At 43.9% G+C, this 230686-nt stretch carries 201 protein-coding genes and 1 riboswitch (2 of these 202 cut by a window edge); of the genes, 129 read left to right on the forward strand and 72 right to left on the reverse strand.

The genetic code is table 11. From position 1 onward, the window contains the following. On the forward strand, positions 1-1268 hold the 3' portion of the coding sequence (locus EO131_RS08785; RefSeq protein WP_127020928.1) for an alpha-amylase family glycosyl hydrolase. Its footprint begins 418 nt before the window's first position; 1268 of the gene's 1686 nt are visible here — the last part of the coding sequence; the start codon falls outside the window, past its left edge; it ends in the stop codon at positions 1266-1268. A gap of 1 nt (position 1269) precedes the next feature. On the opposite strand, the gene EO131_RS08790 is transcribed toward EO131_RS08785, so the two are convergent. Then, a complete protein-coding gene (locus EO131_RS08790; protein WP_127020930.1) occupies positions 1270-1794 on the reverse strand; it encodes an SRPBCC family protein in 525 nt (174 codons plus the stop codon). 42 nt (positions 1795-1836) lie between these two features. Continuing rightward, the gene (locus EO131_RS08795) at positions 1837-2490 is read right to left on the reverse strand and encodes a TrmH family RNA methyltransferase (RefSeq protein WP_127020933.1); all 654 of its coding nucleotides are present in this window, start codon (positions 2488-2490) and stop codon (positions 1837-1839) included. 128 nt (positions 2491-2618) lie between these two features. Between EO131_RS08795 and EO131_RS08800 the strand changes: the two genes are divergently transcribed. From EO131_RS08800 to EO131_RS08820, 5 genes are all read left to right on the forward strand, one after another. Then, positions 2619-3260, forward strand: a complete 642-nt coding sequence (locus tag EO131_RS08800; protein WP_127020935.1) for a hypothetical protein — start codon at positions 2619-2621, stop codon at positions 3258-3260. Positions 3261-3404: 144 nt separating this feature from the next. Beyond that, complete coding sequence (locus tag EO131_RS08805) at positions 3405-3608, forward strand: hypothetical protein (RefSeq protein ID WP_127020937.1); 204 nt, start codon at positions 3405-3407, stop codon at positions 3606-3608. Positions 3609-3779: 171 nt separating this feature from the next. Continuing rightward, positions 3780-4166, forward strand: coding sequence for a hypothetical protein (locus EO131_RS08810; RefSeq protein ID WP_127020939.1), 387 nt, complete (start codon positions 3780-3782; stop codon positions 4164-4166). A 117-nt stretch (positions 4167-4283) separates the two neighbouring features. After that, entirely contained in the window at positions 4284-5501 is a 1218-nt protein-coding gene (locus EO131_RS08815) for a serine hydrolase domain-containing protein (protein WP_127020941.1), read from the forward strand. 102 nt (positions 5502-5603) lie between these two features. Further along, positions 5604-7106, forward strand: coding sequence for a S10 family peptidase (locus EO131_RS08820; protein ID WP_127020943.1), 1503 nt, complete (start codon positions 5604-5606; stop codon positions 7104-7106). A 19-nt stretch (positions 7107-7125) separates the two neighbouring features. On the opposite strand, the gene EO131_RS08825 is transcribed toward EO131_RS08820, so the two are convergent. Continuing rightward, positions 7126-7752, reverse strand: a complete 627-nt coding sequence (locus tag EO131_RS08825) for a DsrE family protein (protein WP_164731656.1) — start codon at positions 7750-7752, stop codon at positions 7126-7128. Between the two features lie 278 nt (positions 7753-8030). On the opposite strand from EO131_RS08825, the gene EO131_RS08830 reads away from it, so the two are divergent. Together EO131_RS08830 and EO131_RS08835 are read left to right on the forward strand one after the other, a co-directional pair. After that, a complete protein-coding gene (locus tag EO131_RS08830; protein WP_127020947.1) occupies positions 8031-8729 on the forward strand; it encodes a cyclase family protein in 699 nt (232 codons plus the stop codon). Between the two features lie 53 nt (positions 8730-8782). After that, positions 8783-9481 (forward strand): SIR2 family NAD-dependent protein deacylase, encoded by a 699-nt coding sequence (locus EO131_RS08835; protein ID WP_127020949.1) that lies wholly within the window; start codon positions 8783-8785, stop codon positions 9479-9481. Here EO131_RS08835 and EO131_RS08840 read toward each other — a convergent pair. Then, a complete protein-coding gene (locus EO131_RS08840) occupies positions 9465-9917 on the reverse strand; it encodes a heme-binding domain-containing protein (RefSeq protein ID WP_127020951.1) in 453 nt (150 codons plus the stop codon). The two genes, EO131_RS08835 and EO131_RS08840, sit on opposite strands and share 17 nt — an antisense overlap. 31 nt (positions 9918-9948) lie before the next feature. On the opposite strand from EO131_RS08840, the gene EO131_RS08845 reads away from it, so the two are divergent. Together EO131_RS08845 and purB are read left to right on the forward strand one after the other, a co-directional pair. Further along, positions 9949-10521, forward strand: a complete 573-nt coding sequence (locus EO131_RS08845; RefSeq protein ID WP_127020953.1) for a hypothetical protein — start codon at positions 9949-9951, stop codon at positions 10519-10521. Between the two features lie 46 nt (positions 10522-10567). Beyond that, positions 10568-11911, forward strand: a complete 1344-nt coding sequence (gene purB / locus EO131_RS08850) for an adenylosuccinate lyase (RefSeq protein WP_127020955.1) — start codon at positions 10568-10570, stop codon at positions 11909-11911. A gap of 96 nt (positions 11912-12007) precedes the next feature. Here purB and EO131_RS08855 read toward each other — a convergent pair whose 3' ends face one another. The 6 genes from EO131_RS08855 to EO131_RS08880 form a co-directional block, all read right to left on the reverse strand. Then, complete coding sequence (locus tag EO131_RS08855) at positions 12008-12823, reverse strand: mechanosensitive ion channel family protein (RefSeq protein WP_127020957.1); 816 nt, start codon at positions 12821-12823, stop codon at positions 12008-12010. Between the two features lie 136 nt (positions 12824-12959). Next, positions 12960-13499 carry a DUF4252 domain-containing protein gene (locus EO131_RS08860; RefSeq protein WP_127021404.1) on the reverse strand — a complete coding sequence of 180 codons (540 nt, stop codon included), beginning with the start codon at positions 13497-13499 and terminating at the stop codon, positions 12960-12962. Between the two features lie 78 nt (positions 13500-13577). After that, a complete protein-coding gene (locus EO131_RS08865; RefSeq protein WP_127020959.1) occupies positions 13578-14138 on the reverse strand; it encodes a DUF4252 domain-containing protein in 561 nt (186 codons plus the stop codon). Continuing rightward, positions 14128-14670 (reverse strand): DUF4252 domain-containing protein, encoded by a 543-nt coding sequence (locus EO131_RS08870; protein ID WP_127020961.1) that lies wholly within the window; start codon positions 14668-14670, stop codon positions 14128-14130. Before EO131_RS08870 ends, EO131_RS08865 begins: the two co-directional genes overlap by 11 nt. 12 nt (positions 14671-14682) lie before the next feature. Then, a complete protein-coding gene (locus EO131_RS08875) occupies positions 14683-15102 on the reverse strand; it encodes a hypothetical protein (RefSeq protein WP_127020963.1) in 420 nt (139 codons plus the stop codon). Next, positions 15089-15598: an RNA polymerase sigma factor gene (locus EO131_RS08880; RefSeq protein ID WP_127020965.1), complete on the reverse strand. Its 510-nt coding sequence runs from the start codon at positions 15596-15598 to the stop codon at positions 15089-15091. The genes EO131_RS08875 and EO131_RS08880 overlap by 14 nt, the downstream gene beginning before the upstream one ends. Before the next feature lie 209 nt (positions 15599-15807). On the opposite strand from EO131_RS08880, the gene EO131_RS08885 reads away from it, so the two are divergent. Then, entirely contained in the window at positions 15808-17286 is a 1479-nt protein-coding gene (locus EO131_RS08885) for a S41 family peptidase (protein WP_127020967.1), read from the forward strand. Positions 17287-17316: 30 nt separating this feature from the next. Here EO131_RS08885 and EO131_RS08890 read toward each other — a convergent pair whose 3' ends face one another. Further along, on the reverse strand, positions 17317-19176 hold the full coding sequence (locus EO131_RS08890) for a TonB-dependent receptor plug domain-containing protein (protein WP_127020970.1): 1860 nt from the start codon (positions 19174-19176) through the stop codon (positions 17317-17319). 69 nt (positions 19177-19245) lie between these two features. Then, positions 19246-19480: riboswitch (cobalamin riboswitch) on the reverse strand. Between the two features lie 55 nt (positions 19481-19535). Between EO131_RS08890 and EO131_RS08895 the strand changes: the two genes are divergently transcribed. Genes EO131_RS08895 through EO131_RS08920 form a run of 6 tightly spaced genes read left to right on the forward strand, consistent with a single transcriptional unit; the run spans position 19536 to position 24799 of the window. Further along, positions 19536-20693 (forward strand): ABC transporter substrate-binding protein, encoded by a 1158-nt coding sequence (locus tag EO131_RS08895; RefSeq protein ID WP_127020972.1) that lies wholly within the window; start codon positions 19536-19538, stop codon positions 20691-20693. After that, positions 20694-21725 carry a FecCD family ABC transporter permease gene (locus EO131_RS08900; RefSeq protein WP_127020974.1) on the forward strand — a complete coding sequence of 344 codons (1032 nt, stop codon included), beginning with the start codon at positions 20694-20696 and terminating at the stop codon, positions 21723-21725. Further along, positions 21725-22504, forward strand: coding sequence for an ABC transporter ATP-binding protein (locus tag EO131_RS08905; protein WP_127020976.1), 780 nt, complete (start codon positions 21725-21727; stop codon positions 22502-22504). Before EO131_RS08900 ends, EO131_RS08905 begins: the two co-directional genes overlap by 1 nt. A 60-nt stretch (positions 22505-22564) precedes the next feature. Further along, entirely contained in the window at positions 22565-23878 is a 1314-nt protein-coding gene (locus tag EO131_RS08910; RefSeq protein WP_127020978.1) for a DNA recombination protein RmuC, read from the forward strand. Positions 23879-23885: 7 nt separating this feature from the next. Further along, positions 23886-24251, forward strand: coding sequence for a 6-phosphogluconate dehydrogenase (locus tag EO131_RS08915; RefSeq protein ID WP_127020980.1), 366 nt, complete (start codon positions 23886-23888; stop codon positions 24249-24251). 2 nt (positions 24252-24253) lie between these two features. After that, entirely contained in the window at positions 24254-24799 is a 546-nt protein-coding gene (locus tag EO131_RS08920; RefSeq protein WP_127020982.1) for an acyl-CoA thioesterase, read from the forward strand. On the opposite strand, the gene pgl is transcribed toward EO131_RS08920, so the two are convergent. Both pgl and zwf read right to left on the reverse strand, forming a co-directional pair. Next, on the reverse strand, positions 24780-25505 hold the full coding sequence (pgl, locus tag EO131_RS08925; protein ID WP_127020984.1) for a 6-phosphogluconolactonase: 726 nt from the start codon (positions 25503-25505) through the stop codon (positions 24780-24782). The two genes, EO131_RS08920 and pgl, sit on opposite strands and share 20 nt — an antisense overlap. Positions 25506-25572: 67 nt before the next feature. Beyond that, positions 25573-27105: a glucose-6-phosphate dehydrogenase gene (gene zwf, locus EO131_RS08930; protein ID WP_127020986.1), complete on the reverse strand. Its 1533-nt coding sequence runs from the start codon at positions 27103-27105 to the stop codon at positions 25573-25575. 153 nt (positions 27106-27258) lie between these two features. Between zwf and gndA the strand changes: the two genes are divergently transcribed. The 6 genes from gndA to EO131_RS08960 all read left to right on the forward strand — a co-directional run bounded on the left by gndA (position 27259) and on the right by EO131_RS08960 (position 33803). Next, positions 27259-28668 (forward strand): NADP-dependent phosphogluconate dehydrogenase, encoded by a 1410-nt coding sequence (gndA, locus tag EO131_RS08935; protein ID WP_127020989.1) that lies wholly within the window; start codon positions 27259-27261, stop codon positions 28666-28668. A gap of 15 nt (positions 28669-28683) precedes the next feature. Continuing rightward, the gene (locus EO131_RS08940; RefSeq protein ID WP_313790032.1) at positions 28684-29421 is read left to right on the forward strand and encodes a DUF2625 domain-containing protein; all 738 of its coding nucleotides are present in this window, start codon (positions 28684-28686) and stop codon (positions 29419-29421) included. A 1-nt stretch (position 29422) separates the two neighbouring features. Continuing rightward, complete coding sequence (locus EO131_RS08945; RefSeq protein WP_127020991.1) at positions 29423-30274, forward strand: ChaN family lipoprotein; 852 nt, start codon at positions 29423-29425, stop codon at positions 30272-30274. A gap of 255 nt (positions 30275-30529) precedes the next feature. Then, positions 30530-31327: a mechanosensitive ion channel family protein gene (locus EO131_RS08950; protein WP_313790033.1), complete on the forward strand. Its 798-nt coding sequence runs from the start codon at positions 30530-30532 to the stop codon at positions 31325-31327. 8 nt (positions 31328-31335) lie between these two features. Continuing rightward, entirely contained in the window at positions 31336-33363 is a 2028-nt protein-coding gene (locus EO131_RS08955; RefSeq protein WP_127020995.1) for a S9 family peptidase, read from the forward strand. A gap of 35 nt (positions 33364-33398) precedes the next feature. Then, positions 33399-33803 carry a Dabb family protein gene (locus tag EO131_RS08960; RefSeq protein ID WP_127020997.1) on the forward strand — a complete coding sequence of 135 codons (405 nt, stop codon included), beginning with the start codon at positions 33399-33401 and terminating at the stop codon, positions 33801-33803. A 125-nt stretch (positions 33804-33928) separates the two neighbouring features. Here the strand turns inward: EO131_RS08960 and EO131_RS08965 are convergent, their stop codons facing one another. The 4 genes from EO131_RS08965 to EO131_RS08980 all read right to left on the reverse strand — a co-directional run bounded on the left by EO131_RS08965 (position 33929) and on the right by EO131_RS08980 (position 40275). Further along, a complete protein-coding gene (locus EO131_RS08965; protein ID WP_206512873.1) occupies positions 33929-35386 on the reverse strand; it encodes a TolC family protein in 1458 nt (485 codons plus the stop codon). Beyond that, complete coding sequence (locus EO131_RS08970) at positions 35346-38618, reverse strand: efflux RND transporter permease subunit (protein ID WP_127020999.1); 3273 nt, start codon at positions 38616-38618, stop codon at positions 35346-35348. The genes EO131_RS08965 and EO131_RS08970 overlap by 41 nt, the downstream gene beginning before the upstream one ends. Before the next feature lie 23 nt (positions 38619-38641). Beyond that, on the reverse strand, positions 38642-39724 hold the full coding sequence (locus EO131_RS08975) for an efflux RND transporter periplasmic adaptor subunit (protein ID WP_127021001.1): 1083 nt from the start codon (positions 39722-39724) through the stop codon (positions 38642-38644). Between the two features lie 149 nt (positions 39725-39873). Then, complete coding sequence (locus EO131_RS08980; RefSeq protein WP_127021003.1) at positions 39874-40275, reverse strand: hypothetical protein; 402 nt, start codon at positions 40273-40275, stop codon at positions 39874-39876. A 158-nt stretch (positions 40276-40433) separates the two neighbouring features. Between EO131_RS08980 and EO131_RS08985 the strand changes: the two genes are divergently transcribed. The 3 genes from EO131_RS08985 (at position 40434) to EO131_RS08995 (ending at position 42209) form a co-directional block, all read left to right on the forward strand. Continuing rightward, positions 40434-41012, forward strand: coding sequence for a Crp/Fnr family transcriptional regulator (locus EO131_RS08985; protein WP_127021005.1), 579 nt, complete (start codon positions 40434-40436; stop codon positions 41010-41012). A gap of 66 nt (positions 41013-41078) precedes the next feature. Next, positions 41079-41513, forward strand: coding sequence for a carboxymuconolactone decarboxylase family protein (locus EO131_RS08990; RefSeq protein ID WP_127021007.1), 435 nt, complete (start codon positions 41079-41081; stop codon positions 41511-41513). A 108-nt stretch (positions 41514-41621) separates the two neighbouring features. Continuing rightward, positions 41622-42209, forward strand: coding sequence for a hypothetical protein (locus EO131_RS08995; protein WP_127021009.1), 588 nt, complete (start codon positions 41622-41624; stop codon positions 42207-42209). Positions 42210-42251: 42 nt separating this feature from the next. On the opposite strand, the gene carB is transcribed toward EO131_RS08995, so the two are convergent. Beyond that, on the reverse strand, positions 42252-45104 hold the full coding sequence (carB, locus tag EO131_RS09000) for a carbamoyl-phosphate synthase large subunit (protein ID WP_127021011.1): 2853 nt from the start codon (positions 45102-45104) through the stop codon (positions 42252-42254). A gap of 94 nt (positions 45105-45198) precedes the next feature. Then, a complete protein-coding gene (gene rpmH / locus EO131_RS09005) occupies positions 45199-45357 on the reverse strand; it encodes a 50S ribosomal protein L34 (RefSeq protein WP_072882462.1) in 159 nt (52 codons plus the stop codon). A 167-nt stretch (positions 45358-45524) separates the two neighbouring features. Between rpmH and EO131_RS09010 the strand changes: the two genes are divergently transcribed. From EO131_RS09010 to EO131_RS09020, 3 genes are all read left to right on the forward strand, one after another. Next, positions 45525-46040, forward strand: a complete 516-nt coding sequence (locus tag EO131_RS09010) for a DUF2892 domain-containing protein (protein ID WP_127021013.1) — start codon at positions 45525-45527, stop codon at positions 46038-46040. Positions 46041-46214: 174 nt separating this feature from the next. Then, the gene (locus tag EO131_RS09015; protein WP_127021015.1) at positions 46215-46643 is read left to right on the forward strand and encodes a hypothetical protein; all 429 of its coding nucleotides are present in this window, start codon (positions 46215-46217) and stop codon (positions 46641-46643) included. 165 nt (positions 46644-46808) lie between these two features. Next, positions 46809-47468, forward strand: coding sequence for a peptidoglycan DD-metalloendopeptidase family protein (locus tag EO131_RS09020; protein WP_164731657.1), 660 nt, complete (start codon positions 46809-46811; stop codon positions 47466-47468). Positions 47469-47488: 20 nt separating this feature from the next. Here EO131_RS09020 and EO131_RS09025 read toward each other — a convergent pair whose 3' ends face one another. Further along, entirely contained in the window at positions 47489-48457 is a 969-nt protein-coding gene (locus EO131_RS09025) for a lytic transglycosylase domain-containing protein (RefSeq protein WP_127021019.1), read from the reverse strand. 44 nt (positions 48458-48501) lie between these two features. Beyond that, positions 48502-49164, reverse strand: a complete 663-nt coding sequence (locus EO131_RS09030) for an alpha/beta hydrolase family protein (protein ID WP_127021021.1) — start codon at positions 49162-49164, stop codon at positions 48502-48504. 161 nt (positions 49165-49325) lie between these two features. Here EO131_RS09030 and EO131_RS09035 point away from each other — a divergent pair, with 161 nt between their 5' ends. Next, the gene (locus tag EO131_RS09035; protein WP_127021023.1) at positions 49326-49619 is read left to right on the forward strand and encodes a GNAT family N-acetyltransferase; all 294 of its coding nucleotides are present in this window, start codon (positions 49326-49328) and stop codon (positions 49617-49619) included. Between the two features lie 51 nt (positions 49620-49670). On the opposite strand, the gene mtaB is transcribed toward EO131_RS09035, so the two are convergent. Continuing rightward, positions 49671-50999, reverse strand: a complete 1329-nt coding sequence (gene mtaB / locus EO131_RS09040; RefSeq protein ID WP_127021025.1) for a tRNA (N(6)-L-threonylcarbamoyladenosine(37)-C(2))-methylthiotransferase MtaB — start codon at positions 50997-50999, stop codon at positions 49671-49673. Positions 51000-51314: 315 nt separating this feature from the next. Here mtaB and EO131_RS09045 point away from each other — a divergent pair, with 315 nt between their 5' ends. From EO131_RS09045 to EO131_RS17485, 14 genes are all read left to right on the forward strand, one after another. After that, a complete protein-coding gene (locus tag EO131_RS09045) occupies positions 51315-52904 on the forward strand; it encodes a DUF1593 domain-containing protein (RefSeq protein WP_206512874.1) in 1590 nt (529 codons plus the stop codon). Between the two features lie 192 nt (positions 52905-53096). After that, on the forward strand, positions 53097-54185 hold the full coding sequence (locus tag EO131_RS09050) for a hypothetical protein (RefSeq protein ID WP_127021027.1): 1089 nt from the start codon (positions 53097-53099) through the stop codon (positions 54183-54185). Positions 54186-54274: 89 nt separating this feature from the next. Beyond that, positions 54275-55102, forward strand: coding sequence for a 4,5-DOPA-extradiol-dioxygenase (gene ygiD, locus EO131_RS09055; RefSeq protein WP_127021030.1), 828 nt, complete (start codon positions 54275-54277; stop codon positions 55100-55102). A 72-nt stretch (positions 55103-55174) separates the two neighbouring features. Then, positions 55175-57220 (forward strand): amidohydrolase family protein, encoded by a 2046-nt coding sequence (locus EO131_RS09060; RefSeq protein ID WP_127021032.1) that lies wholly within the window; start codon positions 55175-55177, stop codon positions 57218-57220. Positions 57221-57317: 97 nt separating this feature from the next. Continuing rightward, entirely contained in the window at positions 57318-58067 is a 750-nt protein-coding gene (locus tag EO131_RS09065) for a DUF6090 family protein (RefSeq protein WP_127021034.1), read from the forward strand. A 72-nt stretch (positions 58068-58139) separates the two neighbouring features. Then, entirely contained in the window at positions 58140-59006 is an 867-nt protein-coding gene (locus EO131_RS09070; RefSeq protein WP_127021412.1) for a polysaccharide deacetylase family protein, read from the forward strand. Positions 59007-59128: 122 nt separating this feature from the next. Continuing rightward, positions 59129-60286 (forward strand): helix-turn-helix domain-containing protein, encoded by a 1158-nt coding sequence (locus EO131_RS09075; protein WP_127021035.1) that lies wholly within the window; start codon positions 59129-59131, stop codon positions 60284-60286. Positions 60287-60426: 140 nt separating this feature from the next. Further along, positions 60427-62727, forward strand: a complete 2301-nt coding sequence (locus EO131_RS09080; RefSeq protein WP_127021036.1) for a M1 family aminopeptidase — start codon at positions 60427-60429, stop codon at positions 62725-62727. Positions 62728-63038: 311 nt separating this feature from the next. Continuing rightward, positions 63039-63419, forward strand: coding sequence for a hypothetical protein (locus EO131_RS09085; protein ID WP_127021038.1), 381 nt, complete (start codon positions 63039-63041; stop codon positions 63417-63419). A 69-nt stretch (positions 63420-63488) separates the two neighbouring features. Beyond that, on the forward strand, positions 63489-65123 hold the full coding sequence (locus tag EO131_RS09090) for a bifunctional metallophosphatase/5'-nucleotidase (RefSeq protein WP_127021040.1): 1635 nt from the start codon (positions 63489-63491) through the stop codon (positions 65121-65123). 12 nt (positions 65124-65135) lie between these two features. Further along, entirely contained in the window at positions 65136-65534 is a 399-nt protein-coding gene (locus EO131_RS09095; protein WP_127021042.1) for a DoxX family protein, read from the forward strand. A 1-nt stretch (position 65535) separates the two neighbouring features. Further along, complete coding sequence (locus EO131_RS09100; protein ID WP_127021044.1) at positions 65536-65961, forward strand: sulfur reduction protein DsrE; 426 nt, start codon at positions 65536-65538, stop codon at positions 65959-65961. Positions 65962-66079: 118 nt separating this feature from the next. After that, a complete protein-coding gene (locus EO131_RS09105; protein ID WP_127021046.1) occupies positions 66080-66943 on the forward strand; it encodes a hypothetical protein in 864 nt (287 codons plus the stop codon). An 84-nt stretch (positions 66944-67027) separates the two neighbouring features. After that, entirely contained in the window at positions 67028-67345 is a 318-nt protein-coding gene (locus EO131_RS17485; protein ID WP_417935633.1) for a TIGR04104 family putative zinc finger protein, read from the forward strand. Between the two features lie 26 nt (positions 67346-67371). Here the strand turns inward: EO131_RS17485 and EO131_RS09115 are convergent, their stop codons facing one another. The 4 genes from EO131_RS09115 to EO131_RS09130 all read right to left on the reverse strand — a co-directional run bounded on the left by EO131_RS09115 (position 67372) and on the right by EO131_RS09130 (position 71666). Next, positions 67372-69186: a CocE/NonD family hydrolase gene (locus EO131_RS09115; RefSeq protein ID WP_127021050.1), complete on the reverse strand. Its 1815-nt coding sequence runs from the start codon at positions 69184-69186 to the stop codon at positions 67372-67374. Positions 69187-69273: 87 nt separating this feature from the next. Then, positions 69274-69996, reverse strand: a complete 723-nt coding sequence (locus EO131_RS09120) for a LytR/AlgR family response regulator transcription factor (RefSeq protein ID WP_127021053.1) — start codon at positions 69994-69996, stop codon at positions 69274-69276. After that, positions 69975-71057 (reverse strand): sensor histidine kinase, encoded by a 1083-nt coding sequence (locus EO131_RS09125; protein WP_127021055.1) that lies wholly within the window; start codon positions 71055-71057, stop codon positions 69975-69977. The genes EO131_RS09120 and EO131_RS09125 overlap by 22 nt, the downstream gene beginning before the upstream one ends. Positions 71058-71084: 27 nt before the next feature. After that, the gene (locus EO131_RS09130; protein ID WP_127021057.1) at positions 71085-71666 is read right to left on the reverse strand and encodes a hypothetical protein; all 582 of its coding nucleotides are present in this window, start codon (positions 71664-71666) and stop codon (positions 71085-71087) included. A gap of 275 nt (positions 71667-71941) precedes the next feature. Between EO131_RS09130 and EO131_RS09135 the strand changes: the two genes are divergently transcribed. The 3 genes from EO131_RS09135 (at position 71942) to EO131_RS09145 (ending at position 75010) form a co-directional block, all read left to right on the forward strand. Then, on the forward strand, positions 71942-72877 hold the full coding sequence (locus EO131_RS09135; RefSeq protein ID WP_206512875.1) for a PD40 domain-containing protein: 936 nt from the start codon (positions 71942-71944) through the stop codon (positions 72875-72877). A 55-nt stretch (positions 72878-72932) separates the two neighbouring features. After that, a complete protein-coding gene (locus EO131_RS09140; RefSeq protein WP_127021059.1) occupies positions 72933-73823 on the forward strand; it encodes a TolB-like translocation protein in 891 nt (296 codons plus the stop codon). Positions 73824-73930: 107 nt separating this feature from the next. Further along, entirely contained in the window at positions 73931-75010 is a 1080-nt protein-coding gene (locus EO131_RS09145) for a 3-keto-alpha-glucoside-1,2-lyase-like domain-containing protein (protein ID WP_127021061.1), read from the forward strand. A 6-nt stretch (positions 75011-75016) separates the two neighbouring features. Here EO131_RS09145 and EO131_RS09150 read toward each other — a convergent pair whose 3' ends face one another. Further along, positions 75017-76192: a GlmU family protein gene (locus EO131_RS09150; RefSeq protein ID WP_127021063.1), complete on the reverse strand. Its 1176-nt coding sequence runs from the start codon at positions 76190-76192 to the stop codon at positions 75017-75019. Between the two features lie 83 nt (positions 76193-76275). Further along, positions 76276-76545, reverse strand: coding sequence for a type B 50S ribosomal protein L31 (locus tag EO131_RS09155; RefSeq protein WP_127021065.1), 270 nt, complete (start codon positions 76543-76545; stop codon positions 76276-76278). A 160-nt stretch (positions 76546-76705) separates the two neighbouring features. On the opposite strand from EO131_RS09155, the gene EO131_RS09160 reads away from it, so the two are divergent. The 7 genes from EO131_RS09160 (at position 76706) to EO131_RS09190 (ending at position 83611) form a co-directional block, all read left to right on the forward strand. Then, positions 76706-77227 (forward strand): DUF4199 domain-containing protein, encoded by a 522-nt coding sequence (locus tag EO131_RS09160; protein WP_127021067.1) that lies wholly within the window; start codon positions 76706-76708, stop codon positions 77225-77227. Positions 77228-77269: 42 nt separating this feature from the next. Then, the gene (locus EO131_RS09165) at positions 77270-78217 is read left to right on the forward strand and encodes a glycosyltransferase family 2 protein (RefSeq protein WP_127021069.1); all 948 of its coding nucleotides are present in this window, start codon (positions 77270-77272) and stop codon (positions 78215-78217) included. A gap of 57 nt (positions 78218-78274) precedes the next feature. Beyond that, positions 78275-79981, forward strand: coding sequence for a phospho-sugar mutase (locus EO131_RS09170; protein WP_127021071.1), 1707 nt, complete (start codon positions 78275-78277; stop codon positions 79979-79981). Positions 79982-79985: 4 nt separating this feature from the next. Then, entirely contained in the window at positions 79986-81812 is a 1827-nt protein-coding gene (locus tag EO131_RS09175; RefSeq protein WP_127021073.1) for an ABC transporter ATP-binding protein, read from the forward strand. Positions 81813-82071: 259 nt separating this feature from the next. Continuing rightward, positions 82072-82614 carry an RNA polymerase sigma factor gene (locus EO131_RS09180; protein ID WP_127021075.1) on the forward strand — a complete coding sequence of 181 codons (543 nt, stop codon included), beginning with the start codon at positions 82072-82074 and terminating at the stop codon, positions 82612-82614. A 33-nt stretch (positions 82615-82647) separates the two neighbouring features. Further along, positions 82648-83181: a hypothetical protein gene (locus EO131_RS09185; protein ID WP_127021077.1), complete on the forward strand. Its 534-nt coding sequence runs from the start codon at positions 82648-82650 to the stop codon at positions 83179-83181. After that, the gene (locus tag EO131_RS09190) at positions 83174-83611 is read left to right on the forward strand and encodes a hypothetical protein (protein WP_127021079.1); all 438 of its coding nucleotides are present in this window, start codon (positions 83174-83176) and stop codon (positions 83609-83611) included. Before EO131_RS09185 ends, EO131_RS09190 begins: the two co-directional genes overlap by 8 nt. A 27-nt stretch (positions 83612-83638) precedes the next feature. Here the strand turns inward: EO131_RS09190 and EO131_RS09195 are convergent, their stop codons facing one another. Next, complete coding sequence (locus EO131_RS09195; RefSeq protein WP_127021081.1) at positions 83639-84673, reverse strand: WD40/YVTN/BNR-like repeat-containing protein; 1035 nt, start codon at positions 84671-84673, stop codon at positions 83639-83641. Positions 84674-84732: 59 nt separating this feature from the next. On the opposite strand from EO131_RS09195, the gene EO131_RS09200 reads away from it, so the two are divergent. Continuing rightward, on the forward strand, positions 84733-85947 hold the full coding sequence (locus EO131_RS09200; RefSeq protein WP_127021083.1) for an RsmB/NOP family class I SAM-dependent RNA methyltransferase: 1215 nt from the start codon (positions 84733-84735) through the stop codon (positions 85945-85947). A gap of 236 nt (positions 85948-86183) precedes the next feature. Here the strand turns inward: EO131_RS09200 and EO131_RS09205 are convergent, their stop codons facing one another. Further along, positions 86184-87776, reverse strand: a complete 1593-nt coding sequence (locus EO131_RS09205) for an amidohydrolase (RefSeq protein WP_127021085.1) — start codon at positions 87774-87776, stop codon at positions 86184-86186. A 247-nt stretch (positions 87777-88023) separates the two neighbouring features. Here EO131_RS09205 and purL point away from each other — a divergent pair, with 247 nt between their 5' ends. The 7 genes from purL (at position 88024) to EO131_RS09240 (ending at position 100452) form a co-directional block, all read left to right on the forward strand. Next, positions 88024-91683 (forward strand): phosphoribosylformylglycinamidine synthase, encoded by a 3660-nt coding sequence (purL, locus tag EO131_RS09210; protein ID WP_127021087.1) that lies wholly within the window; start codon positions 88024-88026, stop codon positions 91681-91683. Between the two features lie 132 nt (positions 91684-91815). Then, on the forward strand, positions 91816-93585 hold the full coding sequence (locus tag EO131_RS09215; RefSeq protein ID WP_127021088.1) for an AMP-dependent synthetase/ligase: 1770 nt from the start codon (positions 91816-91818) through the stop codon (positions 93583-93585). A gap of 483 nt (positions 93586-94068) precedes the next feature. Then, on the forward strand, positions 94069-94518 hold the full coding sequence (locus tag EO131_RS09220; protein ID WP_127021090.1) for a MarR family winged helix-turn-helix transcriptional regulator: 450 nt from the start codon (positions 94069-94071) through the stop codon (positions 94516-94518). Positions 94519-94533: 15 nt separating this feature from the next. Beyond that, entirely contained in the window at positions 94534-96939 is a 2406-nt protein-coding gene (locus EO131_RS09225; protein ID WP_127021092.1) for a 3-hydroxyacyl-CoA dehydrogenase/enoyl-CoA hydratase family protein, read from the forward strand. A gap of 77 nt (positions 96940-97016) precedes the next feature. After that, positions 97017-98207 (forward strand): acetyl-CoA C-acyltransferase, encoded by a 1191-nt coding sequence (locus EO131_RS09230; RefSeq protein WP_127021094.1) that lies wholly within the window; start codon positions 97017-97019, stop codon positions 98205-98207. Between the two features lie 53 nt (positions 98208-98260). Next, on the forward strand, positions 98261-98596 hold the full coding sequence (locus EO131_RS09235; RefSeq protein WP_241243814.1) for a four helix bundle protein: 336 nt from the start codon (positions 98261-98263) through the stop codon (positions 98594-98596). 47 nt (positions 98597-98643) lie between these two features. Next, positions 98644-100452 (forward strand): acyl-CoA dehydrogenase family protein, encoded by a 1809-nt coding sequence (locus EO131_RS09240; protein ID WP_127021098.1) that lies wholly within the window; start codon positions 98644-98646, stop codon positions 100450-100452. 66 nt (positions 100453-100518) lie between these two features. Here the strand turns inward: EO131_RS09240 and EO131_RS09245 are convergent, their stop codons facing one another. After that, on the reverse strand, positions 100519-102318 hold the full coding sequence (locus EO131_RS09245; protein ID WP_127021100.1) for a glycoside hydrolase family 15 protein: 1800 nt from the start codon (positions 102316-102318) through the stop codon (positions 100519-100521). Between the two features lie 102 nt (positions 102319-102420). Here EO131_RS09245 and EO131_RS09250 point away from each other — a divergent pair, with 102 nt between their 5' ends. The 5 genes from EO131_RS09250 to EO131_RS09270 all read left to right on the forward strand — a co-directional run bounded on the left by EO131_RS09250 (position 102421) and on the right by EO131_RS09270 (position 109803). Then, positions 102421-104628, forward strand: coding sequence for a bifunctional alpha,alpha-trehalose-phosphate synthase (UDP-forming)/trehalose-phosphatase (locus EO131_RS09250; protein WP_127021102.1), 2208 nt, complete (start codon positions 102421-102423; stop codon positions 104626-104628). Beyond that, positions 104628-106160, forward strand: coding sequence for a nuclear transport factor 2 family protein (locus tag EO131_RS09255; protein WP_127021104.1), 1533 nt, complete (start codon positions 104628-104630; stop codon positions 106158-106160). Before EO131_RS09250 ends, EO131_RS09255 begins: the two co-directional genes overlap by 1 nt. A gap of 109 nt (positions 106161-106269) precedes the next feature. After that, a complete protein-coding gene (locus tag EO131_RS09260; RefSeq protein ID WP_127021106.1) occupies positions 106270-107604 on the forward strand; it encodes a M28 family peptidase in 1335 nt (444 codons plus the stop codon). Between the two features lie 11 nt (positions 107605-107615). Then, positions 107616-109229: a M1 family metallopeptidase gene (locus EO131_RS09265; RefSeq protein WP_127021416.1), complete on the forward strand. Its 1614-nt coding sequence runs from the start codon at positions 107616-107618 to the stop codon at positions 109227-109229. A 1-nt stretch (position 109230) separates the two neighbouring features. Continuing rightward, entirely contained in the window at positions 109231-109803 is a 573-nt protein-coding gene (locus EO131_RS09270; RefSeq protein ID WP_127021108.1) for a YdeI/OmpD-associated family protein, read from the forward strand. On the opposite strand, the gene EO131_RS09275 is transcribed toward EO131_RS09270, so the two are convergent. Continuing rightward, complete coding sequence (locus tag EO131_RS09275; protein WP_241243815.1) at positions 109800-111059, reverse strand: MFS transporter; 1260 nt, start codon at positions 111057-111059, stop codon at positions 109800-109802. The genes EO131_RS09270 and EO131_RS09275 overlap by 4 nt on opposite strands. Positions 111060-111157: 98 nt before the next feature. Here EO131_RS09275 and EO131_RS09280 point away from each other — a divergent pair, with 98 nt between their 5' ends. The 7 genes from EO131_RS09280 to EO131_RS09310 all read left to right on the forward strand — a co-directional run bounded on the left by EO131_RS09280 (position 111158) and on the right by EO131_RS09310 (position 123769). Next, positions 111158-112567 carry an amidohydrolase family protein gene (locus EO131_RS09280; RefSeq protein WP_127021112.1) on the forward strand — a complete coding sequence of 470 codons (1410 nt, stop codon included), beginning with the start codon at positions 111158-111160 and terminating at the stop codon, positions 112565-112567. A gap of 22 nt (positions 112568-112589) precedes the next feature. Further along, positions 112590-113846, forward strand: a complete 1257-nt coding sequence (locus tag EO131_RS09285) for a metal-dependent hydrolase family protein (protein WP_127021114.1) — start codon at positions 112590-112592, stop codon at positions 113844-113846. A gap of 96 nt (positions 113847-113942) precedes the next feature. Next, positions 113943-117227: an amidohydrolase family protein gene (locus EO131_RS09290; RefSeq protein ID WP_127021116.1), complete on the forward strand. Its 3285-nt coding sequence runs from the start codon at positions 113943-113945 to the stop codon at positions 117225-117227. 32 nt (positions 117228-117259) lie between these two features. After that, complete coding sequence (locus EO131_RS09295) at positions 117260-120460, forward strand: WD40/YVTN/BNR-like repeat-containing protein (protein ID WP_127021118.1); 3201 nt, start codon at positions 117260-117262, stop codon at positions 120458-120460. A gap of 6 nt (positions 120461-120466) precedes the next feature. Next, positions 120467-122389 carry a S9 family peptidase gene (locus EO131_RS09300; protein WP_127021120.1) on the forward strand — a complete coding sequence of 641 codons (1923 nt, stop codon included), beginning with the start codon at positions 120467-120469 and terminating at the stop codon, positions 122387-122389. Continuing rightward, positions 122386-123075, forward strand: a complete 690-nt coding sequence (locus EO131_RS09305; protein ID WP_127021122.1) for a DUF2490 domain-containing protein — start codon at positions 122386-122388, stop codon at positions 123073-123075. Before EO131_RS09300 ends, EO131_RS09305 begins: the two co-directional genes overlap by 4 nt. Before the next feature lie 115 nt (positions 123076-123190). Further along, entirely contained in the window at positions 123191-123769 is a 579-nt protein-coding gene (locus EO131_RS09310) for a superoxide dismutase family protein (RefSeq protein WP_127021124.1), read from the forward strand. 132 nt (positions 123770-123901) lie between these two features. Here the strand turns inward: EO131_RS09310 and EO131_RS09315 are convergent, their stop codons facing one another. Together EO131_RS09315 and EO131_RS09320 are read right to left on the reverse strand one after the other, a co-directional pair. Beyond that, on the reverse strand, positions 123902-124549 hold the full coding sequence (locus EO131_RS09315) for an OmpW/AlkL family protein (protein ID WP_127021126.1): 648 nt from the start codon (positions 124547-124549) through the stop codon (positions 123902-123904). 173 nt (positions 124550-124722) lie between these two features. Further along, entirely contained in the window at positions 124723-125703 is a 981-nt protein-coding gene (locus EO131_RS09320; RefSeq protein ID WP_127021128.1) for a CorA family divalent cation transporter, read from the reverse strand. 67 nt (positions 125704-125770) lie between these two features. Between EO131_RS09320 and EO131_RS09325 the strand changes: the two genes are divergently transcribed. Both EO131_RS09325 and EO131_RS09330 read left to right on the forward strand, forming a co-directional pair. Next, positions 125771-126313 (forward strand): mechanosensitive ion channel family protein, encoded by a 543-nt coding sequence (locus EO131_RS09325; protein ID WP_127021130.1) that lies wholly within the window; start codon positions 125771-125773, stop codon positions 126311-126313. Between the two features lie 102 nt (positions 126314-126415). Further along, positions 126416-127606, forward strand: a complete 1191-nt coding sequence (locus EO131_RS09330) for an LETM1-related biofilm-associated protein (RefSeq protein ID WP_127021132.1) — start codon at positions 126416-126418, stop codon at positions 127604-127606. A 90-nt stretch (positions 127607-127696) separates the two neighbouring features. Here the strand turns inward: EO131_RS09330 and EO131_RS09335 are convergent, their stop codons facing one another. From EO131_RS09335 to EO131_RS09365, 7 genes are all read right to left on the reverse strand, one after another. Beyond that, positions 127697-128452 (reverse strand): LytR/AlgR family response regulator transcription factor, encoded by a 756-nt coding sequence (locus tag EO131_RS09335; RefSeq protein WP_127021134.1) that lies wholly within the window; start codon positions 128450-128452, stop codon positions 127697-127699. Positions 128453-128475: 23 nt separating this feature from the next. Next, the gene (locus EO131_RS09340) at positions 128476-128808 is read right to left on the reverse strand and encodes a 2TM domain-containing protein (RefSeq protein WP_127021136.1); all 333 of its coding nucleotides are present in this window, start codon (positions 128806-128808) and stop codon (positions 128476-128478) included. Positions 128809-128811: 3 nt separating this feature from the next. Beyond that, positions 128812-129117 (reverse strand): 2TM domain-containing protein, encoded by a 306-nt coding sequence (locus EO131_RS09345; protein WP_127021138.1) that lies wholly within the window; start codon positions 129115-129117, stop codon positions 128812-128814. A 2-nt stretch (positions 129118-129119) separates the two neighbouring features. Beyond that, positions 129120-129422, reverse strand: a complete 303-nt coding sequence (locus tag EO131_RS09350; protein ID WP_241243816.1) for a 2TM domain-containing protein — start codon at positions 129420-129422, stop codon at positions 129120-129122. A gap of 44 nt (positions 129423-129466) precedes the next feature. After that, a complete protein-coding gene (locus tag EO131_RS09355; protein WP_127021142.1) occupies positions 129467-129745 on the reverse strand; it encodes a 2TM domain-containing protein in 279 nt (92 codons plus the stop codon). 188 nt (positions 129746-129933) lie between these two features. Next, positions 129934-131262, reverse strand: coding sequence for a histidine kinase (locus EO131_RS09360; RefSeq protein WP_127021144.1), 1329 nt, complete (start codon positions 131260-131262; stop codon positions 129934-129936). Between the two features lie 6 nt (positions 131263-131268). Beyond that, positions 131269-131889, reverse strand: a complete 621-nt coding sequence (locus EO131_RS09365; RefSeq protein WP_127021146.1) for a tetratricopeptide repeat protein — start codon at positions 131887-131889, stop codon at positions 131269-131271. A 270-nt stretch (positions 131890-132159) separates the two neighbouring features. Here EO131_RS09365 and EO131_RS09370 point away from each other — a divergent pair, with 270 nt between their 5' ends. Beyond that, a complete protein-coding gene (locus tag EO131_RS09370) occupies positions 132160-133059 on the forward strand; it encodes a DUF4382 domain-containing protein (protein WP_127021149.1) in 900 nt (299 codons plus the stop codon). Positions 133060-133166: 107 nt separating this feature from the next. Continuing rightward, the gene (locus EO131_RS09375; protein WP_127021151.1) at positions 133167-133769 is read left to right on the forward strand and encodes an FMN-binding negative transcriptional regulator; all 603 of its coding nucleotides are present in this window, start codon (positions 133167-133169) and stop codon (positions 133767-133769) included. 4 nt (positions 133770-133773) lie between these two features. Here EO131_RS09375 and EO131_RS09380 read toward each other — a convergent pair whose 3' ends face one another. Next, positions 133774-135561, reverse strand: coding sequence for a PorP/SprF family type IX secretion system membrane protein (locus EO131_RS09380; RefSeq protein ID WP_127021153.1), 1788 nt, complete (start codon positions 135559-135561; stop codon positions 133774-133776). 268 nt (positions 135562-135829) lie between these two features. Between EO131_RS09380 and EO131_RS09385 the strand changes: the two genes are divergently transcribed. Then, positions 135830-136300 carry a GNAT family N-acetyltransferase gene (locus EO131_RS09385; RefSeq protein WP_127021155.1) on the forward strand — a complete coding sequence of 157 codons (471 nt, stop codon included), beginning with the start codon at positions 135830-135832 and terminating at the stop codon, positions 136298-136300. A 155-nt stretch (positions 136301-136455) separates the two neighbouring features. Then, positions 136456-136878, forward strand: coding sequence for a DoxX family protein (locus EO131_RS09390; protein ID WP_127021157.1), 423 nt, complete (start codon positions 136456-136458; stop codon positions 136876-136878). Here the strand turns inward: EO131_RS09390 and EO131_RS09395 are convergent, their stop codons facing one another. Then, positions 136879-139041, reverse strand: coding sequence for a TonB-dependent receptor (locus EO131_RS09395; protein ID WP_127021159.1), 2163 nt, complete (start codon positions 139039-139041; stop codon positions 136879-136881). It lies immediately after the preceding gene. A gap of 212 nt (positions 139042-139253) precedes the next feature. Here EO131_RS09395 and EO131_RS09400 point away from each other — a divergent pair, with 212 nt between their 5' ends. Further along, positions 139254-139673: a DUF2141 domain-containing protein gene (locus EO131_RS09400; RefSeq protein ID WP_127021161.1), complete on the forward strand. Its 420-nt coding sequence runs from the start codon at positions 139254-139256 to the stop codon at positions 139671-139673. 227 nt (positions 139674-139900) lie between these two features. Continuing rightward, positions 139901-143209: a tetratricopeptide repeat protein gene (locus EO131_RS09405; protein ID WP_127021163.1), complete on the forward strand. Its 3309-nt coding sequence runs from the start codon at positions 139901-139903 to the stop codon at positions 143207-143209. A gap of 3 nt (positions 143210-143212) precedes the next feature. On the opposite strand, the gene EO131_RS09410 is transcribed toward EO131_RS09405, so the two are convergent. The 3 genes from EO131_RS09410 to EO131_RS17440 all read right to left on the reverse strand — a co-directional run bounded on the left by EO131_RS09410 (position 143213) and on the right by EO131_RS17440 (position 149302). Next, positions 143213-146659, reverse strand: coding sequence for a 4Fe-4S binding protein (locus tag EO131_RS09410; RefSeq protein WP_127021165.1), 3447 nt, complete (start codon positions 146657-146659; stop codon positions 143213-143215). 82 nt (positions 146660-146741) lie between these two features. Continuing rightward, the gene (locus EO131_RS09415; protein ID WP_127021167.1) at positions 146742-147293 is read right to left on the reverse strand and encodes an OsmC family protein; all 552 of its coding nucleotides are present in this window, start codon (positions 147291-147293) and stop codon (positions 146742-146744) included. 182 nt (positions 147294-147475) lie between these two features. Beyond that, a complete protein-coding gene (locus EO131_RS17440; protein ID WP_164731659.1) occupies positions 147476-149302 on the reverse strand; it encodes a sigma 54-interacting transcriptional regulator in 1827 nt (608 codons plus the stop codon). 192 nt (positions 149303-149494) lie between these two features. On the opposite strand from EO131_RS17440, the gene EO131_RS09425 reads away from it, so the two are divergent. Continuing rightward, on the forward strand, positions 149495-150436 hold the full coding sequence (locus EO131_RS09425; protein WP_127021171.1) for a LysR substrate-binding domain-containing protein: 942 nt from the start codon (positions 149495-149497) through the stop codon (positions 150434-150436). A 27-nt stretch (positions 150437-150463) separates the two neighbouring features. Here EO131_RS09425 and EO131_RS09430 read toward each other — a convergent pair whose 3' ends face one another. Further along, the gene (locus tag EO131_RS09430) at positions 150464-150661 is read right to left on the reverse strand and encodes a hypothetical protein (RefSeq protein ID WP_127021173.1); all 198 of its coding nucleotides are present in this window, start codon (positions 150659-150661) and stop codon (positions 150464-150466) included. A gap of 120 nt (positions 150662-150781) precedes the next feature. On the opposite strand from EO131_RS09430, the gene EO131_RS09435 reads away from it, so the two are divergent. Further along, a complete protein-coding gene (locus EO131_RS09435) occupies positions 150782-152071 on the forward strand; it encodes a D-alanyl-D-alanine carboxypeptidase (protein ID WP_127021175.1) in 1290 nt (429 codons plus the stop codon). Here EO131_RS09435 and nudK read toward each other — a convergent pair. The 5 genes from nudK to EO131_RS09460 form a co-directional block, all read right to left on the reverse strand. Continuing rightward, positions 152065-152652, reverse strand: coding sequence for a GDP-mannose pyrophosphatase NudK (nudK, locus tag EO131_RS09440; RefSeq protein ID WP_127021177.1), 588 nt, complete (start codon positions 152650-152652; stop codon positions 152065-152067). The genes EO131_RS09435 and nudK overlap by 7 nt on opposite strands. Before the next feature lie 8 nt (positions 152653-152660). Beyond that, positions 152661-153314 carry a DUF2461 domain-containing protein gene (locus EO131_RS09445; protein ID WP_127021179.1) on the reverse strand — a complete coding sequence of 218 codons (654 nt, stop codon included), beginning with the start codon at positions 153312-153314 and terminating at the stop codon, positions 152661-152663. Between the two features lie 129 nt (positions 153315-153443). Further along, complete coding sequence (locus tag EO131_RS09450) at positions 153444-154244, reverse strand: TIGR00266 family protein (RefSeq protein ID WP_127021181.1); 801 nt, start codon at positions 154242-154244, stop codon at positions 153444-153446. A gap of 60 nt (positions 154245-154304) precedes the next feature. After that, on the reverse strand, positions 154305-154994 hold the full coding sequence (locus EO131_RS09455) for a hypothetical protein (protein ID WP_127021183.1): 690 nt from the start codon (positions 154992-154994) through the stop codon (positions 154305-154307). Positions 154995-155065: 71 nt separating this feature from the next. After that, entirely contained in the window at positions 155066-155530 is a 465-nt protein-coding gene (locus EO131_RS09460; RefSeq protein WP_127021185.1) for a DUF4442 domain-containing protein, read from the reverse strand. Positions 155531-155697: 167 nt separating this feature from the next. Here EO131_RS09460 and EO131_RS09465 point away from each other — a divergent pair, with 167 nt between their 5' ends. From EO131_RS09465 to EO131_RS09490, 6 genes are all read left to right on the forward strand, one after another. Beyond that, complete coding sequence (locus EO131_RS09465) at positions 155698-156180, forward strand: DUF4870 domain-containing protein (protein WP_127021187.1); 483 nt, start codon at positions 155698-155700, stop codon at positions 156178-156180. Between the two features lie 227 nt (positions 156181-156407). Next, a complete protein-coding gene (locus EO131_RS09470; RefSeq protein ID WP_127021189.1) occupies positions 156408-156737 on the forward strand; it encodes a PadR family transcriptional regulator in 330 nt (109 codons plus the stop codon). Between the two features lie 11 nt (positions 156738-156748). Continuing rightward, on the forward strand, positions 156749-158482 hold the full coding sequence (locus EO131_RS09475) for a PspC domain-containing protein (RefSeq protein WP_127021191.1): 1734 nt from the start codon (positions 156749-156751) through the stop codon (positions 158480-158482). Between the two features lie 86 nt (positions 158483-158568). Next, the gene (locus EO131_RS09480) at positions 158569-159291 is read left to right on the forward strand and encodes a head GIN domain-containing protein (RefSeq protein WP_127021192.1); all 723 of its coding nucleotides are present in this window, start codon (positions 158569-158571) and stop codon (positions 159289-159291) included. 111 nt (positions 159292-159402) lie between these two features. Then, positions 159403-160413: a dipeptide epimerase gene (locus EO131_RS09485; RefSeq protein WP_127021194.1), complete on the forward strand. Its 1011-nt coding sequence runs from the start codon at positions 159403-159405 to the stop codon at positions 160411-160413. Beyond that, positions 160413-161459: an aminotransferase class I/II-fold pyridoxal phosphate-dependent enzyme gene (locus tag EO131_RS09490; protein ID WP_127021196.1), complete on the forward strand. Its 1047-nt coding sequence runs from the start codon at positions 160413-160415 to the stop codon at positions 161457-161459. Before EO131_RS09485 ends, EO131_RS09490 begins: the two co-directional genes overlap by 1 nt. 17 nt (positions 161460-161476) lie before the next feature. Here EO131_RS09490 and EO131_RS09495 read toward each other — a convergent pair whose 3' ends face one another. Together EO131_RS09495 and EO131_RS09500 are read right to left on the reverse strand one after the other, a co-directional pair. Beyond that, the gene (locus EO131_RS09495; protein WP_127021198.1) at positions 161477-162958 is read right to left on the reverse strand and encodes a SusD/RagB family nutrient-binding outer membrane lipoprotein; all 1482 of its coding nucleotides are present in this window, start codon (positions 162956-162958) and stop codon (positions 161477-161479) included. Between the two features lie 10 nt (positions 162959-162968). Continuing rightward, positions 162969-166091 (reverse strand): SusC/RagA family TonB-linked outer membrane protein, encoded by a 3123-nt coding sequence (locus EO131_RS09500; protein ID WP_127021200.1) that lies wholly within the window; start codon positions 166089-166091, stop codon positions 162969-162971. Between the two features lie 292 nt (positions 166092-166383). On the opposite strand from EO131_RS09500, the gene EO131_RS09505 reads away from it, so the two are divergent. Next, the gene (locus EO131_RS09505; protein WP_127021202.1) at positions 166384-166827 is read left to right on the forward strand and encodes a hypothetical protein; all 444 of its coding nucleotides are present in this window, start codon (positions 166384-166386) and stop codon (positions 166825-166827) included. 66 nt (positions 166828-166893) lie between these two features. On the opposite strand, the gene trxB is transcribed toward EO131_RS09505, so the two are convergent. The 11 genes from trxB to EO131_RS09560 form a co-directional block, all read right to left on the reverse strand. Next, the gene (gene trxB / locus EO131_RS09510; protein ID WP_127021204.1) at positions 166894-167862 is read right to left on the reverse strand and encodes a thioredoxin-disulfide reductase; all 969 of its coding nucleotides are present in this window, start codon (positions 167860-167862) and stop codon (positions 166894-166896) included. A gap of 500 nt (positions 167863-168362) precedes the next feature. Continuing rightward, positions 168363-169733 carry a 30S ribosomal protein S6--L-glutamate ligase gene (gene rimK, locus EO131_RS09515; RefSeq protein ID WP_127021206.1) on the reverse strand — a complete coding sequence of 457 codons (1371 nt, stop codon included), beginning with the start codon at positions 169731-169733 and terminating at the stop codon, positions 168363-168365. Positions 169734-169746: 13 nt separating this feature from the next. Beyond that, positions 169747-170535, reverse strand: coding sequence for an RMD1 family protein (locus EO131_RS09520; protein WP_241243817.1), 789 nt, complete (start codon positions 170533-170535; stop codon positions 169747-169749). After that, on the reverse strand, positions 170532-170948 hold the full coding sequence (locus EO131_RS09525) for a VOC family protein (RefSeq protein ID WP_127021208.1): 417 nt from the start codon (positions 170946-170948) through the stop codon (positions 170532-170534). The genes EO131_RS09520 and EO131_RS09525 overlap by 4 nt, the downstream gene beginning before the upstream one ends. Then, positions 170914-171366, reverse strand: a complete 453-nt coding sequence (locus EO131_RS09530; RefSeq protein WP_127021210.1) for an NUDIX hydrolase — start codon at positions 171364-171366, stop codon at positions 170914-170916. Before EO131_RS09530 ends, EO131_RS09525 begins: the two co-directional genes overlap by 35 nt. Before the next feature lie 49 nt (positions 171367-171415). Beyond that, positions 171416-171730: a hypothetical protein gene (locus tag EO131_RS09535; RefSeq protein ID WP_127021420.1), complete on the reverse strand. Its 315-nt coding sequence runs from the start codon at positions 171728-171730 to the stop codon at positions 171416-171418. 2 nt (positions 171731-171732) lie between these two features. Continuing rightward, positions 171733-172707: a deoxyhypusine synthase family protein gene (locus EO131_RS09540; protein ID WP_127021422.1), complete on the reverse strand. Its 975-nt coding sequence runs from the start codon at positions 172705-172707 to the stop codon at positions 171733-171735. A gap of 84 nt (positions 172708-172791) precedes the next feature. Continuing rightward, positions 172792-174246, reverse strand: coding sequence for an arginine decarboxylase (locus EO131_RS09545; protein ID WP_127021212.1), 1455 nt, complete (start codon positions 174244-174246; stop codon positions 172792-172794). A 468-nt stretch (positions 174247-174714) separates the two neighbouring features. Continuing rightward, on the reverse strand, positions 174715-176922 hold the full coding sequence (locus EO131_RS09550; protein WP_127021214.1) for a xanthine dehydrogenase family protein molybdopterin-binding subunit: 2208 nt from the start codon (positions 176920-176922) through the stop codon (positions 174715-174717). A gap of 26 nt (positions 176923-176948) precedes the next feature. Next, a complete protein-coding gene (locus EO131_RS09555; protein WP_127021216.1) occupies positions 176949-177404 on the reverse strand; it encodes a (2Fe-2S)-binding protein in 456 nt (151 codons plus the stop codon). A 228-nt stretch (positions 177405-177632) separates the two neighbouring features. Beyond that, the gene (locus EO131_RS09560) at positions 177633-178469 is read right to left on the reverse strand and encodes an endonuclease/exonuclease/phosphatase family protein (RefSeq protein WP_127021218.1); all 837 of its coding nucleotides are present in this window, start codon (positions 178467-178469) and stop codon (positions 177633-177635) included. Between the two features lie 506 nt (positions 178470-178975). Here EO131_RS09560 and EO131_RS09565 point away from each other — a divergent pair. Next, on the forward strand, positions 178976-179986 hold the full coding sequence (locus EO131_RS09565) for a transporter family protein (RefSeq protein WP_206512876.1): 1011 nt from the start codon (positions 178976-178978) through the stop codon (positions 179984-179986). Further along, positions 179973-181517 (forward strand): vanadium-dependent haloperoxidase, encoded by a 1545-nt coding sequence (locus EO131_RS09570; protein WP_127021220.1) that lies wholly within the window; start codon positions 179973-179975, stop codon positions 181515-181517. Before EO131_RS09565 ends, EO131_RS09570 begins: the two co-directional genes overlap by 14 nt. A 9-nt stretch (positions 181518-181526) precedes the next feature. Here EO131_RS09570 and EO131_RS09575 read toward each other — a convergent pair whose 3' ends face one another. Beyond that, positions 181527-182138 (reverse strand): alpha-ketoglutarate-dependent dioxygenase AlkB family protein, encoded by a 612-nt coding sequence (locus EO131_RS09575; RefSeq protein ID WP_127021222.1) that lies wholly within the window; start codon positions 182136-182138, stop codon positions 181527-181529. Positions 182139-182152: 14 nt separating this feature from the next. After that, positions 182153-183112 (reverse strand): helix-turn-helix transcriptional regulator, encoded by a 960-nt coding sequence (locus EO131_RS09580; RefSeq protein ID WP_241243824.1) that lies wholly within the window; start codon positions 183110-183112, stop codon positions 182153-182155. 259 nt (positions 183113-183371) lie between these two features. Here EO131_RS09580 and EO131_RS09585 point away from each other — a divergent pair, with 259 nt between their 5' ends. Both EO131_RS09585 and EO131_RS09590 read left to right on the forward strand, forming a co-directional pair. Continuing rightward, the gene (locus EO131_RS09585) at positions 183372-183866 is read left to right on the forward strand and encodes a DinB family protein (protein ID WP_127021226.1); all 495 of its coding nucleotides are present in this window, start codon (positions 183372-183374) and stop codon (positions 183864-183866) included. A gap of 9 nt (positions 183867-183875) precedes the next feature. After that, positions 183876-184094: a hypothetical protein gene (locus EO131_RS09590; protein ID WP_127021228.1), complete on the forward strand. Its 219-nt coding sequence runs from the start codon at positions 183876-183878 to the stop codon at positions 184092-184094. A 49-nt stretch (positions 184095-184143) separates the two neighbouring features. Here EO131_RS09590 and EO131_RS09595 read toward each other — a convergent pair whose 3' ends face one another. After that, complete coding sequence (locus tag EO131_RS09595; RefSeq protein ID WP_127021230.1) at positions 184144-187155, reverse strand: hypothetical protein; 3012 nt, start codon at positions 187153-187155, stop codon at positions 184144-184146. 271 nt (positions 187156-187426) lie between these two features. Between EO131_RS09595 and EO131_RS09600 the strand changes: the two genes are divergently transcribed. The 7 genes from EO131_RS09600 to EO131_RS09630 all read left to right on the forward strand — a co-directional run bounded on the left by EO131_RS09600 (position 187427) and on the right by EO131_RS09630 (position 196550). Beyond that, complete coding sequence (locus tag EO131_RS09600) at positions 187427-188191, forward strand: outer membrane lipoprotein-sorting protein (protein ID WP_127021232.1); 765 nt, start codon at positions 187427-187429, stop codon at positions 188189-188191. Between the two features lie 53 nt (positions 188192-188244). Next, positions 188245-191277 (forward strand): VPS10 domain-containing protein, encoded by a 3033-nt coding sequence (locus tag EO131_RS09605; protein ID WP_127021234.1) that lies wholly within the window; start codon positions 188245-188247, stop codon positions 191275-191277. A 217-nt stretch (positions 191278-191494) separates the two neighbouring features. Next, positions 191495-192247, forward strand: a complete 753-nt coding sequence (locus tag EO131_RS09610) for an outer membrane lipoprotein-sorting protein (protein WP_127021236.1) — start codon at positions 191495-191497, stop codon at positions 192245-192247. Beyond that, positions 192244-193467, forward strand: coding sequence for an ABC transporter permease (locus EO131_RS09615; RefSeq protein WP_127021238.1), 1224 nt, complete (start codon positions 192244-192246; stop codon positions 193465-193467). Before EO131_RS09610 ends, EO131_RS09615 begins: the two co-directional genes overlap by 4 nt. A 2-nt stretch (positions 193468-193469) precedes the next feature. After that, positions 193470-194687 carry an ABC transporter permease gene (locus tag EO131_RS09620; RefSeq protein ID WP_127021240.1) on the forward strand — a complete coding sequence of 406 codons (1218 nt, stop codon included), beginning with the start codon at positions 193470-193472 and terminating at the stop codon, positions 194685-194687. A 4-nt stretch (positions 194688-194691) separates the two neighbouring features. Further along, positions 194692-195390, forward strand: coding sequence for an ABC transporter ATP-binding protein (locus EO131_RS09625; protein ID WP_127021242.1), 699 nt, complete (start codon positions 194692-194694; stop codon positions 195388-195390). Between the two features lie 5 nt (positions 195391-195395). Then, a complete protein-coding gene (locus EO131_RS09630) occupies positions 195396-196550 on the forward strand; it encodes a hypothetical protein (RefSeq protein ID WP_127021244.1) in 1155 nt (384 codons plus the stop codon). A gap of 372 nt (positions 196551-196922) precedes the next feature. On the opposite strand, the gene EO131_RS09635 is transcribed toward EO131_RS09630, so the two are convergent. Together EO131_RS09635 and EO131_RS09640 are read right to left on the reverse strand one after the other, a co-directional pair. Beyond that, positions 196923-197351, reverse strand: a complete 429-nt coding sequence (locus EO131_RS09635; RefSeq protein WP_127021246.1) for a LytR/AlgR family response regulator transcription factor — start codon at positions 197349-197351, stop codon at positions 196923-196925. A 152-nt stretch (positions 197352-197503) separates the two neighbouring features. After that, positions 197504-198583 carry a hypothetical protein gene (locus EO131_RS09640; protein ID WP_127021248.1) on the reverse strand — a complete coding sequence of 360 codons (1080 nt, stop codon included), beginning with the start codon at positions 198581-198583 and terminating at the stop codon, positions 197504-197506. 114 nt (positions 198584-198697) lie between these two features. On the opposite strand from EO131_RS09640, the gene EO131_RS09645 reads away from it, so the two are divergent. From EO131_RS09645 to EO131_RS09740, 20 genes are all read left to right on the forward strand, one after another. Then, positions 198698-199222 (forward strand): RNA polymerase sigma factor, encoded by a 525-nt coding sequence (locus EO131_RS09645; RefSeq protein WP_127021250.1) that lies wholly within the window; start codon positions 198698-198700, stop codon positions 199220-199222. 47 nt (positions 199223-199269) lie between these two features. Continuing rightward, positions 199270-200175, forward strand: coding sequence for a FecR family protein (locus EO131_RS09650; RefSeq protein ID WP_127021252.1), 906 nt, complete (start codon positions 199270-199272; stop codon positions 200173-200175). Positions 200176-200397: 222 nt separating this feature from the next. Further along, entirely contained in the window at positions 200398-202800 is a 2403-nt protein-coding gene (locus EO131_RS09655) for a TonB-dependent receptor (RefSeq protein ID WP_164731660.1), read from the forward strand. Between the two features lie 663 nt (positions 202801-203463). Then, a complete protein-coding gene (locus tag EO131_RS09660) occupies positions 203464-204033 on the forward strand; it encodes a Crp/Fnr family transcriptional regulator (RefSeq protein ID WP_127021256.1) in 570 nt (189 codons plus the stop codon). 73 nt (positions 204034-204106) lie between these two features. Further along, the gene (locus tag EO131_RS09665; RefSeq protein WP_127021258.1) at positions 204107-204505 is read left to right on the forward strand and encodes a VOC family protein; all 399 of its coding nucleotides are present in this window, start codon (positions 204107-204109) and stop codon (positions 204503-204505) included. Between the two features lie 18 nt (positions 204506-204523). After that, positions 204524-205012 carry a cupin domain-containing protein gene (locus EO131_RS09670; protein WP_127021260.1) on the forward strand — a complete coding sequence of 163 codons (489 nt, stop codon included), beginning with the start codon at positions 204524-204526 and terminating at the stop codon, positions 205010-205012. Positions 205013-205040: 28 nt separating this feature from the next. After that, on the forward strand, positions 205041-205481 hold the full coding sequence (locus tag EO131_RS09675) for a hypothetical protein (RefSeq protein ID WP_127021263.1): 441 nt from the start codon (positions 205041-205043) through the stop codon (positions 205479-205481). Between the two features lies 1 nt (position 205482). Then, positions 205483-206304: a GNAT family N-acetyltransferase gene (locus EO131_RS09680; protein WP_127021265.1), complete on the forward strand. Its 822-nt coding sequence runs from the start codon at positions 205483-205485 to the stop codon at positions 206302-206304. Positions 206305-206400: 96 nt separating this feature from the next. Then, complete coding sequence (locus EO131_RS09685) at positions 206401-207771, forward strand: amidohydrolase family protein (protein WP_127021267.1); 1371 nt, start codon at positions 206401-206403, stop codon at positions 207769-207771. Positions 207772-207836: 65 nt separating this feature from the next. Continuing rightward, positions 207837-208376, forward strand: coding sequence for a Crp/Fnr family transcriptional regulator (locus EO131_RS09690; RefSeq protein WP_127021269.1), 540 nt, complete (start codon positions 207837-207839; stop codon positions 208374-208376). Positions 208377-208444: 68 nt separating this feature from the next. After that, positions 208445-209026, forward strand: coding sequence for a DinB family protein (locus tag EO131_RS09695; protein ID WP_127021271.1), 582 nt, complete (start codon positions 208445-208447; stop codon positions 209024-209026). Between the two features lie 122 nt (positions 209027-209148). Continuing rightward, positions 209149-210642, forward strand: a complete 1494-nt coding sequence (locus EO131_RS09700) for a serine hydrolase (protein ID WP_241243818.1) — start codon at positions 209149-209151, stop codon at positions 210640-210642. Between the two features lie 59 nt (positions 210643-210701). Continuing rightward, positions 210702-211271 carry a c-type cytochrome gene (locus EO131_RS09705; RefSeq protein WP_127021275.1) on the forward strand — a complete coding sequence of 190 codons (570 nt, stop codon included), beginning with the start codon at positions 210702-210704 and terminating at the stop codon, positions 211269-211271. A gap of 148 nt (positions 211272-211419) precedes the next feature. After that, positions 211420-212508, forward strand: a complete 1089-nt coding sequence (locus tag EO131_RS09710) for a serine hydrolase domain-containing protein (RefSeq protein ID WP_164731661.1) — start codon at positions 211420-211422, stop codon at positions 212506-212508. A gap of 48 nt (positions 212509-212556) precedes the next feature. After that, positions 212557-213150: a hypothetical protein gene (locus EO131_RS09715; protein WP_127021279.1), complete on the forward strand. Its 594-nt coding sequence runs from the start codon at positions 212557-212559 to the stop codon at positions 213148-213150. A 37-nt stretch (positions 213151-213187) separates the two neighbouring features. After that, positions 213188-215248, forward strand: coding sequence for a PKD domain-containing protein (locus EO131_RS09720; protein WP_127021281.1), 2061 nt, complete (start codon positions 213188-213190; stop codon positions 215246-215248). A gap of 111 nt (positions 215249-215359) precedes the next feature. Continuing rightward, positions 215360-215833 carry a nucleoside deaminase gene (locus EO131_RS09725; protein ID WP_127021283.1) on the forward strand — a complete coding sequence of 158 codons (474 nt, stop codon included), beginning with the start codon at positions 215360-215362 and terminating at the stop codon, positions 215831-215833. Positions 215834-215837: 4 nt separating this feature from the next. Further along, positions 215838-216290, forward strand: coding sequence for a YybH family protein (locus tag EO131_RS09730; protein WP_127021285.1), 453 nt, complete (start codon positions 215838-215840; stop codon positions 216288-216290). Between the two features lie 745 nt (positions 216291-217035). Beyond that, positions 217036-220800, forward strand: a complete 3765-nt coding sequence (locus EO131_RS09735) for a BspA family leucine-rich repeat surface protein (protein ID WP_127021287.1) — start codon at positions 217036-217038, stop codon at positions 220798-220800. Continuing rightward, a complete protein-coding gene (locus EO131_RS09740; protein WP_127021289.1) occupies positions 220797-221498 on the forward strand; it encodes a hypothetical protein in 702 nt (233 codons plus the stop codon). Before EO131_RS09735 ends, EO131_RS09740 begins: the two co-directional genes overlap by 4 nt. Before the next feature lie 558 nt (positions 221499-222056). Here the strand turns inward: EO131_RS09740 and EO131_RS09745 are convergent. Next, a complete protein-coding gene (locus EO131_RS09745) occupies positions 222057-223301 on the reverse strand; it encodes a BamG family beta-barrel-assembly machinery protein (RefSeq protein WP_127021291.1) in 1245 nt (414 codons plus the stop codon). Further along, a complete protein-coding gene (locus EO131_RS09750; protein WP_127021293.1) occupies positions 223291-224622 on the reverse strand; it encodes a DUF4270 family protein in 1332 nt (443 codons plus the stop codon). Before EO131_RS09750 ends, EO131_RS09745 begins: the two co-directional genes overlap by 11 nt. Before the next feature lie 294 nt (positions 224623-224916). Between EO131_RS09750 and EO131_RS09755 the strand changes: the two genes are divergently transcribed. From EO131_RS09755 to EO131_RS09785, 7 genes are all read left to right on the forward strand, one after another. Next, positions 224917-225732, forward strand: coding sequence for a DUF6268 family outer membrane beta-barrel protein (locus EO131_RS09755; protein WP_127021295.1), 816 nt, complete (start codon positions 224917-224919; stop codon positions 225730-225732). 25 nt (positions 225733-225757) lie between these two features. Beyond that, positions 225758-226756: a Kelch repeat-containing protein gene (locus EO131_RS09760; RefSeq protein WP_072880473.1), complete on the forward strand. Its 999-nt coding sequence runs from the start codon at positions 225758-225760 to the stop codon at positions 226754-226756. A gap of 39 nt (positions 226757-226795) precedes the next feature. After that, positions 226796-227104: a DUF4907 domain-containing protein gene (locus EO131_RS09765; protein WP_164731662.1), complete on the forward strand. Its 309-nt coding sequence runs from the start codon at positions 226796-226798 to the stop codon at positions 227102-227104. Positions 227105-227119: 15 nt separating this feature from the next. Then, positions 227120-228148 (forward strand): sensor histidine kinase, encoded by a 1029-nt coding sequence (locus EO131_RS09770; protein ID WP_127021299.1) that lies wholly within the window; start codon positions 227120-227122, stop codon positions 228146-228148. 1 nt (position 228149) lies between these two features. Beyond that, positions 228150-228887 carry a LytR/AlgR family response regulator transcription factor gene (locus EO131_RS09775; protein ID WP_072880104.1) on the forward strand — a complete coding sequence of 246 codons (738 nt, stop codon included), beginning with the start codon at positions 228150-228152 and terminating at the stop codon, positions 228885-228887. 120 nt (positions 228888-229007) lie between these two features. After that, the gene (locus tag EO131_RS09780; RefSeq protein ID WP_072880106.1) at positions 229008-229613 is read left to right on the forward strand and encodes a TetR/AcrR family transcriptional regulator; all 606 of its coding nucleotides are present in this window, start codon (positions 229008-229010) and stop codon (positions 229611-229613) included. Next, positions 229610-230686 carry the 5' portion of a TolC family protein gene (locus tag EO131_RS09785; protein ID WP_127021301.1) on the forward strand. It continues 264 nt past the right edge of the window, so only the first 1077 of its 1341 coding nucleotides appear in the window; the start codon lies at positions 229610-229612; its stop codon lies beyond the right edge, outside the window. Before EO131_RS09780 ends, EO131_RS09785 begins: the two co-directional genes overlap by 4 nt.

The following is a 230686-nucleotide window of genomic DNA, read 5'->3' on the forward strand; positions in this document are numbered from 1 at the left end:
ACCCCAATTTCGGCACCAAAAAAGATCTGGAAAAATTAGTTAAGACAGCCCACAAAAATGGTATCCGTATTATTTTGGATGTGGTGCTGAACCACACCGGCCCGGTTACAGAAAAAGACCCTGTTTGGCCGGATGATTGGGTGCGTACTGGACCTCCTTGCGAATTCACCACCTATGAGAACACCACGGAGTGTACCCTTGTAGCCAATTTGCCCGATATTCTCACCGAATCCGATGAACCTGTGGAGCTTCCTGACGCCCTTTTGGCCAAATGGAAGGATGAAGGTCGCTTGAGCAAGGAACTCGATGAACTCAACCTGTTCTTTGAACGCACCGGTTATCCCAGAGCCCCACGTTATTATATCATCAAATGGTTGACTGACTACATTAACGATTATGGTGTTGATGGTTTTCGGGTGGATACGGTGAAACACGTGAACGAAAATGCCTGGTCCGACCTTAGGAAAGAAGCCGACTACGCCTTCGAAATGTGGAAGAAGAAACACCAGGATAAAATTTTGGACGACAATCCGTTCTACATGGTCGGTGAAGTCTACAACTATGGCATTTCCGGTGGACGTGATTACGATTTTGGGGACAAAAAGGTAGATTTCTTCAGCTATGGCTTTAAAAGTTTGATCAACTTCGAATTGAAGTATGATGCCAACAATCCATACGAGGAAATTTTCAAAAAATACAGCAACCTGCTCAATACCAAATTGAAAGGTAAGAGCGTACTCAACTATTTATCGTCCCATGACGATGGCGGCCCTTTTGATAAGGAACGTAAACAACCGTTTAGGGCGGCTAACGTACTTTTATTGACCCCAGGAGCCTCACAAATCTATTATGGTGACGAAACGTCCCGCCCATTGGTAGTGGAAGGAGCCCAAGGCGATGCCAATTTGAGGTCATTCATGAACTGGCAAGATCTCGATAGCCTGCCGGATGTTCAAATTGTGCACAGACATTGGCAAAAATTGGGGCAGTTCCGTAGAAACCACCCTGCCATTGGGGCCGGTAAGCATAAAATTTTGGGCAAAACACCGTATGTATTCTCCAGGACCTATACGGACGGAGAATACAAGGACAAGGTCGTTGTTGGTCTGGACCTTCCAAAAGGCAAAAAATCCCTATGGGTAAAAGGATTCTTCGGGGACGGCACCAAATTATATGACACCTATTCCGAAACCGAAGTTATGGTGGCCAATGGAAAAGTGCTGCTCGACAACGATTACGAGGTGGCCTTGTTGGAGTTGGTGGAATAAATTAATCCTCCATTTTTTCTTTTAGGCTGGCCAATCCTTCCTCAAAATCCTTCCCGATCATTTTGTCCATGTTCATGAACAGCATCATGATGCTCATCGGAAATTTGTTATGGCCCGTAAAACCCCAAGTCACTTTTGTGGTATTGGCATCAATGGACTCAGTGACCAAATAGGCATCCGATATGGATTTCCAAGGTTTTAAAAAACGTAGTTCCGACTCAATGCGTTCCCCGTCAACAATTTTGGTGAGTTCCTGCTCCCCTTCCCCAACTTCTTTGTTGCCGTTCCAATAGCTAATGGCCCCGACTTCCCCGTCGGTACCGGTGAACTTTTGTTCCATATTGGGATCGCGTTTGGCCCATGGGCTCCACTCATCCTGCTTTTTCAGGTATTTGAGATAATCGAATACTTCAGCCTTGGTTCGGGAAATTTCAATGGATCGGGATACGTTGTAGGTCTTGGGGGCTAGGGCGGCCAAAATGGCGATGAGCAAAACAATGCCCAAAAGGATATACAGTACTAACATGACAGTAATTGATTGATTTACAGTTAAAAGTACAAAAAATCCTTACTCGGCCAAGTATCTTTTAATGATGCCCTTTACATGCTGAATGGACTTCTGGGTCCAGTCCATCCGCTTATCGAGAATTTCGGCCTCCGTGAGCTGCCAGTCCACTTCGGAAGCACGCACTTTGTGGGCCAAATCTTGAATAATGATCGCGGCCGCAACCGATACGTTCAGGCTTTCCGAAAAACCGACCATGGGAATTTTTAAAAATCCGTCTGCTTGATGCATTACAACATCACTCAACCCTTCCTTTTCGGTTCCAAAAAAGATGGCCGACTTTTGATCGGGATAAAACTCGGGCAATAAGGTGGAATCGTTGTGGGGTGTGGTGGCAATGATCTGATAGCCTTGCTGCTTTAAGTTGGTGATACAATCCTTCGTGTTGTGGTACCGGCGTACGTCCACCCATTTTTCGGCCCCCATGGCAATGTTTTTATCCAACCGCTTGGCAAAACGGTCTTCCACCACGTGTACTTCCTGTACCCCGAACACATCACAACTACGGATGATGGCGCTGGTGTTGTGCATTTGGTACACGTCCTCTATGGCAATGGTGATATGCTTGGTACGGTGCTGCAGCACCTCCAAAAACCGCTGTTTGCGTTCCTCGGTAAGGTACCCCTCCAAATAGGCCAAAAGATCGAGATCTACCATGGTGCACAAGATAGATATTTTTGGAAAACATGTGTTTTAGAAGATTTTGTGCCAAAATGGGGCATTTGGATGTATTTTGCATCCAAGAAAACAAATTCTTGACTTAACAACTCTTAAGGATTATAACTGTGAAAAAATTACTTCAAACATTGATTTTACCGGTAACGCTATTAACAGTAATAATCTTTTTAAGCATTATTATCACCATTTACTTTTTATATGTTGCGTTTACGCATTCTCCTGAATCCGCGATTTATGCTGCCGTCTCAGTTCCAATAACTATAGTTCTTGGATTATTGTATACCCTAGACAGGTTTTTGGTCAAAAAAATAGCCTACTACAAATTGAATATTGGCGAGCTAATAATTGGCCTATTGATTTTTCTATACTTCGCCTATCAGGATAGCTACATGACTATCAATTTCCACACAGATCAGGATTATATCCTGGTACTATTTGATTCCAAAGAAAATTCCATTTCAAGATTTGAAAAAAAGGGACTTTTCAGCAAGGAGCTAAACCTGTACCATAGCAATATTGAGCACTTGGACAGGTCATTGGGTTTAAGGAAAGATCTTCGGATAAACCCACCAATAGAATGGAAAGGTGTTGTTTACCAGGAAGGATACTTTACATCAAAAAAGGATTCCATTAAATATATCTATCTCTTTAAAGAAATTCGGGATACAAACCGTCCAAAATTAAATAGCATAAGAGCATCTGAGGTTTATATAGACAGTTTATTAAAAAGGGAAATAAAATCAAAATAGCTCACAAAAAAATATGGATCATTTGATGGATACTGCTAAAGATTAGTAGTAAAATCAAATGGTAAATCGTTTTATGTCCATTATATACCGCCCTATATTCCATCCATGTTGCATCGTTAAGTTTAGGAACATAACCCTTCCATCTTGGCCAAAATCCGGAAACGAACAAAAGAAGAAAAAAAGGATAGCAAATTTTATAGTGAAACGTTCAACTTACAACGACTTAAGAACATGTTCATCTTGCTATTCAATAGAATGAATGTGGTGATCACCAAAGGGGAAAGTTTGGAGTCGGAGTACCCGAGTTTGATCGCTGATCTGGAAAATGAAATCAATAATAAAGAATAGGAAAAGTACTCCGTTGGCCACGACAATTTGCTCGCACACTTAGCAGCCTGACGATGCAACTTCTCAACTCCCAAAATTCTCTCCCAACAAATAACATTTACTTAATTTTGGAATTGGAGGTCCGAAAACAATAATGATGTATCTTTTCAATGCTATGTAAATTAAATTGTTATGAAAAAGAAATTCCTTTTGCTCTTGGTGCCTTTCTTATTGGCCTTTCAATGTGATGAAGAAGAACTCTCCGGTTTTGAGACCAACTACCTTCTTCAAAATGACACTTCCAGCGACCTATTTTATTTGTCCGAAAACGACAATTTTATAGCCGTGGAAAGCCAATCCCGGTTTTCCTTTGGAAGTAGCCTCAATCCGGTCAGCAGTCCAATAACACCTGCGGACTCTGAGCTCTTCAGTGCCATTAAATTATATGTGTTGACTGGTACCGATTATGTTTTGGCCTATTCCCAAGACCCCGTCGATGACGCTGTCTGGCGCTTGACGGAACCGGATACGAACCGATTTGAATACCGGTTGACCATTACCGATTCGGATATCGAATAGACCAATGCTGCTTTTATTGGGTAAACGGTTCGTAACCCCTTCAATATAACTTGAGTTTCGTCACTCATTCGGCTTGGTCATCATATAGGGGCCAACTTAATTTCCTAAATTTCAGGGATGAAAAGAGTATTGATCGGAACCTTATCCACATTATTGATTGTTTTGGTGATCCTAGCTTGCCAAGACAAAAAAAATAATGGACCCAACACTGTTGATACTGTTTTGTCCGAGGGGATCTTTACGATAATCGAGGGAGATTCCGGAAAGCAACAATCCTTGGTTAAACATCCGGTTATTGAGCGAATGAAGCAATTAAAGGTACCCGGGGCGAGCGTTGCCGTGGTTGATGATTACGAAATCCAAGATTTGATTACGTTTGGAAAAGCGGACGATGTGGATTTGGTGGATTCCACGACCATTTTTCAAGCGGCTTCGGTCACTAAATTTTTGACCGCGGTTATGGTCCACAAATTTATATCGGAAGGCTTGTTGGATATTGATGCGGATATCAACATATACCTAAAATCATGGAAAATTCCTGAAAATGACTATACGGAACACAACCCCATAACGCTTAGGTTATTATTGTCGCACCAATCCGGGCTTCCCGGCACCAACTTTGATTTTGACAAAGACAAAGGTGTTCCAACTTTGATCCAAATACTGAACGGCGAATCCCCTGCAATCAATAAACCAGCCATACCAATAGCTAAACCTGGTCATAAATGGGCCTATTCCAACATCGGATACGTTGTCATCCAGCAACTTTTGGAAGATGTTACTGGTCAATCTTTTCAACAAATTGCCAATAAAGAAATTTTTAAACCGTTGGAAATGAATTCCAGCACATTGGATTATCCCTTACCCTCTAAATTTACAAACGGCGAAGCAACACCACATGATGAGTTCGGCAATGCTCAACCATCCCAATTGGAGTTACCGGCCAAGGCACAAGGAGGCCTATTGACCACTCCCAAAGATTTGGCAAAATTGTCCACAGAACTCATGAAAGCCTACAACGGGGAATCCCATTTTTTTTCAGAGGAAACCGCAAGGCGGTTGCTAGATCCAGAAACTGAACTTCCCTTTAAATTTTATGATCAGACAGCATATATGGGGCTCGGAGTATTGTTGATTGGTGAGGGTGAAAATCTTGCCTTTATCCACAATGGGTATAATTCCCCAGGCTCAGTTTGCATTGTTATCGGTTTTCCAGCAATGGGGAAAGGTGCCACAATTGCTGTGAACAGCGCAAATGGAGAACAACTTTATCTGGAAATTATCGCAACACTTGCCAATGAAATGGGATGGCCCAACGGTCAATTCTTCAAATGAAAATGGGCAAAACCTGCTGGTCATTCCAATTATGGCCAGATTACTACACATTGAGACAATCAACAATCCTTTTCCTATCTTTAGAAAATCAAACCTAACACCATGGGAAAATTAACCAACCTCACCATTTGCCTATTTCTGGCAATCACTCTTTCAGCCCAGAAAAACGCCACGGACTCACTCTTGATCCCGGAACCGAAAGTCTTTGTCTCAAGCCACCAAATCACCAATGGTGGCAAATTGATCAAGTACCAGGCCATTGCCTCCGAAACGTATTTAAAAAACAAATCAGGGGAACCTGTGGCTTCCTTGTGGTCAGTGGCGTATATGCAAACGGGAACAACGGATACCACCAAACGCCCAGTGACCTTTGTGTTCAACGGTGGCCCTGGTTCGGCGTCCATGTGGTTGCAAATGGGCATGTTTGGTCCCAAATTGGTGAAAGTGGATTCCGATGCCACCAAAGATGATGGTGCTGCCCCTTATACCATGGTGACGAACACAAACGGTATTCTCGATCTTACCGATCTGGTATTCATCGATCCTGTGGGCACGGGGTACAGTAAGGTCATAGGAAAGGGAAAGGTCGAAGACTTTTGGGGGCTTACCCAAGACGCCAATTCCGTTGCCCAGTTTATGCGGCAATGGGTAACAGAGAACAACCGCTGGATGTCGCCCAAATACATTATCGGGGAAAGTTTTGGCACCACAAGGGCGGCCGGAGTGGCCAATGCCTTGGAAGGTGGGGGCCAGAACATGGCACTCAATGGCCTGATCTTGATTTCCCAAGCCCTGGATTATGCCGGCTCGACCTCGGAACACGACAACATTACCTCCTACCTGACCTATTTGCCCAGTATGGCAGCCACCGCTTGGTACCATAAAAAAGCGGGACAGGGCAAAACCTTGGAAGCCTTTGTGCAGGAATGTCGGGATTTTACCTATAACACCTATGCCCCAGCTTTGTACAAAGGATCGCTGTTATCAGCAACCGAAAAAGATAACATTGCCGAACAGCTCAGTTATTTTATGGGGTTGGACAAGGCCTATATCCTCAAATCGAATTTGAGGGTATTGATGCCCCGATTCCAAAAACAGTTATTGGCCAATGAAGGACTTGCCGTTGGGCGGTTGGATGGTCGTTTTATGGGTGACGAAGTGGACAAACTATCCGATGGACCCCATTTGGGCGATCCGGCCAGCTATCAGATCAGTTCGGCCTACACCGCCGCTTTGAACCATTATTTTGCCACAGACCTCAATATAAAAATGGACCGCCCCTATTTAACCGGCAACGGGGCCATTTATGGCAAATGGAATTGGAAACCGGTACCCGATGGCCAGGGCTGGGAACCTTCGTACGTCAATGTGACACGAAAATTAAGCGAAACAATGCGGCGCAATACGGGCATGAAAGTGATGGTGGCCAACGGTTACTATGATCTGATCTGTCCCTTCTTTGATGCCGAGTATACGTTTTCAAGAAACGGCATTGAACGCGATAAAATCCAAATGTTTTATTACGAGGCAGGCCACATGATGTACACCCACGAACCGGATTTGGTAAAGTTGGCACGAGACGTCAGGTCATTTTTAACCCAATAAACCAAGCATACTTAAGGTTTCACCAATATTTTACATATCCCTTCATTTGATAGGAACTCAATACAGTTTGAGCAGTCAATGACACCTTAAAATTGGGCAACAGTGACTCTTTGTTCACATCAAAAAAGAACATGGCCTGCGCACAGGCAATATATTTTGCCCCAAGAGCTTCCAAATCTTGGATCAATTTTAGGTTTGGATTGTCTTTTTTGAATTTTTCGTTGTAAAAAACATCCGTTGTGAAAGCATTGAGTGCCGGACCGTGCACCACAATCACCGGGAACAGTTTTTCTTTGGGAATCCCGGAAGCTACGTGTAAGTTGAGAACCCTTGCAATTTCCACCAAATCGGCATTCATACCAGAAAGACTATCGGTCTTATCCTTGGTGAGTTCGAACATTAATTTATAGTCCAAATTTGGATCGGGAATCTCCGTCACCTCTTCTACGGGCACTATACCGGAGAAGGGCCCCGCCTCTACTACAGGATAAGTGGCAACTGCTTTAAATTTTGCGATCATGGCTTCCATATCCCACTGTTGGGTCATTTTTAGGGAATCTTTTGGTTCAATGGCTTCTTTTTTGTCTTGGGAATACCCAATTATGGATATAAATCCTACAATCAGGCAAGTAATGGTGTTCTTCATATTCAAATAGTTGATGTTTCTTGGAGGTTGTAAAAGTTGGCCATAGGCCTTCAAATGCATTGGGTGAAGTTACCTTTAATTTTTCAACGGAAGGGGTCCGACACCTGGAATAAAAAGTCTCACAACTTTCCATAAACAACTAATCCCATCCAACATGTTCGGTTTTTCTATCTATTCGATATTTTTTGTGTTTATTGAAATGGGACATTATAAGGAACGACCAAAAAGATACCTCACATGCATTAATGGCTGATAATAGGATAAACAATTGCTAGGATATGAAAAAAGCCAATAAATTAACTGTTGATTTGAGTCACACTATTGAAGATGGACTTATCACCTATAAAGGACTTCCGGCACCTATAATTTGCGATTATTTAAGTAGAGAAGATTCCAAACAGTTTTATGAGAAAGGAACCGAATTCCAAATTGGTAAAATTGAAATGGTATCCAATACCGGGACCTATATAGATTGTCCATTTCACCGGTTTGAAGATGGAAAAGACCTTTCTGAAGTAGGTTTGGATTGTTTTACAGACCTTGAAGCCATTGTGATTAGTGTACCGTACAGTGAATCGCTGCAAATAACCGAAGACCATTTAAAACTCCATGAAGTAAATAATCGAGCAGTTCTGATCCATACAGGGTGGGACTGTCATTGGAAAACGGAAACATACTTTGAAAACCATCCTTACCTTACGCAAGGTGCTGCAGAATACTTAAAAAAATGTAATGTAAAGTTAGTGGGGATCGATTCCTACAATATTGACAATACCCATGTAGGTTCAAGACCTGTTCACACGATACTTTTGGGCGCTGGAATATTGATAGTGGAACATCTCTGTAACCTGAACAATTTGCCAAGCAATGGCTTTACCTTTAGTGCAATTCCTCCAAAAATCAAAGGAATGGGTACTTTTCCAGTTAGGGCACATGCCAAACTTACTCCAAAAACAAAGCGCAAGAGGACTGCCTAACACCTCAATTAACCTTTGCATTTTCCTAAATTTACGGGAAACAACAAGCAAAGATGACCAAAAAGAAAATAGTTGTTCTGACTGGTGCTGGAATGAGCGCCGAAAGCGGATTGAAAACCTTTCGCGATGCCGATGGGCTTTGGGAGGGCCATGACGTGATGGAAGTGGCCTCGCCCCAAGGTTTTGCACGCAATCCGGAATTGGTACTGGAATTTTACAACCAACGGCGACGACAGTTATTGGAAGTAAGCCCGAACCAAGGGCATTTGGCCCTTGCTGAACTCGAAGCCCAATTTGATGTGAGCATTGTGACCCAAAATATCGATAACCTTCATGAACAGGCCGGAAGCACCCACGTGGTACATTTGCATGGGGAATTGTTCAAGGTGCGAAGTACCAGGGATGAAAACCATATTCTGGAGTGGAAAAAAGACCTTGTTCTAGGCGATACCGATCCTTACGGCCATCAATTGCGACCACATATTGTCTGGTTTGGGGAAATGGTACCTTTATTGCAAACTGCGGCCCAAATTACCCAACAAGCCGATATTTTGATCATTGTCGGCACTTCCATGCAGGTGTATCCGGCAGCAAGTCTGATCCATTATGTGGACACAAGGACTCCCATTTATTTTATCGATCCCAGACCAAACGTTCGTGAGTCCGATTTTGGCAACCTTACGGTAATCCCAAAAACGGCCGTAGCTGGCGTTCCACCTTTGGTGGAGCAACTTTTTAATACTTTTTCCTAGTTTCTTCGGCCCAAGTCAACAAAGCGGTGATCTGTTCTTGGGTCAAACGGGCATCGGCATGGGTCCAAGTGTATTCGTTTAGGGGCATTTCCCCTTCTTTGACCTCCTCTACCAATTCTTCCAATTTGTGGTCCTTCTTTTTGGCGGTGTAGTTGGCCCAATCCGAGAAATCCAAATGCTCCTTGCCCTCTTCAATGTGGTCGGCCAACCAATAGGAAATCGGTGCCACATTGCTGTACCATGGATAATTGGTGTTGGCACTGTGACAATCATAACAGGCCGATTTTAATATGCCCTGAACTTCGGGACTCGGTTGTGTCTCGGCAACAAAAGCAGCCACATAATCGCCTTCTGCCTGATTCTTTTCAGGTCGGAAAAACTGCATGCCCACTAGAACGACCAATAGGGCAATTGCTATTTTTTTTACTATTTTCATCACATAAGGGTTTTCGTAAATATACGCTTTTGTGACCGAAAAAGAACTGCATATTGCGCTCACTTCAGGACGGATTTCTAAGGATCGGGTAGATACTTTGGTCGGTGTTTTGGTGCATCAACCCGAGCTGGTCAAAAAATTGTTTCAATTGGTGCTTTTGGAAGATGGTACCGGCGATTTTTATGCCAGTTGGACCTTTGACCATTTAATGCGTAAAAAATTGGAATACCTGCTGCCCATTTTTGAAGTATTTGTCGATGGATTGTCGCAATTGAAAACCGATTCCTGCATTCGTCCCATGGCCCATGTCTGTGAGATGATCTGTGAGGCCTATTTCAAAAAGAAGGACCCAGTTTTTGTAAAGAACATCACAGATGACCAACTCGAGAAATTGATGACCTGTTGCTTTGATTGGCTCATTGGCCCGTTGAACATCGCACCTAAGGTGTTTGCCATGACAAGCCTGTACTATTTGGGCCTGAAATTCCCATGGGTGCATCCCGAACTGAAACAGGTTTTGTTGGACACCTACGCAAATGGCAGTACCGGTTATCAGAACAGGGCTAAAAAAACCTTGGATAAGTTGGCCAAATTGGGTAGCTAAACTGTGGCGTTTAAGTATCTTTGTAGCTTTCAAAATCCATAGGACCATGTCGTTGACCCAACTAAATGCCATTTCGCCCATCGATGGGCGATACCGAAACAAAACCGAGGCCCTTCAGCACTATTTTTCAGAGGAGGCATTGATCAAGTACCGCGTTCAAGTTGAGATCGAATATTTTATCGCACTTTGTGAGATTCCGTTGCCCCAACTGGCAGATTTTAACACGGCATTGTTTCCGGAACTGCAAAAAATCTATCAAGATTTCACGTCGGAAGATGCCCAGGCCATAAAAGATATTGAAAAGACCACCAACCACGATGTGAAGGCCGTGGAATACTTCATCAAACAAAAATTTGATGCTTTAAATCTTCAGAAATATAAGGAGTTCATCCACTTTGGATTGACTTCCCAGGACATCAACAACACTGCTATACCGCTTTCCATCAAAGAAGCCATGAACGAAGTCTACGTTCCGGCATATTTTGAGGTTTTTGAAAAATTGAAGGAATTGGCCTCGGAATGGGAGAACATCCCCATGTTGGCCCGTACGCATGGTCAGCCGGCCTCCCCTACCCGTTTGGGCAAGGAAATTGATGTGTTCGTGGAGCGCTTTAAAGAACAGTTCAATTTATTGAACGACATTCCCAGTGCTGCCAAATTTGGTGGTGCCACTGGAAATTACAATGCGCACAAAGTGGCCTACCCGAACAACGACTGGAAAGCATTTGGGCAACAGTTCGTACAGGAAAAATTGGGGTTGTACCACTCCTTCCCTACCACCCAGATTGAACATTACGACCACATGGCCGCCCTGTTTGATTGTTTGAAGCGCATCAATACCATTTTGATCGATTTGGATCGCGATATGTGGACGTACATTTCGATGGATTACTTCAAACAAAAGATCAAGAAGGGTGAAGTAGGGTCATCGGCCATGCCGCATAAGGTAAATCCCATCGATTTTGAAAATTCCGAAGGAAATTTGGGGTTGGCCAACGCCATTTTTGAGCATTTGTCCGCCAAATTGCCCATTTCCCGATTGCAACGCGACCTTACCGACAGTACCGTTTTGCGCAACGTGGGTGTACCGTTTGCCCATACCTTGGTCGGGTTTCAATCCACACTGAAAGGCTTGAACAAATTGGTGCTCAACAAAGAGAAGTTCGAGAAAGATTTGGAAGACAACTGGGCCGTGGTGGCCGAGGCCATCCAGACCATTTTGCGTAGGGAAGGGTATCCCAACCCTTACGAAGCCTTGAAAGGATTGACCCGCACCAACGAGAAAATAACCCAGAAATCCATCGCCGACTTTATTGACACATTGGAAGTTTCTGACACCATCAAAACCGAATTAAAACAAATCACCCCAGCGAATTATACCGGGGTGTAATGCCATATGTGAGGTGTCATTTCGAACCGACCTATGGGAGTGTGAGAAATCTTCTGATGAGATTCTTCGCTTCGCTCAGAATGACAAGGTGTACCTCTATGCCTTTTGTCCAATCATCACACGATGCGGATATGGAATCTCGATTCCGGCCGCATCCAAGGCCAACTTGCAGTTTTCATAGGTATTGAAGTACACATCCCAATAATCTTCGGGTTTGCAGAAAGGCCGTACCGCAAAATTGACGGAACTGTCTGCCAATTCCATCACATTTACCGAAGGTGGTGGGTCTTGCAGCACCTTTGGATTGGATGTAAGCACCTGTAATAGCACTTCCTTGGTTTTTTTGATGTCCTCGCCATAGCCGACCCCAATTACCGTGTCTACCCTCATTTTTCCCTCAGCCGTATAGTTGATGATGTTGCCGTTGGCCATGGCGCCGTTGGGCACAATGGCCAGTTTGTTCTGTGGGGTCACCAGCTTGGTGGTGAAAATTTCGATGCCCTTTACCACTCCCAGCACACCCTGTGCCTCTATAAGGTCACCAATTTTGTATGGTTTAAAGATCATAAGCAGCACCCCTCCTGCAAAGTTGGACAAAGAACCCTGTAAGGCCAAGCCCACGGCCAAACCAGCAGCGGCGATTACGGCGGCAAAGGCGGTTACATCGACCCCCAATCGGGAAATTACGATGATGATCAGGAATATTTTAAGCGCCCAGGAAAACAGATTGAGCAGAAACCTTTGTAGGGATTCATCGTACTTGCTCTTGGACATTACCTTACGGGTGCCCTTTACGATTTTTGTGATCACCCACATCCCCAAAATATAAATGAGGATGGCAGTAATGAGTTTGGGGCCAAAGTCCTTGGCCAGATCTAGACCGTAATTGATCCATTCTTCAGCTTTTTCCATGGTGTCTGATTTTGTTAGTGTTCTAATTTTGAGACACTAATTTACTAAAGAAGGTCACCAATTTGGAATAGTCGGGTGATTTAAAAAAGAAAAGGGCGACAAATGTCGCCCTACCCAAAATTTATGATGATTGGTCTTAGCCTTTCAAAAATTGGCCGATCTCGCCCAAGCCTTCGCCTTTGTATTCAGACTTTTGGATGGCCTGCATCAACTGCACAATGTGTGCGGGATTCATATCCTTGCCCAATACACGTACCAAGGCAAAACCTTTATCCTTGTGGTCGCCGTAGATGATCACTTCATCGATGGCATCTTCTTCACCTAAATATTTGATCACGCCCTTGCCGTACTGGGAGTTGATCTTCATCAATTCCACAAAGTCATCGCCCTTCAAGATTTCTTTCACCTTTTTCTTCTCCATTTCGTACTCCGCGGCGTTGTCATCATTCTTTTTGAAAGCCAACAAGTTGAACTTTCGCAAGGATTCCACGGCCTCCTTTTGGGTCGGGGTAAGGTCTATCCCTTCCATTTTCAGGATGCTGGCAGGCACATCGATGGACAAAAAGTTCGGATTCTCCGAATTGTCCACATAGTACTCCTGCAAACTCTGTTGCGAGGAGCAGGAAGCCAGTAACACCGCTCCCAATACCACTATACTTTTAAAAATACTTTTCATGTCTCTAGCCAGTAACACCGCTCCCAATACCACTATACTTTTAAAAATACTTTTCATGTCTCTATTTTTTTGATTGATTTACTTTCTATCCAATTTATCCAACCCATTATGAAGGTTCATTTTTTTGGTAAGTGCTCCTACTTTGGTCAAATCAATATTTCCAGTCATAGTAAGCAAAACTGTTTCTGATTTTGAATATTTTTTCCCGCTTTCCATTTTATCCATTCCAGTTACAAACATTAAAAGTTCTTCAACATGATTCTCATCTTTTCCCTCCTTAATGTAAAAACTCATTTTTGTATCACCCTCCCTAACTTTCATTAATTCTTGCAAACTTGAAGATTTTACATATTGCATCATGGTAACCGACATGTCCGCGGATGCTCCCTCATCTTCTGAAATAAAGATTTTGATATTGTTTACGTTTTTTGCAATTGATATAAAATCCCGACTTTCAGGATCATCATCTTCTGACATCATATTGGTAACTATATCAAGCATACCTTTATTGATAATTACCGATCCTATTCTATCAGAATCTTCAAATTTATCGAATATGGATTGAGAAATGCCAAAAAAGGGAATACAGGTGACAATAAAAACTATCACCTGTACTCTGATACTTTTATTAGTTCTCATTTTTTCCAGCCTTATTCAATTCCTCAGGAAGGTTCATCTTTTTGGTCAACGAATTGATCTTGTTCAAATCGATGTCACCGGTAAGGGATAGGATCACGGTCTCAAAATGTCTTCCATTGGAATCCACATCCTTCATTCCTGTAATGAACATCAACAGTTCGCTTACGTGGTCGGCATCGCGACCTTGTTTGATGTAGAATTTCACATTGGCATCTTTGTCCTTCACTCGCATCAACTCTTCCATTTTGGAGGAGCTCAGGTAGCTGTTCACGGCCGATTTCATATCGGCACCGATACTTTTGTTATCGGTTGTGAACACCTTCAAACTCTGTAGACTGCTGGCGATGTCCATAAAGTCCCTGGCTTCGGGATCATCCACCTCTACATCAATTTTCGCCAATAAGTTGAACATGCTCTTGTTCACGACCACCGATGTTACATCATCCAGATCCTCGAACTTGTCGAAAAGGGATTGCGAAAATCCGGCTAATGGCAATAAGGCGATAACTGTGATTAAAATATACTTTTTCATTTTTTACGTTTTTTAATTGTTGTTGTAAATTTTCTCTTTTGCTTGGTCGAACTCTTTCAGATAGGCCACTTTTTCTGTTCCCCGGCCAAAATTCTCTGCCAAAAGCTCGAATGCTTTTTTTGTTTCCTGATAGGCATATTCTGCCTGTTTTCTTTCTTGGTATTCCTTACCAAAATAGAGGCCAAAGGTCAAAACTACTGCCGCTGCAACGGAAAGCCACTTGTAATAGTTTACTCTAGGTTTTAATGGTACCTGCTTGGTGTACTTTTCTTCCTTGGCGATGGAAAAGTAGTTGAACATGGGTCTGTACTGTTCCAAGTGCGGTGCTACGCTATCTTGTGCGAAATACTCCCTTAGTGTTCCTTCTTCGGCCACTGTGGTAGAAGCCTCGAAATACTTTTCCAATATTTTTTCTATGTTACCCAATTCCATAGCTGTGTTTTTTTATCAATTCTTCTCTTACTGTTTTTCTTGCCCTCGACAATGCTACTCGTACTGCCGTCGGTTTCATGTCCAATAGTTCGCAGATTTCCTCGAACTCGTATTGCTCCACGTCGCGTAGTTGCAATACCATTTTTTGTTGTTCTGGCAGGTCCTCCATGATGCGCTCCATCCAACTTACACTGTCTTCGGCCTCCAATTGTCGCTGAAGCGACGCATTTTCATCCGTGTAATTGCTGTGCACCAATTTTAGGTTGCCTGCTTGCTTGGATTTCAATCGGTCCAAACAAAAGTTTTTGGTCATGGTCATGGCAAAGGCCTCTACGTTTTTATACTCTCCCATCGACTCATTTTTCGACCATAACTTCAACAAAATTTCCTGTGTGGCATCCTCCGCTTCTTCCCTGGACACCAGTAGGCGCTTGGCCATCCGGTATAATTTGTCTTTAAAGGGCATCACCACGTTTAAAAATTCTGTTTGTTTCATCGGTTGTTTTAGTTGTTCAGGCTCTTTTTAATAGCCCTACATAATCACGACGACACATATCGAAATTTGTTACAAAAAATTTGCAATCTCCTGATATGTCCCTATTTTGCAGGGTAAAATACTATGAAAATTACTGGTGTCCCAACGGTTTTTATAGGTTTCCAATTGGTTGGAACGAATTTTGCGGAACCCTTGATTAAATTTTAGCTATGAAAAAGTTCTTTTTACTGTTTATGGGTATGGTAATGGTTTTGGCCTCCTGTAACAAGGATGATGACCAAATCAAAAATGGGCCAACCCCCGATCCCGATCCCGTTGCCCAAGACGTAACGGTCCAAAATTTTATGTGGCAAGCCTTGAACCTATGGTACTTTTGGCAAGCAGAAGTGCCGGACCTGGCCGACGATAGATTTGCCACCAATGCGGCATACACCGAATTCTTGGAAGCCAATCCCAATCCAGAAAGTTTTTACAATGACAAATTATTGTTCAGCGAAGACCGTTTCAGTTTTCTAAATGACGATTACAAAGAATTGGTAAACAATCTTTCAGGCGTGTCCAAAAGTAATGGACTGGAATTCGGTTTGGTTCGCTTTTCGGGTAGTGATGATATTTTCGGGTACGTTCAATATATTTTGCCCGATTCGGATGCCTCGACCAAGGATATACAACGCGGCGATATTTTCCTTAGGGTTGATGGTGTACAATTGAACATTAACAACTATATCAACTTGTTGTTCGGGGATAACGATACCTATGAATTGAGCATAGCCCACATTGAAGGGAATACCGTGGTGGACGATAACCGAACCGTAAGCCTGACCAAAGTGGAAAACCAAGTGGAGAATCCCATTTTGATTGCCGAGACCTTGGACGTGAACGGCACCAAGGTGGCCTACTTGATGTACAACCGCTTTTTGAGCAATTTTGATGAAGAACTGAATGCAGCCTTCGCCCAATTTGTGGCTAATGGGGCTACCGAACTGGTGTTGGATCTTAGGTACAATCCAGGAGGTTCCGTCAACACTTCAAGATTGTTGGCCAGCATGATCTACGGCACCAATACCAATGAAGTATACATCCGTCAACGATGGAACGATAAAATTCAAGCACAATTGAGTGACGATTTCCTCACCGATTATTTTGCCAGTTCCACCGGTTCCAGCCCTATCAATACAATGAATTTGAGCCGTGTTTTTGTATTGGCGCAAAATAGCTCAGCTTCTGCCAGTGAATTGGTCATGAACGGTTTGGATCCGTACGTTAATGTAATCCATATTGGAGAGACCACCCGTGGCAAGAATGAATTCTCCATAACGTTGGTGGATGATCCTGGCAATTCATTTATTTACAACAGCAATCGGGAAGGCAATATCAATCCCGACAACAGCTGGGGACTGCAACCTTTGGTTGGCCGAAACGAGAACGCCAATGGTTTCTACGATTACACCAGTGGCTTGTCGCCTGATATTGAACTGGCAGAAGACCTTGGTAACCTAGGTGTTTTGGGCAATATGGATGAACCTTTGCTGGCAAGGGCCTTGCAAGAAATCACCGGAGTATCTGCAAAACAAGATTTCAGTGTACAAATGAAAGCAGAGTCTTTTACTACATCAAGAGTACAAACACCAATAAAAGACAATATGTGGTTGGACAAACCACTTCCGACAAACGTATCCATTCAATAAAAAAAGCGGCCAATCGGCCGCTTTTTCCTTTTAAAAATTTAAGTTCATCCCCGCTCGAAAGTTTCGGCCCCGTGTGGTAAAACCGATGACCTCGGTAAACTCTTCATTCAGTAGGTTCTCCACATTCAGAAAAACCCTTAACCGATTCGGAATCAGTTCATGCCCCATAGTAAGATTGACCAAGGAAAAAGCCTCCAATGTTTCATTGGAAAAGGTCATAAAATTGGTATCCAATCGACTGCCCGTGTACGCATAACCTAAGGTAAATTGGGTCTGTTCCCATTGGTAGCCGATAGTAAGATTGGCCTTATGTCTTGGAATTCGGATGGCATTGTCGCCCTTTCTTTCCGTGAAAGTATAGTTGGCATCAATCTGCAGATTATCCACGGGTAACCAACCGAGTTCCACTTCCAAACCATGCGCGTTGATTTCATCCGATAAGTTAATGCTCGTAAAATTGGCATCGTACCCAATGGTGTTCTTTTCATTACGATCAAAATACACGGTGCTTAGTCTGAGTTGTCCATTAGGCTTATATTCCAGTCCGCCCTCAATCGTACGGTTCTCCTCCGGTTCCAAATCCGGGTTACCCCCAAATGCCCCGAACAATTGGGTCAAATTTGGTGTGATGTACGATGTGGCGTAGGACCCCAATACCTTCACATAGCCCTTTTTGGTAGTAAAAACATAAGACGGGTTCACATTATAGACCAAATGGTTCCCGTATTCCGAGTGATGGTTTAAACGACCACCAACATTCAGGTTGAGTCCAAAGTCGGAAATGTAGACCACATTGGCATAGGGGTCAAAGATGTTAAATTCGGCCATCTCGGAGAAAACCGCTTCGTCTTTTATAAAGTTAACCCCAAGTACAGTGTGCCATTGTTTGCCAAAAACATACTTGTTGTACACATCAAGAACCCAGTTGTTGCCTTCCGTTTCGCTTTCCCCAAACGTATCCTTGGATTGGGTCTCATATTCGGTATAGGCGGCATTTAAATGAACACTCCCCTTCCCATAGCTGAAATTGGCAGCCACTCCTGCCCTATCCTGTTGGTTTTTGCCCAAATTGGGAGCATCGGCGTAGGAGGCATCGTATTCGTTGCTGAATTTGGTCTGGTTGCCATACACAGCAACCTCCAAGGCATCGGAAAATTGATACCCCAAACGAACATTGGTGCTGAAATGCGAAAAGATGTCCTCTTCATTCTCCGGTGTCACCGCTGCAGACAGGCCGCTTTTGTAGCGATTTGAAAAATCAACTGCATAGCTGAATCTATCCAACGTACCATTTACATTGACTGCATTGCTGATGGACCCCAAGTTGTAATTTTGTTCCTCTGCAGTCTGATTGGTACCTACACTAGTCTGAAAACGCCCTGCGATGTGCTTATCGGAGCTTCTTTTTGTAGTGATATTGATCACCGCAGTGGCCGCATTGGTACCGTACAAGGTACTGGCCGCCCCCTTAATGATCTCGATGGAAGCAATGTTGGTGGGCGACAACAACCGCATGTCATATTCTTGGGAAAAAGTGGAAGGATCGGAAACCCGTACCCCATCGATCAGAATAAGGACTTGGCGACCGCGCCCCCCACGGGCATACACCCCCAAAACATCACCATCCCTTCCACGACTTCCCGTAATTTCGATACCGCTTTTGGCGTTGATGACCTCCGCCACCGTTCTGCCTTGATTGCGTTCCAACTCTTCCGCCGTGATCTTGATCACCGTTTTACCCGAGTTTTCTCGCTTCAATTCAAATTTTGAATCGCTGACCACAACTTCATCAAGTTGATGCACTTTTAGGGTGTCTTGCTGCTGATTTTGTGCAAAGAGCCCCTTCCCCGCCAATAGGGCGGCGATTAACCACAAATGATTTTTTTTCATTTCGTTTAATTGAATAAACGGGAGAATAGTATGATGTCCATACGTAAACTTTTATCCCGAAAGTTTAACATTATTTGTTTGAATTTGGCAGGTCTCCTGGCTTGCGTATTGCACTCTACCTTCCCGCCCAAAGGGCAGTGGCTTTGAAGTTGAGACAACCACCTACTACGAACCAATGTTTAAAAAACAAAGGTGCCGGTTTGGCAAAGCTTACAGTTGCGGGAACAGCTCCGGATTTTCACCGGATTCCCTTTTAATCATACAAGAACAAAGTCCTGCATGAACCTAAATTCGGGACGAAAGTAATCATTCTGTTTAATCTTTTTATTCAAAAGTTAAATAATCTTACTTTTGACCCCATGGCAGCACTACGCAATTATTTTTATGCCCTTTTGGGCGCTATCCTACTGTTGACTTTCTCCTGCAAGGAACAAAACAAGCCCTTGGAACCGAGCCTTGAGCCCACTGATTCGGTGGTGCACCACGCCACTGGATTCAATGTCGTCCACTATCCCAATTATACCGAGTTGGAAGTACTTTCGCCTTGGCCGGGAGCGGAAAAAAAGTACCGGTATGCCCTTGTTCCAAAGGAAAAACTGGCGTCCATTACCTTACCTTCGGATCGGTTCGATGCCATTGTAGGGACACCTGTGGAAAAAATAGTGGTCACCTCCACCACACATATAGCCCCCATCGAAACCTTGGGGGAACTCGATGCCATTGTCGGTTTTCCCCACACGGATTATATCTCATCCCCTAACGCACGAAAACGGATAGCAGATGGCCATATCAAAAATTTGGGCATGAACGAACTGCTCAATACGGAAATGGTGCTGTTGCTGAATCCGGAAATGGTGGTCGGCTTCAGTATTTCGGAAGTCAATTCTGCCTATGATATGATCCAACGTGCAGGCATGCCCGTGGTCTATAATGGGGATTGGGCAGAACAAACACCTTTGGGAAAAGCGGAATGGATCAAATTCTTTGCTCCTTTTTTTCAGAAGGAACAAATGGCGGATAGCATCTTCAACAAAATTGAAGATTCCTACAACCAAGCAAAAGCCTTGGCTTTGAAGGCAAAAACCAAACCCACCGTGTTTACGGGTGGATTGTACAAAGATGTTTGGTATGTGGCCGGGGGCAACAGTTGGATGGCCCAATTTCTCAAAGATGCCAATGCGGATTACCTGTGGGGAGATACTGCGGAAACCGGGAGTATCGGTTTGGGCTTGGAGTCCGTACTTGATAAGGCCCAACATGCTGATTATTGGTTCAATCCTTCCTCCCAAATTTCCTATGATGAACTGGCGGAGGTGAATGCACACCACACCCAGTTTGATGCATTCACAACTAGGAAAATCTATTCCAATGCGATTGAAAAAGGTGCAACAGGAGGAATCGTATTCTATGAAATGGCCCCCCAGCGACCTGATTTGGTCTTGAAGGATTTCATTGCCATTTTACATCCCGAATTATTGCCAAACCATACCCTTCACTTTATCAAACCATTGAACTAAATGCAAAAGGTCGGCACATATCGCCTTTCGTTTGGTCTAATGGCCTTGGCCTTGGTGCTCTCATGTCTTTTAAATATCAGTTCGGGTTCGGTAAACATCCCTTTTGCCGACATGTGGTCCATCCTATTTGGCGGAACGTCTGAAATGGATTCGTGGCAGTACATCATTTGGGAATATCGCATTCCTAAGGCATTGACCGCTATTTTGGTCGGTGGTGGACTTTCGTTGAGTGGTTTGTTGATGCAGACTTTGTTCCGAAATCCGTTGGCCGGCCCATTTGTGCTGGGCATCAGTTCAGGTGCCAGTTTGGGAGCCGCACTTTTATTAATGGGTGCCTCCTTGCTGACCGGAATGGGCACTTTTTCCGTTTTGGGCAATATTTCGATGGCTTTGGCCGCTAGCATTGGCAGTTTTTTGGTGTTATCGGTAGTGATGTTAGTGGCGCAACGGGTCAAGGACACCATGGCCTTGTTGATCATTGGTTTGATGTTCGGAAGCATCACTTCGGCCATTGTTAGTGTTTTGGCCTATTTTTCGAATGCGGAGCAGTTGCAACGGTTTATCTTTTGGTCGTTTGGGAGTGTAGGCAACCTCCATCCCAATCAAATATGGCTATTGGGCCTTATTGTGCTGGTGGGTGTTGTATTGAGCATGATTTCTTTAAAACCTCTGAATGCCTATTTATTGGGGGAACACTATGCGCAAAGCTTGGGAGTATCACTTAAAAAATCGCGATTGATCATTATTGTGGCCACAGGGCTTTTGGCAGGCGGAATCACGGCATTTGCCGGACCCATTGCCTTTGTCGGTTTGGCTGTTCCCCATCTTACCCGCCAAATTTTTGACACCATGGAGCATAAAATTTTGATTCCCGCTGTATTCCTATACGGTGCCATTTTAATGCTGCTCTGCGATATGATTGCACAGTTGCCCAACTCGGCAAACATTCTGCCCATCAATGCTATAACCGCGTTGGTCGGGGCGCCCGTGGTTATATGGCTTTTGGTACGAAAACGAAAAATGATATTTTGATGGATTACCAGTTTTCACATACTATTTCGATTGGCGGTTTATCCATTGGGTACGGCAAAACAAAAATTGCCCAAAATATCAATTTTTCACTGGAATCAGGAAGTTTATGTGCCATTGTGGGTATTAATGGGATTGGGAAATCGACTTTGCTTCGTACCATCGGCGGCTTCCAACCTAAGTTGTCGGGATTTATCCAAGTATTGGGGCACGATCTTGAAAGTCAACAACCGGAACAATTGGCCAAGGAACTCAGTGTGGTACTTACCGAGCCACCTGCTTCCAAAAACCTGACCGTTCAGGAATTGATTGCGCTGGGCAGACAGCCGTATACCAATTGGATGGGCAAATTAACTGAAACAGACAAAAATCAAATTTCAGAAAGCCTTAATGCCTTTCTCTTGACCGATTTACGGGATAGAAAATGCCATGAACTGAGTGATGGACAGCTGCAGCGCGTACTCATTGCCCGCGCCATGGCCCAGGACACTCCCGTAATCTTATTGGACGAACCAACAACCCATTTGGATTTGTATCATAAAGTACAGATATTGAAAATGCTACGGGAATTGGCCCATGAGCGTAAAAAAACCATCATTTTTACCACCCATGAAATTGAACTGGCCATACAGTTATGTGACCGCATGTTGCTATTGGATGGCTCGGAAAATCCTTTCGGAGATCCCTGCAAATTGATTGAAGAAAAACATTTTGAGCACTTATTCCCTGCGGATATGGTCCAATTCGACCCGAAGACCGGTTCATTCCGAGTGAATAAGTAAGGAGGATTTCTATTCCAGCTTCTATTCGAATCCGTTATCTTTATCCTTCATAATCTTTACATGAACGAGGCACTCATCTATATCATTATCGGTCTGATTACCCTTGTCTTAGGGCTTTTTGCAGGAATGTACATTCAAAAATTAAAAACGAAGTCCAACGAAAGTATTTGGGTGGACAGAAATCAGAAAGCAGAAAGTCAGATTTCTGAGTTGAAAGAAGAGTTGGACAACATTCGTGAGGCAAAATCAAGCCTTGAAATAAAATTGGCCAGGGAAGAGGCCAATGCCCTCAATCTGGAAGACAAACTCAACGAACAAAAACGGGAAGTGGAAAAACTTCAGGAAAAGTTCACCAAGGAGTTTGAAAATTTGGCCAATAAAATCCTGGAAGAGAAAAGTGAAAAATTCACCAAGAGCAACAAGGAAAACATAGAAAATATCCTCACCCCACTCAATAAAAAAATAAAGGAGTTTGAGGAGAAGGTGGAACTATCCCAAAAGGAGAACATCAGTATCCACTCCGCTTTGAAGGAACAATTGATCACCCTACAAAGCCAAAATTTAAAAATCACCCAAGAAGCCGAAAACTTGACCAAGGCATTGAAAGGCGACAGCAAAATGCAGGGGAATTGGGGGGAATTGGTTTTGGAACGCGTACTGGAAAAGTCTGGTTTAGAAAAAGATAGGGAATACAGTGTACAGCAAAGCTTTCAGCGGGAGGATGGTTCACGGGTGATGCCCGATGTGATCATCAACCTACCCGATGGCAAAAAAATGGTGGTGGATTCCAAGGTATCCCTCACCGATTACGAGCGGTACACCAATGCAGAGGAGGACGATAAACCCAAATTCCTAAAAGATCACATCAATTCCCTTCGCAGGCATGTAGAGCAACTTTCGGCCAAAAAATATGAGGACCTATATGAAATGGAAAGCCCCGATTTTGTGTTGATGTTCGTGCCCATCGAGCCTGCCTTTGCCATTGCCATCAACGAGGACAATTCCCTATACAACAAAGCATTTGAGCAAAATATAGTCATCGTGACGCCTTCCACCCTATTGGCCACCTTGCGCACCATCGATACCATGTGGAGCAACGAAAAACAGCAACGCAATGCTTTGGAAATTGCCCGGCAGGCAGGGGCACTTTATGATAAGTTTGTAGGTTTTATGCAAGATTTGACCCAAGTGGGAAAAAAGATGGACGATGCCAAAGGGGAATACAAAAACGCCATGAACAAATTATTTGATGGGAGAGGAAATATCGTCACTAGTATTGAAAAGTTACGTACAATGGGTGCCAAAGCAAAAAAGGCACTTCCAGAACCCATTTTAAAACGCGCTCAAGAAGACGAATTGGAAGAACTAAATTAATTAGCCCATGAAGAAATTCCTGACCATATTGATCGCTGTCCTCGTTTTGGGATTCGGGTCCTATTTGGCATTTGTGTATTATGTGCCATATAGTGTTGGCTATCGCTCAGGGGAACTTATGAAATTTAGTAGAAAAGGGGTTGTAGTGAAAACATGGGAAGGTCAGATCAGCCAAGGCTTGTCCGGGACCAACGTATTTTCCTTTTCCGTGGAAGACAAGGAAAAGGAGGTAGTCGAAAAATTGAAGGAATACCAAGGGCAATATGTAAAGGTCACCTACAAAGAACGCTATGCCTCTTTTTTCTGGCTGGGCGATACCAAATACTTCATTACCGAAGTAAGTGCTGAAAAATCACCGCTTTTAAGAAACTGAACATGCAAAAATTCAAGTCATCCAAAGAAAGTAGGGTATCGATTACCGAGTTGATGCTTCCCTCCCATTCCAACTTTGGGGGCAAAGTACACGGAGGCCACATTCTGAACCTTATGGACCAAATAGCTTTTGCCTGTGCCTCCAAACATTCCCAAAGTTATTGTGTGACCGCTTCGGTAAACCGAGTGGATTTCCTCAATCCCATTGAGGTGGGCGATTTGGTCACCTTGAAAGCCTCTATCAACTACACGGGTAAAACTTCCATGGTAGTTGGTGTTCGTGTGGAATCGGAAAACGTGACCACCGGCATGGTGAAACATTGTAACTCTTCCTATTTTACCATGGTAGCCAAGGGGAAGGATGGCAAGAACAAAAATGTACCCGGACTCATTTTGAAGACCAAGCAGGACATTCGTAGGTTTGCCAGAAGCAAGGAACGCAAACGCTCAGCAAATCAAAGGGACAATAAGTTCGAATCCACCAATTTTAAGGTCAACGAGTTCTTGGAATTTCTTCAGGGTGAAAACGTTAAGATGGATTTTGACTGAGATTGGCAGCCGCCGCTGCGTCCAAAAACCAAACCAATTTCCCTGACATAGGTTGTACAAGTGAAGCCGGATAAGCTTCATGTCCGGGAGTTTTTTCAATCACCGCTTCCACTTTTTCGGCTTTTGAAGCACCCGTCACCAAAAAAGCCACTTCTTGAGCCATATTGATCACTTTTCCATTGATGGATACCCTTTTTTGCCCAGAATCAGGATGGGTTGCCACCACACAATGGTCAGCCGCTTCCCATAATTCAATTTCGTGGGGAAAAATGGAAGCCGTATGTCCGTCATCGCCCATGCCCAAAATCACCAAATCAAATTGGGGAACCCCATCCACCCTATCCAAATCAATTTCCAATAAATTGGCGTAGCGCATGGCTTCGGTTGTTGGGTCTTTTTCACCCAAAACACGGTTGATATTTTCATGGGGGACCTCAATCTTGGAAAATAAGTGCTCCACGGTCATTTTGTAATTGCTCTCATCATCCGTTGGGGGTACGCAGCGTTCATCGCCCCAATAAAAATGCACCCTGCTCCAATCAATGGTATCGGCAAAATTGGCCGCCAACACATCAAAAACAATTTTTGGCGTGCTTCCGCCAGATAAAGCCACATGGAACGAATCCCTTCCCTTCACCTTCTCCGCAAAATAGGCCGAAAACTGATCAGCAACTTCGTTTTTATCCTTGTATACTCTTATTTCCATGTTAACTTGTTTTGCGTTCTCGACTCCGCTCGAACCGACAATTGTTTATTTGGATTGCACATTGATATTAGCAGATCACGCAATAGCCTGGATCATCGGCCAAGTTTTCACTTGGGTTCCTCCAAAATCCGTTACCTTCAAACAGGCGGTCTGAATTTTCAGGGCCCCAAACCCCTGCGGAATATCCGTACATGCGCACGTCTTTCCCGTTTTGCCAATAGTTCAAAATAGGATCAACGAATTCCCATGCCGCCTCTACCTCATCAGCTCGGGCATAAAGGGTGGCATCGCCCTGCATGGCATCCAATAACAAACGCTCGTAGGCCTCCATCACGTAGGTTTCCGCCAAACTAGAGTAGTAGAAATCGAGGTTGGCCCGCTCCACCTTAAATCCTTGGCCGGGAACCTTAACACCAAACTTGATCAAGATTCCCTCGTCCGGTTGAATGCGAATGATCAGTTTGTTGTCTTTTTTGTGCATCCCCGGTTCATTGAAAATCTGATGGTGCGGTTCTTTAAAATGTATCACCACCTCGGTTACCTTGGTGGGCATTCGCTTGGCGGTTCGCACATAAAAGGGCACACCGTGCCAACGCCAGTTATCCACATAAAATTTGACCGCTGCAAAAGTTTCGGTGGTGGAATTGGGATCTACACCGTCTTCTTCCCGATACCCTTTCACTTTTTCGCCATTTACCACGGAGGATACATACTGGGCACGAATGGTATTTTTAAAAAGTATTTGCTCATCCGTCATTACCCGTAGTGATTTCAGCGCCTTTACTTTTTCATTTCGGATTTCCTCCGCCTCGGCCCCGATCGGTGGCTCCATCACCACCAACGAAACAATCTGGAGCAAATGGTTTTGGAACATGTCACGTAAAGCTCCGGATTTATCATAATAGCCACCACGTTTCTCCACACCGACACTCTCGGCATTGGTGATTTCCACATGTTCGATATAATTCCGGTTCCAAAGGGGTTCAAAAATGCTGTTGGCAAATCGGGTCACCAATAAGTTTTGGACGGTTTCCTTGCCCAAATAATGGTCAATTCGATAAATCTGTCCCTCCGAAAAATATTGATGGAGTCCTTTGTTCAGGTTTTTGGCCGTTTCCAAGCTGTAGCCAAAGGGTTTTTCCACGATCAAACGTTTCCAACCATTCTCTTGGGCGTTCATTCCCGACTCAGATAACCGTTTGGCAATGGCCTCGTACAATGTGGGCGGTGTGGACAGGTAATAAATGATATTGCCGGATATGCTATGCTTCTCCTTAAGTGCTTCTACGCGTTTACGCAAGCTCCCAAAATCGGTATCGTAGCTGCTGCCCAGGTCCTCATAATACAATCGATTCGCAAACCCCTGTATATCGCTGTCTTTGTTCTTTTTGATTTTTTCTTGCAGGTAATCACTGTTGTAGACCACTCGATCCCGGAACGATTCATCCGAAAGATTGCTCCGGCTAACCCCCAGTACCACAAAGTTTTCAGGAAGGTGTTTGGCCAAATACAAATTGAAAAGCGCTGGGACCAGTTTTCGCGCCGTTAAATCACCCGATGCCCCAAAGATTACGAGCATTTGGTTTTCGGTCTTCTTCATAGTGTTTCAGGTTTCCGGTAGGTTGCTTTGCCCATTGCCCCATTCGGTGCATTAATATTTGAGCATGACGAATATAAGGTTTATTTTAGGTTCCTATTTCATGAAAAGGCAACCTTAGTGTTGCATTAACAGAACAAGACGAAAAAATAGCAGATGGCAGATACGTATGATTTTGGCCTTGTGGGCCTTGGGGTTATGGGACGTAATTTTATCCTGAATGTGGCCGATAACGGATTTACCGCTTTCGGAAACGATTTGGATGAAGAAAAAGTGAACGCATTGATCCAAGAAGGGGGCAATACAGACAAGGTAAACGCCACCAGCGATGTAAAAACCTTCGTAAATGCATTGACTACTCCCCGAAAAATTATGCTTTTGGTACCCGCAGGGAAAATTGTGGACAGTGTAATCGAAGGATTGTTGCCTCATTTGGACCAAGGGGACATCATCATTGACGGGGGCAACTCCTTTTTTACCGATACGGACCGACGTGAGGCCTATTTGAAGGAAAAGGGCATCAACTTTTTCGGCGCCGGGGTATCCGGTGGCGCAAAGGGTGCTCGAAGGGGTCCCAGTATTATGCCCGGAGGTTCTAAAGAAGCTTACCAGCACGTAAAGCCCATTTTTGAAGCCGTCTCGGCCAAATACAACGGAGAGCCCTGTGTGGCCTATTTGGGACCTAAATCGGCAGGAAACTACGTAAAAATGGTGCACAATGGCATCGAATACGGATTGATGCAGCTCACTTCCGAAATCTATGATTTGTTGAAAAAAGCCGGGGGGCTCTCCAATGCGGAACTGCACGAAACGTTTGCAAAATGGAACCAAGGCCGACTGCAATCCTTTTTGGTGGAAATCACCTCGGAAATCTTTGAACAAAAAGATGATCTGGGCGACGGCGATTTGGTGGACAAAATTTTGGACAAGGCCAAGCAAAAGGGAACTGGAAAATGGACCTCTCAAAATGCAATGGATCTTGGCATTCCCGTGCCAACCATCGATGTGGCCGTGAGCATGCGGGAAATATCCGCCTTAAAAGAGGAACGAACACAAGCCGATGCGTTGTACGACCGTCCTACTCCATCCGCCGTGAACAAAGCGGATTTTATCGCCAAAGCAGAGCAAGCCCTTTATTTTGCCTTTATTATGACCTATGCGCAGGGCATGCACCAATTGGCCGATGCCTCCAAGGAATATGGGTACGAACTGGAACTAGGCGAGATTGCCAAGATCTGGCGTGCGGGATGTATCATTCGGGCCGCCCTGTTGGCCGATATTACCAATGCCTACCGCGCCCATGAAAACCTTCAGAACCTTTTGTTGGCGCCAACCTTTGTGGAAAAAGTGAAAGGTACCGTGGGTGCCGCACGGGAGTTGACTGCCTATGGTGCCACCAACGGCATTCCCCTGGCCGGACTCTCCAACGCCCTCACCTATTTTGATGCCTATACGAGTAGCCGATTGCCGTTGAACCTCATCCAGGCCCAGCGCGACTATTTTGGATCGCACACCTACGAACGTGTGGACCGCGAAGGGATTTTCCATACAGAGTGGGAGGAGTAAATTAAAAATTGAACATTGAAAAAGATAATCCTTTTTATTTTTTTATTTCATGGGATAGTACATGGTCAAAACAACAGTTTGAAATCACTTGACGAATTAGTAAATAAAGAAGAGCCGGGATGGGATTTGGTAAAAGAATGGATAGCTGAAGCCACTAATCCAATTGAAATTCTTGAAAAAGATACCTTAAGAGCCAAAAATTCGCTTATTCAGACACAAGTTACCACTCGATCTCCAATGGGTGCAATTATTTACGAAACAGGAGGGATTTTTGTTGATAATGGCTGGCTTCGTATTCTTGGTTCTGGAAATCCCAAATTGAACCGTTCACTGCCTGATTGGAACAAAGGAAAAACGTTTGAAAATTTTGGTGACCAACCGATGATTTACTTAATCGCTGATGATATCGTGGGTGGATTTTTTGGGATCAATGGTGGCGTCCTAGGAGAAGATGTGGGTAAAATTTATTATTTCGCTCCTGACACGCTTAAGTGGGAACCAATGAACATGGGATATTCCGAATTTATTTGGTGGACATTTGTTGGGAATTTATCGGATTTTTACTCGAATGTCAGATGGAAAGGATGGGAAAATGATATCAAATCATTGGATGGGAACAAAGGCATTTCATTTTTCCCCTATCTATGGACCAAACATGATGATGTCAATCAGCTAAGTAGGAAGGCCATTCCAATTGAAGAAATGTGGCAGTTAAATCAAAACTTTGTCAAACAATTGAATAATAACAATTAATATGAAAAACCTTCTTTTCCTTTTCACCTTCACCTTTTTCCTAACCTTTGGTTATGCCCAAAAAGCACCGTACGTGATCTACAATGCCAAAGGCAAAAAGGTCTCCTATAAAAAAATGCTGAAAACTTTGGAAGAAAAGGACATGGTACTGTTCGGGGAACTACACAACAATCCCATTGCGCATTGGCTGCAATACGAATTGACCTCCGATTTGCATGCTTCACGTCCCTTGATTTTGGGGGCTGAAATGGTGGAAGCAGACAATCAAGACGAACTCGATGCCTATTTGGCCGGAACAATCGATTACAAGGCACTGGATTCCACGGCCCGACTTTGGAACAATCATAAAACCGATTATGCGCCGTTAGTGGATTTTGCCAAGGATAACCAACTTGTTTTTGTGGCTTCCAATGTGCCCCGTCGCTATGCCAGTATGGTCTACAAAGGCGGCTTTGAGGCCCTCGACACGCTTTCAGTGGAAGAAAAGGCATGGATTGCCCCCCTACCCATCACCTTTGACCCCGATTTACCGGGCTATCAAAATATCCTGAAAATGATGGGCGACCACGGAAGTCCCACCTTGGTGATGGCACAGGCCATCAAAGATGCTACCATGGCCCATTTCATCCTTAAAAATTATACCGACGGTAGCCTGTTCGTGCATTACAACGGTGCCTACCACTCCAACAACTACGAAGGCATTTTATGGTATTTGCAATTGCAGCGTCCAGACCTGCAGTATGGGACCATTTCCACGGTGACGCAAGAAAACGTCCATCAGTTGGAAGCTGAAAACAAAGGCTTGGCTGACTTTATCATTTGTGTGGACAGCAACATGACCACCACCTACTGACCCAGTTACTGCAAATACTTTGTATTACAAGTCATTTTAGGGATTAAAATCCGTAATTTTAAGAGTCGCATTTTTCTTAGAGTGACACTCCACAACGCTTTTGGATAAACGGACCTTTAACTGTAATGCACCTGCATGGACCTGGTTGAAAATGTAAAAGATTGGTTTACGGATCAAGCCCTCACATCAAGCATTCTCAAATACTTGGCTTGGGTGGCCCTAATTTTCATCCTCATTGCCTGGACAAGGCGGTGGATGAAAAAAAACCTCCACGACAATGCCATTAAATACAAGGCACAAAAGGCCATTCAAGTTATTGGCTATTTGTTGATTGTCTTGATCACCATCTCCTATTTTACGGGCAGCATCAAAGATTTTGGCCTGGCCATGGGACTGCTCACGGCTGGGATCACCATCACCTTACAAGAATTGATATTGAGCATAGCAGGTTCCTTTTACATCTTTTTTGTCCGTGTGTACAAACCCGGCGATCGTATAGAGCTCAATGGCATAAAGGGAGATGTGATCGATATTGACAGCATGTACACCACGATGATGGAGATTGGTGAATGGGTGTCCAGTGACAACTATAGTGGCCGAATTGTGAAGCTGAGCAACGCTTTTGTTTTTAAAGGGCCGGTGTACAATTATTCCTTGGATTTTCCCTTTGTGTGGGATGAGTTCAACCTGCCCATCCGCTACGATTCCGATTTGGAATTGGCCAAAAAAATTGTGATATCGGTGGCACAGGAAGCCTTATCGGAATATGTTCAGGATTCCATTGCGGAGTGGAAGGAAGTGGTAAGCAAATACTATATCGAAGATGCTGAAGTAAACCCAACCTTGGCCATTACCATGACCGACAACTGGGTTCAGTTCAACTTACGGTATATTGTGGACTATAAGAAACGAAGGGCGACCAAGCACCTATTGAATGAATCCATTGGAAAACGCATCAAAGAAACCAATGGAAAGGTGCAGTTGGCCTCGGCCACCTTTGAAATTGTCAACATACCTACAGTAGAAATCAAAGAATCCACAAACACCAAATAATCAACGTCATGAAAAAAGTACTCATTACCTTACTATTATGCTTGGGCTATGCCTCTTTCGGATTTGGTCAAGTTCAGTCCAATTTGGAATTATTGGACATTTTCAACATGGAATTTGTTTCCGATCCGCAAATTTCACCGGATGGTTCCAAGATCATTTACGTTCGCAATTTTAAGGATGTGATGACCGACCGCAACCTGTCCAACCTTTGGATTGTTAATTTTGATGGTTCGAACAACCGACCCTTGACCACGGGGAATCACAACGATTTTGCACCGAAATGGTCGCACGATGGCAATAAGATCGTTTTCAAATCGAACATGGCCGATGAAAAAATGAAACTCTACCTCATGTGGTTGGACACGAAAGAGGTTATGGCCCTCACCAATACCCCACAAGCCCCCGGGCAGGTATCCTGGTCCCATGACGACCGCTATGTGGCCTTCAATATGTTTGTGCCGGAAGCGGACAAATCCATCATAAAAATGCCGGCCAAACCAGAAGGTGCCAAATGGAACGCACCTCCCAAATACATCGACAAAATGAACTACCGCGGCGATGGCCAAGGGTATCTGAAAGGTGGGAATATGCAATTGTTCACCTTACCGATCAGTGGGGGTACACCAAAACAGTTGACATTTAAGGAGTTTGACCATGGAGGTCCGATTTGGGCCAAGGACAATACCCATTTGTATTTTAGCGCCAATTTCCACAAGGATGAGGAAATGGAACCCGCAGATAGTGACATTTACCAGATCAGTGTTACTTCCGGCGAAATGAAAAAACTCACGGAGCGTTACGGTCCGGATACCCATCCCGTTTTGTCGCCTGATGGTACCCAAATTGCCTATTTGGGGTACGACGATCGCCTGCAAGGCTACCAATTGACCCAATTGTATGTCATGAACACCGATGGCTCGGGCTCCCGATTGATTTCAGGTGGATTCGATCGCGATGTGGAGGATATGGTCTGGAACAGCAAGGGTAAAGGATTATATTTTATTTTCACGGATAAAGGCGAGGGCAAATTGGCCTCGATGAGTTTGTCTGGAAAGGTGGATGACATAACAGACAATTTGGGTGGACTTTCCTTGGGCAGGCCCTATAATGCTGCCAGTTTTTCAGGTTCCAATAACAACAGGTTTGCCTATACATTAGGGGATGCGAGTCATCCCTCCGATTTAGGCGTTTCCGATGGGAAAAGCAATAGACGACTAACCGCAGTCAATGATGACCTCTTTTCTTTTAAAAAACTTGGTAAGGTCGAAGAAATGTGGTGGAAATCATCCTACGACCAACGTGACATTCAAGGCTGGGCGGTAACGCCTCCCGATTTTGATCCTTCCAAAAAATATCCAATGATCTTGGAAATTCACGGAGGGCCGTTCACCAGCTATGGTGATGTGTACTCAGCCGAAATACAGGCCTATGCCGCCGCTGGCTATGTGGTACTATACACCAATCCTAGGGGCAGCACCAGTTACGGGGAGGAATTCGGAAACCTCATCCACCATGATTACCCCAACCACGATTACGATGACCTCATGTCGGGTGTGGATGCGTTGATTGCCAAAGGATATGTGGATACGGACAACCTCTTTGTTACCGGAGGTAGCGGCGGTGGTGTGCTCACAGCTTGGATCGTGGGTAAAACGGACCGTTTTAAAGCCGCTGTGGTGGCCAAACCTGTGATCAATTGGACCAGTTTTGTGCTCTATGCCGACGGGGTGCAGTTTTTCTCCAAATATTGGTTCGGTAAAAAGCCCTGGGAAGATCCTGAGAATTACCAACGTCGCTCTCCTTTGACCTATGTGGGCAATGTGAACACTCCCACCATGTTGATGACGGGTGAAGAGGATTATCGAACCCCGATTGCGGAGTCGGAGCAGTTTTATGCAGCCTTGAAATTGGAAAATGTGGAAACGGCTTTGGTTCGTATCCCGGGAGCTTCGCACGGTATTGCCAACAAGCCCAGTAATTTGATCGCGAAGATTGCCAGTGTATTGGCATGGTTCGAGAAGTACAAAGGTGAATAGACTATATTTTGATTTAAAATCCTAACTAAATATCAATGAAAATCCATTATTTACTCTTCAGCCTCATTTTTATGATGAGCTGCAACACCCCAAGCAAAGAAGCAACCACAAACGAACCCGAAATGGAAAAACCAACAACGCATCTTCGGCACGTAGTGCTGTTTCAATACAAGGATACCTCCACCCCAGAAGATATCGCCAAAGTGAATGATGCCTTTGCTGCATTGCCCTCCAAAATTTCAGAAATCAAAGGTTTTGAAATGGGATTGAACAACAGCCCCGAAAATTTGAACAAGGGATTTACCCACTGTTATTTTCTGACGTTCGATAGCGAAAAGGATCGGGACACCTACCTCACCCACCCCGACCATGTGGCTTTTGGGGATATTCTTAGTCCGCACTTACAAGATGTGCTGGTGGTCGATTATTGGACGAAGTAAATTCGACCTTGATATCAAAATATTTCAAAATTAAAACCCCGATTTACAATTGTAAATCGGGGTTTCGCTTTGGGTAAATCAACAGCCAAGGCAAGTAGGCTCAACAACCATCGATTTGGGGTTTTTTAATTCCAGCCGCCTCCCAAGGCCCGGTACATATTCACCTGGGCCAGCATTTGGTCTTTCTTGGTCTCTACCAGCTCCATTCGCGATTCCAAGGCCTCTCGTTGTGCCAAAAGCACCTCAATATATTCCACCCTTGCGGATTGGAACAATCGAGTAGATAGGTCAATGGATTCCGTTAAGGCCTGTACTTGACCATCTTTCAAATCGTAGCTTTTTTTCAAATTGTCGATGTTGGACAACTGGTTCGCCACCTCGATGTAGGCATTTAATATGGTCTTCTCATATTCGAACACGGCTTGCAACTGTCGGTCCGTGGCATTCTTGTACTGCGCCTTGATTGCATTTCGGTTGATCAAGGGTGCTACCATATCACCCATCACGGAATACAACATGGATTCGGGGGTACTGGTGAGGTACTTGGTGTCAAACGCTTCCAATCCCAAGCCAGCTTTAATGGTAAACTGTGGGTAAAAATTGGCCTTGGCCGCCTTGGTATCCAATTTCGCAGCTGCCAACTCAAACTCCGCCTGGCGTACATCGGGTCGATTCTGCAACAATTGCGAGGGAATACCGGCATACAGTATATCAATCGGAGTATTTATAAAATTGTCCGAAGCACGGTCTATGTGTTGCGGCGTACGCCCTATCAAGAAGTTGATTCGGTTTTCCACCACAACAATTTCCTGTTCGATCTCATACTTGTGACTCTGGTTCTTCATCACTTCCGCCTGAAAACGCTTTACCGCCAATTCGGTGGCACGTGCTGCCTGCTTTTGCAGTTTCACCATTCTCAAGGCGTTTTGTTGGATTTCCAAGTTTTGGTCTATAATGGCCAATTCATTGTCCAGTGCCATCAATTCGTAATAGGAAGCAGCCACTTCCGAGACCAAATTGGTCACCATGAAGTTTTTGCCCTCTACGCTAGACAGATACTCATAAACAGCCGCTTTTTTCTCATTGCGCAGTTTTTTCCAAACGTCGAGTTCCCAAGTGGCAAAGGCACCCAAACCAAAGTTGGTCAAGGGTTCGGGAAATTCCTCCCCTTCCTTGATCTCCAGGTTCTTTTCCACGGCTCCATTTCGGGTATATTCACCTACTTTTTCCACTTCGGCACCCGTCTGAAAATTGACAAATGGCAAATACTCCCCTTTTTTGGCCTGTATCACATTCTTGGCCATATCCACCCGTTGCAGCATGATGTTCAACTCCTGGTTTTTCACCAAAGCGGTGTCGATCAATGCCACCAAATTGGGGTCCTTGAAAAATTCACGCCACTGTACCAATCCAGTGTTTAGGGTATCCGCGGATTGGTTTTGATAATTCTCGGGCACGGAAGTGTTTTCGTCCCTGATCTCCCGGGTCGGTACACAGGAATAAAGGCCGACCAGCACTATAATTCCCAATACAAGTGATTTTCTATGCTTCATCTTGGTCTCCTTTATCCTTTTTGTTTCCATTTCTTTTGGTCATTTTTTTCAAAAGTTTGTTCACCTCACGAAGTCGGGCACGTAGCCTACTTTCATCATTTTCCCTGTTTCGGAAAAGCTCTTCTGAAATAGGTTCGTCATGTTCATCACGAATAAGGCTTTTACCTTCGGCCATTTTGGCAAAGATGAAGTACAAACCGGGGATGAGCAGCACCCCGAAGATGGTACCGATGAGCATACCGCCCAATGCAGAGCCACCAATGGTGCGGTTACCGATGGCTCCTGCCCCTGTGGCCACCACTAATGGAATCAGACCCGCGATAAAGGCAAAGGAAGTCATCAAAATGGGCCGGAACCGTTGTTTGGATCCTTCAATGGCCGCTTCTAAAATAGAAGCGCCCTCACGATGCTTTTGCACCGCAAACTCCACGATCAATACCGCATTTTTACCCAAAAGACCCACCAACATGATCATACCGATCTGTGCGTACACGTCGTTGGACAGTCCCATGACCTTCAACAGGAAGAAGGAGCCGAACACCCCAACAGGCAGCGATAGGATTACGGCCAACGGCAGCAAGAAACTTTCATACTGTGCAGCCAAAACTAGATACACGAAAATCAATACCACTGCAAAAATGTAAATGGACTCGTTTCCACGTTGGGCCTCGTCAAAGGACAAACCTTCCCATGCGATATCGTAACCCCGTGGCAGGGTTTCCGCTGCCACTTCCTTGATGGCCTCAATGGCATCTCCGGAAGTGTAGCCTTTGGCCGGCAGTCCATTGATTGCAGCAGAGTTGTACAGGTTATAACGCGTAATCTCGTTGGGGCCCAACCTTTTTTCCATCGTCATAAACGAAGAATACGGCACCATTTCACCCTCTTCATTTTTCACAAAGAGTTTTTCCAGATCGGTGGGCAAGGCCCGGTATTCGGGCGCAGCTTGGGTATATACCTTAAAGAAACGTCCAAAACGGATAAACCCTTGTTCGTAGGTACTACCGATCAAAATGTTCAAGTTTTCCATGGCCTTGCCAATGGACACGCCTTTTTGCATGGCCGCTTTGTTGTTGATCTTCAACTCGTACTGTGGGTAATTGGCCGCATAAAAGGTGAACAGACCAGCCAATTCCTTGCGCTTGCGCAAGGCATCCATGAAGTTGTTGTTCACTTTTTCAAACTCGTGGTAATCGGTACCATTGGTCTTGTCCAACAAGCGCATGGCAAAACCACCTGATGAACCAAAGCCAGGGACGGCGGGGGGCTCAAAGTATTCGATGACCGCCCCAAGGTCTTTGGTCTCTTCTTCCAACTCTTCCATGATCTCGTGAACGGTGTGTTCCCTTTCGGACCATGGTTTTAGGTTGATCAGACAGGTTCCCGCATTGGAACCACGACCTTCCGTCATGATCTCGTAACCGGCCAAGGATGAAACAGATTCCACCCCTTCGGTTTCTTCGCAGATTTCCTGCAGCTTTCTGGCCACCGCATTGGTTCGCTCCAAGGTGGCACCCGGAGGTGTTTGGATAATCGCATAGATCATACCTTGGTCCTCGTTGGGAATAAATCCAGCGGGCAGTGTTTTATTCGTAAAGAAAATACCAGCACAGAAGGCAATCAACAATCCGAAGGTGACAACACGACGGTTCACAATTTTGTTCAGTACGCCTACATACCTTCCCGTTAAGCGTTCAAACTTGCCATTGAACCAATCGATGAATCGGTTTACGGGTGATTTTCTACGTGGTTGTCCATGGGTGTTCTTCAACATCATGGCACACAGCACAGGAGTAAGTGTTAAGGCTACAATGGCCGAAATCACGATAGATCCAGCCATGGTAATCGAAAACTGTCGGTAAAAGACCCCCACCGGACCTGTCATGAAGGAAATGGGAATAAATACCGATGTCATTACCAAAGTAATCGCAATAATGGCACCTCCAATTTCGCCCAGCACTTCATACGAGGCTTTGTAAGGCGTTAAGTTTTCCTCGTGCATTTTTACGTGTACGGCTTCCACCACCACAATAGCGTTGTCCACTACAATACCAATGGCCAAAACCAAAGCAAAAAGCGTAATTAGGTTGATGGAGAGTCCGAACATTTGCATTACAAAAAAGGCCCCGACCAGCGATACTGGTACGGCAATGATCGGAATCAGTGTAGAACGCCAATCCCCCAAGAACAGGAAGACCACAATGGCCACCAGAATAAAGGCATCCCGTAACGTATGCAACACTTGGTCGATGGACGCATTCAAGAAATTGGACACGTCGTAACTGATCTGGTAATCCATGCCAGGGGGCAGGTCGGCTTCCAGTTCTTTCAACTTGGCTTTTACGGATTTAATCACATCGCTACCATTACTATCAAAGGTCTGCTTCAATACGATGGAGGCGGATGGCCTACCATCCAAATTGGAATAGATATCGAAAAACTCACTGCCCAATTCCACATTGGCCACATCACCCAATTTCAGGATTTCACCATCATCATTAGCTTTAAGGATAATGTTCCGATATTGTTCCGGCTCGTTGTACCTGTCTTGATACACCAAAACGTACTCCAACGACTGGGCATTCTTACCCGAACTTTGACCCAATCGACCTGGTCTGGCGATAATACTCTGTTCTTCCATCGCTTCCAACACTTCTTCTGCCGAAATGTTATAGGCCCGCATACGGTCTGGTTTCAACCAAACCCGCATCGCAAATTTTCGGCTTCCCAATATTTGTGCCGTGGCGATACCATTGATCCGTTGTATTTCGGGTATGATCTTGGTATAGGCATAGTTGTACAAAAACCGTTCGTCGGTGTTGTCTTCCTTGCTATACAGGTTCACGTACATCAACATACTGGGAATCACCGGGGTGATGATCACCCCTTCCCGTTGCACCAAATCGGGCAACAGGGGCATTACTTGGTCCACACGGGTCTTGACCCGCACCACCGCTTGGTTGGGGTCCGTTCCCGGTTCAAAAATGATCCGAACAGTACCTTCACCAGCACTCGTGGCATCGGAAGCGATATACCGCATGCCCTGCACACCGTTAATGGCGGTTTCCAAAGGAATCAAGGTCGATTTTACCAATACGTCTGCACTGGCACCCGGGTAGGCAATAAAAATATTGACCGTAGTGGGTGCAATCTGCGGAAATTGGGATATGGGCAATTGTTTTATGGCAAGCAAGCCGGTAAAAACAATGATCACCGATATCACAATGGCCAAAACTGGCCTGTGTATAAATTTTTTAAACATGTTGTCTGATTACTTTTGGGTGATTACTCTGCGTACAAATCAAGACTGGACAGCATTTTTTCGGGCTTCATATATTCGAAATGGATGTTCTCCCCATTTTTGACCATACGAATGCCTTCCAACAACACCTTGTCGTTTTCGGATAGTCCTTTTTCAACTACAAACAAGTGCTGTAGTTCTGCACCCACATGAATTTCCCGTTGCTGTACTGTTCCCTTTTCGTCCAGCACAAAAACATATTTTTTGTCCAATACTTCAAATGTGGCCTTTTGTGGAATCAACAGGGCATTGGTAAGCGGAACGGTCATTAGGATACTACCTGTTTCCCCATGGCGCAGAATTCGCTTTGGATTGTCGAATGTTGCTCGAAAAGCGATATTTCCTGTCTCATGATTGAACTCCCCCTCTATGGTCTCCACCACACCGATCTGATCAAATTTTCGGTTATTGGCCATAAGCAATTCCACTTGCTGTTTACTGCCATTGTTGGCACTGGTAATGTAATCCAGGTACTCGGCCTCGGGCACGTTGAAGTAGACCCACATTTTACTATTGTCCGACAAGGTGGTCAATAGTTCCCCTTCATCCAAAAGACTCCCTTCCCGTGCTTCCAAATGGTCCATTATGCCATCAAACGGTGCACGGATATCGGTGAAACCCAAATGGGTCTCTGCCAGTTTCACTTCTGCCTTGGCCTTATCGTATTCTGCCTTGGCCATGGCCAGTTCGTTGGCCGAAACCACATTACCATCGGCCAATAATTGTGTATTCTTGAATTCAATTTCTGCCACTTCTGCTTCAGCCTTTGCTTTTTGTAGGTCGGCTTCATATACATTGGGCATAATGTGGAACATTTGCTGGCCCTTTTTCACAAATTGGCCCTCATCCACATAAATATGTTGCAGGTAACCTTTCTCCAAAGCACGTAGTTCAATGTGTCGGATAGAGTGTATTTGACACACATAATCCTTGGTAATGGATGTATCCTTTCGGATTGGACTGGAAACCAAATACTTGGTCTCGTCCTTGGTTTCATGTTTTTTGGATTCGCAGCTTGTGTGGAACAACAGTACCACCAAGCCGATGAAGATGGAAATTTTCCTCATAGTTCGTACGATTAAATAAAATTGTGTTGAAAAATTCAAAGGAAAGCCCCAATCCGTTTAGCATGGACCTGCCCTTGGTTATTGATTATACTCAAAGTGATTGCTGATAGGCCTGTCTACCAACGTAGCCGACCTAATGGAGAAAAATTCTAAATCAGGAATACTTGGAACCTCACGTGCCTTCTGAGGGGAGATCCTTCAAATTGAGGCAGATAACCAGCGTAGGCGGACGTGGTTTCCAAATGATGGATACCAGAAGGCAATCCATAAAAAAAGGCAGTCAAATAACCGCCAAATTGTAAATGTAAGTCTTGCGATAGGGTCTCCTCTTCCCTTTCCTCTTGTTCTTCTACCTCTGTTTCGGCATATAATTTTTTATCGCTACCAAATAGATGGGAAGTTATAGTGGAATTTTCAGAAGTGTTGAAACGCTCAATGGTGCAGGCATTTGGAGATAGCTGTTCGGCATCTGTATCTGCATACAAATTGATGAATCCTCCTAAGAGAAGGATGCAGATGGGAAACAGAAATTTCTTGAGTGCCGTTTTCATTCGGGGAACAAAACTAGTTTACGGAAAGAACCCATACAAGTGCAACGTGTTAATAATGGTTAAAAAGTGTAATGTCACATTTATTTTTGCAGAAATTTTTGTATTCCACCATAAAATGATCACTACTGACAAATTATTGGGGTAATTTTAGGGATATTATGACGGAACATCCATTTCATAAGCATATAAATTCTTTTGTTTCCTTAACAGATACCGATTTTCAAACCATTTTGACCTTCTTTAAGGAGCAACATTTCCAAAAGAAAGAACTTTTATTGGGAGCAGGAGACATCTGCAACAACAATTTTTTTGTTGTAAAAGGGTGCCTTCACATGTACTTCATCAATGACAGGGGAACCGAGCGAACTGTTCAATTTGCCATTGAGAATTGGTGGCTCACCGATTTTCTGGCTTTCCAAAAACAGTCAGCCTCAGAATTTTATGTGCGAGCGATAGAAGACACCGATGTACTAAGTATTCGGCATAATAACCTAGAAGCACTATTGGAACAATTCCCGATCATGGAGCGTTATTTTAAATCCATTTATCGAATCGCCTATGGTTCTTCCCTTAACCGCACCAAATACCTTTTCGACTTCTCCAAGGAAGAGATCTATTTCCACTTCGTTGATCATTTTCCGGAGTTCGCACAACGCGTGCCCCAGTATTTAATTGCTTCGTTTTTGGGATTGACACCAGAGTATGTCAGTGAAATTAGAGCCAAAAAGCGTTCTTAAACCCGTTTAAGTTAATTGGCAAACCCACGGGATACCTTCGTATCGAATTTTAAAACACATAAAGCAATGGAACAAAGAATCCAAATTGATGCTGTTGAACCTAATGCCTTTAAAGCAATGTTCAACCTTGAAAACTATATGCAACAAGGCCAGTTGACCAAACAACATTATGAATTGATCAAGCTACGGGCGTCACAGATCAATGGTTGTGCCTTTTGTATAAACATGCATACCGAAGAGTCCCTTAAACTCGGAGAAGACCCCAAACGCCTTTTGCTATTGGACGCTTGGAGAGATACCGATTATTTTTCCGAAGAAGAAAAAATGATTTTACAACTTACCGAAGAGGTTACCATGATTCATAAAAATGGCGTTACGGATCACACCTATACAAAGGCCCTAAGCATTTTTGATGAAAACTATTTTGCACAGATCATAATGGGCATTGTTACAATTAATGCTTGGAACCGAATTGCAATTAGCACCTTGAAGCCATTCTAAAGGTTGGTTCCTTTTTTTACGTTAAGAAGGTTCCCATGAGGAACCTTTTTGGCTTTATGGTTTATCAATATTTTAATGGTATTTTCGTTTAAACACTAAACCAACCCAATGAAAAAAATTTCTTCCTTATTATTTTTGGCCTGTACCATTAGCTTTACCTCCTGCATCGACTTTAAGACCAAAAAATCGACAGAGGAAACCGATATGGAGGATTTCAATACGGTGGTGGTACCTGATGCCTACAGCGTGGAAATTCCCAAATTTATGCGATCTACCACGGGATTGAACGAAGAGGCCTCCCTGCAATACCAAAACATTTTCAAGGAAACCTATGTGATCGTAATCGATGAACCCAAATCCGGATTTGTGGATATCTTAAAGGATGTAGGGCAATTTGATGAAAATTTGTCCTTGGTCCAAAATTACAGGGAAATCCAAATGCAATTGTTATCCAGCACCATGTATATTTCCCATCAATCCGAACCAAAACCCTTAAAAATAAATGGCTTGGATGCCGAAATGGTGGAAGTGGATGCCATCGTGGACGGCATAGACGAAGGAATTTCCTATTTGCTCACCTTTATTGATGGAACCGACGATGCCTATATGATGATGGCCTGGACCCTGCAATCCAAAAAAGACGAGCATAAAAAAACCTTTGAAACGATTGCCGAATCATTCAAGCTGATCGACTAAAACCGTTTCAAAGGTCTTATTGTATTTCTGGATTCCCTGGAATTATTTGCTCAAATACATCTTTCTCCTGGAATAGAGGTTGTAGAATTCATCGTCTTTTAAACTGTCGATGAACAAGATGCTTTCCCCTGTACTCTTCATTTCAGGTCCGAGGTTTTTGTTCACATTCGGGAACTTGTTGAAGGAGAATACGGGTTGTTTTATGGCATAACCTTCCAATTGTGGGTTAAAGTTGAAATCCTTCACCTTTTTCTCGCCCAACATCACTTTGGTGGCATAATTCACATAAGGTTCTTTGTACGCCTTGGCAATGAATGGAACTGTTCTCGAAGCCCTCGGGTTGGCCTCAATGATGTATACAGTATCATCTTTAATCGCAAACTGAATATTGATCAGTCCTACGGTATTCAAGGCCAAAGCAATCTTTTTGGTGTGATCCTTGATCTGTTGCAACACAAATTCACCTAGGTTAAAGGGCGGCAACGTGGCATTGGAGTCCCCTGAATGGATTCCACAGGGCTCAATATGCTCCATGATTCCTATGATATAAACATCCTCACCATCGCAAATGGCATCCGCCTCTGCCTCAATAGCTCCGTCCAAATAGTGATCAAGTAAAAGCTTATTGTTTGGTATGCTTCTCAAAAGGTCCACCACGTGGGCCTCCAATTCCTCTTTGTTGATCACAATTTTCATCCCCTGACCGCCCAACACGTAGGAAGGTCTTACCAACAATGGGAAGTTCAGCTCATCTGCCAAGTCCAAGGCTTCATCCGCTGTCTCAGCAACACCGAATCTTGGATAGGGGATATCATTGTCCTTCAACAAGGTGGAGAAACTTCCCCTGTCCTCGGCCAAATCCAGGGATTGGAAACTGGTCCCGATGATATTGATACCGTATTTATCCAGTTTTTCGGCCAGTTTCAGAGCGGTTTGGCCACCCAACTGCACGATCACTCCTTCCGGTTTTTCATGTAGGATGATATCGTAAATGTGCTCCCAGAAGACAGGCTCAAAATACAGCTTGTCCGCTGTATCAAAATCCGTGGAAACGGTTTCGGGGTTACAGTTGATCATGATGGTCTCGTACCCACACTCCGCAGCGGCCAATACTCCATGAACGCAGCAGTAGTCAAACTCGATACCCTGCCCGATACGGTTGGGGCCTGACCCGAGCACCACTACTTTCTTTCGATCGGTTACCTCGCTGTCATTCGCCACATAACGATGACCATCAGCGGTTTCTATCTCTTCTTCAAAAGTAGAGTAGTAATATGGCGTAACCGCTTTAAACTCAGCGGCACAGGTGTCTACCAATTTGTATACCCTATTTATTCCCAAATCGGTACGCTTGCTGTGCACCTCACTCTCGTAACAATCCAACATGTGAGCGATTTGACGGTCGGCAAAGCCTTTTTGTTTGGCCTCCAACAACAGGGATTTGGGCAAACTTTCGATGGTGTATTTGGAAATTTCCAATTCCAAGAAATGCAGCTCTTCGTATTGCTTCAAGAACCACATGTCTATTTTAGTTACTTCGTGGATACGTTTGAGGGGTATCCCCAATTGAATGGCATCGTAAAGTACGAACACCCGATCCCAACTGGGTACCCGCAATTTTTCCATAATGGTATCGTAATCCTTGTAACCCTTGCCATCTGCACCCAAACCATTTCTTTTTATTTCGAGGGATTGCGTGGCCTTGTGCAAGGCTTCTTGGAATGATCGGCCGATTCCCATTACTTCACCTACGGATTTCATCTGAAGTCCCAATGTTCTATCGGAACCTTCAAACTTATCGAAGTTCCAACGTGGTATTTTCACGATCACATAGTCCAAAGTGGGCTCGAACAATGCCGAAGTGGACTTGGTGATTTGGTTGTCCAACTCATCCAAAGTGTATCCAATGGCCAATTTGGCCGCAATCTTTGCAATCGGATATCCGGTAGCTTTAGATGCCAAAGCTGAAGAACGGGAAACCCTTGGATTGATCTCGATGGCGATAATATCTTCTTTTTCATCTGGGCTAACGGCAAACTGTACGTTACATCCTCCCGCAAAATCCCCGATGCTGCGCATCATGTGGATGGCCATGTCCCGCATTCGCTGGAACGTCCTGTCTGATAAGGTCATGGCAGGTGCCACGGTAATGGAATCCCCGGTGTGGATACCCATCGGGTCCATGTTTTCAATGGTACAGATGATTACTACGTTGTCATTTTTATCACGAAGCAACTCCAACTCGTATTCCTTCCAACCCATCAATGCCTTGTCGATCATGACTTCGTGGATGGGGGAAACTTCCAATCCATGGCTCAACATATCGTCAAAATGTTCGGGATCATACACGATACCCGCCCCTGCACCACCAAGGGTAAAGGATGCTCTGATCACCAATGGGAAACCGAATTCCTGTGCGATTTCCTTTCCTTTCAAGAAAGAGGTAGCCGAAGCTTGGGGCGGCATGCCGATGCCGATTTTTAGCATCAACTCCCTAAATTTCTCCCGATCCTCGGTAATATTGATCGCATCAATATCCACCCCAATGATCTCTACACCAAAATCTTCCCAAATGCCTTTTTCATCTGCCTCAATACAAAGGTTCAATGCTGTTTGTCCGCCCATTGTGGGCAAAACGGCATCAATATTCGGGTGTTTTTTAAGGATCTCAACAATGGATTTGGTGGTCAATGGTTTTAGGTACACGTGATCGGCCATGGTGGGATCCGTCATGATCGTTGCTGGATTGCTATTGATCAAAATGGTCTCGATACCATCTTCCCGAAGCGAGCGAAGTGCTTGGGATCCAGAATAATCGAACTCACATGCCTGACCAATGATGATGGGGCCAGAACCAATAATCAAAATGGAATTGAGGTCTTTTCTTTTTGGCATTCTACTAGGGTGTTTCTCGTTATTTGGTTTTATGTCAAAAAAAAGGTGTTACCTAGAAAAGTAACACCTTTAATTTAAATTTTAAAAACTATCATTATTTTTTGTGTCTTGGCTCAGAGGAAACAGTCAATCTCTTTCTTCCTTTGGCTCTTCTTCTCGCAAGAACTTTTCTACCATTGGCAGTCGCCATGCGCTCTCTAAAACCATGTTTGTTTCTTCTCTTCCTTTTTGACGGCTGATACGTTCTTTTCATTGCGAAATTGTTTTATCTATATTGTTGACGGAGAAACATTGGTCCCCGGAAAATTCTGGGCGCAAATATACGAAGACTTTTTACTTTGACAAGTCTTCATCAAAAATATTTAAATAAGTTTTTAGTACTTTTGCCAGCTCTCGAACAAAGCTAAAAAATACCGATCCATGTTCAATAAAAATATCAAGCTCGTCATTGCTGTCCTTATTATCGCCTATGCCGTTTATCAGTTTGTGGAAGGTAATATTGGTAATGGCATTGCCCTAATTTTGCTGTCCACCGTGTTCATCTTCCTGTATTTTAGGAACGAATTTATTCTGTTGGCCTTTTTACAGATGCGGAAACAGGATTTGGAGGGCACCCAAAAATGGCTTGATAAGATCAAGAACCCCGAGTCGGCCTTGATCAAAAAACAACAGGGGTACTTTAACTACCTGCACGGCATCATCTACTCCCAAAAAAACCTGACCCAGGCCGAAAAATACTTCAAAAAGGCCCTAAAGTTTGGTTTGACCATGGATTATGATGTGGCCATGACCAAATTGAGCTTGGCCGGGATTGCTATGCAAAAACGCAGAAAGCGTGAAGCTACCCAATTGTTGCAGGAAGCCAAGAAATTGGACAAGAACAACATGCTTACGGAGCAGATCAAGATGATGCAGCAGCAGATGAAGAAGATTTAATCCATTACTCCTTCTCAATTACTTTTCTTTTTAGTTGGATTGGCCATGCGTCAATCCAAACATTTTATTGCTCAATTTCCGGTGGAACTTTAGTCCGAAAAATACTAACTTCACTTATCGTTCGCTAAAAATCATTGAAACGATGTTTAGCTAACCGTTGGCATTCATTAAAATATGGAACTTATATTATTACAATGGTGGTCACCTGAAGTTAGACCTGATCATTCTCAAGATGAATATTGGGACCAAATGATTCATCCTGAAGATTTAAATTTTGTTTCAAAAGAGAAGTTTAACACTTCAATATTTCTTCATCTAAATAACGATGGTGAGTATCTTGTTTTGAGTGATTTAAAAAATGAATTTCGTGTAAAACCAATTTGCACAAGAAAAGTCAAATATGAAGGATTTTCCTTAAATGATAATGTTGAAACCATTCCAAATGAAGGTAAGAACACAAAAAGAGAAGGAAGAATAATCTCCATGTTCTACCATTACAAGGATGAATGTATCATCTATCAAATCTCTGATCAAACAGGAAATATTTTAAAAAAACAATACAGAAAATCTGATTTAAAAAAAACGAATGCCAACAAAGGCTAAGTTACTTACCTAACCTACCACACCGTCTGCGAAACTTAGCCGGGGACGATAAGTGCAACTCCAAAAAGCACATTCTTTTCGCCTTTTACATGTAGATCAAATCTTGGAATGACTAATCGTTATATCCCTACATTTGTTAGATTTACATTATTACATGCCAACCCTATGTATTACCCGCTTTGCCTCAATGGCATTACCATCCATCCTTTATTCGGCGATTTCCTAAAAGGAAAGCCCTATATCTTTGATTTTTCCTCCAACAATCCCAAAACACTGGAGTACACCCTTTTTGATTTCCAGCAGTTCAATGCGATGGTTTTTGATGAGTTGGAGGCATCCAATCACCAATGGGGCATTGGCAAATATCTGGAAGAACGAAAAAGCCTTTTAAGGGCTTACCCCAATATTATTGAAGAACAACGGTATTATCATCTTGGACTGGATATTGTAGTGCCTTACAATACTCCAATGTTTGCTCCACTGGATGCTGAGGTCTACGAAACCGGGAAAGAAACCACAGTGGGCAATTACGGGGGCTACATCATTCTAAAACATGATGTTGGCGGAGTCGTATTTTATTCCTTGTACGGACATTTGAAAACCCCACATTTGGTAAACGTAGGAGAAAAGATTAAGGCGGGACAAGAATTTGCGCGCATCGGACAAGAAAGTGATAGCGGGGGTTGGTTTTGCCATGTGCATTTACAAATTCTCACCCAAGCAGCCATGGATGAGGGTTATAAGAATTGGGGGTACATTTCGCCAGCATTACTGCCAAAAGTGGAAACGTATTTCCCTTCGCCGTATTTTCTGTTCAACTATTAATGGGATAGATAAATATCTGCCTACTTCCCAGCGTTCCCTACGCGGTAGTACCCCTTATTCGGAATCTCCACCACATATTTTTTTCGGGATGTATTGTTCAAATGCGGTTCGCGCAACCATGGATTGTGGCGCTTCAACACTTTGTAGTTGATTTCGTAGAGTTCGGCAAAATCGGCCCAACTGGTTACGGCCGTATCCACCTCCACGGTGAAGGTGGGCACTTTTTCATACAGGTCCTTTTCCTCTACCTTAAACCCATATTTCTCAGGATGGGATATAATTTCCTTGATGGCCATGATACGGAACAGGTAACGACCTGTTTCTTGACCCAACAATAGATCATAGTAATCATCCACTTGTTGGATACCCATATACTTCTGGATACCGCTAGGTCCTGCGTTGTAGGCCGCAGCAGTCAAGGTCCAGCTGCCGAAACGCTCTTTCCATTTTTTGATATAGTCACAGGCCACTTGCGTGGCTTTTTCCACATGGTAGCGCTCATCCACGTTGTCGTTTACTTCTAGGCCATATTCCCTTCCGGTGGCTTTCATGATCTGCCAAAAACCGGTAGCACCCGCAGGGGAAACCACATTTTCCAAGCCACTTTCGGCCACGGCCAAATATTTAAAGTCATCAGGAATACCGTTCTTTTTCAAAATGGGCTCAATGATGGGGAAGTATTTGTTGGCGCGCTTCATCAACAACAAGGCGTTGGACTGCCAATAGGTGTTCACCAAAAACTCACGGTCCACACGCTCCATGATCTCAGGGTCATCCAAAGGAACAGGCTCTCCTGCAAAATTGAGATCCTCTGGAATTTCGATGGCACTGATCTGATACCCCTCCGCCACATTTTTATCCGAAACTTCATTTTTAGTTGTAGTGGATTCCGGAGATTCCACCCCGTCGGTCGACTGTACGGCAAAAATCAAGGTACCCGCAACCGCCAACAATCCAATAAACGCCAATATATTTTTGATGTATTTCATAGCCAAACCTTTTAAAGTACTGTAAAGATAGTATTTAGACGAGATTATTGTGAAATTATTGCCGGAAGATGTTCATTGAACCATTTATATCGATGAATGATCATCGTATGGGTTCCATTGTGCACTGGAATACAGTCCTTTATGTTGGAAATCGGAAAAACGGTGTCCTTTTCGCCATGTATGTGCACCACATTGGCTGCCGGTACTTCCTGGTCCCAATTTACGATTTGATCAATGGACCAATCAATATAATATTTGTCACGAAGCGATAGATATTGCTCGTACAAATGTAGCCTTTTGTTGACGGATTCCCCAAAGGCATACTTGGCCAACAACTCTACATTGTTCACCAAGCCCGTCGGCAGCAATTTATGCACCTTGGTGTATTTGGCAAACAACATTCTTTTGGGAAGCTCATGTTTGCTCTTTACTGAAGAAACCACAATGGTTTTTTGTATCGGCATGATCCTGGCCATTTCCTGTACCAACATACCCCCAAACGATACACCGAGCAGCACTGGGCTTGGCACATCAATATAACTGCACATCTTTTGGGCATACTCGGGGAGTGACATGCCTTTATCAGGTACGAACCATTCCAACCGATGTGTTTCAAATTGGTCTGACGGTAAGGAGATCCCATCAAAAATGGAGGGGTTGGCCGCCATCCCGGGCATAAGGTAAACATGGGTTTTATTATCGGGCATATCGCATCAAATATCGATAAGCCCTAGGAATTTAGCAATATTTTGACTAATTTTGTATCCCTTTTGCAGCTTACCCCAACTAATTGACTAAAAATTTTAACGGGGATTGATAAAATTGTCGTTTTGGCAATTTTACAAAGTCATTAACAAAACAGGACTCTATGACACAAATGGAAATCAATGACAATAGTTTCTTACGCCAATTTGAAACTAGGGTCAATGGGCATTTAGCCAAAATTGAGTACTCTTCACAAGAGCGCAAGGTATTTTTGACCAAGCTGGTTATTCCAGAAGAAATTGAACAAGAAGGTTTTAAAGAGGAATTTATCAAAGCCGTACTTCACGAAATTCAGGAAAAAAACCTAAGAGTGGTGCCCACTAGCCCACAAATTGCCGGGTTCTTGCGAAAAAACAGACAGTATAAGGAAATGTTGCCTGTTGGTATCCGCATCTGATCCAACAGCACCTCCTTACAAATTAAGACCTCTCTGAAACGGGAGGTTTTTTTATGCCATAACGTTATCGGAAATAAATTCGAAACGCACCAGTCCGTCCTCATCGATCTCGGTCAATTCCACTTGGTGCAGGGTATTTACCAAATCGGGGTTCCATGGTGCCTTTACCTTTACATAGTTTTCGGTAAAACCGTGGATATAGCCCATTTTGTTCTCCCCTTCAAATAAAACTGTGCGCACCGTGCCCAGCTGACTTTCATAGAAAGCCCGTCGCTTTTTGGCAGATAGGCCGCGAAGCATTTTGCTGCGCTTACTGCGCACTTTTTGGGGAACAACATCCCCCATTTCGGCCGCAAGGGTGTTGTCGCGCTCCGAATAGGTGAATACATGCAGGTAGGAAATGTCCAATTCGTTCAAGAAATGGTAGGTTTTCAAGAAATGTTCATCTGTCTCCCCGGGAAAACCTACGATTACATCCACACCGATACAGGCATGCGGCATAGCCTTTTTAATGCGCTTCACCCGATCCACGTACAGATTAGACAAGTAACGGCGACGCATTTTTTTCAGGATGTCGTCACTACCACTTTGCAAGGGTATATGAAAATGCGGTACGAAGGAGTTGCTTTGGGCCACAAAATCGATGGTCTCATTTTTCAACAAGTTGGGCTCAATGGAGGAAATGCGCAATCGGTGAATCCCTTCTACCTGACCCAAAGCTTTAACCAAGTCAAAAAAGGTATGTTCGTGCCGCTTGTTGCCAAACTCACCCTTGCCATAATCTCCAATATTGACTCCAGTTAAAACAATTTCCTTGATGTCCTTGGAAGCAATCTCCTTGGCATTGTACAATACGTTATCCAAAGTATCGCTACGGGAGATGCCACGGGCCAGCGGTATGGTACAGTAGGTGCATTTGTAATCGCAGCCATCCTGAACCTTTAAAAAAGCACGGGTACGGTCGCCAATGGCGTAACTGCCTACATAAAAATCGGCATCTTCAATCTCGCAAGAGTGCACCTCGCCCCTATCATTTTTGGTGAGATCGTTCAGGTAATCGGTGATCTTGAATTTTTCCGTGGCACCCAACACCAAATCCACACCATCCACGGCGGCCAGTTCTTCGGGCTTCAATTGGGCGTAGCACCCCACCGCCGCTACAAAGGCTTCGGGATTGGCCTTTTGGGCCTGTTTTACGATGGTCTTGAAACGCTTATCGGCATTCTCGGTCACGGAACAGGTGTTGATCACATACACGTCGGCCTTTTCAGAAAAATCCACACGCTCAAAGTCCTCCTTTTCAAAACTCCTCGCAATCGTGGAAGTTTCGGAAAAGTTGAGCTTACAACCCAGTGTGTAAAAGGCTACTTTTTTGTTCATGGGATCACTTTGCCAAATAGGGCCGCAAAGATAATGATTTGTTGGGAGTTATGGTATAGGGGTGAAGGGTGAAGGGTGAAGGGTGAAGGGTGAAGGGTGAAGGGTGAAGGGTGAAGGGTGAAGGGTGAAGGGTGAAGGGTGAAGGGTAACAAACCAAATAATCTAGAAAAAGGAAACTGGGCTTAAGATTGTGGATTCTTTTTGATCGTTTAAACCTTTCCAATCGAGGATTCCTTTTGTACACTGTTTTTAGTACCTTGGAAGTATCTTAAGATTATTTAGCCAACGATTCCAGTTTATCACAAAACCTTTTCAATGCCAGCCACAATCCCAATCCAAAAAACCATGTTTTCCCGTTGCCTTATCTTACTCTTTCATTTCTTTACAATCACTGGTTTTAGTTGGGCACAGCATCCCAACGACCCTGTAAAACCACGAATCATCATTACCGCCGACCCCGAACTCGACGACAACAATTCCTTGATTCGATTGCTACTGCACAGCACCGACATGGACATTGTGGGATTGGTGTATGCCAGTAGCGGTTTTCATTGGAAAGGGGATGGCAAAGGCACCAAATGGTATGTGGCCGGGAGGGAATACGACCGATTTCAAATGGACGATTGCCCCTGCGAATCGTGGCGCTGGGCTAAAGACGAGCGGTTCATCCACGAGGTGGTGGAAGCCTATGAAAAGGCATATCCGAATTTAAAAGTCCATCACTCAGGTTATCCTACCCCCGAATACCTAAAATCCATCATTCGGTATGGCAATGTGGAGTTCGATGGAGATTTTTCCAAGGACACTCCAGGTTCAGACCTCATCAGAAAGGCGATTTTGGATGATAAACCGGGAAAACTATTCATCACGGCCTGGGGCGGTGCGAGCACCATCGCCCGCGCCTTAAAATCCATTGAAGATGATTATCAGAATACGATGCTATGGGATGCCATCAAAGAAAAAATTGCCCGAAAGGTGGTGTTGCTGCCCTCTGGGGACCAAGACGATACCTTTGCCAGCTATATTAAACCCCACTGGCCCGATATCGAATACCGTCAATTCAGCCACAGTCCCAATTACGGATATGGGACACAGATCAATGCCAAACCCGAAAATGCGAGATTGTTGACCGCGGAGTGGATGCAAAAAAATATTTCCAGCAAGGGCCCTTTGGGGGAACAATACCGGGTTTGGGGGGATGGCAAACAAATGGTTAAAGGCGACAAGGTGGATTATTTTGGTTTTGATGGAATTTCCAATGAACAGCTCCGGGAAATGGGCTATAAGGTTTGGATGCCCGTACAACCCAAGGGGTCTTGGTTGGGCGAAGGTGACAACCATACCTTTATGAACATGTTGGGCAATGGGCTTCGCGCGTTTGAAGACGCAACCTATGGTGGCTGGGGCGGTCGTACCGACCCCACGGAAACGGCCGAGGTCATTTCCTTTTCAGGAGCAGGGGATGCCGATGCCATGGCCAATCAATTGGGCAACCAAAACAACAGCATATCACTGGAGTACCCCGACTTTTTCCCTATGGCACAGCACGATTTTGCGGCACGGATGCAATGGTCTGTAACTCCTAAATACAAAAACGCCAATCACGAACCTAGCGTAGAAATCCTTGGTCCGTTGCATGTGATGGTCAACCCGGGGCAAAAAGTACCCTTGTTTGGTAAGGTATCCGACCCTGATGGTGATAAAACGACGATCAAATGGTGGCAGTTTCGGGTGGGCACCTACCCTAACCCAGTGCAAATTGCAGATGCAGATACCTTGCATGCCACCATTGAAATTCCCAGTGATGCCAAAAGTGGGCAAACCATCCATATTATTTTGGAGGCCACAGATTCCGGTAGCCCGAGCTTAACCCGATACCAGCGTGTTATATTCACAATTAGGTAAATTGGCGGCAATTCACCTTTAACCTTTTTTAAGGATCAACAAGTTGGACAATGTTGAAAACCATTGTACATTAGGCAAGCCTGTAAAAGGCAAATGTTGCCCGTAACCCCTTTTTATTAATCACAAAGTGCTTTTACCCTCAACCGTCATTTAAGTTTCGGGTAAAACAAGCATTCAAACACACACAAAAAAATGAAAAGGGTATTAAAATATGTACTGCTTGTTGTGGGGTCTCTTCTGATTGTATTTGCCGCCAATTTTTTCATCATCAAAAAATTAGATCAAAAGGCCCTAGAAAGCATCGACAATCCCCCCTCTGCCACTACAACCGAAAAACCTTATTTGGTCCCATCCAAATTTGTGGATAGCTCTCAATTTTTCGTGAAAATACCACTCAGGAACAAGGATACACTCTTGGCCTTTTGTGATACCGGAGGAGGCATTTCAATGTTGTCACCATATAAGAAGAAAAACCCGGCAATTGACCCTTACATCCGAATGGGGGTTGTAAAAGGAATCATGCCGATGGATTATGCCTTTTTTAATGAAATTGTCGCTGATGAAGAATTTCCGGTTCCCAATCCTGTTCCCAATTTGATTTTACGAAATCCCTTTGCAATGGTCACTGATCCTTACTTCATTATCCCTCGACTTAGCGAAGATCTTCAAGAAAAACTTGACAAAGTGCCAGAAATGGATGCTTTTTTGGGTCAAGGCTTCTTCATGGGCAAATCTTGGACCCTGGATTATCCGAACCAAGAAGTTTGGGTCAACACACCTTTACCTTTAGTTGATGCAAGGAAAGACCAATCCAATATCCAAAAGCTCCATTTTAAAAAGAATGACTTTGGGACATCAGTATATGGCCACCCAAGAATGCAGATCGAAATTGATAGCACGGTTTTGGATGTTCTTTTTGATACCGGTGCAAGTTTCGTGCTTTCCGATGATGGCAAAAATTATTTCAATACTTCCAAAAACACCATGGCAGGCTCTTTTATTTCTGCCACCATTTTTGACGGATGGAGAAAAAAGCACCCTGATTGGAAATATTATCCCGCGTCTGATGGGGAGCAAGGAATTATTGCGGTTCCAAAAGTCAGAATTGGCCCTTATGAAGTGGGACCGGTTTTGTTTTCTCGACGACCTGACTATGTTTGGTCCGAAATCATGATTCATACAATGGATAAAGTAGTGCAAGGTGCAATAGGGGGAACGCTCTTAAAGCATTTTAAAGTGACCATTGATTACAATTCAGAGTTGGTCAAATTTGAAAAGTGAATAAACAATTCCTGATTTCAAGACAACTGCCTCTTTTATGACCATCCATTGATGTACTTAAACAGGTATTTCTTACCTTAACCTGTACCATGCCAGATCTACAATCATTGAACGCGCTCCACAAGAGCCTGCCCCATACCGAAAAAATGCCGGTATTGTTCCTGGGACACGGCAGCCCCATGAATGCCATTGAAGAAAATGAGTTTGTATGGCAATTTCGGAAATTGGGAAAGAAACTTACCAAGCCGAAGGCCATCCTTTGTGTTTCGGCCCACTGGGAAACCAAGGGAACCAAGGTGACCGCCATGCAAAATCCGCCCACTATCCATGATTTTGGTGGTTTTCCCCAAGCATTGTTCGATGTGCAATATCCTGCACCGGGCAGTCCGGAACTGGCTGCGGAGACCAAAAAGATGATTACCAAAACCGAAGTGGAGCTCGACCACCATTGGGGATTGGACCATGGAGCTTGGAGCGTGATCAAACATATGTATCCCGAAGCCGACGTGCCCGTGATCCAAATGAGTTTGGACTATACCAAACCACCCCAATACCATTATGAATTGGCCCAACAATTGGAAAGTTTGCGCCATAAAGGCGTATTGATCGTAGGGAGTGGAAACGTGGTACACAACCTGCGTCGGGTGGCCTGGAACAAGCTCAACGAAACTTATGCGTGGGACTGGGCGCAAGAGGCCAACGAACAAATGAAAACGTTCATTTTGGACCAGAACCACGATGACCTTATCCAATACGGCAAACAGGGTGGCAGCTTTGCTTTATCCATTCCCACTCCGGAGCATTACCTTCCCCTACTTTATATTTTGGCCTTGCAGGACAAGAACGAGCCTGTAACGCTTTTCAACGATCAAACCGTTGGTGGCTCTATCAGCATGATGTCGTTGCACATTGGCTAAACTTGGGTATGGGCTTCTGATTCCTATCCTGAAAATCATTACCTTAACGCCTCTCTAAAATAAACCGACTTTATGAAACTTCGCATTGCTTTACTGGCCCTTATTTTGGTGGCCGGTTATTCCTGTAAACAAGAAACCACTTCTTCCTTGGCCAATTACCAAGGGGAGGAAAGTTATACCGTGATCATCGGTGAGAACAAGGTGGGTTACCTTAAGACCCATACGGTTGGGGACACCATCCACATCGATTACGACTTTAAGAACAACGGTAGGGGACCGACCATGAAAGAGACCCTGGTGCTGAATGCCGAAGGCTATCCCATCGATTGGCAGATCACCGGCAACACCACTTTTGGCAATGCCGTGGACGAACATTTCACCTTGGAGGGGCAAAATGCCTCTTGGACCGATGCCACAGGCTCAGGAACCGCTACCGTAACCGACTCACAGATCTATGTCAACCAATTTGGAAGTCCCTATTCGGTAGTTTTGGCTGCCCGATTGTTGTTGGAAGCTCCTGAAAACACCCTATCCGTGTTACCCGCAGGTAATTTGAAATTGACCAAGATGGAAGATTTGGTCATTCCGAAATTTTCCGGGGAAGGTGAACTCGCCTTGACTACCTATGCGCTATCCGGTGCCGACCTAAATCCTTCCTACTTCATTTTGGATGGGGACCAACGCTTTTTTGCCGCCATTTCCCCGCGCTATATCGTAATTCGTGAAGGGTACGAAAATGTGGAAAAGGACATGCGTGAATTGGCTGAAAACTACTCCGCCAGTCGCTACGAAACCCTGCAAAAGCAATATGCCCACAACTATGATAAAAAAGTGCGCATCCAAAACGTACACGTATTCGATGCCAAGAACATGACCGTATCCGACCCGGTTTCCGTGGTGGTCGAAGGGGATAAAATCGCAGCCATTGAAGCGGCGGATGCCACAGGTGAAAACGAAGTGGTCATCGAGGGCAACGGCGGTACCTTGGTACCCGGATTATACGAAATGCATGCCCACTCCGGCGATAATGGTGCCTTATTGAACGTATTGGCTGGAGTTACCTCCTTCCGTGACATGGGGAACGATACCGAAGTACTCGCCAACCTCATCGACAAGATCAACAACGGTGTGTTGGCCGGACCACGCATCACCCGTTTGGGTTTTATTGAAGGGAAAAGTCCCTTCAACAGCAACAACGGTATTTTGGTGGAAAGCGAAGCAGAGGCCTTGGCCGCGGTGGACACGTATGATAGCCTCGGCTTTTATGGGGTAAAGCTCTACAACAGCATGAACGGCGATTGGGCTCCGGCGATTGTGAAGAAAGCCCATGAAAAGGGATTGTTCGTGACAGGTCACGTACCTGCCTTCTCCAATGCCAATGCCATGCTCAACGCCGGGTTTGATGAAATGACCCACATCAACCAGACTATGTTGGGCTGGGTTTTGGAACCTGAGGAAGATACCCGTACACTTTTGCGTTTGACCGCCATGAAACGCTTCCCGGAACTCGATTTGAACAGTCCGAAAGTACAGGAGACCCTGGGCTTGTTCGTGGCCAATAACACTGCCATGGATCCTACCTTGGCCATTCATGAGCGATTGATGCTCTCCCGCAACGGGGAAGTGGCGCTCGGGGCGAAGGATTATATCGACCACATGCCGCCCAACGAGCAACGCGGACTAAAAGTGGCCTTGGCCCAAATTGCGGACGCGGAGGAGGACAAAGCCTATCGCGAAGCCTATGCTAAAATTGTGGAGACCTTGAAAATGATGAAGGACAAAGGAATTTTCATTGTGCCCGGAACCGATTTAGGGGGTGCCTTTAACCTGCACCGCGAGTTGGAACTTTATGTGGACCAATTGGGCTTTACCAACGGGGAAATCCTAAAACGGGCAACCTACGACATGGCCCAATACCTGGGTCAAGAGGATTTGGGTACGATTGAACCCGGCAAATTGGCCGACTTCTTTTTGGTGCCCGGCAATCCGGTGGAAGACATCAAAGCCATTAAAACCATTGGCATGGTTAGCAAGGGCGGTACCTTCTACTTTCCTTCCGAGGTATATCCGGAGTTTGGTATTACCCCATTCACGGATAAACCGGCAGTAAAGGAATAGCAAAACAGTAACAGCATACGTATAAGCCAGTAGCCCTAGTTACTGGCTTTTTTTATCCAAATCCATAAAAATCATATATTTAGGGAAACCAACCTCCATGTTCAAATTTTTTCGAAAAATCAGGCATCGCTTGCTCGCTGAAAACAGGGTGAGCCGATACTTGCTGTATGCCCTGGGCGAAATCGTCCTTGTGGTCATCGGTATTCTCATCGCCTTGGAAATCAACAACTGGAACGAGGGCCAAAAACTCTTGCAACAAGAAAAAGCGACCATTGCCAGCCTGAAGCTCGAATTCGAAAAAAACCTGAGCAGCCTCAACGGGGATATCGCCTCACTTCAAGGGATTATAGGCTCTTGCAATAAATTGTTGGCACATACCGGGCCCGATTATGCAGATGGTACATTGCAGGGAGTGGACAGCCTGGTGAGCATGACTTCCCGAATGTCCGTCTGGGACCCGAGTCTATACACTCTGGGTAATATCAAAAACTCTGGAAAACTATCCAGCTTGTCCAACGAGGAACTGAAGATTTTATTGATCGAATGGGAAACATTTTATGCCAATTTATTGGATTGGGGTGATTTTTATGTCGATCGTGGGAGCACCTATTTCGATTTTTTGTTGCACAACTCCCTCAACCGAAACCTGTTTTCCGGTAATCCCTTTCAACTGAGCCCTTCTAAGTTTAATCGTTCCAATGAAGAATTGCTCCGAAAACCGGAGTTTGAAAACTACATCACCAACCGGGTGTTTATCAATGGGTTTATGTTGGGGTATTATGAAGAGGCCAAAGAGCGCATCACGGCCATTATCGAGCAATGTAAAACCTATGAGGATACCCCTTGATTTTTTATCCACTATTTCACCCTAAAATTGAAAGAATCCGATAGCCCTTGCTATTGGTTTTATGATTACGATATGAACGCAGCACAACGATTGGGCTTTCCGGCCGATGCCAAACTATTGATGATTCATGCGGACGATGCCGGGTTGGCGCATTCCGAAAACCAGGCCACCATTCAGGCATTGGAACACGGTATGGTGAATTCGTACAGCATGATGGTGCCTTGCCCTTGGTTTCATGAAATGGCCATGTTTGCCAAAAACAATCCGCAATTCGATTACGGTATTCACCTGACGCTCACCTGCGAATGGGAAACCTACCGATTTGGACCGGTATTGCCCGTGTCGGAAGTGCCCAGTTTGGTGGATGAAAACGGACATTTTTTTAAAAAACGGGAACAATTGCGCGAAAACGCCACAGCCGAGGATGTGGAAAAAGAAATAAGGGCTCAAATGGACAAAGCCCTCCGATTGGGGCTGTCCCCTACCCATATCGATTCGCACATGTACAGCGTGGGAGCCCATCTCGATTTTTTTGAGGCATACAAACGGTTGGGCAAAGCGTATGGCTTGCCCGTATTGATCAACAAACAGTTGATGCAACACGTGGGGCTGGACCCGAACCTACACGCAAAAACGACTGATTTTACCATAGACCATGCCTACGTGGGCGCATACGCCTACTTCGAAAAAGGCCAATTGGGTGACTTCTACCAAACCACATTGGAACAGTTGGCACCGGGGATCAATCTCATCTTGATCCACCCCGCTTTTGATGACCGGGAAATGCAGGGCATTACCGTAAACCACCCCAACTTTGGGGCCACTTGGCGGCAACTGGACATTGACTTTTTTACAAGCGAACAAACCAAAGTTACCTTGAAAAAGCACAACATTAGGTTGGTGACGTGGGGGGATATCAAAAATAGGTTGAGGAAATAGGTGTTTCAAGGAGACTCTAGATAAAATCGAAGTTCCCCATTATTTGCTTAAAAATCATTTAAACAATGTTTAGCTTTATGGTTACCACCAATTTGAAGAGCGTAAACTGCAGATTTTGAAACATGAACGAAATAGAATACATATATAACATCATAACTTTATGTCTAACATTATTGTTCTCCTTTTACCTGTTTTTTAAGAGTTCCCAAGAGCGTATTGGCAATGTTTTCTTAGGTTTATTTCTTTTCTACATGGGGTTGGAAAGTATAGACACACTTTTGGCTCAAACATCATTTTATTTTGACAATCCTAATTTTTATTTACATATTCCAATACTTGGACTGTTATTGTATCCCATTTTCTTCTTTTACATCAAATCCATCTCATATAGAAGGATTAAATTAAAATGGTATCACCTGCTTCATGCGACTCCTTATCTAATAATAGTTATAATATCCATATTTGAATATTACTTAAAACCGACAGACGTCCAATTAAAAATAATGACTCGTGGAGGCGAAATGCCATGGTTTGTTAGTTTAATTTATTTAGTGTTACGATTGCAAGGGGTTATTTATATGATATTAACCATTCGAATTGCATTGCGTTTCAAACAAATAGTAAAAGAAAATTATTCTTCTGTAAACAAAAGAAACTATAAATGGCTTCTGCAATTGACCCTGGTCTTTATTTATTATGCCTTTGCAAACCTACTTTTCAATATTAACCGATTTGGCATAAACTTACTTTCAACGGATGCTACATTTTATATATCAGCATTAATTTCATTAACCTTTATAATTTGGATTTTCTATAAAGGTTTATCTCAGCCCTATTTATTTAATGGGGTTGATGCGAACATGCAGTTATTAAAAGAATACATAGCTGAACAGAAAAAAATAATAAAGCCTTCCAATACGGAAGAAGAAAATCTTACAAACCAAAAGTTGAAATTAAAACTGGAAAATTATATTACCTCACAGGAAGTATATTTGAACCCATCATTAACCATTTTTGAACTGGCTAAAGGACTCGAATTAACAAGTCATGAATTATCACTTTTCTTGAATAAATATTTAAAGAAGAATTTCTTTGATTACATTAATGAATTTCGAATTAATAGGGCAAAAAGTATTTTAAAAAACCCTGAAAAAAGACATTTAACCATTCTAGAAATATTATATGAAGTTGGCTTCAATTCAAAATCTTCATTTAATACCGCTTTTAAAAAATATGTGGGAACAACCCCAACTGAATATCGTAAAGCGCATAAACACTGAGCATTCAATAAAAGTCGAACGTTTTAAGTAAAAAAGTCGTGCCAATTATTTTCTATAAAAGGGTTCGACTTTTTTATTCGGTCGACTCGCCTAGGTTTCTGTAACATATTTGCTTCACTAAACAAGTAAAATCAGGAGCCATGAAAAAAATAATCTTCACTGCAATTATCCTTCTTATAACTTATTTGTCATTTGCACAAGAAAGCAAAGTCATAGACATCTTAACAGGAATTGAGCATGCTGTCATCAACAAGGAAATTGGCAAAGCTTTGTCCTACTTTGACGTTACCGAGGAGGCGTTTTATACAACACATAAGAGGTATTTGGAAAACCTAACAAAGAGGGACAGCCTTGATTATAACCTGGAATTACACAGTTTGACTTCTGAAAAAAACAATATCAAAACCATTGTATTGGAAACGATAAGTTATTGGAAATATGGAAGGCCAAAAACCGAAATTGGCTATAAAACTTATGAGTTCTCACTTTCTAAAAATCAATGGACAATTCATGCTGTTGAAGAACGCGTTTACTTAAAGGGAAAATACGCCAACATTGAGGCTAACTTCGAACCTTCCAAAAAGTCGATGAGTGCGACTGCAGAAATTGATTTCGACATTGTTGAAGGCGGCGAAAAGACCATTCTTTTTTGGTTAAACAGAGGATTAAAAATCAATAAAATAGAAAACAAATCCGGAAAGAACATTTCATTTGTTCGTAAGGATCTTGCAGTAATAATTCCATGGAATAAAATTCTTAAGAAAGGAGAGAGCCTTTTTTTAAGGATTCATTTTTCAGGCTCTTTCTATAATGAATTCAAAGAATTAGGGTATGGTTTAGTAAACATTGGGGAAGAAGGTGTATTTGGAAGCTGGGGAACAGATTGGTACCCAAAATTAAATGGCACGTTGACCAAAGCAAAGGCTATACTGCAATACACGGTGCCCAGCGATTTAATTGTCGCATCCGTAGGGCGTCTAGAAGAGAAAACGGAGCAAAATGGAAAAGCAACTTATACATACAGAGTGAATACACCTATGGATTACACCTTCAATGCAAATCGTTTTATCCACCATAGCAATGACATTAACGGTGTACAAGTAAATGTCTACCTACTCAACGGAACTCTGGAAAAGGCAAAAATGTATGCTGATAAATCCAAAGAAATGATAGAATATCTTACAGAATTATATGGTGTATTTCCCTGTGACAGCTATGGTATTTCTGAAGTGCCGATGGAAGCAGTACTAGGTCTTGGAGGTTCAGGTGGCCAAGGGTTAAACTTTTATCCAACCAATACTTTAAGAGACGATACATTTGAATTTCCACTAATCGCTCACGAAGTGGGGCATATTTGGTGGGGGGGACTCGTAAAGACTGATCTTATTGCTGGAAAACTCTTGGATGAGGGAATGGCACAAGTAAATGCATTCCTTAGTTATAGGCATTTTTATGGTGAAGAAGCCATGTGGGACTTCCTAAATAATGGCAGCGACATGTTTACCAAATCGGCAAAATTTTATTTCAGACAGTTTAACAACAATAATGATTTTCCAATTGGCGTCTATGATGAAGAAAGAGAAAATGATTATGCTGTAATATCATACTTGAAACCTCATTTTGTAATGGCCATGCTTATGGAGACTGTTGGCTATCCAGTCTTTATTCGCGGAATCAAAAGAATTATATCTGAATATTCTACTGGTAAACGACTGGACCTTGACGGGATAAAGAACATTATGGAGCAAGAAAGCAATCTAAATTTAGAATACTTTTTCACACAATGGTTTTATCAAGCAGGCGCTCCTGAATTTAAGATGGATTACAATGTACAAGTTCTGGAGGATAAGAGATACCGGATAGATGTAGAGATAAATCAATTAAGGGAAGTGTTTAAAGTTGATGCAGAAATTATGTTCTCCAACGATTTAAACGTTATAACAAAAAAGATAGGAATTGATGAGAATAAAGAGTTCTTTTCTTTCATTATCGATTTTGAGCCCAAATCAATAATATTTGATCCACATCACAAAATATTGCGTTGGTCAGAAAAAGTTAATAACCTGTATTTGCTGAGTACTGGAATGCGTGAGTATTTCTCTGGCAATAAAGAAAATGGATTGGAACAATTAAATCAATATGTAAACTATTATCCCTATGATCCTACGGGAAGGGTAATACTGGGCGAGTTATTCCTAAATGAAAAGAAATACGGTCTGGCTCGGAAACATCTCCAATTTGTTATTGATGAATATGAAGCTCAAAGAAAGATGACTTTTGTGGTTCCATTAGCATATGCCCTAATGGGAAGTTTATATGAATCAGAAGGTAACTTTGAACTAGCAAACGAGCACTTTTCAAAAGTATTGAGCATGGTGAATATTGAAGGGTCTCATGCTATGGCTAAAAAGTATTTTTCCAATAGGAATGGAAATAAATGAAACGAGCAGAAATATAACCTCAAGTAACTGAACATTTTCAAATTGATCATGTACTGAATTGGGTTCGTAGAATGAAAACTAGTACACAAACCGTATCAATGTATTAATAGAATAGGTTTATTGATATTAATTTCATGGGTGTTAGTTCGCTACAATATTGGAGCAATCGGATAAATTTGAAAACCTCAATTACCCACTTTGCATATTCTTACCTATAACAATACCTCCCCAACAACCAAACTTTACCGTTAAACCAAATCTCTGTAACTTTAGTTACAGCACAATTGCCCAGATCGTTTTTACTTTGGAATATGCAGGGAATCCACAACGCAACACCAAAAACCCATCTCTGGCTGTCCGTCCTCTTGGTCGGGCTGCTGTTATTGGCCCCCTGCAAGATTCGTAATTCCATTGAATCCTCCCTTGGGATGACCACCTCCAAGGTATCCAACAAGATCAAGGCCACCCCGGCCAAAAGTGGGTGTGCCCAGTATACCGCCAACGATTTGGCCCGCACCGAAACTTCGCATGCGTCCCATCCGTTGGTTCCCATGCTACCTACTTTGCTTTCGTTGACGATTGTGGTGCAGGAAGAGCAAGTGGCCCAGTTCCGCAGCATCGTTTCCAAAACGGTAGTGGCCCTGGCCGTGCCCCTCTACATTCTGTACCGACATTTTAAGGTCTACCTATAACTTTTCATATCCCAAAAAGTCAAGGACACTACCTTACAAAAATGCATTACAACTTTTAAAATACCACACATGTTATCACACAAAAATTTAGTTATGGTTGCCCTGGTGGCACTTACCGCAGGCCTATTTTCCTGCAAGGACACCAAAACAGCCGACAACAGTACCGAACAGACCATTACCATTCTCCAGACCGCCGACATCCACGGGCAATTACAGCCCCACGACGAGCTGTTCTGGGAAGATGAACACATTACGTTCCGCAAATTGGGCGGCCTCGCCCACATGAAGACCCTTTTTGAGGAAGAACGCAGCAAAGACCCCGAAGGCACCCTAATTGTGGACGGTGGGGATATGATTCAAGGTAGTGCTGTGGCCGCTTTGAGCCATGGAAAGGCATTTGCCCCCATCATCAAGGCCATGGGCTACGACTTTTTGATTCCCGGCAACTGGGAGGTGGTGTATGGCAAGGAAACCATGATGGATGTATTGACCCATTACGATACCCCCGTGATTTCGGCCAATATGTACCACGAGGCGACAGGCGAAAGTCTGTTTCCTCAATATTTCATCAAGGAAATGAAAGGCGTGAAATTGGGTTTTATCTCCTACAACGACCCCGAGATTCCCGTACGCCAGAACCCTTCGTTCAGTGCCGGCATCCGTTTTGACCCCATCGATGCCAATTTGGAGGCCTTGATCAACGAATTAAAGGACAATCAAGGAGTGGACATCCTCTTCGTGGTGACACACATCGGCATCAGCAAACAGTACAATTTGGCACAAAACCCGGCCATGGCACGCGTAGATTATGTGTTGGGGAACGATACCCACGAGCGTATTCGCAAACCGTTACAAACCGAATACACCAAGGTGACCGAACCTGGAGCCTTCGCCTCTTTTGTGGGCAAACTGACCCTGACGGTAAAAGACGGCAAGATTGTAAAAGAGGACTACGACCTTATGGAAGTTGATCCCGAGAAATATCCCGCCGACGAAAAAGTGGCACAAATTATTGATCAGGAAACCGCGCCCTACAAGGAAGAAATTGACCAGGTATTGGGCTATACCGGTGTACCGCTGTACCGCTATTTTGTGGTAGAAAATCCCATGGATAACTTCATTACCGATGCCGCCCGATGGAAAACGGGAGCAGATATTTCCATTTCCAATGGGTTCCGATTCAGTACGCCCATTTCGGTGGAAGAAGGTGGCAAATCCCCTATTACCAAAGCCGATCTGTGGAGCATGCTTCCCGTGAACGAAAAAGTAAAAGTGGGCAAGGCCAGTGGCAAACAAATCAAGAACTGGCTCGAAAAAGAATTGAACAATGTGTTCGCTGCCGACCCCACAGAGCGATTTGGAGGTTGGTTGGTGCGCTTTTCGGGCATGGAACTCACCTTTTATGCCAACAAGCCCATGGGCGAGCGTGTGGCCTCTATAATGATCGGTGGCAAACCGATGGTGGAAGACCAACTATACACCATGTCGGCCTGTAGACGTGAGGGCGAACCCTTGAGCACGCTTTGCCGTATGCCCAATACTGTGGAAACCGTGGTGATGGACTATACCATTCATGATGTGATCGAGGAATATTTGAAGGAAAAAGGTACCATTGCCCCTACGTTGGACGGCAGGGCCAAAGCATTGGATTTGGGTGAAAATGTACTGTCCCAATTGCCCGGAACCGATTACCAATTCCACTAATTCCTGACTTGTATGCAAAGTAATACCGTTGAAGTAAGCGGTTTTTCGGTTCGTTTGCTCAGGGTTATGGTCAGCCTCATTTTTATTGTGGCCAGCCTGAACCATTTGATCAATACCGATAAAGCCGTGGCACGCATTGCCAATGCCAAATTTGGTGCTTTGGGCCATTTGTTGGGGCCACCGGAGTTTTCGGTGATTGCTTCCGGGGTGGTGATGTTGGTGGCCGGATTGGCCTTGGCAGTAGGGTACAAGACCAAATGGGCCGCTGTGCTGTTGATCTTGATGTTGATACCGATCACCCTGACGATACAAGTGGGACAAATGTCCACCATTGGGCCGTTGTTCAAGAACATCGCCATTTTGGGCGGACTCCTCTTTTTTGTACTGAATCCAAAACTTAAAACACAATAACATGAGACAAATCATAACATTGGCCTTGGTGGCCCTGACCCTAGTGACCGGACTTACCGAAGTGAGTGCCCAAGCCACATATAGCAAAGACCAGAACAACTATTTTGTGCTCACCCGTAAAGTGCCGCAACTGAAGGCCATATTACTGGCTGCCGATCAATTGGCCAAGGACGATGGTGAAAAGTTCGGGGAATTCCATGTGGTCATCTGTGGCGAGTCCGTAAAAGAATTGACCAATCTGGAAGCCATGCAGCCTTATTTGGATTTGGCCCAAAGTGAAAAGGTTAAGATCTTGGCCTGTGGATTTTCCTTGAAAAAATTTGGCGTGGATGCCGCCGCAATACCGAAAGAAATGAATGTGGTGGACAACGGTATCTTATATGGATTCAACCTGCAAAAAGATGGTTTTCTGAGCATTACGCTTTAAAAAGATTCCTATAGTTTAGTTAAAAGGGGCAACAAGTTCGTTGTCCCTTTTCTTTTTTTGGTACTTTGAGTGTTACGCAGACTTTGCTTTTCATCAGCAACCCTTTTAAATTAAAAATTTGGAACAACACCACCTTTCCCGCAGAACACTTGTAAAGACCACCGCCTTGGCAGCTTTGGGCTTGGCTATACCTGCTCCTTTGGTGTCGGGAGAATCACCTCAAACACAGGCAAAACAGGATTTGGACACCATCCCAGAACATTTTCCCAATATTCCCCCTAAGATCATTGAGGAAGTGGTAGGCAGTTCCCATTTCGATTTGGAACGGGTAAAAACGTTGGTGGATAAACGACCAGAACTATCGCGCTCGGTGTGGGAATGGCGTTTTGGCGATTTTGAATCCGCTATTGGGGCAGCCTCCCATGTTGGGCGAAGGGACATTGCATTGTACCTCATGGGCAAGGGAGCCAGACCTACCCTGTTCACCCATGCTATGTTGGGGCATTTCAGGGTCATCAACTCCGCGGTTGAAGCAGTTCCGGGCATCCAAGCAGTCACCGGTCCCCATGGCATCAGTCTGTTGGATCATGCCCTCGCAGGGGAACGTATGATATATGAGACGACCCCCACAGAAATTGAAAACTGGGAACAGACAGTAGCCTATCTAAAAGAATTGGGAGATGCGGGTGGCCCGATATACATCAATATGAGCCCTCACGAGCAGCAAAAGTATGTGGGCGATTACAAATACGGTCCAGGGGAAACCGAAGGGTTTACCATCGGTGTAAACATGCGAAAACTGCTGTCCTTGGGACCCATTGGAGGATTTGGCGGGGCATTGTACAAAATTGGGGACAACCTTTTTACCTACAACGGCACACCGTCGGTCACCCTAACCTTCGAAATGCTAGACAATCAAGTAAAATCCCTCACCCTGGTTGACCCAGATATCACCCTGACCGCCCAGAAAGTGGAATCCTGACTTTCCAGGTATGGTAAAATAAGTGGTAAGAATCGTTTTTATTTTTTGTAATTTGGGTGGTATCAACTCTTAGTGAGCTTAACCATGCAAAAGTGTAGCCATTGTCAGCAAAAATTTACGTTGGGCCAGGTTTTCAAATCATTTTGGTGCAATTATAAAACCATATTATGTGCCAACTGTAAGACACAATATAACCATACTACCAAAAACAAAACGCTTGGCGGCATAAGTGCAGCTCTTGGTGTTATTTTTGGTAGTCTTGCTTGGGCTTTAATTGAATTGGACAAGAGTACCAAAATTGTGATTCTTTTGGTAGTTACGATTTTGTTTACCTTGCTATTCAGTGTGTTTTCTTCCTACTTCTTTACGTTTGAAAGAGTAGACGTGAAAAACCATGCTTAACCAAGGATACCTTGATCCGATCCCAATTAATCCCGCTTTACTGGAATTTCCAAATAGCTTTCCCCATACCACTTAATAACCAAGGGTTCTTTAGCATCTTTGATGGTCTCTTCACTTACGTTTTTGCCCGTGCCATAATTGATTTCAGTAAAAGGGGCTTTGATACCATTGACCACAACCACCAATCGACTGCCCTTGCTTATTTTTTTGCTGGTCATACGAACAATTCCAAAAGGAAGTTTGATCTTTTTATTTGGAATCAGCAATTGTCGATTTTCCCCATCCAAAACATAACTGGCCCTTCCCACATAAGGTAATGCCAATGCAAAGAACTTGCCTTCCGGGGTCTGCTCGAACAACAGTACGTTATAATCAAAGTCCTTTTTGTTGATGGTTACCGAAATTTCTCCTCCGAAAGATCCGTTCAGTTCAAAATCGGAGTCAAAAGGTTTCGTTACTAAGGAAAACCCATTACCCACCATAAGACTATCCGAAACAATGTTTCGCCAACCACTCGAATTCCAGGTAAGGTTGCTCCGGTCAGAATAATCAATCGTCTGCTCCAAATAACCATTGAGATTTACAGGTTCTTCGGAAAGGGAGTAATGGACATCCTTTCCATTGTTCCCGCTACCAAACAACGATGCAAAGGCCACTTCCGAACGCTGGTTGTTCAAATAGTAGACGAGCGTATCACTGGCCATGTTTTCCAAAGAGGGTGCATGTCCCCATTTATTGGCTCCCATCACTTGATAATTGATCTTGTCCTGTAACAAATCGGGTTTGGGCTTCCCTTTCAAAATATAACCGAACCAATCAAAGATCAATTCCGTGATATCAATTTGGGCCACAGGATCAATGTCATACCCAAAAATGTGTGTATCGGGTTTTGCTTGAGCGCCAAAATGGGTGTACGGTCCAATGACCAAGTAATGCTCTGCATTTGTATTGTATTTGGTATGCTCCCTCAAGTAATATTGGGTCCCGATTTGACCACCATCATAATACCCTGTCGTGGCCAAAACAGGAATGTTGATATGGGCAAAGTCCGCTTTGTACGGTATCATTCTTTGCCAATAGGCATCAATGGTTGGGTGCAACAATCGTTCATTAAACTGTGGATTGGGCAATCCATCCAAACTGTCCATGGCATTATAGGCCACTCCTTTTTCGTACCATTCCATATTCAGGTCTCGCCACCGTTGCCCATTGAAATACAGAGTGGTGTCCAAATACTTGTTGTTGGATACATAATGGTGCCAAGGATAGTGGAAATTCATAAAAACCCCATTTTCCATGGGCTCCGCAATGCCCGGAGCAGCGGATACCGAGGGCACAATGGTTTTCAAGGCCGGATGCACCTTATGCTTTAGCGAAGCCCATTGGGTATACCCCACATAACTGCCGCCGTACATGCCTACTTTTTGATTGCTCCACTCTTGTTTGCTGATCCAATCGATGATCTCGTAGGTATCAGATGCTTCATGTTTATAAGGCACAATGGAATCAGGGCTCAGTCCCTTGCCCCGTGTGTAGGATACAACACCCACATACCCATGATCTGCGGCCATTTTTGCTTTTTCCAGATCGTTTTTACGTGCGTAAATGGTATGGAACAACACGGCTGGAGTGGGTTCGTCAATTTTGGCGTTTCTAACCACAATCGCATGGATTTTGGCACCATCTTTCATAGGAATCAAAACACTGTCTTGAATTAGGTAAGTGGTACTGTTTTCCGTGACTCTCCTTGGGGTTTGTAGCCGTTCTTTCTGCTTGCAAGCGGACAAAAAACCAAGGAGCGTAATTGCAATTAAAAAGGATGTGCTGATTAAATTTTTCATTTTGATTGATTTTTTTTGGGCATACTTTGCCCCTCAAGCGTTATGCTTTTATTGTTCGATATTTTGATTTGAATGAATTCAGGTCTGCTACAAACTGTTCCGCTTTTTGAACTTTACGGATTGCCTGCTCGAAACCTCAACAGTTTCTCCGGTAATCAATATCATTTGTAGTTTGTTGTTGAAATACGGATGAATCTCCTTGATGTATTCCATATTGATGATTTGGCTCCTATTGGTCCTAAAAAACACGGCTGGATCTAATTTTTCTTCCAGCTGGTTCAGGGAACGTTTGATCATGGCTTTTTCCTTCCCAAAATAAAGTCGGGCATAGTTTTCCATGGATTCGATGAGGCGCACTTCCGTCAACGGAACAAAAAATACCTTCTCACCATCTTTGATGAATATTCTTTGATGGATATCCAATGGCTTTTCCTTTTCCTCGTCCCGCTTTTGCAGACCCAGTCTGACCTTTTCCATGGTCTTGGCAAAACGTTCTTCCCGCAATGGCTTCACCAAATAGTCCAACGCATTTACCTCAAAGGCCTGAACGGCATATTGATCGTAGGCCGTGGTAAAAACAACCTCAGGGACTGTGGTGAGTTCTTCCAAAAGATCAAATCCTGATTTACCGGGCATGTGGATGTCCAAAAAGATAATGTCGGGTTGACATGCCTCTATCAGTTCCAAGGCCTTGTCCACATTGTTGGCCTCACCCACAATATCAAATTCTGGATACCCATCAAGGGCTCTTCGAACCTCTTCGCGGGCCAATCGCTCATCATCTATGATCAATGTTGTATAGGTTCCCATGTTTTTTCGGTTGGAATCATAAGGGTAGCCACCACCTCATGTTCTGTTGTTGATTCAATTGTAAATTTTGCCCTGCCATCATATTGCAGCAACAGCCTTTCTTTCAGGTTTTTCAGCCCCAAGCCTTTCGGTCCCCCAACCGAAATTGTTCCCGGATTTTTAATGGTAATGGCCACATAACCATCACGTTCTTGTATTGCAATATCGATAGTGCCCCCTTCAAGTTGTTTGTCCACTCCGTGTTTAATGGCATTTTCCACCAAAAGTTGAATGCTCAATGGCGGAATCTTACACTTTTTAAGGTTGGGGTCAATAGTAAAATTTACGTGCAACCGTTCCTCAAATCGCAATTGTTCGAGTTCCACATAGTCTTTCACCAAGGCCAATTCCTCTGCAATGGAAAGGGTTATGTGCTCTTTTTCATACAGGGAAGAACGCAGCAGATCGGACAATAGATCAATGGCCCTTCTCGCAATCGATGGGTTTTCAATGATCAAGGATTTAATGGAATTCAGGGAGTTGAACAAAAAATGCGGATTGAGTTGGGCCGATAGGTTGTCCAACTGGCTTTGCTTTGCAATAACAGAAAGTTGGGCGTTTGCTTTAGCGGTATTTACCTCTTTCACGTAAAAATGGTACGCATGGTAGGCCAGCACCCAAATCGCCATATGTCGCAATCCCGTAATCAAAACCGGGTTCCAAACCGATAGGTTTTCAATGAAAGTATTGTTATGGTTCACCAAATAAATATAGACCGATGTCTTCAGGTTCATGATCAACATAAAAAGCACCGCCAAAACCAAAATGGAAGGTACAACCCGCTTTATCAACCCTTTAATTTCCAACTGGTTCCAATTTGCTCCCAAAGCTATGGCCCTGTAGGCATGGGTAAGACCAATACAGATGGTAACATCGAGCACATAGTTGATCAAGGCATGGGTAAGTGCAAATTGGTCTCGCACCAAAGCAATGTACAACCATAGCAACGATACGGTCCCCCAGCCAAAAATCTGGCATTTCCAGTAGAGCGATAGTCTTGTATGTGTCCTTTTCGTTCCCAATTGTTCAGTGGTTGATCGTGATGGTTGCTATTTGCCGTTCGAATAGCTCGTCAATTCATTGGTATACACACCATAGCCATCTTCATTAACATGTTTGATATAGGTTTTTAATTCGGGTGCATACCACCAAATATCCGTCATCTCGCCTTTAAAACCTCTGGAATTTGTTACAATTCCCTTATAAACTATTTTGTATGCCTTGAATGTGCCCGCGACCACATTCATATCTTCAAACGAAACAATTTCGGCATCTTGACTGGTTTTTCCGGTGGTGCCTTCATTATTTTCCCATTCCGACTCGTATTTCCACTTTTTGCCCACCTGCAACGGCCAGTTACGAAAGGGAGTTTTACCCGGCTTGTGGTCTATCGTTGCTGGAATTTGAACGGTATCCATACCATTCCATAATCTTAAAGTACCATTATAATCCACAACTTCCTGTAGATCTTCGCCTTCCGCACGAACCTCGCCTTCCACTTTACGTTCCCATTTCCAAACCCATTTTTCACCTAGTTGATAGTCATTTAAAGTTGGTTCTTGAGTTGACAAGGTAGCACAACAGGTGAAAATTAGAAGAAAGGTGATTGGGATTATTACTTTGTTTGTCATGATCTGTTTTTTTGATTGATTTAAAACTCCTTAACAACTGTGCAACATGAAACAAAGCAACAAAAAACCTTCAATCCCAAAAAGATAAAGTACATGAACGTAAATAACTCGGGATGAGCGTTGCCTAATTGGTCTCATTGAGTGTTCCAAGGTTCAACTTTTGGAACAAATACAATTCCGCCCGAAACAAATCGTCAAAATTAATTTGGCCGATATTTGCTTCAAATCCTTGAATTAAGGCGTGAGGAAAACTTCCTTTCAACGACTATTTAATAATGAAAAAATCCATACCCAACTCAAAAGGAAAACCCTTGAAATCCATAATCTTGATTTTACCGGTCATTTTCCTTTCTTTAAAGATGGCTTATGCCCAAGCAGTTGTTGAGCATCTTCCCTTACAAGGCCCCTATCTGGGGCAAAAGCCACCGAATTTGATCCCTGAATTGTTTGCCCCCGGTATTGTGTCCGTAGATGGTAGATATGAACATGGCATCTCGTTTTCACCCGAATTGGACGAGGTGTATTTTTCAGCCAATTTTGAAGATGATATCCCACACATTTACTATTCAAAGCTTCAGGACAAAGGATGGACTAAGCCCCAACAAGTAAATTTTACCCAGGGTAAAAAAGAAGCTGAGATGCATCCATTTGTAAGTTTTAGCGATACTAAAATCTATTTTACAGCCCATAATCCCGATTATACGGATACCAAAATTTGGTATGTTGATCGTTTGGCAAATTCATGGAGCGACGCAATTAAACTTGATTCGCCCTTAAATGATGATGAAGTGCTATATTCGAACCAATCGATAAACGGAGATTTCTTTTATACCAATGTGTCCAAACGGAAAATGTACCATGCTCCACAAGAGAATGACACTTTTCCCGAGGCATTGGAACTGGATATTGCATTTGGCGTCCATGGATTTATTTCTCCCAACCAAGATTTTATTGTGGTCAATGCACGAAATGCAGAAGATCCCAATAGAAAAGATAACGACATTTATGTCTGTTTCAAACAAGACAACGGAACTTGGACAAGACCCATCAATCTTGGCGATGCAGTAAATTCCCATTTCAATGAAACCTGCCCTGTTATCACTCCGGATGGTAACTATTTATTTTTTGGCAGATATAACGAAGAAGGAGGGCTATCTAACTTTTATTGGGTAAGTACGAAGGTCATTCATAATGTGAGACCAAAAATATGAAACAAATCATTTGTCGCTCCATTTGTCCATTTTGAACGAATCAATTAATCACATCATGAAAAAAACAACTATCGGTTTAATCGCAGCTTTGGTATTGATTATTAGTGCCTGTAAAACAAAAAATCAAGAATCAAAGGACATTGAAAAACCAATTAGGGCAAACGATTACCTTGGTCAAAAAACACCTGGACTCATTCCAGAACCTTTTGCACCTGGCTTGGTTACCACAGAGTATTGGGAATATGGTGGTGTCTTTACACCTGACCTAACTGAATTCTATTTCCTTGCCAGTGGAGGGGAATATGAAGCTTCCACCTTTGTGGTTTTTCAATATGTTGATGGTGATTGGGTAAAATCAGCAGTATCACCCCGGGTTGGTCAACCCACATTTTCACCCGATGGAAAGACCATGCACCTTGGCAGGCGCTATATGGAGCAGACTCCAACGGGATGGTCGGAAGTAAAGACGCTGGATGCCCCTTTTAACGATCAGTTGATTATGCGGCTTTCGGTAGCGGCCAATGGCACCTATTATTTTGATACATACGATAAAGACAATCCGGAATTTCCCATTCGTTATTCCCGATTGATCAATGGAACGTATGAGGAACCCAAACCGTTGGACAAAGCCATAAACACAGGAACCCAATTAAACCATCCTTTAATTGCGCCGGATGAGTCGTATCTACTGTGGGATGCCAAAAGGGAAGATGGTCACGGCAATTCTGATATTTATATCAGCTTTAAGCAGAAAGATGGTTCGTGGGGCGAGGCACTTAATTTGGGCGACAAGGTAAATACAGATGCTTGGGAAGCCGCGGCCAGTGTAACGCCAGATGGCAAATACTTGTTTTTCAACAGGAACATGGGGTCGGACGACTACGAAAATGTAGATATTTTTTGGGTGGATGCACAGCTTATCGAGAATCTCAGACCAAAATCATAAATGGGCCAACTCATACATTTATCCATCAATTGAGAATCACAAATCTTTGTTAGGATGATTTTAGGTGTCCGACAGAACCGCTAACTTATCCTTTAAAAAACGAGCGCATGGCACTTTTCCGGTTATTTTTTCTTGTTGGCTTACTTTGGTCCACTCAGTTAGTTCAGGCACAAACTGCCCAAACCATTCCCCTTCAACCTAAGTATTGGACCATAACCCAAGGCGGAAAATCGTCATTTGAAACCTTTGACGAAAGGGAAACCTTAGTATTGGATGGTAAGGCCGTGGCGACCGGGATGGAATTCTCCAACGGCATTTTAGAAGTGGATGTATATGCCAAACAGGCACGCAGCTTTGCTGGTTTTATCTTTCGAAAACAGGATGGCACCATGGAAGAAGTGTACATGCGCATGCACAAATCGCGCCAGCCCGATGCTGTGCAATACACCCCCACCTACCATGGGGAAAGCAATTGGCAGTTGTACCCGGAACACCAAGCAAATGTGACCTTCAAAGAGGAGGGTTGGCATACACTGCGGGTGGAAGTAAACAACTTGATGGCCACCTTTTACATCAACAATGAAAAGGTTTTGGAAGTACCTACCTTAAAGTCGGGCAATTTAAGTGGCGAAGTGGGCCTCTTTGCCTTATTCGGCAATCGGTTTTCCAATTTTAAACTTACAAAAACGGGGAATGTCATGGTGAAAGAGCCCTACCCAATTGTCACGCCTGCGAAAGGCATTATCGGTGAATGGGATATTACAGAGGCCCAACCTTATGTTGAGGGTCAATTAAATTTTGAAGATTTTGAGAAGGCAAAGATTATTACTGCCAATACGGAACAATCCGGCTTGTTGCCCATTTCGAAATATCTGGCCAAACCGACTTCGGGCAATTTTGAACGCAACCAAGAGGCTTTCACAGTAGCCTCTACAACCATTGCCGTTGATCAAGCCCAGACCAGATTGTTTTCGTTCGATTATAGCGACAAAATCATTGTGTACTTAAATGGAGAACCCATTTTTTATGGCAACAATGCCTTTCGGTCCAAAAACAACCAGTTTCAAGGACATTTAGGCTTAAGTGCCAATAAACTGCCCTTACAACTTAAAAAAGGCTTCAACACCCTGCATTGTGTAGTAATTGACAAAGCCAACGGTTGGGGACTAATCGGAAAATTGGAATAGAGTGGGTTAATAGTTACGCCACTTTTGGGTGAACTCGTAAACGTGTTCCAAGATATCGGCCTCGGTCTGGGTAAATTCCATGTTGCGGCGTTTCATCATTGCCGTGGCCACCTCAAAGGCTTTGGCAGGTTTAAAACCAGTGAATCCGGAAGCCCCTCCCCAGCTAAAACTGGGTATAAAGTTTCTGGGGAAACCATCACCAAAAATATTGGCACTGACCCCTACGACCGTTCCCGTATTGAACATCACATTGATGCCACATTTGCTATGGTCGCCCATCATCAGTCCACAAAATTGAAGTCCTGTTTTGGCAAAACCTTCTGTTTTGTAGTTCCATAGACGAACTTCTGCGTAATTGTTCTTGAGGTTGGACGTATTGGTGTCGGCACCGATATTGCACCATTCCCCCAATACGGAATTGCCCAGAAAGCCGTCGTGACCCTTGTTGGAATTGGCAAACAACACGGAGTTGTTGACTTCACCGCCTAATTTACATCCCGGACCAGCCGTGGTGGGACCGTAAATCTTGGCGCCCATTTTAACTACGGCTCCTTCGCAAAGCGCGAAGCCCCCGCGGATCATACAACCTTCCATCACCAAGGCATTTTTACCTATGTAGATGGGACCTGTGGAAGCATTCAAAATGGAGAATTCAACCGTTGCCCCCTCTTCGATAAAAATATTCTCCGGATGCAACACCTGATTGGTTGTTGAAATAGGTTGACTCTTTCGGCCTTTCGTGATCATGTCAAAATCGGCCAGTAAGGCTTCACCATTTTTGGCAAAAATATCCCACGTGTTTTTTACGGTACAACAATCCCGATCGTAATGCACAAAGGCATAATTATCGCCGGAAAATGGGATATTTGGATCAGTGGTAACATAGGCAACATACTCCTCCCCCTTCATCAATGCCTCACCTTGTTTCAACTTACAGATCGCATCCACCAAATTTTCATCCGGCAAATAACTGCCATTGATTACCATATTCTTATCGGATAAGTGCAACGGAAATTTTTCCGAGAGATAGTCTTCTGTTAAAAAACTAACCGAACCGTCCAACCATTTTTCCCATTTTTCATGAATCGTCAAAATCCCGATGCGGATATCACCCACCGGTCGGGTAAATGTGAATGGAAAAAGATCTTCGCGATGGTTACCGTCGGAAAGAATATAGTTCATAGCAGTGTTTTGAATACTGTAAAAATAAAAAACGCCCTCGAATACCATCGGGAGCGTTCCTATATTTCGTTAAAAGTGTCAACCTATTCGGCCTGCTTCTCTTCTTTGCTGAATTTCTTGTACTTGTTCTTGAACTTATCGATCCTACCAGCAGTATCCACCAATTTGGTCTTACCGGTGTAGTATGGATGTGAAGTTCTTGAAATCTCCAATTTCACCAACGGATATTCAACACCATCAACTGTGATGGTCTCTTTAGCCTCAGCAGTGGATTTGGTAATGAACACATCTTCGTTGGACATGTCCTTAAAAGCAACCAATCTATAGTTTTCTGGGTGTATATCTTTTCTCATTGTCTAAAATGCTTAATCTCTGAAAATTCAGGGTGCAAATTTAATGATTTCTTCGAGACCTCCAACTTAAAATTTATAAAAAAATAAAAAGTAAATTTAATGTAACAATTTCATCCGATCGCCAACTAACTAACAACAATCAGCACTTAAATAAATTAAAATGGAACAACAACAACCTAAAACAGGAAAATTTGCACTGAATTACGGTCTTTTATTAGGGGTCGTGTTTGTGGTTTTCGGGGTAATGCTCTACACCCAGAAAATGCATTATGAAATGAACCCGGCAGTAATGGTGGTATCCGTACTGCTAACTTTGGCGGCCGCATTTTTGGCCACCAACGCTTTTAAGAAGGCGAACGGAGGGTTCTTGACACTTGGCGAGGCCCTAAAAATTGCAGTAGGTGTCGCGGTAGTGGCAACGGTAATCTCCCTGATCTACCAGTACGTACTTACCCATTTTATTGAGCCCGATTATATGGACAAAGCCATGGAGTTGGCCAAGCCAAAGGCCTTGGAGCGCAATCCCAACATGACGGAGGAACAATGGCAACAAGGGGTTGAGATGCAGAAAAAACTTGCATGGATCCAATATCCAATTGGTCTTATTATCAACAGTATCATCGGACTAGTGGTTGGTCTTGTGGTTGGATTGATCCTGAAAAAATCCAAACCGGAATACTAAACCAAAAAATACTACTTTTGAAAGGAATTCGAGAAACAAGCAATGCAGATTTCCATTGTAATTCCTTTACTTAACGAGCAAGAATCGCTTAAAGAACTACATGATTGGATTGTAAAAGTAATGCAATCCAATCATTTTTTATATGAGGTCATCTTTATAGATGACGGTAGTATCGATGGTTCCTGGGACATCATCGAATCGCTCACCAAATCCGACCCCAACGTTAAGGGTATCCGTTTTTTGAAGAATTACGGCAAATCCCAAGCCTTACATGCTGGGTTCCACGCGGCACAAGGCGATGTGGTCATCACCATGGATGCCGACTTGCAGGACAACCCGGAGGAAATCCCTGAGATGTATCGAATGATTACCGAAGGAGGCCAACAAGTCGTGTCTGGGTGGAAAAAGAAACGATACGATTCAGTCATTACCAAGAACCTCCCTTCCAAACTCTTCAACTGGGCAGCTCGAAAGACATCAGGCGTAAAATTGCACGATTTCAACTGTGGACTTAAGGCCTTTGATAAAAATGTGATAAAAACCATAGAAGTCCATGGTGAAATGCACCGCTATATTCCTGTTTTGGCCAAAAATGCGGGCTTTTCCAACATTGCAGAAAAAGTGGTACAGCACCAAGCCCGAAAGTATGGTTCCACCAAGTTTGGGGCAGAACGTTTTATTCACGGGTTTTTGGATCTCATCACCATTTGGTTCGTTTCCAAATTTGGACGAAGGCCCATGCACCTTTTTGGTGCCTTGGGGGTACTGATGTTCATTGTTGGTTTTGGTTTTTCATTATATCTGGGCATCGATAAATTGTTCCTGAACCCCACCGGAAGATTGATTACCGAACGTCCACAATTCTATATTGCATTGACGGCCATGATCATAGGTACACAGTTATTTTTGGCCGGTTTTATCGGTGAAATCATGGTGCGGTCCAGAAAAAATGACACCCGATATACCATCTCGGAGAAAATTAATATCTGAGAGGATGCAAAATCCCTAAACTTTGTATTTTTAAGAAAACTAAACACGCATAGCACTATGGATTCCATTATGGCAACGGCACAATCTTGGCTCACCGATTTTTTTGATGATCGAACGAAGAGCGAAATCCTGAACTTGATAAAGAACGATCCCGAAGAACTGAAGGAACGATTTTACAAGAACCTGGAATTCGGTACCGGTGGCATGCGTGGGGTTATGGGTGTTGGCACCAATAGAATCAACAGGTATACCTTGGGTAAAAACACCCAGGGATTAAGCAACTATCTTAAAAGATCGTACACTGACAGCGAAATCAAGGTGGTGATTGCCTATGATTGCCGACACAACTCCAAAACACTCGCAAGAACAGTGGCAGAGGTGTTTTCAGCCAATGGGGTACATGTATATCTTTTCTCCGATTTGCGAACCACGCCCGAACTTTCCTTCGCCGTGCGGTATTTGGGATGTCATGCAGGTATTGTTCTGACCGCGTCCCACAATCCACCCGAATATAATGGCTACAAAGTGTATTGGGCAGATGGAGGTCAAATCGTGCCCCCACAAGATGGGGAGATCATTGCCGAAATCGACTCCTTATCTTTTGAGGATATCAAGTTTGAAACCAACGAAAACCTCATCCATTTGATCGATGAGGAAGTGGACGAAGCTTTCTTCACGGCTTCCGTCAACAATGGAAATTTCGACGCCAAAGGTAAGGATGACTTCAAGATCGTGTTCACCTCATTGCACGGCACATCCATTACCGCCATTCCCGAAGTTTTGAAGCGGGCCGGCTATAACAATGTGACCATCATCGAGGAACAAGCCAAACCGAATGGCGATTTTCCCACCGTCGTCTCCCCCAACCCGGAAGAACCCGAAGCGTTGGAAATGGCCATTAAAAAAGCGGAGGAAATCGGCGCCGATATGGTGGTAGGAACGGACCCCGACAGCGACCGTTTGGGTATTGCCGTGCGAAACCTTGAAGGGAAGATGGAATTGCTCAACGGCAACCAGACCATGGTACTCATGACCAAATTTCTTTTGGACAAGTACAAAGAACAAGGTTTTAAGGGTAACGAATTTGTAGCTTCCACCATTGTTTCCACTCCAATGATGGGTCAAATGGCAAAAGCCTATGGCGTGGAATTCAAAATTGCACTCACCGGATTCAAATGGATCGGAAAAATGATCAAGGACTTCCCCAATTCCAAATTTATTGGAGGTGGCGAAGAAAGCTTTGGCTACATGGTGGGGGATTTTGTCCGTGATAAGGATGCCGTCACCTCTACCCTATTGGCCTGTGAAATTGCCGCCAATGCCAAGGCCAACGGCAGTTCATTTTACAAGGATTTGATCGATGCTTACGCGCAATTCGGTTTTTATAAGGAAAAACTGATCTCCCTCACCAAAAAGGGCATAAGCGGGGCTGAAGAAATCAAACAAATGCTCAAGGATTTCAAGGAAAACCCGGTTGAATCCGTTCAAGGCTCCAAATTGTTGTGGATCGAGGATTACAATACCTCCATTGCCAAAAATGTACAGACCGGCGAAGAAAAGCCCATCAACATTCCCAAGTCGAACGTGTTGATCTACGAAACAGAGGATGGTACACGCATTGCGGCCCGACCCAGTGGTACGGAACCCAAGGTGAAATTTTACATCAGCACAAATGCAAAATTGGCGAATGCGGCCGATTATAAATCCGTAAATTCGCAGCTGGATGCCAAGTTGGACGGTATCCAATCCGAGCTGAATTTATAAGTGAATGAACTACTTTAAAAAGATTCTCCGGTTTGCTGGTCCCTATCGCAAATACGGCTATTTGAATATATTTTTCAATATTCTATATGCGCTTTTCAGTGCATTGTCCTTTGCTGCATTGATCCCAATGCTCAATGTGCTGTTCGATAAGACCAAACAGCTTACCGCCCCACCTTCCTTTGAAGGCATCGGCAAAGCCAAGGATTATTTCATGGATTACATGAATTACCAGGTCACCCAGTATTCGGGAGAAGACCCCATGAAGGGCTTGGTATTGGTGGTCGGACTGGTCTTGGTGCTCTTTTTGCTAAAAAACATCTTCAATTATCTGGCGATGTACTTTATCACCTTTCTACGGAACGGTGTGCTTCGGGATGTCCGAAACAAGATGTATGAGAAAATTGTGGACTTGCCGATTTCCTATTTTTCCGAAAAACGAAAAGGGGATGTCATTGCGCGGATCACCTCGGATGTACTGGAAATACAACATTCCTTTCTATCCATTTTGGAGCTGATTGTGCGGGAACCCCTTACCATTCTCTTCACCATTGTCGTCATGTTTTTGATCAGTGTAAAGCTGACCATCTTTGTTTTTGTCTTTATTCCCATTGCCGGAATGCTTATTTCCCGCATTGGAAAATCCTTGAAACGTAAATCGGATAGGGTGCAAAAGGAACAAGGTGAGTTTTTATCCATTGTGGAAGAAACCTTGGGCGGACTTCGGGTCATCAAAGCATTTAATGCAGAATCCCGATTCTTTAAGACATTTGAGCGATCCACTTCGCGATTTTTCAAGTTTTCCAATACCCTTTTGAATCGACAAAACTTGGCCTCACCTACCGGCGAGTTCCTTGGGATTTTGGTCATTGGAATCTTGCTGTGGTTCGGTGGGCGCATGGTCTTGGTGGAAAGCACTTTGGATGCCGCTTCCTTTATTGCCTATATGGGATTGGCCTACAATATCTTGACACCGGCAAAGGCCATCAGTAAAGCATCTTATGGGGTCAAAAAAGGAAATGCCGCAGCGGAACGTGTCTTGGAGATATTGGAATCCGAAAATCCAATTAAAGATGCCGATGGAGCCCTAGAAAAAATGGACTTCTCCACCGCTATTGAAATGGCCAATGTTGGTTTCAAATACGAAGATGACTATGTTTTGAAAAACTTCAACCTTAAGGTTGAAAAAGGAAAGACCGTGGCATTGGTCGGCCAATCCGGTAGCGGAAAAAGTACCGTGGCCAACTTGGTCACCCGATTTTATGATGTGAACAAAGGGGAAATCCTGATCGATGGCACCAACATCAAGAACATCACCAAAAAATCCTTGCGCGGACTCATGGGACTGGTTACCCAGGATTCCATATTGTTCAATGACTCTGTGAAACAAAATATTTCACTGGGCAAGGAAGATGCAACCATGGAAGAGATCGTTGCCGCAGCAAAAGTGGCGAATGCGCACGATTTTATCATGGAGCTGCCCCACGGTTACGATACCAATATCGGCGATGGAGGGAACAAACTGAGTGGCGGTCAAAAACAACGCCTATCCATTGCGAGGGCTGTTTTGAAGAATCCGCCCATCATGGTTCTGGACGAGGCCACCTCGGCCCTCGACACCGAAAGCGAAAGATTGGTGCAGGATGCGTTGGAAAAAATGATGAAGAACCGCACTTCCATTGTGATTGCCCACCGATTGTCTACCATTCAAAATGCCGATACGATTGTGGTGATGAGCAAAGGGGAAATTGTGGAACAAGGTACCCACGACGAGCTGATGAAATCCCAAAAAGGCTACAAACGACTTGTGGAGATGCAGTCCTTCACTTCGTAGGTCTGGATTTATGGATCGTTGGATTTCCGGATTTTTGGATTGACAGATTTTCGAATAGAAGTATTTCTGGCTCTTGGCTCTTAAAAACAAAAGTCTTTTTATTCAACCCTCACTACCACACCTCCTTTAACCTTTAACCTTTAACCTTTCACCTTTTACCCATCCCCCTTTTTCATTGTTGATTGTTTATTATCCATTGTACATTGACCCATTAAACCATTTCCCCTTACCTTAGTCAAAGCATCAAATAGTTTGAACCTTGATCGCTGAGGAAACCTTAGTTCAGGAATTAAAGGACCAGAAAAGTCAAGCAAAGGCCTTTGAGGTGTTGGTGAACACCTACAAAGAACGCCTCTATTGGCATATTCGGCGCATTGTGCTAAACCATGATGATGCCGATGATGTGCTACAGAACACCTTTATCAAGGTGTATAAGAACATAGACGGGTTCAAGGGCGAGAGCAAACTATACTCTTGGCTGTATCGTATTGCCACGAACGAATCCCTAACTTTTCTCAAACAAAAATCGAAGAAATTGGGCATTGGCGATCAGGAATTAAAGGACCGGATGGTCGAAAACCTACAAGCCGATGTATATTTTGAGGGGGATGCCATTCAATTGAAATTGCAAAAAGCATTGGCCGAACTCCCCGATAAACAAAAGTTGGTGTTCACCATGAAGTATTTCCAGGAAATGAAATACGAGGATATTTCCGAAGTACTGGAAACCTCGGTGGGCGCCTTAAAAGCCTCCTATCATTTGGCGGTTAAGAAAATTGAAGCGTATCTTAAAGCAGATTAAACCTTGGATGCCTTTTGGCGTCTTATACATACAATGAAAAAGGACAAAAAAAATAGTTTCAACACTCCGGAAGGCTACTTCGAAAGCTTCAACGAGCGGCTGATGTCCCGATTGGGCCAAGATGAAACTGATGCTTCGGAATCCATCATCCCAAAAACCGATGGATTTGGTGTGCCTGTGGGCTATTTTGAAACAATTGGTCCTACGATCCTATCAAAGACCACAACCGAAAAAGGAAAGGTCATACCCCTACGCGCGTATCGCAAATTCTACTACGGGGCCGCAGCTGTGGCCGCTGTGTTGATCATTGTTTTTGGACTTAACTGGAATGCAAAGACCAATCCTGTCACTTTCGATGATTTGGCCAATACGGAAATCGATGCCTATTTTGAGGCGAATGCCTCCGAACTGACTTCCTACGACCTAGCAGAAGTGGTTGCCTTGGAAGACATTCAGTTGAACGACATGTTGGAAGAGGATTTGAATAGTGAACACATTTTGGAATACTTGGACGAAAACGTGGAAGATGTACGAGATCTAAATCTAGAAGAAATTGATTATGAATAAAAAACTACCCATATTGATTGCTTTTTTGGCCGGTATCTTTTGGATACAGGCCCAAGGACCGGTGCGTGATCGTATTAAAACCCTGAAAGTAGCTTTCATTACCGAACGGGTTGGACTGACCAGCAAGGAGGCCCAGCAATTTTGGCCGATTTACAACGAACACGAAGCTGTTTTGGAAGATATCCGACAAAGGGAACGGTCCGAGCTTCATTCGCGCATGCCTTTACAAAACCTATCCGATGGTGACGCCGATGCGCTTTTGAACAACTTACTGGCCCTTCAATTTGAAAAGGAAAAGGCAGATCGGCAATTTATAACGGATATAAGAACCGTAATCCCTGCCAAAAAGGTGCTCCTGCTCCTCAGAGCAGAAGAGGATTTCAAAAAACAATTACTGCAAACCTATCGCAAACGGCGTGGGGGTGGATAACATTAAACTTAACCCATTTCCGTTCCCCTATGGTCGAAAAACCAATCTGGCAATCCGGTTTCTACCGGCGGCATAGGCAACGGAGTCGTTCAAAAACCGAAGGGTAAAGAACGATTCATCGTTTAAGTCTTTCCAGTTTTCCCCACCATCAGCAGAATACGAAATTCCGGTAAATCCAATGGCCACCAAACCCTTCCCTTCGGAATTGGGTACAAACTGCACACAGCTTTTATACCCCGGGGCCACACCATCGGCAATCAGCTGCCATGTTTTGCCACCATCATGGGTAATGATCTTGTTCTTTTCGCTGGATTCAGGGGAAGTATAATCCCCGCCAATGGCAAAACCCAGGTTTTCATCATAAAAATCCATGGAATAAATACCTTGTGTGGGCGCTTCATGAATAATCGGCGTTTGTTGGATTGCCCATGTGGCTCCTTGGTCTGCAGAATGATAGACCCGTCCTTCCGTTGTGCCAATCCACACTTGTTTTCCTTGAACCACTATATTGCTGTTACTGGCCGCAAAGGCACCCTCCCCGGCTATTCCTTCGGGTAATCGATCACACGGCAATTTGGTCCATGAATTCCCTCCATCCCTGGTAATAATAATGGAAAGACAACCATCCACGGTATCACCTACTGCAATGCCGTTCCGATCATCCCAAAAGATTAGGCTATCATAAAAAACACCTTCCCCTTCTTCCTTGTAAACCAATTCCATTTTTCCTTGGCTGCCCGTTTTGAACAAAAGGGCCGGACTTTCCACCGAAAGCATAAAAAAATCATTTGTGGTCTTTCCCACAGCTCGGAAACTTGGCGTTATGGAGTCAAAAGTTTGAATACTGCTCCGTACCTGTTGACTGTTCACATCCACAGTGCCGTACACGCCACCGCTTCCGGCAAACGCCAAAGTATTCGCATCCAAAAAAGTAATGGCCCGAATACTCACCGAGTCTTCAAAAACTGGGGTGATGGTAACCGATTGGAATGGCTGGTATTGCTTTTCGGACGAACAGGAAAAGAAAAGGATAACAACTAAAAGGGTCAAGGAATACCTCATGGAATTTATTTTCTTCAAAAGTAAGGAGAAATGGTACCTTTGCAACCTTATTTTATGTCATGCGTTTACACCGAAATTTGGTTTTTGCCGTAATAGATGCCCTTCAAATGATTTTCAATGATGGGGAATATGCCGATAAGGTCATAGAAAAAGTATTGCGCTATGATAAGCGTTGGGGCGCCCGCGATCGTGCCTTCATCGCCGAAACCACCTATGATATTGTACGTTGGAAGCGATTGTACACCGAGATAGCTGAGGCCCACGAGCCCTATACCCGTCCCCACCTATTCCGCTTGTTCGGCGTATGGTGTGTGTTGCGCGGTATTAAGCTGCCCGATTGGAAGCAATTGGAAGGTACCCCGGAACGACGCATCAAAGGACGTTTTGATGAATTGTCCAAAATCAGAAAATTTAGGGAATCCATTCCCGATTGGCTGGATGAATTGGGGGAAAAATCATTGGGAACCGAGCTTTGGACCAAAGAAATTGCTGCGTTGAACCAACAGGCCGATGTAATCCTTCGTACCAATACCCTGAAAATTGCCAAACCGCAACTCAAGCTCTTTTTGGCCAAGGAGGATATTGAAACCGAATTCCTGGAAGGGTATCCCGATGCACTTCGCCTGAAGGAACGCAAAAATGTCTTTACCACCGAAGCCTTCAAGGATGGACTTTTTGAGGTACAGGATGCCTCTTCCCAACTGGTCGCTCCCTATTTGGAAGTGGAGCCCGGCCAACGGGTCATCGATGCGTGTGCAGGAGCTGGTGGCAAAACCTTGCATTTGGCGTCCATGATGCAGAACAAAGGGCAACTGATTGCCTTGGACATCTATGAAAGCAAACTGAAAAAATTAAAGGTCCGCGCCCGTCGAAATGGGGTACACAATGTGGAAACCCGCGTTATCGATTCCAATAAAGTGATCAAAAAATTGCACAACAGTGCCGACCGACTGCTCTTGGATGCGCCATGTTCCGGATTGGGCGTTATCCGCCGTAATCCAGATTCCAAATGGAAACTGGAACCCGAGTTTGTGGACCGGATTATGGGCGTGCAACAGGAAATTCTCCAGAATTATAGCAAAATGGTGAAAAAAGGTGGCCAAATGGTGTATGCCACTTGCTCTATCCTACCCCAAGAAAACACCGAACAGGTCCAAAAGTATTTGGCTTCCGAAAACGGAAAGGAATTCGAATTGGTTAGGGAAAACAACGTTTATGCCTCCAAAAATGGCTTTGATGGCTTTTATATGGCCCTCATGAAACGAAAAGCCTAAGTTGTCAGTTCGAGCGGAGTCTGAATAAGCTTTTTTGGATTTTCAACTCCCCTCGAACTGCCAACCCGAAGATTTCCAAGAAATAGTGAACAGTCCTGCGGAAGTGCGTTTCGCAAAGCGAAAAAGAGCATGTAGCAGCAGACTGGAACGATTTTATCAAACTGACAAAAATTTCCTAGAAATCCTCTTGATTTTTTGGTTCGTTTTGTATCAAGACAAAATGAACATATCTTAAATCATTGCTTTACCATAGGATATTCCACCCCTAATTGCTCCAAATAGGAATCATATTTGGTTTCATCGTAATAAAACGGCTCCAACTGGGCGCGAAACATACCTTGTTTGTCCTTGTTCAAATAGATGGGCGGCAGATCGTCCGCGGTGATCATGGGTTCGTACTTGGTCTCCTTGGTCTGCTCATTGTTGAAGTAATCCCAGGCCTGGGTCAATAGTTCGGGTTTCAACAAGAAATCAATCAAGGTCATGGCCTCGGCTTTGGCTCCGGCTGTTACGCCTTTGTGTGCAATTGGTGTAGCCATGGCAATGGCGTTGGCCCAATGGTGACCGGGCAACCCCGGAATGTTGGACGGGAAACGCATGGTCACGGTAGGTACTTTCCAAGAAATGTCCCCAATATCATCCGAACCACCGCTAATGGGTTCCAATACCGGCAAGCCCAATTCGGACAATTCGGTGGGCAAACCTTCAATCTCTCTGGCCTTAACTTCGGTCTGTACGGCTTTGGCCAAGGTCTGATCGGCCTCCGACCATTCGGGCAAACCCACTTGTTTAATGTTCGCGTACATGGTTTCGGCAATCACCTTGTTATAGTGTCTGGGCCATGCCGTGCCCAAAACCCTTGAAGTCATAGTAGTGTTCGTCATCAAGGCCGCACCTTTGGCAATGTCGTTCGCTTCGGCATACATTTCCATAATGCCCTCGTAGGTCACATCCCTAAAATAGTACCAAATTGCCGCCTTGGAAGGCACTACGTTGGGTTGGTCGCCCGCATCCGTAAAAATACTGTGCGAACGTTTTAGCGGGTGTAAATGCTCTCGTTTGTAGTTCCAGCCTACATTCATCAATTCCGCTGCATCCAAGGCGCTACGTCCCCGCCATGGTGCCCCGGCTGAGTGGGCAGACTCCCCTTCGAACAAATATTCAACGGAGATCAAACCTGTTCCCCTTGTAGGACCCCATGATACGCCCAAATTATTGCCCACATGCGTAAAAATGCACATGTCGATATTGTCAAACAGTCCATCACGTACATACCAGGCCTTGGCAGCTACCAATTCTTCGGCGATGCCCGGCCACAGGATCAACGTACCCCCAATATTTTCACGTTCCATGATTTCCTTCACCGCCAAGGCGGAAGTGATGTTCAAAGGAATACCGGCATTATGTCCTTCACCATGGCCCGGAGCCCCCTCCACGATGGGTTTGTGATAGGCCACTCCAGGATATTGCGAGGCTTTCGGGATACAGTCCACATCACTGCCCAAGGCAATCACGGGGCCTTCCCCATTGCTCCAAGTGGCCATCCAGGAAGTGGGAATACCGGATACGGAATGTTCAATGGTAAAGCCATTGCTTTCCAAAATACCGGTGAGGTATTTGGAACTTTCTTCTTCCTGGAAGCCGAGTTCAGCAAAGCTGAAGATCTTGTCTACCATCACTTGGGACTGTTTGTGGTTGGCCTCCACAATGGCGGCAGCTTCATTTTTTAATTTTTCAATCTGTTTTTTGGAGTACTTTTTTTGTGCACTGACAGTAAATAGGCAGCTGAAAAGCAGCATGCCCAACAGCAGATAGTTGGCGGTTTTCATACGGTTGGTTTTTGAGTGAGTTATAATCCTTCTAAGATAATGAAACATTGGTAAATGTTTTCAAGTTCATTCAAAGACCGTCAATACTTTTATTAATCTTTTGATTTCATTACACATTTATTGGATTATTGAATTGCTATTGCAACTAATCAACATCCATCGTTAACAAATCTCAAAAACACCACATCATATTCCGTAGCAAAATCGTAAATTTGCACTTTCTTAAACCGCTCAACGCACCAATTGTATGATCCATTTTTTTGGGGACAAGGCGACCAAGGTTTTTGCCGTCCAGACCACACAGGAATTCTCTCAGCAAGACATTGAAAAATTGACTTGGTTGTTCGGCAACCAACCTAAGATAGAAGCGGCGTCACTCGACGCCTTTTTTGTTGGCCCCCGTGCCGCCATGGTCACCCCGTGGAGTACCAACGCCACAGAGATTACCCAAAATATGGGCGTATCGGGCATTGTACGGATTGAGGAATACCATGCCGTTGCCGAGAGTTTTACGGATTTCGACCCCATGCTCTCCCAAAAATACAAGCGTTTGGATCAGGATATTTTTAACATCCATATTGTTCCGGAACCGATTTTGGACATCGATGACATTGCCGCCTACAACCAAAAGGAAGGCTTGGCGCTGAGCGATGAGGAAGTGGCCTATTTGGAAGGTCTTTCCAAAAAATTGGACCGCAAATTGACCGACTCGGAAGTGTTCGGTTTCAGCCAGGTGAATTCGGAGCATTGCAGGCACAAAATCTTCAACGGCACGTTCGTCATCGACGGCCAAGAAATGCCTTCTTCCCTATTCAAATTGATCAAAAAAACCTCCGAAGCGAACCCCAACGATATTGTTTCGGCCTATAAAGACAACGTGGCCTTCGTTAAAGGCCCAAAAGCGGTGCAGTTTGCGCCAAAAAGTGCCGACAAGCCTGACTTTTACGAAGAAAAGGAGTTCGAATCCGTGCTTTCCCTAAAGGCTGAGACCCACAACTTCCCGACCACCGTGGAGCCGTTTAATGGTGCCGCGACAGGTTCCGGCGGGGAAATCCGAGACCGTTTGGCGGGTGGAAAAGGATCATTGCCATTGGCAGGGACGGCTGTGTACATGACCTCCTACTCTCGTTTGGAAGAAAACCGTCCGTGGGAGAAAGCCATGCAAGAGAGAGAATGGTTGTACCAAACCCCCATGGATATTTTGATCAAGGCCTCCAATGGGGCTTCCGATTTTGGAAACAAATTTGGGCAACCCTTGATCGCCGGTTCCGTATTGACCTTCGAACATGAAGAAGAAGCCCGCAAATTGGGGTTTGACAAAGTCATCATGTTGGCGGGTGGTATCGGTTATGGCAAAATCGACCAAGCGCTGAAAGATACCCCGAAAAAGGGAGACAGAATAGTCGTTCTAGGTGGTGACAACTACCGCATCGGAATGGGTGGCGCCGCGGTATCCAGTGCAGATACGGGGGAATTCAGCTCCGCCATCGAATTGAATGCCGTACAACGTTCCAACCCCGAAATGCAAAAAAGGGCTTCCAATGCCATCCGTGGATTGTTGGAGAGTCATGATAACCCTATTGTTTCCATTCACGATCACGGTGCAGGGGGCCACTTGAACTGTTTGTCGGAATTGGTTGAAGAAACCGGTGGAACCATAGATACGGACAAGCTGCCTATTGGTGACCCTACCCTATCGAAAAAAGAATTGATCGGCAACGAATCCCAAGAACGTATGGGTCTCGTGATCGGTGAAAAAGATTTGGACCTTTTGGACCGCGTTGCCCACAGAGAGCGTTCTCCCATGTACAACGTGGGAACCGTGACCGGCGACCACACCTTTAAATTCACCTCGGGTACCACTGGAGAAACCCCAATGAATTTGGACCTTTCGGACATGTTCGGCAGCTCCCCGAAAACCATCATGGAGGACAAAACCGCACAAGTCAATTACCCTGCGCTGTCCTACTCCCTGGAACATTTTCACGATTATCTGGAACAACTGTTGCAATTGGAGGCCGTGGCCTGCAAGGATTGGTTGACCAACAAAGTGGACCGATGTGTGGGTGGTCGTGTGGCCAAACAACAATGCGCCGGACCTTTGCAGTTGCCCTTGAACAATTGCGGGGTAATGGCTTTGGATTTTAAAGGAAAGGATGGCATTGCCACCAGCATTGGACACTCGCCCATCTCTGGACTTATAGACCCTGTTGCCGGAAGCCAGAACAGTGTGGTGGAAGCTTTGACCAATATTGTTTGGGCACCGCTTAAAGATGGCCTAAAATCGGTTTCCCTATCCGCCAACTGGATGTGGCCCTGTCGTAACGAAGGGGAAGATGCCCGCTTGTACAAAGCTGTGGAATCCCTATCGGATTTCGCCATTGCCCTGGGCATTAACGTGCCCACTGGAAAGGATTCGCTTTCCATGAAACAGAAATACAAGGACGGGGAAGTTTTGTCCCCAGGTACAGTGATCATATCTGCTGCTGCACATTGTAACGACATCAACAAGGTGGTGGAACCCGTGCTTCAAAAAGAGGGAGGGGATTTGTATTACATCAACCTTTCCAAAGATAGCCACAAATTGGGTGGCTCGTCATTTGCCCAAATATTGAACGGTATTGGGAACGAAGCACCAAAAGTATTGGACGCCGCGTATGTGAAGACCGTATTCGACACCTTACAAGAATTGATCAAGCAAGGTCATATTTTGGCTGGACACGATGTCGCTTCGGGAGGATTGATCACCACCTTGCTCGAAATGTGTTTTGCCGATACCGATTTGGGAGCCAATCTGGATTTGACTTCCATCGGAGAAACAGACACCATCAAATTATTGTTTGCCGAAAATGCCGGGGTGGTCATTCAAGCGAAGGATGCCTCTATCGAAGTAATACTCGAAAAAGCGGGTATTTCCTTCAACAATATCGGAAGCCCATCCAACGAAGGCACCCTTCGTGTCAAAAACAATGGGGTCGAAATCGGCTTGAACATTCCATCCTTGCGGGATACCTGGTTCAAAACCTCCTATTTATTGGACAATAAGCAAACTGCGAACGGTTTGGCCAAAGAGCGCTATGACAATTACAAAGAACAGGCTTTGAGCTACCAGTTTCCTGAAGATTTTACCGGTAACTTACCTCACGTTCCAAAGACAAATCGACCCAAAGCGGCCATTCTAAGGGAAAAAGGCAGTAACTCCGAGCGCGAAATGGCCAATGCCATGTATTTGGCCGGTTTTGATGTGAAGGACGTGCACATGACCGACTTGATCACAGGACGGGAAACCTTGGAAGACATTCAATTTATTGGTGCCGTGGGTGGATTTTCCAATTCCGACGTGCTGGGCAGTGCCAAAGGTTGGGCCGGAGCCTTCAAATACAATGAAAAAGCAAACAAGGCCCTAAAAGATTTCTTTGCCCGACCCGATACCTTATCTGTTGGGATTTGTAACGGTTGCCAATTGTTCATGGAATTGGATCTCATCAATCCGGAACACGAGACGCACGGGCGAATGACCCATAACGATTCGCACAAGCACGAGAGCAATTTCACCTCGGTGAAAATCCAAGAGAACAACTCGGTGATGCTGTCGAACATGGCGGGTACGACCCTTGGTGTTTGGATCAGTCATGGTGAAGGTAAATTCAGTTTACCGCATGCCGAAGATCAATACCATATTGTTGCCAAATATGGATACGAAGGGTACCCAGCCAATCCGAACGGCAGTGATTACAACACGGCCATGCTATGCGACAAAACAGGGCGACATTTGGTGACCATGCCCCACATTGAACGTTCCACGTTCCCATGGAACTGGGCCCACTATCCAAAGGATAGGCAGGACGCGGTTTCACCTTGGTTGCAAGCTTTTGTAAACGCCAGGGAATGGTTGGAGAAATTGTAGAATCCTTAAAATAGAGGACGTTAGGCGCCCTTTGTTGGGAATTTTGCAAAAATTACATGGGGTAATTGTTAATTCTGTTTCTTTGTTAAGGTCTGATTTGCTAATTTGCAATCGCTTAACATAAAACTTACTATGCAAACTGTTACCCGACTCTTTGATTTCCCGTATTATCAACTGGAAAAATTCCCGCTAGAAAAGTCATTGGTCACCAAATCCAATGGCAAATGGGTAGCAACCTCCACCCAAGAATACGTGGACAAGGCCAATGCGGTAAGCCGTGCCTTGCTCCGAATGGGTGTAAAGCCCAACGATAAGATTGCCATTATCTCCATGACCAACCGTACCGAATGGAACATCATGGATATTGGCGTATTGCAGATTGCTGCACAGACCGTACCTATATATCCAACGATTTCAGAAGAGGATTACGAATACATTTTAAACCATTCCGAGGCCAAATTTTGTTTCGTATCCTGTGCCGAAGTATTGGAAAAAGTGTTGGCGGTAAGCTCCAATCTCAAAAATTTACAAGAAGTCTACTCCTTTGATGAGCTGGGCAATTGCCGCAACTGGAACGAAGTCTTGGAGCAAGGTGCGGATACCTCCAACCAAGAGGAAGTGGAACAACTGAAGCAGACCGTAAAACCGGAAGACCTGGCCACGCTCATCTATACTTCGGGAACGACCGGAAAACCAAAAGGCGTGATGTTGTCGCACCACAATATTGTTTCCAATGTGATTTCCAGTGAAAAACGGGTGCCTTTTGAAACAGGTGGGACCGCATTGAGCTTTTTACCGGTATGCCACATTTTTGAACGTATGATCCTGTACCTCTACCAGTATTGCGGTATTGAGATCCATTTTGCCGAAGGATTGGAAAAAATTAGTGACAACATTAAAGAGGTAAAACCCAATGTGATGACGGTGGTACCCCGATTGTTGGAAAAAGTGTACGACGCCATCATCGCCAAAGGTGCTTTGTTGACCGGAATTAAAAAGAAACTGTTCTTCTGGGCTGTGGAACTCGGACTGAAATTTGAGCCGTACGGCGCCAACGGTTGGTGGTACGAAAAACGTCTCGGATTGGCACGCAAACTGATCTTTAGCAAATGGAAGGAAGGATTGGGAGGCAATTTGGAGACCATGGTATCCGGTAGCGCGGCCCTGCAACCCAGATTGGCCCGTATTTTCGGTGCAGCAGGCATGCCCGTTATGGAAGGGTATGGTCTTACCGAGACTTCCCCTGTGATTGCAGTGAACGACCATCGCAACCGGGGATGGAAAATAGGAACCGTGGGTAGGATCATTGATGGTGTCGAGGTGAAAATTGCTGAAGATGGTGAAATTCTGTGCAAGGGTCCCAATGTAATGATGGGTTACTACAAAGACCCCGAGAAAACCGCCCAAGTGATGACCGGGGAATACTTTCACACTGGTGATATAGGCGAAGTGGATGCCGATGGCTTCCTGCGCATCACCGACAGAAAAAAGGAAATGTTCAAAACCTCGGGCGGCAAGTATGTGGCTCCACAACTACTGGAAAACCGATTCAAACAATCCCGCTTTATCGAACAGATCATGGTAGTGGGCGAAGGGGAGAAAATGCCAGCCGCCTTGATTCAACCCAACTTTGAATTTGTGAAAGAATGGGCCAAACGACACGATATTGAAGTTTCCGATAACAATAAATTGGTGACCAACGATAAGGTAATCGCCCGTATCCAAGAAGAAGTGGACCATGCCAACGAGGAATTTGCCAAATGGGAAAAAGTAAAGCAGTTCCGACTAACCCCCGACCTGTGGAGCGTAGATGGTGGTCATTTGACCCCAACAATGAAATTGAAGCGAAAGATCATCAAGGAAAAGTACCTAGATCTGTACAATGATATTTATGGACACTAATCAATGTTCAAACAACAATGAACAGTTAACAAGGTGCAATAAACACTAATCAACTCTTCTGTCGAGCTGCCATCCTGAGCGGAGTAGAAAGAGCTGACGAGAAATCTCTTTTTAAAGTTTTCGCGAAGCTTTTGTCATTCTAAACATCGCCTGTCGGATAGGTGGGCAGTGAAGAATCTATAATTGCTAAAAGAGGCAAGACCCAAGAATCAGGACAAAAGAATCAATAATTTAATTTACCAACAATCCAGTTATCCAACTATCCAATTATCCAAAATGCTTGTCATTCTGAGCTGTTACCCTGAGCGCCCGCCTGCCGGACGGGCAGGTAGTCGAAGGGGGGCGAAGAATCTCGGAAATCTGATCACTAAGTTCGGCCCTAAGCCTTCCAAGTATCTATTAAATTATTGTTCTTCATTTAACCGAAATTTATTATGCATGCATAATAAATTTTTATATATTTGGAAACACCAAACTGGTTTTATGAAAGATTTGACCATTGACCACGCCCTGAGGGCCACTTGGCAAGCGGTAAGCAAAATGTACAATGAAGAGGCCAAAAACTATGACCTTACCATGGCCATTGGCTTTACCTTGTTGAGCATTGACCCAAAAGGCGGTACACCGAGTACCACCTTGGGACCCAAAATGGGGATGGAAGCCACAAGCTTGTCCAGGATATTGAAAACCATTGAGGAAAGAGGTTACATAGAAAGAAAGCCCAACCCAAACGACGGAAGAGGCGTTCTTATTTATCTTACACCACTCGGGTTGGAAAAAAGGGAAGGATCAAAAGATGTGGTCCTCCGATTTAATGAGGTAGTAAAGGAACATGTTTCCGCACAGGACCTCAGTGGTTTTTTCAAGACGATGGATGTGATCAATAAGCTTATTACCGATAAAAAAATCTATATCAAAACAACTAATAATTAACATACAAACGCGCACATGAAAAGGCATATCAACAAAGTTGCCGTAATCGGTTCGGGTATCATGGGAAGTGGCATTGCCTGCCATTTTGCCAATATTGGGGTCGAGGTTCTACTGCTGGACATCGTTCCACGCGAGCTCAACGACAAGGAAAAGGCCAAGGGGCTTACCTTGAACGACAAAGTGGTTCGAAACAGATTGGTGAACGATTCTTTGGCAGCAGCCCTAAAATCGAAGCCCTCCCCTATTTACCATCAAAAATTTGCTGGTCGAATCACCACAGGAAACTTGGAAGACGACATTTCCAAAGTGGCCAAGGTGGATTGGATCATTGAAGTGGTCGTAGAACGTCTGGATATCAAAAAACAAGTGTTTGAAACCCTGGACAAACACAGAACGCCAGGTACTTTGATTACTTCCAACACCTCTGGGATTCCCATCAAATTTATGAGCGAAGGGCGTAGTGACGATTTCCAAAAGCATTTCTGTGGAACGCACTTCTTCAACCCAGCACGTTATTTAAAATTGTTTGAGATCATTCCAGGTCCAAAAACGTCGCAAGAAGTCTTGGATTTCTTGAACGGATATGGTGAACAGTATTTGGGCAAGACATCCGTGGTGGCTAAAGATACCCCAGCGTTCATTGGCAACCGAATCGGAATCTTCAGTATCCAGAGTCTGTTCCATGCGGTAAAAGACCTTGGTATGACCGTGGAAGAAGTGGACAAATTGACCGGACCGGTGATCGGAAGACCAAAATCGGCCACGTTCCGAACTGTGGATGTGGTTGGTCTGGACACTTTGGTGCATGTGGCGAACGGAATCAGCGAGAACTGCACCGATGATGAGCGTCATGAACTGTTCCAGTTGCCCGATTTCATCCAAACCATGATGGACAACAAATGGTTGGGAAGCAAAACCGGACAGGGATTCTATAAAAAAGTAACCGGCAGTGATGGCAAAAGTGAAATCCTTACCCTGGATTTGGACACCATGGACTACCGTTCCAAGAAAAGCGCCAAGTTCGCCACCTTGGAATTGACCAAGACCATCGATAAGGTGATTGACCGTTTTCCAGTGCTTGTTGGTGGAAAAGACAAAGCCGGTGAGTTTTACCGAAAAAGTTTCGGCGCCTTGTTTGCTTACGTAACACATCGTATTCCAGAGATTACGGACGAACTGTATAAAATTGATGATGCCATGAAAGCCGGCTTCGGCTGGGAACATGGTCCCTTCCAAATTTGGGATGCCGTTGGCTTGGACAAAGGTTTGGAATTCATCAAATCAGAAGGCTTGGAAGCCGCTTCTTGGGTTGCGGATATGAAGGGTGCTGGCTTAAATTCCTTCTATTCTATAAAAGATGGAGCCACCTATTTCTACGATATTCCCAAAAAGGCCATGGAAAAAGTACCTGGTCAGGATGCTTTCATCATTTTGGATAATATCAGAAAATCCAAGGAAGTGTTCAAGAACAGTGGTGTGGTCATCGAAGACTTGGGCGATGGCATCCTCAATTGTGAGTTCCAATCCAAAATGAACACCATTGGCGGTGATGTTTTGGCCGGATTGAACAAGGCTGTAGACTTGGCCGAACAAGATTTTCAAGGTTTGGTTATTGGCAATCAAGGAGCCAATTTCTCTGTGGGCGCCAACATTGGAATGATATTTATGATGGCTGTGGAACAGGAATACGATGAATTGAATATGGCCATCAAGTACTTCCAAGATACCATGATGCGCATGCGCTATTCCTCCATACCTACAGTTGCTGCCCCTCATGGCATGACCCTTGGCGGAGGATGTGAACTTTCCTTGCATGCCGACAAGGTTGTAGCCGCTGCCGAAACCTACATCGGTTTGGTGGAATTTGGTGTCGGTGTAATACCTGGTGGAGGTGGTTCCAAGGAAATGGCCCTTCGTGCTTCCGATACGTTCAGAAAGAACGATGTGGAGTTGAACGTGCTCCAGGAATATTTTCTGACCATAGGAATGGCAAAGGTATCTACTTCTGCGTATGAAGCCTTTGATTTGGGCGTATTGCAAAAAGGCAAGGATGTAGTGGTGGTCAATAAAGACCGACAAATAGCTACGGCTAAAGCCCATGCCAAATTGATGGCCGAAACCGGTTACACTATGCCTGTAAAACGTAAAGATGTCAAAGTGCTGGGAAAACAAGCCCTAGGTATGTTCCTGGTCGGAACCGATTCCATGGAAGCCGGGCACTACATTTCGGAACACGACAAGAAAATTGCCGACAAACTGGCCTATGTGATGGCCGGTGGAGACCTTTCGGAAGCCACCATGGTGACGGAACAATATCTTTTGGATTTGGAACGTGAAGCTTTTCTTTCCCTTTGTACCGAAAGAAAGACCTTGGAGCGCATCCAACACATGTTGAAAACTGGTAAACCGTTGAGGAATTAGACACAAGAATCAAGACAAAAGAGCCAAGACACAAAATCCTGACTCTTGGTTCTTGAATCTAAAAAGCAAAAAGAAAAATGAAAACAGCATATATAGTAAAAGCATACAGAACCGCAGTGGGCAAGGCGCCCAGAGGCTTGTTCCGTTTTAAACGGCCTGATGAACTGGCAGCGGAGACCATCGAATACATGATGAAAGAGCTTCCTAATTTGGATAAAAAACGTATCGACGATGTTATCGTTGGTAATGCGATGCCCGAAGCCGAGCAAGGTTTGAATATGGCCCGTCTTATTTCCTTGATGGGACTCAACGTGGAAGATGTACCTGGAGTAACCGTAAACCGTTACTGTGCATCCGGATTGGAGACCATCGGTATTGCCACAGCAAAAATACAATCTGGCATGGCCGACTGCATTATTGCCGGTGGAGCGGAAAGCATGAGCTACATTCCTATGGGGGGTTACAAGCCCACTCCGGATTATGCTACGGCCAAAGAAGGTCATGAGGATTATTACTGGGGAATGGGACTGACAGCAGAAGCAGTGGCCCAACAATTCAAGGTTTCCCGTGAAGATCAGGATGAATTTGCCTATCAATCCCACATGAAAGCCTTGAAGGCACAGGCTGAAAATCGTTTTCAGGACCAAATTGTTCCCATTGAAGTAGAACACACGTTTGTGAATGCTGCAGGTAAAAAAGAAACGAATACCTACACCGTCAATAAAGATGAAGGACCACGAGCCGACACCAATGTAGCCACACTGAACAAATTGAGACCAGTATTTGCAGCAGGTGGAAGCGTTACAGCAGGTAATTCGTCCCAGATGAGCGATGGAGCGGCTTTTGTGATGGTCATGAGCGAGGGAATGGTAAAAGAACTCAATCTTGAACCCATTGCGCGCTTGGTCAACTATGCCGCTGCAGGTGTAGAGCCCCGTATCATGGGTATTGGCCCCGTTAAGGCAATTCCAAAAGCTTTGAAACAAGCCGGACTTAAACAAAGTGATGTTGACCTTATCGAGTTGAACGAGGCATTTGCCTCCCAATCATTGGCCGTTATCCGTGAGCTTGGCCTGAACCCGGATATCATCAATGTGAACGGTGGAGCCATTGCATTGGGTCACCCACTCGGATGTACCGGGGCCAAATTATCGGTGCAGCTATTTGATGAGATGCGGAAACGAGGGATGAAAGGTAAATACGGAATGGTCACTATGTGCGTGGGAACCGGACAAGGGGCCGCAGGCATATTTGAATTCTTAAATTAAGAACCAAGATATTTAGATTCTAGAACAAGGACACCATGCACAATTTCAAGAAGATGAAAATTTGGAAAGAGAGCATGGACTTGGTATCAGAATCTTATAAAATTACAAGGAGCTTCCCTGATTTTGAAAAGTTTGGGTTGACAAGTCAGATGAATAGGTGTGCAATATCAATTCCATCTAACATTGCCGAAGGCTCCAGTAAAAGTTCCGACAAGCATTTTCGGAACTACCTTGAAATTAGCTTAGGCTCTGCCTTTGAATGGGAAACCCAATTGATCATTGCGTTGAATGAGCAATATATCTCGAAGGAAATATTTGAAAAATTAGAACATAAAATAAGACAAGTACAAAAAATGATTTCAAGTTTTCAATTCAATCTCGACACTTAAGTCTTGGCTCTTGATTCTTGAATCTATTAATCTAAACAACTACAGCCATGAGCGATACAATGGAAAAAGACATATTGAGAGGAGGTCAATTTTTGGTCAAGGAGACCAAATGTGAGGACGTTTTCACCTTGGAGGACCTAACCGAAGAACAAAAAATGATGCGCGAAAGCACCAAAGAATTTGTAGACCGGGAACTTTGGGCACATTGGGAACGTTTTGAGAAAAAAGACTACGCCTACACCGAAGAATGTATGAAAAAAGCAGGTGAACTTGGGCTTTTGAGCGTTGCCGTTCCCGAAGCGTACGGTGGTATGGGTATGGGATTCGTTTCCACCATGTTGGTTTGTGACTACATATCCGGTGCAACTGGGTCTTTCAGTACGGCCTTTGGTGCCCATACCGGAATCGGCACTTTACCGATCACCCTGTATGGCACAGAAGAGCAAAAACAAAAATACGTGCCCAAATTGGCTACCGGCGAATGGTTTGGCGCCTATTGTTTAACAGAACCGGGTGCTGGTTCCGATGCCAACTCAGGAAAGACCAAAGCCGTTTTGTCCGATGATGGCAAATATTACAGCATCACCGGGCAGAAAATGTGGATTTCGAATGCTGGATTCTGCAATATGTTCATCGTTTTTGCCCGTATTGAAGATGATAAATACATTACAGGTTTCATCGTTGAAAACGACCCCGAAAATGGTATCACCTTAGGTGATGAGGAGAAAAAATTGGGTATCCACTCCTCCTCTACCCGCCAAGTGTTCTTCAGCGACACCAAGGTACCTGTTGAAAACATGTTGTCCGAAAGGGGTAATGGGTTCAAAATTGCCATGAACGCCTTGAACGTAGGACGTATCAAGTTGGCGGCCGCTTGTTTAGAGGCACAACGCCGAATTGTGAACGAGGCCACCAAATATGCCAACGAACGTATCCAGTTCAAGACGCCGATTATAAACTTTGGTGCCATTAAGGCCAAAATAGCCGATATGGCCACCAATGTGTTTGTGGACGAATCTGCTTGTTATAGAGCTGCCAAGAACATTGAGGACCGAATCGCAATGCGTGTTGCTGGTGGAAATACCCACCAAGAAGCCGAATTGAAAGGTGTAGAGGAATATGCCATTGAATGTTCCATCTTGAAAGTGGCCGTTTCCGAACACGTTCAGCACACCACAGATGAAGGTATCCAAGTTTTTGGTGGTATGGGCTTTAGCGCCGATACACCCATGGAATCCGCATGGAGGGACGCCCGTATATCAAGAATTTATGAAGGAACCAACGAAATCAACCGAATGCTTTCGGTAGGCATGTTGGTGAAAAAGGCCATGAAAGGCCATGTGGACCTCTTGGGCCCAGCTACTGCAGTTGGAGAAGAACTCATGGGAATACCTTCCTTTGATACCCCTGATTTTTCGGAGCTGCTTTCCGAAGAAAAAGATTTGGTAGCCCGATTGAAAAAAGTGTTCCTAATGGTTGCCGGAAGCGCCGTGCAGAAATACGGTCCAAATTTGGAAGAGCACCAGCTTTTGTTGATGGCTGCATCAGATATTCTGATTCAGGTATACATGGCCGAATCCGCCATTTTAAGAACCGAGAAAAACGCCAAACGCTTTGGTGAAGAGGCCCAAGCCACACAAATTGCCATGTCCAAACTTTACTTGTACAGAGCGGTGGACATCATCCAACAAAAAGCCAAGGAAGCCATTGTATCCTTCGCTGAAGGGGATGAACAACGCATGATGTTGATGGGATTGAAACGATTCACCAAATACACGAACCAACCCAATGTGGTGGCCCTTCGCACACAAATTGCCGATAAAGTGGCCGCTGATAACGGGTATACCTTTGACTAATTCAAATAAATGCTGGCTTCAAAACCCAGATGGATTTGAAAACGCCCCTTTTTAGGGGCGTTTTTTTTAACTGATGGATTCCATGATGCGGTCTTCCCGGTCCTTATTGGAAAAATTGATGGCGCATTCAATCAATGCCAAATGGGAATAGGCCTGTGGAAAATTACCCAGTAATCGCTTGGTCTTAAAATCGATATCTTCACTAAAGAGTCCCAAATGGTTGCTATAGCTCAAGAGTCGTTCAAAATGCGCAAGGGCCTTTTCCTCCTCTCCTATCCTAAACAGACTATTGATGAACCAAAACGTGCAAATGGTAAAGGAAGACGATGGCAGGCCAAAATCATCTTCATTTTTGTAACGGTACAACAACCCATCATTGCTCAAACCTTCCTCAACGGCCCGTACCGTGCTTACAAACTTGGGGTCTCGGGCATGGATAAAACCGTAGGATTCCATCAATAAAACCGAGGCATCCAAATGGCGCGACCCATAGGATTGCACAAAGGCGTTTACATCACTGTTCCATGCCTTATCGTGAATATCCTTCTTAATTTCTTGCTCCAAGGACACCCATTTCTCAATTTTATGGGTTTTACCGAACATCCGGGCCACTTTTATGGCACGATCGATGGCTACCCAACACAATACCTTCGAAAACGTAAAATGTCTGTCCTCGCCTCTAAATTCCCAGATACCTTTATCGGGCTCCTGCCAGTGTTTGTTCACGATCCATACAATTCCCTTGGTAATGCTCCAAAGTTCCTCGATGTTTTCAATATCGTTGCTAAAGGACAGTATCTGTTCGTAAATCACATCCATCAAAATACCATAGATGTCATTCTGCTTTTGCATGTACGCGGCATTTCCAATGCGCACCGGTTTGGATCCTTTATACCCATCCAAATGGTCCAACGATTTTTCGGTCAAGGTCTTTTCCTTATTGATGCCATACATGATCTGCAATTTTTCATCCTTGTCGGGCATCAGGTCGATGATGAATTGGAGGAAACGTTTAGCGGAGTTCTTATGGCCGAGCTCAGACACTACCTTAATGGCCATGGAGGCATCCCTGATCCAACAGAAGCGGTAGTCCCAATTGCGCACCTCCCCGATGGTCTCGGGAAGCGAAGTGGTCGCTGCGGCAAGCACCGCCCCTGTTTTATCGTAGGTGAGCATTTTTAGGGTAATGGCCGATCGAATGATCTGTTCATTGAATTTCTTATAGGTCGGGGTTTTGTCCACCCAATCCAACCAATATACTCGTGTACGCTCCAGTTCCAGGGCCATTTTTTCGGTGGTGGGCTTAAAGATCTTTTCATTGTAACAGATCAAAAAATACCCATCTTCCTTTAAGGTGAGCACCTCCCCTTGCAACACTTTGTTTTTGTTGAAGGACGTATATAGGAACAGGGTGTCATATTTCATTTCGTGGGTTAGGCTCGCAATAAAATCCTTCTTGACAAAATGCGAGGTCTCACCTATTCCATATTCCAATCGGGGATCATACTTTACTGCAAACTTGGGATTGCCGGAGATATACTTCACATAACGTATGATTTCTGGTGGGGCCTTATATTTCCCGTTCATTTTATGGTGACGGGGCATAAAATCGTGAAACTCAAAAATATTGGTTCCCTCGGTGAAACGAGTAACCAAAACAGCGGTGTTCTTATAATATTCCTGATGGATTGTATAGTCGCCTTGGGGAACTATTTCAAAACTCCCTCCTTTGTTTTCGTCGAGAAGTTTGGCAAATACGGAAGTGGAATCAAACTCCGGCAAACAGCACCAGTCCAACGATCCCTTGTACGATATAAGGGCCGCACTTCTGCAATTACCTATTATTCCATAATTAAGGTTGTCCATAGATCAAATATTCCTAAAAGGGTTAACACAAATTGGTTTTGCGGTCGAATTTCCCGAAATTTAAAGAAACTATGAACTAAAATCTTGCAAAACCATCCTTTTATGGGCAAAACTATCATTATCTCAAATCGATTACCCGTTCAATTACAAATTAGCAATGGAACCATCAATGCAATACCAAGTGTGGGTGGTTTGGCCACTGGAATGAAATCGGTTCATAGCGGCGGAGAAAGTCTTTGGATCGGTTGGTCTGGTTTGACGAATGAGGAGACCCCGGAAGAACTGGAACTAGATATCGACAAGGCATTGGCAGAACATGGCTGTGCCAAGGTAAAACTGACTGCTTCGGAAGTGGATGGATTTTATTTCGGTTTCAGTAACCGGACGGTTTGGCCCTTGTTCCATTATTTTATGGAATACACCGAATTCGAATTGGATTTTTGGGACACCTACAAAGCAGTAAATCAAAAGTTTGCTGACGCTATTATTGAAAAATCCAATGAAGATGACACCATTTGGGTACACGATTACCAATTGATGCTGGTACCACAGATGGTTCGCGAAAAACGTCCCGATACCAGCATTGGGTTCTTTTTACATATCCCTTTCCCGTCCTACGAAATTTTTAGGACCATGCCCTGGAGGGTAGAAGTGTTGGAAGGTTTATTGGGGTCCGATTTGATCGGTTTTCATACCTACGATTATGAGCGACATTTTTTAAGTTCGGTAAGACGATTGTTGGGATTGGATGTAAGTTTCAATGAAATCTATCTGGATAACAGGGTCATCAAGGTGGATTCCTTTCCCATGGGCATCGATTATAAAAAATTCAAGGATGCTGCGATTGCCCATGATAGCAAAAGCATTGAGGAACGCAGTGATCTTCAGGAGCGGTTGGACAGCCATAAGGCCTCTGCACCGGATACCAAGCTCATCCTTTCCATAGACCGATTGGATTATAGCAAGGGCATCGCCAAACGCATCAATGCATTTGAATATTTTCTGAACAAATACCCCGAATACAAAGAAAAGGTCCGTTTGATCATTTTGGCCGTGCCTTCACGCTCCAATGTGCCCCAATACCAATTGCTGAAACGTGAAATTGATGAGCTGGTTGGACGAATCAACGGGGAACTTTCTACCGTAAACTGGACGCCCATCTGGTATTTTTACCGCTCATTGCCTTTTAACAGCCTTATTGACCTGTATACCTCCAGCGACATTGCCTGGTTGACCCCGTTACGTGATGGGATGAACTTGGTGGCCAAGGAATATATAGCTACCCGGACCGACAAGACCGGGGTGCTCATTTTAAGTGAAATGGCCGGGTCTGCCTATGAAATGAACGAAGCACTGTTGATCAACCCCAATAATTTTGAGGAACAAGCGGATACCCTTAGGCAGGCGATTCATATGCCCAAGGATGAACAGATTGCACGTAATTCCTTTCTTCAGAATCGATTGGAACGCTATAATGTGGAAGTCTGGGCCAATGAATTCATGACTGCACTGAATGAGAAAAGGGATGTGGGCAAAGCCTATGTTTCGGAAAAAATATCCACCGCTATCTTGGATTCCATGGAAAACCAATATACCAAAGCCAAAAAGCGCTTGTTGTTTTTAGACTATGATGGTACATTGGTCGGATTTCATAAAGATCCCCAAAAAGCATCCCCTGATGAAGAACTTTATGCACTTTTGGACCAACTGCAGCAACAGGAAAACACCACCCTATTTTTGATCAGCGGCCGTGACAAGCAAACCTTTGGGAAGTGGTTCCTACCCAAAAAGTACAACATGATCGTTGAGCATGGCGTATGGATTTCAAAAAATGGGGAAGAATTTAAAATGCTGGAACAAGTTAAAAGTGACTGGATGGGTAAAATACGGCCCGTATTGGAATCTTTTGTGGATCGGACCCCAGGTTCCTTCATCGAAGAAAAGAACTACTCCCTTGCTTGGCATTATCGAAATACCGACCCCGATTTTGGAGAAAAAAGGGCCACGGAGTTGAATACGGTTCTGCGAAGTCTTATCGGAAATGACGATATTAGTGTGCTGAACGGCAACAAGGTCATGGAAGTGAAAAGCAGCAATGTAAACAAGGGCAGAGCAGCGGTACGTATGATGGCAGATGATGATTATGACTTTGTTTTTGCCATTGGTGACGATTGGACGGACGAGTTCATGTTTCAAGAATTGCCCGATTCGGCGGTAACGGTGAAAGTGGGCCTCAAAAAGACCCATGCCAAATACCATGTGGAAAGTACCAAAAGGGTTCGCGAACTTTTAAATCGATTTACACAGTAATGATAGTCCGATTGTTATTTTTGGCCTGCTTGGTCTTTAGCGGCAAAGTAGTTGCCCAGGCCAGTACCGAAGTTTATCTCTTCGATTTGGAAATGGCCGATGGAAAACCCATGTTGACCAATCCCAAAAACATCTCCAATAACGATGGGTATGACAACCAACCTTCCTTTTGGGATGATGACACCGTGCTCTTTGCCTCTACTCGGGCCGATCAGACCGATATCCGGCAATTGAACATCAACGAGGGAAGTACCTACAAATGGTTGACCAACACCCCAACCGGAAGCGAGTACTCCCCACTACGGATTCCAGGCAAAAATGCGGTATCCGCCATACGCTTGGATTTGGATGGATTGCAACGCCTCTACGAATATGACCTAAAAACTGGGGCATCCACACCACTGTCCGATTTAAAGATCGGCTATCATGTTTGGTTCAACAAGGATATACTTGTGGCCACCGTTCTGGTTGAAAATCGAATGGATTTGGTAATCATCAATTTTAAGGATAATTCAACCCGTACCGTTCAAAAAAATGTGGGGAGGTCCCTTCATAAAATTCCGGGTGAAAACCTAATAAGTTATTTGGATAAAACCCATTATGAAGATGAAAAAACAGTTCTTAAATCATTAGATCCTATAACTGCTGAAACAGAAATTATTTTAAATTTTCTTTTAAAGGTCGATGATATGACCTGGCTGCCAAATGGATCTCTTTTGGTGCCAAATAACAACAAAATTGCCATGTATAATCCTGAGCAAACAAACAAATGGCAGGATTTCCATGTTTTTGATCAAGCCCAGGTTTTTAAAATTTCCAGAATGGCCGTAAGTCCAAATGGAAAAAGATTTGCGCTTGTTACCGAAGTTTCACCAACCCAAATCGCAGAATTACAGGTAGATGGGTTCAACAGTCGTGATTTGGACGCGTTTATAGCATGCTTTGCCGAGGGCATTACTGTAAAGCGTTTTCCTAGTAGCCTTATGTATCAAGGTAAGAATGCCATGCTGGAAAATTATGAAAGGTTTTTTGCTAATACCAAAAATTCAAGTGTTGAAGTAGTTAAACGCATATCTATAGCTAATAAAATTATCGATGAAGAAAAAACATTTGTCGATGGAAATGAAGGTCATCAAGTTGCCATTTATGAAGTCCAAAATGGATTGATTTCTTCAATGACATTCATCTTCTCAGAGCAAGTAATATCAGATGCCGAGACAGTAGTGCAACAACAATTGGATGCCTATAATGCCCGCGACATTGATGCATTTATGGACACCTATGCCGAAAACATACAACTGTTCAATTTTCCCAATCAATTAATTGCTCAAGGAAAAGGGCCAATGGAAGCCCAATACATGGGATTTTTTGAAAGTACACCGGACCTCCATTGTGAAATCAAGAACCGTATTGTAATCGGGAATAAAGTAATTGATGAGGAATATGTAACCGTTAACGGCTCCCAAATAAGTGCCGTAGCCATTTATGAAGTGGAAAATGGCAAAATTGTAAAAGTTACATTTTTACGTTGAGTTCTTTTTTTCTACTTTCAACAGGTAAAAATTAATACGACTTCCACATCACGTTAATAGACCCATTTTGGGTCACTGGTATACAAATTGAAAATCAAACCTTATCAACATGAAGAAATTGTACCCCCTTTTGGTCGCATTGCTTAGCATGCCCCTACTCCATGCACAAACCGACCTGAAAATTTATGACATTATCAACTCCGTTTCGGCGGAACGTATCAAAAATGACGTGACCACACTCGTCAATTTTGGAACGCGCCATACCTTGAGCGACACGGTTTCCCAAACACGTGGAATTGGTGCTGCCAGACGATGGATCAAATCCGAATTTGAAAAAATCTCCTCGGAATGTAATGATTGCTTGGAGGTATTCTACCAAAAAAACCTGATTCCCAAGGGCGATAATGCCCGAATTGTAAACGACGTGTGGGTGGTAAACGTGGTGGCGATCCAAAGAGGGACCAAATTCCCCAACCGCTACATCATTATGAGCGGCGACATCGATTCCCGTGTGAGCGACCCTACCAACTTTACCTCCGACTCCCCGGGTGCCAACGACAACGCCAGTGGAATGGCCGGCACCATTGAGGCGGCTCGTGTACTGTCCAAATACCAATTTGAGAGCAGTGTCATCTACGTTGGGCTGTCCGGCGAGGAACAAGGTCTTTATGGTGGTAAGGGATTGGCCGAATATGCCAAGGAAAAAGGATGGGACATCATCGGTATTCTGAACAACGACATGATCGGAAACATTACCGGTGTGGATGGTGTGGTAAGCAACAGAGATTTCCGAATTTTCTCCGAGCCTGTTCCACCAACGGAAACGGAACAAGAGCGACGCGCAAGACGATTTTATGGAGGTGAGGTCGACGGTATTTCCCGTCAATTGGCCCGATATGTGTACAAGACCACCAAAACCTATATGCCCGAAATGAACCCCATGATGATCTACCGTTTAGATCGCTTTGGCAGAGGAGGTCACCACAGACCCTTTAATGATGCAGGTTTTGCCGGTATCCGAATTATGGAAGCCCATGAAAACTATACTCAACAGCACCAAGATATCCGTGTTGAAGACGGCATTGCCTATGGTGATGTTTTGGAGCATGTCAACTTCGGTTATGCCAAAAAATTGACGGCTGTCAATGCCATTAATCTGGCCTCTTTGGCCTGGGCACCACCAGCACCCGAGACCGTTGAAATCGGCGGAATCGTGGAACCGAACGCCAAATTGCGCTGGAGCAAGGTGGATGGTGCCGTAGGCTATAAAATATACTGGAGAGACACCACCTCGCCAACTTGGGACCATGCGCGCTATGTGGGCGATGTAAATGAATTTGTTTTGGAAGGCATTGTTCTGGACAATTACTTTTTTGGGGTAGCTGCAGTAGGAAAAGATGGGCATGAAAGTCCCGTGGTTTTCCCGAACAAGGTTTTTAGGTAAGAACATTTATGATGAAGCACATTGTTTTGATGATGGCCCTTCTATTCGGGGTCGGAACGGGCTTGGCCCAGAATTTTACCAGGCAGGATACCTTGAGGGGCAGCATTACCCCCGAACGTGCTTGGTGGGATTTGAATTATTATGACCTCAATGTAAAAGTGGAGCCGGACAAAAAGTTCATATCCGGTTACAATGTGGTACGTTACAAAGTGATGGAACCTGCCAAAATCCTTCAAATTGACCTGCAGGAACCCATGAAAATTGAATCGGTAACTGAAGAAGGCAAAAAACTGAAAGTGATTTCCGAGGGGAATGCCCATTTCATTCATTTGAAGAAAAAGCAGGTGCCCGGTGACTACAATGAAATCAAAATCACCTATTCCGGCTATCCCAGGGAAGCGATACGAGCCCCTTGGGATGGCGGTTTTTCGTGGAAAGAGGATGCACAGGGCAATGCCTTTGTGGCCACCTCATGCCAAGGATTGGGTGCCAGTGTTTGGTGGCCCAACAAGGACCACATGTACGATGAAGTGGACAGCATGCGCATCAACGTGACCGTTCCCAAAGATTTGATGGATGTGTCCAACGGCAAACTGGAAAGTGTGGAAGAAAATGGCGATTTTAAAACCTACCACTGGTTTGTGAACAACCCCATCAATAATTACGGAGTAAACGTGAACATGGCCAATTATGTTCATTTTGACGAAGTCTATATAGGTGAAAAAGGCATGTTAAATCTGGATTACTATGTCCTGCCCGAAAATTTGGAGAAAGCCAAAAAACAATTCGCCCAAACCGACATGATGTTGCGGGCCTTTGAGCATTGGTTCGGCCCCTACCCTTTTTATGAGGACGGTTTCAAGTTGGTGGAAGTGCCCTATTTGGGTATGGAACACCAAAGCTCCGTAACCTATGGCAATCAATACGAAAATGGCTATTTGGGACGTGATCTTTCCGGGACCGGTTGGGGTTTGAAGTTTGATTTCATCATCATCCACGAAGCGGGCCATGAATGGTTTGCCAACAACATTACGTACAAAGACATTGCCGATATGTGGATCCATGAAGGTTTCACGGCCTACTCGGAAAACCTGTACCTCGATTATCATTTTGGCACCAAAGCGGCCGAGGAATATGTAATCGGTACGCGCGCAAACATCAGAAACGATAGACCCATTATTGGACCCTACAACGTAAACCAAAGCGGTTCCGGGGATATGTATTACAAAGGGGCCAATATGTTGCATACACTGCGACAGTTGATAGAGGATGACGGGTTATGGCTACAAATTCTAAGAGGATTGAACAAGGATTTTTACCATCAGACGGTGACCACGGAGCAGATTGAAAATTATATCAGCAAAAAAACAGGGAAAGACCTTTCCGCTTTCTTTGATCAATACTTGCGCACTACCCTGATCCCAAAACTGGAATACAAATCGGAAAACGGCACCATCACCTATCGTTATGTGGATATTGTAAAGGACTTTGATATGCCCATCCGTGTTTTTGTGGAGGACAAGGAACATTGGCTTTTTCCCAATTCCGAATGGAAGACAGAAAAGCTTGAAGGCAACACGATAACCATCGATAAAAACTTTTACATAGCGACCCAAAAACTGTGATTTGGATAAATTGACCGAACATTACTTTGCTTCAGATGCTGAATGGCGCGATTGGTTACATGAAAACCACAACACTTCGGCAGGTATTCACTTAATTTTTTATAAAGTGGAACACCACATGGACAGCATGCGTTGGGAGGAAGCCGTTAGGGTGGCATTGTGTTACGGATGGATCGATAGTACGGTAAAAAGCCTGGGGAATGGAAAACGAAGACAATATTTCTGCCCTAGAAAACCAAAAAGTACGTGGAGTAAGGTCAACAAAGAGCATATTAAAGAATTGAAATCCCAAGGCTTGATGCACCAAAGTGGCCTGGCGGCTATTCGGTTGGCAAAAGAAAATGGGGCATGGACCGAATTGGACGATGTGGAAAATGGGGTTGTTCCAGAAGACCTTCAAAAGGCATTCAGCAAGAACAAAAAGGCCTTTGAAAATTTTCAAGGGTTTACCCGTAGTCAACAAAAAAGTTATCTCTATTGGCTGAACCAAGCCAAAAGGGAAGAAACCCGACAAAAAAGGATCGAGGAAATCGTATCCTTATCCCGTCAAAACATCAAATACAGGAATCCTTAAGTTGCTTTGCCATATTTTCGGTGATAGACCAAGGCTGCAACTCCCCCTACCAAGGCAAAGGCACTCAGCATCCAAAACACATGTTGGTGCCCAATTTCCTCTCCCGGATGGGCATCCAAAAGCGTACCGTAGGCCGGGCCGGCAAACACATCCGGAGTATATCCGACCAATGAAATGAGTCCGACCGCAGTCCCGGTCAAGGTCAATGGAATCTTGCCCACTTGCATAACACCAAAATACAACGCCCTAGTAGCATAAACACCGGCAGCTATTACCACTACCGACATAAAGAACAATAACGTAGTGGTCGGTGCAATAATGCCACTGGCGAAAAGGAGTCCGCCCAGCAACGTTAACACAAAACTCACCACCAACAACCAAGTTATTTTAAGCTTATCCGCTATCAGCCCGAAAATAATCCCGGTAGTAGGCCTCAGAAACTGCAAGAGGGTACCCACTTTGGCCGCATCCACTTGATCGTAGTGCATCACTTCTTCCGCATACTGCGAAATAATATCCGTGATCTTGTAGCCTACATAACCACAAAGAATGATCACCATTAATAGCCATACGGAGGGTAACCGTAAGACCTGTTTGATGTCTTCCCAAGAAATGCGTTCGAGAACCTCCTTTTCACCTGAATTCGGAGTCTTCATAAAAAACCAAACCAGAACCCCAATCAAAATGATGATCACGGAAGATGAATAGAGAACATAGGTAAATGCCTCCTTACGTTGTTCGAGGGTGGCCTCTGCAGGAAAGTCAGACAGGAAAAAGGAAAAAACCACCACGCCCAACAAACTGAACAGCGCACCGGTAAGTCCACGACCACCATCTAAAAATCCGAATGCCTTACCCTGGGAATTGGCACCACCCCAAACTCGGGTTGCCTTGATCATAGGTGCCCAAAAAAGGAAGATGGTGGTAAAGCCCCACCATCCATACAATACCTGAAGTAGCCACAAAGCTGGGTATTGCAGGAACAAAAAACCACCAATGGCGGTCAACCACAATGCAATGGCAATCAATTTTCGGGGCGGATACTTATCGGCCAAAGGACCCCCCAAGATATAAGAAACCATTGCTACTAGCCCGTATACCGAAAAACAAAGTCCCAACTGCACATTGTCGACTTCCAACACGTCCAACACGGTTGGCCTAAAAACGCGTGGCAATACAAAAGGAAGGATAAAAATGGCCTCTCCGGACAGAATCAACAATAATAAATAGAACCAACTTGGCTTAGTATCCTTCAAAACGTGTATTTGGTTAAAAATCACTAAAAAACTGGAGATACCCAAAAGCACACAAAATAAAAATTCAGGTATCTTTAAAAAGTGAAAACAGATTTCCTATGATTCGACCTCTTTTTGTTTTGCTGTTATTGTTGGCCATGGGTTGTAAAAACGAACCTATCGAAACCTATGACCTGGCCATTACCAATGCCCACGTGATCCATTTAGAAACAGGCAAGGTTGAATTGCAGAACATTTACATTTCCAATGGAAAAATAGCTGCTATCGAAACTGTGGACACCAAAAGGAATGTAAAGGCCGATTCCACAATCGATGCTACAGGAAAATATGTTTTACCCGGATTTTGGGACAACCACATCCATTTAAGGGGTGGCGATTCCCTGATTGCCAACAATAGGAATTTCCTGAAACTGTTTATCGCCAATGGTATTACCACGGTTCGGGATGCCGGTGGGGACCTTACCACTTCTGTTATGGAATGGAAACAACAGATTGCCATGGAGGAATTGGTGGGACCCACCATTTTTACGGCCGGACCAAAAATCGATGGGCCTGGTGCCCGATGGGGCGGATCGCTGGAAGTAGCGACTGGGACCGATATCCAACAGGCTTTTGATTCGCTCGAAAAACTAAACGTGGATTTTGTAAAAATCTATGATAGTCGAATTGATGCAGACAACTATATCAGATCTATCGAAGAAGCCAAAAAGAGAGGATTTGTGGTTTCGGGTCACATGCCCTTTACGGTGACCCTTGATGAAACCATTGATGCCGGCATGGATGGCATTGAACATCTGTATTACATCATGAAAGGGTGTGCTTCCAACGAAACCGAAGTAACGGAAAAGCTGAAAAATGGCGAAATGGGTTTTTGGGATGCCATGCCAGCCTTGATGGGCGCCTATTCCGATAGTACAGCCCAAGCATCCTTCGATAGCTTAAAAGAAAAAAATGTGTATGTGGTACCCACGCTGCATATTGGCAAAACATTGAGCTATTTGGATGAAGTAGACCACACCAAAGACCCCTATCTTCAATATATGGGTAAGGGTATGATTGAAACCTACGAGGGGCGCATCCGCAGTGCGATGAATGCCTCTGAGGAAGCTCGGAAAAGTAGAAAGGAACTGGATACCTTCTTTGGTCAGCTCGCCAAATCGTTGGATAATGCAGGAGTACAACTTCTGGCAGGCTCGGACAGTGGGGCCTTCAATTCCTATACCTATCCGGGCATCTCTTTGCACATGGAACTACAGGAAATGGTAAAGAATGGCATTTCCCCTTTGAATGCTTTGAAAACCTCTGCCTATAATGGATCCCAGTTTTTGCGCCAATCCGACGACTATGGAACAATTGCCGCAGGAAAAATTTCCGACTTGGTACTATTGAACGACAACCCATTGGATAATATCGAAAACACCCAAAATATTTATATGGTCATCAAGGGAACCCAACTTTTTGATCACGAAAAATTGCAAGCACTTTTGGATGAAGCTATCATGGATTGATCCATAACAAAAACCAATAAACATGCGCCAACCTTTTTCAATACTTCTCGTCTTAATTTTTCTTGCATCCTGGGCAAAGGCCCAAACGTTATTGGTGCCCGACCGGGTATTCGATGGTATGGAACTCCACACCGATTGGGTGGTTGCTGTTCAAGGCAATAAAATTGTATACGCCGGACCGGAAGCCGGATTATCGCGGAAAGCATCGTACCAAAGAAAGGATTTGCAGGGCATGACCTTGATGCCGGGATTGATCGAGGGGCACTCCCATTTGTTGTTGCACCCCTACAACGAAACGGAATGGAACGATCAAGTATTGAAAGAATCACCGGCTGAAAGAGCCATTCGAGGGGTGGTGCATGCCAAGGCCTCCTTACTGGCAGGGGTAACCACCATGCGTGACTTGGGCTCGGAAGGTGCCGGCTACACCGATGTCTATCTTAAAAAAACCATTGAAGAAGGCATAATTCCGGGACCACGATTATTGGTGGCAGGGCCAGCTATAGTGGCAACCGGAGCGTATGGTCCAAAAGGGTTTCATGAAGGAGTCACCGTTCCTTTGGGTGCTGTTCCGGTAAGCGGCAGGGATGCTGCCATTCAAGAGGTGCGTACCCAAATGGGCAATGGGGTCGACCTAATTAAAATTTATGCCGATTACCGTTGGAAAACAGGGGAACCTTCACAACCCACCTTTTTGCAGGAAGAAATTGACGCCATGGTTGCTGCGGCTACCACTGCCGGCAGATATGTAGTGGCCCATGCCAGCACACCCGAAGGTATGCGAAGGGCCATTTTAGGTGGTGTGGAGACTATTGAACATGGTGATGGCGGAACTATGGAAATCTTCCAACTGATGAAAGAAAAAAAGGTGGCCTTTTGCCCGACCATCGCGGCGGGAGATGCCACCGAGCAGTATAAAGGGTGGAACAAGGACAAGGAACCGGATACCGACCGCATCGTCCAAAAGAAGAAATCGTTCCGATTGGCACTGGAAGCTGGCGTCGATATTGTTTTTGGTGGTGATGTAGGGGTTTTTGCCCATGGGGAAAATTACCGGGAACTAGAACTCATGGTCGCCTACGGAATGGAACCTCTTAAAGCATTACAATCTGCCACGGCTGTCAATGCCAGGGTTCTTCATTTAGACGGATTGGGCAAAATTGAAGCCGGTTTCTTGGCAGACATCATTGCCGTGGAAGGTGATCCCACGCAGCACATCCAACAAATGCGCAATGTTCGGTTCGTCATGAAGGATGGGGTTGTCTACAAGTCCGAATAAGTGGATGAAAGCAATTCAAATGCCATTTCATTAACATCCTTTTAAGAAATCCGGAGGGGCTTTTTGGTATCTTTAAGCGACTAATTAACGACCAAAATGAAAAAGCCGCTCTTCCTCTTGATGCTACTGGCATCAATACCCCTATTTTCCCAAGAAAAAAAAGACGATACCAAGTGGGATGTGACCAATCCCAAAGGTGATTTTAACTTCAAAGAACATCAATTTTCCACCGACGAAGGCACTTGGATGAACCTCGACGTGAGCCCTGATGGCAAAACACTGGTATTCGACCTTTTGGGCGATATCTATTCCCTACCGATTACAGGTGGTAAAGCCAAGGCGTTGCGTTCGGGAATACCTTTCGAGGTGCAACCACGATTCAGTCCGGATGGAACCAAGATCGCATTTACCAGCGATGCAGGTGGTGGCGACAATATTTGGGTGATGGATGCCGATGGTTCCAACGCCAAACAGGTTACCGAAGAAAAATTCAGATTGCTGAACAACCCCTACTGGACACCCGATGGCCATTATCTGGTTGCCCGTAAACATTTTACCTCAGGTCGTTCCCTGGGTGCTGGGGAAATTTGGCAATACCACATTACCGGCGGCTCCGGTCTGCAACTCACCAAACGAAAAAATGACCAACAAGATGTGAACGAACCTTGTATCTCGCCCGATGGAAAATACCTCTATTACAGTGAAGATGTGTATCCTGGCGGATATTTCCAATACAACAAGGATCCCAACAGTCAAATTTATGTCATCAAACGTTATGATTTTGAAACCGGGGAGACCACAACGGTAACCGGTGGTCCTGGAGGTGCCGCAAGGCCCCAGGTATCCCATGACGGTAAAAAACTGGCCTTTGTTAAACGGGTCCGAACCAAAAGTGTCCTTTACCTTCATGATCTGGAAACAGGAGAAGAGTGGCCTCTATTTGACGATCTGAACAAAGATCAACAAGAGGCTTGGGCCATTTTTGGGGTGTATCCCAACTTTAGTTGGATGCCCGATGATAAAGCAATTGTTTTTTGGAACAAGGGAAAAATTTATAAAATCGATGTTGCGACACTGGCGGTGACCAACATCCCATTTACCGTGGATGCGAATATTAAGATTGCAGAAACCTTGCATGTGGATTCACCAGCAGCACCAGACCAGTTTACAGCCAAGGTGATACGGCATGCCGTAACCTCCCCCGACCAAAAAACATTGGTTTTTAATGCTTTGGGACATTTGTGGACCAAAAGATTGCCCAATGGCACGCCCAAACGATTGACCAATGGTTCCGATTTTGAATTTGAACCCACCTTCTCACCGGATGGGAAAACCATAGTTTTTGTGACTTGGAACGATGAAAATCTTGGGGCCATATACAAGATTCCTGCATCGGGCGGCACCATGACCAAATTGAGCACTGAAAAAGGCATTTACCGTACACCATCCTTTAGCCCAAATGGAAAAATGATCACCTACCAAAAAGAATCGGGCAACAACGATCAAGGCCGTGTTTTTTCGAAAAAATCCGGTATTTACACCATCAGTTCGGATGGTTCCAACAAAAAATGGGTGGTAGATGAAGGGGCCTATCCCGTATTTACCAAAGACGGAAAGCGCATTTTCTATCAAACCGGGGGAACCTATTTTGGCAACTTGACCAAAACACTCAAATCGGTGAACCTTAATGGAAAGGATGAACGTTCCCACGTGAAATCCAAATACGCCAATCGATTGGTACCCAGTCCGGACAACGAATGGATTGCCTTTACCATCTTACATAATGCCTACATTGCCCCATTGGTGATGAACGGTCAGGAAATTGATTTGGATAACAACAGTAAAGCTGTGCCGGTTTCCCAAATTTCCAAGGATGCTGGAATCAATCTGCATTGGTCGAAGGATAGCCAAAAGATTTTTTGGACATTGGGAGATGACTATTTTACCAACGACATCAAAGATCGGTTCACTTTCTTACCAGGATCTCCTGAAAAAGTGGCAAAAATGGACAGTGTGGGTATCAAGATCGGCCTCACTTCAAAAACATACAAACCATCTGGCAGAATCGCTTTCACCAATGCCCGCATCATAACCATGGAAGGTGATGAGGTTATCGAAAACGGCACCATTGTCATCAATGAAAACAAAATTGAGTATTTGGGCAAGGCGGATGAAATCAATGTACCATCCAATACAAAAGTGTATGATGTCGCCGGAAAAACCATCATGCCCGGTATTGTGGATGCCCATGCCCACGTGGGGGGCTTCCGTTATGGTTTGACCACCCAAAAACATTGGCAACTCTATGCCAATTTGGCCTTCGGGGTAACCACATCGCACGATCCATCGGCCAATACCGAATCCATCTTTGCCATGTCGGAATTGATCAAGAGTGGTGACATGGTCGGTCCACGGCTATACTCCACCGGTATCATTCTCTATGGTGCCGATGGCGATTTCAAGGCGGTGATCAACAGTTTGGACGATGCCCGCTCTGCCATACGACGAACCAAGGCCTTTGGGGCCAAATCAGTAAAAAGTTACAATCAGCCTCGAAGGGAACAACGGCAACAAATCATACAGGCGGCCCGTGAATTGGGCATCAACGTTGTACCCGAAGGAGGCTCCACCTTTTACACCAACATGTCCATGATCATGGATGGACATACGGGAGTGGAACACAATATCCCCGTAGCACCAGTTTACAAAGATGTTCTGGAATTATGGAAAACGAGTAAATCGGGCTATACGCCTACCTTGATCGTCAATTATGGCGGAGTTAATGGCGAATTCTATTTCTATCAAAAGGACAATGTGTGGGAAAATGAAAAATTATTAAAATACACACCCCGGGAACTTATCGATTCCCGATCACGATACCGAACTATGATTCCCGATGAAGAATACGAAAATGGACATCTTTTGGTATCTCGAACCACCACAGACCTTGCCAACGAAGGTGTTAAAGTAAACCTTGGCGCGCATGGTCAGTTACAAGGCTTGGGCGCACATTGGGAACTATGGATGTTGCAACAAGGTGGCATGACAAACATGGAGGCACTGCAAGCAGCCACGATTAACGGCGCCAATTATATTGGGGCAGGGAATGATATCGGTTCCCTTAAAGTCGGAAAATTGGCCGATTTGATCGTGTTGGACAAAAACCCGCTAGAAGATATCCGTAATACTGAAACGGTAAAATACACGATGGTAAACGGACGCCTATTTGATACGGAAACCATGAACGAAATAGGCAATACCGAAGCCGAACGGAGCCAATTCTGGTGGGAAAACAACAAATACAATGCAGCTTTTCCATGGCATGAGGAAGCACAAAGCTTTACCCAACCAGGGTGTGGTTGCCATATTGGACATAACTAATCTCAAAACAAGAATAAACTCAAACTAAACTGATGAAAAAATTAGTATTCCCTTTTCTCCTTTTGTTTGTGGCCCTGCTACAAGCCCAAGATTTTAACATGGACCTGCTCCGGGACATGAAACCAAGGAACATCGGTCCCGCAGGAATGAGTGGTCGTGTGACTGCCATTGATGTGGTCCATTCCAATCCGGATGTAATGTTCGTTGGAACCGCATCCGGCGGCCTCTGGAAATCCACTTCGGGCGGTATTAAATGGGAGCCTGTTTTCGATAATGAAGTTACCGCTTCGATCGGGGCGGTCGCCATTCAACAATCCAACCCCTCCGTAATTTGGGTGGGAACCGGGGAAGGCAACCCAAGAAACAGCCTGAATGGTGGATATGGCATATACAAATCCTTGGATGGCGGCAAAACCTGGAAATCCATGGGATTGGAAAAAACCAGGCACATCCACCGTGTAGTGATTGACCCGACAGACCCCGATGTGGTCTACGTGGGTGCGATTGGGTCTCCTTGGGGCGAACATCCGGAACGCGGTGTGTTCAAAACCACCGATGGCGGAAAAACGTGGGAGAAAATTTTGTACGTGAACAACAAAACAGGGGTTGCAGACCTGGTAATGGATCCCACCAATCCCAACAAATTGATTGCGGCCATGTGGGAACACAAACGTGATCCGTGGTTCTTTAAATCCGGTGGTGAGGGAAGCGGTCTTCACATTACCTATGACGGTGGCGAGACATGGAAAAAAATATCATCTGATGATGGACTCCCCAAAGGGGATTTGGGACGAATCGGTGTGGCCATCGCTCGAAACAAACCGAATATTGTCTATGCGTTGGTAGAAGCCAAGAAAAATGCGCTCTACAAATCCACCGATGGCGGCAACAAATGGACCAAGGTCAATGACAAGGATGAAATCGGAAACCGACCTTTCTATTACTCCGAAATCTATGTAGATCCACAAAATGAAAACCGGATCTATTCCGTGTTCACCTATATTAACGTATCGGAAGATGGCGGAAAAAGTTTCACACAGTTGATGCCTGCCTACGGTGTGGACAATGGGGTACACCCGGACCACCATGCTTGGTGGATCCATCCGGAGAACGGGCAATTTATGATGGATGGGAACGATGGTGGCCTCAACATCACCAAAAACGGTGGGCAATCTTGGCGTTTTATCGGGAACTTGCCCGTGGCACAATTTTATCACATCAATGTGGATAACGAATTCCCGTACAATGTATATGGCGGCATGCAGGACAATGGTTCTTGGAGAGGCCCAGCTTATGTTTGGAAAGCACAGGGCATTCGAAACAGCTACTGGCAGGAAATTGCCTTTGGGGATGGATTTGATGTTGTTCCCGATAAGGAAAACAGTCAATTCGGCTATGCCATGAGCCAGCAAGGATTTGTAAGTCGGTACGATTGGAAAACAGGAAACAACTATATCGTCCGACCCACCCCACCCGATCCAGAAACCATGCTTAGGTTCAACTGGAATGCGGCCATTGGTCAGGACCCCTTCAACAATGCCACCGTATATTTCGGCAGCCAGTTTGTGCATAAATCAATGGATAAGGGATTGACATGGGAAGTGATCTCCCCCGATTTGACCACCAATGACCCCGAAAAACAAAAGCAAAGTGAAAGTGGTGGTTTAACGATGGATGCAACCGGTGCGGAAAACCACTGTACCATTATTGTAATCGAACCTTCCCCAGTGGAAAAAGATATGCTTTGGGTCGGTACCGATGATGGCAGGGTACATTATACCTTAAACGGAGGCCAAACTTGGGTTGAAGTGACCAAAAACATCAAAGGACTTCCAGCAGGTAGTTGGATTCCCCAAATAAAAGCTTCACACAATAACAAAGGTGAAGCACTGTTGGTCGCAAACGACTATCGAAGGTTCAACTACACCCCATACGTTTATCGCACCAAGGATTATGGAAAAACTTGGACCCGAATTGTGGATGGCAACGATGTGGCCAGTTATGCATTGTCCATTCTTGAAGACCCCAACAATCCCAACCTGATGTTCTTGGGTACCGATGACGGTCTGTATCTCTCCATGGACGCTGGGAACAAGTGGCAAAAATGGAACAAGGATTTTCCAACGGTATCCACCAAAGATTTGGCCATCCATCCCAGAGAACAGGATTTGGTCATTGGCACCTTCGGAAGGGCTGCATGGGTGTTGGATGATATCCGTCCGCTCACGGCATTGGCTGGCAACCCAACAGTATTGCAAAAGGAAATCAGCCTGTTCGAAAGCCCGGATGCCTACTTGGCAGCCTATCAACAACCAACCGGGAGCCGATTTGGTGGGGATGCAATCTACCAAGGTGAAAACAGAAATGGTGGGGCCATGATCACCTATTATTTGAAAGAAGGTGCGAAAAAAGACAAAGAATCGAAATCCGAAGAGAAAGAAACCGATAAAAATGGGGCCGAAGAAAAAGCCAAATCGAAGGATTCCATTGCCTTCGAATTCTATGACGGCGATCGACTGATCAGAACCCTAAAATTCAAAACACCTGAGAAGGCCGGGTTCCACAGAATTTATTGGGGATTGGACGAAAAAGGACCAGATCGTCCGTCCCGTACCATTCCAAAACGCAATAGGGAACGTGGCGGCATGGATGTTAAACCAGGAACTTACAAAGTAAAAGTAATTTACGGCGATGCAGTGGATTCCACTTCGGTTACCGTGAAAACCGATCCACGATTGGACGTTTCCATGGCTTCCATCAACGAAGTGTATGCGACAGGAAAAAAACTGGAAGCCTACACCCAAACTGCAGCCGATGCGGTAAAACAATTGGTGGAAAGCAAGAATTTGGCCAACAAGTACAAGAAGGAACTCAAGGATTTGGACAAAGATAAATTTAAGGACCAAATCAAGGCTTCCGAAGAAATCGTAAAACAAATCGATTCCGTAATCGACCTTTATTTGGGCAAGGACGATAAACGACAAGGGATTGTGCGTAGTCCAGAACCCAATGTAACCAACCGTTTGGGTACAGCCAGTTCGTACGTTAGGTCGAGAAAAACAGGAATAACAGAAACTGAAAAACAGCTCATTAAGTTCGCTGAGGATGACCTGAGAAATGCGTTGAACAAGACCAACGCGTTCTTTAATGAAAAATGGAAAGCCTACCGCTCCTCCATTGAATCATTGGATCTTTCCCCTTTTAAGGAAACACAAACATTCAACATTAACTAAGAAAACATGAAAAGAGTATTGGCCATTTTGGCCCTGGTCACATTGATTTGGGGCTGTAAAAAAGAAGAAAAGGCCCCTTCCATTGCGGAGACCATGCAAACCTATACCATTGCCCAAATGATGGACAATGAGGCGATTGGCGGAGGAAGTTTTTCACCGGACAATTCCAAATTATTGATTTCCAGCAACCGTTCAGGGATTTACAATATGTACACCATTCCCACTGCTGGCGGTGAAATGTTGCCCATTACCGAATCCGACAGTTCATCGGTGTTTGCCATTTCCTATTTTCCAAAAGATGAGCGCATGCTCTTTAGAATGGACAACAATGGGGACGAAATCTATCACATTTTCGTGAGGGATACGGATGGAACACACAAGGACCTGACTCCTGAAGAAGGTGCACGCTCCATATTTTACCAGTGGGCACAGGATAAGGCCTCCTTCTTTTATGGTTCCAACAAAAGGGACAATCGTTTTATGGATCTTTACGAAATGGACTTAGAAAGCATGACCCCTTCTTTGGTATATCAAAATGATGATGGGTATGATATCAATGTCATTTCTCCTGACAAAAAATATGTCGCGCTTAGCAAATCCATCAACACCAACGACAGTAATCTTTTTCTCTATAATTTGGAAGCCAAGGAATTGACAAAGATCAACCAGAATCAAAGTGGCAATAGCGGACAGGATTTTTCCCATGACAGTTCCACCTTTTACTATACCACCGACGATGGCAGTGAATTTGCCTATTTGATGAAGTATTCCATTGCCGATGGCTCCTATGAAAAAGCATTGGAGCGTGACTGGGACATCATGGGTACCGGTTTCACACAGAATGGCACCTACCAAGTGGTTTATATCAACGAAGATGCCAAAAACACCATTGAGGTGCTCGAAGTGGCTACGGGCAAACAAGTGGAGTTGCCCAAAGTGGAGAATATGGAAATTACCAGTGTCAGTTTTTCCGATGATGAAACGATGATGCGGTTCTATGCGGGAGGTTCCTTTACGCCATCCAATCTCTTTGTATATAATTTGGAAAGCAAGAACTACAAACAGTTGACCAACGTATTGAATCCGGAAATTCAGGAACAAGACTTAGTAAAAGCGGAAGTGGTTCGGTACAAATCATTTGACGGGCTCGAAATTCCGGCCATTTACTACAAACCCCATCAAGCCTCTTCAGAAAATCCCGTTCCGGCATTGGTTTGGGTACACGGCGGACCTGGAGGACAGTCAAGACAAAATTTTAGTGCCTTTATCCAGTATTTGGTGAACCATGGTTATGCTGTTTTGGCGGTAAACAATCGCGGTAGCAGCGGTTATGGGAAATCCTTTTACCAGATGGACGACCTTAACCATGGTGACAAAGACCTTAAGGACTGTGTGGAAGGAAAAAACTGGCTGGCCCAACAACCGGAAATCGATGGAGAGAAAATCGGCATCATAGGAGGGTCGTACGGTGGTTATATGACCATGGCCGCACTTACCTACGCCCCTGACGAATTTGATGTGGGCGTTAACCTGTTCGGGGTAACCAACTGGATGCGAACCTTGAAAAGCATTCCGCCATGGTGGGAATCCTTCAAGGATGCACTTTACAAAGAATTGGGTGACCCCTACAGTGCCGATTCGGTTCGGTTGAAACAAATCTCCCCACTATTCCATACGGATAAAGTGACCAAGCCATTGATCGTGTTGCAAGGCGCACAAGACCCGAGGGTCCTTCAGGTCGAATCCGATGAAATTGTGGCTGGCGTACGTAAAAATGGTGTGCCTGTGGAGTATGTGTTATTTGAAGATGAAGGGCACGGATTTGTCAAAAAGGAAAACCAAATTACAGCCTACAGCAAAATTTTGGAATTTTTGGATGTGTACCTCAAGGGCGAGGAAGGCACACCAATAAAAGACGGTAATTTATGATCAAAAAAATGATAGTGCTCCTGGTATTTCTGGGAGCATTTTTTGCCAACGCCCAACAACCCGGCGAAGACAAATGGGGAGCTTGGTACATGTATTTTGGCACCAACAAGGTTTCTGAGCGTTTTAGCATTCATACAGAAGCCCAAGTGCGTTTTTATGAGACCACAAACAATTTTAACCAATTGTTGTTGCGAACGGGGCTCAATTATCACATTAACCCCAATGCCATAGCCACAGCTGGCTATGCCTTCATTGATACAGATCATACCTTTGGGGATTTTGTTTTTGAGACCAATAGCAATGAGCATCGGATATTTGAACAGTTCATTCTGAAAAACCAAGTTTGGGAATTTTACTTTGAACATCGGTACCGACTGGAACAACGGTTTTTGGATTTTGGAAATGGGACCTCCACCGAACACCGTGCACGCTACCGGTTGCAAGTTACCTTACCTTTAACGGATACGTTCTATTTGAATTTTTATGATGAATTGTTCATCAATCTGCAAGACGATCTATTTGGTCAAAATCGATTGTATGCGGCGTTGGGCATAAACATCACTGAAAATAGTAGTGTACAATTGGGGTATTTACGCAATCAATTTGCCAATGCGGTCTACGACCGGTTTCAAGTAGCTGTTTTTTATAATCCCGACCTGAGTGGTTTGTTCAAAAAGAAGTCATAGGCTTTCATGACCGCAATAAGCCAATATTGTGTTGAAATAGGAAGATCTACCTTCAATTTGGTTGAAACTACCCCAAATAATAAGTAACTTAGTGCTAAACCTAAAAATACAAGAAATGAAAAAATTACAAATAGCAGCATTGGGGCTACTATTGGTGACGGCCTTTAGCTGTAAACAAGCAAAAAAGGAAGCAGAGGAAACCACTGAGGAAGTAGTGGAGACTGTTGTTGAAACCATAGAACCCAAAGTCATCACCTTCACCATGGAACCCAAAAGCGACAGTAATGTGAATGGCGAAGTGGTTTTTACGGAGCAAGACGGAAAAGTGATCATGAGAGCAACTTTCACCGGACTTGAACCAGGTGAACATGCCATCCACCTTCACGAAAAAGCCGATTGTTCCGCTGCGGATGGAACCTCTACCGGTGGACACTGGAACCCTACTTTTCAACCACACGGTAAATGGGGAGATGAAGGAGGCTACCACAAAGGGGATATTGGTAACTTTACGGCAGATGCAGATGGCAATGCCGTTTTGGAATTCTCAACGGACCAATGGTGCATGGGCTGTGATGACGACACCAAAAACATTATTGGAAAAGCCGTAATTGTGCACAAAGGCATGGACGATTTCGTCTCGCAACCTTCCGGAGCGGCAGGTGCCAGGGTTTCCTGTACCGGAATTATCGAATAAAAACCTATCAAGTTATATAATAAGAGCTGCCCAAAAGGCAGCTCTTATTTTTTTAAGCAAACCGTACTAAAAAAGGCCGGGCAGTTTGCTTTTCCAAACTGCCCGTTCCTATCAATTAACCTAAAAAAACAACTAAAGTTTTACACCCACACCAAATCCAATGATCCATGGGTTGATATCCACATCGGCGTCCACAGTGGCACCCAATGCTGTAGTGGCATCCACGGTGGCCGTGGTATTTAGAAATAATTTTTTAACATCCAGGTTGAGGAACCATTTATCGTTGAGCATAAAATCAAATCCTCCTTGCAGGGCAAAGCCAACAGCTGTATCATACTCCACATCATCGGCAACGGGACCTTCATCCACGCCATAGAAAAGGGTAAGATTGACCCCGGCACCCAAATAAGGGACAAAATCGCCGCCCGTAAAATGGTATTGACCGGTCAAGGTAGGTGGCAAAAGCCATACACTGCCTAAATCAATGTCGCCAGCAGCCGTTCCCACTGCTTCCACATCGTGTTTTGTGGTGGCCAAAATCAACTCAGCAGACCAATTTTCATCAAAGAAATAAGTGATATCAAATTCGGGGACAAATGCCGTTGAAATGGATGCATCGCCTCCAATGGCTTCTATGTCGGCACTTTCATCTGGTGTTACCACAATGCCTCTCAAGCGAAACTGCCATGTACTGAAATCAGCGGTTGGGGCATCTTGTGCCATACCCATGTTCGACCATCCCAAAATTGCCACAAGGGCTGCAAGTATTGTTTTTCTCATTGTTTAGAATTTTAAAGATGAGACAAAACTACCCAGTGCCCTTTCCCGAGAATATGATGATTATCATTGGTTGAAAAAGCATTTTTGACTAATTCCAAACCATTCTAGGCAACAAATACCATCAGAAAGTTCAAAAATGAACGGTTTTTATCGAATTAAGTGTTGTCGAAAACTCAAAACCACTTTTTTCGTTTAAAAATGATGATGGAGATAATGGTGACCACCAACATCAAGCCCAAAAGAATGAAGTAACCGTAGGGCCATTGCAGTTCCGGCATGTTGGTAAAGTTCATCCCATAAATGCCGGCCATAAACGTAAGGGGAATAAAGATGACCGAGAAAATGGTCAACGTTTTCATGACTTCGTTGAGGCGGTGGCCCTGAATACTGAAAAATAGGTTAATCTGGCTTTCCAGTTCCAAAATATCCGAATCGATGTCGTTGATCAAACCGTTGATTTGTTCCCGAAGTTCACTGAAATACTTGGTATGAAAACCCTTCACCTCTACCCTTTCCAGTTTGATGATGATGTCCCGAAGTCCGTGGGAAGCTCTTTTGAATTCATTGATCATGGCCTTCTTGTTTTCCACTTCGAACATAAACTCGGGTGTTGGCTCTTCCTTTACAATGGCATCCAACGTACTGTCCATAAGCACGCTCTCCTCGTATTTTTCCTTGTAGTTGGAAATGAGGGTTTCCAAGATGAAGAACAACAGATAGTCGGCTTTTTTCTTTCTGATGATTCCCTTGTTCTCAAAGATGCGGTGGCGAATCCAATCGAAATGATCGCCCCATTTTTCCTGAATGCACCAAACAAAATCCTTGGCTACCACAAAGAACATCTGCTCCGATTCCAAATTATGGTGTTCCGTTTTCACGATGCGCGCTGCTACAAACAACTGCTCTTCAAGTTGGATGACCTTATTGCCCATTTTCTGGTTGAGCAACAACCGCAGTAGGAAATCATCCAGCTCGTTACCATTGACCATTTGTCGGAACTCATCCATATATTCGAGGCCATAGGTGTTGATCCAAGTAATGGACTTGTCTCCCTTGGAAAGGGCCAGATCTTCGCCAAAAGCAAATTGACGGTTGTAGAAATTATCCGATGTATAATTGATCACCCAGGTGTTTTTTTCGAATTCTGTCTGCATGGCCATAAAAATGAAACGGGTTATTTGTAGTTTAGACAAGTTAATTCAAATATACCAAGAATAGCCCATGATCGACCCCATGTCTTTTAAAACCGAAATTCTATTGACCGTTATTTTACTGGTCATCATATTCTCCCTCAACTCTTTGAGCAAAAGGGCCATCCGAAGATTTGGCCGAACCAGCGCCATCGATATGAACAGCAGAAAAATCATCTTTTATCTGAGCAATCTGTTGTTTTACCTTTTGGCATTTGTCGGCATATCCTTGATTTGGGGCGTGAACCTTAAGGATTTTTCCGTTTTTCTGTCATCGGTATTGGCCATAGTGGGCATTGGGTTTGTGGCGCAATGGTCCATTTTGTCCAATTTAACGGCCAGCGTGATTCTGTTTTTCAGTCACCCATTGCGTTTGGGCGATCGCATCAGGGTCATGGACAAGGACTTTGATTGGACGGGCAAGGTGGAGGACATTAGCGGATTTTATCTGTTTATGCGAACCGATGACGGCCGAAGAATCACCATTCCCACCAATTTGGTGATCCAAAAGGGGATAGAAATTTTAAATCAGGACCCGCCGTCGAAAAACGACCAGGATTTTGAAGATCGTTAATTTGCAAAGAGTAGAACCATAACCTAACCGTAACCTTGGTTTACAACCACAACATCGGTATGTAGCGGATTTTGCTTTACTTTGAACCGTAAACCTTTTTAAATGAACCCTTCTACCTCTGGATGGATCAATAAGTTCGGTCACTTGGTATCTGACAACGTTGCTCCCTATGATGATTTTTTTGGTTTGTACAAGGACCTTAAAATAAATGGGTTCATTTATGGCGTGCATTTGAACATTCCCACCTTTCTGGAAGTGGAACACTCTTTGAGTGAGGATGAGATTGCCAAGATCAACTTGCTTACGGCACTCTATTTTACCTATACTTTTGAGAAGGGAAAAACGGATTTCACGAAATTCGTGGACACGGTTTTTGCCTTTTATCAGTCGTTGAACATAGGCAGTATTTCCTTTCTTCAAAAAATATTGAGTGGATCTAAAACCGAGGACCAACTTGAAAAATTGATCGACTCCAGAATCTATTTAAGTGGCAACACCTTTAATCGGGCATTCGGAAACAGCTTGACCAATTCATTGCTATATGTGGATGTTTTGATCTTCATGAACTATGTGAAGGACAAAAAATCGGTGGTGCAACATGCCCAATTATTGGAGTATGTTACCATTAATATCGCGTACAATGCCCTGAATGCAAAAGAGGGTCATGAGAACGATGAAAAGCTCATCCAACTGTTGGGGTCCTCCCTAAGTTTTTTGGACTTGGATACGGCGAAATTTGATGGGTCTTACCGCGATCTTTTGAAGACAGATTTCAACGATTATGAGAAGCGCTATTTTATGGATATGGCATGCCTCACGATATGGGAAGACAAGTCGTTGGACTATACCGAATCGGATTACATTTTTGGTCTTGGAACCGACTTGGGGATGACCCAAAAAGAGGTCAAAAAAGAGCTCGGATTTGTCATGGATTTTTTTGAAAAAAATCGTGAAAAAATTGCCTATCTGAACGACAAAAATTTGGCTGTGCAATTCTATGAAGGCATGTCCAAAAATGTAAGCAAGTTGATTTTGAGAAATAGCAAACGTCTCAAAAAAGAGCTTGTTGAAAGTAGGGAATTGGTCGCCCTTTTATCCAAGTCCACCGTGAAGGATTTGAGCGCCGAAGAAAAGAAAAAAGTACAGAACCAACTCTTGGATATTTTTAAAAGCATTCCTTCTTTGGCCATTTTCATGCTGCCAGGTGGAGCTGTTTTACTGCCCATTTTCATCAAGCTGATCCCTAAACTATTGCCATCGGCTTTTGATGACAATCGTATCGAGGAAAAATAGGCTTTTAGCCGAAAAAAGCCACTATAAGAAAAATTTATAGTAGCTTTTTTAAAATCATTTAAATTCTGGATACCAGAATATTAAAATATTTTATTCCAACCATAACTTAAAGTTGTTTACGCGTTCCCTGCTTACGATGATTTCTTGCTCCGTATAACGTTTCAACTTGATCTGTAGCCTCGAATTGGTATAGGAAATGATGTCGTTGATGTGGTCGATGTTCACAAAAAACTTGCGGCTTACCCTGAAGAATTTTTGGGGCGACAACTCCTCTTCCAATTGTTCAAGGGTGGTGTCCAGCAAATAGTTTCTTCCGTCGGAGGTTGCTGCATAGGTACCCTTGTTCTCACTATAAAAACATTCCACCTCATCGGCGTTGATGATCTTCAGGTGCTGCCCCACCTTAACGGTGAACCGTTTTTTGAACTCACGTTCCAGCGGGTTCACCAAGAGGTTTTTTATATCGTTAAAATCAATTGATATTTTTTGATTTTCCGGCTTAAAATTTCGATACTTTTTTACGGCCGTTTCGAGCTCTTCGTCATCTATCGGTTTGAGCAAATAATCGATGCTGTTCAACTTGAAAGCTTGGAGTGCATATTCGTCATAAGCGGTGGTAAAAATGATGGCGCTTTTTACCTCCACGGCATCAAAAATTTCGAAGGAAAGTCCATCGGATAATTGAATGTCCAGGAAGATCAAATCGGGGTGATTATTTTCCCTAAACCATGTAATGGATTCTTCCACGGAATGCAGCATGGTGGCCACCTCAATATCCTGCTCCGAAAGCAACCTCGAGAGTCGTCGGGCAGCCGGTTTTTCATCTTCAATAATGATTACGTTCATCGGTCGGTTTTTTGTATTGTTGGTCATTTGAATTTGTCAACTTGGTCCCGCTCCTCCTCCATGTATTTTTGGATCTGCCGTTCTTCCCATTTTTTGAAGAATGTGAATTTGTGTCGGAACACTAAAAGGGTGTGCACAAGCAAAATCAATCCCCAGATGGCAATATTGCCAATAATCCAATCATAAAAATACGGTTCGTTAGGAAACCCTTCCGGCATCATTCCATTCAACACACCCATCCGTACCACCAACAAGAGGCCATTCACAAGTAAGAAGATGAAAATATGCCTGTAGTATCCCTTCAGCTCATTGACCCTCTTTTTTGCTCTTTCCAAATTTCCGCTGTCTCTGGCCATCACTTATTTGAATTTGTCCATTTCCTTCTTATCCTCGTCCATGAACTTTTTTATCTGGCGTTCTTCCCAATCCTTCCCCAAAAACGGATTGAACCCGAATACCTTGGAGGCATGGAAGGCCAAACCGATGCCCCACGCAAACAAAGTGATAAAATGGGGCCATTGCCAAAAGTTATCGGTATTTAGAAAGATGTTCACCAAAATAAAGGTGTTGATCACCACATAGATGCTGGAGTGAATGTAAAAGCCTTTGAGTTCATCCACTTGCTTTTTCGCCCTTTTGTATTTTTCTTTATTGAAATTTTCCATGATTATTTCCATTTATCCGTGGTATCCTCCTCTTTCATAAACTCCTCGATCTTACGCTTCTCCCACTGTTTTCCAAACAATGGGTTAAGGTCAAAGGTCTTAATGGCATGGAAAACCAATCCAATGCCCCAGCCAAACGCGGCCCACAAAAACCACATGTACTCAAATCCGTTGGTGTAGTAGTTGACAAGTGCCAATCCCGATATCACCAAGACATAGGAAGTAAGGTTTCCATAGAATTTTTTTAGTTCATCGACCCGTTCCCTGGCCCTCATGTATTTGCTTTGTTTGTCCAAATTTTCCATGTTATCGGTATTAGTTGGGATACTGTAGTTAAAGATACTCATTGTTAAAAATCTTCCCGGTTCATAAACTCCCTTATTTTACGCTCTTCCCAATCCTTGCCTAGAATGGGGTTGCGCCCGGTTGCGGCCATATAATGGCCCACCAACCCTATGCCCCAGCCAACTGCTGGAAATATCGACCAAGGAAAACTGGTCGTCCGGTAGTTCAAATACACCAATAATGGGATAATGATCACATAGGCCGTTGCATTGGAATAAAATTCCTTGACCAACCTTACCCGCTCTTTGGCCCTAAAATATCGTTCTTGATCTGTAGTTTCCATGACTGTTCGTTTTTTAATTACATACCAAAATTCGCACAAGGAGGACACGATTCAAAAATAGAATTCGCGAACTGTTGAAATTGAAGGATGAACTGTGGGTTGCAGGTGGAGGGTTAAGGGTTATGGGTTATGGGTTAAGAAACGTGGACCAAAGGATGTATAAAAATTAATAGAAAACAGTGCCCGTATTAAAAATCGTCCCGCTCCATAAGCTCCCGGATTTTACGATCCTGCCATTTTTTGCCCCATAAAGGATTGTTGCCATAGGCTTCCATGCCATGGGCCAACAGCCCAAATCCCCAACCGATTGTCGGAAAGAATGCCCATAGAAAATCCACCGTCCTTAGGTTTAACCACCACAAGAAGGGAATCACCAAGCAATAGGCCATTAAATTGCCGTAAAAGTCCTTAATGGCCTTTACACGCTCCTTGGCCTTGGCATAACGCTTTTCCTCAATATAGTTTTCCTGGTTTTCCACAATGGAATACTGCTGGGTAAGTATGGGTAGTGAGACACTGAATTCCGACGCCGTCTTATTGATTTTAACTTCCCTATCCGTCAAAATGCCGTAGCGCTGTCTAATATTCTGCAGCCCTACCCCACTGCTCTTTTTCACAACTTGTTTCTCTTGAAGGTTATTGCTGACCACCAGCATTCCATCCTTTTCAAAAACCTTAATGTGCAAAGGTTTTGAAGAGGTAACCACATTATGCTTTACCGCATTTTCCAACAAAAGTTGCAGGGACAAGGGCACGATCTTGGCTTCGGGCATACTGCAGTTCTCAGGGACATCAAAAACAATACTGTCCTCAAACCGCATTTTAAGCAATCGCACGTAGGTTCGGGCAAAATTGAGCTCTTCGTCCACTGTGACCAGGTCCTTGTTCTTTTGTTCCAACACATATCGGTACACCTTGGAAAGTGAGGTGGTAAACTTCTGGGCTTGATCGGGGTCTTCCTCGATCAAACTGGTAAGCACGTTTAGGCTGTTGAACAAAAAGTGGGGGTCCAACTGGTTTTTAAGGGCATCGAAACGTGCCGAAGCCGAACCAGCAATAATCTTTTGTTCCTTAACCTGTTTTTCCTTGTAGAATTTATAGTAGTACCCAGCATAGAACAGCAGGGCGACCACCATGGAAATCAAAAAGGAATTGAGGTAATATTGGGGGTGCTCCCCCTGTAAAAAATCAGCTATTGGGGTTTGGTTGACCAGTACCTTGAGCACAAATCGGGAAAAAAATATCCCGATAATGGAGGCGATGATGTTTCCCAACACCCCATAAGCGATATATTTTCGGGTAAACAGCTCCTTATTGTACTTGCGCATCAAAATAATAAAGGAAGCTGCGTTGCAGAGATAGATGATCATGGAGTAGACCATACTTTCCCAGAACTCGTTCCACAATTGCTGCATGGTCAGTTCCCAACCGTTCAAGAAAAATATAATGAGGACGACCATAAAAATGGCAATCCCCACTATAATTGATTTTATGACTTCCCTGAGTACAAGCTTCATTTTATCCTATTTACATGCCTCCAAAACCTGTTGCGCCCGCTCTTTGCCCCAACTTGGATAATATGGTATTTCTGAATTAAAGGTAGCAAAAAGTTCCAAGGCCTTTTCCACATCCTTGCAGTAGGGAGCCGTATCCTTTCCAAAATATCGGGCCGTGCCCATGTCCCACTCCGCTTTGGACAAAATTACCCTGGGATTGTTGGGCGCCAATTCCATTGCCCTGTTGTACAACTGTACATTTTTTTGGGATAGGGTCATTCCATAAGTGGCCCCATCAAAAGATATCCAAGCTGTGTTGATGAGCGCTTCTTGGATCAAAAGTTCGGGATTGTCGGGTGAAATGGCTTTGGCCACATCCAAAAACTCCTTTGCCTTTTCCAATTTTACAGATAGTTTTTGAAGATCCTTTTCCCCAAAAGAGGCGAGCGTGTTTACTTGCGCCACGTAATAATACGGCAACCAATTGTCGGGTTCCGCAGTTGCAATACGCTCAAAAAGGTTGGATGCCTCCACTATTTTGTTTTCCCGCCAAAGCGCAAATGCCTTGTCCATACCTTGGGTGTAGCGATTCTGTGCCTGGACCATCGAAGTGGCCAAGAAGACTAAAAATACCAATAGTTTTTTCATGACTGATGTTTAATTGATTATTGATGGTCCAAAATTCCTTATTGGCACCTCCTGTTCAAATTAAGAGTTACCGAACTGTGAATAAAGGGAGATGAACTGTTTAGCTAATGAATAAAACAACTTCTCGATCAATACCTTAGTATTGGGATATTTCGTGTTAAAACGGACCTTAACCCTGCATTTCATCGAAAACCCACCATTCCCATGAACAATCCTGCTGTTTTCACCGTATCTAGTAACAGTAAGAACATTAAATAAAACCCCTTATTTATGAGAACGAAGATCTTTTTGTATGCATTGAGCATTTTTTCATTGGTATTTGTGGCCTGTTCAAGCGATTCGAACAACGGTGGCAATGCAGAAACCATGGGAAAACTTACCCTGCAACTCACCGATGCCCCTTTTCCTTTTGATATGGTCGCCGAAGCCAATGTGACGCTATTTAAAGTTGATGCCCGTTTGGCAGAAAGCGAAGATGAAGACGTGGAAGGTGATTCCGAAGAGGATGGCTATCCTTTCATCACCTTGATGGAAGAAGAAATCCCTGTAAATCTTTTGGACCTTACCAATGGTGTTACCGAGCAATTGGCTGATTTGGAGGTGCCAGCCGGCACATACGATCTTATCCGCGTATATGTAAAAGGCGTAAATGTGGTGCTAACCGATGGTCGCACCTTCGACCTTAAAGTACCCAGCGGCGAACAAACTGGTATAAAAATATTCATTGATCCTGCATTGACCGTTGCCGGCGGACTGAGCAGTGATCTTTTGTTGGATTTTGACGTTAGCCGTTCCTTTGTGGCCAAGGGAAGCACCAAAAGTGTGGATGGCATCACCGGATTCAACTTTAAACCTGTGATCAAAGTAAGTAATCTTTCCACTGCAGGCACATTAAGCGGCGTGGTGAGCACTTTGGATGGTGAAACACCCGTGGCCTTGGAAAATGCGCAAATTACCGTTCTGGACCTTGAAAACAATGAAGTGACTTCAGCTGCCAGTGATGTGGATGGCGCCTATGCCATTATGGGATTGGAAGCTGGAACCTACAAAGTATTTGCTTCCTTGAACGGATATATCAGTACCGAAACGGTGGAAGTGAACATTGTGGCGGCCAACAAAACCACTCAGGATTTTGTGCTTGAACCAGAAGCCACGGAAACAGGCAATTGATAAGCAACAGACAACAATTTCAAGCGGGGTGAATGCCCCGCTTTTTTTATGCCCAAGAACCAAGCGCCTATTTAATTTTATATTTTAGGGCCTTATTCCATAAAAGCATGTATATCCCTCCCTACTACGAAAACAAGGACATTGATCAAATCAGGCAGTTTTTGCGCGAAAACAGCTTTGGAATTTTGGTGAACGTGGTGGACAACAAACCCTGGGGCACCCATATACCCTTGGAACTGGAACAAGATTTAAATGGTGCCGATGTTTTGGTAGGGCATATTGCCAAAGCCAATCCACAATGGAGGTATTTTTCGGACAATGCCGAAGTGCTGTGCATTTTTAACGGACCGCACGCCTATGTGTCGTCTTCTTGGTACAAAGAGGAAGAAGTCCCTACCTGGAACTATATTGCAGTGCATGTTTATGGTACTCTAAAGGTATTGAGCGAAGAAGAGACCATGGCATGCATGTTCCGTTTGGTGGACAAATATGAGGCCGGTTCCAAAAACCCAATCAACTTGAAGAACATGTCCCCCAAAACATTACGACAGGTAAAAGGTGTTGTCGGCTTTCAAATACAGATTACCGACATACAGGCCACCTACAAGTTATCCCAGACCCGCCAAGCCGATCATGCCAAGATCATTTCAGAACTCAAGGAAAGAAACGACCCAGGCAGTCAGGCCATCGCCGACCATATGAACCAGTAGCCACTTATTCGATATCTTGGAAAATGGCATCGGCCCAGTTGGAGTATCTTGGGTTTTCCACATGCATGATCCAAAGTTCATCGGTATACTTTCCTTTCATTTTGGAACGATAGGCTGCGTAGGCATCCTCATTCTCGTCATATTTGGCCAAGTACACATAGTTAAGTCCGTTGTCCGGATTCTTGAAATATTGGGCCTCCAAACCTTGCGCCTTCAACTCGGCCATAAAGTTTTTTAAATAGGTTTCGTTCTTGAACACATTGGCCACAATGTAGTGCCCCTTGCCCACTCCATCGAGGTTGATGAATTTTTCAATGGGTTTGTAGGCCCCGCCATGAAATCCTCCTTCAGCTTTTTTGGTTTCGGTCTTCTTCACTGGTTTGGTATTTTGGGCAACCGTAGTGGCCTCTGCCTGTATGGCACTATATACAGAATCTAAATCTTTGCTATCTGCCAAATACAGTTTTTGGGCCTTGGCCTCAATATCAGGGATTTTGTTCCCTGTATGTCTTTTTACGATCCGCATCACCATTTCAAATCGTTTTTCCATATCACGCTCGCGGTTCTGCTCCATGGAATCCATGCGATAGACCAATTCATTGATCACAGCATAGTTGTCTTCCTGCTGCGCTTTCAATTCGGCCAACTGGGCTTCCCAAAAGGCCAATTCCTCCTTATTGGTCGGGCGTAAGGTAGTCTCCACGTCCAATTTGCCCTTTTTGTCCCCTTTTTTGGCCTCGTCCTTCGCATCGGCCACGAAGGTGCCTTCAATGGGTTTCTTTTCCTTTTTCTCCTCTTCATCACTTACAACGAAGGTGTTCTTGGAAAGATTGGGCACAAAGGAATAGGCAATGGAGATTTCGTGGGTCACTCCTAAATTGGCAATACTATTGCCAATGTTCTTCTCAAAATTATAACCGAAGGACAATCTCCTGTTCAAGTTGAATCCCGTTCCCGCGGAGGCTCCATAAAATTGATCATAGCCACCCTGTATCCATCCCAATTTAGGAAGGTCCAAAATGATTCCTCCCCCAAAAATAGGGTCTTCCTGACCTTCAAAACGGGCTCTGGCCAAGGGCAGCAAACGGCCATCCTCAAAAATGCCATGACCATTGTCAAACTCATAAGTATATTGGATATGCCCCGAAAAGGTCTTCTGGGTCAAATTCGTGAGCGATTTACCTGATTTGATGTTGTAATCCACCAAATTTTGGGCAAAAACTCCAAAATCGAATTTTCCCAAGGATAGGTTCAAACCCGGTTGCAAGGAAATAATGGAACTTTCCGAAGCATCGTTCAAAAGTGGGTCTTCCTCCAAAGCAATGGCCCTACTGGGATCATAATTACTTACATAATAAGGAATGTTCACCCCAAAGGTGAGACTGCTTTCCCGACCCAATTTGATACCGTGCGAATAGTTGGCCATGACCCCAAGGTTGGAGATAACCCCTTCTTGTTGATTGTACAAACTAAAACCGAGCCCGACCATGTCGTTCAATCGGCCGCTATAGCTCAAAAAATAGTTTTGTCTGTTGTTTTCGAAATCGGCACTTTGACTCCGATGGAACAAATTGATATATGATTTGTCTTCCCTAACCGCAGAAAAGGTAGGGTTGATCAAAAAACGGTTGAACTTCAACAGGTTTTGAAAAGGGACGTCATAACTTACATAAGGATTGCTCTCTTGGGCATGGGCCAACTGGGCCAACAATACCAAGGCAAACAATACAAAAGGCCGGTTAAGGCTACTTTTTATGGACTTTTTTGGAATAGGGGGTAATTGTATATCCATAGCCGATTGGATTAAGTAGGTTAAAATACCCGTTTGGGACAGGTCGATATTTTTTGTATGGTCTCATTAGCAAGATTTGGGACTTGTAAGAGTTTTATTACTAATAGTACTGTAATATTACGCATTTTATCGGCCACACACCAATTTTTTCGTTGAACGGACAACCAAATTGACAATTAGTCATTTTTGATCTACAAATCAATGGACAGAATGTATGAATTCCTCGGATTCCAATTAATTTAGCATAAAAACCAATTACCCCTCAATCGTGGAAGAAAGCCTGACCATTGTTCCCTTTTCAGACCAGTATGGCAAAGCCTTTAGGGAGTTGAACGAAGAGTGGATAAACACCTATTTCCAAATGGAGGAAATGGACAAAAAATCGTTGCATCACCCCAAGGAATATATTTTGGACAAGGGAGGCTACATTGCTGTTGCCCTACTAAATGGAAATCCTGTTGGCGTTTGTGCATTGATTCCATGTTCCGATCCAATCTACCAATTCGAGTTGGCCAAAATGGGGGTAAGTCCAAAAGTACAAGGCAAGGGAATCGGTAAAAAGTTAGGGGAACATATTCTTGCCAAGGCCAAATCACTTGGGGCCCAAAAAGTATTTTTGGAAAGTAACCGAAAACTGGTCCCTGCGCTAAAACTGTATGAAAAATTGGGCTTTGAGGAAATCAAGGGCAAAGCCTCACCCTATGCAAGAAGTGACATTCAAATGGAAATTGTGCTTTGAGTAGGTTTTAAATCATATAAAATCCCAGAAATACCATTTGACCAACGTAGCTAAAATCAATTTTTATTGCCAAGGAGCGTAACAATCACGCTCATATCCTTTCTTATTCCGTTAAAAATGAATAACTTATATGATAATTTTAATCACAAGTTATCATGGAAAGGGTTAAAAAGTTAAACAAATGGGCCAATGCGCACACCAATTATCCTTTGGATTTCTTGCGTATGGCCCTTGGCGTATTTCTCTTTATCAAAGGGATTGAATTTATGACCAATTATGTAGAAATGGCCACCATGGTCAAACCTTTTGAAGGTCTGCCCGGTGGTATGATCATTCTGCATTACATTGCACCGGCCCATTTTGTGGGTGGTGTATTGATCGTAGCTGGACTATTGACCCGATGGGCCGCGGTAGCCCAATTGCCCATTTTGGCAGGTGCGATACTCACTAATTTTTTGGGTACGATGAACGTTTCCAATTTGGTAATCGCCTGCATTGTTTTTCTAGCTTGTATTTTCTTCATTATTTATGGTTCTGGAAAACATTCTGTAGACTATTATCTGAAAATGCAGCAATAATTACAAATTATCCAGTTGGTTGCTTTTTTTATCGGAACTAATGGTCCAAAAGAATCCAACGAAGAAGAAACTGTTTGCCGGAGGCGTAATCGCTCTTCTATCAAAAGTTCCGGTCATATTGGGCGCATCGGCATATTGATAGTTGCTGATGTTGTTGATGCCCATAAGATTGCTCACCGAAAAGTAGAGGATTTTCTGTTGATCGATCAAATAGGCCCAGTTAAAACTCAGATTATTGTACGATCTGGTTTTTTCGGCCATAAACTCAGGTGTATTTGGATTGTTATACGGTCTTCCCGAACCGTAGGAATAGGAAAAACCTATCTGTGAACGTAGTTTATCCAGCCAATACTTGGTTACGATGGACAAATTGTGCTTAGGGGCAAAATTGGGGGTTGCCCGTTCCTCGAAATTCTGAAAATCCCTTTCGGTATCCAAGTAAGAATACGACACCCAATAATCCAAGTTGTCAATACTCTTGCTATCACGCCAAAAAACATCCAACCCTGAAGCATACCCATCCCCCGAATTGCTATACACCGAATTGAACTGGGGCATTTCTGTATCATATTTGGTCAAACCATCATAATCTTTATAATAGGCTTCTGCCCGAAAAGTTTTGCCATTGTTCACCAACTGATAGTTTAAAATGTAATGGGACGCTTTTTCCGATTCGATGGCTGAATTGAACTTGGCGATATCCCGATTGGGCCTTTGATAGAAATCGCCATACGCCAATGAAAACTGACCTAACTCACCAGGTTTATAGGCCACTGACACCCTTGGGGACAATTGTATATCATCCATCAAACCGTTGTAGGCGGCTCTAACACCGAATTTCATGGCCAGCTTGTTGCTCAAGAACAGGTCCGATTCTGCAAAACCTGCCCAAAGCTGCTCATCAAAACCATAATCCACAGAAAAGCCATCCGTACTTGTGAAGGATTCGTTGTAATTGGTATTGAAGTATTCCGCACCAAAACTAAGATTGAACCGATTGCTGAAATTTTTGTGCGCTTTAATTTTGAGGTGTGAAGCGGTTTCCTTGCCATCGACAAGGTCTTTCTGAATGCCAATATCGTTGGTATCCCAAGATATGGAAGCGCCGGAAGTGATGCTCCAATCGTGATTCAAGAATTGCTTGTAGGTGGAATTGAAATAGAGGTTATTGTTCTTCAATTGAAAACGGACATCATCTTCCAAGTTGATATCCTCTTGTTCAATATCCAAGTTACTTTGATTGAAACCGGTATACAATTTAAAGATGCTCTTGTCTCCAATGCTTCTGAAAACTGCCTCCCCTGCAATGGATTCGTAAGGACTGTTCCATCGCATGCCCTGGTTGGAAGGTATCAATGCCTCATAAGGTGCCAGATTGATGTAACTGGTGTTCACGCTTAGGGATTGTTTGCCCCAAATTTCGGTATGTCCCACTCCCCCGCCTACCGACATGATGGAAATCTCCGTTTTCTCCTGATCGGGCGCATCAATCGTGTTCAACAACAACACGCTCGACAAGGCTTGTCCGTATTCGGCGGAATAGCCCCCGGTGCTAAAAGTGATTCCTTTAAACAGGAAAGGGGAAAAACGTCCCCGGGTCGGAGTGTTGTTGGCCGTTGCATTAAAGGGTTGAAATACCCGAAGGCCATCAATAAACACCTGGGTCTCTTCGGCCGAACCTCCCCGTACAAACAAACGGCCATCTTCATTTACAGTGGTGGTGCCCGGTAACGTCTGCAAAGCGGCCACAAAATCCCCAGCCGCTCCCGCAGTGGTCACAATATCCAAGGGTTTTAGCACGGAGACTTTGGAGTTGTCCCCAGCTTCGAACGTACCAGCGGTCAACGTTACGCCAGATAGGGAATTGATGGCTTCCAACATCCGGATTTGGACATCCGTAAAGTATGACACGTCACCAACTTCATAATGGGGCTCAAAAGACAACATGGAAACCACAAGGGTCTGCGTGCCCGATTCGGTGGTTTCAAAAGTGAAATGGCCGTTAGCATCTGTGGAAGCACCATCATAAGTGCCCTCCAAATACACATTGGCACCCTCAATCGGATTTTGTTTGGCATCGGTAACAGTTCCGGTAATAACGGTCTGTGCACACAAGGCACTTAGGTTGAAAAGGAAAGCGATTACAATAAGGTTGTTTTTCATGACTATTCGTTTTGTTGATGTCACAAAATTGCCCCAACCCGAAGAGCTTCCCCAAAAGGAAATACCCAATTGTAGAATTGAGGTGATGAATTGCATGGCCATCCACCCCTTCACAATTCACGCCCAAAAATCAACAGTTCAGTCCAATGGAATTTTGAAATCGCATGTACAGAACCATTTTTGCTGCATCCATAACATCAAAAACAGCAATTATGAAAACTGTAACCTTAGCATTGAGTTTCTTATTCGTTAGCCTAGTGGCCATGGCCCAAGAAAAAAACGGTGCCACCATTACCGTGACCATTGACAACGTTACCAGCAACGAAGGAAAGGTATTGGCCGGATTGCATACAGCCGAAACCTTTATGAAGGGACCTGGTATCCAAAATACGGAAAGCGCCATCGAAAATGGAAAAGTGGTGCTCACATTTACCAATGTTGCTCCAGGCACCTATGCCATTATGGCCATGCACGATGCCAACGACAACAAACGGATGGATTACCAGGCCAACGGAATGCCCATGGAAAGCTACGGCATGTCTGGCAACGACATGACCATGGGACCACCCCAATTCAACAGTGCCCAGTTTGAAGTTGGGGTTCAAGACCTATCCTTTACGATACGATTCTAAATTTGGTCAGAAATCCAGAAATAGCCTGCCTTGCGCAGGCTTTTTTTTTGCAGGATACCGACATTAACAGTACATTTAAATAACTGCACATCAACCTTTAAAACCAATTTATCAAACAGTGTATCCACATAGGGTTACTTGCATTGTTCGCCATTTCCACAATCCAAGGCCAGAACAAGGTCATTGATTCACTGGAAAGAAGCTATGAACAAGCCGAATCGGACTCGATGCGGGTTCGCATTTTAAAGGATATTTCTTGGGAATACATCAACAACCGTGGAAATGCAGAGTTGGCCCGCCAATATGTGGACAGTTTCAATACGATCAGTCAACGGGCCAACATGCCATGGGGACTTTCGGTGGCACAATACCAATATGCGGTTTTGGAACGGCACAAAGGCAATTATAGCCAGGCATTGACACATATCGATGCCTATCTCAATTTTGAAAAAACCAAAGCCGACCCGTTCGCAACGGCAAACGGATTGTATCAAAAGGCCAACATTCTAGACAACCTGGGCAGTTACGATAAAAGTTTGGAAATCTATTACGACATCCTTAAAATCTACGAGGATAATGAAGACCCCTTTAGCATAGCCACAACTTTGAATGCCATCGGGGAAATACTGAAAATTACGGGGAAAAGTGAACAGGCCATGGAAAATTACCAAAAAGCCTTGGCTATTTTCACTTCGTTGAATGATGAGGGCGAAATGGCCAATTGTCTCTACAACATTGGGGACACTTATATGCTCCAAAAAGAATACGACTTGGCCTTGGAACATTTCAACAAGGCCCTTACGTTGGATGAGGCCATGGACAGTGATTGGGGAAGAGCCTACGACCTTGAAGCCATAGGAAAGGTGTATGGACTCCAAAAGAAGTATGCGCAGGCTTTAAACTATCATAAAAGAGCTTTGGCACTTCGCGACAAACTAGGGCAACAGTTGGAGCTGTCCATGAGTTATGCGCAGATCGGTGGCATCTATTTCGAAATGCAAAACTATCCCGAAGCAGAGAAAAACATGCTCGAAGCTATTGCTATCGGAGAGGCGATTCGTGCAAGGGCAGAACTTCATGGATATTACCAAACCCTGTCCCATATTTATGAACAAACTGGGGATTTTGAGAAAGCCTTGGCATTCAAAAACAAGTCCGTGGGCCTTAAAGACAGTATTTTCAATGAAGCAAAATCCAAACAAATTGAAGAACTGCAAGTTCGTTTCGATACGGAAAAACAACAAGATGCAATTGCCACCCTCCAAAAAGATGCCCAAATCAACGACCTCAAACTGAAGCAACAAAAAACCCTTCGGAATGTGGTGATCGGTCTCGCTTTCGCCGGGCTTCTCCTACTCTACCTTGCCTTTAATCGATACAAGCAAAAACAGCGGGAACAACAGGCAGAAGAAGAAAAAAAACGGGCCATTTTGGAAGAACGCAACCGAACGGAAATCGAAAAACAACGTGTGGCAGAGCTCCAAAAAATCGATGCCCTTAAAGATGAGTTCCTGGCCAATACTTCCCACGAACTGCGCACACCATTGGTGGGCATTATTGGGCTGTCGGAAGCCCTAAAGGATGGTGCTGCGGGACAACTACCGGAAGCCGCCATTGAAAATCTCGACATGATCGCCAATAGCGGTAAACGGTTATCCCATTTGGTCAACGATATCCTCGATTTCTCCAAGCTGAAGAACAACGACCTTGCCCTTTCGCTGAAACCTGTCGATGTTTATGCACTTGCAAATATCGTCGTTCGACTTTCCCAGCCATTGGTACAGGACAAAAAACTGAAGCTCATCAATTCCATCCCCAAAGAGGTACCCTTGGTGGAAGCGGACGAAAATAGACTGCAACAAATTTTGTACAACCTCATTGGCAATGCCATAAAATTCACGGAGAAAGGATATATCACACTTTTTGCCGAGACCAAGGAAAATTGGTTGGCCATTTCCATTTCCGACACGGGAATCGGTATACCAAATGATAAATTGACTACCATTTTCAATTCGTTCGAACAATTGGACGGATCCATTCAAAGAGAATATGGAGGTACCGGATTGGGTCTTTCCGTGACCAAACAGCTGGTCGAATTACATGGTGGTAACATCAGTGTGGAATCGGAAGAGGGAAAAGGGGCCATTTTCACTTTTACCTTGCCAATTAGTTCAGAAAAACGTTCCGCCAAGACCAAAGCATTCCCCAAGCAGGAAGAATTGTTGCAACCGATGAAGACCTATGGCGAAAAATCGGCAGTGACCCCCATGGAAAAGCATCCAAATTCGAAGGGACTTAAAATTTTGATCGTGGATGATGAACCTGTTAACCGGCGTGTTTTGGAAAACCATTTAAACGTTGCGGGATATGAAGTTTTGGAGGCCAACTCTGGCAAAGAGGCCCTTAAAGTATTGGAAAAGACACCCGATATCCAATTGGTGTTGTTGGATATTATGATGCCGGGACTTTCTGGCTATGAGGTATGCGAGAAAATTCGGGAAACGCGCACGGCCAGTGAACTCCCAATAATACTCCTCACCGCAAAGAACACAGTGTCCGATTTGGTCAGTGGTTTCAATTCAGGGGCAAACGACTACCTGACCAAACCCTTCTCCAAAGGAGAATTGCTGAGTAGGATCAAAACACACATCAACCTCAACACCATCCATAGGGCCTCTTCACGATTTGTACCCTCGGAATTTGTCAAATCCATCGGAAAGGATTCGATCACCGATATACAATTGGGCGATTACACAGAGAAAAACGTTACGGTCCTATTTTCAGATATTCGAGATTACACCACGCTTGCTGAGGGTATGACCCCCGAGCAAAATTTCAAGTTCGTGAATGCTTATGTAGGTCGAATGGGGCCCATTATTAAGGAAAATGATGGATTCGTGAACCAATATATGGGCGATGGCATCATGGCCCTGTTCCCCAAACCCCCAGAGAGTGCCTTGGACGCGGCCATAGAAATGCAACGAACCTTATCGCTCTATAACAAAAGAAGGGTTGAAGAAAAAGGGTACAAACCACTCACCATAGGCATCGGCCTCCATACCGGACCGCTGGTTATGGGGATTATAGGTGATTCTAAAAGGAATGATCCTGCCGTGATTGCAGATACCGTGAACAGTGCAGCAAGAATGGAAGGGGTGACCAAATATTTTGGTGCCAATATCATCATCAGTGGCGCATCCCTAGATCAGATGAAAGATCCCACCGAATTCAATTTTCGGTATTTGGGAAAAGTACGGGTGAAGGGCAAACAAAAATCCATAGCCATCTATGAATGTATTGATGGGGATGCCATGGAAAGCCTATCCCTAAAACTAGAAACCAGAAAACGCTTTGATGAAGGTATTGACCTGTTTTTCAAGGCCCAATTTGGCGAAGCGGCCTCTGCTTTTGAATGGGTTCTTTCCAAGAATCCTAGCGATACAGTGGCCCACTATTTCGTAGAAAGAGCGAAAAAATATGCCGTTAATGGTGCACCCGAGGACTGGGCCTCGGGTACCGTAATGCATGAAAAATAGCGTTTAGACAGGCTCATATACGGTCGATCTAACAACATCACGTATACCGGCCATGGCTTGATATTTGGCAAATCGTTTGTTCACCGCTTGCTGTGCATCCTTTATCCAAACACCTCCAAAAGAATCCCTGGAATTCTCGAAAACATTTTGGAAGCGTTCCTCCATGGCCAAGTAATGGGCAACAGGAATCTTTGGACTTTCCGAATCCAGTTGTAGTGCAGGCATCCCTTCCAAAATTCTTTTAGGGTTGTTCCTGTAAAGCAACCATTGACCCGATGCCACGGCCGCTTTGTGGTATTTACTGGGATACTTGCTATCAATACCATGTGTAATACTATGGCAATAAGCAATAATCAATGAAGGCCCATCATGCGCCTCAGCCTCCAAAAATGCCTTCAATGTATGTTCTGGGTCAGCACCAATGGCTACTGAAGCTACGTACACATCATCATACTGCATGGCCAAAATCCCCAAATCCTTCTTTTGCTTTTTCTTGCCCTTGCTGGCAAACTTAGCGGATGCGCCATAGGGTGTGGCTTTCGACATTTGCCCCCCAGTATTGGCATACACCTCGTTGTCCAACACCAATATGTTCACATTCCTACCCGATGATAGCACATGGTCCAATCCCCCAAAGCCAATATCATAGGCCCACCCGTCACCACCTATGATCCATACACTCTTTGAAACCAAGGCATCGGCCACCTCCCTAAGTTGTTGTGCCTTGGAAAATGGCATATCCTTCAAAAGGCGTTTCAAAGTTGCCACACGATCTCGCTGTTGGGCAATCTCCCGTTCATGGGTCTGTGGAGCGTTCAAAAGTGCCGTAACCAATGTATCATCAAAATAAAAGGATAGCTCTTGTAAGAGGTTTTTGGCATGATCCTTTTGCTGATCTAGAGACAAACGAAATCCCAATCCGAATTCGGCATTGTCCTCAAACAATGAATTTGACCATGCGGGTCCCCTGCCCTCCTTATTTTTGGACCAAGGTGTTGTGGGCAACGCGCCACCAAAAATGGAACTCGCACCAGTCGCATTGGCTATCAACATTCTATCCCCGAACAACTGCGAGGCCAACTTCAAATAGGGTGCCTCCCCACAACCATCTTCCCCGTTCGGATAGGTGAACAAAGGCTGCTGCAGTTGCTGCTGGTTCAATTTGCCGGTATCCAACAAGCTTCTATCGATTTCTGGCAGTACCTCAAAATAGGACCAGTTTTCTTTGGCGACTTCCAACCTATCGGGGTGGTTTTTCATGACCAAAGCCTTGACTGGGCAAGCATCCACGCAATTGTTGCAGCTCGTACATTGATCGGCATTCACCTGTATCGTATATTGCATTAAATCAACATCTTCGCCAAAAAGGATAGCTGGAACCGCATTCCAATGTTCGGGAGCACCTTCCAAATATTCCGGGGAATAGGCCTTCGCCCTCAATGCACCGGAAGGACAAGCCAAACTACAGGCCCCACATTGGGTACAAAGATCTGCGTTCCACTCGGGAAGCGACTCAATAATCAATCGCTTGCCAAGATGGGAAGTATGGGTCGGATAAGTACCATCCACCGGAAAACTGCTCACAGGCAAAGCATTCCCCTGCCCTGCCAGCAATTGTTCTGTCAAGGACCTTTTTGATTCACCGTTCAATTGATTTGGTTGGTTTTGGTTCATCACTTCAACAGATATGTCAAGCTTTTTACTATCCAGATCAATGGGATTTCCTTCCAACATACCGATTAAATCCAACAGGCTGTTGTGTAGGGATGTTAGAGAAAGTCCCCTTTCTATGGCTGCATTTTCCAAAACCTGCTCCGTAACCAAATAGACTTGTAATGCTTTTGATAATATAGTTTGTCGGACTTTTGAATCCAACGAAGTCCAAAACTGAGTTTCGGATTCATTCGTTTGAACCATTAAAACACCGTGGGATTCAATGCGGTCCAAAACATTGTCATTTTCAAGAAAATGTTTGTTGTCAATCACCACTGCATTGGCCTTTTGAATGAGATAAGGCGCCTTTATCGGTTCCTTGGCCATTCGAAGGTTGGTCACGTGCCTGGATTCCGACTTTTTGTAATCGATTTCAAAATACCCCTGAACATATTGGTTTCCCCTCTCGACCAATTCTTGAACCAGTGAATGGAACGATGCCTGAGTATCCTTCCCTTTGGTTTCGTAAATCAGTACTTCCTTGAATGTATTCGGTAAGTCAAATGGAACAATTTCCAAACTGGTTTGGGTTACATCATTCGTAATCCCAACTGTAAAGGAATGCTTGGGAGTTTCCATTTTTAATTCATCCACAATGGCCTTGACCATTGACGGTGTAAATTCCTTGGAACCCAACCCGTAACGTCCCCCAATAACTTTGGGTTTACTACCAAATTTTGTGGATTGCGAAACCGCGCTTTGCACATCCAAAAATAAAGGTTCACCCAACGAGCCTGGCTCTTTGGTTCGGTCCAGTACGGCAATGGCCTTACAAGACGCTGGCAAGCAGTTCAGGAAAAAATCCAGTCCAAAAGGACGGTACAATCGGACTTTGACCAATCCTACTTTTTCTCCCTTAGCATTCAGTTGATGAATCGTCCGTTCGAGGGTTTCCGTTGCCGATGCCATAGCTATTATAACCTGCTCGGCAGCTTCGTGCCCGATATACTCAAATAGTTGATAGCTTCTGCCAGTTAGCTTGGTGAACACATCCATTTGCTTTTGAACCAAGTTGGGACACTGTTGGTAATAGGAATTGGCCACCTCCCTGCCTTGAAAATACACATCCGGTCCTTGGGTGGTGCCCCGGATTATGGGATGGTTGGGGTCCAATGCCCTTTGTCTATGGGCCGCAACATGATCGGAATCCAACATCGCTTTTATGGTTTCTTGATTTATTTTTTCCACTCTCGCGATTTCATGGGAGGTTCTAAAACCATCAAAAAAATGCACAAAGGGAATTCGGGATTCCAAGGAGGCAGCTTGGGCGATCAGCGCGAAATCCATCGCTTCCTGCACAGACGCAGAAGCCAACATGGCATATCCAGTGCTTCGGATGGCCATAACATCACTATGGTCGCCAAAAATTGAGAGGGCCTGGGTTGCAACGGACCGAGTGGCCACATGGATCACATTGGGGGTAAGTTCTGCGGCAATTTTGTACATATTGGGCAACATTAATAGAAGGCCCTGTGAAGACGTAAAGGTGGATGCCAAGGCACCCGTTTGCAACATCCCGTGCATGGCGCCTGCCACTCCGGCCTCGCTTTGCATTTCAAAGGTTTCGGGAACGTTGTCAAAAATATTTTTTTGTGAAAGGGCACTCCATTCCTCGACCAATTCGGACATTTCCGAAGAAGGTGTAATCGGATAAATGGGAAAGATATCGTTGCACTGATAGGCCACTTGGGCCACTGCTTGATTTGCGTTAACGATGATGTGCTCTTTGTTTTGCATGATAATGGTAATGGTACTTTTAAATGGCTGGGTAAAAAAAGAAAAAGCCACCCTATGGGCAGGGCGGCTTTTTTCTACCTGATTACTTTTCGAATTCGATGGTAACAGGAGTTGGATTGGTGATCATGTCGAACACTGGGGAGAATTGGGCCAAAGCTCTCAATTGCTCTTCAGAGGCATCGGATTTCACCTTAAACTTAACGGTAATTCCTTGATAGCCTTTTCTCACTTCTGGATCAAGGCCCAAGAATCCGTGCAGATCCACACCACCTTTCAAAGTACTTTCCACACCTTCAATTTCGATGCCGTTGGCAGCAGCATGGTAGGCCATGGCTCCAGTTAAACAAGAACCTAGTGCATGCAATACAATCTCTGCAGGGTTAGGGGCCTTGTCGTTGCCCAAAAGCACTTCCACGTGGTCGGCTTCCATGGTAAAGGAATCTTTTCGGGTTGGATGCTCTTGACCCACACCATAATAATCTTGGATACTGGTCACACAATGACCGCCATCGATCCAATTGTTCTTGGCCCTGAACTCGAATTGTGCCAATTCAGGATTCCCTTGTACTGCGTTGATGGTTTCCACCAACTGATCTACGTTTACTCCGTTTTTAATGTTTGCTGTTGTAATCATTTTTTTTGTTTTTTAAAGATTAGATTAATTGATTAACATTTGACAGAGTAGTTGCATTTCGCGTGCCAAACTATTCAAATAACTAATAATCAATTGATTACAACATTTCTAGAAACACATTGATATAACGATATTTCGTTATATTACGATATATCGTTAATATTATTACGATTTTTCGTTGTTTATATAGGTTTGGAAATGCCCAAGGCCTTAATCTTGGATGCTAAAGTAGTAGGTGGCAAGCCCAAGAGCCTGGCCGCACCATTGGTTCCGGAAATTTTCCACTTGGTTTTTTTAAGGGCCTTGAGAATATTCGCCCGCTCCAGTTCTTGCAGTTCTTCAACGGTAAGGATGCGTTCGTCTTCCTGCGTGGTGGCTTTTACCAATCCCTGCGCATTGGGAATGACAAGGGACCAATCAATGCGACCTTTGTTCGCCACAATAACTGCGCGCTCCACCAAATTCTGAAGTTCCCGCACATTTCCGGGCCAATCGTAGGACAACAATTGCTTTTTTTGTTCCTGCGTCAAAGGTTTAATGGCCTTGTTCAGGTCTTTGGCATAATGCTCAATCAGTTTATCTGCGATAAGGCACACATCGTTGCCACGATCACGTAGAGCCGGTACCTGAATTGGAAACACATTCAACCTGTAGTAAAGGTCTTCCCGAAACTTGCCCTCTTTTGATCGAGCCAGCAGATCACGGTGGGTGGCCGCAATGATCCTTACGTCCACTTTTTGGGTCACCGAACTACCCACAGGGTCGAACTCCCCTTCTTGGATCACCCGCAATAACTTGGGTTGCAGATCCAAAGGCAGCTCGCCGATTTCGTCCAGAAACAGGGTACCCTTGTCCGCCAATAAAAATCGCCCCTTACGACTGACCGTAGCCCCTGTAAAAGCACCTTTTTCATGGCCAAACAATTCACTTTCTATCAAATTGGCCGGAATGGCCCCGCAGTTGATGCGCACCATTGGGCCCTTTGCACGGGAACTGGCATTGTGGATGGCCCTTGCCACCAATTCCTTACCGGTACCCGTTTCGCCATGGATCAGTACCGTGGCCTGGGTCGGCGCGACCCGTTCGATCAATCCCAAAACGTTTTTCATGGAATCGTGCTGGGCGATGATCCCATGATCATGGGTCAATTCCTTGATTTCTTCTTTTAGGTATTCGGCTTCATCGGTAAGGGAAGAAATTTTGTGTTCTGCCTGAAGGCGATCATCGATTTGTCGAAGTATTAAAGTGAAGTAACTCTCCTCCTCGTTTCCATAACTACTGATGGTCCCCTCATTCATGGATGTGCCTTCGTTGGATCCCAACACCTTGATGATTGCGGGCAAGTACGTATTCATCACCTTCTTTTTGGAAGTTGCTCCCGCCACCAAATTTTCGATGAGGGCAGCACTGGGTTCATCAAGAAAGAAAAGTAGGTTGCGTTGTTCCACATCATCGTTTTCCAACATAGTCTTCGCCGAGTCGTTGGCCAACACAATCCTAAAATCCTTATCGAACATGATGATGGCATCCATGGCATATTGAATGAGTCCCGTAATTTGGGAATGCGCCAATTCCATGGCTTTTTTGGAGGCTGCCAATTTTTCCTGTGCCACATCCAACTCCCGGTGCCTTTTGATCAAGACCGACAAAACACCACGGACAAACCCTTTGTTGGATTCTATCAGGTCCAAAAAGTGGTCGGTTCCGATTTTCAGTAATTTGGTTTCCTCCAAGGCCGTGATGGAAACCGACCGTGGTTTTTGATCGATCAAGGAATATTCTCCAAAGCATTCTCCTTGCGACAAACTGCCATAGTCGTGCGTCTTATCATGTACCTTTACCTTCCCCTTGAGAATTACATACATGCCGTCGCCTTTATCGCCTTTGTCCAAAATGCGATGGCCCGGCATATACAATTGTTCCTCAGATTGTTTGCACAGATCCAAAAGCGATACCTTGTCCACCTCCGAAAAAAGGGGAACGTTTCCCAAAAAATCTAGGGTTGCCATAAGCTGCGAGGAGGTCATAAGTGCTCTTTAGAAATACTGAATACCAAATAAATATAAATATTTGAATTCATCCCAATCGGCGATTACCCCTATTTTATTGAAAGAAAATGTGGGAACGGCCCTATCCATCTAAAATCACAATAGATTATACTGATAGTTTTTTATATTTTTATTTTTCAAATTTATCGAACAATGACCATTACCCAATTACAATATGTGCTAGCCGTAGCAGAATACAAAAACTTTACCCTGGCCGCCGAAAAGAGTTTTGTAACCCAGCCTACCTTGAGCATGCAGGTACAAAAATTGGAGGATGAACTCGGTGTTTTAATTTTTGACCGTAGCAAGAAACCCATTTCGATAACAGAAGTAGGCAAAAAGATTGTGGACCAGGCCAAGAATATTGTAGCTGAAGCGGAACGCATCAAGGATATTGTGGACCAGGACAAAGGGTTCATTGGAGGTGACTATGTGTTGGGGATCATTCCCACCGTAATGCCCACCCTTTTGCCCATGTTCCTGAACACCTTCGTGAAAAAATATCCCAAGGTCAACCTTATCATTAAGGAGCAATCCACCGAACATTTGATCAAAAACATTTTGGACGGCCATTTGGATGCCGGTATTGCCGCGACCCCATTGGAAATTGAATTTATTAAGGAAAGGCCTTTGTACTATGAACCTTTTATTGGGTATGTCCCTAAAAATCACAGACTATCCAACGAAGCAGAGCTGACCACCGATCATTTGGACGTGAACGATATATTGCTCTTACAGGACGGTCATTGCTTTAGGGATGGGGTGATCAACTTATGCAAGGCATCCAAAAACATGAATGGTGAGCAATTTAAAATAGAAAGTGGGAGTTTTGAAACCCTGGTGAACCTTGCCGATGAAGGCATGGGCATGACCTTGCTCCCTTATTTGAACACATTGCATTTGGAGCCTCAGAAAAAAGAAAACCTAAGACCTTTCAAAGCACCTTCGCCCGCAAGGGAAATTAGCCTGATCTACCACAAAAGTGAATTGAAGATACAGATCACGGAAGCGCTCAGGGATGTAATTTCAAGTATCGTTCGTGGGGCCATTGCTTTTCAGGACGTAAAGATCATCAGCCCATTGGCCAAAAATTAAAAGAGCCGCTTTTCAGCGGCTCCAGTTTTAGGCTTTTAACAATACTAGTGTAGGTTGTAAATCCGGTTTGTCCACAATAAAATAATGTAACCAGATCCTAAGTTCTTCAATTTCGTTCGGCAGAAGCCTGGAAATCGCTTTCTTCAATTCCTTGGTGAAGAGTCTCACATCAAAACTTACCTTTTGCAAGATGGTCTTGGTGTAATCTAACATAGCTCTCGGCATAGAAATTTGATTAAATTGGATTAATGGTTGTGTCCCTAAGTTAGGCAAAAACTCAATATTCAAACTAAAAAATCGGTTAAAAATTGAATAACTTCGTGTTAAAATCGATGAACTACGTCTATGAATACCCATAAAAACACATTTAATAAATCGCTGTTTATCAGTTTATTATCCATTTTTTATTTACTTTCCGGGTGTTCTTCCGTTCGTAAAAATATCAGCAATCATCTGCATAAGGAAAGTCTAAAAAATTCGTTTCATGGACTCTTGATCATCGATGCCGATTCAGAAAAAGAACTGTACAATACCAATGCGGACAAGTATTTCACCCCTGCGAGTAACACCAAGCTAGTTACCTTTTATACCGGTATAAAATTATTGCCCAAAAACATCCCTTCGCTACATTATGTCGTTGCCAATGACACCCTTTTTATTGAGGGCACCGGTGATCCATCGTGGCTTCACCCCTATTTGAACGATAGCACTGCCCTCCAATGGCTTGGGAACCAAAAAAACATTGCACTGTACACCGGCAATACAGACGAGCAACGTTACGGACCGGGTTGGGCCTGGGAAGATTTTGACACCTACTTTTCTCCTGAGAAATCGACTCTGCCCCTTTATGGCAATGTGGCAACTTTATCAAAATCCGAAATGGACAGCCTTCAGGTATCTCCGATTGAATTTTTGGAATATACAGCCATCAAGGAAAGCGCCTTTAAAAGAGAGGAATACCAGAACCAGTTTTATATCGACCCCGAAGAACAGGATACCTTGGAAGTACCATTTATAGTCAGTGATAGTTTGACAAAACTTTTACTTGAATCCGTATTGCAGCAAAAAATTACATTGAGCGACCATTTTCCCGACCAACCGAAACAGACATTGTTTGGCATGGAAACCGATTCGATCTACAAATACATGTTGTTCAAAAGCGATAATTTTTTGGCAGAGCAACTCCTTATGGCCGCCTCATCGGCCCTATCGGATACCTTGAGCACCCGAAGGGCCATTGATTATATGCTGGAAAACGACCTTAGTGATTTAGCACAACAACCTCGTTGGGTAGATGGTTCCGGTTTGTCGCGGTACAACTTGTTCACCCCAAGATCTTTTGTCCAAATTTTACAAAAACTGCATCAAGAAGTACCCGAAGAGCGTTTGTTCGCCCTGATGCCCATGTGGGGACCCTCCAATACCGTGGCAAAATGGGATGATCCAGAAACGGAGCCCTTTCTGTTTGCCAAATCGGGTTCGGTGGGCAACAATTACAACTTAAGCGGGTATGTGCGAACGAAATCGGGAAAATTGCTCATATTCAGTTTTATGAACAATCATTTTAGAACCCCTTCCCTGGAAATCAGGAATACGATCTACGCTACTTTGAAAGAGCTTTATCAGCGTTATTGACCGAACAAGTTCTGTACTTGTGCGTATTGCAGTAGCATGATGGTCTTTGCATCCCGAATCTTACCAGTTTCCATCATTTGAAGGGCTTTTTTAAAAGGAAGTTCCAAGACTTCGATATTTTCGGTTTCATCTTCGGCTCCACCACCTTCGCCCACCTTCATGGCATCGGTGTACTGTCCGATAAAAAAATACAATATCTCCGTTACTGAACCTGGTGACATGTAAGCTTCGAACACTTTTTTTACGTGGTCTATCTTATATCCGGTTTCTTCTTCCACCTCCATTTTAATGGTCTGCTCTGCATTGCCCTTCTCCAAGAGTCCGGCACAGGCTTCAACCATCATCCCATCCGTGTTCCCGTTCAAATAGGTGGGCATTCGAAACTGTCGGGTAAGCACCACGGTTCCCTTCTGTATATTATATAAAAGAATAGCGGCCCCGTTACCCCGATCGTAGGCCTCCCGAATCTGGGTTTCCCAGGTACCATCTTCCCGTTGGTACTCAAAGGTCACCTTATTGAGCGTATACCAATTGTCGGAGAGTAATTCCTTTTTGATGTTTCGAACGTTGCCGTATTTCATAATTGGGATTAAACGGTTACTGATGTATTCAAATAGCGCCTAAAGGGGAGCATCTCTTTGTAAACTTCAATGATTTTTTCTTTGAAATCAGGTTGTAGGACTTCTTTTTTTGAAAGCTCGTGCACCACAGCAAAGGTTTTGTTCCTGAGTAGCTCAATATGGGGGTGATCATTAGAGAAGCCTTTGGGCGCATTGGTCAATTTTTCATCTTCATATAAACCTCCAAAGGTTCTTTTGAACGAAGGTTTGTCCAATATTTCCTGAAACACCTCCCCGTTATAATCGATACCGTCACGAATGCTACGAAGAGTCTTGGGATCGGGACGCCAAAACCCACCGGCCAGCAGGCATTGCTTAAGACCAATTTCAATATAAAAATCAGCCGAATGGGGTGCTTTATCCAACCCGGCACCGAAATGATCTTTGTACACCGGTTTATTGGGGTGGAACATCAAATTGTTGTTGATACGGTTGATGCCCTTCTTGCCCGGAGTGGGATAATAATCATCGTGCAGCTGTGCCATGGTCAGATCCAGATCATCCAACCAAGTAATGAAATCGGAGCGAAGGGAGCGGTACCATTTGCGGTTCGCATCCATCCATTCCTTATTGTTGTTTTGTTGTAGTTCTTCCAGAAAATGGAAAAGGTCTTTGAAATCCATGGAAACAAAGGAAGGAAATATTCATCAGACTTCAGACTTCAGTTATCAGATTTCAGATTTCAGACTACTGACTACCGACTACCGACTCCTAACTACTGACTACTGACTCCTGACTACTGACTACTGAAATTAAAACCTATTATCACCATCCAATAAATCACCTAGGCCACCTAAAATACTGCCTTCACCCTTGTCTTTTCCGCCACCACGAGGTGCCGCGGCCCATACTCGTCCTGCCAATCGGCTAAACGGTAAGGATTGGATATACACGGTCCCTGGTCCACGAAGGGTGGCAAAAAATAAGCCTTCCCCACCGAAAACGGTGTTTCGTATGCCCCCGATGAACTCGACATCATAATCCACGGTTTGCGCAAAACCAACGATACAACCCGTGTCCACTTTTAGGACTTCCCCAGGACCCAAGACTTTCTTTGCCAAGGTGCCACCAGCATGTACGAACGCTAAACCATCGCCTTCCAATTTTTGCATGATGAACCCTTCACCACCGAATAATCCGCGACCCAAACGTTTGGAAAATTCAATCCCTACGGAAACACCTTTGGCTGCACACAGAAAGGCATCTTTCTGGCAGATGAACTTTCCTCCTTTTTCTGAAAGATCGATGGGTACAATTTTACCAGGATAGGGCGAAGCAAAGCTTACCTTCTTTTTGCCATGACCAATATTAAGGAAAGCCGTCATAAAAAGGCTCTCACCGGTGAGCAAACGTTTCCCTGCTGAAAACAGCTTACCCAACACGCCGGAATCTTGATTGGAGCCGTCGCCAAAAATGGTGTCCATTTTAATGTCGGTGTCCATCATCATGAAACTGCCAGCCTCGGCCACAACGGCCTCTTGGGGATCCAATTCGATCTCCACATATTGCATTTCCTCTCCGTAAATGTGGTAGTCTATTTCGTGTGCGTTCATTTTTCGATTTGTTTTGTGATTTCTGTATATATGTTGATTTATTTTAGGCTTTGTTACAGGTCAGTCAAAAATCAAAGTGATCTCATTCGATTGAAGACAACCTTCAAATAAACGATCAGCGATATCCGATTCATTGGTTTTTTGAAACAAATCCTTTGCATTATTAACATTATAATTTGGCAACAATAATTTCAGCTTTAATCTTTTATACTTTTCTTTCCAGTAAGAATTTATTGGAAATATAGTTATGTTAAATACTTTGGTTGAGTTCGGTTCAAAAGAAATCATGTTTTCTTTATAAAATAAATAGTTCAAGATTAAAGCCTTTGGATATTTCAAAATAGGGTTTCCAGATTCCATGATTTTAAGTCTTTTTATTCTTAACCTATCAATTTTTCTTTGCACTTTATCTTCTAAATCAAGTTTCTTATCCTCAATTCGCTCTTCTGCAAATTTGATTTCATAATCTATTGGATAAACATAATGTTCCGTTATAGTAGATTCTAATTGATGATATGAGAGGCTTTTTTCTTCCCTTATCAAGACCAAAGCAGTCATAATTGGATATTTAGAAGCACAATAATATTTTTTTATTTCCTCCTCTGTTTCAGGCACATATAACTGTTTGGTTTCAAAATTCAAATCATTCATCAAATAAATAATATTATCTGTTTGATTACTGATTGAAATCTCAAGGTTGGTAAGCGAGGTATTTTTGGGAATGTGCAATACCGAATCTGTAATTTTCAAATCAAGCTGCGCGATTAAATTGCACGAAAACATCAAAAATGATAAAATAAATAAGACTCGATACATCATTATCACTTCTCGTTGGCTTTCACCTTCACCGTCCATTCAAAATGAAAGGTGGAGACTTCCACCCCATCCTGGTTGACCCCGACCGCTTTCATCCATAAGGTCTGTCCCTCTCCGGTGGCAATGGTTTTTTGGATGGCATCTGCAATCAAATTTCCGTCCTCACAGGTAAACGTAATGCGCCCCGTGGCCTTTTTGGTAAAGATGGCCTTATTGTTCGCCACCAACATGGACACTTTTTTACCGCTCTTTTGGATTTCGTTCATCACCATGGCACCCGTGCTCAACTCGGCAGCCATGCCCTGCACCGCCCAAAACATGGATTTAAACGGATTCTGATTGATCCATTTATGTTTCACGGAGGTAACGGCTTTCTGATCATCGATATACTTGAGTCGCACCCCGCACCACCAGGCCGAAGGCAATTTTAAAAACGTGAACGTATTGATTTTACTGGGAGTGAGTGCCATATCTAGTATTTAAGAGGTCTAAAAATAGCCAAAATTCATGGATTTAATATTGTTAATTTATTGTTAATATTTAGTACTTTGTTTTGCATAGTACTGTCTTTTGGATATATATTTGCATGGTAAGCTAATAGGTAAACTAATTTGCAGTCAAAAATCATCAATCAAAAATGGCAACAACAGTAACCAAACACGAACGAAATTTATCCGCGATCATACACGCGTCCACCTTCTCAAAGTATTTTATTCCTTTTGGGAACTTTATACTACCGTTGATCTTGTGGACCGCCAATAAGAACCAACACGATTTTGTGGATTATAATGGTAAGCAGGCACTTAACTTTCAAATCAGCATGCTGTTGTATGCGATTATAGCCGGATTGCTCACCATTCCATTCTTTATCGGAGTTTTTCCCGACCTGTTCGACTGGCACTTTTTCGGTTTTCGAAAATTGAGCGACCTCAACACCTTGAACATTCATTTTGACAGTGACGATTTTCGGTTTGGTCGATTGTTCTGGCCTTTGGGCATTTCAGGCATTTTTCAAGTGGCGTTGACGGTTTTGAACATCGTATTCACCATTTTGGCTACGATACGCACCAACGAGGGACAGTATTTTAAATATCCGTTCACCATTAAATTCATCAAATAAAACTAATTGGGAGCTTCATCACCTCCATTTATAGTAAGTACATCATCAATCAAAAAAAGGAGTTTAATCATCAATCAAAAAACGAAATCATCAATCATCAATTAGCAATCATCAATCAAAAAACGTTTCCACTCCCCTGCCCAATTCAGGGGATTGGAGTGGAAACCCGACCAAACCAAGTTTGGTGAATCAAAAACGAACAGTTAATTTAATAGAACCATGAAGTTATGAACATAGAAAACACAAAAGCTCAGATGCGCAAGGGGGTTCTAGAATATTGCATCCTGTCCATCCTTAAGGATAACGACAAGTATGCCTCTGAAATTCTGGATGCCCTTAAGGACGCGAAGATGCTCGTAGTGGAAGGGACCATATACCCTCTGCTCACAAGGTTGAAGAATGCTGGGTTGCTCAACTACCGTTGGGAAGAATCCACCTCTGGACCTCCCCGTAAATATTACGCGCTCACAGAAACAGGTCGGTTGTTCCTAAAAGAATTGAACGGAACCTGGGACGAACTAAGAAATGCAGTCAATCTGGTAACCAACACAAAATAAAGAATCAAAAAATGAACAAGACAGTAAATATAAATTTGGCAAATACGCTCTTCCATATAGACGACGACGCGTATAACAAGCTAAGGCGGTACCTCGAGTCCATTAAACGGTCCTTTGCAGGCACTACCGGAAGCGACGAGATCATTGCTGATATCGAGGCACGGATCGCAGAGCTCTTTTTGGAAAAAATGGAAAACGAGCGCCAAGTGATCACCCACAAGGAAGTGGACCAGGTCATCTCTGTAATGGGACAACCCGAAGATTACATGGTGGACGAGGATATTTTTGAGGACGAACCCAAAAAGTCACAGACCAAAGAGACCACCCGTGCCAAGAAATTGTACCGCGATATCGACAATAAATATATTGGCGGTGTGTGTGCCGGTCTGGAGCACTACTTGGGCGTTGATGCCCTTTGGATCCGATTGATCTTTGTGCTTATGGCCATATTCACGACAGGATTCGGTTTGATCGCCTACATCCTATTGTGGATCTTGGTACCCGAAGCCGTGACCACCTCGCAAAAATTGGATATGCGGGGAGAGCCTGTCAACATCAGCAATATAGAACGCAAAGTTAAAGAGGGGTTTGGTGATGTTGCAGACAAGGTAAAGAACGTTGACTACGAAAAAGTGGGCAACAAGGTCAAAAGCGGCTCCAAGACCTTTTTCGATACCATTGGCGATATCATTTTGTTCCTGTTCAAGGTATTTGGCAAGTTCATCGGTATTTTGTTGATCATCATTGGTGCGGCCACTTTGGTGGGTCTGTTCTTCGGACTGTTCACCGTGGGCATGTTCGATGTGATCGAATTTCCCGGTGTTGATTTTTATGAAATCGTGAACACCACCGGCGCGCCGGTTTGGTTGGCATCCCTGTTGTTGTTCTTTGCCGTGGGCATTCCCTTCTTCTTTATCCTGTATTTGGGATTGAAGATATTGGTGAACAACCTGAAATCCATCGGAAACATTGCCAAGTTCTCCCTTTTGGGACTTTGGTTGATCTCTGTTGGGGTATTGATTACCTTGGGTATCCGTCAGGCCGCTGAGTTCTCCAATACCGGAAGCGTGCACGAGCGCGAAGCATTGGTGATGGAAACTGTAACCGACACCTTGGTCATCAAAATGAAGAATTCCGCTTATGAACATTCCATGGGCGATATCCATTTTGGTCGCATGACCTTGACCTATGATGAAAATGACAAGCCACTATTGGTTTCTGACGATGTGGAGATCAGGGTGCGCAAATCGGACGATGCCAACGTGAACATCACCGTTCGCAAGGATGCCGATGGTAGTTCCATTGTAACTGCCAGGGACCGGGCCCGAAACATCCAATTCGGATACGAAGTAGTGGGCAACCAGATTATCCTTGATGAATATTTGACCACCGAATCGTCCAACAAGGCCCGAAACCAAGAGGTGAACATGACCATTTATATCCCTGAAGGCCGTTTGGTCCATTTTGATGAATCCACACGTGGACATATTGGTAGAGGAATCGAAAACGACAGGGATTACTATCGAAGCAGCATTGTGGGCCACGTTTGGCTTATGGACAAGGATGGCGAACTAAAATGCCAGGACTGTCCGTTGGACGATGACGATGACAGGGATGGCAATGGCAAGATCATCATCAATGAAGATGGCATCGATATCGACATCAAAGACAATCAGGATTCGTTCGAGATGAAGATCAATGAAGACGGCATCAAAGTAAAAACAGGTGAAAAAAGTAACAATTGAGTTGGTGAAAACTACAATTGGGTAATATTAAATTCAAAATCAATCAATCAAAATAGACCTTTGGTCAATCATTAAAAACAACAATCATGACAACACTAGCAAGATTAGCAATCGCAGTACTCTTATCCCTCTTTGCATCATCCTGTATGATGGATGTGAACTTTGGGAACGGCAAGACCGGAAATGGGGAAATTGTGGAAGAAACCAGGGCCGTATCCGAAGATTTTACGGAAGTTTTGGCCTCTGAGGGCATCGATGTCTTCGTGACCCAAGATTCCGAGTTCAAGATATCCGTGGAGGCCGACGAGAACATCATCGATCTTATAGGCACTGACATTAGGGATGGTAAATTAAAAATCCATGCCATTGAGAACATTGGCAGGGCCACCAAAAATGTATATGTTTCCCTACCACGGATAACGGCCCTTAATAGCTCTAGTGGTGCAGACCTAGTGGTACAAAATGTTATCGAATCGGAGAGCATTGAATTGGATGCCAGCAGTGGTGCAGACCTACGTGTGGAACTACGGGCCAATGAAGTATCTGCCGATGCCAGCAGTGGTGCGGACATCAGAATATCGGGAAGTGCGGATATCCTACATGCCGATGCCAGCAGTGGTTCTGACATTAAGGCCAGGGAACTGGAAGTGAAAAGATGTAATGCCGACGCCAGCAGCGGAGCCGATATTTCGGTGAATGTATCCGAATCCTTGGTGGCCGATGCCAGCAGCGGGGCCGATATTACCTATTCAGGGGAGGCCAGCGTACAAACCAAGAAATCGGTTTCTGGCAGCGTGCGCAAATACTGATACAACAACCAATCAAAAAACGAGAAGGCCCATTGTAAAATCAATGGGCCTTTGTGTTTTCTTACCCATTTCGATGCGTTATCTTAGCTACTCTTTTAATCCAATAGATAAATGCAGTTAACACTCAAAACCTACACCCTTCAATTGGCCCACACCTTTACCATATCCAGGGAATCCCACGACACCCAGGATACCTTGATCGTTTGCTTGTCGCACAATGGGAAAACAGGTTACGGGGAGGCCACTTCCAATCCCTATTACGGTATTACCCTAGAAAGTATGAAGGCCGAAATAGAAGCGGTTCGGGATGCCATTGAAGGTTACGATCTTGATACTCCGGAACAGTTTTACTTGCACTTGGAGTCCCTAAAACTTCAAAATTTTACGCTTTGCGCACTGGACTTGGCTGCCAATGACCTTTATGGGAAGCTAAAAGGCCAACCACTTTACCAAATTTGGGGTACGACCAACGAACAGTATCCCGTCACCAATTATACCATTGGCATCGATACCATTGAAAAAATGGTCGAAAAACTTCAAGAAAAACCATGGCCGGTATATAAAATAAAATTGGGGACAAAAAATGATGTCGCCATCGTGAGGGAACTCCGCAAGCATACCGATAGTATTTTCCGTATAGATGCCAACTGTGCTTGGACAGCTGAAGAAACCATAAAAAATGTACCCTTGCTCAAAGCGCTTGGTGTGGAATTTTTGGAACAGCCCCTTAAGGCCGATAATTGGGAAGGTATGGCCAAAGTCAAAGAACAGTGCGAATTGCCCGTGATTGCAGATGAGAGTTGTATTGTTGAAAGCGATGTGGAAAAATGCGGTCCCTATTTCGATGGCATCAATATAAAGTTGACCAAATGCGGTGGGTTGACCCCCGCTAGGCGCATGATCCAAAAAGGAAAGGAACTGGGCCTTAAAATTATGGTGGGTTGCATGACAGAATCCAGCGTGGGCATTTCGGCCATTGCCCAATTATTGCCCCAATTGGATTTTGTGGATATGGATGGTGCCATGCTTTTAAAAAAGGATATCGCCAAGGGCGTGACTATTTTGGAAGGCGGCAAGGTCGTATTTCCAACGCTTCCGGGGAGCGGCATTGAACTATTGTAATGGCATTTCCCATAGACCATATCCCGGACCGTCAGGTTTATATCGATGGTAAACCCCACTTGTATTTTGGGGGCACGGCTTATCTCGGTGTTCAGAACCATCCGGAATTTATAGAAATCTTTACCAAGAACATCCGCACCTATGGTTTGCAGTATGGGGCATCTCGACGCTCCAATGTGTTTTTGCCCGTATATGCCCAAGCTGAACAGTTTTTGGCCGATTGGGTGGGCAGTGAAGCCTGCATTACATTGTCTTCCGGGTATTTGGCGGCCCAATCGGTCATTCAAAAACTACTGGATGAAGGCCATGTGCTCTTCGCTGCCCCGAATGCCCACACCGCACTGCTACGGCCAGGAGTAACCTCAGCTTCCAATTATGGGGAACTTAAAACGCTATTGGAATTGGAAATTGACAAAAACACAGCTGCACCGGTGCTTCTTTTTGACACCATTGACTTTTCTGGCCAGCATTTTCCGGATTTTGACGGACTGCAATCTCTTCCATTGGACAAATTGATTTTGGTCGGCGACGATTCCCACGGTATTGGAGTTGTAGGTGAGGAAGGAAACGGTTGTTTTGGCTATTTGCAAAAATTGGGGCCAGCCGAATTGTTGGTCTGCGGTTCCCTGGGCAAAGGTATGGGCATCCAAGCTGGAGCGATATTTGGAACAGGTTCCATGGTTCAGAAATTAAGAAATACTTCGTTTTATGGCGGGGCAAGTCCTGCCCTACCCGCTTTTATGGGTACGTTGTTGGAGACAAGGGAATTGTATCAAAAACAAAGAGCCAAACTCATGGAAAACTATGCCCTATTCCGAAACAATATCGACAAACCATCTTTTTTCAACCATTTGGAGGGGCATCCCACTTTTGAATTTGTGGATGCAGAGCTCGCGAAGTCGCTAGAAAGCAATGGTATTGTTTTTACCAACTTCACCTACCCCGACGAGAATGGGCCTTTGGTTAGCAGATTGGTATTGAGTGCCTACCATAAAAAAGAGGATGTTCTACAATTGGCAAATTGCTTGAACACCCTCTTGTCTTAAAGGATTGTTGCTAATTTCTATTCATCCCACCAAACAGGTGTAACCGGTGTTTGTTGATTGGCCAAAACATTGGCCTCGTTTCGGGTCAACTCCGTATCAGGGTAATTGGCTCTTCGGAACCATTGTCCAAAGAATTCATTATCGGCACTGTCTTCTTCACTACGTATTTGTAGACCGGTAAAGACCTCATCCGAAAAATCATATCTTCTGTAATCCACAAAAGTTTCCGGGTTCAAGAAGTTATGGATGTATTTTTCCTTCATGATATGGTGCAACATCAAGGCTCCTTCCCCTACGTCGATTGCGGCATCGGCCATATAATCGGTACCATCCACGCCATACATATCCATACTCGCAGCAATACCATCCATATAGGCCGTATATGCCGTGGCATTGGAACCAACGCTAGTACTGGTTCCACCGTTGGCCAAGAAGGCTGCCTCTGCCTTAATGAACAAAACCTCTGCATACGTGATCAACATCAATGGCGAGTCTACACTGGTATAGAAACCATCGGTTCTAAACCTGGCATTGGCATCGGTGCCATCGGGTGCCAAACCGCCACCACCACTGACGAATCCTTTGTATTCGGCCTCGTCGCCATTTTGGGCGAACAGGGGCAATCTAGGATCAATTTCGACCAAGCCACCAACAAACGGATAGTAATCTCCATTCATGGAGCTTACTAATTGACTGGCAATATCATTACTCAAGTTACCTGTGTTTCTTGCCAAAACTTCGGACGAATACCACGGATTGATGTTCTTTTCATCATAATACATGGCAAAATTGTCGTCGTTGGACGTAAATCCGTTGTCCACCGTGGCCAAAACATCCGCAGCGGAAACGATTCCCTTGTTCACCAAATGCAATTGGTAACGTGCCTTTAAGGAATAGGCCGCTCTTAGCCACTTGTCGGTATCCCCTCCATAAATCAGATCTGATGAACCAAGCTCGAAACCAGAGTTATCGGCCCCATTCAATTTTGCAATGGCCCCATCCAAAAGAGCAAAAATCTCCGTGTAGATGGATTCTTGGGTATCAAAAGTGGCAAAATTGTTATCAGGACCCTCACTGGCCGAGGAATATGGAATGTTATCCCAGGTATCGGTAGCTATGCCCAGATTGGCTGCGATCAATATATCGGCTATACCATCGATATGCGTTGCATTGGTTTCTACAGCCTTCAACTTTACGGCTTGTAGGTTGGGCAAAACGTACAGATACACCTGGCTCCAAAGACCACTGGCCGAAGTTTGGCCCGCGGCACCGCCCCCAGCCGAAACAAAGTTTTGAACGTAGTTTCCAAAAGCAAGTTCAGCGGATCGTTGTCCTTCCATGGTGCTGTGGATCACCGGTGCCATGAGGTCCTGCATACGAAGGTCCTCCAAGGTGGCCGTATTGGAAGGCGTGTTCACATCAAAATAATCTTCGCTACATCCCACGAAAGTTGCCGTGGCACAGAGCAGAAAAACCTTTATTTTATTTATTTTCTTCATAGTTCTTTTTTTAAAATGCAATGTTCAATCCCAATGAAAAGCTTTCAGCCAATGGGATGTTCAATCCTGTAAAACCATATACGTTGCTTCCTGCACTGTATTGGTTACCTTCCGGATCGTATCCGTCAAAAGGAGTCCAAAGCAAAATGTTGTTGGCATTGGCCGAAACACTGACCTTGTCCAAACTGAAATTTTTGATCAAGCTGGTCGGGAAATCATAGGACAAAGAAATGTTACGGATCTTCAACCAAGAGGCATCCTGAACCAAAACTTCGGAAGCCCTGTTGTATACACTTGAATTACGATAGTAGTTTTGGTCGATCAGGGCTTCGGTAGTGTTGGGTATAAACCCTCCGTTACCATCATCCATTACGCCGTCCAAAACCACATTCACATCCCGTTGCAAGGTACTGGCCAAGATTCCATTTCTGATGGAGTTTCGTTGTCCGGCATCGTAAAGATCCCCGCCTTTTTTCCATTCCAATAGGAAATTCAAACCAACTCCCTTATACTTTAGGTTACTGCCAATGGATGCAATGAAATCAGGGAACGCGTTGCCCACGATCACCCTTTCGTCCAAATTAATGGAAGGATATCCGTCCGGACCGATATAGCGCTCACCATTTTCATACCGCCATTTGTAGCCGTACAGATTTCCCATTTTATCGCCGGCCCTTACTTCGGAGGTTACTCCCGCAAATCCGGAATCGGCAAAGATTATGGCTTCGATATCATCAGGAATTTCAAGTACCTCGCCCTCACTGGTAGACCAGTTTAGAATCAACTCCCATCGCAGATCTTCATTACGGATCACATCCGCACTCACCAACAATTCATGTCCGAAGACCTTGTAATCCCCTGCATTTCTTGTGATACCTGAAAGACCTGAGGAATAGGCGGTACCAACCGTAAAAATCTGATCCTTCACCCTTGTATTATAGTAGGCATAGTCCACACGGATGCGATTATCCAAAAACCGTAAATCCGCACCCAATTCTGTGGATTGGTTTCGTTCCGGTTTAATGTTTACATCACCCAAAAGCGTACTTCTTCTGTAGCCACCAACACCTCCGAACGGAAAATCGCCATCCACTACAAAGTATTGGCCCACATCCCCAAAGCCGGGTCCTTTACCCACTTCGGCCCAAGATGCCCTTAGTTTTCCAAAGGAGAATAGATCGTTGTCGCCAAAAAGGTCGGATACATCATACGCCAAGCTCACTGATGGATAAAAGAACGACCTATTTTCTTTGGGCAGTGTTGATATCCAGTCGTTTCTACCTGTTAGTGAAAGGAAAAGTTTGTCCTTATATCCAAATTTTAGTTCACCAAACACACCTACCGTTCTATTTTGAATAATGTTTTTGGTAATGAAGAAATTGGTGGTGTTTCCGATTTCGTTTACACCTGGAACGTTCAAACCTTCGCCCCTGGCTTCCAAATACGTTCGCTTGGTGTCCGAAAGTTGATGACCCAAGGTTAGGTCCGTGGTAAAATCTTCGGACCAAGCCTTGTTCATGGCAACCAAGAAGTTGGATTCCAACCCCGTGAAATTGATGTTTTGTTCCAAAATGAAACCACCCACTTGCGACCCACCATCCAAATCGGGCCCTACATAACGATTACGGGCATCGGAATAGTTGTCGATCTGTGCTGCATAGGTTATGGTCATCCAATCTTTTGGGGACCAGGTAAGGGTGGTGTTTCCTATCCAACGGTTTACATCGTCTTCGAGGTTACTGGTTTCCATCAAATATCTTGGGTTGTCAATAATACCGAAGGAATAATCCCTTTCGCTTCCATCGGGATTTCTATAATCATTGATTGGGAAAGTACCGGAGTAATAGGACAATGCACTCATGACCGATTTATCACCTCCATTGGCCCTTCTTCCCCCAGAATTGGTAAAGGCTACGGAACCATCAATGTTAAAATTGTCTGTCACCTTGTAGCCGGCCTTCAACCTAAAGTTGGTCTTTTTATAGTCGGTATTGGGCAATATCCCCTGTTCGCTATTGTTACCTACGGAAAAATAATAGTTCAACCGTTCGCCCGCACCGCTCAAATTGAGGTTGAGCTGCGAATTGAACCCTGTTCTGAAGATATCGTAGGGACTATAAAATCTATCATTGGAAAGATCCACAATATTGCCATCTCCCAAATCGTAGGAATCCAATGCGTATTCAGGACCCCAAGAATAGAAGGAAGTGGCGTTTTGCACCCTGTTGAATCCAGTGTCGGAATCTGGATCATAAAGTGTTCGTGGAGCTCCATTGAAACCTTCCCGATAGGTAGTCTGTAAAGGTGGGGTGGTTTTTACATCCCTGAAGGTTGTAGAGGCCGTAATATTGATCTTGGCCTTCCCCTGCTTACCTTTTTTGGTGGTGATCACAATGGCACCGTTGGATGCCCTCACCCCATAAAGTGCGGTAGCGGCAGCACCTTTCAATACGTTGAAACTTTCGATATCCTCGGGGTTCAAGTCCATGGCCCGGTTGGAGAACGCAAACTGCTCCGAACTACTGGGCGAGTTGGAACCAGCACTTGGCCGCACTTCCCCCGCAAATGTATCGTTGTTCAATGCAAGACCATCCACAATGATCAAGGGCTGGTTGCTTCTGTTCGGATTGATGGACGTGACCCCACGAATCAAAATATCCACACCGCCACCTGAGGTCCCGGATGAACGATTGATCTGCACACCTGCCACACGTCCTTGTAGACTTTCAATCGGGTTGGCCTGGCCCACCAAATTGAGGTCCTCCGTGTTCACTTTGGTCACGGAATAGCCCAAAGACTTTTGCTTTTGTTCCACACCGAAGGCAGTGACCACTACTTCATCCAGAAGTGTGGAATCTTCTTCCAGAACCACGTTGATGGTGGTTGCCGAACCTACGGTTACTTCTTTTGGCTTCATTCCCAAATAGGAATAGCGAAGCACTTGCCCACTCGAGGCATTGATGGTGTAGTTTCCATCAAAATCGGTTGTTGCCCCAATGTTTGTACCGGCCACTACGATGGTAACCCCAGGTAATGGTGTTCCCGATGTATCGGAAACCGTACCTGAAATAGTCTGCCCAAATGCAGTAACACAAGAAAACAGAGCAACAATTGTTAAAAAAATGTTTCTCATTGATTTAAGTTGTTAATGAAATCGAAATTTGTTCATAATTTTTTACATTTCAAACAATTATAACGTTAATTGTTATTTTTATAAAAATATGAAGTAAATTTCGAAATATCCTCAACAAGTCCACACCTCTATTGATAATGATTTTATGCTCCCCAGTAAATCATGTTTATAGAAATAATCTTTTTTAAAATCAGTGTTTATTTTTTGTTAAAGTTTTAACTTTAAAAAGTTAATATTTTCAAAATATATTACTATCTTTTGTTTATTCTTTAATCCCATTAACTCGTTCGTTATGAAAAAAACATTCTTAGTCCTTGCTTGCTTTGTTTTCTTCTTGATTGCGGGAAGCTTTAGTGGACCAGTGCAACATGCCCCGTCTTTAGAGGGAACTTGGGAGCTGCAAAGTTTTTACAATTACGATGGGCAAAATATAATTGACACTGTTAAAAAAGCCGATGGCTACAGACAGGTTAAAATGTATTCCAAGGGAAAAATCATGTGGACCCGTTATGTGCCCGATGAACCCAATGGAAGGTTCGGATATGGTTCCTACAAAGTTTCCGACGGCATGTTGATGGAAACCATTGAATATGGTGATGCTGAAATGATGAAGGCTTTGGATACCATGCGCCTTTTTTCCTTCGAACTGGTTCTTGGGGAGGATACCTTTAGCCAAATAACGGTTGACAACGATGGCAATCGAACATTTTCAGAAAACTACAGACGGATTGATTGAGTTAGCATTCCTTCAAAAAAAAGGCACTGATGTTCAGTGCCTTTTTTAGTTTGAGTCCTATTCGGATTACGATGTCAACATTTCCTTGCTTTCCACTGCAGCAAGATAACGTTCGGCATCCAAGGCTGCCATACAACCTGTTCCGGCTGCCGTAACCGCCTGACGGTAAATCTTGTCTTGGGCATCCCCGCTGGCAAAAACCCCTGGCTTATTGGTTTTGGTCGACTTTGGCTGGGTAATGATGTAGCCCGTTTCATCCATATCCAACTGACCTTTAAAAATATCTGTATTGGGTTTGTGCCCAATGGCAATAAAGAGGCCTGTAACCGAAATCTCTGATTTTTCGTTGGTTTGGTTGTTCACAATTCGAAGACCCTCTACCACTTGATCTCCCAAAACCTCATCCACTTCAGTGTTGTACAAAATCTCGATATTCTCTATACTGTTCACCCTATGTTGCATGGCTTTGGAAGCACGCATATGGTCTTTGCGCACCAACATGGTCACCTTTTTACAAATATTGGCCAAATAGGATGCTTCCTCGGCAGCGGTATCGCCAGCTCCAACAATCGCCACTTCCTGACCTTTATAAAAAAATCCGTCGCAAACTGCACACGCTGAAACTCCTCCGCCCCGTAGTCGTTGTTCGCTGGGTATATTCAAGTATTTTGCTGTTGCCCCTGTTGAAATGATCACGGTTTCCGCTTCAATTTGCTTGGAGTCGTCAATGGTCACTTTATGGATACCACCAACTTCATCACTAAAAGTTGCGGCGGTTACCATACCGATTCGCACATCCGTACCAAATCGCTCAGCTTGTTGTTGCAATTGAATCATCATGGTTGGGCCATCTATTCCTTCGGGGTATCCGGGAAAATTATCCACTTCTGTAGTGGTAGTCAACTGGCCACCTGGTTCCATTCCTGTATAAAGTACAGGTTTTAAATCGGCTCGTGAAGCATAAATGGCCGCAGTATATCCTGCAGGCCCAGAGCCGATGATCAATGTTTTTACTCGTTCCACTTGTTCTGACATATCAATATTCTTCCACTGTTCAACAATCTAACAAAAGTAGGTTTTTTGGCAAAAACCTTACACTTACAAAACAATAGGTTTTCTTAAAAGATGTGAACAATTTTCAGTGCCTTGAGCGGAAACACGCATAAAAAAAGGAGCCGAAGAATGGCTCCTTTTTTACCAAGTAGGTCAAATTTATGGGAAAAATTTGATTTAAAAACCGTTACAACCAAGGAGGCTCAACCTCAAAAACCCCCCTGGTGCAACGTAAACCTCGTTCATGATAAGATTTGGGCATAAGAACATGTTGTCCCTACAGTCAACCCTTCCTATTACTGGAGGTTTGTGCGTTAACTGGGACAAACATATAAAGGATGATGGTCACAAAAAGCACACAATTAACCAATGGGGCATCTCCCTTAACGGATGCCCCTTTTCAATTCATGATCAAAATAAAAAAGGACCATTTCAGTCGAAATGGTCCTTTTTAAATTCATTTGAAGTGAAAAAAATGTGATCTAGGTCGTATAGCGCAACTTTCGCTCGATAGTCTCGATCATTACATTGGCAATATCCATTCCTGTGGTGTTTTCGATGCCTTCAAGACCTGGTGATGAATTCACCTCCAATAATAAGGGGCCCCTGTTGGAACGAATGATATCTACACCGGCCACATCCAAATTGAGCACTTTGGCCGATTTGATGGCCAATTTGCGTTCTTCGGAAGTAATCTTGATTTTGGAAGCTGCCCCTCCTTGGTGGATATTGGCTCTAAACTCTCCTTTCTGGGCCTGCCGCTGCATGGAAGCCACCACCTTACCGTTGACCACGAAACAGCGAATATCCTGCCCATTGGCCTCCTTGATGAACTCCTGCACCAAAATGTTGGTCTGCACACTTTTAAACGCGTTGATCACACTTTCGGCCGCCTTATTGGTCTCTGCCAACACCACTCCCTTTCCTTGGGTACTTTCCAGCAATTTGATGATCAAAGGTGCCCCATTCACCATTCGGATGAGGTCTTTGGTGTCCATTGGAGATTTTGCAAAACCTGTTATGGGAATATGGATGTCATTTTTGGAGAACAATTGCGAGGCGAAGAGTTTGTCCCTCGACTTGCTGATGGAGTCGGCTGAATTCAAACAATACACCCCCAAGGCATCGAACTGACGCAACAAGGCACACCCGTAAAAGGTGACCGAAGGCTTTATTCGGGGAATCACGGCATCGAACTTGTCCAGGATATTTCCACCTCGATACCGTATTTCCGGCGAACTGGCATCCAGTTTCATATACACGTTCTCCACGTTCAGGAACACCACCTTGTGGCCACGCATCTCCCCCGCCTCGATGATCCGCTTATTGCTGTAGAGTTCGGGGTTGCTGGCCAAAAGTCCAATGGTCAATCCTGATTTTTCCGAAGTGAACGGTTTGTATTTATGGGACAGTTCCTCATCGGAAATGTCGCCTTGACAGAACCCTTTGGCGGGATCCACCAAATACCGGGCACTTATCGCTTCCCGGCCCAAAAGCATACGGTACTCCATAGTATCGCGGTTGGCCAAGGTGAGTTCTATTTCGAACACTTGACCTCCTATGTTCACCGGGGTTTTGATCACGGGACGTTCTTCAGATATTCCTTGGGAACTTTTCACATTGCGCATGTCCACCAACTTGGCCTGGCATAAAATGGAAATGCTCCGGTTATCCTGTAAGGGATTCACCTCAAAACGCACCCATTCTTCCAATCCCTTAGTAAAAACCTTGATCTTACTGGCTTGGATGGAAGAGGTCTTCGCCCCCGAATCCACCCGTGCCTTAATGGCGGGTATGCCCAGTTCTTCAAAACGGCACCATTCTTCGCTGCCCAGTATGTTTATGTCTTCCAAATCGACAAATTCTTTAATTGATTATTCGCATTATAAATAGGTCCATGACCTCTACCAAAATCAAAATAATAATGATCCATTCGAGCCTACTGCTCTCCCGATGATCCATGATATCCTTGAAAAGGCTCAGGTTTTCCTTAATGATGTAGCCCTGTTCCTTAATGGTTCGATAGCGTTCCTTTAGATCAAAGATCTGCTTCAGGCTTCTATCCAACCGGTCCAATTCCTCATCTTCCCAAACCACTTCCGGGGAATCAAAAATATAAAGGTTCTCGGAAATTTGATTGTTGATGTTCAACACACGGGCGATGTAACGCTTCAGTTTTTTTCCGCTCAGATCCAAATTACCCTTGTTTTCCAGATAGTTGGTATGTTTTCGGGTTTCTTTCATGATCTGTTCCGAAAGTCCTGCAAAAAAATCCAACGCCACGGACTGGGATAAGTGCATCAAGGTCAATCGCATGCCCTCCACATTGGATTCGGGCAGTGAAATTTTACTATTTGTAACCTTTACCCTGCTACCATTGGGCAACAGTTCCAATTCGATGGCCTCGGTAAGGTCGGATGGCCGCCACTCTTCACAAAATGGCTTTAAATCCAACAGAAAGGCCTGCACGGCATCATCATCAAAGCCGTAAAATGAGACGATGCCATATCGAAAAATATAAACATAACGGTTGGCATCGGCATAACAAAGTTCATCCCTGTCGCCAAAGATGAGTTCCTTTTTTATGGCCTGTCTACAACCTGAAATATCAATACTTTCGGCAAGGTGCAATGCTATCGCTTGGGAATCCATCATTGGGTGGAAAAAATATCCCCGGGATTCTTAAAGCTCTTGAACTCGACCATATAGCCGTTGGGATCCTGGACAAAAAACGACAGATGCTCTCCCGTTTTATCCTGCATGAAGGTAGCCTCCGTGGTTATTTCAAGATCCATTGCGTTCAATCGATCATACAGTTCATGCCATTGCTCGGTGGACACGATAACTCCAAAATGGAAGGAGGGCAGAATGTAATCTTCCAATCGATAATTTTTAAAATCGAAATTAAAGTTTCCCGATTGGGTAAATGTAAGTTGGTGGCCAAAAAGGTCCACGTCCAACCAATGCTCGGCCTGCCTTCCGAGTCCGGCCTGCACCACATCTTGGTAAAATGCTCTTGTTTCGCCGATGTCCTTACATGGCAAGGCGAGGTGGAATTGAGTTTCCATTCGATTTGTCTTTCTTGTCTTTTCTACCTAAACTTTTGTAATACGATCGAACGGCCATACGGTCCATCTTGTCCATAAAGGGCAATGCATCCTTCCACTCCAACCATAGGGCTTCCTCGAACTTGTGTTTTTCTTTCACTTTGATGGGCTTTGGTTTGAGCACCACCAAATAATAGTTCCTGACCACAGTCTCGAATTTACCCTTGCGTATATGCGAAAGGTAAAAGTCGAACTTCTTTTTGGCCAATTTAAGTTTGATCTCTTCCCCTACTTCCCGTATCAGGGTTTCGGCTTCGGTCTCTTTCTTTTTCTTAACTCCTCCGGGGAGCGTGTACCTAAGGGGTCGATATACCTTTTTCAACACAAGGACTTTGTCCTTATGAACGGCAATCAACCGCGATTTGATCACTTTTTTCATAACGGCCCCTTTATGTTAGTTGTTTTGGCCTTATAAACGATTTACTGGCTCACTCTTCTTCGGTGCTTTCCAGTTCATCGGTGTTCAAGGATGTTTCATCCTCGCTATCGCTTTCCGTATCGGAATCGTCAAAATCTTCCATCGCCATCACCAATCGTTTGCTCACCTTGACCAGGTAAGCGGTATCTTCCGTTCGCACTTCGATGCACTCCACTACCTCATTGTTTGCGTTTCGGTAGGTCACAATATCGTCATCATCGTAGCCTTCGGGGAATTTTTCCACCAATAAATTGAGCATATGGTTGTCCAGCTTCTTGTAATCCACGATTACCCTTTTTAAAGCTACGGTCTGCCTGTTCTTCATCATCACATGTTTAGGAGGTATGCAAATATCAATGGGGCCACAATGGTGGCATCGGACTCAACAATAAATTTGGGCGTGTCGATATCCAATTTTCCCCAGGTAATCTTTTCGTTCGGTACGGCCCCGGAATAGGAACCGTAACTGGTGGTGGAATCACTGATCTGGCAGAAATAACTCCAAAAAGGTGTTTCGGTCTGTTCCAGGTCTTGGTACAACATGGGCACTACACAAATGGGGAAATCGCCGGCAATACCCCCTCCAATTTGGAAGAAACCAATGCCTTTTTCCGAATTCTTCTGGTACCAATCCGCCAAAAAGGTCATGTACTCAATACCGGATTTTACGGTACTGGCCTTTAACTCGCCCTTAATGACATAGCTTGCGAAAATATTGCCCATGGTGCTGTCTTCCCAACCGGGAACCACAATGGGTAGATTCTTCTGTGCTGCGGCATACATCCACGAATCCTTTATGTCTATCTCATAATATTCTTCCAACACCCCTGATAACAATAGTTTGTACATATACTCATGGGGAAAATAGCGTTCGCCCTTATCATCGGCGTCTTTCCAAATTTTGTAGATGTGCTGCTGCAATCTTCGGAACGCTTCTTCCTCTGGAATACAAGTGTCGGTAACGCGGTTCAAACCTTGCTCCAACAGGTCCCATTCTTCCTGTGGGGTAAGATCCCGGTAATTGGGCACTCTCTTGTAATGGGAATGTGCCACCAAGTTCATCAGGTCTTCTTCGAGGTTGGCACCCGTACAGGATACGATGTGTACCTTATCGGTACGGATGATCTCTGCAAAAATTTTCCCCAATTCAGCGGTACTCATGGCCCCTGCCAAGGAAACCAACATTTTGGAACCTTGGTTGAGCTGGTCTTCGTACCCTTTGGCAGCATCCACCAAAGCAGCTGAGTTGAAGTGTAAAAAATACTTTTGTATGAATTGTGATATTTCGCCTTTGTTGTTCATTTTCTCTTTTTCTTGAACTTGTGGATTCTCCTCTTCATTTTGCAGTTCCACCGCAAGTCCTTATTCTATGGTTTTAATTAATTTTTAGTTGTTACTGGGTACTGGCAATTCCTTGGTATCGATCAAGGTATTTGTCGTTTTCTTGCCTTGATAGCCCAAAATGGACAAAAATTGATCGGCTGTTTGTTGTTCCGCAAATACAGAAGATTGCAGTTCCCCATTTTCATCACGGTTGATCAACACATGTTTTGGATGCGGAATCAGGCAATGCTGTAATCCACCAAATCCACCAATGGTCTCCTGATAGGCCCCTGTATTGAAAAAGCCAATGTACAGCGGTTTGTCCTTTCGGTATTTTGGCATATAGATGGCATTCATGTGCTGCTCCGAGTTGTAGTAATCGTCGCTGTCACACGTTAACCCTCCCAATAAAACACGCTCATACTCATCGTTCCACCTATTGATGGCCAACGTGATGAACCGTTTACTGATGGCCCATGAATCGGGCATTGTGGTGATGAAAGAAGAATTGATCATATTCCATTTCTCCCTGTCGTTCTGTTGTTTCTGGTACAACACTTCGTATATGGTGCCGCCACTCTCGCCAACGGTAAAACTCCCGAACTCGGTAAAAATATGGGGCACATCCACCCCAGCTTCTTCACAGGCCTGGCTAATTTGATGGATGATCTCGTCCACCATATATTCGTAATCATACTCGAACGCCAATGAGTTCTTTATCGGAAATCCACCCCCAATGTTCAAACTGTCGAGCGTTGGACAAACCTTTTTGAGGTTGATGTAGACCTTCAAACATTTCAAAAGCTCGTTCCAATAATAGGCCGTGTCTCGAATGCCGGTGTTGATAAAGAAATGCAACATCTTTAGCTCCACCTTCGGATTGGTCTTGATGGATTGATTGTAGAAGGGTACAATATTTTTATATCCAATACCCAATCTGGAAGTGTAGAATTCAAATTTTGGTTCTTCTTCAGAAGCTATACGGATGCCTATCTTGAAATTGCCATCAATATCCTCACTCAACAAATCTATCTCCTCATAATTGTCGATGATCGGAATACAGTTCTTATGACCATTGTTGATCAAGCGTGAAATATTCTTGATGTATTGATCTCTTTTAAACCCATTGCAGATTACATAGGTATCTTTGGTAATCTTACCCGAATTTTTGAGATGCTCCACAATATTGATGTCAAAAGCGGAGGATGTTTCGATATGGATATCGTTCTTCAGTGCCTCATTGAGCACGTGCTCAAAATGCGAGCTTTTTGTACAGTAGCAATAATGGTATTTCCCCTTATATTGTTGTTTCTTCATTGCCGAGGCAAACCATTGTTTCGCCCTCTGGATATTTTCCGAGATTTTGGGCAAATACGTAAACTTTAACGGGGTGCCATATTGTTCGATCAACCCATAAAGGTCAATGCCGTGGAATTGTAGTTTGTTGTCCTCAAGCTGGAACTCCTCTTGGGGAAAATCATATGTCTGTTCGATTAAATCGATATATTTTGTTTTCATTGAAATTTCGCGTTGTTGATACTATGCTTTTTTTGAAATTATAAAAAAAAAAGCAGAATCAGATACGAAATTCAAAAACAGTACAGGGTACAAAATAAGGGGCCCGTGAGCTATCACGGAAAAAGAAGATTTTTTCGGAAGTCAGCCCTAATATTCGGTGTCTTATCTTTAAGACGGCTTTTTGGGTAGACTTCCTTATCCCCAAAAGCCCGAACATGAAAAAAGTTTTCAACGATACAAGGCAATGCGTCCTACTGGATATTGACTCATTTATGGGTCAAACATAAACAAAAATCCAATATTGCATCGTTTTTGTTTTAAAAAAAAATACCCTTTCAATTAATTGATTATCAATAATTTGACTATTTCACGAATCTGAAATAAAATATAGGGGTCGGAGAAGAACACAAAAAAAAGGGCTTTCGCCCTTTTTTCACTTATTCATTTTTATGTTACCAAAGGCAAGTGTTACCCTACCAATGGTGGTTTATCGTTAATGAAAGGTTGGTTGTAATACCTTCTCCCTTTTGCTTTGTAAAGGGCGTTGGCCAATGCTCCAACCACTGGTGGCAAAGAAGGTTCCCCCAGTCCAGTGGGATCTATGCCATTGTCCACAAAGAAGGTTTCCACGGCTTTGGGCGCTTCCGAATTGCGTATCAATCGGTACCTGTCAAAGTTGCTTTGGTTCGGCACCCCATCATTAAAGGTCATGGCACTGTAGGTAGAATGGCCGATACCATCTACCATACCACCTTCCACTTGGTTTTTGGCACTCAATGGGTTCACTACAATACCGCAATCCACGGCACACCATATTTTTTCCACTCTTGGCATATCACCTCCGTCGTCTTCCAGATCCAAGACCTGGGCCACGTAGGAATTATGGCAATAGTAGGCAGAAACACCCCTTGCCTTTCCATTTCCGGAACCATTCCAATTGGATTTTTCCTTGACCAATTTCAATACACCGGCATAACGCGCAGGATCATAATCGTTCTTTTGAGGGTCGCCCACAGGGTTGTTAATGGCTCTATCAAACAATTCCAGCCTAAATTCGATGGGATCTTTGCCCGATGCTTCGGCCACCTCATCCATAAAGGCCTGTTCGGCTCCAGCGATAAAGTTGGAACGTGGCGCACGCCATGCACCGGTGGTCACATTGGTGGGCAATGCATGTTTTTCGGCCAAATAATTGTCCACAGCACCTGCAGGAAAACGATCTTCAAATACCAAATCATCGTTGGTACCTGCACCACGTACATGCCACGCGATCAAATTGCCATTTTCGTCCAAACCAGCCTTGTATTTTACTTTGTAAGCAGGTCGGTAGGTACCCTGGGTCATATCATCCTCACGGGTATACACCAATTTGATCGGTGCGTTCATCTTTTGGGAAATCACAGCGGCTTCCACTCCAAATGTTCCGTACAAACGGCGGCCAAAACCACCCCCTTGACGGGTCATCATGATATCTATTTTTTCCAATGGCATGCCCAATCGGGACGCCAAGGTCTTTTCCAGGAATTCTGGGGTTTGAATTGGACCGAGAAGCTCTGCTTTTTCTGGGGTTACATGGGCAAAGAAATTCATAGGTTCCATGGTATTGTGGGCCAAATAAGGAGCGGTGTAGGTGCTCTCAACTATTTTTGCAGCCTTTTTAAAGGCAGCTTCCACATCCCCATCTTTACGGGCGGGTTGCTCTGGAGCTTTTTCCAATAAGGCAGCAAGGGCTTCATCGTGGTAGGAGCTGCTTTCCAATTTGGAGTCCTCCTCCCACTCCACCTGCAAGGCTTTTTTGGCCTGCATGCACTCCCATGTACTATTGCCGACTATGGCCACCAACTCGGGGATTGCCCCACCATCCGACCATTGTCTTTCAGTATCTTCAGCATAGGCTTCAAAATGGAATACATCCTTTATGCCCGGCATGGATTTAACCGAATCTGCGTTCATACTTTTGAACTTCATGCCAAATGCGGGCGGATGCACAATCATGGCGGTAAGCATGCCTTCTTTATACACATCGAGTCCGAAAAGTGGTTGCCCGGTAACGATTTTTGGTCCGTCCACATTTTTGCGATCCGTACCAATGATGGAAAAACTGTTGTTGTCCTTTAATTCCACCTCTTCGGGCACCTCCAATTTTGAGGCTGCAGAGGCCATTTCGCCAAAGCCAGCGGATTTACCACTGCCTTCGTGCATCAACATGCCTTCTTTTACGGTGATTTCGGCAACGGGTACCTGCCACGCTGCAGCGGCGGCTTCCTTCAACATGTGCTTGGCTGTGGCCCCAGCCATGCGAAGGCTTTCCCATCCTTGACGAATGGACTGGCTACCTCCGGCCAATTGTCGGGTAAAAATATCGGTGTTCAACGGTGCCTGTTCCACGATCACATCCTTCCAGGCCACATCGAGCTCTTCGGCAATGATCATGGGCATGGCCGTCTTCACGTTTTGGCCAATTTCCGGATTGGGCGACATAATGGTCACCAGACCGTTGTCCCCCACTTTCAAAAAGCCGTTTAGATCGAACCACTCCTTGGGCAGCGAGTTCACCTGCTCCGGGGTCATTTTGCACGAAGCGAGCCAATTGAAGCCCAGCACAAGTCCGCCACTGGCAAGACCCGTATTACGGATAAAGGCACGTCTTCCTATTTTTGTTTTAACTAGTGTCATGTTCTTAGGTTTTACTGATGGATTGATTATGAGTTAGCAGCCATTTTTACAGCTTTTCTGATACGCAGATACGTACCGCAGCGGCAAATGTTGCCGTTCATCGCCATCTCGATCTCCTCGTCTGTGGGATTGGGGTTTTTCTCCAAAAGTGCAGCGGCCGACATGATCTGCCCGGCCTGACAATACCCACATTGGGGCACGTCCACTTCCAACCACGCTTTTTGGACAGGGTGGTCACCGTTTTCGGACAATCCCTCAATGGTTGTGATTTCTTGGTTTCCTACTGAGGATACCGTGAGCATACAGGATCGGGTAGCGTTGCCGTCCACATGAATGGTACATGCGCCACATTGTGCAATTCCGCATCCGTATTTGGTTCCTACCAAGTTCAAATGGTCGCGAAGGACCCAAAGGACGGGTGTGGATGGATCCACATCCACTTCCTGTTTTTTTCCGTTGATGTTGAGTGTAAAGTTTGCCATGATATAAAAATTCCCTTGAAGTTATGGATTTCCTTTCAATTGGCCTTTTTTTAACTAAAGGATTCGTTAAAAATTAACAGGATTTTTAAGGTTCTTTCCTTTAATTAAAATCAGTATAAATAATTACCACAGTGAAACATATCACCTGCTGCACTTTTGAAGGCAAACAGAAAACCAAAAATCAAAATTTAGACATTGGGATTCTATCTGTTAAGCGCTGCGATATGGTCACTTCAAATGCAATCGGGCAAACACAGGCAAATGATCCGATGGATACCGACAATCCTTGGAGTCGCTCAGGATCGCGCTTTTACGAATTTGAACCTTATCAGGGGAAACAAAAATGTAATCGATTCGTCGCTCCACCGGTTTGTTGAACTCAAACCCATTAAAGGTCCCGGATGGACCGAAGGCTTCACTTTCGGCACCTACGAACGTATCATCCATGTATTGTAGAATGACCTGGACACCCGGACTATCACTCTCCAAATTGAAGTCACCTGTCAAGATCACGGGTAAGTTTTCAGGGTTCAATTCCTTTATTTTTTCAAGGATCAATTTGGCACTTTCCTCCCTTGCTTTTTCCCCCACATGATCAAAATGGGTATTGAACACCAAAAACTTGGCCCCATCGGCTTTTCGTTGAAAAAGACCGTAGGTGCAAATTCTGGGCAAAGCTGCGTCCCATCCTTTGGATGGAACATTTGGTGTCGTGGAAAGCCAAAATGTGGACTGATCCAATAATTGTAATGCTTCGGTCTTGTAAAAAATAGCTGAAAATTCGCCCTTTTCTACTCCATCGTCCCTGCCTACTCCAAAATAGGTGTATTCGGGCATACCCTGATCCATATCCTTTAATTGGTGCAAGAGTCCCTCCTGAATACCAAAAACATCCGGCGCATAAAATTGGAGTTGGGCCATTAAAAATTCCTTTCGGTTGTCCCAATTGTTTGGGTAGTCCTTTGGATTGTCATATCGAATATTATAGGAAATGACATCGATGTCCTGTCCCTGAACTTGAAACAGGATTCCGACTACCAACAGAATAAACAAGCTCTTTTTCATTGGATGGGTATGTCTCTTGATTTTTAAAAACCTTCGTATGTCTGGTTCACTACTTCCTTGGATGGTGGTCTTAAACGCTTTCTCGGTTACTTTTTATACTATCTGCAAGCTATCCAATTTTTGATACATCAAGGTTACCATATGTTTATTTTCTACGCAGGAATTGGCCTTTTCCAAAAATCATTTGTTCTGTTCACGAAATAAATCAACATCAAATCCAAATTCACAGAAGTTGTAAACCTAACACCTATCATATAATTGAGGGTAAAACAATGCTCTACTGAAATAAAAATCATGTCAATGAACATGAAAATTAGCTTTGCTTAATCATTATTAACCATTTCACAATCCCTTTACCCTTTCCATAACTTTTATTGTTCCGCCCTTAATCCCTTGCAATGGGGTAGCCGGTTACTTTAGCCGCCAACAATCATTTTAAACATTTACAACTTTTTTAAGATAATGAAAATCAAATATTTAAAAAACCACTCAACCTTATTTCATTTATGATTCAGACCAATTATATCCAAAATCACAACCCCTTTACTTTCAACAAGTTCCATTATCGCACTAAATGGATAATAGGGTTATTGATCGGCCTGCTATTGCCAATCTCTTTAAGTGCCCAAACTCCCTCGGATGCCTTAATGATGCCTTCAAAAAATATTTGTGTCCTATTTTCTTATGACATGGGCTCCTTTGATAGGTATTGGGAAGGCTCCTATTTGAGGGAAAATCAAACAATTGCCACTGTAGACAGAAATACCGTGCTCCCGATGGCAGCAATTGGGATTCTGGACAACCTGAATTTTTATATCAGCTTGCCGTATGTTCGAACAGAATCTTCAGAACCCAATGGTGGAAGGTTTGCCGGCGCAAGAGGGTTTCAGGACATTGGTTTTGCAATAAAATATCGTGCTATTAAGAAAGAACTGGGCAAAGGCACTTTTTCCGCACTTGCGACAACGGGGTTCTCAACACCTTTTACCAATTACCTTTCAGATTATCGACCATACAGCATAGGTGCGGGAGCACCGGAATTTTCCATAAGGGGAATCGGTCAATACGAATGGCAGAACGGTTTGTACTTCCGTGGGTCGGTGGCCCATTTATGGCGGGGTTATACCGAGGCAGAACGGGATTACTACTACGACAACGGCAGTTATTACACAGCCTGGATGGATGTCCCCAATGCATGGACCTATGAAGGTGTTTTCGGAAAATGGTTTCTTGGATACTCCCTAAAATTGGAGTTAAGCTATGTTGGCCTTAATTCGACCAGCGGTGATGATATTAGGGCCTACAATGCCGCCCAACCTACCAATAAGGAAAAATTTGACCGAGTCGGCTTATCTGCACAGTATTTTTTCAAATCCATCAAAGGATTGGGGGTAGTTGCCTATCACAACAGGGTTGTAAATGGAAGAAATACCCCAAAATTGAGCAATACCGGTTTTGGTATCACCTATCAATTCAATGTAATTAAAAAACAAACAGAAGAAAATGTCACACAATAAAACTTACATATACTTATTGGCCCTGCTAACAATATTTTTGGCCTCTTGTGAAAAAGATACACCACGCTACTTACCTTATAAAAGTTATGCCTATTCCGAACTCAATGAAAATGGTGGAAACTGGATTCCAATACTACAAGAATCTGGGTCCTCAATTGCTATAGATGCCCCCTCCAACAGTGATTCACAAGCGTATCTTAATGAAATTCAAGAGGTAAAAACCTTGATGTCCAATATAACCTCGGACCAAAAAAGGGCCGTGACCTATTGGACCAACAACCCAGCAATTCGATGGAATGAAATAGCGTTGGAATTGATAGCCAAATACAACCTAATTCCAGGTCCAAACGAGGATGGCACCTATACTTTGCCCAATCCATCAAATCCAGAAGGTCCACCAGCCTTCCCTTTCGCCCACCCTCCCTATGCCTGTAGGGCATTGGCCTACATGTCTGTTGCCCAATTTGATGGGCTCATTACCGCATGGAACTACAAATTTCAATACAATAGAGAAGCACCATATCAAGTGGACACAAGTATAGATTATGCCTACGAAGCCAACAATTTACCGTCATATCCTTCAGATGGGGCAGTTGTTGCAAGAGCATCCAAAAACATTCTTACTGCAATGTTTCCTTTGGAAGCCGAGTATCTTGAAAGTTTGGAGGCGGAACATCTACAGAGCTTGCTTCTTTCAGGTGGAAATGTTCAAAGTGACATTGATGCTGGAGTTGAAATCGGTGATGCTGTCTCAACCACCGCTTTAAATAGGGCTGCCAACGATGGGATGAAAAATGCCCAAACCCCAAAAGCAGTTTCGGACTCCATTAAACAAGCAGCATATGACCGTTTCGGTTGGGCCTGGGACAATCTCGAAATCCCTGAACGTCCGGTTGGTTTAACCCCCTTGTTCAGTCAAGTGACCATGTGGAGTATAGACGATGTGGAAAGCGTACGCCCCATACCGCCCCCACAATTGGATTCCCAAGAATTTTTGGATGATGTGGCCCTCCTAATAGACCATGCCCAGAACATGACGGAAGAGAAGAGAAGAATTGCCAATTTTTGGCAAGATGGTTTAGGTACATACACCCCACCTGGCCATTGGAATCGAATTGCCAATGAAATGATGGTGAAACACAATTTAAACCCCTTACAAACCACACGAACATTGGCTTATATGAATATGGCCATTATGGACTCCGGAATCAGTTGTTGGGATGCCAAATACTATTATCATTATCCAAGACCCATACAACTTATTGAAGGTTTCGAAACCATTGCCGGAACTCCTAATTTTCCAAGTTACACCTCTGGGCACAGTGTTTTTTCTGCAGCGGCCTCTGAAATTCTCGCCTATGTATTCCCAGATGAGGCTTCAAAAGTCCGTGCTTGGGCCGAGGAGGCAGCCATTTCCAGAGTGTATGGTGGGATTCATTGGAGTTTTGATGCCACTGTGGGCACTGAACAAGGAAGGGAAGTAGCACAATATGTATTGAATATTGCCAAGGCTGACGGCGCTGACCAATAAAAACCATAATTACGGTTGAACAATGGCCCTGAAGGTAAGATTTACCCTTGGGGCCTTTATCAATTTTGTCGGGGGCAACCGATGCAGCCAATGGGTCTGTGTGGTTCCTTTCATTAACAACAAACTGCCATGTTCGAGCAACACTTCCACCTTTTCTTTGATATTTTTATGCTTGAAGACAAATTTTCGGGTTGCGCCCAGACTTACGGATGCAATGGTCCCATCTTTTTTGAGCTCCTTTTCATCATCACTATGCCAAGACATGCCCTCTTCGCCAGAATGGTACAGGTTAAGCAAGCAGGAATTGAAGGTTTCACCGGCAGCTGCTTCCACCATCGATTTTAAGCTAAAAAGATCCTGGGTCCATGGCAAAGCCGTTTTAGTGGTATTGGAATAGGTATAATCGAACGGTAAATCACCGTACCAGGCTACCTTTCGTTTGGTTTCCAAACGTTTTCCAAACATTACCAGCACATCTTTTTCCCACGGAATGGTAACCAATAATTTTTGAAAATATTCGTCGGCAGTTTTTCGGTCCATAATAGGCCCGAAATAGTGTACAATCCCATCTTTGGGCAACAAATTCAAGCTTTTAGGGTCTGAGTTGGTGAATAAATCCATTATTGGCAAACATCTTATAACAAACGTTCATGATTCCTTTGAAGCAGGAAGGCTATTCGTTCCTTTAACGCTTGGGGTTCCACTATTTTGGCATAATCGCCAAACATGAGGTACCAACGGGCAAACCCATTATCAATATCGGTGACCATAAAGCTCATTTCCACTTCACCATCCACTACCCTTTCCGAAACAAAGCCATAATGCTTTTTGCTTCCTTTGATAAACTTGGCCACCTTTTTGTCCACCAATATCTTCACCTTGGTCCGCTGTACGTTTTCCTTTTTACTCTGATGATCGTCCAAAGTGCCATGCTCCAAGGTAAAATTTTCCTGTGTGCGTTGAATTTTATGGATGCGATCGGTTCGGAAATGTCGGTAATCCATTCGAAGGTGGCAATACCCCAAAATGTACCAAAATCCATTCTCGTGGAAAAGCCCCACAGGTTCAATTTTGCGATTGGAGGGTGTTTCTTCCCGCAGCGATTCGTACTTGAGATAAACTTGTTTACGTTCGGCAATGCTTTCAAACAAGATCTCCAGCGCATCGGGTATCGTGGCATTGAACAACTCTTGTCCGGGAACTATGGACACCTGGGTTTCCAAAGCCTCCACCCAGTCCTTTTCCTTCCCTCGGAGCACGGATTTGAGCTTGTACATGGCCGATTCGTAATAGGCACCGAGTGACCTATCGGTAAATTGCTGCATCAACTTTTCAGCGGCAACAAAACTGCCTGCCTCTTCCCTAGTGAACATCACCGGGGGCAAACGGTACCCTTCCATGATGGAATATCCTACCCCAGCTTCACTAACAATGGGAACCCCTGAGGATTCCAAGGTTCGGATATCCCGATAGATTGTTCGCAAGCTTACCTCAAATCGGTCGGCCAGATCCTGTGCCTTCACAATACGTTTGGATTGCAATTGGATCAATATAGCCACGATCCGGTCAAAACGTTTAACGGTATCCATTCCCATAATTGCATGTGCTATCTCCCAAAGATAGGACTTCAAACCAAGCTCGGGAGACCATTTCCATTTCATTTTATGTGGTTTTTCAATCCTGACCTTACCATAGGTCATCAAAACATTCGTGGTACAAGAATACCACCAAAGGGTGACAACGGCTTGTCAGCACCATTTTTTTCAAAAGCAAAATTTACTGTTGACAAAGGGCTGTCACTAGGTCATTCTACTTTTGAATCCACAATGTTTAACCTTTAAAAATAAATTAGTCATGGAAAACATCACAGCAAACAAAACAACCCAAGTAATTACACCTGCACAATTGTTGGAACATTGGCAGGGCCACCGTAGGTTGACCCGGAAAGTGATCGAGGCTTTCCCCGAAAACGATCTGTTCAATTATAGTATTGGGGGCATGCGCCCTTTCGCGGCAATGGTATCTGAATTGTTGGCGATTGCCGTACCTGGTTTACGGGAAATGGTAAGTGGTAAAACAGCCACCTTGGATGAACATATCGATTTTGGCAACAGCAAAACCAAAGTGTTGGAGTTATGGGACAAGGCCACCGTAGAAATCGATGCACTTTGGTCCCAACTTGGACCCGATCGCTTTCAGGAGCACATTAAACTATTTGGGCAGTATGAAGGTTCGATCCAATCTTCCATTTTCTATTTTGTGGACAATGAAATGCACCATCGTGGACAAGCTTATGTGTATTTGCGTTCCTTAGGTATTGAACCACCTCTATTTTACGACCGGGATTAACGCCAAGCCATGAAAACTGTTCTTGTATTTAAAACTTCGGTCGAAGCACCACGCGATGTTCGACAACTACAGCCCAAGTTGAACCAATTGGTGAACGGTTCGGGTTGTTGGAACTTCGACCTCGAGGATTGTGATAATATTCTTAGGGTGGAAACACAAAATTTGCAAGCACACTCCATTTCCGAACTATTGGAAAACCATGGCCACAGTTGTATTGAACTCCATTGAATCAGTTCGTATAAAAGAACAATAAAGCCCCGGTTTCGGGGCTTTATGTTTACAGGTCTGTTTTTTGTTTAAGTGCGTTGAATTGTTCCAACAATTCTTGATATCTATCTTTCTCTTCCTGACCGGGCTGTTTATCCCCACTGCTCAAAATATAATATAGGTAGGAAATCTGCGGCACCATCATTTGTTGGGGATAGGCTCCTTCCTCATTTTTGAGTTGCTTCAGGATTTCTTTGAAGTGGTCCAGCTTGGCATCTCCCACTTTGGATTTTTCCAACTCCTTGATTTTCTGCTCAACCTCATCTTGGAACATGCGAGCTTCGGACAACAAATCGATAACCTTAAACTGAAGGTCTTGTTGTTCCAAAATGTCTTCTAGGGAAACACCATCCTGCTCCAAACGGGGATCGATAAGCACTTCAAAAGGATGTTCGATGGAAGTTTCGCCCACGGTCAACCTTGCTGTGTATTTTCCAGGAGGCACCATGGGTCCATTTTTATAGCGACGGCTCTTGTTTTTATCCCAAGGTCCTTTTTGGCGTAGATCCCACGCAAAGCGATTGATGCCTTTTTTGGTTTCCAACTTTTTGTCCATATATACAAACGTGGCGCTTAATGCCATGTCTTCCACTTTCTCGGTGGTGGACTCCAATTGGGTGGAATCCGCCACGATGGAAGCAACCACTTGTCCTTGAACGTCCAAGATATCGAGCTTGACCCCACTCTTCATATCGCTGGGCAAATAGTAATCGACAGTGACATTGGTTGATGGGTAATCGGGATAATCACCACCTCTGGGACTATCATATCGAATGGTATTGTCGGGCTTGAACAAAACCACTTCATCACCCAAGTTTCCTATTTTGGGATCTTGCATAGCGGAAACATTGTCCAAAATCCAGAAACCACGTCCCATGGTGCTCAAAATCAAATCACCACGAAACAAGATGATATCGGTTATGGGCACTACCGGAAGGTTCTGTTGGAAACTTTTCCAAGTCTTGCCATCATCCCAAGAAACAAACATACCGAATTCAGTTCCGGCATAAAGCAATCCTGCCTTGCCTAGGTCTTCACGCAAAACGCGGGTGGTATAATCCGAAGGTATGCCGTTACTATCGGTACTGATCAACTCCCAGCTTTCCCCATAATTTTCGGTTTTGTACAAGTAGGGTTTGGTATCGCCCAACAAATGACGGTCCACCGCGATATAGGCCTTGGCCGGATTAAATTGTGAAGGCTCAATGGATTCCACACGTCCGCCTTTTGGCAACTTTTTGGGGGTAACATTCTTCCAAGTGGCCCCGCCATCCCTGGTCACTGAGATGATACCATCATTGGAACCTGTCCAAATTAGCCCTTTGGTTATTTTGGACTCCCTGATAGAGTATAACGTGCTATAATATTCTTCACCGGTGATATCCCTAGTAATGGGATTTCCGGAAATTAACTGTTTATCGGGCTCATTGGCTGTAAGATCGGGGGAAATGATCTCCCAATGTTTACCGCCGTCATTGGTTTTGTGCAAAAACTGGGATCCCATATACACTACTTTGGGATCGTAAGGTGACACATGGATCGGCGCCACCCTTTGAAAACGGTATTTTAGATCCTTTGGATTGTGGCCGTAAATATTAGAAGCCCCAATGGAATATTCCCGATCGATTCCCGTAATCTTACTGTACACACTGAAACGGCCCTTACAGTTGTTGTACACCATATAGTGATTGCCCGGCATGGGAATGACCGGTCCGGTTTCACATCCGCCAACGTTCATCATAATGGTGTTCCCTGGTGTAGTGGATGCCAAAGGTGAGGTACTGGGTATGGCAATCGTAGTATTGTCCTGTTGGGCACCGTACACCCAATACGGGTATTGATCGTCCACCGCAACTTGATAGATCTCGGCGGTAGGCTGGTTGAACTGGGTCGACCAGGTTTCACCTCCATTGTGGGACACATTGGCCCCTCCATCATTACACTGGATCAACAGGTTCGGATTGTTCGGGTTGAGCCAAATATCGTGGTTGTCCCCATGGGGTACACTCATCCGTTTCCAGGTTTTTCCACCATCCGTGGATTTGATCAAGGGATTGGCATTGGAGTATACGATATCGGGATTGGTAGGATCCAACTCGATATTGGTGTAGTAAAAGGGCCTGTTCACCAAACGTTCATCATCGGAAACGTGGGTAAAGGATTTGCCCTGATCCACGGACTTGTACAAACCCCTTTCTTTTTCAGGGGCTTCGATTACGGCATATAAAATACGGGAATCCACAGCGGAAACCGCCAAATCGATTTTCCCGATCAAGCCTTTGGGCAATCCCTCTTCCAACTTCTCCCAAGTTTTTCCGCCATTAACCGACTTATAGATGCCGCCTTCGCTGTTTTTACCGCCAGAATCAATGGTCCACGGGGTACGACGGGCTTTCCAAGCGGCTGCATACACCACATTCGGATTGCCGGGCAACAATTCCAGATCGGCAAAACCCACCTCATCGGAAACGAACAAAACCTTTTCCCAAGTCTTACCGCCATCCGTGGTTTTAAAAATGCCCCGTTCCAGGTTGGACTTAAAGGCATTACCAATGGCGGCCACCCATACGATGTTGTTATTGGTGGGGTCAATTTCCACAGCTCCGATTTGTCCCACATTATCGAGGCCAATGTGTTCCCAAGTTTTTCCGGCATCGATGGATTTGTACATCCCTTTACCGGCAATGATATTGCTTCGAATACCATCGGATCCCGTTCCCACATAAACAATATTGGGGTCGTTTAGGGCCACCTCTATGGCGCCGATGGAGGGTGTGGAAAAGAAACCGTCTGATACATTGTTCCAAGTGGTCCCGTAATCCGTGGTTTTCCATACCCCTCCTCCTGAAGCACCCAAATAAAATGTACCAGGTTCCATAGGTGTTCCCGTTACCGTGGTCACCCGTCCGCCTCTGGCCGGCCCAATGGTCCTATATTGAAAAGCATCGAAATCCTGCGCTAATAGGCTACAGGTCATTAAAAATGTGAGCAGAAATTGAAAAGAACGAAGTTGAATTCCCATGAGTCAGTCGTGTAGTTTGGTTATTTCCCAAATCTACTAAATACCTATCCAATCTGAAACGTTCCTGTTTAGAATTGCCTACTTTTTCACAAATAAATAGCACGGCAACCCTTTGCTTTGGATGCCAATCATACAATTGGCCCTTTTTGGGATAATGAATCATGGCAAGGTTGGAAATTACAGCTATACAGTTTTTAAAAAATCCTCCTCCAATATTGTAACAATTTACCTACCTTTTGTACTTATGATTATTCAACATTAAAACTCACAAATGAAAACACTAAAAATCACCATTGCCCTAATTGCTTTTGCTCTCGCTTTGCCCATACAGGCGCAAACCGCGGACGAAATACTCGAAAATTATTTTGAAAATACCGGCGGACTAGATGCCTGGAAGAATTTAAAAGGGATGAAAATGACCGCCAAAGTCAACCAAGGCGGCATGGAAATTCCTTTGGAAATCTATAATTTGAAAGATGGTCGACAAATGACAAAGATTACCTTTCAAGGCAAAGAAATTAAACAAGGGGTTTATGACGGTGAAACGCTTTGGAGCCACAATTTTATGACTATGAAGGCCGAAAAATCAGATGCTGAACAAACGGCCAATTTCAAATTGAACACCAACGACTTTCCGGATGCGTTTATTGGCTACAAAGAAAAGGGATACACCGTGGAACTTCTTGGAAAAGAAACCATTGATGGAACTGAAACGTTTAAAATCAAACTGGTAAAGGAGCCCTTGACCATTGATGGCAACCCACAAGACGACATTTCGTATTACTTCTTCGATGTGGACAATTTTGTGCCCATTGCCGTGCAGTCCGAGATCAAATCAGGCCCTGCCAAAGGCCAAATAAGCGAGGTTACCATGAGCGATTACCAAGAGGTCGATGGTATATACTTTCCTTTTTCGATGACACAGGGTGTTAAAGACGGCCAAGCACAACCCATTACCATTGTAAGCATCGAGCTGAACCCTACAATCGACGACGCTGAATTTGCCTTCCCCAAAGAAGAAACCGAGAAAGAATAAATTTTAATATTGAGACCCTAATTTTTTAGGGTCTTTTTTTAAACTGACTAATCATGAAAAAACTCCATTTTATGTTGGCCGTTCTTTCGGTCGGCTTTGTTACATTGGGACACGCCCAATCTTTGGAAGCTATTGACGGCAAAGCCCTTTTTGGGGATTTGACCGCAAGACATATTGGGCCTGCTTTAATGAGTGGGCGAATTAACGACATGGAAGTGCACCCATCCAACAGCCGCATCATTTATGCGGGAACCGCTGGTGGCGGTGTATGGAAATCGAACGATGGCGGTGCCACCTTCAATCCTATTTTTGACGACTACTGCCAATCGATTGGTGCAGTGGAATTGGACCCCAACGATCCAGATAAGACCATTTATGTAGGCACCGGTGAAACCTGGACCAGAAACAGTGTTTCGGTTGGCGACGGACTCTACAAAACGACCGATGGTGGAGCCAACTGGACCAAAATTGGGTTCGACAAATCTGAACGAATAGCCAATATCATCGTCAACCCAAACAACTCACAGGAAATTTACGTTGGGGTATTGGGTGCTCTTTGGGGCGATAGTGAGGAACGAGGGGTCTATAAATCCACCGATGGTGGCACGACTTGGGAGCGACTGCTCTATATTGACCCTAAAACAGGATGTGCCGACCTGGCCATCGACCCTAGCGACCCCAATATACTTTATGCCTCCATGTGGGAGTTTCGCAGAACAGGCTGGTCCTTTGAGTCCGGTGGTGAAAAAAGTGCGCTTTACAAATCCACGGATGGTGGAAAAACCTGGAACAAGATCCACAATGGTTTCCCAGAAGGAAAGTTGGGCCGATTGGGTATTGCCGTGGCACCGTCCAACCCTAAAGTGCTCTACACCGTTATTGAAGCGGAAAAAGATGAGCGCAAGGGTTTGTACCGAAGTAATGATGCAGGTGCCTCTTGGGAGCAGTTGAACAACGATTTCGGCATCACGGTCCGACCCTTTTATTTTTCAAGGATTGTGGTCGACCCCAAAAATGAGGATGTAGTTGTTAAAGGTGGCCTTAGTGGTTCCATTTCAAGGGATGGCGGAAAAACCTTTAAAGATTTGGGCAATATGCACTCCGACATCCACGATATTGTTTTTAGCATCAAAGATTCCGATATCATGTATGTGGGCACTGATGGTGGAGTCTATCGCACTTGGGATGGGGGCACAACCATGGAAATCGTTGAAAATCTTCCCATTTCCCAATTTTATCAAGTAAGTGTGGATGATGCGGAGCCTTACAATGTGTATGGAGGGCTCCAGGACAACGGTTCTTGGTGGGGGCCATCCTCCTCCCCTGGCGGTGTTGAAGCACGGGATTGGAATTCCATTGGCGCGGGAGATGGCTTCCGTGTGTTGAAGCATCCTACAAAACCCATCATTTATTCCGAAATGCAGGGCGCGGAAAATGTTTGGCGAATCGATACCGAACGACAGTTGACGAAAACCATTCAACCCCTACCCGCCTCCGAAGGCCAAAAATTGCGATGGAACTGGAATGCTCCAATGGCCATCAGCACCCATCAACCTGACCGCTTTTACATGGGCAGTCAATACCTTCATAAATCTGAGGATATGGGGGATACTTGGGAAATTATTTCCCCCGATCTGACCACCAATGACCCAGCAAAACAAAATCAAGAAGACTCCGGCGGACTTTCCATGGACAATTCAGGGGCCGAAAACCACACCACTATTTTCACCATTGCCGAATCCACGTTGGATGAAAATGTGATTTGGGTAGGTACCGACGATGGTAATGTTCAGGTGACGCAAGATGGGGGAAAAACATGGGCCAATACAGTTGGGAACATTCCCGGCCTGCCCAAAAATACGTGGTGTTATCATATTGAGCCCAGTGTTTTTGATAAAGGCACCGCCTATGCGGTTTTTGATGGGCATACGATGAACGACAAGACCCCATACGCCTACAAAACCACGGATTTTGGTAAAACTTGGACTAGCGTCATTTCTGATGATGTGGTTGGCTTCGCCAGAAACATCCAAGAAGATTATGTTAATCCCGATTTGTTGTTTTTGGGAACCGAGTTCGGATTGTACATCACCATGGATGGGGGCAAGAACTGGAAAAAGTTTACGAACAACATGCCATCCGTGGCCGTTCACTTTATTGAACTGCATAAAAAGACCAATGATCTGGTAATGGGTACCCACGGTAGGGGTGTTATTATCATTGATGATATTTCGCCGCTTCGAAGCATTAACAACGAGGTGTTGACAAAGACCTTGCATTTTTTCGATACTCCCGATACCGAAATAAGTGAAACCAGCTCCTTTAGTGGCAATTTTGGTGCGGAAACCCAGTTTGTAGGAAGCAACAAGACCAAAGATGTTCAAATAAAATACTACCTGAATAAAAGACACACCTTTGGAAAAATGACCATGGTCATTGAAGATATGGATGGGAACCAAATTGCGGAATTGGGTCCGGGCAAGTCAAAAGGAATCAATATCGTCAATTGGAACTACACCCGAAAAACACCCAAGGTGGCCAAAGGGAAAACCTTCAGTTTTGGTGGTTTTACAGCACCCCAGGTACCTGCCGGCACCTATAAAGCGGTGATCACCAAAGGAAAGGAAACCTTTGAGCAAACCTTCAACCTTGTTTATGATAAAAACTCACCGCTAACGGAAAAAGATCGCGAACTGAAGGAAACGACCATCATGCGATTGTATGACATGACCCAGGAACTTGCCTACTTGGTGTATGAATTGGATGCGATTTTGGAACACGCAAGTTCAAACGGTGATAAAAAAACGGCCGACAAATTGAACGCCCTTAAGGAAACCTTGGTGATCACCACGGGTGACAATTATGTGGGATCTGCAGAACCTCAATTACGCGAGCGTATGGCTGACCTATACAGTAAGGTGGCCACAAGTTATGATAAACCTTCTGGTGCAGAGCTCAACAACTTGGAGGTAATCGCAGAACGCTTCAATAACGCGAAAATGGATTTTGCTAAGATCAAGGACAAATACCTTAAAAAGCAAGAAGTTCAATTGATGTCTTTTGACGATTTCTTGGAAAGCAACTAAATAGTATTTCCATAATATTTTAAGAGCCGCATCAACATGCGGCTCTTTTTGTTCCCCCTCCCTGGAAATACCTAATCAGATGCTTTAACAGCCAAAACTGTCTCCATAGGTAGTTTAAATGATGCATCGTTACAAAATCCATCAATGGCTCCCGTGATAAATATCATTGCCCAAGACCGATGTTCGGGGTAGATTCAACCTATAAAATCGTCTAAACATGGTACGTATTTTCATTATCTCTATTTGTGCCATTCTCTTTGTAACTGTACGACCTTCCCAAGAAATTGCAGCAAAGGAAGTGGTTCGCATAGCGGACAATAACATGCGTGGGAATACGTCCCAGGCAGATATCACCATTACCATCGTACGACCCAATTGGCAGCGGGAAATGGAAATGAAGGCATGGACGAAAGGTGATGATTATACCCTGATTCTGGTGAAAGCCCCAGCCAAGGAAAAAGGCATTGCCTTTCTGAAACGAAAAAAGGAGGTATGGAACTGGATACCGGCGATTGAACGCACCATAAAACTACCTCCCTCAATGATGTCCCAAAGCTGGATGGGCACCGACTTTACCAACGACGACCTGGTGAAGGAGGCCTCTTCGGTGGAAGACTATGAACACAGACACTTGGGCAGGGAAAACCTCAACGGCAAAGAATGCTACAAGATCGAGATGGTTCCAAAGCCTTCCGCAGCCATTGTATGGGAAAAAGTGATCGTTTGGATCGATACCCAAGATTTTTTACAACTCAAGGCAGAATTTTACGATGAGGACGGCGAACTGGTAAACATCATGAATTCCAGCGACATAAAAATGTTCGGATCCCGAAAAGTGACCACCCAAATAGAAATGATACCCACCGATAAGGAGGGTTACAAGACTGTGATCCAGTACAACCATCTCCTCTATGATGAGGAGATTCCCGAAAATTTCTTTACCACAAGAAACATGACACAAATAAAATGATGTTCCTAAAATTGGCATGGTTGAATATTTGGCGAAACAAACGACGGACACTGATCACCATCGCGTCTGTTTTCTTTGCCGTGTTGTTGGCCATCACTTTTCGTTCGGTAACGGATGGGGTATATGAAAACATGATCCACAATGTGGTCAGTTACTCATCGGGCTATCTGCAAATCCATAAAAAAGGCTATTGGGACGAACAATCCATAGACAACTCTTTTGAAGCCAATGAACAGCTGAACCAAAGGTTGCTCAGTAATCCCAAGGTTACACAACTGATGCCCCGATTGGAAACCTTTGCCCTTTCATCTTTTGGTGATAAGACCAAGGGCGTGCTCGTTTTGGGTATCGACCCTGCTAGCGAAAAAATGGTCAACCAGCTTGATGAAAAGGTAATCGAAGGTGGCTATTTTCAAAGCGAAAATGATAATGCAGTATTGGTGGGAAGCGGTTTGGCCGAACAACTGAATGTTAAGGTAAATGACACCCTCATTTTGATCGGACAAGGATATCATGCCAGTAGCGCAGCAGGAAAATTCAATATTATTGGGATATTGAAATTGGGGTCCCCGGAACTGAACGGGAACGTGATTTATATGCCCTTACGAACGGCCCAAAACCTGCACGGTGCGGAAAATCGATTGACGTCCCTGTCCATTATGCTTAGTAAAACCTCAGATTTGGAAGGATCAAAAAATGCGGTTGAAAGCACTATTGACACTGATGCCTACGAAGTGATGACCTGGAAACAGATGATGCCCGAAATGGATCAGTTTATCGAAGCGGACAGTGCAGGGCATTATATTATTATCATTGTTTTGTACATCATTATTTCGTTTGGACTATTCGGCACCCTGCTCATGATGACGTTTGAACGAAACCGTGAATTCGGCATTCTCATTGCCATCGGCATGAAAAAAAGGCTGTTGGCCTTTGTGGTTTTATTGGAATCCATAATGATTTCCTTGATAGGGTGTTTCATGGGTATTTTGGGGGGCATTCTATTGGTTCGGTTGTTTACGGAATACCCCATTCAATTTAGTGGATCGTTACAGGAGGTTTATGAAGAATATGGTTTTGAGCCCATTATTTACTTTTCGGGCCACCCCCGTATTTTCATCAACCAGACCCTGATTGTATTGGTGCTGGCCATATTGTTGGCCCTATATCCCGGTTATAAGGTAATCAGGCTTCGGCCCGTGGAAGCCATAAACAGTTGATCATGTTGGTGCAAATTGCTTGGCGGAACATTTGGCGCAACAAAACACGCAGTTTTGTGGTGATCGGCTCCATTGTGATCGGTCTGTGGGCCAGCATCTTTATTTTGGCATTTGCCTGGGGACTCTACAAAAACAACATTGATGAGTCAGTTAACAGGCAACTCTCCCATATTCAAATTCACCATCCTGAATTTACCCACCAACAAGAATCAAAATTTGTGATTGAACATTCCGATTCCATCCTTTCCCTATTGCAGAAAGATGATCGGGTTCAAGCTGCAAGTGCCCGGACCATTACCAAAGGGATGATCACCTCGCCTACCACTGCAACCGGTGTTACGGTATATGGCATCTCTCCAGCAGCTGAAGAAAAACAGATTGGATTGAATGAAAACCTGATAGAAGGGGACTACTTTGAATCGGGCAAGTCAAACGAAATCTTTATTGGAGAAAAACTGGCCAAAAAACTAAAGATAAAATTGCGGAGCAAGGTGGTGGTCACCTTCACGGATATTGAATCCAACATGGTTTCCGCAGCCTTCCGCGTTGGTGGCATTTATAGGTCACGAAACCTTTCCTTGGACGAAGTGAATGTTTACGTTCAAAAACAATCGCTGGACAATCTTTTGGGGCTAAAGCCTTCCGAAAGCAATGAACTGGCCATCTTACTAAAAAATGAGAGCGCGTTGGATTCCTTCAATTCCGATGTACAACTGATGGTCCCTCACAAAAAGGTGGAAGATTGGATGGATCTTTCACCAGAGTTGGAATTGGTCATAGAATCGTTCCATCTCTACACCTACATCATCACGGGCATTATTCTGTTGGCCCTCACCTTTGGTATTGTGAACACCATGCTGATGTCCGTACTGGAGCGGATTCGCGAACTGGGCATGCTCATGGCCATTGGCCTCAACAAGAAAAAGATATTTACCATGATCATGTTGGAAACCCTTTTCTTGACCTTAATTGGATGCCCGGTGGGTCTTTTGGTGGGTTGGTTGAGTGTACTGGTATTGGGCTCAATTGGCATCAACATTGCCATATTCTCCGAGGGTTTGGCCAGTTATGGTTTCAGCTCGATCATCTATCCGGCACTGGATAGCCAGAACTATTGGACCGTGGCCATCATGTGTCTGATCACCGCACTTTTATCTGCGATTTATCCTGCGTTCAGGGCACTTCAATTAAATCCTGCCGAATCCATCCGTAAAATATGAAGCCATGAAAAAAACAATTATAGACGCACATAACGTAAGCAAGACCTACAACGAGAAAATGATTCCAGTTAAGGCATTGCAGGATGTGCACCTCCATATCGAAGAAGGTGAATTTGTCGCTTTGGTCGGGCCTTCGGGTTCGGGCAAATCCACCCTGTTGAACATGATCGGTGGACTTGACGAACCATCTTCAGGAACCGTTTTTGTGGATGGTGTTGAAATCACCAAACTGCCTGAAAACAAATTGATCGATTTCCGGTTGGAAAACATCGGATTTGTTTTTCAATCCTTCAACCTGATTCCTGTGCTCACTTCCAAGGAAAACATTGGGTTTGTGCTCCAATTGCAAAAAGTTCCGAAAAAAGACCGGGAAAAAAGGGTATTGGAATTACTTCAGGAAGTGGGTTTGGCAGAAAAAATAAACAGTAGGCCCGGTGAGCTTTCCGGTGGACAACAACAGCGTGTTGCAGTGGCCAGGGCATTGGCCTCAAAACCCAAGATCATTTTGGCCGATGAGCCAACGGCCAATCTGGATTCCAAATCGGCGGCCAATTTATTGGACATTATGGCCAAATTGAACAAAGAGGAAAAAATAACCTTCTTGTTTTCGACACATGACCAACGTGTGATTGAAAAAGCCAGGCGTGTAATCACCTTGGTCGATGGCAAGGTTGATTCAGATATTGTACAAACACCAACTTAAGCACAATGGCTCGTGCAGCACACATATGGCTCATTTTTATTCTCCTTTTCCCCCTTTGTATTTTTAGCCAGGAAAAGAAACAGCCACTGGTATTGAACGGATATGTCAAAAACCTTCATCAGTTCCAGTTTGTGGATAACCTGGAACAGCTGCAATGGACCACATTTCTGCACAACAGATTGAATTTTGCCTATGCCCCTTCCGAAAGCATCAGCTTCCGATTGGAATTCCGTAACCGAATTTTTTATGGGGATGCCGTTGCCAACTTCCCAGGATTTTCTGACTTGATGACCCAAGATAATGGATGGGTAGATCTAACCTGGAGTGTTGCTGAAAATGGGCATATGCTCTTGGTGTCTGCCATCGACAGGGCATCGGTGAGATTCACCAAAGGCAATTGGGACATTACCGTTGGCCGACAACGGGTAAACTGGGGTCGTAACCTAATTTGGAACCCCAATGATATTTTCAATACCTATAATTTTCTCGATTTTGATTATGAAGAACGCCCGGGAAGCGATGCGGTTCGGGTTCAGTACTACACCGGTGATTTCAGCCGGTTGGAATTGGCCGCCAAAAAAGGCAGGATAACAGACGATCATATCGTTGCCCTATTGTATGGCTTTAATACATGGTCGTACGATTTTCAGCTGATTACCGGCATCTATCAAAACGATTGGGTGATGGGGTTGGGTTGGGCAGGCAATCTCAAAAATATGGGGTTCAAGGGGGAGCTCTCCTATTTTGTGCCCCGAAAAGACTATCTGGGCAATGAGCATGTGTTAAGCGCCTCCGTTTCGGTGGATTATGGTTTTAAAAATGGGTTGTACCTCTATGGAACGGCCTTATACAATGGAAGTACTTTGGATCAGAACGGCAGCATAGAGAATTTAGCCATCACAGCCATCACGGCCAAAAACTTAATGCCTTTCGAATTTTCAAGTTATGTACAACTGGCCAAAGAATTCTCCCCTATTTTTTCGGGGTCATTGGGAACCGTTTACGCTCCCACCAACCATTCGGTGATCGCCATCCCCACATTAACCTATTCCCTTGCGACCAATTGGGAAATGGATCTTATTTCACAATCCTTTTTTGAGTTCAAGAAATACCGCTCTTTGGGCCATGGCATTTTTTTTAGGTTACGCTGGAGCTTCTAAAACACACACTACAATGTTTCCATTGACCTTTTAATATCTTCACCTGAGTAAGGTTATTTGTGGTCCAAAGGTATTAAGTGAAATTAAAAACGGGGGCAAGTGCCCCCGTTTCCTCATTTGCATATATGAGGTATCGCTACCTAATATTACAAGCCCAATCTGTAATTCTTTATCACCTTTGTTGCCATCGTTGACCCGTATGCTGCACCTTGATGGGGCAAGATTGCATCTGTTGGTTCGGCAAGGCAGAAATACCGGCCATTAGCATAGATAAGTAGGTCAGTAAACTATGTTTTGATCTGAGGTCGGTTTTCATAATTTGTTGGTTGGTTATTTACTTTAGTTTGTTTGGTTTGGTATACGGTTGACTTCTTAACTGGCTTTGGATAGACTTTTCATCCATACATGTTGTCCCATGTCAGGTCTGGATACTTTTTCCACGGTCATATTTTTGATGGCCTTATCCACTGATTTTTCAAAACGTGGCTTGTTCATGGGCTTTACCAAAAAATCCTTCACCTGATCGTATTGAAAAGCATGCAAAGCAAACTGTGAACGGGTAGAGTTCAATATAACTTGGCAATCGCACTCCAACAACTCAAGCACCTCAAAGCCACCCAAGCCTGGCATTTCAATATCCAAGAATAACACATCCGGTTGAAATTTGTTTACGGCTTCCAATCCTTTTTTGGGATCATCAAAGGTTCCCATCAAACGAAGATTGGGGTGGTTCTCGATCAATCTACCGGTGGCTACCCTTTGTAGGGTTGAGTCGTCGATTACTATTGTGGTTAAAGTCATTTTTCTGAGTTGAGTTGGTTGGTTGGTTTTGAATTCTATTACTAAAACAAGCTATGGGGTGATTTTCCTGATACCTTTGGATAAACGGTCATTTTTTTCGATGAACTGCAACTTGATGTCCAAATCCGTTGAAAAGTATGCTCCTATCTGCATTAACAACCGTTTTTAAAACGTAGGGTATCCGTGCCAATACGCACAACCACCAATCCTTGACTGTTGGATTGGGCCGATTCATTCACGTCCCAAACACCATTAAAATCATCGAGGCCTACCACATTGATTTCCAGTTTCATATCCACACCAGAACCAGTAACGCTCCATGTTCCCACAAATATATCGTTAGTATTGAGCACAGTGACGGATAGGGTGCCGTCTACTTGGAAATTGAAAACAAATTCGGTGTACAGACTCGTTAAATTTTGATTGTCCCGTGATAAGGCGTCCACGGTCCAAACCGTGCAACTGGTCAAGTTATCTTCAAATTCAGTTGGATTGCAGTCGGTACAATCATCATCGTTGAAATCGTTGTTGTCGTCCTCGTCACAATCATCCTTATAGGTATCAATTAGGTTTTCCAGATCCACCAAATCATAAGCTTGGATAAGGGTGCCGTCCGAAAGAGTCAAGCCAATGGGAAATTGAATATTGGCCACATCGGTTTCTTGCAAGGAGGCTATAAATTCATATAAGGACTTATCATCGGTAAATGATAAGGTATTCAACGTTTCCTTCGCCGTATTGAATAGGCTTATTGCCATTGGATATTTGATATCGATACATTCAATATCATCATCATTTTGATCTTCTCCGGAACAAGTGCTGGCATAGGTGTCGAATTCTGCCTGATCGGCAACCAACACCTCACTATGGTCCGAAAAAATAAGGGTTACCGGAAATTGGATAACCATGGTATCGGTATCCACCGCACTCTCATCAAAAATGGCCTCTATGGCTTCATACCCATCCGAATTGGTAACCGTTACTTCAGTACCATTGGCCACAACCACGACAGGCAGTTTCAACGAAAAACAACTGGCATTGTCAATAATATTGTCCATAGATCCATCGTGCATGGTAGTGCGCAACAACAAATTGGCAACAGTCGTGTTGGCTTCCAAAGCTTGGTCTGGTGGAGCTCCCTGAAAATCGAACTCCTCCTTCCTGCACGATGTATTGACCAAAAAGGCCGCCAGCAATAGAATGAGGGTCAAAGATTTAGCGGTTATTTTCATAATGTTTGGCTTAAACACGGATACTCCATTTAGTTATTAAACAACCAAACGATCAAAACTCCTGAAAATTTTTAAAAAGATTTTTATCTTTAGTCGAATCAAAAACCAACCTTATTGGAAAAGTCCCTCCAAAAAGATGTTTGTGATGAATCCTTATTCGCAAGTATCTATGAAAAGTATGCCCAAAATTTACATGATTTCCTCTATTACAAATACGGTGATCGATTAAATCCCGGAGACAAGGCACAGGATGCCTTTGCAAAACTTTGGGAAAATTGCAAAAAAGTTACCGCGGACAAAGCAAAATCCTACCTGTTCACCATCGGCAACAATTTAATGCTCAATGAGGTCAAGCACCAAAAAGTGGTCTTGAAATACCAGAACGAAACCCCCAATGCCTGCGATATTGAAAATCCCGAGTTTTTGCTCGAAAAGGATGAGTACCTTAAAAAGTACCAAAATGCGCTCGCCAATCTTTCCGAAGAACAGCGTGTTGCGTTCATGTTGAACAAGGTGGAAGGGAAAAAACATGAAGAAATTGCACAAATTTTAGGAGTTACCCGAAAGGTCGTGGAGTATCGTATTTACTCGGCTTTTGACCAATTGAAAAAAGAATTGGAAAATTTTAGGGTAAAATAGTCAGGAGAAAAGGAAAGTTGATTGTTATATAGGAAAGAACCGAAAACATGGACCAAGAGAAATTGATGGAAAAGTGGCTGAACAACGATCTTTCCGAGGCGGAAAGAAAAGCCTTCGATGCTTTGGAAGATGCTTCATTTTTCAAAGACATCATTGCGGATGCGTCCCATTTTAAGGCATCCCATTTCTCTGCTATGGCGGACTTTGACACCTTCAAGAAGCGTTCCATGCAACCTGAACAAAAGGTCAGGAAAATTGATTGGTTCAAGCCCATGATGCGGGTGGCCAGTATTGTTGTGGCCGTTTTGGGTCTATACTACATATTTACTTCAATTTCGTTGACCGAGGTACAGACACAGGTTGCTGAAAAAACCAGCATCAGCCTGCCAGACGCGTCCCAAGTAACCATCAATGCCCAATCGGAAGTTGCCTATAATGAAAAGGAATGGGCAACCAAAAGAGAAATCACCTTGAAAGGTGAGGCCTTTTTTGATGTGGCCAAAGGGGCCAGGTTTGATGTGGTGACCGAGTCCGGTACGGTAAGCGTATTGGGTACGGAGTTCAATGTGAAACAGCGTGGTTCATTTTTTGAAGTGGCCTGCTTTGAAGGCACCGTGCAAGTTGCCACCAATGAGGGTACCGTTATTCTACATGTGGGCGACAATATGACCTTAATGAACGGATTACTTACCACGGGAACCAACACCTTTGATGAGCCCCAATGGACCCAAAACAAAAGTTATTTCCAACGTACCCCGGTTTCGGAGGTTTTTGCTGAACTGGAACGGCAATATGGGGTAACTGTTGGTCAAGAGAATGTAAATACCGATCAACTATTTACAGGCGGATTCGATCATAACAACCTATCCCAGGCCATAAAGGCCATTGGTGAACCGTTGAATCTGGCCTATCAAATAAATGGCAAAGAAGTGCTATTTAGCACAAGAAATTAGTTCTCCCAACTTTAAGAAACACCAGTTCCCCCTGTTTCCCATCACCATGTAGGCACTACACACCATTCCTAACGAGGTTCATACTAAAGCGCACTACCGTGCGTTTTAGTTGTTATGGGAAAAAGATTACTTTTTCTTATTGTTTGCCTAACCGCCTTATATACAAACTTTACGGTTGCCCAAACAAAAGAAAATCAACCTCTGACCACAATCCTTGCCCAAGTGCAGGAGCGTTTTGGCGTACAGTTCAACTATGTTTCCACTTTGGTGGAAGACATCGCCATTAATGCGCCGGATGATTCTATGGATCTGGAGCAAACCCTTTCCTATTTGAACCAAAAAACCAAATTGGGCTTTGTTATCATATCCTCCAATACCATTTCCATCAGGGAGGAAAGTTTCCGTGTTTGTGGATTTCTGAAAGATAGAGATACCGGAGAGTCCTTACCTTTTGTGGCCATCCAAAGTGGTTCAACAGGCATTTACGCCGATGAGAACGGCTATTTTGAATTGGAAGAACTAACCCGAAACGACAAGGTTCTTATAAAATTGATGGGGTATAAACCGCTGAGCTTGGAGGCAAAGGATATGAACACCTCGGGTTGCAATCCTATCTTCATGGTGCCCTACCACGAACAATTGGCCGAAATTACGGTGTATGATTTTTTGGTCCGTGGACTGGATAAACTCGACAATGGTTCCTATCAATTGGATCTAGATCGCTTTAGCACCCTTCCAGGTCTGGTTGAAGACGATATTTTGTTTTCGGTGCAATCCTTGCCGGGGGTACAGAGTGTGGACGAAACAGTTTCCAACATCAATATCAGGGGTGGCAGCCACGATCAAAACCTGATTACTTGGGATGGTATCAAAATGTACCAATCCGGGCACTTTTTTGGGCTTATTTCCATGTACAATCCGCAGATCACCAATGTGGTTGAGCTGCGAAAAAACGGTAGTGACGCTTCTGAAACCGACGGGGTATCCGGAACCATTGCCATGAAAACCGAGGAACGGCTCAACAACAAACTCAAAGGTGGCATCGGTGCCAACCTTATCGATGTCAACAGTTTTATTGATGTACCGATCGGGGACAAACTATCCTTTCAACTGGCCTCGCGTAAGGCCATAAGTGATTTGGTGGAAACCCCGACCTATTCCCAGTATTTCAACCGGATAGCACAGGATACCGAACTCGAGCGAAATGCATCAACGGTTCGCAATTCCGATTTCAACTTCGATTTTTACGACACCTCCTTTCGCCTGCTATACCATCCTTCGGACAAGGACCGCATTAGGGTGAATTTTATCCATACGGCCAATGAGGTGTTCTTTGATGAAGTGGCTGAAATGTCTGGCATAGAAGTTTCCAAACAAAGCAATATCGATCAATCCAGTTTGGCGGCAGGTGTACAATACCATCGAACCTGGTCGGATAAATGGAGCACTGATTTTGCCTTTTACAATACCGATTATAAACTGCAGGCCACCAACGTCAATATTTTGGAAGACCAACGGTTTTTACAGGAAAACAAGGTCTCCGAAACCGGTGTAAAAATTCAGATCGTCGATGAAATTACAAGAAAAACCCATTGGACTCATGGTTATCAATTGGTGGAAACCAAAATCACCAATCTTGACGATGTGGACGACCCCCTCTACCTTCGATTGGAGGGTGAAGTACTTCGAACCCATGCCTTTTTTTCACAAATGGGAATGACGTCCAAAAATACGGCCTCCCACATTAACGTTGGGTTGCGTTTTAATTACCTCACCGAATTCGATAAGCAGATTTGGGAGCCAAGGTTTACATTCAACCATAAAATGAACGATCATTTCAGCTTGGAAGTCTTGGGGGAGTTCAAACACCAAAGCTCCTCCCAAGTCATTAATTTCCAAAATGATTTTTTGGGATTGGAAAAACGAAGATGGCAGCTTTCCAACGACACATCCATTCCTGTTATAACCAGTAAACAGGGATCATTCGGTTTATTGTACAACAAGAAAGGTTGGTTGGTCAATGGCGTTGCATTCTACAAACAGGTAAATGGGATCACCACCCAGAGTCAAGGGTTTCAAGACCGGTACGAATTTGTAAAAACAGCGGGGTCTTATGTAGCCAATGGACTCGACCTTTTGCTTCGAAAACAGTTCCAGAACAACCATGTTTGGTTGAGCTATTCCTACTTGGATAGTGATTATACTTTCAACCAGTTACCGGAGCAAACCTTTACGAACAATTTTGAAATCGCCCATGCCGTAACCTTGGGCGCCAATTATAATGTGGGACATTTGGTGTTCGCCACGGGATTGAACTGGCATTCCGGCAAACCCATAACGTTGCCGGTTACCGAAAATCCGGTAATTGATGGTGAAATCAACTATGGTCAGGCAAACGCCGAGAACATGACGGATTATCTGCGAATGGACATCTCGGGAAAATATGAAATAACCTGTGGGGAACATACCAAATTGGAATTGGGGGCCGCTTTGTGGAACGTTTTTGATACGGACAATAGTCTTAATGTCTTTTACAAGCCCGATGAGTCCAATACGGCACAACGGTTTGAAAAAAGTGCTCTTGGCCTTACGCCCAATTTTTCGGTAAAATTAATGGTGAATTGACCTATCCGGCCAACGGATGTTGAAATTTAATTAAGCCTCTACATCAAAAAGTATAAAAAAAGAAACGGTGCACCATACCTAAAGTGCACCGTTGCCAGCATTGCCCCTGGAACTATCGCGATCTGACTCGAAACAAATCGCTACAGTGTTTGTAAAATAATGAGTAGTATTATGTATTGTAATGAAAAGAATAAGATAAGTCGTTTAATGAATTTGGATTGTGCTTCAAAAATCTTTTGAAAATCCTCTGTTTCCAATGCTTCTGTTACCGTTATTGAGTTAAATTTCTTCATATCTCATGGTGTTTGGTATAGATTAAACAATCGAAAAGAAGAAATTCCTGAAAAAAATTGATTTTTTTTCATAAAAAATGAAAACCAAAACAATCAGCAATCCTTTATTGTTGCAAATACGCTAAATGCCAGTACCACCGAACAGTTAGTCGAATATTGTAACCTGTCTGGAATCATATGCCTAGTTTGTTAAAAGGAACCATAGTTAATATTACTTCAAGAATCCTGTACCTACAAGAGCTTACAAAAGCAACATTGACTTCACCATTTTTTTTTAAATAGAAGTATGTCTTCAGTTACACTGTACGGTAAATAACTTTGACATAAATTTGAAAACCTCATTCGGAAATAATTTTTTGGGATACAAAGTATGAACCAGTTCCTTTTTAATATCGAAAGAACTTTTAAAGCATCCGAAGTGGAATTGTCCGCACTAAAAAATGCCATGAAGGAAGAACACCTCAAACGAAACCAGGTCTTTCTTAAATCTGGTCAGGTCTGCACAAAACTGGCATTTATTTCCGAAGGATCTATGCGACTGTTCTATGATTCTCCCAATAAAGAGGTCTGTAATGATTTTTTCTTTGAAAACTCCATAGTGGGTTCTTTGGCCAGCTTTTTATCACAAACCCCATCCTTGACCACCATTACCTCGATTGAACCCTGTAGACTGTTTGTTCTTCATCGGGACGATGTAATGAACCTTGTTGCCAACCATGCGTCACTACGAAAAATGGCCGACATCGTGGTACAGGAACAACTGCTCAGAACCGAGAAAAGAGAGGCTGCTTTGCTCAGTGTGAATCCCGAGGACCGATTTAAAAATTTGATGGAAGAGCATCCAAAAGTATTTAAAAGAATTCCACTTCATTATGTGGCCAGTTATTTGGGAATAACCCCGGAGACCCTGAGCCGATATAGGACGAAATTCCTGGTCTAAGTTTTCTTGATTTGAATCAATTGCATTTATAATAGCTTGCCCTTTCTTTGTTCAAGTAATCAATACATTTCCGATGAAACTTGAACATGTTGCCATTTGGACTTCCAATTTAGAAAAACTCAAGGACTATTATTCCACCTACCTTTCTGGCAACCCCAATGAAAAATATACCAATCCCGATACCAATTTTCAAAGCTACTTTTTGACATTTGAATCGAGTGCACGACTGGAACTTATGAGTATGCCAGGTATACCGGAAAACAGCAATGACACTATAGAAAAACAACACAAAGGTATCATACATCTTGCTTTTGGGGTCGATTCCAAAAATGAGGTGGACCGGATGGCATTGGAATTGGAAGCAGCCGGGTTTACTATTTTAAAAGGCCCCAGAACAACTGGCGATGGCTATTACGAATTTGAGACCCTCGACCCAGATAATAATCGGATAGAAGTAACAACATTGGCTTAAAATAAAAAATCAAAGATTATGGAATCACCATCAAAAAACGAACAGTTATTGATTTTGACAGACGTCATAAAGATTTTGGTAAGTAATACCGAAACCAAAAACACCTACGCCATTTTCGAGGAGAATGTACCTCCGTTGGGAGGCCCACCTCCCCACTCCCACCCCGATGAGGAAGTATTCTACATTTTGGAGGGCGAATTCGAATTCATCAAAAACGACCTGAACAATCCTTTTAGAGCATTGCCCGGAAGCGTAATCCATGTGGCTTCCAATGAGGTACACACATTCAAAAACGTTGGTAAGAAACCAGGTAAAATGATTGTTTTGCTTACACCTGGGAACTTGCTGGACTACTTTAGGGTCATTGGGGATTCCTTGGACGAAACAGTGGATTATCCAGACTTGGAAAAAGTGCCCGATTTTTCCAAACTAAATGTGGAAAAAGCATTTAAACATGCCAGTGAACACAACGTTCAATTCATTGTTCCCAAAATAGCCGAAAACTGACTATCTTAAGCATTTCATTTTCATAATTATGATAGTTGTTGACCTTATTCGAAATAATGATGGGGAAATCTATGCCAAATTGAGCTACGAACCCCAAAAAAATTATCTGTTGATGAAATGGATAGGGTTCTGTTCGGAGGAGGAAGTAAAATCTGCCTCCATGAAAATGCTGGAGTGGCAAAAAAGGGAGGGCTCCAAAAAAGGGTGCAAGTTCCATGTCCACGATACCAAAGAGATTGAAGGTGCATGGGCGGGTCTAGTGGATTGGATAACCAACTATTTTTTTCCGCTCAATTACGAACATGGTCTTCGTTACAATATAAGCATAATTTCGCCCGATCTGTTTTCCAAACTATCCTCCATCGAATTGCAAAAAAGGAGCAATGACAGGGTAAAAACCGTGTTGTGCGAAACCATTTCCCAAGCCGAAGCATGGTTGACCAAACGCTATACGGAACTTTCGAGCTAAAATGCAAATAAGAGATTTAAGCAACACGCCTTTTAACGATATTATGGTGTGCTTTTTTCAAGCTTTCCATGATTATTATGTTGATTTGTTTAAAGACCATGGGTATTATGAAGAACGCTGGAGGATGGCCAAAGTGCAATATGACCTATCCTTTGGTGTTTTTCACCATGGCAACCTAGTTGGTTTTGTACTACACGCCATAGATACTAGGGATGGTTTGCTTACTGCCTATAATGCCTGCACTGGTGTATTGCCCGAGTACCGGGGCCAAAAATTGATCCATTCAATTTATGATCACTCCATCCCAATATTTAAGGCAAATGGAATTAAGAGATGTACCCTGGAAGTGATCACTGAGAACATTCGAGCCATTAAAACCTATACATCCATTGGTTTTAGGACCACCAAACTTTTTCATTGCTTCAGTGGAAATCTGAATGGTGTACAGGTGCAGGACCAAGAAATTCGTGAAGTTGAATTCGATGTAAAATCCCTGATGTCCCATTCAAGCCAACAATGGTATTCGTGGGAAAACCATGTTCGCGCCTTGGCTCGTGGAAATTTTCGGGCATTTGAAATCCATGTTAACAATCAGGTGGAATCTTTTTTCATAATGGCACCAACTGGCGGATACGTGGCACAGATTGAGGTGATGACAGACAATATCCTTGCTTGGGATCGATTATTTTCGATAATGTCAAGGCACTCGGCACACATTAAGATCAACAATGTGGATAGTAGGCTGTCCGATAAAATCACTCATCTATTAAAAGCGGGACTCCAAAACAAACTGAACCAGTTTGAAATGGAAATGACGCTCTAAAAATTTGGGGCCGCCCCCAAACCAACAATCTCTTGATCCAAATCAAGTATTTTTTTCCATCTACCAAGCAACTTTGTGGAACAAAAATCAAGAAACATGAGTACAAGAAAAATTGTAATCAAAGGAGGCACGGTATTGACATTCCAAAATGACAGATTGGTTTGTGATAAGCTAGACATTTTAGTAGAGAAAGATACCATAACCTGCATAGAAAAAGAGATTGAGGTTTCCTCGGATATGGAAGTAATTTCGGCCGAGGGAATGATCGTTAGTCCCGGATTGATCGACACGCACCGGCACCTATGGGAAAGTGCCTTTAAAGGAACCGCGAGCAACTGGACCTTGATGGAGTACCTAAATGGGATGCTCGGAGGCATTGCCCCAAAAATGAGCCCCTTGGACGTGTATCTGGGAAATCTATTAGGGGCACTGGAGGCCTTAAACGCAGGAATCACCACCATTTTTGATTGGTCGCACATCATGAATTCGGACGAACATGCGGAAGCGGCCATAAAAGGACTCCGCGATTCCGGTATCCGGGCAAAATTTGGTTACGGAACTCCGGGCACCTCTGTTTGGGAATGGTTCTACGAAAGCAAAAAACCGCACCCTGTCAACGCCTACGATATTAAAAAGAACTATTTCAGCGCTGAGGATGATTTGGTAACCATGGCTTTGGCGATAAGGGGACCGGAATATTCTGAATTGGAAGTGGCCAAACAAGACATTTTGATGGGCAGGGACCTTGGCATCCAAATATCGATGCATATTGGTGGAGGTTCATTTGGTCCTAAGTACAAAGGCGTCCAAAAACTAGATCAGCTCGGTCTTTTGGGCCCCGATTTAAACTTTGCACATGGAAATACCTTGAACGACCACGATTTCAAGTTGTTGGCAGACCATGGTTGTAGTCTATCCATCACACCTGAAATGGAGCTTCAAATGGGATTGGGGCTGCCAGCAACAGGAAAGGCCTTGAAACACAACATCATCTGTAGTCTTGGAGCAGATATGGTTGCCGGTACCTCCGGTAATTTGTTCGATCAGATGAAAACAGCATTACAGGCCGAACGTGCCATTCAAAACGAAAGGCATTTCCAAAAAGGGGAAATGTCCGAGCAATTGGCCATTCAAGATCTGGACATTTTTAAAATGGTCACCATGGGCGGTGCCAAGACCCTTGGTCTGGAAAACAAAATTGGATCATTGGAAGTAGGGAAACAGGCCGATATCATATTGGTAGATTCCCATAAACTTGGTATTTCCCCAATTCACAATACGGTATCCGCTATGGTCCTTTATGCAAAGGAGCATGATGTGGATACTGTAGTCATTGCAGGAAATGTGGTGAAGAAAAACGGAAAATTGGTTTACCAAACCACCGATGAATTGATTTTGGAATGCCAAAACAGCGCTGCTGTGATCATGAAGCAATTGAATCCAGAAACCGAACCCAAAATGACCTAAAAACTCAATTTTATAAATGCATCCGGTTATTTTTTGTCGCATTTTTGAGAATTAAAAGCCATACAATGCAACACCGACCTAATCTTTTGGAAGCCTTAAGATCTGTAGAATACCTGAAGTCGGAAAAACGGGAACTATCCAGGCATGAATATTTGTTGACCCCTGGAGTGGTAGAAAACAATATCTATTTTATAGAAGAAGGCGCACTGCGCCTTTTTTACGTTTCCAGAAATGCGGAACACGACATTAGGTTTGGTTATTCCGGTAATATTATCACTTCCTTGGGCTCTTTCCTTACCGGAAAATCATCTGAATACTACATTCAAGCCATTCGAAAAACAATAGTTTACCAAGTGCCAAAGACTGCGTTCTTTCATTTTGTGCACAGTGACCTTCAAAGCATGAAGGAATATGGGGAATTGATGGAGCAATTGGCCTTGCAACAATTGGAAAGGGAACTGGATTTGCTAACGGATTCCCCTTCAGAACGTTATCAACGAGTGCTGGAAAGAAGCCCACAACTTTTCCAGGAAATCCCATTAAAATACATTGCATCTTACCTTCGAATGACACCGGAAACCCTAAGTCGGCTTAGAAATCGCTGATTGCCACAATTCTTGATTTGAATCAATGGCAATCGGACGGATGGGGAGGATATTTGTAAAAAAAAGCAATGCAACTATCCATTGATGAAATGTTCGAAGAATTGACCGAATTGACCCAAAAGGCGATTCAGTTTGGTTATGCACTGAAAAGATTGGAGCACTACCAGTTAAAGTACAAACCCTCATCCAATGTTTGGAACATCTATGAATGTTTGGAGCACCTTAACCTGTATGGTGATCATTATTTACCTGAAATAGAACAAGCCCTGAAAATGTCGAATCCGAATTCGAAAAATTCGAATTACCAGGGAAGTGCTTTGGGCAATTACTTTGTTAAGATTATCAGACCTGTTGAAGGTAAAATCAAAAAAATGAAAACAGCAACTCCGATGAACCCAATTGCCAAAGAACTCAATAAGGGAACGGTGGACCGCTTTATTGACCAACAACAAAAATTGCTGGAGCTTTTGGAAAAAAGCAGGAATCATGATCTAAAAAACATCAAAATCAAAACAACCCTATCCAGATTTATAGCACTCCGCTTAGGTGACACCCTAAGGTTTGTGGTCCATCATACCGAACGGCATTTGGTGCAGGCCGGTGAACTATTGCATAAGGTGGGAAAAAACGTGGAACTGAATATGGCGTAAGTTCCAACGGAGGAGCCTACATCAAATCATTGATCATCAATCAAAAAATGAACATTACATCAACATTCCGATATAGCCTTATACTGCTCCTTGTACTGGTGTGCAGTACAATGTATCCGCAAATGTCATCGAAACAAATTGATGAACTGGCGGGCAACGCCCTCGAAACGTTCGGAGTGGCCGGCGCGTCCATAGGTGTGGTAAAGGACGGTAAAATCATTCATCTAAAGGGTTACGGGGTAAAATCTGTGGACACCGAAATTCCCGTAGCAGAGACAACGCCATTTGCCATTGCATCGTTGAGCAAGGCCTTCACCACCACAGCCCTGGCCATCTTGGTGGATGAGGGAACAATTTCTTGGGATGACAAAGTGATCAAATACATTCCAGAATTTAAAATGTACGATTCCTATGTTACGGAGAATTTTACCATAAAAGACCTGTTGACCCATCGAAGTGGGCTTGGTATGGGTGTGGGCGATCTTATGGGCTATCCATCGGGAAGTGATTTTACCATAGCAGATGTCTTGAACAGTTTCCAATATTTTGAACCCCAATCCCCATTCAGGACCAAATTTGATTATGACAATCTTTTGTATTGGGTTGCGGGGGAAGTAATCGCAAGGGTTACGGATTCCAGTTGGAAACGTTTTGTGGAAAAAAACATCTTTGAACCACTACAGATGGAAAACACCTATTCCAGATTGGAAAATATAGAAGATCTGGAACAAGTTGCAAGTCCACATATAAGGGAAACAAGCGGTATAAGAACCATATCACATTTCAAGGAAAATGTGAATGGTGCAGCAGGCGGTATTTTCTCCAGTGCGGAAGATATGTGCAAATGGATGTTGGTTCACCTTAACCAAGGGAAATACGGAAACAATTTAGAGCAACAATTGTTTTCACCACAAAGCCAATATGAAATGTGGAAAATCAATACGATCATGGATGCCAGTAAGGATCCAAGATACAATTCCCACTTTATGGGCTATGGTTTGGGTTGGTTCGTATCCGATATCCTTGGGAAGAAAAGCTTGGTCCATACAGGTGGAGGGCCCGGAATTATGACCAAAATTTGGTTGCTTCCCGAGTTGGATCTGGGCATCATTATTTTAACCAATACCAGCGAATCCGGTGGGGCATTTTTTTCGTCGGTTTCCAAGACCCTTGTTGACAGTTATTTGGAACTGGATTCCAAAAACTGGATTGCGGTATACAACCAAAGGTTCAAACAACGACAACAACAGGGTGATAGGGTTACCGAAGAGGTTTGGAAGACCATTGATGCCAACAGTGATCCACAGGTAAATCCCGATGACTATATTGGGATATATGAGGATCGTTGGTTTGGCAAGATTGAAATCTATAGCAACAATGGACAATTGTGGTTCAGATCATACCGCTCTCCCAAATTAACTGGTCGCATGTACCATTACAAGGCCAACACTTTTGCCATAAAATGGGAAGATCGGGACCTGCAGGCCGATGCATTTGCTTCCTTTTGGTTAAACGAAGATGGTGTGGCCACCGAAATTAGAATGAAGGGGATATCACCCAACATCGATTTCAGTTATGACTTTCAAGACCTATTGCTGATTCGAACAAAAAACTAAAGCTATTTCATCATCAAACATCAATCATAAAACATCAATCATAAAACATCAATCATCAAATGAAAACACATCTAATTTTAAGTACTGTCCTGATTGTATTTCTGAGCTCCTGCCAGAACACCGAGGACAAAAAATCAACAGCAGCGGGTAAATTGGTTCAAACAGAATCATCCATTGAAAGAGGCAAATATTTGGTGGAAATTATGGATTGTACGTCTTGTCATTCCCCAAAGGTTTTCACACCCGAAGGCCCCATCCCCGATCCAACGCGTCTATTTGGGGGGTATGATGCTGCACAACCCTTTCCAAATTTGACCGAGGAAGAACAGGATTTTGCCAAAAAATGGGTGCTCTTCTACCCTGATCTGACCGCAGCTGTTGGACCATGGGGAGTTTCCTTTGCTGGAAACATTTCTTCCAGTGGCTCTGGTATAGGCTCTTGGACATACGATCAGTTTAAACGGGCCCTGACCCAGGGCAAGTTCAAGGGACTTCAAAATACACGGACCCTTCTACCTCCTATGCCATGGCAGGCGTACAGAGCATTGAAGGATGAAGATATAAGGGCCATTTTTGACTACCTGAAAAGCACGGAGCCAATAGACAATATAGTCCCCAGTCCTATGTAAAATTCAGCGCTCCCGATCAACCATAATTTCATGCCCCTTAAACCCTGTTTGCACTTTGCGAAAAAATGTCGAACTGGCTTGAAACGGAACTATTCCCAGCTTTGAAGCTATGCAAAAGGAAAATTCAATAATCAAAAAACAAAAAATCATGACTGCAAAAAATATACTGACATCTATGCTGTTCCTGTGCATTTCTCCTTTGATTTCGGCACAAGAACTGGTAGAACGAGCTGCAAAAATCGACAGCTTTTTAACCGCTCAAATCGAAGAACACCACATTCCGGCCTTATCGGTTGCCATCATTGAGGATGGTGAGATCAAATGTATCGGTTCCTATGGTACCGCCAATTTGGAGTACGACGTTGACAATACGGAACAAACGGCCTTTCAATTGGCATCGGTCACCAAATTATTGAGCGCAACGGCCATTGCCATCTTGATCGAGGAAGGCAAACTGGATTTGGAAGATAAAGTGAGTACTCATGTGAAGGATCTACCTGAATCATGGGACAACATGAAGATCAAAGACCTGGTTGCCCACCAATCGGGCATTGTCGATCTCTTGGCGCTGAAAAAGGAATTCAATTCAGTTGATGAAGCTATACTGACCGCTAGGGAAAATCCTTTGGATTTTGAGCCAGGGACCAAAACCGTATATGCAGGGGGCGACTATGCCCTAGTGATGAAAATTATCGAAAACATAAGCGGCATGCCCTTTCAACAATTCATGTCCAGCTATGTATTTGATAAAGTTGGGATGAAAAACACCTTATACAACAATATGGAGCAGGACTTCATTTATCGCACACAGGATATGATGCCCAATGCCGCCACTACCTATGTTTGGGACAACGAAAACCAAAAACAGCGGATTTTCTCCATGCTGTTCCCCAAATGGACCTACCCTGCAGGGGGATTGTTCGCCTCCATAGAGGACCTGGCCAAATGGATAGTCGCTTTGGACAAAAACACATTGCTTTCAGAAAAATACCGAAACCTACTTTGGACACCCACACAATTACGAGATGGTGTCAATTCACCTTTCGGCATTGGATGGATTGTGGACAAGTTTGGGGATGTAACAGCCACGGGGCATAGTGGTGGGCCGGCCTTAGCCGACATCATGCGTCTTCCGGACAGGAAAATTACGGTGATCGTCCTGACAAACCAGATTTCACTCCGTCCATTTTTAACATCAAGTGTGCTTAAACTCTATTTACAACCTATCAAAAACTAAAGGGCCTTCCTAACCAACAACAGTAACAAACCTTTTAATAATCAGTCTATGAAATTTTTTAAGAAGGCCGTTTTGCTTTTGGCCGTAACCGGAATTTTAAGTGCTTATGCTTGTTCCAAGAATGATGGAAATGAGCCCGTCAAAGAACCCCAAAAAAGTGAGGTGCCCTCTGCCCTTGTTGGAGATTGGATGGAATCTTGGAGTCTGTACATGCAGTACAACTTTGATCCCTTGTTATATAATCCCGATACCAAGGTATGGTTTCGTGGCAGCCATGATGCCTGGTCCATGGATCCCAGGCCCGGCTTTGGGGTACGAATTGGTGATGCAGGTGATTTCATTTGGGCCATCGTGGAAGGAACCGGTTCGGGAGGATGTCAAATCTATACGGCCGACTATGTAAAAGGAACGGTATCCGTAGAGGGGAACAAAATTACCTTCTACCCGCAGGTAAGACGCCAAAAGTATAACAGTGTCTGCAGTCCTGGCAACAACTTTGACCGGGATGAGGACAAAAGCAGTTTCTCCCTTACCTATGCACTCTCCACCTCCAACAACAATTCGGGTCAGGTGTTCGATGTGCTCACTTTTACCAGTCCCGATGGCTCACAAATAGCATTTTCAAAATTGAAGACCCAATAAAAATTAAATACTCACTCAGATACTAAAAATTATACACATGAAGAAGTTTCAATTTTATTTGGCTGGATTGTTCTTATCGCTCCTAGCCGTATCTTCTTGCCAGAATGATGATGCCGAGGTTTCCATAAACCCTTTGTCGGCAAAAGCGGGCCAAGACAAACAAACCACAGTGGGCGTGTCCGTCTCTTTGGATGGAAGTGCCTCCACGAATGCTGAAGGAAAAACATTTAGCTATGCTTGGCGTGTTAAAACCAAACCTTCCGGAAGTACAGCTACCTTGACCGATAAAGAGACCGCAACACCTGACTTTGTGGCCAACACGGTTGGCTCCTATGTTGTGGAGCTGGTAATCAGCAAGGATAAATGGACCGCAAAGGATGAGGTTAACGTAACCGTTTCCGAGGTAGCTACTCAACAGATGGTCATTATATCCGAGGACATTACCACGGACATGGTTTTGGACGATATTTTCACCGAGGATTATACAAAAGTTGACTATTTGATCACCAAGCCTATCAAGTCTACGGCAAAACTGACCATAAGACCTGGGGTAAGGGTGGCTTTTGCCGAAAATGCAGCCCTAAACATAACTTCTACAGGAACTTTCATATCAGAAGGTGAAGTAGCGGAAGAAAAGAAGGTGTATTTGGTTGGTCAAAATGCAACTGCCGGATATTGGGCAGGGATCTTCATCCAATCCGACAGTGAACAAAACATCATGAAATACACCGAAATCAACCATGCCGGGGCAGAAAATGACCTTTATGCTTCCCAAGCAGCAGTTTGGATGGATAATTTTAGCAAATTGGGTTTTGAAAGTTCCGTTTTTGAGGACAATGCCGGTCTACAATTATATATTGCCCCAGATGCTGTGATAAATTCCTTTGTTACAAATTATTTTATGGGTTCCGATGCAATTGATCATGCTATTGCCGTTCCGGCCCATGAAGTGGAAAAAATTCAACCCGGCAACCAATTTTGGAACGGGGACATTGCCGTTACCACTACCTATCTCGATAGTGGGGAAAACATCGTATGGGGGCAATATTTCTACACCTTGTTGGAAGACCTAAAGGTGATTGATGGCACAACCTTGGAATTGCCACAGTATGCCAGTATCAGGGTCTCGCAGGACAAACAAATTGCCCTCATGAACGGAGGAGCCATAAAAGCCTTGGGTGCCGATGCCAAATGGGTAGAGTTCAAGGGCGTGGAAAACGTTGCCGGCTATTGGAAAGGTATTTTTATTCAACATAGTGGTGCCAATCCTTCCCAATTTGAATATGTAGTGGTGCAAAATGCAGGAAGCTCTCCCTTGGCAGGCAACCAACCGGCATCAATTCACTTAGGACCCTATGGAGTTGCTTCCATTGATTATTCACACATAAACGCAGGAGGCGGGGACGGCATTGAAGCAACTTCGGAAGGTGCACAAATTACCAGCTTCGTTCAAAACCAAATCAGAGGTCAACTAGGGTATCCCATAGCGGTTTCCACTATGAATGTAAGTATGATCGATCACGAAACCTGGTTCAGCAACAATGGGATTCCTAAAGTAAGGGTCGATGGAAACTATCCCATTGCAAGTGACCAAGAAACGGTTTGGCCTGGATTCATGTTCGAAGGCATGAGTTACCACATTAAAGGCCTAAGCAAGGACTTGGTGGTTTGGTCAGGATTGAAACTGGCCGAGGGTGTAATCATCGAAATGGAAAACGATGCCCGAATCGTTGTGGAAGATGCCAATGGCAGACAAGGATACATCAATGCCTTGGGAACAACGGACAAACACATTGTTTTTAAACACATCGATGAAATTGCCGGTAGTTGGTACGGAATTACATTTTCCAATGTCAATGCATCCAATATTTTTGATTACGTGGAGGTACGTCACGGGGGTAAAAAGGTAGCCAATAGCTTTTCGGCCAACATTGTGATAGACAACAGTCCACAAGGTGCCTTGTCCATTACCAATTCGATTATTGGGCAAAGTGGCCAGCATGGCATTGCCATTTTTAATGATCAAAGAGCAAACCTGAAAGATGTGAACATTTCGTATGTTGACATTCCTGAAATTCCGGTGTATGCTTGGCAATAAATTTCAAAAGAAAACTGTTCCATCATAGTTTTTTAATTCATGTTTAGTTAAGCGAAAACCACCAAATGTTCGTATTTGGTGGTTTTTAAATATTGGTAAAAAATCAGCAAAGTGAAAAATGATATCACCTATCTTAGAATGGCGATTGATCTAGCCAGAAAATCAATGGAAAGTGGAAATTTACCTTTTGGTTGCCTATTGGTCGATCAACATGGAGAAGTGCTACTTACAGGAGAGAATAGAGTTAACACGGATAAGGATTGTTTGGCCCACGCCGAAGTCAATCTGATCAGGGAAGCCGGAAAAATATTTGATTTTTCCTATCTGAACAGTTGTACCCTATTCACCAGTGTGGAACCCTGCCCAATGTGTGCCTCGGCCATTTACTGGAGTGGTATTGGAAGATTGGTCTATGCACTTGCCAAGACAAAGTATTATGATATTGCGCAAAGGGAAAATCCAAATTGGGTTTTTGAAATGCCCGTTAGGGAACTGATGGAAAAAGGTGGCCGAAAAGTGGCAATAGTAGGCCCCCTTTTGCAAATGGAAGCATATGACGCCTATTTAAAAATGTTGAAAATCTAAAAGTATGGGGCTTAAAAAATTAAAATTTATTGTTTTCGGTATTCTATTATTGTCAAGTTGTGTTGATGCTGATAAGGATACCATTGAAATTTGGAAGAATGAGATTCGGGAGACCGAAGCCAAATTTTCCAAAATGGCCGCCGAGGAAGGCATTCATAAAGCGTTTTTGGCCTATGCAGCGGAAGACGCCGTTTTAATGCGGCAGGATAGTTTAATCTTTGGCAAGAAAGGCTTGGACCATTACTTTCTTCGGAACACTTCCAAAGATGTGAAGGTTGATCTTAAGTGGGAACCGGATTTTGTGGATGTAGCGCAATCCGGCGATTTGGGATATACCTATGGCACCTATTGGCTTACCGTACAGGATTCCACCGGACATCAAACCCAAAGAGAAGGAGTTTTTCATACGGTTTGGAAAAGACAAATCGATGGAACTTGGCGATTTGTGTGGGATTGATTCCCGTCGACTGAAAATGTACATCTGTCCTTCAACCACCTTTTTTTTATGGACATGAAACCATCAAATCATAAAATCCGTTCAAGTTGATTCCAATGATACAGTTGGCAGTCTTTTTAAATCAATACCAGTAAATTGAAATAAAAAAGCCGAACGGTCGTTCGGCTTTTTTGGTCGGGATGACTGGAAGAATGTGTCTTACATAAAAATCTAACAATCAATATTTTACACTAGTCTGAAAAACTGATTAACCAAACTCTAAATTGTATATAAAACAGCACATTCAGAGGCAAAACTTATGGGTGCTTGCCTAAGTAAATTTAATGAGATTTTCAAAAATTCCGTGATGCTCCCGCACGCAACTGGCCTGTTCGCTAAAAATGTACACCGTACATTTTTTTGACGCTCCATCCTGTCACAGAACCTCCTGCCGACACTGTCTTTTTGCAATTCGGTTCCCACAGCATCATAAACATACGAAAAGGAAAAGCCATGACTGAACAAACGGCCATGGCCTTTCTTTTTATTCTATTTTGCTTACTCCTACCACCACCAGTCACAGACTAGCGGTAGCGGGGATCCGTGGGACATTAAGCTAGTTTCCAGTGTTTGCCTTCATTCCAGAAAAGTAAAAATTTTGGAGGTAGCTTTATGATTATTAATCCTATTTAATTACCCCTTATCGATTACCACAGTTCAATTTCCATGAAATACCTATTTTAGTCAAAACCATTGGCTAAACAAAATGCACAAACCTCTTTTTGCCCTTTTTCTTCTGATTCTTACACAAACAATCCATTCCCAAGCTTTTATAACAACATGGAAAACTGATAATCCAGGTGTTTCGAACAATAATCAAATCACGATACCTTCCTATAGCGGTGGGCCAGGTGATTTTACCATTAATTGGGGTGATGGCACAAGCTCAACCTTTACCAATGGAATAGGTTTGACTCATACCTATGATGTTCCGGGTACATACACTGTTGAAATCACTGGTAATTTTCATGGAATCTATTTCAATGACGGAGGGGACAAGGAGAAGATATTATCTGTAGATCAATGGGGAAGCATACAATGGGCATCGGCACAAGCTGCCTTTAAGGGCTGTCTTAATTTGGACGTTCTGGCTTCAGATACCCCTGACCTTTCCTTGGTTTCTTCGATGAACCAGATGTTTGATAGTTGTTCGTCCCTCATTGGTACACCAGCCTTCAACAATTGGGATGTTTCAAATGTGACAAGTATGGACAGCTTGTTCGCCCGATGTGTTCTTTTCAACCAAGACATTGGTAATTGGGATGTGTCCCAAGTGACCAATTTTGGTGCAATGTTTCTTCAATGCACTTCTTTCAATCAAGATATAGGCGCATGGGATGTTGGCAATGCACGAAGTATGATTTTCACCTTTGGGGATGCGTCCTCCTTCAATCAGGATATCGGTAATTGGAATTTATCCAATGCTACAAGTACATCATGGATGTTCAATGGTGCCAGTTCCTTTAACCAGGATATTTCCAATTGGGACGTGAGCAATGTTACGGACATGACCTCCATGTTTGGTAATGCAACAGTATTTAATCAACCGATCGGTGTTTGGGATGTTGGCAATGTCACCCGAATGGGACAGATGTTCTATCGAGCAGAGGCCTTCAATCAGCCTATTGGCAATTGGAAACTTACAAAGGTAATCACTACAGCTTTTATGTTTTACTACGCCTATGCATTCAACCAAGACATCACCAATTGGGACGTAAGTTCGGTAACGAATATGTCCAATATGTTCAATGGGGCCATAATTTTTAACCAACCGATTGGGAACTGGGACGTTGGCAATGTTATCGACATGACAAAAATGTTCCAATATGCCTATTCATTCAATATGGATTTAAGTACATGGAACGTCTCCAATGTTACTTCCATGGACTCTATGTTTTTCGGAGCCACCATTTTTGATCAAAATTTAGGAAATTGGAATGTTGGCAAGGTTAACAATATGACCAATATGTTCGTAAATATTGGTCTTTCAAGAGAAAATTATGACAGCACACTAATTGGATGGGCAGGACTACCATCGTTACAGAACAATGTTCCATTTGATGCCGGTAGCAGCTCGTATTGTTCAGGAGAATCGGCAAGGTCCAAATTGATTGTAGACCATGGTTGGACCATCACCGATGCTGGAAAGGCGAATTGTCCATTTATAACCACTTGGAAAACAGACAATCCCGGAGTTTCGGATGACAACCAGATCAAAATACCCACATTTCCTGGAGAGACGTACAATTATGCCGTGGACTGGGGAGATGGAAATATCGATACCAATGTAACAACAGATATTGTGCATACCTATGCCAGCCCCGGTACTTATCAAGTTTCTATTAATGGAACTTTTCCCAGAATTTATTTTTTTGATTATTCAGGAGATATTACAACAAATGACAGTGATAAATTAATCGAGATCAACCAATGGGGCTCGTTAGTCTGGCAATCCATGGAATCGGCATTTTATGGCTGTGTCAATGTCGATATTACCGCACAAGACTTACCCAATTTAACCCAAGTGACCAATATGACCCGGATGTTTCGAAGTTGTGCCTCTCTTAAGGGAAACGCTTCGATGAACTTTTGGGACGTATCCAATATCACCAATTTAGGCGGAACCTTTAGTGATACGGCTTTGTTCAATCAAGATATTGGTAAATGGGATGTAAGCAGTGTAACCAGTTTAAACGGAACCTTTTCAGATGCGAAGGCCTTCAATCAAAATATAAATCAATGGGATGTTGGCAATGTGACCAATCTCGGAGTAGTTTTTGGAGGTGCCTCTTCTTTTAATCAACCACTAAACAATTGGGATGTTTCAAAAGTTCAGGATTTTCATGCAGCTTTTTCCTTGACCCCTTTTAACCAGCCCCTTAGTAATTGGAATACCTCAAGTGGATTAACTATGCATGGTATGTTCTCAGGTGCTGAAAATTTCAATCAAGATATTGGGAACTGGGATGTATCATTAGTAGAATATTTTTCAACAACATTTCAAAATGCCAGATCTTTCAATCAAAATATATCTAGTTGGAACACATCAAATGCTACTGATATGAGTGGTATGTTCGAAGATGCCATTTCCTTCAATCAAGATATTTCAAATTGGGACACTTCAAATGTTACTAGTATGCTGGCCATGTTCAACAGAGCAGAGGCCTTCAATCAAAATATTGGCAAATGGAATGTGGACAAAGTAACCACAATGTCAACAATGTTTTGGAACGCAAAGAAATTCAATCATTCCTTAAGGGATTGGAACGTTGCCAATATTGTTGATATGTCGTATATGTTCAATGGGGCCATTGAATTCAATCAAAATATAGGGAATTGGGATACTTCAAAAGTAACAAACATGAATGTCATGTTTTTTAATGCCGTTGCCTTTGATCAAAATTTAGGCAACTGGGACGTTTCAAACGTCTCTGATATGACCAACATGCTGGTGGGCACATCGTTATCATTACAAAATTATGACAACACTTTAATAGGCTGGGGCAATTTACCATCCGTACAAAGCAATGTCCAATTTAGTGCCGGAAATAGTCAGTTCTGCGATGGTGCTGATCAAAGACAGGTTTTATTGGATACATATGGATGGAATATCAGCGATGGCGGCAAGGCGCCCTTGTGCAATGAAGACAATGATGCCGATGGTGTGCCAGACCATATTGATGCCTGTTTGGACACTGCACCCGGAACACCAGTAAATGCTAGTGGCTGCGATGCAATAGCCAATGATGCCATCCAAGTTTATGTACTCACCCCAAGTTGTTTGGACAGTTCAGACGGTGCAATCGAACTCAACATGGATGGTTCTGGATATGAAATGGATATTGCCATCGTGGGGGAAGGAATTACAAGACAATTTGATAACGTCCCCTCTGGCTCCATTTATAAAATCACTGATTTGGCCGTTGGCACGTATTCACTGTCAATTGCAATTCCTGAAATTGCGTTTGAACGAAATTTTGTTATAACCATAAATGCATTGGGGGCTTTGAGCGGCAAAAGGCAATCGCTCGATTTAAACCGTAAAACCGCCTCGTATATCGTTTCAGGGAGCAAAAACTATACAGTTTCCGTTAATGGTGAACTTAAACAATTTCAGTTTGAAAATACTGAGGAACACATTATTTCATTAAATCAATTGAATGGGGAAACCGAAATAATAATAACCGGAGAAAGCGATTGTCAAGGAAACTTTATGGACACCTTTTTTGTTGATACCTTATTCTCCATTTTTCCAACAATCACTTCTGATATGGTAAACCTATATGGTGATCAGAATATGGAAATAAGCATATTTAGTATGGACGGAAGGTTGGTCTGGAACAATGCTCATATTAATAAAACAAATAGTGTTCAGCGAGTATTGGATCTTAGCTCATTTCGCGCTGGGCTTTATATCGTGAAAATTGTATCAGGTGAGATAAACAAAACAGTAAAGATCATAAAAAGATGAAAAAGCCCTTATCCAAAGGTTTCTTAGGAATATTAATTACCCTATCCCTTGCTTATTCCTGCGGTGGAAGTAGTGGCTCCGAAGAACCTCCGAAAAAAAATGAGGTATTGCCTACAAAAGCCATTGGCACATTGCCTGTTAACGGGGAGCCCTGTGCAGACTATGATGTGGTGGAAGGGGATAATTCAAAAGTATCTGTATTGTTCGCTTGGAACAGTGCCCAAAACGTAGATAGCTATTTACTCGAAATTAAGGAGAGTACCAATCAGGTTTTCAGTCGTTCTTTTACTTCATTAAGTACAAATGTGGAATTGAATAGGGGCAAGACCTACTCTTGGGCATTAACATCAATTAATTCGGATGGACAGACAAAAGGTGATTCCTATTCTTTTTCAACACCTGGCAATCCCCAAGGGAATTATGCCCCATATACAGCAGATATTACGGTGACTTTTGATGCCAATTCCAATTTAATGTATGTGTCTTGGATAGGCAGTGATGAAGATGGAGATGAACTGATCTATGATATTACCATACTTGAAAAAGAAAATCTGATTTTGGATATCAAGGAGTTTAATGGGATGCAAATAGACCCTATTTCCTATGTCTCCAATGAAGAGTACACAATTCAAGTTGATTCCAAAGATACCTTTGGCAATGTTTCCATATCAATAACATCATTGGTGGCGCCAAACTAATTTGTTCCACCTCTTGTAATTGGAACTTTATCTTCAATTATGAGATTCAACCTTGAAACAAAAAAGGCGAACAATTGTTCGCCTTTTTTCGTCGGGATGACTGGATTCACTCCGTGCATCCAAGTAGGGTGAAGTTGCAAATTAAAGCAATGCTTTAATTTCACTTAAGAGAAAAAAGTTCCTTTAAGAAAATAAACTTTCTACAGGAACTTCTTCTTTAACTTGTCGGGATGACTGACCTCATTATGAGGACACAACCCATTAATTTCCAGAATATTATGTCAAATTTCCCAAAATAGGACATCCCATAGGACATCTTCGTGCGAAATAATGATTTTCACAGGGTAAATGTAGTGAATTCATGTCAATTTATATACAACAAATAATTGTTCAATATATTTGGAAGTAAAGGTCAAACATAAATCTTCCTTCCATACTGTAATTCACTAACCAATATTGTTTCCTTTCAACTTGGTAAGTTCCTAACTTCCTACGAAATAGTTTGAATGTCCAGAAGGAAATAGTAAAATTGGAAGGATGGAAGCTTTCCTACCATAGTTAATTGATCTTGCGTTTCAAAAACCAAATATCACCAAGGCTAAGATTTATATTGAATGTATTGAAAGTCTCTTCAACCAAGATTCCTTGGGATGCCCCATATTGATTTCTGTTATAGGACAAATTAAGGGTTGATTTTCGTGATTTGGATAGTGGTATCCCGATTCCCGCCATAATGGAATAACCATCGACCGTACGATCATAAACCTCCAAATACCCAGTATCGTAGTTCATTCCAGCTCTAAACTTTATTTGCTTCCAATAGTTATAGCTTTGATCATCAATGACATATTCCATACCAAACCCAACAACTTTCTGGTCGATAAAACTTCCGATGTTGTCATGTTGATCGGTAGCATTCCAAAAATTATAGGAAAAATCCAAGTTTAAAGCCCATGATGCATTCGGAGTGTAGACAATCCCTCCTCCCACTTCCAAGGGAAGTTCAAAATTTGGAAGGTGTTCGCCAGTGGTATTTTCGATGATTTCCGGTTTCGGAATCAAACTAACCATTTTGGAGACCTTACGGTCATGGGTTACTTTCAATGTTGTCGGCATTCGCATCCTAAAACCGAATTTCAATTGATCTACAATAGCACCTTGTACGCCCAAATCAATCCTTACGCCGGAATATTTATTTTTATCTTCTACAAATAATGAATTGTAGTTTGATTGTATTTTTTGCGTTTCTTTAATGGTGCCAAAATAATAGGATAATCCCATCCCCACTCCAAACTTATCCGTCATCCTATAGCCATAGTTAAATCTCAGGTCATTCAATCCTCCTGAGCCAAAAACATTGCTGACAAAGGTGTCGTATGAACCTTCGATATTACTTTCCACCCCGATGAGTGCATAACCAACATCCGAATAAGGTTCGAGCGTCAGACCGAATCCCGATCTTTTGGAAATCGTTGAGGCAATGGCAATGCTCGAAATGTTCCCTGCCAATCTTTTTTCTTCCTTGCCCCTACTTGAAATGGAACTCAATTCAGCTGTCAAACCGAAATCGTACAAAAAAATGTTTTCCGGAATGTCCGCAAAGGAAGCTGGGTTCTGGGTATTGATCAAGTAATCGGATTGAAGGGCATACCCCCCACCCCCTAGGGCACTGTTTTTTCCAATGTTGGACTTTGTATTCACCCCGATTCCAAAAAGAGAGTAAGGTGATGCCGTAATTGTATTGGTTTGCCCCATCATCAGCCATGGCAAAAATCCTACTAAAAGGAAGCACTTATTCATCATAAATTGCATATGTGATTATCAATTTGGGCTCAAAATCCTTGCTTCCCGAACCATGCAATACAACTCGATCAAGAGAGTGTTGAAATGCACTCGGCATTAGAATCAAAGCATTGTCAATCTCCGGTGCTTCCTCTAGCTCCTGTTCGATATAGGTTGTGACCGGAATCTGGTATACCAACCCATTAAATTCTTGATCACTCCCCCCAAATCTCCCATATACCAAACCATTGCCATTCTTTACAAAGGATGAAAATTCATTGTTTTGATCAACTACCTGAACCTGAAGTGAGTCCCGCAATGGGAAGTAATCGTCATACGAATCCAACAAAGGGGTAATCTCCAAAACGGCACTCAAAATAGTACCTGTACCTGGCAAGTCCCCAATATTCTTTATGGTCGGAAACTCGATCCGGGTCACATACCCGGTTCCGGATTGCATGAAGGTCATATCATTGCTATCCTCCGAGAATAGGTCGGTTTCCTGATCGATCAGCGCAGTCAAGGGCAACCCGGTCACATCACTTGTTATACGATTGAATGCATTCAAGCTATGGGTTTGCTTGATCACAAAGTCCAAAAAAAGATCATCCCCATCATCTTCGTCCCCATTGTCGAATTCTTCTGGAAGCGAATAGTAAAAACGCAACATGGTCCGTTCCGTACTTTTTGAAAACCCGATAACAGTTGAATTGCCATTGGTCAATGGACTTAAAACAATACCCTTGAACTGTTCGATAAAATCCTCATCCCCGGAGATGGACTTTTCCCTTAACAATTCAAAAATATCCGCACCGAATAATCTGGGAATAGAGATATGAAGGGAATCCTCACCCATAGGTTCGGGATAAAAGGATTTGGTGATCATGGGGATGGTATCGTACCTCAATGAACTTGTGTTGTAAAAGGCATCCTCTGTGGTTTCAAAATCCTCCAATATTCGATGAACACGGATGTGGGACAGTTGAAGTGTATCATTATAAAAATAATGGTCATATCCCAAAATAAGCGCAATACTATCCAATTCGGCATCATCTGGGACATGGTAGTCCATGGCCGTTAATTCCATGTAGCTTTCACTTTTTACGGCACCAAAAAATTGATCGATATACCGTCCGACCAAAAGCCTGTCCTTACTTGATGTAATTATGCTGTCAAACTTGAAAGTGCCAGTCCTTACATCAAAGGTGTCAATCTCGATCAACCTGACCGCTCTATCCGTGAATTCTTGGCCCACTTCCAATGTAGGAATATCACGTTCTTCCGTGGAGCATGAAATCACAGCCAACACCAAAGACACCAAAAACCATCCTTTGTACTTCATTGATAACAGTTCTTTTGTCAAAAGACGTCCAAAGAAATTGCACCATAAAATTTTATAAACCAGAAGGGCAATCCTTTAAACCAAACAAAGGATTTACTAAACGAAGGCAATCGAATAAGGTAATAGGGCCAAATACGGCATTCATTTAAACTTTTTCCCGTTTGGTTTATCTTTTTTCCCAGAGAAACTCACCAGCCTTAGTTTTATCAAAAAATCCAGGTGGTTAAACTATTTATCAGCTGTCTAATACTTATTACAATGCATGCAAGGATAGCGGCACAAACCGAAAAAGAGATGGCATACCTTGATTACATCTACGAGGTCGTTCCTTCGAATAGCAATTATTCTTGGGAGCGGCACAACCTAGGCATGTACTACTCCAAAGACCTTGCCCCGAAGGTAAACTATGGTTTGTCGCTCAACATGCGAAGACAGCAATCTTGGTTTTACGATTCCCCCAAAAATTATGGTATGGAGGAACCTGATGAGCTTTTTAGGCTGGAAACCGGAGGGACCCTATCGTGGCAAATGACAGATCAGTGGAAATTGGATGCCGGATTTTCAATATTTACAGCCTCCGATTTCAAAGAGGCTTTGGACCTCTCGGAAATCCAACACTCTGGTAAGCTAATATTGGCAACCGTTATCGGGACAACCACCCCAAATCAACAATTAAGCTTTGGGTTTGGATATGGTATTTTAAGGAAACACCCCCTGCTCTACCCCATTCTTTCATTTTCAAGATCCTTGTCAAAGAACATAAACGTAGATATCGGTTTTCCACGTACCACGGTTCACTATAGCATTGACGAACGGCATGAAATCAGGACTTCTGGATCATTTAAGGGGGAATACACCAATATCCATCTTCCTGTAGGCACGCCCGACGACCTTCCCCATGGAGAAATGAGGCTTGCCCAATATGCCATTGATGTCAACATTGGATATACTTATAAAATACAACCCCAATGGTATACGCTGATCAAAGTGGGATATCTGATCGATAACACGGCCGTGATCACGGATGGACAGGGCAACATTGCCTATGATCTGTCAACTGAACCGTCCGTTTACCTTTCCATGGGATTAACCTTTAAAATACGTGACTGATATTATGAAATTTAAACTTTTGAACATGACGATTAAAACAATTCTATATGGACTTGTACTGTCCTTATTCACCGTAACTGCCATTACCTCCTGTTCCAGTGATGATGACGATGACGAATGGGGCAACTGGGTAGACCGTTCCGTGCTAGATGGTATACCCAGAGGTAATGCGGTTGCCTTTACCATAGCCAACAAGGGATATATGGGTACCGGTTATGATGGTGATGATTATTTAAAGGATTTTTGGGTATATGATATAGAAGGTGATTATTGGAGACAGCTTGCCGACATGCCCGGTATCGAACGAAGTTCCGCAGTGGGCTTTACCCTCAACGGGGACGGTTATGTTGGCCTGGGATATGATGGGGACAATGAATTGGCGGACTTTTATAGATATAATGTGGAAAGCAACACATGGGATTCCATTGCGCCCTTTGGAGGCACTCCAAGACGCGGTGCCACCGCATTCAATTCCAGTTCGTATGGGTATGTGGGAACAGGATACGATGGGGACAATGACAAGAAGGATTTCTGGAAGTATGACCCTGTCAATGATGAATGGATCGAACTCATAGGTTTTGGGGGCAATAAAAGGCGGGATGCCACATACTTTACAATAGCGGATAAAGTGTATTTCGGTACAGGGGAAACCAATGGCCAGTACCTGACCGATTTCTGGGCCTTTGATCTTAGTTCAGAAAAATGGATGTCCCTTTTGGATCTGGACGAAGAGGACGACTACTCCATTGTCCGAAGCAACGCGGTTGGTTTCACCATAGGTACCTATGGCTACATTGCAACGGGAAAAGGTGGTATTGGAGGAGGTATGAACAGCGTTTGGGAATACGACCCTTCCAGAGACGAATGGGAAGAAAAAACAGCTTTCGAAGGCGTGGTCCGGGAGGGTGCCATCAGTTTTTACAACGGAGCAAGGGCCTTTTTGACCACTGGGAAATCAGGCACGCTGTACTTGGATGATACCGCTGAGTTTTTTCCATTTCAGGAGGAGGATGAGGACGATTGATCCAATGATACTTAAATGTGTACGCTACATCAAACCACAATGAAACGTATTTTTGCATTCCTACTGGTTTTGTCATTCCTTGGTTGTGAAAGGACAACATCCAAGGAAGAAGTATATGTCCATGCACAATTGGTCCAGAACGATAAAGAAGAATGGACGTATAGAATCTATCTGGATTCCATCTTGTTCATTCAACAAGACCAAATTCCAGGACGGGAGGGAAAACATGGCTTCAGGACCAAAAAAGATGCAGCAAAAACGGCTGATCTGATTGTTAAAAAATTAAGCTTGGGCCAGGCCCCACATGTCACCCAAAAAGAATTGGTTAAACTTGGGATAGCTTATTGATCAAACCACGAAACAATGATGTTCGGAAATAAAGAAAACCCATTCAAGACAAAAGAGATCTTCATCCATCTGTTCGGATGGTTGTGCCTGGCATCATTCCCATTGTTCATTTCATTCACCATTTTCAGTGAATTCCATCCCATGGCATTTCTACGGGTTTTGTTGCCCCCCGTTCTTTTTTATGTCAATTATGCGTTATTGGCCCCTAAACTCTTATTGAAAAAAAGGGTTTTTACCTATATCGTCACCTCTGTCGTTTTCTTGGTCGGCTTTGAGATTTTGGCACTCAATATCCCTACCTTGATCCCAATCGATAAACTGGATTTGCCCCAAGATGGTTTCCTGTATAGGATGCGCTATGTTGTCATAGGCTTCGCCCTGACGGCCTTCTTTCTTTTTGGGGGTGTGGTCCGCCTGATAAAGCACATTTATATCAACGACAAGCTTTCAAGGCAAAATGATATTCGCAAGACGAGAACGGAGTTGGAATACCTCAAAGCACAATTGAATCCCCATTTCCTGTTCAATTCCTTAAATTGTATCTATTCCCTGGTTAGGGACAACTCCAAGGAAGCCTCAAATGCGGTCATCATCCTTTCAGAATTGATGCGGTACACCCTGTATGAATCCAATCAGGACAGGGTGTTACTGTCAAAGGACATCGAGAACATCAAAAACTATGTCTCCCTGCAAAAACTGCGTCTTTCAAATAGCGAAAAAGTCCATTTGGAGATCAAGGGGGATTATGAGGAGCAAAAGATAGCACCACTCATTATGATGACCTTCATCGAAAACGCCTTTAAATACGGAACTGATTATGATGGCAGGACGGAAGTCCATATTGTGATACAGGTTATAGGAAACCACCTCTTTTTCGATATTTCCAATTTAAAGGGGACCCGAAACATTGATAAGAACAATTCTGGAATCGGGCTGAACAACGTCAAGGGAAGGTTGAACCTGTTGTATCCCCATGCACATAGCCTGGATATCGATAAAGGAGATCGGGAATATTCCGTTAAACTACATCTAACACTTGATTGAAATGAAATGTATCATCATTGACGACGAGCCTTTGGCGCTGAACATCATGAAGTCCTATTGCGAGGAGATTGGCAATCTGGATGTGGTCGGCACTTTTACAAATCCCATGGATGCATCCAACGTGTTGATGGGGACCGAAGTGGACTTGATTTTCCTGGATATTGAAATGCCACAGATCAGCGGATTGGATTTTGTCAAAACACTGGACCGAAAACCACTTTTCATCGTGACCACCGCCTACCATCAATATGCCCTGGAAGGCTTTGAACTGAATGCGGTCGATTACTTGGTCAAACCCATACCTTTTGCCCGATTTGTCAAAGCCGTGAACCGGGCAAGGGAAATATACCTCTTGAAAAGAGATTCGAAAAAGATTCCATTACAAACCGCACCCAGTTCTGGCATCGATCAGATGGATGACCAATTTGTCTTTATAAAATCAGATTATGAGAACATTAAATTAAAGTATTCCGATATTCTGTACATACAGGGATTAAAGGAATACTTAAGGATCCACGTCAAAATAGAAGTAAAAAAACCAATACTCACCCTAATGAGCTTTAAACAGCTCATGGAAAAGTTGCCCGACAATCAATTTCTCCGGGTGCACCGGTCCTTTGTCGTGAACATCGCATGCATAACGGCCGTCCAGCGCAACAAGATCATCATCGGGGACATCCGAATCCCCATCGGAGAGAGTTACAAGGAAACATGTCTTAAACGATTGGGTATAGACTGAACGTAGATTTAATTTCCATATAAATCCAAAAGCTTCTATTACAATGAATTGCAAAATTTATGTTAACAATTTTATATTTATTAACCATTTGGTTAAATTTGATGGTTAATACATTTATCCATGATACACACAGCTACTGAAAAATCGATATTGCAGGCCGCAAAGACGGTATTTTTCAAAAAGGGCCTCGCTGCGGCACGGATGCAGGAAATAGCTGATGAGGCCAACATCAACAAGGCCATGCTCCACTATTACTTTCGGAGCAAGCAGAAATTGTTCGAAGCGGTTTTTCTGCAAGCGTTTAGGGAATTGGCCCCCCTTCTGAACACCATTTTCAATTCAGATAAGCCCATTTTCGAAAAAATCAGGGAATTTGTGGATAGCTACATCGCCTTTGTGACCGACAATCCCTATCTACCCACCTTTATCATCCAAGAGGTGAACATCAACCCGCAGTTCGGCAAGACATTCTTTGCAAATCAGGTAATGCCCGACCCATCCACATTTCAAAAACAATTGGCCGAAGCTGTGGAAAAAGGTATCATCAAGCCGATTGACCCAAGGCAATTGTTATTGAACCTCATCTCCATGACCGCATTTCCATTTGTAGGCAAAGGCCTGGTCACAGGTATTCTAGGTTTGGATGAAACCGCTTTTAAAGCCCTCATGGAAGAGCGAAAAAAATTGATTCCCGAAATGATCATTAATACAATCAAAGTACAATGAAACATCTAAGTGACACTATACAACATGTATCATGGAAGCAGGTATTCCCTTCCCTAAACAAGGGTCCGCTCTTGGTATTGATCCTCCTTTCCTTCCCATTTATGGTCCAGGCCCAAGAGACCATTTCCTTGGACGAATGCCTGAGACTGGTCCAGATCAATTATCCATTGGCCAAACAGACCTCACTGTTGTCCGAACAACTGGAACTTGACATTGATGCGATCAAGAAGGATCGCCTGCCCAAATTGGATCTCAATGGTCAAGCCACCTACCAATCCGAAGTAACAAGTCTTGGGGGGCAATTGATGAATGTTACCATTGACCCCCCAAATAAGGACCAATACCGTACGACATTGGATGCCAATCAACTCATTTACCATGGAGGTTTGATCGATGCTTCGATCAAAGCCAAGGAGACCAAGGCTGCCATTGGGCAACAGGAAGTGGAAATTTCTTTATATGGACTAAAAAACCGTGTAAACCAGTTGTATTTCTCCTTGCTGTTGTTACAGGAAAACCAGGATTTGTTGCAAGCAAAGGAATCCCAATTGACCGCAAGGCTAGAAGAGGTCCAGGCCGGGGTGAAATATGGCACCTTGCTTTCCTCATCAGCGGATGCGTTGGAAGTAGAACTCATCAAGATCCATCAGCAAAATACCGAACTTGCGCTGTCAAAATTGGATTTGCTTCAGCAACTCTCGCTGATGATCGGTACCGACCTGCAACCACAGGTCCTGTTACAGCGGCCAGAGGTTTTTCCCGTGAGCCCCGACCAGCCATCCAAAAGACCGGAACTTTTTCTTTTTGAGCTTCAAAAATCCCAGGTCGATCTGTCATCGGACCTTTTGGAAAGGTCCAAACTTCCAAAGATCAGTGCTTTTGCACAGGGCGGATATGGGAATCCAGGGCTCAATATGTTGGACAATACCTTCAACTCCTTTTTCATGACCGGTGTAAAACTCAATTGGAATGTTTTTGATTGGAACAAAAACCGAAAAGAGCGACAGTCTTTACAGATTGACCGGAGCATTGTCGATTCCCAAAAGGAAACCTTTGAACTGAACAATGGCTTG

Source organism: Flagellimonas beolgyonensis, from assembly GCF_003992615.1.
Classification (GTDB): domain Bacteria; phylum Bacteroidota; class Bacteroidia; order Flavobacteriales; family Flavobacteriaceae; genus Flagellimonas; species Flagellimonas beolgyonensis.

What these genes read in the sequence shown, in the direction of transcription:
- EO131_RS09285 (WP_127021114.1), top strand. Translation starts at nt 112,590, where the DNA reads ATGCGCCAACCTTTTTCAATACTTCTCGTCTTAATTTTTCTTGCATCC.
- EO131_RS09520 (WP_241243817.1), bottom strand. Translation starts at nt 170,535, where the DNA reads ATGATGGATTCCCAAGCGATAGCATTGCACCTTGCCGAAAGTATTGAT.
- EO131_RS09015 (WP_127021015.1), top strand. Translation starts at nt 46,215, where the DNA reads ATGGAACTTATATTATTACAATGGTGGTCACCTGAAGTTAGACCTGAT.
- EO131_RS09160 (WP_127021067.1), top strand. Translation starts at nt 76,706, where the DNA reads ATGGAACAACAACAACCTAAAACAGGAAAATTTGCACTGAATTACGGT.
- EO131_RS09605 (WP_127021234.1), top strand. Translation starts at nt 188,245, where the DNA reads ATGAAAAAACTCCATTTTATGTTGGCCGTTCTTTCGGTCGGCTTTGTT.
- EO131_RS09780 (WP_072880106.1), top strand. Translation starts at nt 229,008, where the DNA reads ATGATACACACAGCTACTGAAAAATCGATATTGCAGGCCGCAAAGACG.
- EO131_RS08975 (WP_127021001.1), bottom strand. Translation starts at nt 39,724, where the DNA reads ATGAGGAAAATTTCCATCTTCATCGGCTTGGTGGTACTGTTGTTCCAC.
- EO131_RS09670 (WP_127021260.1), top strand. Translation starts at nt 204,524, where the DNA reads ATGGAATCACCATCAAAAAACGAACAGTTATTGATTTTGACAGACGTC.
- EO131_RS09200 (WP_127021083.1), top strand. Translation starts at nt 84,733, where the DNA reads ATGCGTTTACACCGAAATTTGGTTTTTGCCGTAATAGATGCCCTTCAA.
- nudK (WP_127021177.1), bottom strand. Translation starts at nt 152,652, where the DNA reads ATGAAATACGGCAACGTTCGAAACATCAAAAAGGAATTACTCTCCGAC.
- EO131_RS09650 (WP_127021252.1), top strand. Translation starts at nt 199,270, where the DNA reads ATGGACCAAGAGAAATTGATGGAAAAGTGGCTGAACAACGATCTTTCC.
- EO131_RS09320 (WP_127021128.1), bottom strand. Translation starts at nt 125,703, where the DNA reads ATGCAGACAGAATTCGAAAAAAACACCTGGGTGATCAATTATACATCG.
- EO131_RS09340 (WP_127021136.1), bottom strand. Translation starts at nt 128,808, where the DNA reads ATGGCCAGAGACAGCGGAAATTTGGAAAGAGCAAAAAAGAGGGTCAAT.
- EO131_RS08990 (WP_127021007.1), top strand. Translation starts at nt 41,079, where the DNA reads ATGGAACAAAGAATCCAAATTGATGCTGTTGAACCTAATGCCTTTAAA.
- EO131_RS09050 (WP_127021027.1), top strand. Translation starts at nt 53,097, where the DNA reads ATGAAAAGGGTATTAAAATATGTACTGCTTGTTGTGGGGTCTCTTCTG.
- EO131_RS08945 (WP_127020991.1), top strand. Translation starts at nt 29,423, where the DNA reads ATGAAAAACCTTCTTTTCCTTTTCACCTTCACCTTTTTCCTAACCTTT.
- EO131_RS08790 (WP_127020930.1), bottom strand. Translation starts at nt 1,794, where the DNA reads ATGTTAGTACTGTATATCCTTTTGGGCATTGTTTTGCTCATCGCCATT.
- EO131_RS09665 (WP_127021258.1), top strand. Translation starts at nt 204,107, where the DNA reads ATGAAACTTGAACATGTTGCCATTTGGACTTCCAATTTAGAAAAACTC.
- EO131_RS09295 (WP_127021118.1), top strand. Translation starts at nt 117,260, where the DNA reads ATGAAAAAATTAGTATTCCCTTTTCTCCTTTTGTTTGTGGCCCTGCTA.
- EO131_RS08855 (WP_127020957.1), bottom strand. Translation starts at nt 12,823, where the DNA reads ATGGAAAAAGCTGAAGAATGGATCAATTACGGTCTAGATCTGGCCAAG.
- zwf (WP_127020986.1), bottom strand. Translation starts at nt 27,105, where the DNA reads ATGAAGAAGACCGAAAACCAAATGCTCGTAATCTTTGGGGCATCGGGT.
- EO131_RS09365 (WP_127021146.1), bottom strand. Translation starts at nt 131,889, where the DNA reads ATGAAAAAACTATTGGTATTTTTAGTCTTCTTGGCCACTTCGATGGTC.
- EO131_RS17440 (WP_164731659.1), bottom strand. Translation starts at nt 149,302, where the DNA reads ATGGCAACCCTAGATTTTTTGGGAAACGTTCCCCTTTTTTCGGAGGTG.
- EO131_RS09580 (WP_241243824.1), bottom strand. Translation starts at nt 183,112, where the DNA reads ATGGGAATGGATACCGTTAAACGTTTTGACCGGATCGTGGCTATATTG.
- EO131_RS09265 (WP_127021416.1), top strand. Translation starts at nt 107,616, where the DNA reads ATGAAGCACATTGTTTTGATGATGGCCCTTCTATTCGGGGTCGGAACG.
- EO131_RS09410 (WP_127021165.1), bottom strand. Translation starts at nt 146,659, where the DNA reads ATGCAAAACAAAGAGCACATCATCGTTAACGCAAATCAAGCAGTGGCC.
- EO131_RS09355 (WP_127021142.1), bottom strand. Translation starts at nt 129,745, where the DNA reads ATGGAAACTACAGATCAAGAACGATATTTTAGGGCCAAAGAGCGGGTA.
- EO131_RS09045 (WP_206512874.1), top strand. Translation starts at nt 51,315, where the DNA reads ATGCCAGCCACAATCCCAATCCAAAAAACCATGTTTTCCCGTTGCCTT.
- EO131_RS08890 (WP_127020970.1), bottom strand. Translation starts at nt 19,176, where the DNA reads ATGAAAAAAAATCATTTGTGGTTAATCGCCGCCCTATTGGCGGGGAAG.
- EO131_RS09035 (WP_127021023.1), top strand. Translation starts at nt 49,326, where the DNA reads ATGACACAAATGGAAATCAATGACAATAGTTTCTTACGCCAATTTGAA.
- EO131_RS09400 (WP_127021161.1), top strand. Translation starts at nt 139,254, where the DNA reads ATGAAAACTGTAACCTTAGCATTGAGTTTCTTATTCGTTAGCCTAGTG.
- EO131_RS09120 (WP_127021053.1), bottom strand. Translation starts at nt 69,996, where the DNA reads ATGGGAACCTATACAACATTGATCATAGATGATGAGCGATTGGCCCGC.
- EO131_RS08830 (WP_127020947.1), top strand. Translation starts at nt 8,031, where the DNA reads ATGAAAAAAGCCAATAAATTAACTGTTGATTTGAGTCACACTATTGAA.
- EO131_RS09740 (WP_127021289.1), top strand. Translation starts at nt 220,797, where the DNA reads ATGAAAAAGCCCTTATCCAAAGGTTTCTTAGGAATATTAATTACCCTA.
- EO131_RS09370 (WP_127021149.1), top strand. Translation starts at nt 132,160, where the DNA reads ATGAGAACGAAGATCTTTTTGTATGCATTGAGCATTTTTTCATTGGTA.
- EO131_RS09500 (WP_127021200.1), bottom strand. Translation starts at nt 166,091, where the DNA reads ATGAGAAACATTTTTTTAACAATTGTTGCTCTGTTTTCTTGTGTTACT.
- EO131_RS09145 (WP_127021061.1), top strand. Translation starts at nt 73,931, where the DNA reads ATGGCACTTTTCCGGTTATTTTTTCTTGTTGGCTTACTTTGGTCCACT.
- EO131_RS08920 (WP_127020982.1), top strand. Translation starts at nt 24,254, where the DNA reads ATGCAAAAATTCAAGTCATCCAAAGAAAGTAGGGTATCGATTACCGAG.
- EO131_RS09755 (WP_127021295.1), top strand. Translation starts at nt 224,917, where the DNA reads ATGGCATACCTTGATTACATCTACGAGGTCGTTCCTTCGAATAGCAAT.
- EO131_RS09195 (WP_127021081.1), bottom strand. Translation starts at nt 84,673, where the DNA reads ATGAGGTATTCCTTGACCCTTTTAGTTGTTATCCTTTTCTTTTCCTGT.
- EO131_RS09140 (WP_127021059.1), top strand. Translation starts at nt 72,933, where the DNA reads ATGAAAAAAACAACTATCGGTTTAATCGCAGCTTTGGTATTGATTATT.
- mtaB (WP_127021025.1), bottom strand. Translation starts at nt 50,999, where the DNA reads ATGAACAAAAAAGTAGCCTTTTACACACTGGGTTGTAAGCTCAACTTT.
- EO131_RS09720 (WP_127021281.1), top strand. Translation starts at nt 213,188, where the DNA reads ATGAAGAAGTTTCAATTTTATTTGGCTGGATTGTTCTTATCGCTCCTA.
- EO131_RS09250 (WP_127021102.1), top strand. Translation starts at nt 102,421, where the DNA reads ATGGGCAAAACTATCATTATCTCAAATCGATTACCCGTTCAATTACAA.
- EO131_RS09640 (WP_127021248.1), bottom strand. Translation starts at nt 198,583, where the DNA reads ATGAAAATAACCGCTAAATCTTTGACCCTCATTCTATTGCTGGCGGCC.
- EO131_RS09450 (WP_127021181.1), bottom strand. Translation starts at nt 154,244, where the DNA reads ATGAACGCACACGAAATAGACTACCACATTTACGGAGAGGAAATGCAA.
- EO131_RS09535 (WP_127021420.1), bottom strand. Translation starts at nt 171,730, where the DNA reads ATGAAGAACAGGCAGACCGTAGCTTTAAAAAGGGTAATCGTGGATTAC.
- EO131_RS09230 (WP_127021094.1), top strand. Translation starts at nt 97,017, where the DNA reads ATGAAAACAGCATATATAGTAAAAGCATACAGAACCGCAGTGGGCAAG.
- EO131_RS08915 (WP_127020980.1), top strand. Translation starts at nt 23,886, where the DNA reads ATGAAGAAATTCCTGACCATATTGATCGCTGTCCTCGTTTTGGGATTC.
- EO131_RS08795 (WP_127020933.1), bottom strand. Translation starts at nt 2,490, where the DNA reads ATGGTAGATCTCGATCTTTTGGCCTATTTGGAGGGGTACCTTACCGAG.
- EO131_RS09115 (WP_127021050.1), bottom strand. Translation starts at nt 69,186, where the DNA reads ATGAAAAATTTAATCAGCACATCCTTTTTAATTGCAATTACGCTCCTT.
- EO131_RS09685 (WP_127021267.1), top strand. Translation starts at nt 206,401, where the DNA reads ATGAGTACAAGAAAAATTGTAATCAAAGGAGGCACGGTATTGACATTC.
- EO131_RS09030 (WP_127021021.1), bottom strand. Translation starts at nt 49,164, where the DNA reads ATGCCCGATAATAAAACCCATGTTTACCTTATGCCCGGGATGGCGGCC.
- EO131_RS09380 (WP_127021153.1), bottom strand. Translation starts at nt 135,561, where the DNA reads ATGGATATACAATTACCCCCTATTCCAAAAAAGTCCATAAAAAGTAGC.
- EO131_RS09190 (WP_127021079.1), top strand. Translation starts at nt 83,174, where the DNA reads ATGAATAAAAAACTACCCATATTGATTGCTTTTTTGGCCGGTATCTTT.
- EO131_RS09020 (WP_164731657.1), top strand. Translation starts at nt 46,809, where the DNA reads ATGTATTACCCGCTTTGCCTCAATGGCATTACCATCCATCCTTTATTC.
- EO131_RS09425 (WP_127021171.1), top strand. Translation starts at nt 149,495, where the DNA reads ATGACCATTACCCAATTACAATATGTGCTAGCCGTAGCAGAATACAAA.
- EO131_RS09235 (WP_241243814.1), top strand. Translation starts at nt 98,261, where the DNA reads ATGAAAATTTGGAAAGAGAGCATGGACTTGGTATCAGAATCTTATAAA.
- EO131_RS08815 (WP_127020941.1), top strand. Translation starts at nt 4,284, where the DNA reads ATGAAAAGAGTATTGATCGGAACCTTATCCACATTATTGATTGTTTTG.
- EO131_RS09735 (WP_127021287.1), top strand. Translation starts at nt 217,036, where the DNA reads ATGCACAAACCTCTTTTTGCCCTTTTTCTTCTGATTCTTACACAAACA.
- trxB (WP_127021204.1), bottom strand. Translation starts at nt 167,862, where the DNA reads ATGTCAGAACAAGTGGAACGAGTAAAAACATTGATCATCGGCTCTGGG.
- pgl (WP_127020984.1), bottom strand. Translation starts at nt 25,505, where the DNA reads ATGGAAATAAGAGTATACAAGGATAAAAACGAAGTTGCTGATCAGTTT.
- EO131_RS09350 (WP_241243816.1), bottom strand. Translation starts at nt 129,422, where the DNA reads ATGGAAAATTTGGACAAACAAAGCAAATACATGAGGGCCAGGGAACGG.
- EO131_RS09485 (WP_127021194.1), top strand. Translation starts at nt 159,403, where the DNA reads ATGCAGTTAACACTCAAAACCTACACCCTTCAATTGGCCCACACCTTT.
- EO131_RS09750 (WP_127021293.1), bottom strand. Translation starts at nt 224,622, where the DNA reads ATGAAGTACAAAGGATGGTTTTTGGTGTCTTTGGTGTTGGCTGTGATT.
- carB (WP_127021011.1), bottom strand. Translation starts at nt 45,104, where the DNA reads ATGCCAAAAAGAAAAGACCTCAATTCCATTTTGATTATTGGTTCTGGC.
- EO131_RS09600 (WP_127021232.1), top strand. Translation starts at nt 187,427, where the DNA reads ATGAAAACACTAAAAATCACCATTGCCCTAATTGCTTTTGCTCTCGCT.
- EO131_RS08995 (WP_127021009.1), top strand. Translation starts at nt 41,622, where the DNA reads ATGAAAAAAATTTCTTCCTTATTATTTTTGGCCTGTACCATTAGCTTT.
- EO131_RS09165 (WP_127021069.1), top strand. Translation starts at nt 77,270, where the DNA reads ATGCAGATTTCCATTGTAATTCCTTTACTTAACGAGCAAGAATCGCTT.
- EO131_RS09475 (WP_127021191.1), top strand. Translation starts at nt 156,749, where the DNA reads ATGAACAAGACAGTAAATATAAATTTGGCAAATACGCTCTTCCATATA.
- EO131_RS09570 (WP_127021220.1), top strand. Translation starts at nt 179,973, where the DNA reads ATGTCACACAATAAAACTTACATATACTTATTGGCCCTGCTAACAATA.
- EO131_RS17485 (WP_417935633.1), top strand. Translation starts at nt 67,028, where the DNA reads ATGCAAAAGTGTAGCCATTGTCAGCAAAAATTTACGTTGGGCCAGGTT.
- EO131_RS09480 (WP_127021192.1), top strand. Translation starts at nt 158,569, where the DNA reads ATGACAACACTAGCAAGATTAGCAATCGCAGTACTCTTATCCCTCTTT.
- EO131_RS09150 (WP_127021063.1), bottom strand. Translation starts at nt 76,192, where the DNA reads ATGAACTATATTCTTTCCGACGGTAACCATCGCGAAGATCTTTTTCCA.
- EO131_RS09660 (WP_127021256.1), top strand. Translation starts at nt 203,464, where the DNA reads ATGAACCAGTTCCTTTTTAATATCGAAAGAACTTTTAAAGCATCCGAA.
- EO131_RS09225 (WP_127021092.1), top strand. Translation starts at nt 94,534, where the DNA reads ATGAAAAGGCATATCAACAAAGTTGCCGTAATCGGTTCGGGTATCATG.
- EO131_RS09595 (WP_127021230.1), bottom strand. Translation starts at nt 187,155, where the DNA reads ATGGGAATTCAACTTCGTTCTTTTCAATTTCTGCTCACATTTTTAATG.
- EO131_RS08860 (WP_127021404.1), bottom strand. Translation starts at nt 13,499, where the DNA reads ATGAAAAGTATTTTTAAAAGTATAGTGGTATTGGGAGCGGTGTTACTG.
- gndA (WP_127020989.1), top strand. Translation starts at nt 27,259, where the DNA reads ATGGCAGATACGTATGATTTTGGCCTTGTGGGCCTTGGGGTTATGGGA.
- EO131_RS09025 (WP_127021019.1), bottom strand. Translation starts at nt 48,457, where the DNA reads ATGAAATACATCAAAAATATATTGGCGTTTATTGGATTGTTGGCGGTT.
- EO131_RS08955 (WP_127020995.1), top strand. Translation starts at nt 31,336, where the DNA reads ATGAAAAAAGTACTCATTACCTTACTATTATGCTTGGGCTATGCCTCT.
- EO131_RS09070 (WP_127021412.1), top strand. Translation starts at nt 58,140, where the DNA reads ATGAACGCAGCACAACGATTGGGCTTTCCGGCCGATGCCAAACTATTG.
- EO131_RS09555 (WP_127021216.1), bottom strand. Translation starts at nt 177,404, where the DNA reads ATGGCAAACTTTACACTCAACATCAACGGAAAAAAACAGGAAGTGGAT.
- EO131_RS09745 (WP_127021291.1), bottom strand. Translation starts at nt 223,301, where the DNA reads ATGATGAATAAGTGCTTCCTTTTAGTAGGATTTTTGCCATGGCTGATG.
- EO131_RS08985 (WP_127021005.1), top strand. Translation starts at nt 40,434, where the DNA reads ATGACGGAACATCCATTTCATAAGCATATAAATTCTTTTGTTTCCTTA.
- EO131_RS09085 (WP_127021038.1), top strand. Translation starts at nt 63,039, where the DNA reads ATGCAGGGAATCCACAACGCAACACCAAAAACCCATCTCTGGCTGTCC.
- EO131_RS09175 (WP_127021073.1), top strand. Translation starts at nt 79,986, where the DNA reads ATGAACTACTTTAAAAAGATTCTCCGGTTTGCTGGTCCCTATCGCAAA.
- EO131_RS09345 (WP_127021138.1), bottom strand. Translation starts at nt 129,117, where the DNA reads ATGGAAAATTTCAATAAAGAAAAATACAAAAGGGCGAAAAAGCAAGTG.
- EO131_RS08865 (WP_127020959.1), bottom strand. Translation starts at nt 14,138, where the DNA reads ATGAGAACTAATAAAAGTATCAGAGTACAGGTGATAGTTTTTATTGTC.
- EO131_RS08810 (WP_127020939.1), top strand. Translation starts at nt 3,780, where the DNA reads ATGAAAAAGAAATTCCTTTTGCTCTTGGTGCCTTTCTTATTGGCCTTT.
- EO131_RS09205 (WP_127021085.1), bottom strand. Translation starts at nt 87,776, where the DNA reads ATGAAAACCGCCAACTATCTGCTGTTGGGCATGCTGCTTTTCAGCTGC.
- EO131_RS09260 (WP_127021106.1), top strand. Translation starts at nt 106,270, where the DNA reads ATGAAGAAATTGTACCCCCTTTTGGTCGCATTGCTTAGCATGCCCCTA.
- EO131_RS09155 (WP_127021065.1), bottom strand. Translation starts at nt 76,545, where the DNA reads ATGAGAAAAGATATACACCCAGAAAACTATAGATTGGTTGCTTTTAAG.
- EO131_RS09770 (WP_127021299.1), top strand. Translation starts at nt 227,120, where the DNA reads ATGATGTTCGGAAATAAAGAAAACCCATTCAAGACAAAAGAGATCTTC.
- EO131_RS09615 (WP_127021238.1), top strand. Translation starts at nt 192,244, where the DNA reads ATGATGTTCCTAAAATTGGCATGGTTGAATATTTGGCGAAACAAACGA.
- EO131_RS09540 (WP_127021422.1), bottom strand. Translation starts at nt 172,707, where the DNA reads ATGAACAACAAAGGCGAAATATCACAATTCATACAAAAGTATTTTTTA.
- EO131_RS09245 (WP_127021100.1), bottom strand. Translation starts at nt 102,318, where the DNA reads ATGGACAACCTTAATTATGGAATAATAGGTAATTGCAGAAGTGCGGCC.
- EO131_RS09710 (WP_164731661.1), top strand. Translation starts at nt 211,420, where the DNA reads ATGACTGCAAAAAATATACTGACATCTATGCTGTTCCTGTGCATTTCT.
- EO131_RS09525 (WP_127021208.1), bottom strand. Translation starts at nt 170,948, where the DNA reads ATGGAAACTCAATTCCACCTCGCCTTGCCATGTAAGGACATCGGCGAA.
- EO131_RS09375 (WP_127021151.1), top strand. Translation starts at nt 133,167, where the DNA reads ATGTATATCCCTCCCTACTACGAAAACAAGGACATTGATCAAATCAGG.
- EO131_RS09010 (WP_127021013.1), top strand. Translation starts at nt 45,525, where the DNA reads ATGTTCAATAAAAATATCAAGCTCGTCATTGCTGTCCTTATTATCGCC.
- EO131_RS08825 (WP_164731656.1), bottom strand. Translation starts at nt 7,752, where the DNA reads ATGAAGAACACCATTACTTGCCTGATTGTAGGATTTATATCCATAATT.
- EO131_RS08910 (WP_127020978.1), top strand. Translation starts at nt 22,565, where the DNA reads ATGAACGAGGCACTCATCTATATCATTATCGGTCTGATTACCCTTGTC.
- EO131_RS09675 (WP_127021263.1), top strand. Translation starts at nt 205,041, where the DNA reads ATGATAGTTGTTGACCTTATTCGAAATAATGATGGGGAAATCTATGCC.
- EO131_RS09590 (WP_127021228.1), top strand. Translation starts at nt 183,876, where the DNA reads ATGAAAACTGTTCTTGTATTTAAAACTTCGGTCGAAGCACCACGCGAT.
- EO131_RS09560 (WP_127021218.1), bottom strand. Translation starts at nt 178,469, where the DNA reads ATGAAAAAGAGCTTGTTTATTCTGTTGGTAGTCGGAATCCTGTTTCAA.
- EO131_RS08885 (WP_127020967.1), top strand. Translation starts at nt 15,808, where the DNA reads ATGAAAAAGTTCTTTTTACTGTTTATGGGTATGGTAATGGTTTTGGCC.
- purL (WP_127021087.1), top strand. Translation starts at nt 88,024, where the DNA reads ATGATCCATTTTTTTGGGGACAAGGCGACCAAGGTTTTTGCCGTCCAG.
- EO131_RS09760 (WP_072880473.1), top strand. Translation starts at nt 225,758, where the DNA reads ATGACGATTAAAACAATTCTATATGGACTTGTACTGTCCTTATTCACC.
- EO131_RS09300 (WP_127021120.1), top strand. Translation starts at nt 120,467, where the DNA reads ATGAAAAGAGTATTGGCCATTTTGGCCCTGGTCACATTGATTTGGGGC.
- EO131_RS09060 (WP_127021032.1), top strand. Translation starts at nt 55,175, where the DNA reads ATGAAACTTCGCATTGCTTTACTGGCCCTTATTTTGGTGGCCGGTTAT.
- EO131_RS09705 (WP_127021275.1), top strand. Translation starts at nt 210,702, where the DNA reads ATGAAAACACATCTAATTTTAAGTACTGTCCTGATTGTATTTCTGAGC.
- EO131_RS08835 (WP_127020949.1), top strand. Translation starts at nt 8,783, where the DNA reads ATGACCAAAAAGAAAATAGTTGTTCTGACTGGTGCTGGAATGAGCGCC.
- EO131_RS08980 (WP_127021003.1), bottom strand. Translation starts at nt 40,275, where the DNA reads ATGAAAACGGCACTCAAGAAATTTCTGTTTCCCATCTGCATCCTTCTC.
- EO131_RS09730 (WP_127021285.1), top strand. Translation starts at nt 215,838, where the DNA reads ATGGGGCTTAAAAAATTAAAATTTATTGTTTTCGGTATTCTATTATTG.
- EO131_RS09405 (WP_127021163.1), top strand. Translation starts at nt 139,901, where the DNA reads ATGCGGGTTCGCATTTTAAAGGATATTTCTTGGGAATACATCAACAAC.
- EO131_RS09310 (WP_127021124.1), top strand. Translation starts at nt 123,191, where the DNA reads ATGAAAAAATTACAAATAGCAGCATTGGGGCTACTATTGGTGACGGCC.
- EO131_RS09330 (WP_127021132.1), top strand. Translation starts at nt 126,416, where the DNA reads ATGAACCCTTCTACCTCTGGATGGATCAATAAGTTCGGTCACTTGGTA.
- EO131_RS08970 (WP_127020999.1), bottom strand. Translation starts at nt 38,618, where the DNA reads ATGTTTAAAAAATTTATACACAGGCCAGTTTTGGCCATTGTGATATCG.
- EO131_RS08895 (WP_127020972.1), top strand. Translation starts at nt 19,536, where the DNA reads ATGGCAGCACTACGCAATTATTTTTATGCCCTTTTGGGCGCTATCCTA.
- EO131_RS09135 (WP_206512875.1), top strand. Translation starts at nt 71,942, where the DNA reads ATGAAAAAATCCATACCCAACTCAAAAGGAAAACCCTTGAAATCCATA.
- EO131_RS09095 (WP_127021042.1), top strand. Translation starts at nt 65,136, where the DNA reads ATGCAAAGTAATACCGTTGAAGTAAGCGGTTTTTCGGTTCGTTTGCTC.
- EO131_RS09620 (WP_127021240.1), top strand. Translation starts at nt 193,470, where the DNA reads ATGTTGGTGCAAATTGCTTGGCGGAACATTTGGCGCAACAAAACACGC.
- EO131_RS09565 (WP_206512876.1), top strand. Translation starts at nt 178,976, where the DNA reads ATGATTCAGACCAATTATATCCAAAATCACAACCCCTTTACTTTCAAC.
- EO131_RS09430 (WP_127021173.1), bottom strand. Translation starts at nt 150,661, where the DNA reads ATGCCGAGAGCTATGTTAGATTACACCAAGACCATCTTGCAAAAGGTA.
- EO131_RS09290 (WP_127021116.1), top strand. Translation starts at nt 113,943, where the DNA reads ATGAAAAAGCCGCTCTTCCTCTTGATGCTACTGGCATCAATACCCCTA.
- EO131_RS09280 (WP_127021112.1), top strand. Translation starts at nt 111,158, where the DNA reads ATGATTCGACCTCTTTTTGTTTTGCTGTTATTGTTGGCCATGGGTTGT.
- EO131_RS09550 (WP_127021214.1), bottom strand. Translation starts at nt 176,922, where the DNA reads ATGACACTAGTTAAAACAAAAATAGGAAGACGTGCCTTTATCCGTAAT.
- EO131_RS09415 (WP_127021167.1), bottom strand. Translation starts at nt 147,293, where the DNA reads ATGATTACAACAGCAAACATTAAAAACGGAGTAAACGTAGATCAGTTG.
- EO131_RS09220 (WP_127021090.1), top strand. Translation starts at nt 94,069, where the DNA reads ATGAAAGATTTGACCATTGACCACGCCCTGAGGGCCACTTGGCAAGCG.
- EO131_RS09170 (WP_127021071.1), top strand. Translation starts at nt 78,275, where the DNA reads ATGGATTCCATTATGGCAACGGCACAATCTTGGCTCACCGATTTTTTT.
- EO131_RS08950 (WP_313790033.1), top strand. Translation starts at nt 30,530, where the DNA reads ATGAAAAAAAACCTCCACGACAATGCCATTAAATACAAGGCACAAAAG.
- EO131_RS08960 (WP_127020997.1), top strand. Translation starts at nt 33,399, where the DNA reads ATGAAAATCCATTATTTACTCTTCAGCCTCATTTTTATGATGAGCTGC.
- EO131_RS09305 (WP_127021122.1), top strand. Translation starts at nt 122,386, where the DNA reads ATGATCAAAAAAATGATAGTGCTCCTGGTATTTCTGGGAGCATTTTTT.
- EO131_RS09100 (WP_127021044.1), top strand. Translation starts at nt 65,536, where the DNA reads ATGAGACAAATCATAACATTGGCCTTGGTGGCCCTGACCCTAGTGACC.
- EO131_RS08900 (WP_127020974.1), top strand. Translation starts at nt 20,694, where the DNA reads ATGCAAAAGGTCGGCACATATCGCCTTTCGTTTGGTCTAATGGCCTTG.
- EO131_RS09240 (WP_127021098.1), top strand. Translation starts at nt 98,644, where the DNA reads ATGAGCGATACAATGGAAAAAGACATATTGAGAGGAGGTCAATTTTTG.
- EO131_RS09610 (WP_127021236.1), top strand. Translation starts at nt 191,495, where the DNA reads ATGGTACGTATTTTCATTATCTCTATTTGTGCCATTCTCTTTGTAACT.
- EO131_RS09445 (WP_127021179.1), bottom strand. Translation starts at nt 153,314, where the DNA reads ATGGATTTCAAAGACCTTTTCCATTTTCTGGAAGAACTACAACAAAAC.
- rpmH (WP_072882462.1), bottom strand. Translation starts at nt 45,357, where the DNA reads ATGAAAAGAACGTATCAGCCGTCAAAAAGGAAGAGAAGAAACAAACAT.
- EO131_RS09325 (WP_127021130.1), top strand. Translation starts at nt 125,771, where the DNA reads ATGATCGACCCCATGTCTTTTAAAACCGAAATTCTATTGACCGTTATT.
- EO131_RS09075 (WP_127021035.1), top strand. Translation starts at nt 59,129, where the DNA reads ATGAACGAAATAGAATACATATATAACATCATAACTTTATGTCTAACA.
- EO131_RS09065 (WP_127021034.1), top strand. Translation starts at nt 57,318, where the DNA reads ATGTTCAAATTTTTTCGAAAAATCAGGCATCGCTTGCTCGCTGAAAAC.
- EO131_RS09495 (WP_127021198.1), bottom strand. Translation starts at nt 162,958, where the DNA reads ATGAAGAAAATAAATAAAATAAAGGTTTTTCTGCTCTGTGCCACGGCA.
- EO131_RS08870 (WP_127020961.1), bottom strand. Translation starts at nt 14,670, where the DNA reads ATGAAAAAGTATATTTTAATCACAGTTATCGCCTTATTGCCATTAGCC.
- EO131_RS09215 (WP_127021088.1), top strand. Translation starts at nt 91,816, where the DNA reads ATGCAAACTGTTACCCGACTCTTTGATTTCCCGTATTATCAACTGGAA.
- EO131_RS09080 (WP_127021036.1), top strand. Translation starts at nt 60,427, where the DNA reads ATGAAAAAAATAATCTTCACTGCAATTATCCTTCTTATAACTTATTTG.
- EO131_RS09315 (WP_127021126.1), bottom strand. Translation starts at nt 124,549, where the DNA reads ATGAGAAAAACAATACTTGCAGCCCTTGTGGCAATTTTGGGATGGTCG.
- EO131_RS08875 (WP_127020963.1), bottom strand. Translation starts at nt 15,102, where the DNA reads ATGGAATTGGGTAACATAGAAAAAATATTGGAAAAGTATTTCGAGGCT.
- EO131_RS08905 (WP_127020976.1), top strand. Translation starts at nt 21,725, where the DNA reads ATGGATTACCAGTTTTCACATACTATTTCGATTGGCGGTTTATCCATT.
- EO131_RS09360 (WP_127021144.1), bottom strand. Translation starts at nt 131,262, where the DNA reads ATGAAGCTTGTACTCAGGGAAGTCATAAAATCAATTATAGTGGGGATT.
- EO131_RS09700 (WP_241243818.1), top strand. Translation starts at nt 209,149, where the DNA reads ATGTCATCGAAACAAATTGATGAACTGGCGGGCAACGCCCTCGAAACG.
- EO131_RS09435 (WP_127021175.1), top strand. Translation starts at nt 150,782, where the DNA reads ATGAATACCCATAAAAACACATTTAATAAATCGCTGTTTATCAGTTTA.
- EO131_RS09185 (WP_127021077.1), top strand. Translation starts at nt 82,648, where the DNA reads ATGAAAAAGGACAAAAAAAATAGTTTCAACACTCCGGAAGGCTACTTC.
- EO131_RS09775 (WP_072880104.1), top strand. Translation starts at nt 228,150, where the DNA reads ATGAAATGTATCATCATTGACGACGAGCCTTTGGCGCTGAACATCATG.
- EO131_RS09680 (WP_127021265.1), top strand. Translation starts at nt 205,483, where the DNA reads ATGCAAATAAGAGATTTAAGCAACACGCCTTTTAACGATATTATGGTG.
- EO131_RS09395 (WP_127021159.1), bottom strand. Translation starts at nt 139,041, where the DNA reads ATGAAAAACAACCTTATTGTAATCGCTTTCCTTTTCAACCTAAGTGCC.
- EO131_RS09505 (WP_127021202.1), top strand. Translation starts at nt 166,384, where the DNA reads ATGAAAAAAACATTCTTAGTCCTTGCTTGCTTTGTTTTCTTCTTGATT.
- EO131_RS09635 (WP_127021246.1), bottom strand. Translation starts at nt 197,351, where the DNA reads ATGACTTTAACCACAATAGTAATCGACGACTCAACCCTACAAAGGGTA.
- EO131_RS08840 (WP_127020951.1), bottom strand. Translation starts at nt 9,917, where the DNA reads ATGAAAATAGTAAAAAAAATAGCAATTGCCCTATTGGTCGTTCTAGTG.
- EO131_RS09545 (WP_127021212.1), bottom strand. Translation starts at nt 174,246, where the DNA reads ATGAAAACAAAATATATCGATTTAATCGAACAGACATATGATTTTCCC.
- EO131_RS09765 (WP_164731662.1), top strand. Translation starts at nt 226,796, where the DNA reads ATGAAACGTATTTTTGCATTCCTACTGGTTTTGTCATTCCTTGGTTGT.
- EO131_RS09090 (WP_127021040.1), top strand. Translation starts at nt 63,489, where the DNA reads ATGTTATCACACAAAAATTTAGTTATGGTTGCCCTGGTGGCACTTACC.
- purB (WP_127020955.1), top strand. Translation starts at nt 10,568, where the DNA reads ATGTCGTTGACCCAACTAAATGCCATTTCGCCCATCGATGGGCGATAC.
- EO131_RS09715 (WP_127021279.1), top strand. Translation starts at nt 212,557, where the DNA reads ATGAAATTTTTTAAGAAGGCCGTTTTGCTTTTGGCCGTAACCGGAATT.
- EO131_RS09490 (WP_127021196.1), top strand. Translation starts at nt 160,413, where the DNA reads ATGGCATTTCCCATAGACCATATCCCGGACCGTCAGGTTTATATCGAT.
- EO131_RS09585 (WP_127021226.1), top strand. Translation starts at nt 183,372, where the DNA reads ATGGAAAACATCACAGCAAACAAAACAACCCAAGTAATTACACCTGCA.
- EO131_RS09335 (WP_127021134.1), bottom strand. Translation starts at nt 128,452, where the DNA reads ATGAACGTAATCATTATTGAAGATGAAAAACCGGCTGCCCGACGACTC.
- EO131_RS09630 (WP_127021244.1), top strand. Translation starts at nt 195,396, where the DNA reads ATGGCTCGTGCAGCACACATATGGCTCATTTTTATTCTCCTTTTCCCC.
- EO131_RS09130 (WP_127021057.1), bottom strand. Translation starts at nt 71,666, where the DNA reads ATGACAAACAAAGTAATAATCCCAATCACCTTTCTTCTAATTTTCACC.
- EO131_RS09690 (WP_127021269.1), top strand. Translation starts at nt 207,837, where the DNA reads ATGCAACACCGACCTAATCTTTTGGAAGCCTTAAGATCTGTAGAATAC.
- EO131_RS09625 (WP_127021242.1), top strand. Translation starts at nt 194,692, where the DNA reads ATGAAAAAAACAATTATAGACGCACATAACGTAAGCAAGACCTACAAC.
- EO131_RS09470 (WP_127021189.1), top strand. Translation starts at nt 156,408, where the DNA reads ATGAACATAGAAAACACAAAAGCTCAGATGCGCAAGGGGGTTCTAGAA.
- ygiD (WP_127021030.1), top strand. Translation starts at nt 54,275, where the DNA reads ATGCCAGATCTACAATCATTGAACGCGCTCCACAAGAGCCTGCCCCAT.
- EO131_RS09695 (WP_127021271.1), top strand. Translation starts at nt 208,445, where the DNA reads ATGCAACTATCCATTGATGAAATGTTCGAAGAATTGACCGAATTGACC.
- EO131_RS08965 (WP_206512873.1), bottom strand. Translation starts at nt 35,386, where the DNA reads ATGGAAACAAAAAGGATAAAGGAGACCAAGATGAAGCATAGAAAATCA.
- EO131_RS08820 (WP_127020943.1), top strand. Translation starts at nt 5,604, where the DNA reads ATGGGAAAATTAACCAACCTCACCATTTGCCTATTTCTGGCAATCACT.
- EO131_RS09575 (WP_127021222.1), bottom strand. Translation starts at nt 182,138, where the DNA reads ATGGATTTATTCACCAACTCAGACCCTAAAAGCTTGAATTTGTTGCCC.
- EO131_RS09255 (WP_127021104.1), top strand. Translation starts at nt 104,628, where the DNA reads ATGATAGTCCGATTGTTATTTTTGGCCTGCTTGGTCTTTAGCGGCAAA.
- EO131_RS09530 (WP_127021210.1), bottom strand. Translation starts at nt 171,366, where the DNA reads ATGAAAAAAGTGATCAAATCGCGGTTGATTGCCGTTCATAAGGACAAA.
- EO131_RS08880 (WP_127020965.1), bottom strand. Translation starts at nt 15,598, where the DNA reads ATGAAACAAACAGAATTTTTAAACGTGGTGATGCCCTTTAAAGACAAA.
- EO131_RS09465 (WP_127021187.1), top strand. Translation starts at nt 155,698, where the DNA reads ATGGCAACAACAGTAACCAAACACGAACGAAATTTATCCGCGATCATA.
- EO131_RS09460 (WP_127021185.1), bottom strand. Translation starts at nt 155,530, where the DNA reads ATGGCACTCACTCCCAGTAAAATCAATACGTTCACGTTTTTAAAATTG.
- EO131_RS09390 (WP_127021157.1), top strand. Translation starts at nt 136,456, where the DNA reads ATGGAAAGGGTTAAAAAGTTAAACAAATGGGCCAATGCGCACACCAAT.